The sequence below is a fragment of the Aeoliella straminimaris genome (assembly GCF_024054565.1).
GTDB classification, from domain to species: domain Bacteria; phylum Planctomycetota; class Planctomycetia; order Pirellulales; family Lacipirellulaceae; genus Aeoliella; species Aeoliella straminimaris.
In genome coordinates this window covers 57672-288357 of sequence record NZ_JAMXLR010000051.1, presented here as the reverse complement: position 1 = coordinate 288357, position 230686 = coordinate 57672, and the positions used below count along the sequence as shown (strand labels likewise).

The window sequence follows — 230686 nt, the reverse complement described above, 5'->3', positions numbered from 1 at the left end:
GTCGCGTAGGGCTTGGACGCCGCTCGTCGCCTCCCGTTCTCCGGCGGCAACAAAGCACTGGTAGACCACCTCGCCCGGCGTCCACAAGTCGCGGCGGTATTGCCTTGCCATTCGTTCAAGTTGTTTTGCGTCCATCTACTCTCCACGCGGCGTGAAACTCTGACGATCCCCTATTCCGATCCGTCGAAACCATCTGCCAACTGCTGGTCGGGTGTCAAATCAGCCATTGAGTAGGCGACGGGTGACACTGTCATCCTGTGTGCCACTGGCTCTGCCAGTGTAGGCCAATTGTGTTCGGTATGCCCACCACTACGGCCAATTTACTAAACGTGCCTCTGCCCTCTCGGAATGCCAAACTCGTTGTCGATGGGGGCTCTACAGGCATTGCTCCATGGTAGCTCAAAACACGGGCATAGCCCGTGGCACACAAGAATGTAGCGGTGGCCAGTGCCACCAATCCGCAAAAACCGCGCGTGTAAAAAAGTCGCTGTAGAAATCTCGCACCGTTTTGGTCCAATGAGTCTGTGGCGATAGGTCCACACGGCTGTTTGGCAATAGAGATTGGCTATTGGCTATTGGCTGTGGGCAATAAGCTATAGGCCAGAGGTCGTTAGTGGCCGTTCGCTCCGCGAACGAGCGTAATGCCGGAGGCGCACATTCGCGGAGCGAATGGCCACTATCGGAGTTTTGGGACAACGGGGTTTTGGGCCAACGGGGGTGGCCCAAAACACATGCGGGGAACAACGCGCGGGGTTTTGTCGCACCCCCAGATTGGTTTGATCGAGAAAATAAGGGGTTTCACCACTTGAGTGGGACCAAAACGCGACGGGTTTTGGGCCCATGAATGTAGATCCCGGATGTTGGCCCAAAACGAAACGGACCCAAAATGAGCAGAATCCAGCCCCCATGAAGCTTGGTGGGGGCCAATGGAGATCTTGGGTTTTGGGGATTATTTACCGGCCGCGGGTGCTATGACTCGCCGAGTCCCTTGGCCCGTACCGACTCGGCTTGGGCTTCGCGGTAGGTATGCAGTTGCTCGCGCAGAGTGGGTTGCTTGTTGGCCAGGATCCGCACGGCCAGCAGGCCTGCGTTTTTTGCGCCGCTGGTGCCGATGGCCAGGGTGCCGACCGGTACGCCGCCCGGCATTTGGGCGATCGACAGCAGCGAGTCGAGCCCGCTGAGCGCCCGCGACTGCACGGGCACGCCCAAGACCGGCAGCACCGTGAGCGAGGCCACCATGCCGGGCAGGTGCGCCGCCCCGCCGGCACCGGCGATGATCACCTCCAGCCCTCGTGCTTCGGCCTCGCGGGCGTAGTCGAACATGTCTTCGGGCGTGCGGTGGGCGCTCACCACGCGGGCCTCGTGCGGCACGCCAAACTCCTTGAGCACTTCCACGGCATTTTGCATGGTCTCCCAGTCGCTGGTGGAGCCCATGATTACACCGACCAGGGGACTTTTATCGTTCATGGGGATTTCCGCCGGGAAAGTAGGGGGAGTTGAAAGCCGCAAAAACCCATAATCGACCGCGCGACACGATGTGTCAACTCGGCGGAAAGTCACTTCTCAGGGCGGGATTTAAGTGGGAGCCGAACGCGCTAGCGTCGGTAGGCGTGGGGCGGGCGTCGAGAAAACCCGAGGCTAGCGCCTACGGCTCACACTTTGCCGAAGGCTCTTGTTCCAAAATCACCGGCCCGGAAGTACAATATGCTCCACAGGCACCCGCATCATCTTCCACGCTCACCCCGCGGTGTCGCTCGTCTTGCAATCTCTATTGCTCAAGCGTCTGATCCTGGTCCTGGTGTTGTTCGCCACGGTATGCGCGGCGGCCACGGTGACCTACGTCATGCACGGCTGGAAGCTGGACGACGCCATTTACATGGTGGTGATCACCGTTTTCGGCGTCGGCTATGGCGAGGTGCAGCCGGTCGACTCGCCCACGTTGCGGGGCGTGACCATGATGCTGATCTTTACCAGTTACGGCAGTTTAATCGTGATCGTTGGAGGGTTTGTTCAAATGGTAATGGAAGGCGAAATTGCTCGCGCGCTCAACCACCGCAGGATGACCCGCGGCATCGACGAACTCACGGGGCATACCATCCTGTGTGGTTACGGTCGCGCCGGCCGCATTCTGGCCAAGGAGCTAGCTGACGCGAATCACAAGTTCGTAGTCGTCGACATGGACGACGACAAACTGAGCGAGGCCGAGTCGCACGGGCACCTCATCATGCAGGGCAACGCCGTGGACGAGGAAACGCTGCTCCGCGCCGGCGTCGAGCGGGCAAAGACGCTTGCCACGGTGCTATCGGCCGACGCCGATAACGTGTTCATCACGCTTACCGCGCGGGAGCTGAATGCCGAGTTGCACATCGTCGCCCGGGCCGAATATCCGTCGACCGAGAAAAAGCTGATCCGCAGCGGGGCCAACCGCGTGGTGCTGCCGGCCGTGATCGGTGGCATGCGGATGGCCCAACTGATCACTCGGCCCAGCACCGAGCAGTTGCTGTCCAGCAATAAGGGAATCGACAGTCTGCAGCACGAGTTGGGGCACATCGGCCTGAAGCTGGACGAACTGCCGGTAACCACGGGCTCGCCGCTCGACGGTCACGCCGTGGCCGACATCGAACTGGGTGGCAATCAGGGCTTTTTGATCGTCGCCGTGCGCAAAGGGGCTGGCAACGTGCTGGTCGATCCCGACCCCACCACCAAGCTGGCGGCGGGCGACGCGGTGATCGTGCTCGGCCACCACGGCGACCTGCCGCAACTCGCCAAACGGTACGCCTCGAGCAAGGAGGTGTACTACCGCGGGGCGAAGATGGAACTGCGGGGGTAGTTGCTACCAGAAGATGAAGTACAACATGCCGGTCAAGACAATGGCTACAGCACCGGCCATCATCGCTCCCTTGCTGCTAGTAACGTCCATTTTGTCGTTCACTGGCAACTCTACCGGTTCGCGCAATGGGCGAACGAGTGTCAATACCGTGAGCACAGCAAGCACCGCGACGAATGTGAGGGACATGCGGTCGAGGAACGACCAGTCGACCACGGCCTTCCAGCTCTCTTTCAGCGGCGAAGTCAGGCCAGGGATCAGGTCAGCGCCGGGAATGCTATTTCCGAACTTGAACAAGCCGTAGAGAATCGGACTGAGGATCAGGCCGACGGTGCCACAGACACGTGGTGCCCGCGGTATCAACAGACCGAACAGGAAGATGCCCAGCACACCGGGGGAAATAAACCCTTGGAACTCCTGAATAAAGGTGAAGATGCCATCAAACGCGGGGTCGTCCAACGCCGGTGCAATCAACATGGCGATAAGCACGAACAACACCACGAACACACGGCCCATGGCGACGAGTTCGCCGGAATTGGCGTCGGTTCGCACTTTTCGGTAGAGGTCCATAGTGGCGATAGTCGAAGCAGAGTTAAGCATCGATGCGAGCGAACTTACAACAGCACCAAAAATAGCAGCGAGCACAAAACCCAGAATGCCGCTGCCGGGCTTAAGCAGGTTCTTCAACAGCACCGGGAACGCTGAATCGAAGTCGCGCAGTGCGATCTCTTGGTGTTCAGTTCTCTGGACTTGTCTTCTTTCGCAGCGTCGACCATATCGGTGTTGGCGGCAGCCAGTGCTGCGGGATCCAGGTTGTCCGCCAGTGGCTCGACCTGGAGCGCCTGGTGGTTAAACTCAGCAATCAATCGCGACTCTTCCGGATTATTCTCTGCAAAGCGATCGGAGAACGTGAACAGGGCGATCTCGTCCGATTCCCGCTCGCGAGCTTTCTCCAAACGGCTTTCGATGGCCTTGATATCGTTGGCGGTACGGGGATTCTCCGGATCGGGTTTCATGCTCCCCGGCAACGATTCATACAGGTCAGGTGCAAAGGCCGCCAACGTCTTGGCATTCTTCACGACCGCGGCGTCATTCAGGTCGCTGGTGAAGAGATTGAATGCGAGGATACCAGGAATCACGACCACGAACGGGATAACGAGCTTCAAAAAGGCTGCGAAAACGATACCCTTCTGACCCTCCGCAAGCGATCTGGAGCCGAGCGTCCGTTGGGTGATGTACTGGTTCAAACCCCAGTAGAAGAAGTTGGGAATCCAAAGTCCCAGCAGCAGGGCCGACCAGGGGATTTCCTTGTCGTCAAGCGGTCGCTTCATATGCAGTTTGCCATCGGGCAATGGCCCTTCGTTGAGGGCATAAAAGCGTTCGATGGGCGAAGCTTCCGCAAGTTGTTCGACCGTTACTTGGTCGTTGCGTTTGGTGAGAATCAGTTCCTCGGGATCGGCATTGCCCAGGGCCTGGAATGCCAGCCAGGCCACGATGACGCCGCCCAGCACCAGTGCGGCACCTTGGATCAAGTCGGCCCACGCACACGCCTTCAGACCGCCAGCAAACACGTAGGCGGCGGCCAATACTCCAATGATCCAGCAACCAACTGTAATGCTCCCCAGGTCGAGTCCTAGCAGCGTAGAGCCTTGGAAGAAGACGCTGATCACTTTGGCACCCGAGAAGATGACCGATGCCGTAGGTACGCCGACCAGAATAATCAACGTGATAATGGCCATTACCGTGCGGGCAAAGTTGTTGTAGCGGTACTCCAAGAACTCGGGAATCGTATAGATGCCGCTTTTGAGGAACTTGGGTAGAAACACAAAAGCAACCACCACCAACGTCACGGCGGCCATCCACTCGTAGCTGGCGATGGCCATGCCGAGCCAGTCGGCGGCCTTGCCGCTCATGCCGACGAACTGCTCGGTGCTGATGTTTGCAGCGATCAGCGAGAAGCCCACCAGCCACCAGGTAAGTCCGCGGCCGGCAAGGAAGTAATCTTGCGCGTCTTTCTCGTGGTCTTCTTCGCGGCTTTTCCACAAGCCAATGGCAATCACCGAGATGACAAACGCCACGAAGATGACGATGTCTAGGGCACCGATAGTGGTCATTCAGATTTCCTCGCCTTACTGTTTCTCGTGGCCAGGGTGCAGCATGGCCACGAAGACTCTGGATAAGAGGGGTACGTCGGCGAGAAGAACAACATGGGTTCGCCGACGAGGTTTCGATTTTAGCTGCTGGTGCGGCCCGATGTAAGGCAACCGGCTCAGATTTCGCCACCTGTGCGGTGCTCCGGCACACGCCAGGCGAGTGGTGCGGCACTCGTTCTCAGCAGCCAGCCCAACAGGAATAACCCCGCGTACAGCTCCAGGGGTGGGGTATCGCCCGACGTCAGCAGGTCGAATAGCACGCCTCCGATAATGAGTGTGGCGCCGTGTGCCAGATCGCTCACCGATTGGTACACCGCCAACGGCGGCGCATTGCCATCGGTGGGGATCAGGCGAAGTTTGAGTGTGTCGAGTCCCACATTCAGCGGTGCATACGCCATCCATACCAACCACGCGCCCACAATCCACCAGGGAAGATCGGCGGACGCCATGAAGTAGAACAATGGTCCCGTGGCGACCACCAACTGCGCTGCGACCATCAGTCGCCGCGGTCCAAAGCGATCTATCCACCAACCGCACGTTGGTGCAATGGCGGTTTGGCCCGCGTACATCGTCGATCGCAAGGCTTGCATTTGCGTGTAGCTGATGCCAAGCACCCGGGCGGGGTAGAGCGCCTGCGCCGTACCGGTCACGCCGTTGGCAAAGGCGATCCAGAAGGAGTAGACAAGCAGTCGACGATACGCCCGGTCCGTTAGCGCGCGGCGGATGTCGTGCCATACTCGCCGTGGGGCAGGGGGCACCTTGCGGGTCCGCGGCGCCAGCCACCAGAGCGGTACCACGGCCAGCACCATCATCGCAGCCCCCACGCCGGCCGACCACGAGAGTGGCACCCAGCGAGGCGCAGTCGGATCGAGCTGGCTCCACAGCGTGTCCAGCAGCATGCTGGCCACGACGCCCACAATGCGACCGGCTACCAGAAAGCGTTCGCGCCAACCAATCAGCCGACCGCGAATGACCGGCGGCATCCAATCGCCCAGCCAACTCCACAGGGCCACCGTGGCGACGTACTCCAGCAAGTGGTACAGCGACCAACAGCCGACCGATGCCATTACATGGTGCGGCGCCACCGCTGGCAGCAAGGTCAGTACCAGGGCGCTCGCCAGGTAGCACGCGATGCAAACCGCTTTCCGCTTGCGGCCCGAGGTCATCAGCACCGGAGAGGCGAGTCGCAGCACCCCGATCAATGTGGGCGCGGCGCGGACCAGGCTGACCTCGATACCGGATGCACCCAGCTCGAGCGCCAGGTAGATCACCAGGGTGGTGCTGACCAGCCCGTTGCCCGTGGCCCACACCGCAGCATTGGCGTTGGCCAGCCACATGGCCCGGCGGATCGGTCGGGTCGTTCGGTGGTGTGTGTCCCGAGCCAATCGCGTTGCCACTTCTCTGGTTCACGGACCGCGCGGCGGCCCGGCTGTTGGGACCCCTACGTTATCCGTCGTTGGTCGATTCCCATGATGTTGTCCATTAGACGCGATAGTTTAACACTTGCCCAGGCGGTAAGGGCCAGACCGGCGTATCCGACCATGTCGAGAGCGGAGGTCAGCAGGAATAGAAAGTCATCGTTGCGATCAGGTGCAAGGTACTGGATGGTCCACGATGCGAACGTCGGAATCGTTGCGGCGAGTCCCACCATCAGGACAAGCCGCCACCAAGTGTTGGGAAGTTCCTCGTTTGCAGTCTCGCGGAATTTCTCCGCTCGTGGCCAGAGCCTCGGATAGAGACCTCGCAGCACGGCGTACTGCACGCCGCACAGCGAGTAGGCCACCGCGATCAAGCCCGAGATGGTGAACGACAAGAAGAAATGCCAATAAAGGCCCGGTGGTGACGAGCCGGTCATGCGCTCGATTAGCCAGGGAAAGATAAAACCGCCTGGCAGCCAGCCCATCGCGGCCACGGCCAATAGCCACATGGGCAGTTTGAGGGACCGGCGGCGAGCCCAATCGAGCTTGGATTGCTCTACGGGTTCCTTGCTTACCAGTTGTTGCCAGATGCGATGTAGCGGTAGCAAGATGGCCACGCCTGCCGCAATGGCTAGCGGGTACACGATCACATTGTAGGCAATCACCAGCCGATGGAATGCGTCGTGCTGTTCTTCCGTGAAATGCGTGCAGATCTGCGTGGCGTTGTAGCCAATGTTGAACAAGCTACCGAGGAACTGGGGGAACAGCGAGAAGATGACCACCCACCGCATGGGATGCTTTTTCACGGCTCGAACCAGCCAGCCATTGCCCCGCGAGCTCCGCTCGTGCTTGCGCAGTTCGCGGACGCCGTCGAGTGCCTCGGCCAACTCGGCGCCGGTGGCGTAACGCTTCTCGGGATCGGGATCCAGGCAGCGGGCGATCGTGTAGCTGAACGCTTTGACGGCGTTGCCGGCCCCTTCGATCACCTCGGGCGGCGCCACGGCACGACATGCCGCGAGTCGTTCGAGGTATACCAGGCGATTGTCGCACCGCGGCGGCGAGGCCAGCGGGCTGCGGCCATACAGCAGTTCGCCCAGCACGATGCCCAGCGAGTAGATATCGGATCGCTCGTCCACCGCCGCCGCTGTGACGTCGGTCGAAGGATTGAACGCTTCGAGGTGTTCGGGTGCCATGTAGGCCAGGGTGCCACCGAACCGCTCGTCGGCCGAGCTGTTCTCGTCGAGCGATTGAAACGAAATGTTGAAGTCTGCCAGCATGGGCTGGCCATAGCGGTTCACCAGTACGTTCGCTGGCTTGATATCGCGGTGCAGTACACCCTGGCGGTGGGCGTAGTCGACGGCCTCGGACAGCCGGGCGCCAATCCAGCAGGCGGCTTCCAGGTCGTCCATGTCGGCCAGAGCTTCGCGGTCGCGAAGGGCCGAAGGGTCGAAGATGTCGGTGAGCTTCGAACGCGTATCGACCGAGGCCAGCACATCGGCCCCGCTCCAGTGACCGCGGGCGGTGCGGATCTGTGCCAGGTCGTTGATCACGGCGTCCAGCGGCGCGCCGGGCACCAGTTGCATGCACAGCAGCCGCAGTTCGCCGCTCTGGTCGATGGTTTCGCTGAACACCTGGACGATGTTCGTGTGCTCGAGCCGGGCCATGGTGCGGCCCTCGCTGCCAGCATTGGCGGCCACCTTCAGGGCCACCTGGCGGTCGAGCGACAGTTGCCGGGCCAGGTACACGACGCCAAACGCTCCGCGACCGAGCACGGCTTCGACCTCGAAGTCGTCAATCCGATCGCCCCGCTTCATGACGTCGGTTGCCGTGCGAATCGAGCCGCTGTAGGGCACGGTCTTTACAATTTTGCGTGCTGGCAGCGGTGGCGGAAGACTCGGCGCCTCGCCGGTGGGCTGGTAGGTGTCGCTCTCGCTGGCGAGGCGCACATCGGTGTGGTCGGGATCGCTGGACACGGCTACTCCGGCGTCGCTGCCTGGCAGACTGCGGGCGGTAGAGTGCCTGCGCGGTGGCCAGGCATGGGCGCACGATCCCATGCAAGCACCGTGGTGTTGCTCCTCGACCCGCCGCCCCCTGGATTTTGTCGGTTCATGACCAGTCTAGCAGCTTTTTTCGGACTTGATGACCTCCTGGCACACAATGATGTGCGGAGAAACCTCCCGCGAGGGGCGACCAGTACGGTGGCGGTGGAGAGGCTGCTTGCCGGCGGAAGTTCTCTCCGAGGCCACCCTGAGCGCAGGCGGGGGGGGGCAGACAGGTCGGATTTCCGACATTCTCCGCAACCTTTTCGGTTTATCCGGCAGCTTGAAGCTCTTTCGGCCTCTATAAGATAGCGTCCGCCAGTTACTACTGGCCCCGGTCGCTCGCAACGGCCGCGGCGGCAAACTATGCTTAGGGGGACGCGTTGCGGAGTCTGAAGTCCGCAGTGTTAGCTTGAAATCAGTCTTCCAATGAGAGGTGAGTTGATGCGACGCTTGGATTCGACTTTGTTGGCGGTGCTGCTGGTGGTGCTGGGCGCTCAGAGCTCGATGGCCCATGTTCAGTTCCAGAAGCAGTGGGTCGAGATGTACATCGACAAGGATGATAAGTCGCCCGAGAACAAGGCCTACATCAAACTGGTGGCCAAGGGCAAGGATCGTTGTCTGGTGTGCCATCAGGGAAAGAAGCGGCACAACTACAATCCCTACGGTCAGCACTTCGTCGGCAACTTGACCGAGGACGACAAGAAAGACAACGAGAAGATCGCCGAATGGCTCACCAAGGTGGGCAAGATGCACTCGGATCCCGACGACGAAAGCTCGCCCACCTACAACGAGCGGATCGCCGACCGAAAGTTCCCGGGTGGCGAGGTCGAGGAACTTCGCAAGCCGGTCGAGGGCGACGACGATGCGGACGACGCCGACGACGAAGAGGATGACGACGACGAGTGATTCGTCGGTGCGCCGTGGTCGCTCGCCCGGCCCTGCTGGGGGGCGACCTCCAGCGATGCAAGGCAGATGCCCCGTTTACGCCAGTGGCGGGGGCATTTGGCACCGCCGGCGGGCGTAAGTAGAATGGAGCTTGGTCTCGACTTCCCTCCCCAGCACCGGATTTCCAGCGATGCTCGCCAGCACCTTTGCCCATTTCGTTCTGCCGCTTGCTGCCACGATGAAGGATAGCCTGGCTTGGGGGCTGGTGCTTCTATGCGTGGTGCTTGGCATGCTGATTACGCTTCAGCCAGTCCGGCGCGAGAAGGAAGTCAAAGGGCGGCTGGAGTAGGCCTCAAAAAACAATGACCAAGAACGGCAGGTTCGCCGGTTCTTGGTCATTGGTCATTACCGGATTGACGAGCCGGCTGTTAGCCAGCCTTCGAACTCGGCAGGTCGACATTCGCACCGGCCGCCGGGGTGTTCATCGGCACCGATGCCGGAGCAGCGGTGGTGCTGCCACTCTGGTTGAACTCGGCCACGGCGGCGACCACGCGGTCTTGTTCCTCGGTGGTCATTTCCGGGAACATCGGCAGCGACAACACTTCCTGGGCTGCCTGCTCGGTGTGAGGCAAGTCGCCTTCGCTGTAGCCCAGCGATTCGAAGCAGCCTTGCAGGTGCAGCGGTACCGGGTAGTAAATGGCCGAGCCAATGCCAACGGCGTTCAAGGCCTGTTGCAATGCATCGCGCTGGCCATCAGCGACACGCACCGTGTACTGGTTCCACACGCTCGACACACCCGAGGTAACCATCGGCAGACCGAGCGACACCTTGCGCGATTTGAGTTCGCTGGTGTAGCGATCGGCGTGGGCGCGGCGGGCTTCGGCCCATTCGGTCAGGTATTGCATCTTCACGTTCAGCACGGCCGCTTGAATGGCGTCTAGTCGGCTGTTCACGCCGACCAGGTGATGGTAGTAACGCGGGTGCTGACCGTGGTTGCGGAGACGCTGAATCACGTCCGCCTTCTCGGCGTTGTTGGTGGTAATCATGCCACCATCGCCCATGCCACCCAGGTTCTTGGTGGGGTAGAAGCTGAACGCGCCGTAGTGGCCGATACCACCGGCGGCCACGCCACCGGCCGTGGCGCCAATCGCCTGACAAGCGTCTTCGATCACCACCAGGTTGTGCTCTTCGGCTAGCGCCATCAGCGACTTCATGTCGGCTGCCTGGCCGAACAAGTGGACTGGGATCATCGCCTTGGTGGCTGGCGTGATCTTACGGGCAGCATCTTCGGGATCGATGTTGAACGTGTCGGGCAAGATGTCGACGAACACCGGCTTCGCGCCCAATCGGGCGACCGCGCCAGCGGTGGCGAAGAACGTAAAGCTCGGCAGCAGCACTTCGTCGCCAGGACCAATGTTCTCGGCCATCAGCGGCAGCAGCAGGGCGTCGCTGCCCGAGGCACACCCGATGGCGTGATCCACACCCACCTGAGCGGCTACGGCTTCTTCAAACTCCCGGCAGGCCGGCCCATTGATGAACGTTCCGGTGCGCGTAACCTCCGCGATCGCCGCATCGATCTCCGGCAACAGCGGAGCGTTCTGACGATTCACATCGAGCATCGGAACAGGTTTGGGAGCAGCAGCGGACATCGTAGCAACCTTGGGGCTGAGGGGAACTGTATGACCGATGGCCTGGCAAGCAACGACCGGCGAATGGGGTGGAATCGGGGCGTTGGCAGCGGGCCATGTGGTAATTGACCGCGCGGAGATTAGGAGTTGCCCCGCGGCCGGTCAATGGCACTGAATCGGCTACACTCTGGCGAGTGCTAGCAGCGTGTGAATCGGATAGCATGGTCTCGATTTTGCCCCTGCCTCGATCGCTAGCCTGAGAATACGCTCAACAAATCTCCAAAGCAGTGTTTTGGGCCAGTTTCGTTTTGGGCCAACCCCTGGGGATCTACATTCATGGACCCAAAACTCATCGCGTTTTGGTCCCACCCAAGTGGCGAAACTCCTTGTTTTCCAGGCCCAACTAACCACCGGGTGCGACATAACCCCGCGCGTTGTTCCCCGCATGTTTTTTGTCCATGGGGACAAAACCCCAGCGCGTAGCTACGCTCGCCAGAGCGTGGAGGCCTTCGCCAGGCCGCATGGCGCTCGCGATTGCCACCGTCGTCGGCATGGCATCCACCGTCTGGCGACGGTAGCTACGAACTGGCGCACCCTCATTAGATCACACCCCCGCACGATATCTACGGCGACTTTTTTACACGCAGCATTTTCTGTCGACCAGAGAACGTGCCACAGAAGCGCGTAGCTACGGCGGGGTGGCACTGGCTACCGGTGATATCTTGTGTGCCACTGGCTTCGCCAGTGTTTTGAACTACCATGGAGCAATGCCTGGAGAGCCCCATCGAAAGCGAGTTCGGCACTTTGACGGTCGTGGCCATCTGCACGAGCTGACCTTTTCTTGTTATCGGCGGATGCCACTGCTGACGAACGATGTCTGGCAAGGGATACTGGCCAGCAGTCTCTCCTCGGCATGTGACGAAGAGAAGTTCGAGCTCGTGGCATTCGTGTTCATGCCTGAACACGTTCATCTGCTGGTGCATCCGAGTAGTTCCGATGCTGAAGTCAGCCGGCTACTCGCTCGGACAAAACAACCGGCGTCCAAGGCCGTGAAGCAGATACTCGTGCAGAATCAGGCCCCCCTGCTCAGCCGATTGATGGTTCGTGAACGACCGGGGAAGACCTGCTTCCGGTTTTGGCAAGAAGGCCCGGGTTTTGATCGGAACCTGTTCAGCGCCCAAGCGATCGAGGCTAGCATCGACGACATCCACATGAATCCCGTAAAACGAGGGTTGTGTAAACGGGCTACCGATAGGAAGTGGTCGAGTGCAAGATACTACCTCGAAAACATCGTGGACCCCGCACTACCACCTCTGACCAAGCCGTCGCCCCAGTGGTTTGACCGCAGCGGTGTGCAAACCGAACACAGTTAGCCTACACTGGCAGAGCCAGTGGCACACGCGATGTCAGTGCCACGGGTCCAATTGCCACCGTCGTCGGCACGGCATCCACCGTCTGGCGACGGTAGCTACGAACTGGCGCACCCTCATTAGATCGCACCCCCGCACAATATCTACGGCGACTTTTTGACATCTGAGCCACTTGTGTTTGAACAGTAGGCAACAGAGCAAGCAGAGAAGAGAAAGCCGCGGCTATCGTTCACGCTTAGTCCCAGCCACAGCTGTACGCCGATCGACACGAATGTGCGAGACGAGTCGAAATCGCCAGGCACCAGCCCCGGAGGGGCGTAAGAGGGTAGCCCGGGGCAAATGCCGGTGAGGGACGAACCGAAGTGCCGCCCCGGGTTTGAGAGCTATTCCTCACCACTCTCTTCCCGGCGCTCGAGTGCCGGTTTGCAGTATTGCCACAGGTCGAGTTCGATCAGCTCTTGCTCTACCGACTCGGGGGTGGCGTTCGACAGGGAGTGGGCCACTTCGTCGATCAGCAGGTCGCCAAATTTCTCTCGGGCGCGGTGCAGCGAGGTGCGGACCGCGCCAGCCTTCATTGGTTTGTTGAGCACTCGGCTTACAATTTCGGCCAGCTCGGGCGAACGGACGTCGGGATTCTCCACCCGCATCCGCAGCACCGTGTGGTAGGGCTTGCCCGTGGTGAGTTCGACCTTTTCGAGCTCCTGCCACACGCGGGATAGCAGTTCGTCCCGCCAGCTGGTGAGGAACGCTTCGTCGTCGGGGGCCTGGTACGACTCGGCCACGTCGGGCGTGTCGGCCATGAGCGGTCCCGCCTGCTTCTGCTGCTTCACCCGCTTGCGCTGGTAGTCGACGATCAGGTGGTACAGCGACGTTTTCAGGAAGCTGCGGAAGCGGCCCTTGGTGGGATCGGCCTTGCCGTAGTCGCCGCGCACGAACTTCAGGGCGAACTCCTGAAACACCTCGTCGGCTGCTTCAGGGTCGCGGAGGGCCGCCAGGGCGTATCGACGCACCGCGCCGCCGTAGCGGTCGAGCATCTGCTGCTGGGCGGCCGCAAACTGGGTGGCCTCCTGACGGTGGGCCTGCTGGACCACGGACCACATGGTGTCGATTTGGCTGAGTCGATCGTCCATGGCGGCAGAGAAGGGGGACAGAGGTCAGGATTTGAAGGGGGCAGGGGCGCAAATTCCCCGCTCAACTACCCGGTAGCCAGATCATTTTAGCGATTCTTTGACCCGGGCGAAGATGCAAAACCGCCTGATTTCAGGGGTTTTTGAGCAGCGGGAGGACTTTTGTGAGAAAAGTGCCCCGGCGGCGTAACACCTGGGCCCCGGGGCGTATGAGAGGGTGAAGTTCAACCCAACCCTGGCGAAGTCCGGCCAACACGCTCGACTCGCCCCATAAGTCCCGAAAGGAAAGAACCATGTCCCGCTACACTCTCCCCGCCCTGGCCGTTATCGTCGTCGCCCTGGCCGCTACCAACTCCGCTTCCGCCGGCTGTGGTGGCAAAAAGTACTACGGCGGTGCTTCGAACCTGCATCACCGCTACATTTCGTCGCACCACATGGGCGTTTACCGGACCCACCACAAGCCCGTCGTGGTTGAGAGGCGGGTGGTTGTCGAGAAGCCGGTTATCGTCGAGAAGCCCGTCGTGGTTCAGCAGCCGGTGCCCGTGCCTGCTGGCCCGATCGCTCAACCGGGTTTCCCCGGTGGCATTCCCCAAGGCCAGCCTGGTTTCGGTGGTCAGCCGCAAGGTTTTCCTCAGGGCTTCCCACAAGGTGGTCCTCAGGGTGGTCCTCAAGGCCCGCAACCTGGGTTCCCTCAGGGTCAGCCCCAACAGAATCCGAACAATGGCGGCGGTCAGCCCGGTGCCAACGGCTCGGCTCCGCAGATGAACATCCGCCAGGCTCAGCGTAACCTGCCGAGCTTCGCCGTGGGCAGCCGATTGACGCTCGACGGACAAGAGTTCGGTGGCAAGCCTGGCCAGGTGCTGATGGTGCTGGGCCCGATGGAACTGCCGATCGCCGTGGCCGATTGGACCCCCAGCGAAGTGACCATCCAGCTTCCTGAACTGCCGCTGAAGCAAGCTGCCGACGCTCGCATCGTGATCCTGAATTCCGAAGGCAAGTTGATCAATCAGAGCGAACTGAAGCTCACGCCCAAAGCCAACCGCCTGGCCATGGGCGACTGAGCCACGCCACAAGCGAAGCATCACCTTTCCTTTGCCGAGCCCCGTCTGAACCATCTGGTTCGGGCGGGGTTTTTTTGTGCGTCTGGCTTTTGGCCCGCTCTAGCGAGCAGACGCGGTTTGGGGCAGTGTCGACTCGTGCCGCAGCGGCTGGCCATACAACTGATCCTGAATTTCTCCCTCGGCAATGGCGGCTTTGCCGGCCAGCAGCACCCATTCGACGCCGGAGGAGACCTCGAACGGCTTTTCGAACGTGGCGTTGTCCACCAGTGTGTCGACGTCCAGCACCACGATGTCGGCCACCAGGCCTTCGCGCAAGTAGCCGCGGTCTTTCATACCGAGGATGTCGGCCGGCAGGCCGCTGGAGCTGCGAATGGCGTGTTCCACCGAAATCTCTCCTTCGCGATGGGCATAACGACCAATCTTTCGCGGGAAGGTACCAAAGCTCCGCGGGTGGGGGCGGGTGCCATTGTCCACTTTGCTCGAGCCATCCGAAGCGGTGGCCACCCAGGGCAACTGCATCGCGTAGCGGACATCGGACTCGGTCATGGCAAAGTTCACGCCGGCGGCACTGGCGTCCTGCACGATCTCCATCGCCACTTCGATGGGCTCCCGCTGTTGCTCGGAGGCCACCTGGCGAATGAACTTGCCCACCCAGTCGGGATGCTTCTTGCTGGAGGAAATGAGAATGCGATCGCGCTCGTCCAAGGCCTTGGCGACCGCGGGGCGAAGTCGTTCGGCTTCTTGGGCATCTTCCAGTCGCTTGGCGGTTTCGGAGTTGCCTCCTTCACGCTCATTGTCGGGAATGAGCATTGCCATGATCGAAGTGCTCGACGCAATATACGGGTACTGATCGGCCGTAATGGTAAGTCCCTCGCGCTGCGCTTGCTCGACGAGCTGCGCAGCCAGCTTCAACGAGCCCCAGTTCTTGCGTTTGGACGCCTTGAAGTGAGATATGTGCACTGGCAGATCGGCCCGTTTGCCGATTTCGATCACCTCCTGCACGGAGTCGAGCAGGTGATCGCTTTCGTCGCGCATGTGGCTGGCGTAGATGCCGCCATGCAGCCCCACGACATGCGCGATCACCACCAGCTCGTCGGTGTCGGCGTACGAACTGGGAACATAGATCAAACCGGTCGACATGCCCCACACTCCGTCGCGCATGGCCTGATCGGCCAGGCGTAGCATTTCAACCAACTCTTCCCTGGTGGCCGGCCGGCGGGCGTTGCCAATCACCTTCTCTCGCAAGTCGCCCTGTGGCAGCAGGTGGGCCACGTTGATGCCCACTTTGCCGCCTTCCAGCTTGTCGTAGTACTCGCCAGCGTCCACCGGACCAGATCCACAGTTGCCCGTCACCAGAGTGGTGCAGCCCTGTGTCAGATAGCAGTCGCCTCGGCGGGTGGCTTCCTTCAGCACGGCTCCGTCGCTGTGGTTGTGCAGGTCGATAAAGCCAGGGCAGATGATCTTGCCCGAGCAGTCGATGGTTTTTGGCGTGCCAGCGGTCTCGAACTCGCCAACGGCCACGATTCGTCCATCCCGCACGGCCACGGAGCCCTGGTAACCTTTCTGCCCGGTGCCATCGACGATGGTTCCGCCAGCCAGAACCAGGTCGGCCTCGACGGGTTCGCCCCCGGCTGGCATCGCGCTGGCGGCAACGCAAGCAACCAGGGCGAGTTGAACAAACGACAAATAGTGGCGGCGCATGCAGGGCTCCTGTAAACTCAGCGACGTAAAGGCGAGCGACTCGCCGGTAGTGGGAAGGCGGAAAAGGTTATCTTAATAGATGGCTGCGACGCCTGCACGCGCTGGCGAACTGTAGGGTGCGTGAAATCGTCTGGCGGTCGCGCAGTAGTGAACGCAGTCTGGATGCATGCATGCGCGAATTCGTACAGACTGTGCATATGAATGGATAAATAATCCATATCATTCGCGGGCGACCAGAGTGTACTATGGTTGGACTTGTCCGACTGTCACTTAGTAGTCGACGATCTGTTGGCTGTTGTACAACATCGAGGAGTATGTCATGCGGTTCGGTTGTTTGCTGATGTGTTTCTGTCTATGGAGTTCAACTCTGGTAACAGCGAGTGAGAAGGTCACACTCGATTCGCTGCTCGAAGAGATGACCAGTCGTGAAACCTTGGCGCGGTTCCCGCAGCCGGCGTACAGCTGCAGCCAGGCATCGAGCTACGATCGCGAATCGGAAGATCCGAGCAACCACCACGCCTGGTTCGCCAATGCCGACCGCAGCCAGTGGGTCCGCATCGAAGAGAACGAGGTCGATGGCGAGACTCGCAAAGAGTACGTGATGATGGACCAGGAAGGTCCGGGCGCCATCGTCCGCTTCTGGGGTACCTGGCATGGCCCGCGGGGCGAGAAGTTCTCCAACGGCACGCTTCGCATCTACCTCGATGGTAGCGATACCCCGGCCATCGAAGGACCAATCCAAGACGTACTCGATCAGGGCATGCTGGCCGGCGCGCCGCTGTCGCAGGGTGTTTCGCCACGCACGCCCTATGGCCAGCGGGGCCACAATCTGTACCTGCCGATTCCGTACGCCAAGCACTGCAAGGTGACTTACGAGACCGACGTTCTGGTCGACATCGGCGCCCGTCGTGGCGAGGCGCTGTACTACCAAATCAACTATCGCACTTACGAGCCCGGTACCGAGGTCGAGTCGTTCTCCATGGATCAGCTCGCCGAATCGAAGGACGCCATCGCCGAGGCACAGCGGCAGCTGACCGGGCGGTTCCGTCCCGACGCGAACTCGACCACCAGTTCCAGCGGCGAACTGGGGACGGGCAACAAGATGACCGCTCAGCTCAAGGGCAGTCAGGCGGTCCGGCAGATCTCGCTGAAGCTGGATGCCGAGGACATGGCGCAGGCCCTTCGCTCCACGGTGCTGAAGATCGAGTTCGATGGCGAACCCTGCGTGTGGGTGCCGGTGGGCGAATTTTTCGGCATTGGTTACCAACCCTCCGAATACAAGTCGTTCTACACCCAGATGAAGTCCGACGGCACGCTCGTGTCTTACTGGGTGATGCCGTTCGAGAAATCGGCCAACATCACCCTCCAGAACCTGGGCGACGAACCGGTAAACGCAGATCTGCACGTCCGTTCGAGCCAGTGGAAATGGGACGATCGTTCGATGCACTTCCACGCCGTATGGCAGGAACTGTACCACGTCGATAGCTTCGTCGACTCCGAACGACCGGGCGATGCGGCCTACGATGTGAACTACGTCACGGTCGATGGCAAGGGTGTTTACGTGGGCGACACGCTCACCGTGTTCAATGGCGCCGCTGCCTGGTGGGGCGAAGGCGATGAAAAGATCTACGTCGACGGCGAGACGTTCCCCTCGCACTTCGGCACCGGCACCGAAGACTACTACGGCTACGCCTGGTGTCGCCCTGAGAAGTTCGACGCACCGTTCCACGCCCAACCAACCGGCGACGGCAACCTGGCTGGCGGCTTCTCGGTGAATAGCCGTTACCGCGGGCTGGATGCCATTCCGTTTACCGAGTCGATCAAGTTCGACATGGAGATGTGGCACTGGAAGAGCACCAAAGTGAATTACGCCCCCACGGCGTTCTTCTATGCCCGGCCTGGCGCCACCGCCAATGTCGACCCCGACCCCGAGGCTGCCGCCCGCGAGGTAACGCGCTCGCGAGGCGACATGGGCACCATTTACCTGGTCGAGGGAGTGCTGGAAGGCGAGAACCTGAATGTTGACTCCAAGACCGGCGGCATGATCGAGCAGCAGATCAGCGGCACTTGGGGCTGGAGCAACGAGCAGCAAATGTGGTGGCGCGACACCAACGTGGGCGACGAACTCGTGCTCATGTTCCCCGTCGAAGAAGCCGGTCGATACAAGCTGGTTGCCAACCTCACTCAAGCGGGCGACTATGCCATCGCGGACGTGATGGTGAACGACCAGAAGGCCAAGACCATCGACAGCTACGCCGATGGCGTGTCGAGCCGCGAGGTATCGTTGGGCGAGTTCGACCTGGCCGAGGGTGTCAATCGCCTTACGGTACGCATCGCTGGCCACAACGAAAAAGCCATCAAGCGAGGCATGTTCGGACTCGACTACTTGAAGCTCGAGCCCGTCAAATAAATGTCGACAGCAGGTCAATCGCCGCGGTGACACTGGCCAGCGAGGCTGTCTCGCTGGCCGTGTGGTAGCCGGTGGTGGGGATTTGCAGCGTGGTTCCGCTGATTGCCCCGTCGGTAGCCGCCACCAGTCGCCCCAGTTCGGTGCGACCCAGGGTGCCCTGTTTTTCCCGCGTGGCATTTAGCGCCTCGACCCAGGCGTCCTTGTGGATGTAGCTGATGCCCAGGTCGTCGCACCGCCCTTCGAGTTCGCCCGTGATGGCCGCGGCGAACACGGCGCTGGAGTCCTTGCGTCGCAACACCAGCTGCTGCGCCTCGGCCGCCTGACGATTGGGGAACGGACTGGTGTCGAGCACCATCAGTCGCTCGGTGGTCAGGTTGTGCCGTTGAAACCACGCGAGGGCATAACGCCAGCTTCGCCCCGCTTCCTCCTGGGCGGTGAACAGGGCCGTGCCTTGAAAGCCGCAGCGGAACAGGTGAATCAGGATCGCGCAGCTCAACACGTTGTCGAGCTGGGCGGAGATCGTCTCGTCGGTGACATTCAGCCGGTCGAGGAACGCCACTGGTGTGCCGGGCTGCAGGAATTCGAGCCCATCGAGTTCGAAGATCAGGTTCTTGCGCGCGGGGCAGACGAACGAGCGGTTGATTCGCCCCTGGCCCAGGTAGGTACCCGCGTACGGCAGATGGGCCTGCACCCGCTGGCCGGCGAAGCGATCGCCAATGGTGCTCATCATCTGTTCCGAAACCGAATCACCCGTCAGCTCGCTTTGATTGCTAGCGATGAACGCGGCGTACTGAAATTCGTTGGGGCCAGTGCACAAGAGCCCATGTCGATCGATGTGCGCCGAAAGAACCACTTCCCGGGGGCGGCTGCCCTCGGCGACCAGCACACCCTGGTAGTACCGCACCCGGGCGCCGACCTCTTCGAGCTCCCGGCTCAGGACGCGGAAGAACGAGTCCTCCTGGCCCACCACGCTGGGCTCGCGGACTAGGTTCTGCAGGACGTCGAGAAACGGACGCAAATCTCGAGGGCCGCGCCTCTTGTCGCTGAATTCGTTGTCAATCGTGCTCACCGCTTCGGGCGAAATGCTCATCGTTTGGGCATCCGGGAGGGGAAAAATAGGGCCGGTCCCGATGTAGCAAATATAGAGCCGCTTGGCACTAGCAACGTCCGCAAGCAGCGTGGACGGCCGAGTTCGAGCCTCCGTAGGCAAGATTCAGCTGGCAGGAGACTGCGATCAGGTGGACGACCAGATGCCCCATTCGCGCGGTGGCAACTCCGTGGCTCCGGGCGCGGTGACGGCGTGACCGGCCGCCGGCGCCAGTCCCGCGGGAATGTTGCACGGGGCTGGTTGATCGTCCGTGTTGAGCGCCACGACCAGCGTGCCGGACGGCGATCGCATCTCCAGCGTGATTGCCCGGTTATCCAGGCTGGTTACGTGCAGCTCTGCCTGCTCGAGCCAGGGACGCTCGCGACGAACGGCAATCAGTTCCCGATGCAGGCGCCACAGAGGGAGGCTGTCGCCAGGAAAATCGGCGGGTGCGTGGGGCAGTGGCCGGCGAATCTCGGCGTCGCCCCCTTCGCGATCGTACTTGGTGCCTTCGGCGCCCTGTTCGTCACCGGCATAAACCGCCGGCATGCCTGGTATGGAAAACAAGATCGCCAGCGCATGGGGAACGAGACGCGAGTCGGTCAGCTTCGTAGCGATGCGTGTCGTATCGTGGTTGCCGACGAAGGTCCAGGGAGCGAAGTGCTCGCAAAACTCTGCGTGTCGTTGCAGGGCATGTGCCAGCTCATAGAAGTTGCGGTCGTTCAGCGAGCTCCAGATCGCCTTCCAGAGTTCATACTGTGTCACGGTCGTCAGATGCGATGCTTGCACCGTGGCGGTGTAGTCGCCGTGGATCACTTCGCCGATTAGCGTCACATCGGGTTTGTCGGCCCGTACGCGATCGGAAAACGCGGCCAGAAAATCGGTGGAGATCGCGTAAGCGGCGTCCAATCGAAAGGCATCGACACCACGCTGCATCCAATGCCGCGCCACATCCACGGCCCAATCGAGTACCTGGGGATTGGAGTGGTTGAGTGTCACCAGCCCGCCATGCCCTTCGAAGTTGGCGTAGCTGAATCCGTCGTATCCGGGCTGATCGAAATCGATGTGGAACCAGCCGCACCGGTCCGACTCCTGTTTGCGCTGCTGGACATCGACAAAGAACGGATGGCCGCGCCCCACGTGATTAAAAACGACGTCGAGTCCGACTTGCAGCGAACGCTGATGGCATGCGTCGATAAACTGGGTAAGGTCCTGTTCGTTGCCCAGGCGGCGATCGATGCGAAACGGATCGACGATGTCGTACCCGTGCGATTCCGATTCAAACACGGGACCCAGCAACACGGCGGTAACGCCCAAATCCACCAAATAGTCGAGCCACCCCACCAGATCCCTCAGCCGGCCCGATTCACTGGCATCCTCGGCCCCGGGGGCGGGATTTCGCTCCTCCGCGCCCAGAAAGCCAAGCGGATACAGGTGATACCAGATGTTGCTGCGTTGCATGAAGTGCCGTCCAAGGAAGATGGTCGATGGTGTGCCAGAAGCCCCGGTAGCTGCCGGTCGCGGGCAGAGAGCTCGACTCGTTAACCATCAGTTTACCTCGCTCTGGTGCGTATGAAACCCGAGGTAACCGCCCGGCGGCGGCACATCGGCGGCACAATGCCTTGCTGGCACACCGAGGAGAACTGGACACCTTGTGGTGGGTGACGCCGCAGAACCTCGCCGCCGGCGGTTGGTTCGCGCTAGCTATGGATCGACCTCGATCGGATCGGCTAGCCACTGGGGAGTGATCGCATAGTACTGCGTTTTCTCTCCCAGCGAGGCGATCAGCAGGCTCTCGCCGCGCTTCATCCGGCAGGTGGTGGCGATGGTTTGCCGAGTCACTTTCGGCGACTGCACCGTGATATCGGCGCCCGGCAGCTTGACTTCGCGTACCGCGTCGATCGTGCTCAGGGTGAGATGACATCGCAGTTCGAGATGGTCCAGGTCGAGCATTTTGGGTTGCATGTCGATTCGTAGACCTTGATCAATCACGGTGATGTTTGGCTGCGCGGCGGCCGCCTGTTCGCCCTGTCCGTAGTTTACCGACGTGACGAAAGGAGTCTGTGACTGATCGCAAATGGTCGCTAGCTGACCACTAAACAGCGTGACTTTAGGGGCGGACACCACCGCGGCGTGCGGCTGTCGCTGAAAGTGCTGCTCCACTCGCTGCATATCGGTGTCGCTGATGCTACACACGACGAAGGGAGCGAATTCAAAGGAAACCGCCTCCACGGCAACCGACGTCTTGCCTGGTTCCGCGGAGGAGTCGCTGTCCCACTTGGAAGCACTGATGTGGTCGGGGGCAGCGAACTGAACGGCCTTCTGCCAATCGATACTGGGAATGTTCTCGATAGACTCGGAAGGGAACACCCGCGTGTCGATGCAGATCTGAAAGGTGTGGCCGAATCGCTCGATGTCGCTCAGCACGTGCGCGAAGAAATCGTGCTGCCTTCGCGACATCGAGATGGTGACCTGGTTGGGATTGGTCTTGCCGCTTTGCGTGATGGGAAATCCATGGCCGGACCCCAGGGTGGTGTACGTTAGCAGCCACCGCCTAGGATCCATGCCGGCTGGTATCCGGTCTGCCTTCTCCAGGGCGGCTGTCAGATCGTAGGTTCTCTCTTCGGTGGGGTTCGGTTCGTCAGCCACCCCAAAGATGGCGACGTTTTTGTCCGTAAACGATGGCGCGCCGGCCTTGCCCGGCATGGGGACACGGTTCGCTTGTGGCGGTGTCTCACGATCGTGGCTGCTCCCCATCGCATCGGTCAGGCCGACGAAGGCCACCGCCACCACGGTGGTGGTGCTCAGCAACCAAGGCAGTCGGCTCGATCGAGCGCCGCCCCGGAACGCTTCAATCCGTTGCGACAAACGCCGCGCCGGTCGGGCGAACCAAAGTCCCAGCAACCCCAGGTTGGTGGCCACCGGTCGTCCGGCTGCGAACCGCAGCAGAAGTTCGGCGTATTCCCCTTGTTGATCGGCGTCGGTGTGCTGGCGAACCGCTTCGTCACAGGCCTGCTCTCGGTAGCGTTCCACCCGCACCACCGCCAACCAGGCGATGGGATTGCACCAATGAGCCGCTCGCACGGCGGTCAAGAGCCAGGCGAGCAGGCCGTCGTTGCGGCGAATGTGCATGGCTTCGTGCAAAGCGATCATGCGGAGCTGCCCATTGCTGAAGTGCTCGCCCTCCGGCAAGCAAAGTGTCGGGAATCGCCAGCCAAACAGTGCAGGGCCCGGCAGATCGGCCACGCGTTTGATGATGGGCGCCCGCACACCAATGTCGCGGCAGGCTCGTTGCACGGTCTCGATGATGGCCGGATCGTCGACCGACGGAAGTAGCTTCAGATGCCGCTGGAATCGCACGCAGGCAATCCCAGCCCGCAACAACACCCACAGTACGCCCGTCAGCCACACCGCAAGTACGGCGCCAATCAGTATGGTCCCCCAGTCGATAGCGGAGATGAACGACACGCTGTCTGGTTGCGGTGTTTGTGCCGCCGACCCAGCGATGGGAGTGGACCACGTCTGCTGCAACCGAGGCGCAGGTGCCTTGATTGCGTGGAGGTCTCCCGCGGCCGGACTGGGAGAGGTGTTCTGAAACGCGGCGAGCACGTTTTGCAGGCTCACGGGGCTGCCGGGGGCAAACGGCAGCAACAGCCGGGCTGCTACTACGATCCACAACCAGCAACGAAAACGGGCCGCCATCCGGCCACCCAGCAGCAGGTCGATGGTCAGCGCCAGCACCGCAACGGGCGCCGCCACGACCGCTGCCAGCAGTGCCAGGTAGAAACTGGATGCGACGAATTCTTGCATCACTTCGATCATGATTTGCCTTCCTTGCGATCGAGAAGTTGACGAAGCTCTGCGAGTTCTTCGTCGGTGAGCTTGGAGTTTTTCACCAGGTGCATCAATGCTGGCGCCGCCGCGCCACCAAACACCCGGTCAACGAACGAACGACTCTCTTGGCGGATGCAATCGCTTCGCCGTACAACGGGACGGTAAAGGTACCGTTTGCCATCGCGGTCGAAGTCGAGCACTTGCTTCTTCACCAAACGGTGCAACATGGTCTTCACCGTAGCGGCGGACCAGCCGTTGGCTTCGGCCAGTTGATCCACAACCTGCTGCGATTCGACAGGATGGTCACGCCACACCACGTGCATGACCTGCCACTCGGCATCGGAAATCGGAATGGGATTCGCCACGAGTAACGCCTCCTTGTTTCTGTCGTCTGGCGGCAAGATAGATTACATGTGTAATCGATGTCAATGGCGGATTCTTCCTCGACACGCATGGGCTGCAATTGGGCAGCCTTTTTGGCAGCTGGCGGAGATCTTATCTAGCGGGTGTAACAAGCGGTCCTCAATGGGTAAGAACCTCCAGCGGGAAAGACGCGTCTTGGCGCAAAGACCACTCCGGCGGAATTGCCCGACAGGCGGGCCCATCAGCCATTTTGCGCCAGGGACGCCCAAACCAAGACCGAGCGATTACCGCGCAGCAAGGCAAACGAAGATGGCCGACGACGACCAGTTCGACGAGCACAATCCGGATGAAGACCTATGTGGTAGTTTTGTCGACGATGTACTGACCGACTCGGAGCTGGACCAGTTGGTCCGTCGCATGCTTGTCGACAGCGACCTGCGGCAGGAGTTGCACAGGCAATTGCTACTGCACGACGCGCTGAAGGAAATAGCACGCCGAGGTTGGGAAGACTGATCGTCAGCAGCCGGCCACGATGTTCGTGCCAGCCAACTCAGACCTTCTGGTTCAAAGTACCGACGGTGGCATAGTGACGATTTCTATGCAGAACTCGCTCCACTCGCCAGTCGTTGTGCCACCCGGTAACGAGTGGCTCGACACAGATTACAATAGAGAGAGTATGGCCGATCTGAATTCGAGTCGAACTCCAACCCCAGGGGCGGGATTTCCCGCGACCCGTTGGTCGCTTGTTGACATGGCCGCGGGCTCCGGCGGCGAAGCCCTCGAGAGCTTGTGCCGGGCGTACTGGTACCCGTTGTACGCTTTCGCTCGTCGCAGCGGCCAAAGTGCAGCGGATGCCGAGGATTTGACGCAGGGTTTTTTCGAGAAGCTCCTCGAGAAGCAATGGCTCGCAGATGCCGAGCGCGAAAAGGGTCGTCTGCGAACGTTCTTGCTAACCGCGTTTCGCCGGTACATGAACAATGAATGGCGGAGCGACCAGTCCCTGAAACGCGGCGGCCAGTGGAGTCGCGTCGACTGGCAACAGGCCGACGGCGAGCAACGCTATGCCACGGCCAAAGCCGATGCGCTGCCGCAGGATTTGTTCGAACGGCAGTGGGCACTGGCAATCATGGACCGCACCATCGCCCGGCTGCGTGGCGAGTTCGAGCAGAGGGGTAAACAATCGCAGTTCGAAGAACTGAAGTCGGTGCTGATGCTCGAAAGAGGAGCCATCGACTATCCCGCCCTGGCCGAGCGGTTGGGCATGGCCGAGGGCGCGGCCCGGGTTGCGGTGCATCGGCTTCGCAAACAATTCCGCACCCGATTTCGCGAAGAGGTCGCCTCGACGCTGGAGGAAGGGGAGGATCTGGAGGAGGAACTCCTGTTCCTGGCCAGGGTGCTGTCGGGATGAGCTCGCATTTGAAGATTGATGTAACAAGCGGAGGTGCCTGGTTAAGAAGAAGTTGAGCAGCCTTCCTCTAACCACGTCCGATGGCAACTAAAATGAACGAATCCAATCAACAGCGGTGTCCCCAGTGTGGGAACCCCTTGCCAGCTGATGCACCTGCCGGCCTTTGCCCGGGCTGCGTGATGGCCATGAACCTGGCAACCGAAACCCGCATGGGCGGGACGGACCATCGCGACCAACAAGATCCGCCCCCTTCGCCCGCGGAAATTGCCAACTGGTTCCCCAAGTTCGAAATCGAGGAGTGTCTGGGACGCGGCGGCATGGGCGTTGTGTACAAAGCGCGGCAGAAAACGCTTGACCGCGAAGTGGCTATCAAGATCCTGGCGGGCGAATGGAAAGACGATGCCGCGTTTACAGAACGTTTCGAGCGAGAGGCCAAGATTCTCGCCCAGATGAGTCACCCGAACATCGTAACCGTCCACGACTTTGGCAAGGCCCAGGGTTTATTTTATCTGGTCATGGAATATGTCGATGGCGTGAACCTTCGCGACCTGCTGAGCGACGGCAAGATCGCGCCCGAGCAAGCGCTGGCGATCGTTCCCCCTATCTGCGAGGCACTGGAGTACGCGCATAGCAAAGGGATCGTTCACCGTGATATCAAGCCGGAGAACTTGCTGCTCGATCGCGACGGTCGGGTGAAGATTGCCGATTTTGGCATTGCTTCGCTCGTGGGCGCCACGAGCGACATCTCCGGCACGCCATCGTACATGGCGCCGGAGCAGGCCAATGGCAGCGTCGACCGCCGCACCGATATCTACGCCCTCGGCGTGGTGTTGTACGAGATGCTGACCGGCGAACGGCCGGAGCAAGAGATCATCGCACCTTCGAAGAAAGTGCAGGTCGATGTGAAGATCGACGAGATGGTGTTGCGAGCGTTGGAGAAGGAGCCTGAACGGCGATACCAGACCGCGCGGGAGTTTCAGACCACGGCCGAGTATGTGGCGAGCGCTTCGCGTGCTGGTGACATGAGCCCCATGAAATCGCCGGCATACAACCCCTGGGAACTTACAACGATCGTGATGGGGACGTTGTTCTCGCTCGTCATGCTCTTTGTCGCATTAGAGCTGCCGGAACCGCTGCGTTACCCAGTAGCTCTTTGCTTTTTCATTGCGATGTGGATCGGAGCGATCAGCCTGCTAGGCATCTGGCCGCAGGCGTCTCCGCTCTTCCCGGCGCCCAACTTCAGCTCCCGCAACATGCCGCACATGTCGCCTGGCGCCGCCCAGCGTTCGATTCCACTCAATAGGACGTTTGGATTAATAATTGGCGTGATCGTCGGCGTGGCTGTGTTCGGCACTCTGATGGCCAGAGGTTACTTGGTCGGGCAAGCCGATCACTGGCGGGCCTCGGTCGAGCCGGAGGCATCATACGCTGTGGAGACTGACGTAGTCCTGCTGAGTCTGGAAAGCGACGAACCCGGTCCGCGGTTCCTGGACCTCGACACGGGCCAGACGCGCGGCTGGCCCGAAATGGAACACGAATCGGACGCCGAGACCCGCCGCTGGATGAACACCGCGGGAGTCGAGCTGTTTGCCGAGCAAGTTGGTGGGCGATGGGGCTTGGTTACTCGGCGCGCCGACGGACTGAAGATAGCTCGAGTTCCCGCTGATGCGTCGTCGGACATCACCGCCGAAGACCTGAGGGACGCGCTAGCGCAAACCGATGGTTGGCTGGAGGTCATCGACGAAGGTGGCCCGGAGGGTTGGCGTGCCTACCTGGTACCCGATCCATTGCCGCCAGGGCTTCCGTTGGCGTTTCGCACAGCGGACGGCGCGCTGGGGCTGCTTCAAATCAACGCCCAAACGAGCGACCCCCAGCAGCTCGAATTGCAGCTGAAGGTCTATGAAGACTCGCAGCCAAAGTCGCAAGATGAGTCTTGAGAGCCTGAGCCCGCGTCCAACATCGGTTGGCGATAGCGGCGGTGGAATGGCTGCCTTCAGTCCAGCTTGATCTTCCGAAATAACGGTGCGTGCCGGTAATAAACTTCCAGTGTGCAGGTGGCCAGCACCGTCATGTACAGCCGGCCGCCCTCGCGGCCGTGGGGGTCGTTGGGATCCCAGCTTCCTTCGGCGTGGCCGTATTGCACTTGGGAGGTGACCAGCACGTCGGACATCCGTTCGTTCCAATACTCCCACTCGCGGCCGCCCCAGTGATGCAACAATTGCGTGGCGTAGTACCAGTAGTAGATGTCGCCGTGTCGCATGTTGATCGGGAACCGCTCCACCATCTGAGGCACGCCAATGCGCAGGCCCGGCTCGTCCTGTTTCCATCCCAGGTAAACGCGCGACAGTAGACCTTCGGCCGTCATGGCAGCCGAGGCTTCTCGGCCCGGCATATAGCCGTACAGTGCGCCAGTGCGATCGGTTTGCACCTGGTCGAGGAAGCGGCTCGCCCGTGCGAGCGACGAAGTTTCGACCCGCAGCCCCGCGGCCCGTGCCGAGTGCAACGCCATGAGTTGCCACCCCGTGACACTCAAGTCGCCCCGTTGGTTGGGATAGTATCGCCAGCCCCCCGCGGCGTGTTGAGCCGATATCAGGTAGTTCACGGCCTTCTGTGCTGGCAGGCGAATCTGCTCGTCGCCCGTCAGGGCGTAGGCGTCGGACAGGGCAATCGTGGCCAGGGCATGGGCGTAGATACCGGTGTTGGACGAACTGTGGTCGGCGAAGCTACCGTTGGCGCTTTGCACGCTTCGCAGATACTGCAGGCCGTGGCTCACGGTGTCCTGGTAGATACCCGTGCGGTGCGTCTGGCCCGCCCCTAGCATGGCTTGTAGCACCAAGGCCGTGGCCGCCTCGTCGCTACGGCGGGTGCCGGTGTGGCGACACTTGCCGTTGCAGTTGCCAGCGTGGTCGAACTCGTCGAGCGTCCAGCGGCCGTCGTTGTGTTGATGCCGAGCCATCCAGTCCAGCGCCCGGGCAACGGCTGCTTCAGTGAGGTTGGTGCCGCCTTCGGCCTCGAGCACCTGGCGGCGGATCCGCGGATCGCGGGCTGAGAGCATCCGGCGATAGCGATCGTCCGAGTCGAGGTTCTCCGCCACGCGGTCGAGTGGTGGAAGGTTCGGCGCATCGGCGGGGTCGTCGATCGCCAGTTGCTCGGCCCACCGCGCTGCCTCGACTTCCTGCTGTACTTCGGGCGAGTCGACTGGCAGGTCGAAGCCAACGGTTTGAATTGAATCGTTCAGCACGTTGCCGGGCCGCTCTTCCTGGTCGAATATTACCGAGAGATCGATGGCCGGGTCTTCTTCAACGCCCGTGCCCCATCCCATCAGCGCCAGCAGAATCAACAGCAGCAGGTGGGCAATCATGCTCATCAGCACGGCCAGCAATTGGTGCAGGCTGCGGAGGATCTTCTTGGTTCGCGAACGTTGCCGCGGCGGCGCTGTGACATCGATTGGCGGCCCGAACTCAATGGGCTCGGTCGCTGGCGCTGCTTGCGGCGTGGCTTCCGATGGCTTGTCGGCCATAGGTTTCTTCTTCGCCCGGGCTGGCGCCAGCTTTGCCTGCTCCAGGTACTCCAGGTCGATCGACAGTCCACACCGCAAGCAATCGGCCGACCGCAACCACAGCCGCACCGACATCGGCATGCCACAGTCGGGGCACGCGCAAGCATCGACACCGGGGTCGAGGGTAGGCACCGCAGCGGAAGTGGACGTAAGAAGTGTCGCCATCGACGTTCGAGATTAAGACGGTACTGCCACTACGTTTCACCAGCACGATGAGAGCGAGACCGCGTGGGCAGCATGTTCCTTGAGTATACCGAGCTGCTCCCCCGAGACAAAATCAAAGCCGCCCACCAAGCCAGATGCCAGCAGGTCCGATGGTGGGTAGTACGCTACCGGCGCTACGTTGGTTCGGTTGGCGAAGGGTTGACTATTGCAGCGAATGGGGCGATTGTCTGATAGGCTGTACGCTGCGACTTTAGCTAGCCTCGTATTCATCCCTCCCTTCCGCACCTTTCCCCGCCTTAGACATGCAAGTCACCCTGCTCGCCGGTATTCCCTACACCAATCAAACGCTCTACCACCAGATTCGCTTTCTGGTGGGCGATCCTGTGGCCTACTTGGGGAACTTGCCACCCGATGGCGAGTCGCTGCTGTTGGTGCGCGATATCGAACTCGCCCGCGCTCGCCAGCTGGCCCGCGCCGATCAGGTTGGCTGTCCGCAGGACTTTGCTCCCGCCGAGGGACTTTCCGGCGACCGCGAAGTGGCGACCGCCCAGGCGGTGGTCGAAGTGCTCCGGCAGCGGGGTGTCACGCTGGTGACCACCGACCGCACGTTGCCCTTCCTGTATGCCGCGCAGCTGCAAGAGGCCGGCATCAAGCTGACCTTGGACGACGAGCTCGGTGTCCGCGCGCGACGCATCAAGACCGCCGAGGAGATCGAGGCGCTCGAGCAGGCACAAAAAGTCACCGGCCAGGTGATGACCATGGCCTGCAAGTGGATTGCCACGGCCGACGTAAACGACGCTGGCGAGTTGATGCAGGATGGCGAAATATTGACCAGCGAACGCGTGCGGCGACGAATTACGCAGTTCTGCATCGACAACGGCTTTTCGAACGTCACCGATTCCATCGTGGCCAGCGTGCCCCACGTGGCCGATTGCCATCACCACGGCACCGGGCCACTGAAGACGGGTCTGCCGGTCGTGGTTGACATCTTTCCTCGCGACGACTCCAGTCGTTACTACGGCGACTGCACCCGCACCGTGGTGCACGGTACGCCGAGCGACGAACTGGCAAAAATGCACCGCGCGGTGGTCGCCGCCAAGCAGGCGGCCTGCGATGCGCTGCAACCCGGAATGACGGGCGACGCCGTGCATCAGGTGACGGTGGCCACGCTCAAGGAGCATGGCTACAAGTACGTGCCCGGCAACGCGGAACACGACCCCGAGGTGCCCGCCATGCGTCACGGCACCGGCCACGGCATCGGCCTGGATGTGCACGAGCCGATCCTGCTGTCGGTCGATGGCGAAGAAATCCTGGCCGGCGAAGTGTTTACCGTCGAGCCGGGACTGTACTCCTCGACCATCGGCGGGGTGCGGGTCGAAGACATGGCGCACGTCACCGAGAGCGGGGCGGAGATTCTGAGCCCGCTATACGAAGGACTCGATTGGACGGACGTGTGATACCTACGCCTCGTCCGGCTTGCGGCGGCGCTTGCGACCGGAGGGTTTGAACATCGAGACAATTTGCGAGATGGCATCAACCAGCGTGTCGACCTCGCCCGGCGTGTTGTACAGGTAGAAACTCGCCCTGGTGCTGGCCGTAATGCCCAAGAGGTCGTGCAATGGTTGGGTGCAGTGATGCCCCGCACGCACGGCGATGCCATGGCGGTCGACCAGTTGGGCAATGTCGTGGGCGTGCGGTTGGTCGAGCACAAAACTCACCAACCCGGCGCGATGCTCGGGCGCGGGGCCCAGGATCTTCAGCCCCTCGATCTCGCTCAATCGGGCGTAGGCGTATTCCATCAAGGCGTGCTCGTGCGCGGCAATGCGATCGAGGCCAATCTCGGTGAGGTAGTCGACTGCCGCACCGAGTCCAATCGCCTGCGCGATGGGCGGCGTGCCCGCTTCGAACTTGGCTGGCAGACCCGCGGACGTAAAACCGTCGAGCGCCACGTTGCCAATCATGCTGCCGCCACCCATGAACGGGGGCATCGTGTCGAGCAGGTCTTGTTTGCCGTACAGCACGCCGACACCGCTCGGGCCGCACATCTTGTGGCCGCTCAACGCAAGGAAATCGACGTCGAGTTGCTGCACATCGATCGCCAGATGCGGAGCACTTTGCGCGGCGTCGATCAGGATCACTGCGCCGGCGTCGTGCGCACGGGCGGCGAGCTCGGCGATCGGGTTGACCGTGCCCAGCGTGTTGGAGACCTGCGTGACGGCCAGGATCTTGGTCCGCTCGCTGAGCACTTCGTCCAGGCGATCGAGATCCAACCGGCCATCGTCGGTGAGTGGAATGTGCTTAATCGTCGCGTCGGTGCGCTCGGCCAGCTGGAACCAGGGCACCAGGTTCGAGTGGTGCTCCATGGGATTGAGCAGAATCTCGTCGCCGGCCGCCACGTTCGCATCGCCCCAGCTTCGCGCCACGGCGTTAATCGAAGCGGTGGTGCCACCGGTAAAGATGCACTCGTGGTCGTACTTGGCGCCCAGGAACTTCTGCACCTTGCCGCGCGCCAGCTCGTAGGCGTCGCTCGCCCGTTCGCTGAGGACGTGAATCCCACGGTGCACGTTGGCGTAGTCCCGCTCGTACACCTCGGTGACCGCGTCGATCACCTGCCGCGGCCGCTGGCTGCTGGCCGCGGAGTCCAAGAACACTAGCGGCCGCTCGCCATGCACGGTTTGCTGCAGGATGGGGAAGTCGTCGCGCAGCGATTCGGGCAACAGGGCGGAGGTATCGATGGTGGTTTCGGCTAGGGGCATTCGTTTGTTTTGATCACGGAAGGAATTAGTCGCGGATCTGCGCGGATTGGGTCGGATTCGCGCGGATTGAATCGTTTGGATTTTTATGACCTGCGAGTAAGTACAAACACATCGACAGGTAGAAGCGATGGAAATATGCCTTCATTCACTTCTGATCCGCGCTAATCCGTCGGGATCCGCGCAGATCCGCGACGAATTCAATCTCCGTGCCCTCTGTGTCTCCGTGGTTCATAACTTTCCGCCAACGGAATAAACTCAGTTCTACGAGTGGCCGTTCTACTTTACTGGCGAGTGCACCGCTTGCAGCATGGTCTTCCATCCCAGCAGGCAGCACTTTTGGCGGTTGGGCGTGAGCTTCGCGCCGAACAGCTCCAGCATGTCTTCGGCGCTGTACTGCATGGCCTCTTCGACGGTCTTGCCGTACATCTCCTCGAGCAACATCGAGGCCGACGCCTGGCTGATCACGCAGCCGTCGCCCTGGAAATAGCAGTCGACGATCTTGCCGTCGGCGTCGAGCTCGAGTTCGATGCGCACCACGTCGCCACACAACGGATTTTTCTCTTCGTGGGCGTGGGTCGCCCCGTCGAGGTGGCCGCGGTGGAACGGGTCTTCGTAATGGTCCAGGATGTGTTCCTGGTATATTTCGTCTTCGCTGGGCATTGCTACCTAAGGGACAATGGCGGAGGCGGGCAGGTTCGTCGCTTGGTGCCTTGAGCAGGGAGGGAAGTCGAGGGTGGCTGGGGTCGAGTCCAGCGAGCCCCCAGACCTCAAGTTGCTGGGGGCTCGCGGAACTCGACCCCAGCCACCCCCAAGCTGTTGGGTCCGGCACTAGTACCAGTCTAGGTAGCCAGCGGCAGTGGGACAACGCCCATTGCGGCGATCACCCGCTTGGAGTGCCCAGTTTGCTGGACAGTAGGGTGTCCACGACGTCGATGTCCTCGCGTCGGACGGCCAGTTCAAAAGTGCCAAAGTACCCTATCCGCATATCGATAGTGCCAGCCGAGCGATCCTTCCAGCGGTACCTGCAGTAGTAGGATAGGGGAACTGTCAGGTAAGGATGCACAAACCACGTCTCGGACAGTGTGGCTTCCCCGGGTCGAGTAAACAGTTGCGGCCAAAGCAGGACTGCATAGTTAGCGCTGATGACCCAGAAGAAGCATTTGATGAAGGACGACATGACCGATGGTGAAAGCACGAACTCAAGGCACAAGGCCGCTCCGACGTTCGGTATGAAAGCCAGCCAGGCCAAATTCGTCAAAGGCTTCACTCGAATTGTCTGCAGATGAAACACCGACTCCGCCTTGCATTGTTCTGCATAGCAGTTCTTGTAGCGGCTGCGAGTTATCAGCAATGCAATTATCGCCCCCAAGGCAACGCACAGCACTCGCGAGAAAAACGTGGCTACCTGGCTCGACGTCACCAACCGCAACCACGGCGCAAGGCACGCCACGACCACGGCCGCGACGGTCGTGGCGATGAGCAGCGTCTTCACGCGGTAGCGGGGGTGGTTCATGCGCGGGGTGGTTATCGCGTGCCTGCGTTTTCGGAAAGCTTGTTGCTGAGAAACTCGTCGACGGCGTCGATGTCATCGGGATGGATCGTGACCTTGATCGGCAGCCAAGCTCGCGCCGCGGGCGCAATGAGTTTTAGCCTGCCATCTACTCGATCGACCCATTCGTATTTTTGCAGCCACTTCCAGGCTATGAACTTATGGCCGGGCACGTACATTCCGGTTTCGGTGCAAAGGACAGGGAAACTCTGCTGTACTCGAGGAATGAGGAAAAGGTAGCTCCATAGGATTCCCAGGCAGAACACTGCCGCGGCGTCCGGCAGGTAGGCCAGGTAATACCCGATCATCAGGGTGTTGATGTCTGGTTCTTCCGGAGGGAGTACCAGCACAGCCGCGGTGCCATACAGCAGCGCAATCACCACCAGGACCCGCCAAACGCTCCACCTTGGGTCGACAAGTTGCATGCGAAGCGGGAGGACTTTCTCTGCCAGGATGTCTGCGAGCATGTTCTGTCGCGCCGCTGCGAGCATCGCGAACAGTACCGCGACCAGTAGGATGCCGACCAATGCGTAGCAGCCGTGAGACCGTTGGCTGGGAGCGTCAGGTAGTGCGCTTCGCACCAATCGCATCCACGACAGAACGTACACCAACACCACAGCCACCACGGTCGTGGCGATGAGCAGAGTCTTCACGCGGAAGCGAACGTGGTTCATCGGTTCGAGGGGCAGAGATTTTTAGGCGCGCCCCATTCGTTACAACCGCTACGGATCGCTGGCGAAGTAGTAGGAACCATGGATAACCGTGAGGGTGAATGTGGTTTCCAACGTTTTCGCAAGGGAGGGGGCACAAACTGGATAGGCATGACCACTTAGTTTATCGTCGCGTCGCCAAAAGTGCTGGAAAGAGTGTACCCGATCGCTTAATCTAGAGTCTTCCGTGCTGAACTCTTCATTTTATTGGGGCCCCGTTCGATGTGTAGTATTTGCGGTCGGTGTTTGACATGGATTGTGGTTGCGGGACTGTGGTTGGTTTCCACCGTCGCGGTGGTCCATGCCGAAACATACGACATCGGAGATCGTGTCGAAGCCCAGCGCGGTCACGACTGGATTCCCGGTACGGTTGTCGGTGGTAGTGGCACCCGGATTCGAGTGCGGCTGGACGACGACGGTTCCTCGGATTCACTGCCGGATGACGTTCGCGAAAAACGATTGTTGCGCAACTACTATGTATCGGAACTTCGGCATGCGAAGGGCGCCGCGGCCACGGCTCCCGCGCCTTCATCCACGCGCCCGAGTCGAAGGACGCTGTCCGTGCCTTCCAGCAGCGAGAGCGCGAGCCCGTTTGATAGTGCGATGTCGTCGGTTGCATCGCGGACCTGGTCGGACCAGTCGGGCCGATTCAGTATCGATGCCACATATCGCGGTATGAATGGCGCGAAGGTGGTGCTGGAGAAGTCGGACGGGTCGCAAATTGAAGTGCCGCTCGATAAGCTTTCGTCCGCCGATCAGGACTATGTGAATTCGCAGGGGGGTGATCCGGAGAACCCGTTCGCCGTGGCCTCCAGCACACCAGCGATCGCTCCGTCTCGTAGTGCTCCGTTGCAGGCCGACAAGTCGGGCGCGCGGACACTGGCACCCCAGACGTTTGACGGCTGGACGTTCGAACCCGAAACAACCTTGGGATCCGACGCGGGGAGTCTCCGCCAGCGGACACTGACGCTCTCGGCGATTCCCGATTCGGATCCGTTCTTCGAGGACAACAAGCAGCTCTATTTGGCAGCCTCGGGACAGCGTGCCGTGTTGGTACGCGAGCAGGGGGCCGTGGCCCGCGACAAGAAGCTGTACTTGGAGTCGTTCGACCTCGCGGCAGGTAAATCGACCGCTTTGGCGCCGCTGCCCGACGAGGTGGAAGTGTTGGCCGTGGATCCCGATCAGGGACTCGTCGCCTACCGGCCCGATCACTTTGGGCGTGGCAACACCGATCTGACCATCGCGCAACTGCGGGGCACGCAGCTCGCGCCGGTCGCCACTTGGGTGCCCTACGGCGATGAGCGGATGGGGCGTGGCACAGAGGTCGAAGCGGCGTGGTTCCTGCCCGAGGGGCGAATCATGACCCTTGGCCAGTTTGGCGATGTGCTGACCATTTGGAATGCATCGAACGCCAAGGCCACCACGTTGGTGCCGGTGTCGCATGGATTCGACGACGAGGACCTGGCTTTGAGTCCCGACCGGCGGTACGCAGCCCTGAAGATGGATTCCGGCATTGCCATCGTCAACCTGAGTTCGGGCGAGCACGAGGCGACGATCGCCCTGGCAAAAGGCGCCGCACACCTTGGCGTGGACCGACTCGCTTTCAATGCCGACAACACGAAGCTGGCAGCCGTGGGCCATCTGGGCATCTTTGTGTGGAATCTGCAAACGGGCACGCTGCTGGGGCACTTCGATCACGAAACCACGTTTCCCTCGGCCAGCCTGTTGTGGGCCGGCGACTTCTTGTTCCATCAGAACCGGTACCTCTACGACTTTCACCGGCACATCCTCCTGTGGGAGTTCGAAGGCATCTCGATGCACAATGGTGCCAGCAGAATCAGCAACGGAGTGCTCTGCATGGTGAACAAAGGGCGCGGCCACGATAGCTCGCAGTTACGCTGCATGCCGTTTCCCACGCCCGAGATGATCCAGACCGCCGAACGCCTGGGGCCACCCGAGTCGCTGATCGTCGCTAAAGCCGGTGATCCCGTGGCGATCGAACTCGATATCGACGAGCGGATTATCTCCACCGAGCAGGTTCGCGCGGCCATTGTGGCCAACCTGGAGAAGTCGGGCTACGTCGTGGCCGACAAGTCGGACACCGTGGTCAAAGCCGTGTGCAAGCAGCTGCCCTCGCAAACCATCAAGATTGGACAAGGGCGGTCGCGATTCAGTGTGCAACCCGGGGATATCGTCGAACGGACGATTACTCCCAGCCCTTCCTCGTTGACCCTCAGCTACAAGGGGCAATCGGTCTGGCGACGGGGCAACATGGGGCAGCCTGGCATGACCATCTGGATGCGAGATGGCGAGACGCTCGATCAGGCACTCACGCGGTTGACGACACCCAACACCAAGCTGTTGACCGATGCCACGTTTCCCACCGAGATCGTGCGTCCCGGCAAAGCGTCGCGCAACGGCGCCTACGGCCTGACCGATCTGGACAGTGGCGTGAGCGGTGGCGGGCGTTTCCAGTGACGGCGGCCTGGATCGCTTTCATCTTTGGTGTTCCGGTTTGGCTTGTTGTGTCGCCCGGTGCTTTGTCGGCCTGCACCGACGGATAGCAATTCGGCTGCTTCGGCCTTCGCGCATCGGACCAACACCACGGCGCCAAACCAGCAAACCAATTCTGAAAATGCTCTAAGACCGCAGCACCATCGCCGCGCACCCCGCGGCAATCGCCCCGAGCACCAACCACAGTACCCACGTGCGGGGTTCATCGCGACGGTATTCCGCCTTGGGCACTTCGGGCAGGTGCTCGATCAATTCGTCGGCCTGTTGTTCGCCAAGTTCGTCGGTCAGGTGCTGCTTCAAATAGCCTTGCACCGTTCGCGCGCTGAAGGGGCGGTCGTGCGGGTCTTTCTCCAGCAGTTGCACCACGATCTTCGCGAGCCACTCCGGGCAGTCGACCCCTTTTTCACGCAGGCCGATCGGCTGGTGGTGCAGATGCTGGTCCCACACCTGGGCAAAGTTCGCGCCCGTGAACGGGGGGTGTCCTGTTAGCATCTCGTACATCACGCAGCCCAGCGAATAGAGATCGGCCTTGTAGTCCATCCGCGCGTCGGCCTGAATCTGCTCCGGCGCCATGTAGGCATAAGTGCCCACGGTGACGCCGTGATCGGTGATTTCGGCCGAATGAGTGTCTCGCGCGATACCGAAGTCACCCAGCACCAGATTGCCTTCAGCATCGAAAAACAGGTTGCTCGGTTTCAGGTCGCGGTGAACAATTCCATGGTTGTGGGCATGTTGCAGGGCCGAGGCGATCTGAATCGTGTACACGGTCACAATCTGCCAGGGCAGGGGGCCGCCTTTCGCGAGGCGGTCCTTCAGCGAGCCATGGTCGAGCAATTGCATGGCATAGAAGTGCTGTCCTTCCATGATGCCGCCGCCATAGTGCCGCACGATGTGCGGATGATTCAACCGCTCCATGATCATGATTTCCCGCTCGAAGCGGTTGACGATGTTTTCGTCGCCCGAGACGTTGGGATGCAGCAGTTTCACCGCCACCGGTTCGTCGATATCGGGGCTCGTCGCGCGGTACACCACACCGACCGTGCCCATGCCCAGTTGCTCGCCGAGCTTAAAAGTTGCCTTGGTGGGCAGGAATTTGAGTTTACGAACGGTCATTCGGACAAGGCGGGAAAGATGAGAAGAGTCGCCGGTTATGCGGATATTAGCAGTCTAAAAATAAGTTTCGCCCAATCTTTGCCCCGATGCAAGCAACCTTTCGCTTGATCTTATACAGGCGATAGCGGCTGCCCGCCGTTTGGCTGGTTTTGGCACACGCCCAAAAGCAAGCAGCGGGGTGGTCGATTTCGCCCACCTATATCGCGTTGGGGGTTTCCCAAAATGTGGTGCAAGGGATAGCATCGAGTTCTTCCCTCCCCCCCGAAGAACCCGAGTAACCGTTTCGCCACCCCCTGGCGAGCGTGGTAGGCTTCACAACCCTCGGTACTTCCTCAAGATCAAAACAATGACATTCCTTCTGAAACAAACTCGCCACCGCGATTACACCGGCTTCGAGGAACTGGCCAACACCATCACCCATGGACTGGCCGCCTTGTTCGCCGCGGTGGGAATGATCCTCTTAGGCATGTGGGCCTGGCAGAGCGGCAACATCTGGCACCTGGTTGGCACTTGCGTGTTTGGCCTGACGATGGTGGTGTTGTACGCCGCTTCCACGATTTACCACGCCGTGCCCGAGGCCATGCAGAGCGCCAAATGTCGCTGGCAACGGTACGATCAGTCGGCCATCTTCCTGCTGATCGCCGGCAGCTACACGCCGTTCATTTTGTCGAACATGCGAACTCCCATCGGCTGGACCTTGTTGGCGTTCGTGTGGATCGTAGCCCTGGTGGGCATCGTGGGCGAACTGACCGAGCGAACCAACTCCACCAAAATTCGCGTTGGCATCTACCTGCTGATGGGCTGGTCGTGCCTGATGGCCATCGGGCCGATTCTGGAAGTCATCCCGGCGGCCGGCATGGGGCTCATCGCCCTGGGCGGCGCAGCCTACTCGCTGGGCGTTGTGTTCTTCCTGTGGCGACAGCTTCGCTACCACCACGCCGTGTGGCATTTGTTCGTTATCGCGGGAACCGCCTTCCACTACATGGCCGTGGTGTACTACGTACTGCCAGCGGCCGTGGCGTAGGGCCCCGCGTCCATCGTTCATAGCAGCAGCCGATAGCCGGCGAGCAATCCCTCTCCGGCCACGAGTTTTCGCTGCGCCGCAGTGTTGGGGAGCAACTTCTTTTTGGGCCCAATGCTGGTGATCTACATCCGTGGGCCCAAAACTCGAGCGGTTTTGGTCACCCCCCGAGTGGTTTCACTCGGTTTTCTTCGACCAAACCAATCGAGGGAGGGGACAAAACCCCGAGAGTAGTCCCCAGCTACTCAGCGAGTTGTCCCAATACTCCCAGGTTGGCCCAAAACTCTGGAAAGGTTCAAATCCTGGATCAGCTCCCGCCACCCACGGCTGGCGCCATCGGCTCACTTACTCTCCTACTCACTTACTCTCCTACTCACATACTCTCCTACTCACATTGCCCTCACACCAAGGCCCCAACGCCCCCCGTTTGCCGAGTGTGCACACCACCCTGCAGCACCATTGGAGCACACCCCCATTCGATTTCTACGGTAACTTTTTTACACGCGGCAGATTCACGTGCTTTGGGGGGCATCGAAAGCGTTTGAGAACCAAGCCGGAAACCGCGCTGGGCGAGGTGGGTTCTGAGCTTCTCGAATCTATTAAGGAGAGCGGCGCCGACGCGCTTTCGGAAGTTTTGTAGCTGAAAGCGGTTGTGACAACCTCAGCGACTTGAGTAGGTGCCTCGAAACACGCGTAGACGTTTCACGCCGACGCACATTTACTTGCATTGAGATTTCTGGAACCCTAAAAATGAGAAAGCCGGTCCCTTCGCTGGCGGTACTTAGTTGAGATTGCCAAGGAGCCTACAGCAAAGAATATAAGGTCCATCAGAATGCCAGAAAACCCTTATTCATCTTCGGGTGTCGAAGCACAGCCTCGGGATTCAACGGGGATGTCCGTTGGGGCCGTGGTTCGGGAGATTCTGAAGTATCTGGGAGCCTACTTGGTGGGATCACCTCGATTGCGCCGGTGGCGTCCATTGTGGCTTGGTTTTCCAATTGGGTTTATTGGCACGCTGGGAGTCTACTACACTGCGGCGGCATCGATTTAGCCGATGGTTTGGTATGTAGCTTGGGTGCTTGGGTGTTTCACTTCTGTGCTCTTTCGCCATCGCTCAATAGTTGCGATATACTGTTGGTCGAGCGCACTTCCAGTTTTCGCCGCATATTAACGCCGTGAGTAATTCAATGGGTCAACGTGTCCTGCGGATGCTCCATTGGTTTGCTTTTGCAGCCTGCTGTATGGTGCTATTGGTGTCTTTGGTAATGTGGCCGCGTAGTTATTTCTACGAAGATGGGACTTGGATAGAGGTATCCAAAGAAGCATACGTTAATGCGGGGCCACTATCCGATGGGGGTGTCTTAATGATCGTCGTCCCGCTGGATGGACCTCCCTGGCCAAACAGTCGTGTGCCGTGGGAAGAAAGGAAGTTCCGTTCGGTTCAGAGGCCAACGCAAGATTCCTACCCCAACTTTCTTCCTTGGTGGCGCGCTTTCAATCCCGGTGCAAGCGGTTCCTATGTTGTAATTCCTTACTATTTCATCGCACTTGGAGCCGCCTGGGCTGCCTCGCTTGCCTTTCTGCCGCCACTCTACTTCTTGCGACCCTTCAAGCGGTTTCGGGTTCGGACCGCCTCGCTCCTTTACCTTACAACGACAGTAGCGATAATCGTCGCTTGCCAGGTGCACCTTGGAAATGGCTTCGCGGTTATTGCCTTCGAGTGCTGTTTGCTAGTGTCGATCTTGATCGTGGCGCAACGTAATGGTCGACGTTCCAAGGAACCAGCCTAGAATTCATCGGCCGACGCAGCTTTCACAGGGCCGCGAAACTGTGAGCGGTGTGCCCAACCTCAGCGGTTCCGCAAGTTCCGTATCTGACAGCGGTTGTGACATCCTCGCTCATTTGAGTGGCGAGCTTTGGCGCGTCGGTCTTGGCCACCTCTGCGCCGTAGCCAAACCGCTAAGGCGCCGCGGGTGATGCAACTTCTGCACTTTCAGGAGTCCCGAATCTGACCGAAGTGTGACAACCGACGCGAGTTTGATACTTGTCAGATTGCGCTCCGAGAGTTCCACCCCTAGCAGTTGGATTGGCACTCTCTGGCGCCAATGTCTCGCTTGTCCGACAGTGCTGGGCTGGGTTCCAGAGGCACACTGGGGGACGTGCCGGACGTGCCCGCATTGGCAACGGACGTCACGACAAAGTAGGGCGTGTCTCAAAACCAACCTCATGATACATCGATTTACGTTGAATTCTGCATCGCAGACAGGGAGAATCACGGTTCGGAACAAGCTGCAATAATTGCAGATTTCACGAACTTGCTGTCCTGTTGAGCATCTGACGCCATGAGAGCAACGAACTATTTGCAGTCTGCCGATGTGATGAGCGAGTCCGCTTCGATATCGGCACGAACACCAATGCCAACGCTCTGCTACAGCTTCTTCGCCGTCGTCCTCGCCATCGCGTCAACCGAATCGGCGTTTTCCAGAGAGTTGCCGGCCTTCCCCGGCGCGGAAGGCTACGGCGCGGCGGCGCGCGGAGGTCGCGGTGGACGAGTGATCGCGGTAACCAACTTGCATGAGTCCGGTCCGGGCAGTCTGAGAGCAGCAATCGAAGCGAAGGGGCCGCGAATTGTCGTGTTCCGTGTTGCAGGAACGATCGACAGCAAGGGTAAACGGTTCAGCATCAAAAACGACAACATCACGATCGCCGGCCAGACGGCTCCCGGTGACGGCATTTGCCTTAAAGGCGATCTGGCGCTCAACGCCAACGACGTCGTCATTCGTTACATCCGCGTGCGACCCGATCCGGTGTCCCGCGAAGTCGACGCGATTTTCGGCCGTTACAAAAAGAACATCATTCTCGATCACGTCTCCACAAGCTGGAGCAGTGACGAAGTGTTGTCGGTGTACCATAACGAATACGTCACGATCCAGTGGTGCCTGATTTCCGAAGCGTGTGCAAAAGGCGATTCCGGACACCGTTTTGGCGGTATTTGGGGCAACAACTTCGGCACTTACCATCACAACTTGATTGCCCACAACGACAGTCGCAATCCGCGCTGGGCTTCGGGCTGCGGCTACAACGACTACCGCAACAACGTGATCTACAACTGGGGCTACGAAAGCTGCTACGGCGGCGAAGCCCGCCAAAAAGGCGACCGGAGAAATCCACTCATCGAACATTCGACGATCAACATGCTTGCCAACTACTACAAACCCGGCCCGGCCACGCGAAGTGAAGTGAAGGATCACGTCGCGAAGCCTTCGTCGAGGTGCGAGGGGGATTCAGGCAGTTGGCACGTGGCACGCAACCATGTCCATGGTTTTCCCAAGGTAACCACGGACAACTGGCTGGGTGTGAAGGGCAATCGGTTCAAAAGACTGACCGAGCCGTGGGACGCAATGCCGATCAAGCAGCAGTCAGCGGAGGAGGCTTACGAAGCAGTCCTCGTCCACGCAGGTTGCTCGTTTCCCAATCGCGATTCGATTGACGCCCGCATCGTCGAAGAAGTTCGCACCGGCACGGCAACGTTTGGTGCCAGCGGCATCATCACGACGCCGAACGATGTCGGCGGTTGGCCTAAGTTGAAGTCAGCAGAACCGCCGGCGGACACCGATGAAGACGGCATGCCTGACGACTGGGAGAAAGCACACGACCTGAACCCCGACGACGCTTCGGACGCGACAGAAGACCGCGACGATGATGGCTATACTAACATCGAAGAGTACGTGAACGGATTGGTAACTGATGCGGCATCGGCTTTTAGCCAGTGAAACCATCGGGGTGTCACAGGCTTCCATTCTATGAAGCGGTAATTGCCAAGCGACTTGCTGGAAGCTTATCCCACGACTATTCACTTTGGAAACACGCAAAATGAACACTATACATCCTTCACGCCTGATTCCCTCGATAATCCTAGCCTGCCTGACCACCTTCGCATCCGCGCAGCAAATTGACGCCGTCTCCGACAAACCCCGGGTCATCGTCACGACCGATGGGGAGATCGACGACGAATGCTCGATGGTGCGGTTCCTGTTGTACGCGAATGAGTTCGACGTCGAGGGCATCGTGACATCGAGTTCGCAGTATCACTGGCAGGGGCACAAGTGGGCGGGCGATGATTGGATTGAACCGCTTCTGGAGGCTTATGAAAAAGTCTATCCCAACCTCATCCAGCACGACCCCGACTATCCCACACCGGACTATCTAAAGTCCATCATAGTGCTCGGCAACGTCAAATCGGAAGGCGACATGGATGAAGAAACGGTGGGCTCACAGTTGATCGTCAAAGTCCTGCTGGACGAGTCCGACAGTCGACCCATCTGGTTGCAGGCGTGGGGCGGACCCAACACTATCGCGCGGGCGCTGAAAACGATTGAGGAGGAGCATCCGGATAAGATGGCCGAGGTGGCAAAGAAGATCCGCTTCTATCTCATTTGGGAGCAAGATGACACCTACCAGAAATACATTCGGCCGCGATGGGGCAGGTTCAACATTCCGACGATCATCTCCGACCAGTTCATCGCCTTTGCCTATGAAAGCCAGCGGAAGGCCGTACCCCAGGAAGTGCAGCGATACTTTTCCGCAAAGTGGATGAACGAGAACGCCTTGCAAAACCATGGGCCGCTGCTGGATCTGTACAAAGCACACGATGATGGACGTTTCCGGTCCGAAGGAGACTCGCCCGCATTCTTGCACGTGATTCCGACCGGTCTGCGCAGTGACGAGTCACCCGACTGGGGCGGCTGGGGCGGTCGATTTACCAAAGTCCGCGAGAACACGTGGCTCGATCCTGTTGTCGAGCGTGGCTACGAGTATCCCAAGGGTCGTTGGTATGGCAGTTCGGCATGGGGTCGCAGACGTGCAAAACGCGAGACCACCAAAGATCCGGAACTGGCTGCCTACCTCAAACCTCAATGGCGCTGGATCGATGTGATTCAGCAAGATTTTGCGGCACGAGCCGATTGGTGCGTGAAGCCTTACGACGAAGCCAACCATCCGCCCGATGTCAAACTGGCCCACGACGCCGACTTGGAGGTCAAACCGGGCGAGGCTGTTTCGCTGAGCGCTGCCGGAACCAGCGACCCCGACGGGGACGCATTGACGTATCGCTGGTGGCAGTACGAGGAAGCCGACTCGGTGGCATCCCGGGTAGACATCGACAATGCGGGCCAGCAAGAGGCCAGCTTGGTCGTCCCCAACGAGCCCGGCAAACAGATTCACATCGTTCTCGAAGTTACTGACGTTGGGACGCCGCCGCTTGTTCGATACCAGCGCATCGTATGCAACATTGAATGATCAAACACAGCCAAAGGCCGGGGTATCAGGAAGGCCCACTCGGGTGGCCCCGGAGAACACCCGAGTGGTTTGTATTCAGCGCAGTTCTTGGGGCTCTGCAACTGCCGTCGGTACTCATCACTTCGCTCAGATTCGACTCCGGCCACGGCGCCGAAGCTGGACCAACACCAGTGAGTTGCGTCCGATGGCAACTGACAGAGGTGTCCTCTTCAAAGACACACCTCGTGCAGTTTCGCAGATTTCTTGGCAGCAGCGGAGTGCCCATCCTCGGCGTCTTCGGAAGTCCCGTATCTGACAGCGGTTGTGACATCCGCTGCGAGTTTGGCCTCGATGAGCGCTAGGCAGGGGCGGCCTATCACGCAGAAAACGGGGCGACAACCGCGCAACCCTCAGCTATGATTTCAGTTACGGGGATTCCCAGCCTGCGCGTTAGGCCGCACATTTGCGGTCTACAGGTGATAGGCAGAAAGTTCCTATAACTAAGTTATTTGCCTTAGTACGCGAGATGCCAATCATGCACTACCTAACACGGAGTCTCATCGCGGGCGTTACGGTACTGGTTGGCTGCACCGGAAGCCAACCGAATTCCATCAACGCTCCATCGAAGCCTGACCATCTGATCATGGGCGAAGGCAGCTCGATAAGTGATGGCCTATCGATATCCAACGGCAACGTAGTCGTCATAGACGACCAACCGGGAATTGCGTTTGCGACGGTTACACCACCAGGACAATCCAAGAGAGTCGCGTATTTCTTGGTCTTCAATCACGATCGACCGAACGCCCGGGTGAAGACTGAAGGCGGCAGCAGCGGGTCAACCGCTAATACGTTTCATACCATCAACACCTTCGGGAATGAATGCACGGTCGAGTACGACGTCGTCCTGAAAGATGGGACCGAATCCATTGAAACAGAAAGCATTTCGATCTCCGACACAGAATACGATTCATCCAAAGGACGCGTATTCCTAATCGACATGGAGGCTACACCGCCCAGTGTTACACAACTCAACCTCGACCTGCCAGCTGACGTACCCGCGCTAAAAGAGCCAGATGCCACTAAACAGTTTGGGCAGGATACCTTGAACGCATTTCGTAAAGCCGACAAATCCGTGGATGATTTCTGCCGATCAATCGAAGCAAGAGGCAAGTAACACAGCGGAGAAAGAGAGCCGCCGATAACGCGGGACTTTGAAATCATAGTTTTTGGTGGCGGCCCCGTTACCGCTGTCGTTATCCGAGAAGAGAGCCAAATGGACAACTCGATCCTCGACAAGATTGAGACTAGGCTCGCAGCAAATAGGCCGGACTATCACGCGCTGTTGAACCCTCCCGCTCAACAATACCTATTCAGCGCCCTCCGCACAGCGGTCGGCATCACCTTGCCCGAGGGCTTGCGATCGTTTTACCTTTGGCACGATGGTCAGAATTCGGCGTCGTTTGAGCCACTGGTCGAGAATCTGACATTCATGACCCTCACCGAGATTGCGGCGATACATCAAACACACTCAGACGTTGCTATCTTCGATCAATGGGATGATGATTTCTGGAGACCTTGCTGGATTCCCTTTTTATCCAATGGGGGAGGTGACTATTTGTGCGTCGCTTCCGAAACCACTGGAAAAGTGCCGATTGGCTCTGTCTTGTGGTATGATCACGAGACTTCCGATCGGGAAATCGTGCATCGACATTTCGATGATTTCCTGAATGATCTCTACGATCGAATGGTCAATGATCGCCTCGACGTCGGATAGCAAAAAAATGCACCCGAGTCGCGAAGCCGGGCGTTTTGAGACTGGAAAATCTCTCGTCGCGACCGGGTGATTTTAGATGTTATGGAATTCGTCGGCAGCCCTCAACTGACCGCGGTGTGCCCAACCTCTGTCTGTTGGCTAAAGTCCGAATCCGCTGAGGTGTCCATTACCTCGGCTAATCAGCATCCCAAGTAAGGGTCCTCAAGAGTGCCACGCCAAAGCATTTTTGCCCGCATGTACGGCAAGCTACTCAAGGCCATGTGGCCCAGGTGGGTTTAGCGGCTCCGGGGCTGAGGGGGGAGGCCGCCGCGGCTTACCACTTCTGCTGGCCGGTGATGGCCAGCACGGTGGTCCACATTTCTTGTTCGGGGTCGATGCGTTTGATCTGCCCGGTGCTGATTGCCAGGGGCACGTGCACCGTGTGGTTTTGCCAGAGGCCGATGAACAGGTCGGTCTTGCCGGCCATCGCGGCGTGGGCGGCCTGGCGGGAGAGTTGTTCGCATAGCAGGCTGTCGGCGGCGCCCGCCGGCACGCTGCGAATGTTGTAGCTGGGGTCGAAGTACTTGACGCCCACTGGCAGGTTGCGTCCGGCAAAATGGGCGTTGATCTGTGCCTTGAGAAACACGCCAATGTCGCCCAGCTTGCGATTGCCCGACTTGTCGAACTCGTCGCCATGCCTGGCGAGCAAATGCTGCCCCGCGCCCTCGGCCACCACGATTACCGCGTGATCGCGGACCGCCAGGCGGCGCTCGAGTTGTGCGAGGAGTCCTTTGTCGCCCTCCAGTTCGAACGGCACCTCGGGTATCAGCGTGAAGTTCACTTCGCCGCTGGCGATGGTGGCGGCCGCGGCGATGAATCCCGCTTCGCGGCCCATCAACTTCACCAGCCCCACGCCGTTGGGCACGCTTTTGGCTTCAATGTGGGCACAGTCGATCACCTTTTCCGCTTCGGACACGGCCGTCACAAAGCCAAACGTGCGGTAGCAAAACTTGATGTCGTTATCGATGGTCTTGGGAATGCCCACCACGGCAATGTCGAAGCCTCGCCGCGCCACTTCCTGGGCAATGGCGTGCGCGCCCTTCTGGGTACCGTCGCCACCGATGCAGAACAGCATATTGACTCCCTCGTGATGCAGGAAGTCGACCGTCACCGCGGGGTCTTGTGGGCCTCGCGACGTGCCCAGGATGGTGCCCCCCTGGTGATGGATGGGCTCGACCAGCGCAGGGGTCAGTTCGATGGGGGGAATGCCCTCGTTGGGGTTCAGCCCCTTGTAGCCATAGCGGATGCCCAGCACCGTGGGCACACCGTAGCTGCTGTGAAGCTGGTAGTACAGGTTCCGCACCACGTTGTTGAGCCCGGGGCACAGCCCGCCGCAAGTGACGATGGCGGCCTTGCTCTTCTTGGCGTTGAAATACACCTGCTCGCGCGCGCCGGCCTTCTCGAAGCCGATCTCGGCGACGTTTTCCCCTTGCAAGTAGTCGATGTCGTACAGCACCCGGGACTCGTCGGGCATAAACCGGGTATGCACGCCGTCGTGTAATAGCGGTGAATCGTAACGCCGCTCGCCAAGTGTGGGGATCGTCAGGTCGGATTGTGTTAGCATGGTGGGGTCTCGCAATGCGCCGGGTAGCCTACGCCGAACAGGATACCAACGATCCGGTGGCATGGGGAGCGTGGGCGGACGGGCAAACAGGGGAAACAACCGCATGGCAACTGGATGGCGAAGTCGATTACCCGGTATTTCGCTGCGTGAGCTGCTGGGGATCATTGCCTTTGTGGCGGTGGCGTTTGCATCGCTCTTGAACGCTTCAGAAGGTTGGGCGATCGCCGTTTTTGGCTTGACGATCGCCCTGACGATCGTGCTGGCAATCGTTGCCGTCGCCGAGAGAGGATCTCGCCAAACCGCGGCCGCCGGGGCGCTGATCGCGATGCTCGCGTACGCCGTGTTGTGGACTCAGCAACCGGAGACAACTTTGGAGGACAGCTGGGATCAGGTGATGGGTGTCGATCCCGTGCTAACCGACAAGGGGTTCCTGCTCACCTCGAGGGCTTTGTACGCGGCGTGGCATCGAGTCAATGGCACGTACATGGTCGAGTGGGAGACAGGACGCGTGGTCGAGCAAACCGCACCGAATTACCCTCCCGCGTACGGACAGGGCAATGTTCCGCAAGATCAAGTGCCGCCCAATTGGAGTGGAGGCGGACTCATCTACAAAGGCCTCCCCGTTCCCGAGCACTTCCTGGCGGTCGGCCACTGTTTGTGGGCCATCCTGCTGGGCTATCTCGGCGGCAAGTTCGCCGTGTGGATCTTCGCGCGTCGCATAGCCCGCGAAGAGAACGTTGCCGGGGGGAGCCCGACATGACAGAACGTCCTGCTGGACTATGGCGTTTATCACTTCGCGAACTGCTGGTGGTTGTGGTGCTGCTGGCCGTGATCTGCGTGGCATTGAAGTCCGCGACTCCCCTGTTGGCAGATTTGTGCACCACGGCGGTGCTGCTCGTCATGGCGACGATGACCATCCTCGCCCTCGTCGGGCGTGGCCGGTGGCAGGCGTTTGCCATCGGGTTTGTCATCTGGGGTCTGCTCTTTTGGGTTGCCAGTTGGCAGACGGGGCGTGGTCCCGGCAATCTGCTGCCCACCGACGCCTTTGCCGATTGGGCGCACCAACGCGTGGCGGTGCCTTACGACTACGACCCGGAGACGGCCACGATCCTGGGACCTACCGCCGGCCGCGACAATCGGGAAGGTCCCAGGGCCGAAGTCGAGCTGAGTTCGTCCTTTCCATCCATGCCATTCTCCTCGCCCTTTAGCCCCGAAATACTTCGCGAGGTCGAACTTCCAGGCAAGGTGGAATTCGCCAGCATTCTCGATGTCGGCTGGACGCTGGCCTTGGCCTACCTGGGTGGCAGGTTCGCCGTGTGGGTTTACCAGCGACGCGTATCGCAGCAAGGCATCAACAGCGAAGGTCAGCCGTTATGACAGAAACTTCACCCGGATCGCGGCGTCCGTCGCTTCGCCAACTGCTGGTGTTCATAGTGCTGCTGGCCGTTGCCTGGGCGGCGCTCAAATTTGCTTCCCCACTGCTGGCCGGAGTGGTTACCACGGTGGCGCTATTGGTCTGTGGTGTGATGGCCGTGTGCGCATTCGTCGATCGCGGGCGGCGGCAGGCCTTCGCCATCGGATTCACGGTGGTGGCGGTCGGGTTTACCTACGCTGTGCATACCTATGACGACGATAACTACCTTCGCGCCCTGCCCACCACGCAGTTGATGCAATGGCTGCACGGACAGATGGCCACCGAGTGGATAGTCGATCCTTCGACGGGCGAGCGAGTCCGCCGGCGGCACCAATCGGAACCGGAAGCGGCATCCATCTACTATGGAGGTTCATCGCCCCCGCTGCCCGATTTCATGTCCGACTCTTCGACCACCTCGCCCTATACCCAGCCGTTTGGCACCCGGCCGTTTGGTGCCCGGCAAGGGAATGTCGTCGCCCGCTACTTTCCCGGAATTCAAGAGTTTGTCGCGGTCGGCAATTCGCTGTGGGCGCTGCTGCTAGCGTATCTGGGTGGCAAATTCGCGGTGTGGGTTTACGCGCGTCGCATCGAACGCGAAAGTGGTAGTAGCGTACCCGCCTCCGGCGACACGTAGGTCGCCCATCATTCCGCAATCGAGAGTCCGCATTCGTTTTGAACTACTTCACCCACGCTCATCGTTGGATCGATCGCGACGACTGCGATCCCTATTGGCTTGCCGGATTGGCCGTGCCCGACTGGTTGGGCGTGGCGGCGCGGCGGACCAAGTGTCGCACCAAGCACGTGGAGCCTTCGTTCGACGACACCGATCCGAGGGTGGCCGCGCTCGCGCGAGGTGTTGCGCAGCATCATGACGACGATCGCTGGTTTCACGAGACCAGGGCGTTCGTCGAGCTCAACATGCAGTTCAGTCGCCGGATTGTCGCGCACTGCAGCGAACGCACCGACCTTCGCGCGAGCTTCCTCGCCCACGTGCTGGTCGAGCTGCTGCTGGACGACGTATTGGTGCAACAGAACGAAGCTCGCCTCGGCCATTACTACCAGCGCATGTCCGAGGCCGACGCCGGGTGGGTCGCCGCGCAGATCGAGGGCTTCAGCGGCAAGACCGTGGGGCGGCTGGCCGAGTTCATCGACAAGTTTGTGGAGCTCGAGTTCGTGGCCGACTATGCCGAAGACCGTTTGCTATTGTTTCGCTTGGGCCAGGTGATGAATCGCGTGCGCTTGCCAGGTTTGCCCGAAAGCTTCGGCGAACTGTTGCCGGAATTCCGCCAGCAGGTTGCCGCAAGATCCGACGAGTTACTGCTAGCACCGCCCGCGGCGCGAACCTTTTGGCCACCGCGCGCGTAATCTTAGTTGCAGCAGAAGTGGTGAGCCGGAAGCGTTAGCCCGGATGGTGCTTCCAATGTGCTGGCGCTTCCGGCCTTTTTAGGATTTTCTCGGCTGCATGCTTTTCGAATGGAAACACGTGGTGGAATGGAGGACAGACGATGATGCCGATTGCTGGCGCGCGGTTGCGGCGTGCGCTGTTACCTCTTCTTTGGGTATCAGCCAGTTCCGCGCTGGCGGGTGAACCCCCTGTGGTGCAATTCGATTTGCCCAAGCAGCTAGTAGCCCACCATGTAGTCGAAGCGGTGCAGCCCAGCGCTGCGCGATTGATTGAAGTCACCGTGCCCGTTTCTGCTCGAATCCTGAAGGGCAACGCGGGCGGGGTCGACGAGATTGCCATCGAGATCGACGGCCGGATGTCTGGATTGGTGGTGCACGACTTTGCGCCGCAAACCACGCTCGGCAGCGAACACGCCGGCGATATTCAAGTCACCACCACCACGGAGAAAGCGAGAACCTTCGAAGCCAGCCTGGGTGGCCAGTCGCCCATGCCTATTGGCGATGTGGTGGCCCAGGTAACCCCCAGTATCTCGGGCGGTTCGAAAGATCGTACCGCCGAGACAAAGACGACTAGCCGCTTGCCACCCAAGCGTCCCATCGTGGTCAGCGGCACCATCAACGAGAGCCACGGCGCGTTCTTCCAGCTGCGTCCGTCGTCGCAAACCACACTCGAAGGGCAGCACACCCTGTCGGTGGTGTTTCGAGTGCCCGACGATTGGACCGCCGGCCAGTTGGAAGTCCGCTGCTGGGCTCGCGGCGAGCGGCAGATCCTGTGGTTCGACCAACCCCAAGTGTGGGGCAGCACTCGCCGCATCGTGTCGATCGCTCTCGCCCAACCCCAGCCGCCCACGATGGCCGCCAAACGTCACATGGTCGCCAAGCAACCCACTGACGAAATCGGCGAAGCCTGGGTGCCGGTGAAGGAGTGAGGGCAAAGCGTCCCCAGCCCGCGACGGAAGCCGCGGGTTTGAGCCGACCCGGGTAGCGGCTGCGCCGCAACCCTTCGCTGGGAGGCACAATGGCTTCGGCACCATGAAGAGTCGAGTCGTTCTATCCCGAAGGGATAGCGTCGTTCAACCCAGTGTTGCGGCGTCAACCGCTACGCTGGGTAAGTTTTCGGAATGACGGGTACGCGGCCATGTGACTTGCATATCTTGCCTAGTTCCGCGGCGATTTCTCCTGGCTTGCGAGTCAAGCGACTTGCCATTCCGCTGGCGATTCGCGATATTGACAGACGTACACTTCATGCGCCCGAGTAAGGAGACCCGTCGTGGCCAGCTCGTCGACCGATTCTTCCACCGAACCGCTGCTGTTCCGCCTGCCCAAGTCTGCCCGCGATGGCGAGTTGCCGCGTGAATTGCCGCTGGAACTGGTGGTCCGCGACCGCGAAGTGATCGAAGCCTTGCTGGAGCAGGAGGAACTTGGAACCCGCAACACGTTTGCCCTCGACGCCCTGCGAATCGGTGTCATGGCGCTGCGGCACGCCAACACCCGACTCGACGCCGATCTGTTACGCCGCGAGACCTCGCAGCTATTGGGCACGCTTTCGCAGACACTCGAGCACTATTCCAAAAACACCGGCGAGCAGCTCAATCGCACGCTCAAGGAGTATTTCGATCCCAGCGACGGGCGGTTTAACGAACGCGTGGGGCGTTTGGTCTCGCAGGATGGTGAGCTCGCGAAGCTGATGCGAGACCAGATCGACGGCGAGAATTCAAACCTCGCCCGCACCATGCTCACGCACGTCGGCCGTGAAAGCCCGCTGATGAAGATGCTCGACCCCGCGCAGTCCGAGGGCCTGCTGGCCGCGCTGCGTCAGGCCGTCGAAGGGCAACTCACCCAGCAGAGCGAGAAGGTGCTGAAAGAGTTCTCGCTCGACAATCGCGAGGGCGCATTGGCGCGGCTGGTTGCCGAGCTCAACACCAAGCATGGCGACCTGACCAAGGACCTGAAGGAAAAGATCGACGAGGTGGTCAAGGAGTTCTCGCTCGACGACGACGGCTCGGCCCTCAGCCGGTTGGTGCAGAATGTCGATCGCGCGCAGAAGACCATCACCAGCGAATTCTCGCTCGACAACAACACCTCTGCCTTGTCGCGGCTGAAGGAGATGCTCGAAGCCACGCAGGGGGCGATTCACAAGAACCTGACGCTCGACGAAGATGGCTCGCCGCTCTACCGCTTGAAGAAGGAACTGCACGAACTGTTGGCCGAGGCCGACAAGAAGAACGTCGAGTTCCAGCAGCAGGTGAAAGTGGCCCTGGCCGAGATCACCACCGCCCGCAAAGAGGCCGAGCGTTCCACTCGGCATGGCGAGGTGTTCGAAGACGCGGTTTACGAGTTCGTCGCCCGCGAGGCCCAGCACGCCGGCGACATTGTGACGCCCACCGGCGCGACGACCGGCCTGATCAAGAACTGCAAGAAGGGCGACTGCGTTGTGGAGCTTGGCCCCAGTTGTGTGGCGGCCGGCGAGAGAATCGTGGTCGAAGCCAAACAGCACGGCGGCTACACGTTGGCCTCCGCTCGCGAGGAACTGGAGATCGCTCGCAAGAACCGCGACGCGGGTATCGGCCTGTTCGTCTTTTCCCGCCGCCTGGCGCCCACCGGCATCGAAACCTTCCAGCACTTCGGCAGCGACATCGTCTGCGTCTGGGATCCCGAGGACCCTTCGACCGACCTCTGGCTCCGCGCCGCGATGGTCACCGCCCGCGCGATCTCGGTCCGCCAGGCAGGCAGCACCGAATCGCAAAAAGTCGACTTCGAGACGATCGACCGCGCGGTACTGGAAATCGAAAAACGCGCGGCGAACCTCGACTCGATCCGCACCACCGCCAAGACCATCATCTCGGGCGGCGAGCGGATCATCAAACGCGTCGATACGGACGAGAAGTCGTTCGAAAAGCAGATCGCGCTACTCCGAGAGAAGCTGAGCGATGTGAAGACGGCGCTCGGGTGTGAGGAAGGCTCGGTTGAGTAGTGTATTTACCCTGCCTCTGGGAGGGTCGCGGCTGCATTTGCCGCGGGGAGGGTGCGCAGGACCAACGCTATCCCAAGTGCAAACTGCGGCCCATTGCGGTCTCGGCCACGCTCCGGCGGATGGAGAATCTGTTCCTCGACCGCCGAGACATTCACCTATTAAACCCAGGGCGGCGTTTGGCTCGTTCCTCGCCTCCACTTACCCTGGGCTATCCTATTTCGCTCCTTCGGAGCTGGGTGGTGGTGGACGAGAACACCCGCATCCGTGCCAATCGGTGTTCATCTGTGGCTGAAATCCAGGCCCGCCCAACGGACGCAGCTTCATAGCGATGGCTGATGCTTAGGTGTTCTTGGCTCCGCACCCTCCCCGCGGCTGAGACCGCGACCCTCCCGGGGGGAGGGTGAAAGGATGGCACGATTGGAAGGGTAAAGTGAAAACGTTAGTCGTCGCTTTCGACTTCGTCTTCCCACTCGACCACCATGACGTTGGTGCCCAATTCTTCCACCAGGCGGCCTTCCAGGCTGTCTTCTGCCGCGCGGTGTTTGGCGATCCGTTTGGCGCGGGTGCCTTTGGGCAGTTGGCCGAGATGGCAGACCGATTCGCCGGGGCTCACGGCTGGTAGCGTCGTCATCCCGATCACCACCGCATCGAATGGTGCCGTGAGCACGCTCCGCTCGTGGCCCAGCAGGTTGGTGTTGGTGGCTAGTGGCTGGTCCTGCTCGATCATCTCGCCCGGCTGGACGTGGAACTGCAAGAAGCCGCCCCGTTCGGCACGCACCCACTTGGTCTTCTCGATGGTCACCTGGTAGTCGGGCCGCTCGGGCGGGTCCTCGATCATGCCGAGCTCGGCCAGCACGTTGCGGACGCCTCGCACGGCCGTTTCGACGATGGCCGGCTCGACTTTACAGACTTCGCCCCCTTCGAGGATGATGCTCGGGCGGCCGGCGGCGGACGCCTCGCGGCGGAACGCGCCCGCAGGACCTTTGCCGTTGATGATGAAGTCGCAGCCGAACGCCTCGGCGATGCGCAGCACTTCGGGATTCGACAGATCGCCGCGGACGTTTGGGTAATTGGTCCGTCGCGCGGCGGCGGTGTGCAGGTCGATGCCGTAGTCGCCGCGGGCGACGATTTCGTCGAAGATAGTCCGCGCCATGCGGCTTGCCAGGCTCCCCTCGGGCGAGCCCGGGAACGAGCGGTTCAGGTCGCGCCGGTCGGGCAGGTACCGCGAGTGGCGGTCGAAGCCCAGCAGGTTCAGCACCGGCACCAGCACCAAGGCTCCGCTGGTGAGCTCCAAGTGCTCGTCCTGAATCAGTTGCCGAATGGCGCCGGTGCCATTGATCTCGTCGCCATGCAGGGCGGCCGTGACGAACACGGTTGGTCCGTCGTTGTGACTGCGGCGGACATGGATCGGGATGCGGACCGTCATGCCGCTGTAGCTTTCGGAAACGGCCAAGCGGATATCGCGGGCTTCGCCCGGCGCGATGCGTTGGCCGTTCCAGTCACCTACGGACTTCGCTTCAAGTGCCCGCTTCATTACGAGTTCTCTTCGTGGTGGTCTTCCTGTGGCGGCAAGTCTTTGATCTTCGGTCGTCGCCGCCGCCTGGTCTTCTCGGGCACCATGTCCCGCATACGTTCTAGCTTACCAAAGCACAACAGCCGGTCGCCCGCTTCGAGTTGCCGGTCGGCTCGTGGGTTGGGTATCACGGTAGTGCCGCGATAGAGCGTCAGCGCGTTGATGTCCTTTTCCCGCAAGCCCGACTCCTGCACGGTCTTGCCGATGTACTCCGAGCCATCGGGAATGTGGATTTCGGTCACGCCGTAGCCGGTGCTCACCGTGAGTCGCTGGCGGAGATCGATTTCGGGGAAGTCGACCTGGGCGGCAATGTAGTCGATCACCGCGCCGGCAATGTCGAGCTGCGTGCAGGTCTCGATGCCTTCGAGCCCGGGCGACGAGTTCACTTCCATGATTTGCGGACCGCTGTTGCTCTCCAGCATGTCGACACCGGCGATGCGGAGGCCCATGATCTGCGCGGCCCGCACGGCGGTGGCGGCGTAGGTGTCGTCTAGCTCAACCACCTCCGTCCGCCCGCCACGATGGACGTTGCTGCGGAACTCCTGCCCCTGTGCAACGCGCCGCATGGCGGCAATCACACGGTCGCCGACCACGAACGCCCGCACGTCGCGACCTTTGCTTTCGGCGACGAACTTTTGCACCAGCACACTTTGCCGGGCGGACTGCAGCGTCTCGATGATGGCCTCGGCAATTTTCACCGAGTCGGCCAGGATCACGCCCACGCCCTGGGTGCCTTCGAGCAGTTTGATGATGACCGGTGCGCCGCCCACGCGTTCGATGGCCGGCAGCACGTCCTTCTTGTCGCGGACGAACGTCGTCTGGGGGATGCCGATCTGATGCTTGCTGAGGATCTGCAGCGAGCGGAGCTTGTCGCGAGAGTTGGCGATGCCAGCCGACGAATTGGCGGCGAACACGTCCATCTGCTCGAACTGTCGCACCACGGCGGTGCCGAAGTAGGTGATCGACGCGCCGATCCGCGGCAGCACCGCGTCGTAGTGGCTCAGGTGCTTCTGCCGGAAGTACAGGTCGGGCTCGCCCTCCTCCAGATCGATGGCGAACTTCAGCGTGTCGAGCACCTTAGCCTGGTGGCCACGCTGCTCGGCCGCTTCGCGGAGGCGGCGAGTGCTATAGCAGTTACGGCTGCGTGAGAGGATGCCGAGCTTCATGAATTTTTCTCTTTCCGATCTTTGCCCGAAGGCTTCGCGAGTTTCTTTTTTTTCTTCTTAACCGATTTGCGTTTGGCCTGCGCCGGCTTGCCTCCGAAATACGAGGCGCCAGCGTCCACCAGCATTCGCCCCCGCACGGCTTCGCGTCCCAGCAGCATGCGAAATCCCATCTCGTCGCGGTTGGCGAGCGTCAATTCGATGGGCCACGAGGTGCCGAGCGCCTCGACCGTGGTGACGATCACCGGCCGTTTCTTGGCGTGGCCGCTGGAGCTGCGGACCTTGCGGAATTCGAGCACGGGGGCTTCCACCTCGATGGTTTCCCGGCTGCTCCGCTGGATGGGGTGGACCTTAAAGCGGACAAAAGGCTTGCCGTCCCGCTCGAACACCACCATATCGAAGGCGTGCAGGCTACTGGAGCGAGCCCCTGTGTCGATCTTCGCCTTGACCTTATCCACTCCCAAGTCCGGCAGGGAGACCCATTCGCGCCAGCCAATGACAGGAAGAGATTTGGGATCGGGCTTTTTCAAGATTCTGGGATCGCAGGGGTTTGCAGGACGATGCCAAACACCCCATGATTATCGCGCAAAAACAGCATGCGCGTCGAGCCCCTTAAAAGACCGCAACATCGTAAATGTCATTCAGTAGGAGGATTAACGACGGAAGAATCGCGTGTGGAGCGTGTTAAGAGTTGGCGAGTGCGGGGGCTTGGGTATTCGAGCTTCCAGCCGTGACACTGTTTGGTCGTTCTACGACCACAACTCCTCGACCGCTTCGCCTTCGTCCACCAGTTGGATGGGACGGCCGATGAGGCTCATGTTCTCGTGGCTCGGGTCGATGCCCAGCAGCGTGTAGATGCTAGCGAACAGATCCTTCACCTGCACGGGGCGCTCCGTCACGTCGGTGCCGGCCGCGTTGGTCTCGCCAATCACCTGCCCGCCCCGCACGCCCCCGCCGGCCAGGGCGACGTTGAACGCCCGTGGGTAGTGGTCGCGGCCGTTGCGACCGTTGATCTTGGGCGTGCGGCCGAACTCGCCCATCCAGACCACCAGCGTGTCGTCCAGCATGCCGCGTTGACGCAGGTCGGCAATCAGTTGCGCCATTGGCTGATCGATTTGTCCGGTGAGGTTGGCCACTCGCTCGAAGTTGTTGTCGTGCGTGTCCCAGCCGCCGACGTTTACCTCGACGAACGTCACGCCGCGCTCGATCAATCGCCGCGCCATCAGGCAACTCGAGCCAAAGTTGGTCCGGCCATACGCGTCGCGCATGGCGGACGACTCGCGCTCGATGTCGAAGGCCTCCATTTTGGGGCTGAGGATCATCTCGCTGGCCGCGTCGACCAGCTTGCGATGGTCGTGCACCAGGTCGGTTCCCTCGGCCGCCGCAAAGTCGTTATCCAGGCTCTGCAACAGGCCCAGCCGACGAGTGTAGCGATCGCGGCTGGTGGTCGGCTCGCTGTTGGCCGGCGGGCGGTCGGCGTTCTGCAGGATCAGCGGATCGTAATCGACGCCCAGGAACCCCGCATTGCCGGAGCCCTGCCCGCGGCCGCCAATCCGCACGAAGCTCGGCAGTTCGCAGGCCGCATCGCCAATCTGATGGGCGACGTTCGAGCCGAGCGTGGGGAACTTCACCCCACCCATCGGCAGATAGCCGTGGTGCATGTAGAAACTGGCCCGCGGGTGGCTGCCTTCCTTGCTGGTCATCGAGCGGATGATGGCGATCTCGTCCATCACGTCGGCCACGCGGGGCAGGTTTTCGGCAATCTGAATGCCCGATACCGCGGTGGAGATGGCCTTGGTCTCGCCCCCGTTGGCATGGTCGGGCTTGGGACTGAAGGTCTCAAACTGGCTCGGTCCGCCCGCCATCCACAGCAGGATGCACGCCTTGTTGCGCTTCCGCAGATCGTCGGCCGCCAGGGCGATGGCGTCGGTCCAACTCACCGCACCTACCGCGGCCCCAGCCACGCCCACGGCACGCAGGAAGTCCCTCCGCGAAGTAATGCCATGTCGATTGGCCGTGGCGCGGATGTGATGTTGAAGGCGGTAAAGCATTGCGGGGGCTCCGAAAAGTGAATGACGAACGACCAAATACCCAATGACCAATCGCATTGATCATTGTTCATTCGACCTCGGTCATTTCCTATAAGCATATTCCGTCGAGTTAATCAGCGACCACAACAGGTCTTCGTACGTCTCGGTGCGATTGTCCACCGACTTGGCGTAGGTGTGCACCTGCTCGAGTTCCTCGTCGGTCGGCTCCCGGCACAGGGTCCGCAGGAACAGTTCGCTGGTCAGCATGTCGTCGTCCTCGACGCTGGCGATCAGCTTGCCGAGCGAGGTGGGGCGTCGCCAGCTGCCGGCCGATAGCGAGCGGTTGATTTGCGGCTGGTTCATCATCGCCAGCGATTGGGGAATGCTGCTGGTGATCGTCTCCCGCGGGGCCGAGGGATCGAAGCCAAATGCCACGTTGAACCCGTCCCGCGGCGAGGTTTGACCGCCGTACACCCGGCCGCCGCCGCCCGTGACCATCGAGCGAATGGTCGCTTCGTCCAGTTCCAGCGTGGTGAGCAGCGAGTTAAACAGTTGATCGCCCCGCAGCGGCTGGGCCACATTGGCCGTGAAGGCCGGCTCGTCGGGCAAGCGGCGGGGGCGGCACTCGCGCCCGTATGCTTCGGTGCTGAGGATCACTCGCATCAGCCATTTGGGATCGTAACCGCTGGCGGCGAACTCCTGCGACAGGTACTCCACCGCCTTCGCGCCGTTCGGCGTGCGGTCGGGGCCCATGTCGTCGACCGGCTCGTAGAATCCTTCGCCCACCAGTTCGGCCCACATGCGATTGACGTAGGCCGTGGCAAACCAGGGGCTCTCGGTCATCCACTCGGCAACCGCCTCCCGCCGCTGGGCGTCGCGGGTGCCGATGGGCAGCTGGGCGCCGGTCAGGAAGAACTTTGGCTGCATCCGCTCCCCGATCGCCGACGGATCGTCGAGGTCGGGCATGTAGTGTTCGGCCGCGCCACGGCGGTTGAGGTTGTTGTTATTGCCCCGGCGGACATCGCGGCCGTTGTTGGCGATCACCTGAAAGCTCCGCTTGGTGGCCGAGTTCACCGGCCGCACCGCTGTGCGGGGAAAGAACGCCGCCAGTTCGTGAAACTGCTCGCGCTTCCAGCGATCGTAAGGATGGTCGTGGCACTGCGCGCACTGAATCTGGATGCCGAGGAAGATTCGCGAGAACTCGGCCGTGCTGTCTTCGGTCACACCGTCCTGCGCCATCAGAATGGCTGTCGCGCCATCCTCCCGCACGTCGCCGGTGGCGGTAATGAACTTCTGGGCGACTTCGTCCCAGCCGGTGCCACGGTTGAGCTCCTCGGTCAGCATAGTGACCAGCGGGTTGGAGACAATCACCGCCCGGTCTTCGATACGCCGCGACAGGATCACGTCCCGCCAGTACCGCGCCCAGTTCTGCCCGTATTGCTCGCTGGCCAAGAGGTCGCGAATCACCCGATTGCGCTTGTCGGGTGAGGGTTCCAGGAGGAAGGCCGTGGTATGCTCGGGCGAGGGAATGTCTCCCACCACATCGAGCCACACCCGGCGAAGGAACGTCGCATCGTCGACCGGCGGCGCGAGATCCGTGGAGTCGTCGAACAGCTCCTCGGCCAGCAACTGGTCGACTTGCCTGGCCACACGCTGAACGTTGGGTGCTGCGTCGGCGAACGACCCCACCAGCGCAGCACAAGCCAGGGCAACGAAATCGCGGAACATAGCGAGATTCCCCACAGGAAAAGCGAGGGTGCGGTTAGGAACAATCGGGTCCGCCCATTTGAGTACAGACTATCAAACCCCAGAGGTCCAGTCGTGGTTTCGCGGGGAAATTTGGCGGGTTTTTTGGGTGGCGCGGGGGTGGCTTTGGTTGCTGGCGGGGCGGGGTGATCATTGTGAGGGCTCGATGATGTTTTTGAGCATTCTTTCCAGTTCAAGCGAATATTGGTTTCTATGGACGCCCAATGCTATAATTAACGCATGATCCGAGCCTACGACGAAATCGTTGAATTCATTGCCGCCGGCACTACTCCGGAGTCGGTTGCGCGGTTTGAGTCTTCGCAAGCGACGAAGGACTACGTGGCGGACCTGATCCACAAGGAGAAAACGACTGGGCTGACTGCCGAAGAGTCTTCCGATCTGGACCACTTCATGAAGGTCGAGCACATCATGCGGCTCGCCAAAGCCCGCGCCGGCGCGCGTAGTTCGCAATGAAGCGGCTTCTCTGGATTCACTTGCTGAAGCGAATCACGCCAAACTTTCATTGGCGACTCACCTGTCCGGACACAGTTGATTCGATCGCCGTGGACTTCGTAGAGCGCAGGCTGCCGAAGTTGGATAGCCTGCGCGATTTGGACTTTGGCAATATCACGCGATGTGGAGATCCCTGGTTCGCATGGCGGCGGCGGATTTGCTTCCTCTACGGAGTTTCAAACCATTATCACAATCCAAGTGATCCAGTCGTACTGCGCGGCTGGAATCACAGACTGTGGCGAAACGAGCCTGGCTACGAGCCGGAGGCGCTGGTCGATCGAATCTTCGACGAGATGATTCAGCGACTTCAATTGAAGCTGGAGGACGTATCGGGTTAGGGGATCCACTAACTCTCTCTAGTCATGCCTCTCATCGAAGCCACCTCCACCACCGAAGCCTATCGCGAGCGCTGCGAAGGTTGCGCGTAAGAGGTATTCGATTTAGTACACCGCGGCCGAGTTGCGGTCTCGGTCACACGCCGGCTTATGGAGAATCTTCTCCTCGACCGCTGGATAGCGTTGCCAAGTCACCTGGGGTGGCGTTTGGGCTCGTACCTCGCCCGCACTTACCCCAGGCTACGATGTGAAACCCCTTCGGGGAACGATCTGATGCAGAGCTTCCCCCATTCGCTCAGATTCGCGGGCCACTTCCCGCGCGACCAACGGTCGCGGCTTTATACACTCAGTCCCCAATCGTCATTGGGTACTTCGTCATTCGTCATTCAATTACTAATCCGCCGCACTGGCCCCACAACATATCCCGGATGCTTCGCCATCGCCTGGTACGATGCGTCGCGGCTGTTGCGGGCGAAGCCGGTCACCCAGAGTGGTGGGCCGGGGTTGCCGGGCTGGGGGTACAGCGTGACTTCCCACATGCTGGTCACGCCGGCTTCGACGGCGGTGAGGCCGAGTTGCAACTCGGCGATGCGACGGCGATCCTGCGCGTCGCGTTGACGCTGGTACTCGGCGGCCTCGGTCTGCAGACGCAGCGCCTCGTGCTGGCGGGCGGCGTAGTCTTGCTTCTCATGGGCCGCCAGCCACGTTTCCCAGCCGGGCTGCAGGACTTCGAGGTCCTGTGGGCTGAACAGGAAGAAGGGAATGCCGTACTCGTCGCCGTTCTCCAATTCGAGCACCACGCCGTCGACGGTGAACGTCTGGGGCCGTCCTCCCCGCGAGGAGAGCCACGTCTCCAGCATGTCGGCATCATCGACCTTGTTGCCGGCGTGGCGGACGATGAGCGGAATGATCTTCTGATAGATGGGCGGCAGGTTCTGGTACGCTCGATCGTTAACGTACATGGTGCCGCGACTGCGTCGCAGGACGATCTCCTTGCGGCCGAAATCGACCAGGCGGCCGACCACTTCCATGCCATTGCTTAGCTTCCATCGCTGCATGGCGTCCGTGAGTTCCTTGGCCGAATCGACCGCTTCCTTGGTCTTCAGGTACTCTTTGTCCTGCTCCGAAAGCTTGTCGATCGGCACGGTGCCCAATTGCTTGTCGGAAGCCCGCTCGAGCACCACGTCCGACTCGTTGAACGCCACCAGGCTGGCGTCGATGGTGTACTTGCTGGATGCATCGGTCCAGGTGCGCACCTTGCCGGCTGTGGCCGAACTGGCGGCGGCAAGCGTCATGACAGCGACAACTAGGAGTGTGGCAGGCTTCATCGTCGAGGGGTCCTAGAGCGGGAGTGGTAGCAAGACCCTCTATTGTCGTGAGAATCCGGGCCGATTGCAAACGATTCCCAGCGGGTAGCGGCAAAAGCACCCTCCGGTGTCCACGACCGAGTCAGGTGGTGGGATCGACGGCGAGATCGCTGGTCATTGGGCACTTCGTCCTTCGTCCTTTTTCCACCTGATGAGTCTGCGTAAGCCGAGACTCGCCAGGCCCATCCTGCGAAGGGCGAACTTCGCTGCTTTTCGCCAAATTGCTGCTATATTTGATCAGCCAACTCCCAATCAGTTCAACCGCAGGAGGCCCCGACATGCCGATCAAACGCGATGGAGAGTACGTTACCTTTGGGCAACACCTGCAGGAGCAGCAGCAACGGTTTCCCAGTGCCTCGGGCCAGTTCTCGTGGCTGATGTCGGGCATCACACTGGCCACGAAGATGATTGCCTCGTACGTCCGTCGGGCTGGGCTGATCGACGTGTGGGGCGATGAAGGTTCGGTGAACGTCCAGGGCGAGGACGTCAAGAAGCTCGACATCATTGCCAACGAAGCCCTGAAACGGACACTCGGCTACCGCGGCAACGTCGGCATCATCGCCTCGGAAGAAGATAACGACCCCCGCGTGTTGCAGGACGTCGATCCCGAGGATTCGTACATCATCATGTTCGATCCGCTCGATGGTTCGTCGAACATCGATGTCAACGTGTCGGTCGGCACCATTTTCACCATCTTCCGCAACCCGCCCGAGGTGATTGGCGTGGAGAAGAGCGTGCTGCAGAAAGGTGTCGAGCAGGTGGCGGGAGGGTATGTGCTGTACGGTTCGTCGACGGTGCTGGTTTACACCTGCGGCAATGGCGTGCACCAGTTTACCCTCGATCCACAGTTCGGTGCGTACCTGCTGACGCGCGAGAACATCAAGATGCCCGAGTACTCGCGAACCTACTCGGTTAACGAGGCCTACCTGCATCGCTTCCCCGAGTCGTATCAAAAGTACTTGGAGTGGTCGAAGGACCCGGAGGGTGGCGGCTTTTCGTCGCGGTACGTCGGCTCGTTGGTGGCCGACTTCCATCGCATCCTGATCAAGGGTGGCATTTTCCTCTATCCCCCCACCGAAGCCCACCCCGGGGGCAAGCTGCGACTGATGTACGAGTGCAACCCGCTGGCGTTCATCGCCGAGCAGGCAGGCGGCATGGCCATCTGCGGTGAAGGGCAGCGGATCGTCGAGATCCAGCCCAAGGCCATTCACGATCGAACATCGCTGGTCATCGGCAGTCGCAAGAACGTAGAAGAGATGGCCACGTTCCTCAAATAGCTGACGCAACAAAAAACGCGGCGGCGAAACCCGGAGGTTCCGCCGCCGCGATAGTCTCCAATTATCAAGCGTTATCGCTTACGGGTGGTGGTGATCCCAGTGGCCGTCTTGATGCCAGTCGTAATGGCCGGGCTGCACGTGGAAGTGGTTGCCGTGCGGCACCAGTTGCGGAGGATGGTAGTCCCAGTGGCTGGTATCGTGCCAGCTATGGGCGCTGCCCCAACCCCAGCCACGATTCGAAGGATAGTAGGTGTTGTATCCGAACGAGCGGGCGTGACCGCGATGGAATCCACCACGGTGGGGATGGCCAACGTCGACGTGGATGCCGCCGGCACGGAAGTGCACGCCCCGGGCTTGGGCAGTGTCGGTCGAAGTACTTAAGAAGGTGAAGGCGACCAACGCGGCGGCGGGTACGATGATCTTGTACATAGTTTTGTCCTCAGGATAGGTGGGTCTCGCGGTCGGCGGCACTCTGTTGCCGCTCGTTGCTTACCTAGTAACGCGAAGAGGGTGCCAAAAGCTGAAGACAGCCAGGGAGAGAGCTGTAAGTGGCTTATATGCAATCACTTACAGCAAAGGCAGCGGTTGTGGCGCGCAGGGGTCGGCCCGTCGAAAATGTGATCAAATCGACTGCGCTGCAATCAAGATGACACGCATATCCGATATCGCCACCTCTTATACGCAGAGTTGGTGCGGCTGTTACGCCCCGGGGGTTTTCCGCGGTTGTTGATCTGCTTGACATTCGTCCCTGGTAGCCGGCCACCAAAGTACTACGTTGGATCCTACGGACCTGCAGCCGACAGGCATCCAGGGTAGTTCCGCAGCATCCCCCCATGATCCCCCTTACGATCAATTCCATCCGCAGACATCCAGCGACAAGGACCCATGAGTACCTCCGAGAATGACCAACGGTCTGAGCGCGATATTCAGCGCTGGATGAAATTGGCAACACGATTTGTGGGCTTTGTCTTGCTGGCGGCGTGGTCTGCCACAGCCGTTGGCATCATCTCTTCCGCGTACGCTGGCGAAGCGACGTCACCGACGACAAGTGCTACGTCTACTGCGGAGCGAGTGGATCTGTCGGGTACCTGGTCTGTCAGGCTCGACCCGCAGGATCGCGGAGCAGAGTCGCAGTGGTACCTCGGACCGCTGGACGGTGAGCCAATCGAATTGCCTGGAACAACCGACGAGAGGCATTTGGGCGAACCTTTGGACGTGGCCACCATGCGATACGCGGTCGATTACCCGTTCACCGCCATGGGGCCTGGAAAAGAGGAGTCGCGCATCGATCGCAAGGGGCACCTGGTTCGCCCCTGGATGTATCTGGGGCAGGCCTGGTATCAACGCACGATCACGGTTCCTGAAGCTCTGGCAGGCAAGCATTTCACGCTACGCCTGGAACGCGTGCTCTGGAAGTCGCAGGTCTGGCTGGATGATCGTCCCTTAGGCGATTGCGATTCGCTGGCCACGCCGCACGAATACGACCTGGGGGTGCTGGCGGCAGGCGAGTACCGGCTGACCGTCGCCGTGGATAATCGCAAGATCCACGACATCGAAGTGAATGGTCACTCCTACGGGCCGGAAACTCAGTCTCGCTGGAACGGTCTGGTTGGCGATCTGCAACTAGTCGCCCGCGACCCGGTCCATCTGCAGAACGTACGAATCGATGCGACCGGCCAGCAAGATTCGGTGCAGGTGCGCATCGACACCGTCAACGCCATCGATACCACTGCAGTCGGCACCGTGGCGGTTCGCATCGTCGACGCGTCAACGGGAAAGCAAGTTGGCAGTTCCACGACGGGCAAGCAGTCCATCGGCCCGGGGGAGCAGACGTTGGAGCTCGAAATTCCGCTGGAGACGCAGGTTTCCCGTTGGGATGAGTTTTCACCGAAGTTGTACACAGCGGTTGCAACCCTGGAGGCAACCGTCGGCTCCGAACCACAGCAGGACTCGTGGAGCGAGCCTTTTGGATTCAGGACCATTGCCCGCGATGGCAACGCACTGTACATCAATGGTCGCAAGCTTTTCCTGCGTGGCACCCTCGACTGCTGCGTGTTTCCCAGAACAGGATACCCGCCCACAAGTGTGGACGAATGGGAGCATTTGTTGGGTACGGTTCAGCAGTATGGTTTCAATCACGTTCGCTTCCACACGTGGTGTCCCCCGGAAGCGGCTTTCGTCGCGGCCGATCGACTGGGCGTGTATCTGCAGCCCGAAACGCTTTACTGGGATCGGGACTTTGGCAGCGACGAAGACGTCGTTGACTTCGTTCGTCGCGAAATACGTCGCATCTGCGACGCTTATGGGAATCATCCCTCTTTCGTACTCTTCTGCATCGGCAACGAGTTCAACGGCCAGGTGGATTGGCAGCAGGTCGATCAAATCGTGGCCGACGCCAAGTCGACTGACCCGCGACGACTCTACAGCGGTTCGACAGCGCGGAAGTCGATAGCGGCCGATGACTTTTGGGTCACTCACTCCACGGGCAAGGCCGGCACGCGCGGGATTGGACCGAACCGTACCGACTGGGATTTTTCCGAGGCGGCCCAGACGACAAGCCAGCCGCTCATCGCCCACGAGACGGGACAACGCCCGGTGTTTCCGGACTATGAGGAGTTGCTGCCCAAGTTCGATGGTCCGCTGCGTCCCTATAACTATGAGCGTTTGCGCGAAGAGGCACGCGCCGCCGGACTTACCGATCGGTTCAAAGACTTCGAGCGGGCCTCGGCACGCTTTCAACTTGTGCAATACAAAGCCGAACACGAAGCGATGTTGCGAACCCCCAGCTACGCCGGCTACCAATTGCTGATGCTGGGCGACTTTCCCGGCCAGGCGGAGGCCCTGGTTGGCATCCTCGATCCCTTTTTTGAGGAGAAAGGGATCGTCACCGCCGAAGAGGTCCGCGCCTGGAATAGCCCGACGGTGCCGCTCGCCCGATTCGCGCAGTACGAGTGGTCCAGCGACGAGACTCTTTCGGCCGATCTGGAGGTGGCGCACTATGGACCTCACGATCTGGTTGACCCGGAGGTTCGCTGGTCGATTCGTGATGCTGGGGGGCGAGTCATCGCCGAGGAACGTCTGGTGGTGCCACGCATCGAGACGGGCACCGTGACTTCACTGGGGGCGATTCGTGTTCCGCTGAGTCAAATTGGTTCGGCAGAAAGGTTGACGCTACGTATCGCCGTAGGCGACGCGGTGAACTCCTGGCCGCTCTGGGTGTATCCCGCGGCCGAGTCGACCGAAGAGCCTGAGGGGCTGATCATCGCCACACAGTTCGACAAGAACGTGGAGCAAGCGCTGCAGAAGGGTGGTCGGGTGCTGCTGGTCCAGGGAGAGCGCAACCACCATAACGGTGAGAGTGGATTCTTTTCACAGTACTGGTCGGGTGGATGGTGGGGCAATCGGTTCAGCCACCTCGGATTGGTGTGCGATTCAAACCATCCGGCATTGTCGCTGTTTCCCAATGACGGATACAGTGATTGGCAGTGGTACGATCTGTTTCAGCGGAATGTTACTTGGGATCTGACCGAGGTAGCCCCGTCCATCGAGCCGGTCTTGCAACTTGTCAGCGATTTCCACCACAACCGTAACCTGGCACAGGTGTTCGAAGCACGGATTGGTAGTGGCCGGTTGCTGGCATGTGGATACGATTTGACGCACCATCTCGAGCACCGCCATGCAGCCCGCCAGCTACGTCGCTCGCTGATCGAGTACTGCCAAAGTGAGCGGTTCGACCCCAACGATGAATTGGACCTTGCCACTGCTCGCGAGCTGTTCCAGGAGCCCTGGATGCGACGACTCCAGCCGCAAGTCGCAGCCTGCGACAGCGAAGCGTCTGGCCATGAAGCGCGGCTGGCGGTAGACGGAGACCCGAAAACCTTCTGGCATACCCCCTGGCAGGGCCACGTTTCAGATATGCCCCATTCCTTTGAGATAGAGCTGAACGAACCGGCTGACATCTCGGGCATTCGGTTATTGGGCCGGCAGGATGGCAACCAGGGGGGCCGCACCAAGGAGTTCGCTGTTTATGTCAGCTCGGACGGCGAAACCTGGCAAGGTCCGATTGTGACCGGAGAGATGACCGACGACCAGAACGCGCAAGAGTTCGCCACCGACGAAGTGACGACCCGCTACATTCGCTTCGAAGCCCATTCGTCCCACGAGGGCAAACCTTGGGCGTCGCTGGCCGAACTCGAACTGCTGCCAGTCGCCGCCCAACGCGAATGATCGGCTCCAAGTGCAGCAAATTGAGCAGCACGCGAAGAGAGCGGGTTGGACGGATCGTTACGGTGCCGGGACCAGCGATAGGTCCCATACCATCGCGTCGCCACGATGGGTTCCGCCGACGAGTTTCGAGCTGTCGGGCGTGAAGCGCAGACAGGACAGGCGGAAATCTACAACGGGAAACGCCCACAACAGTTCGCCGTCGTTCGCGCTGTAGATCGCAAGGGTCACATCGCCGCCAGCTTCGCTGGGGCTACGCTGCTCGATGGCGATGAGCTTGCCGTCGGGCGAGATGCTGCCGTGATCGACGTAGTCGAACCCCGTGCTCTGCTCCCAGCGAACTTCGCCCGATAGGGTATCGACCAGAGCGATGGAACTCTTTTGTTGCAGCGTTTGCAAACCGCCTATGTTAACGTTGAGATGGGGGCGCGTTAGATAGCTGAACACGGCAAGGGTGCCGGCCGCGTTCGCCGTGGCGGCCTGGATCGAGGTATTGGGTCTTGGCGTTGCCAGTTGTGTGGACGTTGGATCTGTGGCGGGCTCGATCGGCAACCGAGTGAACTTGCCATTGTCGTCGAGCAAGCGAACGGTTTGTGCGCCTTCCGAGAACCCCAACCCCACGGCACATCCAGATTGACGATTGAAAGCACGACCGGAAAGACCATTGAATTTGTGCAACACCTGACCCGAGTCGAGCTTTAGCACCTCTACTCGATCGACCAGCTCATCACCGGCGGAACTAGTGACTAAACCTGCGGCGAGTGCCATGGTCGCACCATCGCGAGAGACTGTTGCGGCCACCACGCGCGGTTCGACTTCTTGCCCCCAAACCTTCTCGCCGCTGGCAAGATCGCACACCAGCACCTCGCCGAAAAAGCCTCGATTCTCTTCACGGCCCTTGCCGGCGATGACGAGCTTCGTGCCATCGGGCGTGTACTCCAGGCACCGCACCCAGCCTTTGGTGCCGGGCAGTTCGCGGAGGAACTCTCCCGTCTCGGTGTTCCACTCCAGCACACGTCCCTCATCACTGCCCGTGACCGTTGTCTTGCCGTCGGGCGCCGTGGCGAGTGAAATAATGTGGCCTTTGTGGCCGTGATAATTGTCGTGAAGTTGTTTTCCCGATTTCAAGTCGATCAGCACGATCGCATCGTTTCGCAGGTGGGCAGCTAGCGAACCGTCCGGCTGTACCGACAAACCACCGCCACGGGTGAACTGATGATTGGCTGGTTGTGGCCAGCGCGATTCGATCTCGCCGCTGTTCGCACTCAGCACAAACAGACCTTCGTAGCCGACGTAGACGAACGATTCGCCCCCCGGCAAAGGCGCCGTCTTTGGTTCCTGACCGTGTGGTTCCGGGGCTGCAAACGCCGCTTCTTCCTCACCAGTCTCCAGGCTAAAGCGTTTCAGTGTTGAACGCCTTTCGACAATCGACCTGTAGGTGTTGGGTAACCTCTTGATCGCGAAACGATAGCCGGCGGTGAATACCGATTTGCCATCGCTAGTAAACCAGACAGAGGAGACACCCCCGAGAAATGGTCTCTTGATGACTCTTATTGGCTCATCCAGTTCGATGTCCCATAGAGTGATCGTGCGGGTGGTAGCGAATACCAGCTGTTTGCCATCCGGTGAAAAGTCGAGTGGGCAGTCGTCCAGGATTAAAGTTCCCACGTCGATGGTGCTCAGTGGCTTGCCATCGGACAGATTCCATCGTCTCACCGTCGAATAAATTTGGCCATCCGCGGTCGCCACGGTTTTGCCTTCGAGCCGATTTAGTAGTCTCGCCCGCGGATCAACGCCGCCACCCGCGGTCGCCACGGTCTTGTGGTCAGGAGAGAAAGCGATCGAGAAGGTCCTGCCCCCATGCTCTTCGGCGCTCCACACCACTTCGCGGCTCGCGGTGTCCCAGACCCACACCTCGCCACGCTCGCCTGTGGCCACCAGGTACTTGCCGTCGGGCGAGTACCGCACGGCCATGATCCACTCGCCAACCGGATCGGTTTTGTAAGGCTCCAATGGCTCAGCGGTTGCGACGTCCCATACCGACACGAGCGGAGTGTGACCACAGGCGACAAGCTGCTTGCCATCGGGCGAGAAGCAGAGCGCATTCGGATTGTTCACCCGCAGCCGCACGGTGCCCATCCGCGCCACGACGCCCACCGGCAGAGGATCGCCATACAAATCCACATCCGCAGGCTGCTGCTCGGTCGGCTCGGCGGCGGCCAATCTACCCAGCATCCATACAACGACAATCCCTACCGCGACGATTCGCCTCATCTCAGCCCCCTGGATTTGGATGGAACGGTCTGTCTGTTGGAACCCTTTTTGTCGGGGGTGTCGGTTGCTATTCCGCGAACCGTGATCTCTTCACCGTGATCCGCTGCTCGATGTCACTTAGGATGTTGGCGATTTCTTTAAGGTCCGTATCAATTACCTCCCCCTCAAGGCCCTTAAGAAGTATCTTGGTATCGAGCCCGCAGGTATCAACTAGTGCTTCGATGTCGCCTTCGTAGATGCGAACCTTCGCAAAGTTTCCCTGTCGATAAAGCGAAGGCAGGGCGAACAGCTTCAACAGCACCAGTCCTTCAGGCGTAGTGCAGCGGACTTTTCGGTCGGCGAAGGTCTGTACCGTGCTGTGGCTTTGGGCGATGCGGGAAAAGAACTGCTTGGCAGTAAGCAGGGCATCTACCTGTAATTGGCCGAACTTTGCTCGGAGAAAATCGTTGTTTTCGTCTTCAATAGACAGTTCCGGTAGTTGCCCCACGGCTTCGCGAGAAAGCAGCAAGTCAATGTCCTGAGTGTTTCGCCCTTCCACATAGGCCAGCATGGCAATGCCACCGGCCACAACGTAGTCGACCTTCCGTTCGTCAAGCAGATCGAACAGTTTACCCACCGAGGCGAATAAGTCGCTAAGGTCCATCTGTCGCATCCGCTCGTTGTTCTTGGGATCGAAAGCAAACCCCAGGGCAATCGTTTCAGCTATGTGAGGCGAGGAAGCAGCCATGGTACTATTCTACCACCTAAGAATCCTCCTGTGTCTTCTAAACCCCCGCGAACTTTCGCAGGTCCTCCTCAAACTCCGAGAGCCGTGCGTCGAGCGTGCTTTTTGTGTCTTCCAGGTCGTGCAGCATCTCGGCCGGAGTGTAGGCGAACATGTAGAACTTGATTTTCGGCTCGGTGCCGCTGGGACGGCAGGCGATGTAGTTGCCGTCGGCCGATAGCTCCAGAATCACCAGGTCGCCCTTCGGCTCGGGCAGCGGCTCGGTTGTGCCGTTCTTCTTGGTGGTGATGTTCTGCAGGTAATCGCGGCGCTGCACCACGTCGAAGCCGCCGATCGTTTCCGGCGGGTTCGACCGAAATGCCGCCATCACTTCCTTCATGCGGGCCATGCCATCGCTGCCGGGCATCATGACCGAGATGGTCTTCTCGGCATGCACGCCATGCTGCCAGAACAGGTCGTCCAGCTTCTCGTGCAGCGTTTTGCCCTCCGACTTGAGCTTGGCGGCCAGTTCGCATGCCAGCATCGAAGCCACCGCACCATCCTTGTCGCGAACGTGCGTGCCCGACATATAGCCGTGCGATTCTTCGGTTCCGTACAGGAAGTTTTCCGGCCCGCCGGCGTCGATCGCCTGGGCGATCCACTTGAAGCCGACCAGCAGGTCGCTCACGGTTTTGATGTTGTAGCTGGTGCCAATGCGCTCGATCAGCTTGGTGGTCACGAGCGTCGTTACCTGAAACTTCTCGGGCGTGAGCTTCCGCGTCTCGCAGACGTAGTCGGACAGCAGCGCGCCAATCTGGTTGCCCGTAAGAGTCCGCCAGTCGCTGCCCGCTTCCAGCGTCAACGGCGCGGCCAGGCCGATGCGGTCGCAATCGGGGTCGGTCGCCAGGCAGAGGTCCGCGCCCGTGTTCATGGCATGGCCGATGATGGCGTCGAACACCTGCGGGTTCTCGGGGTTGGATACATGCCCTGGCACGTTCGGGAAGTCGCCACTCGGCTCGGACTGCAGGGCGAACACCTCGACGTTCTCAAAACCATCGCGCTCGAGCGCCGGCACGACGCAGGTCGCCCCCACGCCATGCAGCGGCGAGTACAACACCTTCAGGTCGCGAGGGCCGGGCGTGGCTTGTTGCAGCACCGCATCGATGAACGCGCGATCGACTTCCTCTTCGCACCGCACGATTTGTCCTGCCTTCTCGGCTTCGTCGAAATCGGCCCGGCGGATCTCTTGCGTGTTCATCACCCGATCGATGATACCCTTGTCATGCGGCGGCAATACCTGCGCGCCACTCGACCAGTACACCTTCACTGCGTTGTCGCTGGGCGGGTTGTGGCTCGCGGTGACCATGATGCCGCACGAGCAGTTTTTGTAACGCACGGTAAACGACAGCTCGGGCGTGCTGCGATAGCCGCTCAGGAAGTACACCTTGAAGCCGGCCGCTACCATGATTTCCGCACACAGCCGAGCGAAGTCCTCCGAGCGGTGACGGGTGTCTCGGGCGATGGCGCACGACAGGTCGGCTCCTTCGCCCAGCGTTTCCTTCACGTAGTCGGCCAGGCCTTGGGCGCTCTCGCCAATGGTGCGGTCGTTAATGGCGTTGGAGCCGATCGGGTACATCCGCCCCCGGCGGCCACCCGTGCCGAAGGGAATGATTGTCCAGAATGCATCGTCCAGGGCCTGCCACTTCTCGTCCTTGATGTGCTCGGCCACTTGGTCGGCGTAGTCGGCGTACTTCGGCTCGGTAAGCCACTCGCGGATATGCGTGGCGGCAGTCGGCGTGATTTTTTCGGCTTTCGTGGCGGACTCGATGGCGTCGAGCAGGGCTTGGTCGGACATAGGAATCGTGAGTGCGAGGATAGGAGTTTGAGTAGTTGGCCGCTGAATCGTAGGCTATCACAGGTCCGGCGGTTGAACTAGCGGGACGGCCGCACTCCCCGGCGATTTCAGGGTTCTGCTACAATTTCTCGCTCTCCAATCAGTCTCAATCCGGTTCGCCCTTGCCATGCCCATACGCCCCCACGTGTTGCTCGAAACGAATTACCGCCGGCTCCGCGAGGAGCCACCGAACGTGGCGGTGCTGCCATGGGGGGCGACCGAGGCGCACAACTATCATCTGCCCTATGGCACCGATGTGATGGAGGCCACGCACATCGCCGAGCGCGGAGCGTCGCTGGCCGGAGGCCAAGGGGGCAAAGTGATTGTGTTGCCGACCATTCCGTTTGGCAACGATAGCCAGCAACTCGACCAGGTGGCGACCATCAGCATCTCGACCACCACGGCGCTGGCCATCTTGCGCGACGTTTGCCATTCGCTTACTACCCAGGGCATTGATCGGCTGGTGATCGTCAACGCTCACGGTGGCAACCAGTTTCAGCCAATGGTTCGCGATCTGATGGCGGAGTTTCCCCTGCTGATCGTGGTGGCGAACTTCTTCCAGCTCGCGCCCGAGGTGCATCAGTCGGTGTTCGACGAGCCGGGGGATCACGCCGACGAGATGGAAACGAGTTTGCTGCTGCACCTCGAACCGGAACTCGTGGAGTTGGAGCACGCCGGTTCAGGCGAACGGCGTCCGTTCGACATCGCCGCGCTCCGCCGGCCGGGCGTGTGGACACCCCGGCCGTGGGCGCATTGCCATCCCGATACCGGTAGCGGCGATCCCTCGCGGGCCACGGCTGAAAAAGGTCAGCAGTACTTCGCGGCGGTCACCCAAGCGTTGGCCGACGTGCTTGCCGACCTGTCCAAAGCCAGCAAGGGCGACCTGCCGTACGTTTGAAGCGAGGCTTACTCCGCGGCCTGCGTCACCAGGATGGTGTCGATTGCCTCGGCGGCGCCGGCGGGTAGTTTTACCTGCAGATTGCCATCGTCGCCCCGTTGGTGAGGTACTTCGTCTTCGGAGCCGAACAGCGTGAGGTCGCCGACCGCGAGGTCCGCAGTCCCCGCGAGCGTGACCCAACCTTCCTCGCCCGCTTCGGGGGCCTGCAGGATGTGTACGTAGATCGCGTCGCCCTTGGTAGTGGTGACGCCCCACTCCTGCAGTCCAACGGAGCCGCCGCGGGTGCCGTAGATGCTGTCGCCATACTCGTCGAGCCACTCGCCCATCTCGGTGAGTCGGGCGACGAACTCCGGTTGGATGGTGCCGTCGGGCTTGGGACCGACGTTCAGCAGCAGGTTGGCGTTTTGCCCGGCGGCCTTCACCAGGTAGTGCACCAGGTCTTTCTTGCTTTTGATTTTCTTGTCATTCGCGTTGTAGCCCCACGAACCATTGATCGTGTCGCACGACTCGAGCGGCAGATCGCCAATCGTCGAGTCCTTGCTGTGGCCCGACTTGTTCTGTCCGGGCAGATCGCGCTCGAACATCTGAAAGTCTTCGCCAGGGAACGGCGCAACATGGTGATTGTTGCCGATCATGCATCCCGGCTGCAGCGAGTGAATCAGACCGTAGGTTTTGTCCAACCGCCAGTCGACTTTGGTGGTCTGGGGATCTTCGGCCTCGTAGTCTCGCTGGTCCCACCAACCATCGAACCAGATGCCGGCCACATCGCCATAGTCGCCGACTAGCAGCTCGGCGAGCTGCGCGTCCATGTAGTTCAGGTACTTGTCAAAATCGCCTTCGTCCGGCCGGCCCAGGTTCTGTCCAGTACGACCGCGGGGATAGTAGTCGGGATGACTCCAGTCGAGGTGCGAGTGGTAGAAGAACAACTTCATGTCCTGTTTCTCGCACTCCTCAGCCAGCGGCTTGAGCAGGTCCTTGCCGTACGGCGTGGCGTCCACCACGTCCCAGTCGGTCACCTTCGAGTCCCACAGGGCGAAGCCGTCGTGATGCTTCGACGTGATGGTGATGTACTTCGCGCCCGCCTTCTTGAACAAGGCGACCCACTCGGCCGGATCGTACTCGGTGGGATTGAACTTCTCGGCAACCGGCTTGTAGTCCTCGACCTTGATCTTTTCGTTGTTCATCACCCACTCGCCGCGCCCGAGCTCGCTGTAGACGCCCCAATGAATGAAGATGCCGAACTTGTCGTCCTGAAAGGCCTCGCGGTTCTCCAGATTCTCCGGCGCTGGGGTGTACTGGGCCTCTTCCGCCTGAGCAGGGTAGGGGAGCAGTACGCCGAGTGTGAGTAGACCGAAGAGAAAGCCGCCAAGAGCGAGTGAAGCGAAGTGCCTGTGCATGAGTGGGAATCTCGTTGTTAGTGAATTGGTACCGCTGTAACAAGTTCCCACAAGTATACCTTCGGCACCGGCGGAGTGCCAAAGTATCAAACAAGCATTGGGTGGCTGGGGTCGAGCTCCGCGAGCCCCCAGTAATCAATAGGTCTCGGGGCTCGCAGGACTCGACCCCAGTCACCCCCAAGCAATTACAACGTTTAACTGGATATCAGTACCAGTTGTCGACTTTTACGTCCCGCGGTGCCGGTTTTCCGGTGCCGGTTTCCACCAACTCGCGGAGACTCAACAGGAACGTGGCCCACTTCATGGTGCAGTGCGCCATGTGCTCGGACAGTTCTGACCAGCCGCGGTGGGCAAACAGCACGATCGTCTGCCCGTCCTGCTCGCTGAGCGTGAACGAGATTTCGGTCTTCAGCCAGTCGTCGGGTCCTTCCACGCACCGCCAGGCGACCTTGGTGTTGGGTGTGAGGCTCTCGACCTGCATGCCCATCTCGCCTTTGAGTTCCCCCTCGCCGGTGCGGAAGGTGAATACGATCACCCCGCCAGGCTCGCTGTCGCCAGCAACCTCTTGGGTCCACCAACCGGCGAGCCCGTCGAGTGTGGCGAGCGCCTCGTAGACCTTGCTGGGCGGGGCTTTAATACCGATGCGTTGGACGATGTCGGCCATGAGATTGCTCCGGAAAACAGAGTGAAGAAAATAGTCTCGAAAATAGATTGCAAAATGCAAGTGAAGTCAATCTAGCGAGGTCGATTGCAGATTGCAAGTGGAAAAGTTAGAGTTGATCTATGAAGCGACAAAAAAAGAAGCTCCGGTCCCACTGCCCGGTGAACTACGGTCTCGAGGCGTTCGGCGACCGGTGGGCGCTACTCATCCTCCGCGACATTATCTTTCGCGGCAAACGGACCTACGGCGAGTTCCTCAAGAGCGAGGAAGGCTGGTCGACGAACATCCTGGCCGCACGACTCGACCATCTGGTAGAGCAAGGCATCCTCGAGCGCGAAGGCGACGAGACCGACGGCCGCAAAGGCATCTACACGCTCACCCAGAAGGGCCTCGACCTGGTGCCAGTGGTGTTCGAGATGATGCTCTGGAGCGCAAAGTACGACAGCCAGTCGCAAGCCCAACGTATCCCGCGACTGATGGAACTGATCCGCAAAGACAACCGCAAGATCAGCAAGCGGGCGATCGAGCAAGTCGCCCGTGGGGAGGGGATCGTGGGGGAGTACTTGGAGTAAGGGGCTCTACGGTGGCCGAAAGGTGTCTCACGCAGAGACGCAGAGACGCGGAGGAATTTGCCGTTACTCGAGATACTTGACCAACTCGTTATCGTGGTCTAGCACAGTCGCAATTGCCTCACTTGCGTCGTAGCCTTCTTCTGCATGGACGGCTTCATGGTAGATGCGATAGAGCGGTCCATTTGGTCCATCATTCGAATTAATGAAGTACGGATCGCCGGTGCCCATTTCGCAATTTCCAACCGGCACGTAGCCGTCGGCGAGCACGGCAATTCCGGGGTAGAAATCTCCTGCTTCTTGCTTTGATTCGTTGGGAGTCATGAATGTCAGTTCGGCACCAAGGCCAGACATGTCGACGTCTTCGGGAACGGAGGCCATCTTTCCCGTCAGTGAGTACTGATCCAAGAAGCTCTGCCAGTAAGCTGGAAACATTGAACCGGTCCTCCTCCGCGTCTTTGCGTCTCTGCGTGACACAACAACAGTCTTAAGCAGGTAGAGTCAATTAATCCGGCAGGATCAACTCATCCAGATACAACTCCTGCAGCTCGAACAACCTCCGGCCGACATCCTCCCAAGGCGCGAGCGAAAACTCCTGACGCAGCGACTCGAGTATCTCCTGCTGGCGCGGCGTGGTTGCCTCAGGTTCTTCGATCCTGCGAACGGTCTCGGCCGGCTGGGTGGCGAGCTCGACCAGTACTCCGTAGCCGACCTGGCAGCCCAGGCAGAGGAACTCATCAAGCGACTGGCCCACGATCGTCCAGCAGTTCTCTGCACACTCTGGAGCGATCAGCACAACGGGCCAGGTGCCGTCCTCGGCAACGAACTGGCCGAAGTGCGCTCCGTCGATGCCGGTCGCCGCGAACACGCCGACTTCTGGTGGGTCGCACCAATAGTTCCACTCGCGCTTGGTCGGCTCGAGCGTGATCTCGGCGAGTAGCTCTGCCGCGGCTTTGTCGTCGCCCCCAGCTTGGCGGGCGGCCCACTCGTGCAACTGTTCGACGGTAACTTCCATAGAGACCTATCTGAAATCAGGTGTGACTTGGCTCATCGATTGGCAGAAGAACTGGATCGAGCCGTGTTTACTCATCCCACCGCGCAAAAAGAAAGCCGGCGATTGCTCGCCGGCTTTTCGTTTCACAGTCGTCCACCTGTCTTAGACAGGTCGGACCTGCTCGGCGCGAGGACCCTTGGGACCCATGCCTTCGACGTACGTCACTTGCTGGCCTTCCCGTAGTTCGTCGAAGCGCACTTCTTCGACGTTAGACGAGTGGAAGAACAGGTCCTTTGACGTTCCCGTGTCGATGAATCCAAATCCCTTGTCCGTCAAACGCTTAATTGTACCTTCTGCCATCAACCTCAACCTCAAACTCAAAAATTGAAAAAGTGGTGCCAAGCCACGATTAACAAAACTTCGTGGCCGCACAACGCGACAGTCTACCACAACCGGGGCGCCCAGCCGACTGGTAGGCGGCGTTTTCCTGGCGGGCGAAGGGAGAACTCCGCCCAAGCGGATTTTATAGGAGTTTTCTGCAAATTGGGCCGCGGGACCCGGCTGCATTGCTATCAAGCGAAGCAAATATTGTGGAGCGATTTCGGGCGAATTTGCCAGTTTTTGCCCCTGCCACGGGGCGGCAGATCGCAGCGGTGCGGGTGCCTGGTTTCACTCTGCTGGCAGGAATACGTTGGTCAGGACCCACCGGCCGCTCACGATCAGATACAGACCGATAACAAAGGAGACCACCGACGAGGCGAACCACCCATACACGTAAGGGTCCGGCGAGGGGTCGTAGCCGTCTTGGACAAGCTGCCACAGTTCGATGGCTCCGAAAATGCTGCTGCCAACAAGGCCAATCAGCCCTTCAGCCAGAAGCATCACGCCCAGCAGCCGCAGGCCGAGTTGTGCGTACCTCGCCATATCTTTTGGCGTAGCATCGCGTGGGGGTGTAGCTTCCGCAGGCGGCTCGCTTTCGGCGGGGGACGAATACGGATTCTCGTCCATCGTTATTTCCCTTGAGGCAGTGACGAAGCCCAAGCCGATGCCAGTTTAACCAACTGCCGCCGCGGCTGCACACTTGTGGCGGGAGCGGGTGCCAACAAAAAAACGGCCGAACCAGCGAGTGGTTCGGCCGTTTTGAATGGTCTCGAAGTAGCGTTCGGCCAGCGATTAACGCTTGGAGAACTGCGTACCGCGGCGGGCACCGTGCAGACCGGGCTTCTTGCGTTCCTTCATACGCGAGTCGCGTGTGAGGAACTCGCCTTCGCGGAGCTTCTCGTGCAGGTCGCTGTCGTACTTCATCAGCGCCCGACCGATGCCTTGCATGCAAGCACCAGCCTGGCCGGTGTTGCCACCGCCGTGCACGCGGATCACGACGTCCACGCTATCGCGGAGTTCGCAGCTATCCAGCGGAGCTACTACGGCGTTGCGGTCCTGCGGGACGGGGAAGTACTCGTCCAGCTCGCGCTTGTTGATGGTGATCTTGCCCGAACCGGGACGAATGCGAACGCGGGCGACCGAGGTCTTGCGGCGGCCGGTGCCCAGTGCGTCGATGACTTTGGTATCTGCCATGGGAAGGGATCAGGGGTCAGGATTCGGGGGTCAGGGAGGCATCCATGTTGCGATGCCCGTGTTTTGTCAAACGAATCTTTTCGGGTAGTAATCTCGACAAACGTCTGAACTATCGAGGCGTCTTGCGATCACGATCCGAGAAGTTCGGCTTGACCAGATACTAGACGGCCAGTTCCACCTTTTCGGGGCTCTGGGCCTGGTGCGGGTGCTGGTCGCCCTCGTAAATCTTCAGCTTGTCCAGCATCTGCTTGGCCAGCTTGTTTTTGGGCAACATCCGGCGGACCGCTTCGCGGAGCACGCGTTCGGGATGCCGATCGAGCTGATCGCTGGCGGAGATCGAACGCTGGCGGGGGTAACCGGTGTACCAGGTGTATTTCTTCTGTTCCCACTTCTTGCCGGTGAACTTCACTTTTTCGCAGTTCACCACGACGACGAAGTCGCCAGTATCGACGTGGGGCGTGTAGGTCGGGCGGTGCTTGCCCATCAGGCGGACGGCGATGTCGCTCGCCAGGCGGCCCACCACCTTGTCGGTGGCATCCACCAGCAGCCACTTCTGCTCGACGTCGGCCGGCTTAGCCATATAAGTTTTCATCGCGGACACTCAAATCTACGCGGAATATCGACGGGCGCTCCCTGCTTGGAAGCGCGAAATAGGCGAAGTCCCGGAGAATACCACTTCTGGCTCGAGCCGGCAAGGGGCTGCGGAGGCCTCGTAAGCTAGAGAACCGGGCCCAGTGCATCGAGCCCGTCCGCACTGCCGGAATCGCCCTCGGAGCTCGGTTTTTCGTCCTGGATTGGCTCCAACGCCTCGTCCGACTCGCCGTCGGGGGCCGCAGTGAGCGACGACTCCGGCGGGGCCAAATTGGGCGTGGAATCACTGGTTTCGGGCGAGTTTTGCGGCTGGTCCTGCTCCGATTCCGGCGACAGGTACAGCGCCAGTGCCGCATCGGTCGCTGCGGGGCTGGTTTCCGCTGGCGAGCTGGCTGCCGCCACCGCCGCCGGTGGGGTCGAGAGGCCGAAGTTCGCCTTCCACACCTGGTAGTCGCCTGAGTCGATGCGGCCGTTGCCGTTGCCGTCGGCACCCGCGTAGGCCGCGGCCGCCGCACCCAGGTGGTTTCGCCACACCACGTAGTCGGCCAGATCGACCTGGCCATCGGTGTTGTAGTCGCCAGGCAGGATGGGCGGCGGCTGGAACTCCACCGCGCCGATGTCGATCACCGCATCCATTCCGCCGGTCGAGTCCGCCACGCGCACGAAGCCAACGCCCCGTTGGTCGAACGAATTGGCATCGGGCTCGATCGCCGGATCGCCCGCGTCGACCGCCGGGCTGTCGGCCTGTGGCAAGTGGGTCGGGGTGGGACCGCCGTTGTCGGTTAGCGGTCCGAGCTTCGGATCGACGTCGATCAGGTTGAACTGGCTGGTGGCCGCCAGGTCGCCCGACAGGTTGGCGTCGTTTCCCGTGGCGGTGTTGCCTGCCACGATGGTGCCACGGATGTCGGCCGCCGCCACGTTGTTGATGCCACCGCCATAGCCGGCTTCGTTCAGCGTGATGGTGCTGCCGGTGATGGTTAGCGTCTGCAGGCTGTAGATGCCGCCGCCGACGTAGCTCGCGACATTCCCCGACACCGTGCTTTGAATCAGGTTGGCCGAGTATTGGCTGTAGATGCCAGCGCCGCGGCTGGCGGCCATGTTGCCCGACACCGTGCTGCGCAGTACCGACAGGTCGCTGTTGTTGTACACGCCACCCCCGTCCACGGCCGAGTTGCCGGCCACGGTGCTGCGGATCACGCTGGTCGACAGGGTGTTGCGAATGCCACCGCCGGTCGCCGTAGCGGAGTTGCCGGTAATCGAGCTTTCGACCACCGCCAGTTGACCGCTGTTGTAGATGCCACCACCGGTGGTGGCCGTGTTGCCAGTGACGATGCTGTCGGTGAGGGTCAGGTTCTCGCGATTGTAGATGCCGCCCCCCGCACCTTCCCGCGATGCGGTGCTGGGATCGCCGCCGGTGATGGTGAGGCCACTGATGTTCACCGCCAGGCTGGTGGCCTCGCTGCCGTTGTCGATGGTGAGCACGCGGAAGCCGTCGCCAGGTTCTGCGGTCAATCCACCGCCTGCGTCGATCTTCATCAGGTCGGCGCCGGGACCTTCCATCGTGACGGAGTACCGGATGGTCGGCAGTGCGCTGTTTAGTTCGATGGTGCCACCCCACGTCGCCTCGACAAACCGGATGACATCGTGTGTCGGCTGTAGGTTGGCGAGGTCGATCGCCTCGCGCAGGGACGTCATTCCGTCGGCGTCGTTATCGCTGTCTTGCAACGTGGTGACCGGAATCGTGGCCAGCAGATGGCGCGCTTCGAGCGGCTCGACCGCCAATGGTCGCGGGCCGGCGGCGATGGATTTGCGCGAGTGCGTTCGACGAGCTTGCATACGACTACGATGCGGTACCAATGGAGTTCCCCTTCCCAGGCGCTCTCGCGCCCCCGGCGCGCGGTGCCTGGCCAGCCCTGGCCACGGCGCGCAAGAAATTAATTATAGTTGCCGCTCGAAAAGCTCCAAGCAACTTGTGGTCGCGGCACTCGAGTTAGGGCGAAAGACCGGGGGAATCGCCGCAAACGAGGGCGAAAACCGGCAATTCTCGGCCGCCAAGCCGATTGCCCCCTAGCGAAGCCCCCAGGCGACCTCGAGACCGGCCTCATGCTCCTCGCCGACGCCGGAGGAACTCGGCGTGCCACCCGTCCGGGATATGCTGGCCAGCGCCGGCCTGGCTTTTGTTTCGCGCCCCACCAGCAATAGCGCGGCGTCAGCAGCCGCGCTAGCGGGGGCCGCCGTGCCAGTGCCTGGCGCGGTGGCAGACAGGTCTGTGTCGCCCTTCACCGTAGGCGAGGCGAACATCGCGAGCGCGGGAAGGCACCAACGGGGCACTGCCAGAGCGGACACAACTCATTCAATGCTTAGACGGTGACATTGGATATCGCAAACGTGTTACCGAAGTTGGCATTTCGAATTAGGTTGTCGTCGGCGTCGACAATACCATCATCGTCTCCGTCGGCAACCAGGCTCGTAGTGCTTCCTAGGCGATTCCGCCACGCCGTGTAGTCGGAGAGGCTGTCGACGGTGCCGTCCAGATTGTAGTCACCCAGCAATTCAAAGACGGTGTCTGATGGCAGATCGGAACGCCACTTGAAGGTTGTTTGAGGAGTAGTTACCCCATTTACACCACGGACAATGAGGTCGTCCGTGATATCGAAATCACCAAAGGCAACTTCTGTGTCGGTGGGGCCCGTCGAAACCCCCGTCGGCGCCCCGCTACCAAAGCGCACTCGATCGCGTGTAAGCACGAAATTCCACGCGGGCAGCCATCCAAGCTGGCGATGTCACGCAGCGAATGTCGCCGAGCTAAGCTCATGTTGGATGGTCACTTGTGGCATTCCAGCAAGGACACGATTGGCTGGGTGTCCCCATTGGTCCGAAAAACCACCCAGCCCCTCCACCGTTATCATCCAGGCGTATCGTTCCCGAAATGGGACTATTGTCGACGTTGTACTGGGTGTCTGCGAACTGCACCTGACCACGCGTGCCGCCACCTAAGTCCTCAGCAAAAACTGACAAATAGTACGTGTCGTTCAAGTCATTACTGGGATTTGCGTCCAGATCTTCGGCGTAGTTGAAACTGTTGATGACAGCATTCCAGTCGCTGATCGCGCGATTGACGACCGCTTGGGCAGTTGTGGCATTGTTCACGCCATATTCGAGATCAAATGTATTAAGAGCTGCTGATTCATTTGCCCAAACGATCGCCAGCAGGTCTTTGTTTTCCAATTGCTCAATTGAGAGACGCGTTCCTGTTCCTCTTGCCCTAAACTGCATGATTGGCCTTCCGTAACTCGCGGTTTTTCCAAGGTTTCGTTGTGAGCTGTCAGATAATCAAGCATTGCTAATCTGGAGCATCCGATCCGATTCTGTAGAGAAAAAGGCTTGCGGCAATTGCAGCAAAAATAGAACTTGCTTTCGGTTCGGGAACCTGGCGGAGTGCAACAATTGAAGCCAAAACGCTACTGGAGTTGTCCATGCCTTGATTCGCGAAAGTAACACGCACACTTGCCTCCGAAAAATCGCGCCAAGCCTCGATGTCGGCGGGAAAGTCAGCTCCGCTCATCACATGTTCGTCGCCAAAAAACGCAAATGCGAATCCCCACTGCAGCATGGACGAGTCGCCCAAGCTCTCACCAAGCGTCTTCTTCAGTCGGATCACATCTTCAGGAGCAGCGGGAGGAGAGCCCAAGTCTTCGTCGGAGAGAATATTGTCAAAACTTTGCGCTACATAATCCGCGGTAGAGAATGCGTAGCCATCGATCACGAACTTCACAGCGTATGGTTCAACTATTTCTGTCTGGTCTATCTCAGAACCAACATCCAGTGGTTCAAACGTGAACGTGCCACGAAATCTGTCTCCTGCTTCAACTTCAAATGGCAGTTGAAGTGGGGGCGTGTCTCGATTCACCTCTAGCACCTCCGCCTCAAACCCCAGCGTCACAGTCCCCGCCGTTGCCGGCTGCATCGCGCACAGCAACATCGCAACACACACAAGCTTCTTCATCAGTCGCATCTCTATTCCTCCAGAGCGGTTTGCCCAATAGTCTGACAATAACGGGGGGGCGAGTTCGTCAACCAGAATCGGGGTGCGTGAAGGGTATCTTCATGCATTCACGCGTGGTGTGAAATGGCTAATACGTTTTGAATCCATTACAATCAATCGCAGTCGGTATTCCGCAGCCCGAGAATGCTACGACGAAAGTGGTGAGAAGCTAGTAACTAATGAGCTAGTTGGGGGGGCAGCCATCCAAGCTGGCGATGTCACGCAGCGAATGTCGCCGAGCTAAGCTCATGTTGGATGGTCACTTGTGGCATTCCAGCAAGGACACGATTGGCTGGGTGTCCCCATTGGTCTTCCCATGTAAGGTTTTAACACCACTACTCGCCAGTGGCATTCTTGTGACGAAAGTGGGGACGCCATGGACATGCATGTAGCGAGGTGCAAAGTATCAGCATGGGCAACAACGCGGTTATCAACTGCGTGGACGCTGGTTCAGGAACTACGCGTACGTCGCCAACGAACGCACCGACCTTCACCGCATTTCCGGTGCTAGGATCGAAAAATGTCAGCGACATCTCTCGGAAGGAGAAAGCATTTAACGTGCTTAGGTTTAGCGTTTCATTCTCACTACTGATTAGTGCGCTGTCACCTATAAGTGATACACTGGCAATCCACAGAATCGCCTGATCCCCCATCAACGGAGTTCCTTCGCACAGTGCTATGTCTTCCGTTTCGGCGCAGCCTACGCGAAAGACGTCGCTAACTCCACCGGGGCCTCGGTCGACTACTGGCGTGTTTTCAGGGTCTGCGATTCGACCCATTAGAGGAATCCAGTCGGGGGCATCGTTCTCGACGACCACGCTGTAGTCGGTCTTCTCTAGGAAAAACTCATCGGTCTGGATCCGAAGTGAACCTGTTTCTGGGGACGCAGCGAAAGACGCCATAATAATGTCTCCTACCTCTACATCGAAAGGCAGGTCCAACCCTTCTCCGATTGGTACCACGCTCGCAACCTCCGCCTCAAACCCCAACGTAACAGTCCCCGCCGTTACCGGCCGCGCCGCGCACAGTAGAACCACGGCACACACAAGCTTCTTCATCAGCCTCATCTCTATTCCTCCAGAGCAGTTTGCCCAATAGTCTGACTTTAACGGGGGGGGGCGCAGAGTCGTCAACCATAATCGTGATTATTGACTACAATCTTCATTAAACAAACAGTAACGCAAAGACCTGAGTGCCGGAAGATTGTTGTTCTGCTCATCGAGTTGGTTCCGTCGCAGTTGCCAGCAGGCTGGTTGCGGATTGCACCCTCGGGAAACAGAATCGCTGCTGCTAGCTGCGCGGGGCAGTTGTGCGGGCTTCCAGCGAGCCGGAAGCGCCGCATCCAGCAAATGCGGCGGTCGCAGTCTTGAGCTTCGAGTATAACCGCAATCCCCAACCGCAGACACTTTGCTGAGAAATGGGGTGAAAGCAGTAATTCAGGAACGTAGAACGGAATAAATTCCGTTCTACGAGGTTGCTTGTAGTTTTCTTACACTCGGTGGGGGATAATGCGGGGTGAGCTTGGAGAGTAGATAGTCGACTTGCTTGCCCTTCGCGGTCTCGTCTTGAGTAGCCGGACGACCACGTCGTCCGCGAAAGTTGACCGTCCAATGTGTTCGCTGAAATCGGAATACACTTCGGAGTTTTGGTTTGCTCGCGCAAGAGAGCGTGGTGGTGGGTTCTTCACTCGTTCGGCGGAGCCAGCGGCGACAATCTGGGTTTTGGGCCAACGGAGGGTTTTGGGCCAACACGGTGCACACGCGGGGAACAACTCGGGGAGTTTTGTCGCACCCTCCAAGTGGTTTAGCCGAGAAAAACAGAGGTTTTTGCGCCTCGAGGGGACCAAAACAGTGGGAGTTTTGGGCCCATGGATGTAGATCCCCCATCGTTGGCCCAAAACGTTGGCCCAAAAAGAGCAGGCCATCGGCCGGGCCGAGCCCGGCCTCGGAGGGTGCTGCTGGTAGAGAGTAGATCCTTCGGTCGCTTAGGCTCCCTCAGGATGACATGAGCGCGGCTCCCTCAGGATGACTTGAGCGCGGCTTCCTCGGAAGGAGAAGAACGCGGCTTCCTCGGGATGATACGAGCGACGCTCCCTCGGGACGATGCGAGAGATCGGGCGGCTTAGTCCTCGAACCAGATACCGATTTCGCGGCGGCCGTTGGAGTCGGCGATGGCGTGGGGCATCGAGCCGGTGTTCGACTGCGCGGTGACGCGGCCGTCGGCGCTGATGGCGATGATGCCGCCGTCGCCGGGATTGAGAATGTCGTCGAGGCAGTGGGCCACGGCCTCCTCGGGGCTTTGGCCTTGTTCGACGAGCCAGGCAACCTTGGTGCAGATGGTATGACGCATGTACTGCTCGCCGGTGCCGGTGCCGCTGGCGCCGCAAAATTTGTTGGCGTAAGTGCCCGCGCCCACGATCGGCGTGTCGCCAATGCGGCCGTGCATTTTGCCGTTGAGCCCACCGGTGCTGGTCGCGGCGGCCAGGTTGCCATGCACGTCGAGCACGACGCAGCCCACGGTGTTGCCAGGCGAGTCGGCCTCGGCCGCTTCGAGTTGAACATCCGCAGGCAGCGGATACGCCGGCTTGTCGAACGTTGGCTGGCCGTTCCGCTCGAGGAACTGATTGAGCGCATGAAACCGGCGGCTGGTGAAGAAGTAGGCCTGGTCGACCTCTTCGCAGCCATTGGCGATGGCGAACTCGTCGGCCCCGTCGCCGGCCAGCAGGATGTGCCGGGTGTTGTCCATCACCAGGCGGGCAGCGCGAATGGGGTTCTTGATGCGTTTGGCGCCGGCTACGGCGCCCGAGCCCATGTTGCTGCCATCCATGATGCAGGCGTCGAGTTCGTGTCCACCGGCCGCAGTGAACACGGCTCCTTTGCCGGCGTTGAAGATGGGTGTGTTTTCGAGACTCACCACCACTTCGCCCACCACGTCCACGGCGGGGCGTCCCTGCTCGAGCAATCGGACGCCGACCTCCATGGCCTGGCGAACCCCGTTCTCGTAGCCGGTACGAATGTCGTCGGCCGTGTCGCCGGGAATGCTCCCCGCCCCGCCATGCAGGACCAGCACCCACTGTGGAGCTTTGTCGGTGGACTGCGCATCACTCATGGCAGGCAGGGTTCCGATGGCGAGCAATACAACAACTATCCAATGGCCCAACCTGACGTGCATGGCGAATCGATCCTGGAGGATGACGAACGGGCGCTATCGTTTGCGCGCCCGCCATCCTACCAGCGCGACGGCGGCAATGCCAATCATGGCGATGCTCGAAGGCTCGGGCACGACCAGCGGGTTCAACGAGCGGAGGTAACTGAACCCGCCGCCGGAGCCAGAACCCTGGCCCCACGAGGTGAATCGTAGGTTGTAATAAGCGTTATCCGCCGGGATGTGGATCACCATGTTCTGGCCGACGGAGTTGGGCGGATTTGCAGCAATGGTGTTGAACCAGCTGTCGAACGTCAGCGAGTCGATGTCGTCGTCCAGCGTGCCGAGCGCCCATTCGACGCCCAGGGGGCTGGTGTGTCTGGTGTAGCGCGGTTCCATTGCGGCATTGTAGATGCCTTCGACGTCGGCGCGGGTGATCCAGACATTGTCGCTAATGCGATCCTGGGTCGCTTCCAGCGTGGGGTCGTCAAAGGGTTCCTTCGTAAACGTGAAGGTGGGTTCCGTTTCGAGGGTCGCCGCGCGCACCGTGCTGCAGGCCAGGGCCAGCATGACAATGGAGAAGACTTGTGCGAGTGGAGCGAATTTGGAATGAGTCATTTCTTGTACAAGCTAGGATGCGGGGTTGAACGAACGAGGTAAACATCAACGCGCGGATTATTACAGCACGCAAGAAAACGAGTGTTGCTGAGAAAAAGCGCAACAGGGCCCGCAGGAAAGCAGCGAACTGCGGCGGGGCCAGTCAGGAAGCACGTTTGGCGATTAGCAACACACTCTCAGAAGGTTTGTAAATGGTCGACCAGGCGACCAGAGACACCATGCAATATAATCATGCCAACCAAGACAGACCACCAAAAGATGCAAAAGCCGCAGAAACAGGGCCTTTTTGAGAAGGTGCGAGCTTCTCGCAGGAGGGATTAAATCCATGTCAGTATTCGACTTATGGCTGCCGATTCTGCTCGCGGGGGTAGCCACCCATGTGGCCAGCACCCTGGCCTGGATGGTGTTGCCGCACCACAAGCCGGAGTGGAAAAAACTGCCGGCCGAGGACGAATTGCTCGGCTTGCTCGACGCCCACCAGTCGCCGGCTGGCCAGTACATGTTCCCGTTTTGCGAGGACTCTGCGCAGATGAACTCGGACGAGTTCAAGCGAAAGCTCCAAGGTGGGTGCAAGGGAATGCTGGTGCTGTGGGACACGCCCCTCAACATGGGCAAGGCCATCGGCCTGACCGTGGCCTACTTCCTGCTGGCCGCATTCCTGATTGGCTACATCGCTTCGATTGCATTCGCGCCGGGCGAGACCGACAAGCTCGACATCTTCGCCCTGGTGTTTACGGCCGGCGTGCTGTGCCATGCCCTTGGCCCGTACCCGGCCGCGTTTTGGTTTCGCCAGAAAACGGCCATGACGGTCGTGGACGGCCTGGTGTTTGCGTTGATCACGGCTGGGATCTTCACCTTGTTGTGGCCGGGCGTGGCGAGCTGAGTGGTTGTGGCTGTTGGCGGGGAGTTACTCGCCGTCGCCGGGCAGCGGAACTTCGATCAGGGGCACGCGAATCGCAACGTCGTCGGCGCTAACGGGTACGTACCCCTCGAGCAAACCTGGGCCGGGCAGATCGTCGCCCAGCAACTCACGAACCTGGTCGGAGTACGCCGCGGCCGTGTAGCCGGACAGAATGTTCATGTCGTTGTGGCTGCCGCGGTCGTCGACGCCGTTGAGGCCGTACGAATAGAGCAGAAACCCATTGTCGGTTTTGCGATAGCCGAATGACTCGTTGCCATACGCGTCGACGGGAATCCTGGCCGCGTACCGCGGCACCACGGCCTCGAGCGACTCGGGATACTCGCCATTAGCGAGTCGATAGCGGCCCAAGGCCATGGCGAGGTGCATGAGTTGGTCGTGGGTTGCGTGACGGGCTTCACCCTGGATCATCGTGTCGAAAGAGCTACCCTGGATAAGCCATAGCAATTCGAGGAGTGCATCAGCACGTTGCTGAAGAGACAATTCCTGTAGTGGTGTCGTGGCGACAAGCTCGTCTGATAAGTCCTTATTCATGGATTCGATTTCGGCGAGCCTCTGGCGTACGTTACTCTTTTCAGCGATGGCGATCTGTTTTTCAAAGTCGCGATTGACTCCACGCAGAAAGCGGTTGGCATCGAGGGGCAGTTCCAGCAGGTCGCGGGTGCGCTGCACGGCCGCCGGATCGTCGCAGAAGTAACCCAGCGTTTGGAGAACTTCCTCGTGCCTCTGGAGCAGGGCAAGACTGTAGTTGAGTCCGTAAAGTCGTTCGCCTGCTCGTAGTACACCGGGCAGTCGAGATGGCGGTACATCGAGGGCGTGCAGCTGTTGCAGCTGCGACAGCTGCCGGTCCGTTGCATCGCTGCGGGAAACAAGCTGCAATTCCACCGGTGCTGCGCTGAGTATCCGTGCTGCGTTGAATAGGACTAGATCGAGATACAGGTCTGGAGGCTGGATATTGCTGAGGCGATGGATGGCCACCAGATCTCGGACAGCTAATGTCAGATCTCCCTGCCCCAACGCGATCTGGGCACGCATGGCCAGGCAGTTGGCGACGCTTCGCTGATCCATCGTTCCGAGCCCCATCATGGTGGGATCTTCATCGACCGCAACGCACAGGGATGGCGGTGGAGCATACCAGTTGGGTTGCTCCATCGCGGCGACGATCCGGTCCAGCTTTGCGGTATTGCGTGTTTTCCATTCCACGAGCGGCGGCACCTGATGCGCGGCGAAGGATCGGTTGGTAGCAACAAATGTCTCTAGATCGTCGGGCCACAACTGTGCCGCGAGAGCGGCGTTGGGGTGAGCTGCTTCGTACTGGGCAAAGCTCTCTTCATCGACGTCGACCCCCGTCTGTTGCAGATACCAAATGGCGATGGCGCGCGTCGTCTTATCACCACTCACCGTCTCCAGCACTCCCCCTTCCGGCGGCGTCGGCATGCCGAGCTCGTCGCAAAACGCCTGCCGGTACTTCTCGTCCACCATCGCCAGGCCCACCGTCTGCCAGTAGTCGACCGCGCCGTTCTCACTGGCGGGCACTTTGCGCTTACGTAGTCGTTCGAGCCACGCGCGGCGATAGTCGGGCAGGCCGTCTTCGGTCAGCGGCTTGGTGATATAGGTGGTCTCCTTGGAGACCGTAATCTTAGGCGGCTCGGCGGCGAGCAACGAACAGCAGCAGCACGCGATGAGCGTGGACAAGAATGCACAGCGCACTTCAATTCCCCCCAACCTGACGAGCTACACCTCGTCGGAAGAGCGTCCCAAGTAGTTGCACGACGAGGCGTAGCTCGTTGGCTATCTCCGGAGGACTACTCCTCCGTCTGATCCGTCTCTTCCGGCTTTTCAGCTGGCTCCAACGGCTCGGTGGCTTCCGCCTCGACGGCGTCCTCGTCGCGTTCTTCGGCCGGTACGCGGACGATGGCCGACAGCGTGTCGTCGTCGCCCAGGGTCATGATGTTCACGCCTTGGGTGTTGCGGCCGATCACGCCAATGTCGCTCGCTTTGATCCGCTGAATCTTGCCGCGGGCGGTCATCATCAACAGCTCGTCTTCGTCGGTGACTTGGGCAATGCCAATCACAGGGCCGTTGCGCTTGGTGGTCTTGATGTCACGCAAACCCTTACCGCCACGGTTTTGAGTGCGGTACTTGGCGCTGGAACTCAGTTCCTCGTCGTCGCTCTCTGCTTCGCCTTCGGGGCTGGCGTTCGGTCCGAACGGTGTGCGTTTGCCGAAGCCGTGCTCGGTGGCGGTGAGCAGCGTGGCCTCGGGCACGGCGACCACCATGCCGGCCAGCCAGTCGTCCTTGCCCAGGTTGATGCCCTTCACGCCGCTGGCGTTGCGGCCCATCGGGCGGGCGTCGGCTTCGCTGAAGCGGATCGCCATGCCTTTGGCGGTGGCCAGCAGCAGTTCGTCGCCGGGGTGAACCAGCGAGACGTCGACCAACTCGTCGCCATCCTTCAGCTTGATGGCGATGATGCCGGTCTTCATGGGGCGGCTGTACGCCTTGAGCTCGGTCTTCTTCACCAGCCCCTTGCGAGTGGCCATCACCAGGTAGCTGTCTTCCTGCGTCAGGTCGCGAATCGCGCGGCAGTCGGCAATCTTCTCGCCTTCGGCCAGGTTCAGCAGGTTGACGATCGCGCGGCCTTTGCTTTCTCGCGACAGGGCGGGCAGGTTGTAGACCTTCTGCCAGTAGACCTTGCCGTAGTTGGTGAAGAACAGCAGGTAGTCGTGCGTGCTGGTGACGAACAGGTGCTCGACCGGGTCGTCATCGTCGACGGTCGCACCCCTGATCCCCTTGCCGCCGCGACGCTGCGCGCGGTACGTGCTGGCGGGGGTGCGTTTGATGTACCCATTGTGCGAAATGGAGACCACCATGGTCTCCTCTTCGATCAGGTCCTCCATGTTCACCTCGCCGATCTCCTCGCCGGAGATTTCGGTCCGCCGATCGTCGGCGTGGCGAGAGTTCATCAGGTCTACCATGTCCTGGCGGATCATTCCGTAAATGATCGCCTCGTCGGCCAGGATCGACATGTACTCGGCGATCTGCTTGAGCAGTTCGGCGTGCTCGTCGGCCAGTTTTTCTTGTTCCAGGTTCACCAACTGGCCCAGCGTCATCTTCAGGATGGCGTCGGCCTGCACCGGCGTCAGCGAGTACTCCTCGGCCACGCCCCGCTCGTCCTGGAACTGGGCGTAACCTTCGTCGCCCAACGCTCGCTTGAGCAGCGCGCCGGGCGTCTTGATCTCCATCAGGGCTTGTTTCGCTTCGGGCTGCGTCTTCGACGCACGGATCACGCGGATCACTTCGTCGATATTCGCGTGCGCGAGCAGCAGACCCTGCACCGTGTGCTTCCGGCGGCGGGCTTTGGACAGCAGGAACTGCGTCCGGCGACGAATCACCGTCACGCGGTGGCGGACAAACTCCTGCAGCATCTCCTTCAGGTTCAGCACCCGAGGCTTGCCGTCGACCAGTGCCAGGAAAATCACGCTGAACGTGTCCTGCAGCGGTGAGTACTTGTAGAGCTGATTGAGCACGATGTCGGGGTCGCCATCACGCTTCAGCTCGACGATCACCCGTACCGGTTCGTTCAGGTCGCTCTCGTCGCGCACATCGCTGATGCCCTGCACTTTGCCTTCGTTCGCTAGCGCCGCGATCTTCTTGACCAGTGCGTCGCGAGTCTGTTGGTAGGGGATGTCGTGAATGATAATGCGGGACTTCTTGCCATTTTCCTCGATGCTGGTGTGCGAGCGAACCACCACCGTGCTGCGGCCAGTCTGGTAGCCTTTGAGGATTCCACTGCGGCCGCAGATGATGCCGCCGGTGGGGAAGTCGGGACCTTGGATATGCTCCATCAGTCCGGTGATGGAAATCTCCGGATCGTCGATCAGGGAGATCACGCCGGCGCACACTTCCTTCAGGTTGTGTGGCGGAATGCTGGTGGCCATGCCCACGGCGATGCCGCCCGAGCCGTTGACCAGCAGGTTGGGGAACTTTGAGGGCAGCACTACCGGTTCGGTGTGCCGTTCGTCGTAAGTGGGGATGAAGTCGACCGTGTCGAGCTTCAGATCCTCGAGCATCATCGACGCGACCGGCGCCAGGCGGGCTTCGGTATATCGCATGGCCGCCGGGGGCAGGCCGGCGATGCTGCCGAAGTTGCCCTGCTTGTCGATCAGCAGGTTACGCATGTTCCATTCCTGGGCCATGCGGACCAGCGTCGGGTAGATGACGCTTTCGCCGTGGGGGTGGTAGTTACCGCTGGTATCACCAGAGATTTTTGCGCATTTCACCCGCGCGGCGCCGGGACCCAGATTCAGGTCGTTCATCGCCACCAGGATGCGGCGCTGCGAAGGCTTCAGGCCGTCCCGCACGTCGGGCAGCGCGCGGCTGACGATCACGCTCATGGCGTAAGTCAGATAACTATCCTTCAGCTCGTCTTCGATCGGCAGGTCGATCAGCCGGGCGGCGATGGCCTCTTCGGTCTTGCCCTCCGCCTCGGGAGTCGCACCAGTCTCTTCCGGTCCGGTCTCTTCCGGCCCAGTGGGATCGTTCGGTTCGTCTGCCACAGTGGGTTCATCCTTGCGGGTGATGAGTAATGAATAAGCGACTTATTCTACTCTTTTGGGGGCTCGCTCACAACGAGCAGCCGCGGTCGCCGGCTTGCCGAAAAGCCTGGTTTTAGAGGGCTCTTGCCACGTCCCGAAAGAAACTGGGGCGGGGTGGTTGAGAAGGTTGGAGCCAGGGCCGAATTCGCCCCCACGCCGGATGCCCAGGTGGCCGATTCGGCCTGCCCGGCCGCCTACCACCAGTAGCGGAAACCGAACAACATTTGCGGGATTTGGGCGTCCTCAATGTCGACGTATTCGAAGCCGGTGTACAGCTCGCCGTCGCGGCAATGCTTGCCTAGATGAACGCCCAGCGTAGTGCGGGCGCGAAGCAAACGAGCATGGCCAAGCTTGCCAAGGTCGAAGTCGGTGGACCAGATCCAAGGCTCGACCGGCAGAATGTCGAAGCCATAAGTGAAGTTGAACCCAACCTCGCTCCGAGTGTCCGACAGCCAGTTGATGCCCAAGCCGCTCCGCCACTGCATGTAGTCGTTCTGGGCGAACCGGAAAACGAGGTTCAAGTCGCCCAGCGCCAACTCGTCGGTGCCGGAAGGGATGTCCTCGTAATAGTTGTTCCACGAGGAGTCGAGCGACAGACGCCACAACGCAAGGTCGATCTGCAATCGCGAACCAACGGTTTGCATGTCGTCGAAGTTGGTGCCGTATTCAAGTTGCGCCCGAGCGGAGCTGACAAAGTCGGTCGACCGCCAGAACAGCTCGCTGTCTTTGTAGCCACCCTCGGCATAAGCATCCGTGTAGCCGCCGAACCGCTGGTGGTCGGGATCGTTCAGCAAGGCGTAGGGGGCCCAGTAGGGCGCCGCGGCGACCATGAAGATGCCGCCCAACAAGAACTCGGAAGCGGGATTATCCTCGAGCAGGTCATCCAGCACGGCGTCGGCCGGATCGTAAGTGTCACGGCTGCCACCCGAGCTTGGCGCCGGCGAGCTGGATGCAGGGGAATTTGGCGTGTGCACTCCCTCGCGCAGCTGCTGAAGTTCCTCCCCGCGCACCACGCCAGTGGTGGCGGAGCAGACCAGCAGCAGGCCGAGCAACGGGAGGAGTTTCATGGTTGGTTTGAAGATAAGCAGGTCAGAAAAAGTGCCTAGATTGGCGGGGCGGAGCATACGGGCCCCCGCTACTGATGGTCAAGGTTGTTTGGGCAGCTCGGCGACCAGCACTTATCTCTCCGCAGCCGGACCGCTACGCCGTCCGCGAGCCGCCAGGACGAAGATGAGCCATCCGTCCGCCAGCAGTGCAGGCATGCAATCCTTGGCGGTTTGTGCGGGTCGGCTTCAGGTTGACCAGTCGATCAGGTCGAAATGTACAAAAGGCCGCTTACCCAACTCCAAAGGTTGACGTTGCCAGGCCGGCGGGAATGCTGTAAATGCTTGGTGTGAGACGGTTTACCGAAACACACCGCCTCGTCGCCCTGCGGCGAGAGCCGTTGTGGGTATTTTGCCCAGTCGGTATAATCCGAAGTTCGCTTTACCCAGCCTGCCGAGCCTCTCGCGTTTTACGCGACTGGCAGCACAATCCGGCGGGCCGGAACGGCGTGAGTTGAGTAGTTGAGAATCAGCGTTTTCGCACCACCCCGAATATTGGTACCTATTTTCCATGCGGTTCTGGTTGCTGGACGCCATCGAATCCTTCACCCCCGATGAGCAACTCACCGGGGTGAAGAACGTTAGCTATAGCGAAGACTATTTGGAGGACCACTTCCCGGAGTTCCCCGTGTTACCGGGCGTGTTCATGCTCGAAGCGGCAACGCAGGCGGCTGCCTGGCTGCTTCGATTCACGGACGACCTGGCCCACACGATCGTGGTGCTTCGCGAAGCCAAGAACATTAAGTACGCCAACTTTGTCCAGCCTGGCCGTCAGTTACGAGTGACGGTCGAGCAGATGAAGAAGGACGAACGCTTTGCCACCTTTAAGGTGGCGGGGACGGTCGACGGCCAGTCGACCTTGAGCGGGCGAATCGTGCTGGAGCGTTACAACCTCGCCGACAGCGATCCCATGCAGGAAGAGGTCGACGCGCGTGTGCGGGATTACCTGTGTAAGGTGGCCCGTTCGATTGCCAAACCAGAGATGCTTCCCGCCAGTGTGCGGGTTTAGAAATGAGTGACTTGCGATTGAGAAGCCAGGGACACCAAGTGTCCCAAGCCACTTGTCGCCGGCCACGGAGAACTGAATTCACCCAAGAGGAGTTAGAGGCCATGCCCTCGCAAGAAGAGATCTTCGCCAAGGTACAAGAAGCGCTGGTCGACGCCCTGGGGGTCGACGACGATGAAGTGACGCCGGAGGCGACGTTGCAGGGAGACCTGGATGCCGAGTCGATCGACTTCTTGGACATCGTGTTCCGCCTGGAGAAGAGCTTCGACATCAAGATCGAGCGGGGCGAACTGTTCCCGGAAGACATCCTGACCAACACCGACTATGTCCAGGACGGCAAGGTAAACGCTGACGGTCTGGCCAAGCTCAAAGAGCGGATGCCGTTCGCCAATCTGTCGAAGTTCGAATCCGACCCGCAGGTCCAAAACCTGGGCAAGCAACTGACCGTTGCCGATATGTGCGCCTTCGTGACGTACAAGCTGGAAAAGTAAATTCCGCTGACCTACCACAATGACCAATGGCCCGGCGGTCGTTGGTCATTTTTATTGACCCTTCATAGCTACGCTGACAACTCCAAGGAAACGTTCCCATGCGCTGGCTATGGGTAGATCGATTCACCGAGTTTGTGGGGTCGTCGCATGCTGTCGGCCACAAGGGGGTGGCGTTGTCCGACCCCTTCATGCACGATCACTGGGACGCCTATCCCACGATGCCCCACACGCTGATGGCCGAGGGCATGGCGCAGACCGGTGGGCTGTTGGTTAGCGAGCTGTACGAATTCAAAGAGCTGGTGGTCCTGGCCAAGTTCTCGAAGCTGGCCTTTCACGGCATCACCCGTGGTGGCGACTCCGTCACCTATCGGGCCGAAATCGAGAATGTTCGCGACATTGGTTCGTCCGTTGTCGTTTCGGGACATTGCGGAGATGAACTCCGCTGCGAAGGCGAGATTTTCTTCGCCCGACTGCAGGCCGGCGACGTCGGCGATCAGGAAATCCCCAAGCGGTTGTTCGACCCCGCCGATTTGTTGCAGTGGCTGCTGCGCGTAGGCATCTTCGAAATCGGCGTGAAGAAAGACGGCACCCGCATGCATCCTGCCGACTATGGTTTGCCGATGAAGTCGGCCGGCTAGGCTATTGTGAACTTTGTAGCCGGAGTCGCAAGACTTCGGACTGCAGGATGGCAAAATCAGAACTCTCGCAAGTCCTGCTACGGACCGAATTCCCTCAAGGACAATCCCATGAAACGTCGAGTCGTCGTCACCGGTGTCGGTTGTGTCACGCCGTTGGGAACCACGGTGCCGGAGTTGTGGGCCAACCTGATGGAAGGCAAGAGTGGCGTCGGTAAGACCACGCTGTTCGATGCCAGCAACTTCCCCACCAAGATCTCGGCCGAGGTTCGCGATTGGTCGGTAGCCGCCGTGGGCGAAGACCCCCAGGAGTGGGCCACCCGCGGACGCCATACCCGCTTTGCCGTGGGCGCCGCCAAGCAGGCGATGACCGACTCGGGCCTGTCGGGCACGGTCGATCCGCAGCGGCTGGGCGTTTACCTCGGTGCGGGCGAAGGCCAGCAGGACTTCGAGGCCTTCAGCCGGATGATGGTCGCTTCGCTGGCCGGTGGCGATTTCGATTTGGGCATCTTTGTACGGCAAGGTCTCGACGAGCTCGATCCGCAGCTCGAGCTCGAGCAGGAGCCCAATATGCCGGTCGGTTACCTGGCCGCGATGTTCGACGCCCAGGGCCCCAACGTCAACTGCTTGACGGCCTGCGCCGCCAGCAGCCAGGCCATCGGCGAGGCCACCGAGATGATCCGCCGCGGCGACGTGGACGCGATGCTCTCCGGCGGCGCGCACAGCATGATCCACCCGTTTGGCGTCACTGGATTCAATCTGCTCACCGCGCTCAGCGAGCGAAATGACGATCCCGAGGCAGCCAGCCGGCCGTTCGACCTCGAGCGCGATGGATTCGTGCTCGGCGAAGGGGCCGCGATGGTGGTGCTGGAAGAATACGAACACGCCCGCAAGCGGGGCGCTACCATCTACGGCGAGGTCGCCGGCTACGGCACCACGGCCGATGCCTTCCGCATTACCGACACGCACCCCGAGGGTCGCGGCGCCACGGCCTGCATCAAAATGGCCCTGACAGATGCGGGCATGACACCGCAGGACATTCACTACGTGAATGCCCATGGCACCAGCACCACCGTGAACGACAAGGTCGAAACGCTATCGCTGAAGCAATCGTTCGGCGACCACGCCTACAAGGTGCCGGTCTCCAGCACCAAGAGCATGACGGGCCACCTGATTGCGGCCGCCGGGGCCACGGAGTTGATCATCTGCCTGATGGCCATGAAGCATGGCATCGCGCCCCCCACGATCAACTACACCACGCCCGATCCCAACTGCGATCTGGACTACGTGCCGAACACCGCCCGGGAGATGCCGATCAAGACGGCGCTGTCCAATAGCTTCGGCTTCGGCGGACAGAACATCACGCTAATTGCCACGGCCGTGTAGACTCTCGAATTTGCTCCCCCATGTCCGAGGTCGGGGTGGTTGTACGTTCTGCCAGCGATTAATCTGGGAGTGATTTGATCCACATCCCAGGGGGCTGACGTGGCCAACTACCCCGACGAACACGGCTTTCCCACGCCGCAGGACGATTTTGCCGCGAGCAATCCGTTTGCCTCGCCCACGGCCCAGGAGGCGGATGGTTACGTCACTCCCCCCGGCGAACCGCTGAACCCCTGGATCTCGATGTGGACCAAGCCTCGCGAGACGGTCCGCCAGCAGTTGGAGACGGATCCCCAGCAGTACGTACTGTTGTTGGCGATTCTGGGAGGCGTCGCGGGCGCCTTCGACGACGCCAACTTCATGGAGGGGGAATTGATGGAGCGACTGGCGACGCTGGTGGGCTATATCTTCGGCGGAGCTATTGGTGGTGTCGTCTGGCTGTACCTGTTCGGATGGCTCGTCGGCATGTCCGGGCGTGCCATGGGTGGGGTGGCGAACGCGGCCTCGGTGAGGACAGCCCTGGCTTGGAGCAACATTCCCATGATTTGGATGTTGCCACTAACCTTGGCCATCGCGACGACCATGGCCGTTATGGGTGCCGATGCTTTTATGGACGAATTGCGACGCGTGCAAGATGGTGTGAACGTGTTCGACGTCAGCATGCTGCCAATTTGGTTCTTTGCCCTGGCTGCAGTCTATCTCGTGGTGTGGATCTGGCAGATTGTGATTAGCTGTAAAGCGGTCGGCGAGGCCCATGAGTTCTCCGCTTGGGGCGGCCTGGCCGCACTGGTGCTCGCAACCTTGGCGGTGGTTGCGGCTGTGCTTGTCCTTGTGCTTGTGGTGGTGGGAATACTTGGTGCCTTTGGAGTAGGTTTCTTTTGAGCCTCCCAACAACCAATAGCGACACAAGTAGGCGCCCGTTGCTTCGTATTATCAACCTTTGACCAAAGAGCCCGATGATGGTCGACCCAACCGACGAACACGGCTTTCCCAAGCCACAAGACGATTTTTCCACGAACAATCCGTTCGCCTCGCCGCTGGCGGTAGGGCCGCGCGAGCAGGGGTACGTCAATCGGTCGACCGAGGTGCTGAATCCCTGGTTCTCGATGTGGACCAAGCCACGCGTGACGGTCCGGCAGCAACTTGATACCGATCCCCGGCAGCATGTCTTGCTAGTGGCGGCATTGTGGGGATTCTCTAGCCAACTGGCCAATCAAATGATCGCGCAGAGTGAAGAACTGCCGATTCGAATCGCTACCATGTTCGGCTGGATTTTAGGAGGGGCAGTGATCGGCATGATCTGGATTTTCCTCCTGGGATGGCTCTCGGGAATGGCCGGCAGAATCCTGGGGGGAGTCGCCAATGCGCTGGAGTGCCGCTGCGCCTTGGCGTGGTGCTGTATCCCCGGAATCTGGATGGGCCCATTGTACCTGATGATTGGCCTCTACTATTTGGTCGTCGGTCCTGATGCGGTCCCTGGTGGAATGCCCCGCCAAGGTCAACCGCCAATGAATCCCTGGGCCGCCTTTTCGTTGATGCCACCATGGATGTTCGCCATCATGGTACTTGCCATGATTATTGGTCTTTGGATGCAGGTACTTAGTTGCCATGCGTTGGGGGAAGCTCATCAGTACTCAAGCTGGCGTGGGCTCGGTACGCTGTTGCTCACCGTACTGCTCATGATAGGCGTGATCATGGCGTTTGCCTTCGTTGTCGGCGTGTTGGTGGCCATGTTTGTGATGGCCCTGCGATAACAGGAAAGGCCGCAGATCGCTGACATGTCTGACGACTTCCCCCAGCAGCGCCGAACCACGCCCCGGGACGAATTGGCCGCGAACAATCCATTCGCCTCGCCTGTGGCAACGGACCAAGCCAGCCCTGGCTGCGTTTCCAGAACCGATATTCCCGAAATTCCGCTTACGCCATGGACCTCGATCTGGACCAAGCCACGCCTCACGGTGCGGCAGGTACTGGACACCGACCCCAAGCGTTACGTGCTGCTGATCACCGTCCTGGCTGGTGTCTCCAACGGTTTGGTGAACAGCGTCGAACCTTTGGCCAACACACCGGACCTTGGGGAACTGATGCGCCTGGGGGCTGTGGTGGCGCTGATCGGTGCGGGCGTTTCGCTGGTGGCGTTGTTCATCGTCGGCTGGATTTTCACCGGCCTGGGGCGATTGTCGGGCGGCGTAGGGCGGAGTTTCGAGCTGCGCACGGCCATCGCCTACGCGAATGTCATCTCCGTGTGGTGCCTGCCGCTGAACGTGTGCGGGGTGCTGGTTTACTGGTACGTCGAACACAACCCGGGCGAACTGGCCATGCTGGGCATGTTGCTCGCCATCGGATTGATCATGGTAGTTTGCGGGATATGGCAGCTGGTGGTGCTTAGTGCCACGGTGGCCGAAGCCCATCAGTTTGCGGGTCGACAGGGCGCGGCCACGGTGCTGCTACCCGTGTTGCTGATAGCTGCGGCGGTGCTGTTGCCGTTATCGATATTGATGTGGTCGCCGTAGTGCCGCAGGGAGTGCGGCCGGGGGCAGGGACCCAATAAAAAAAGGCCGCACCAGCGAGATCCTTCTCGCCGTGGTGCGGCCTTAAGCGTGATTCCGTTCACGCGATGGGCGGCTTTTACTGGACGGTCAGGATCGACGCAACCTCAGTTGCAATGGTCGTGACTCGCAGCGAGCCCATCTATGTTCAACCCTCGATTAATAGGGGCCGATCGACGGCGGATTGTCGAGGAAAAAGTCGCGCGGACCGCGGGTCGTGTAGTACGGATAGGCGGTCTGGGCAGCGGGCGGACCCGGATTGAAGTTGTAGATCGCGTCGGTGCCACCCATGATGGGGCCACCGATCATCGTCTTTACATGCTGGCAGCAGGGGCACTGGCCCTGTCCGCCGCACACGCAACCAGCAGCCAGGATGGCTCGAATCTTGCGGCAGCAGGCACCACAACGTCCTTGGCCACCACACATGCAAGCACCCATACCGCCCTGGCAACCGCCACCGTAGCAGCCACCTTGGTAGCCACCGCAAGCATCGCCGCAGCCAGCACCGTGACAATCGAGGGCACAGCTAACCATGCCGTCGACGACACCGTCGCCGCAGCCACACATGCCTTCGCCACATCCCCCCTCAAAACCGGGGCAGTTGCACTCCATGTCCGACAGGCCCATGCTAGGCTGGTCGTAGGCCGCCCGCTGAATGGCAGGCCGCGGAGCAGATTGATTCATCGCTTGTTGCGATGGAATGGGTCCCCTGGCATTGAGACCACTAACGGCTGAGCAGCCAACGCTGCTAGCGGCGCACAGCAGCACCGCAGCTAAAATGCGAGTCATCGAGTTTTCCCCCCTTGAAGCGAAAAGAGCGCGTACTGCAAGTGGATCGCGCGCCCATGTTTTCCGTACCACTGGTATCGGCGGTACAATTGGTAGAATCCAACAAATCGCCCTCGGCCCCTGACGGAAGTCGAGGGTTGGCTCGAAACACGCACTCCCTTTGACTTCCCATGGACCAACAACCCCCTCGATTTCGCGGACCCCGCTTTGGCATCGGACTGCTGGTGTTGCTCATGACTCTGCTGGCCGTGGCCGCCGCAGCCTTGGGGGGTTTGCGTCGCGGTGGCGACCAACGGGCCTTCTTTGTCATCTTCACCCTCATCGCGCCGGGGTTCGTGCTGATTGTGGTGAGTCTGTGGCAAAAGTTCCTGCGTCCCCGGTAGCGACCGGATGCTAGCACGCATGGCGTGGTGCCAGCGTGCAACGCAGGCGGGGCATTGCGGTTTCCCCCTGCAAGTGCGAGCTCCAGGGGAGAATTCCGGCCGGTCGATATTGGATGCGGCGTGTAGGTCTGCTACAAGCTACCCACGCGTTGCTTGCATCTCCGCTTCCCGCCACTCCCCGCCTCCCCCTCATGTCCCATTTTCGCCGTGTACTGAAAATCGCGATGGCGCATCGCGTCAACGTGATCGCCTGCATGCTCACTTCGCTGGTAGTGGCCGTGCTCTGGGCGAGTAGCCTGTCTGCGGTGTTCGCCGTGGTCGACGTGATCATGGAAGACATGTCGCTGCCCGAGTGGGTGGACAAACAAGTGGTCGAAGCCCGCGAGGAAGTGGCCCAGGCCAAGGTCAAGCTCGAACAGCTTGGGGCCGACCCCGAAGCCAATCGCGTCGAGATTCAAGGCACCCAGTTTCACTTGAAGCTCAATGCCAATCGGGCCAAGACGTTCGAGCAGGTCTCGCCCATCGCCCATCGCTGGCTGCCCGACACGGCGTACCAAACGCTCATCGTCGTGGCCGCCGCCGTGATGCTCAGCACCGTGGTGAAGAGTATCTTTCGCGTGATCAATCAGGTACTCATCTCGCGACTCGGTAATCGCGTGGGCTTGGCGCTCCGCAAGCAGTTCTACGACCATCTGTTGCAACTCGATATGTCGGCCTACAGCCATCAGGGGCGGGGCGACTTGATGAATCGGTGCACCACCGACCTCAACTACATGAGCGTCGGTATCCAGACTCTGTTCGGCATGGCGGTCCGCGAACCGCTCAAGATGCTGGCTTGCTTCGCGTTTGCTGCCTACATCAGTTGGCGGCTGCTGCTGTTGACGATGATCGTGGTGCCGTTGGCCGGTTATCTGATCTCGCTCCTCGCCAAGTCGCTCAAGCGGGCCAACCGCCGGGCGATGGAAGAGCTTTCGAGCATTTACGAAACGCTTACCGAGACGCTTACCGGCATGAAGCTGATCAAAGCGTTCACCATGGAGAACGCCGAACGCGAGAAGTTCGACAGCTCGGCCAAAGTGTATTATCGCCGTCAGATGCGCATCGCCACGTACAACTCGCTGGTCAGCCCGCTGACCGAGACGCTCGGCATCGCCATGGTGCTGATGGCCGCCCTGGCGGGTGGCTACCTGGTGCTGGGCGGGCATACCGACTTGTTCGGCATCCCGATTAGCGATCGCCCGCTGACGCACGGCGCGATGAGCATGTTCTTTGCCATGCTGGTGGGCATGAGCGACCCCGCGCGGCGGCTGAGCAATGTGTTCAACGACCTGCAGCAGGCGGCCGCGGCCAGCGACCGCGTGTACCAGGTGCTCGACACCGCACCGGCGATCAAAGATCCCCCCCAGCCCAAGCCGCTGCCCAAGCTCACCAAATCGCTGTGCTTCGAACACATCCACTTCGGCTACCACGAAGACCGGCCCGTGCTGGTGGACGTCGACCTGGAAGTCGAGGCGGGCGAGACCATCGCCATTGTCGGCACCAACGGTTGTGGCAAGTCGACATTGTTGTCGCTGGTGCCGCGGTTCTACGATCCCGCCGCGGGGCGCGTTACCATCGATGGCGTGAACGTGGCCGACGTGCGGCTCCGCGATCTTCGTTCGCGGATCGGTATGGTCTCGCAGGAGACACTGCTGTTCAACGCGTCGATTGCCGAGAACATCGCCTACGGCGCCGGCAACGTGCCGCAGCACGAAATCGAAGCTGCCGCCCGCAAGGCACACGCCCATCAGTTTATCACCGAGAAGCTGACCGACGGCTACAACACCATCGTCGGCCCCGGCGGCAACCGTCTGAGCGGCGGCCAGCGGCAGCGCATCGCCCTGGCGCGAGCCATCCTGCGTGATCCAGAGATCCTGATCCTGGACGAAGCGACCAGCCAGATCGATATGGAGAGCGAACAGCTCATCCACCAGGTGCTGGCCGACTTCACGCGCAACCGCACCACGCTGATCATCACGCACCGCATGAGCACCATTTCGCTGGCCGATCGCGTGGTGGTGATGGACAAAGGACAAATCCTCGACGCCGGCAGCCACGAGCTGCTGCTATCGCGGTGCGATGTTTACCGTCGGTTGTTCCACCTGCAGTACCGCGAAAGCGCGTAGCTTAGAGCGAATTGCATTCAGCGACCTGTTGAATTTGTGTCGACCGCTGGTCACCTTCTGTTCCGTCGGTAAAAACCGTACGTGCAGAAGGGGGTGATGACGGCGATCAGCAGTAGTGCCGATGGTTCCGGAACGGTTTGTGTCGATAGATTGATCCGCAGAATGGTTCCTGGATCGTACAACGGACCATGGCTGACATCGATGATCAGTTTATTGCCAGCGATCGAGATGTTGCTTGGCGACACATCAAGTGTGGTGACTGGGTCGAGCTCAGCCGACAGGATCTCAATTGGGGGAGAAGCTTCAAAGCTAAGTTCAAGGAAATTTTTGTATCCTGGGCCAACCCTTGCCCTTCCAGCAAAAACCGACTCAAAGTAGTCATCCCCAACGTCAATGGATGCTTCGACGAAGCCATCAACCAGGCAATTTAGACAGGGAAATTCAATCTCTTCGGTCACCACAGCGGTCAGCGGCTCGTCCAAACGCCATATCTCGCCTTCCGGTGTCTCTTGATAGTAGGGATCAAGGATGGCGGTTGTCCCGATTAGGCCCGCCATTGCTGGTACACTGCCGATAAGGCAGGTGCAACAGAATACGGTGGAGATCACTCGGCCTTGCAGCGAAGTTGATGCTTTCATGCGACTCGTCCTTTCAATCAGGGTGGATAGGGTCGAAACTTCTATTGGCGGGTATGCAGCTTGCCGAGTTGGATTCAAAGGCCATCGTTGGCCGTTGTCTCTTATTGGCTCAGCGTCCTCGCCTCTGATCGCCAGATATCGGCTTCCTCCGCATCGTTCAACGCATCGCAGCAAACGGCGATGTTTCCGAGAGTACGTCCGCGAACTCCGCGGACCAGTTGAGAATCGGGAAGCGACTCAAGGGCAGCAACCAGTTGCTGCTTGGCCATCGGATACTCTTTGCGCTCGAGCAGAAACTCTCCATATCTCAAGCGGGCTAAGGTCGTTTGAATGTGGTGGGGACCGAGTTCCTCCGTGTTGACGCGAATGGTGATGACTTCATCCAAAAAGGCTTTGGCTTCATCAGCCCGTCCTGCCTCGACCAGAAAATCGGCGAGTGTCGTTTCCAGCTCGCAGCGTGACGTCGGTATGCATGTGTATTCGGCTCGTATCGTAGGCTGAGGCTCTTTCGCTTTCGCCAAACCCACCCGGAGTTCTTCGATTGCACGCTCCAGGTGACCTCGCCGGCGATGGATGTTTGCCCGGAGGAGGTTAAAGCAGGGTTCGTCCGTCTCTCGATGGTATCGCTGGATGTTGGCGTAGGCTTCGTTCACCAGAAGCTCGGCTTTGTCGAGCAACTCTGGCTCATTTCCACACGAGGCAAGCATCCCCCGGGCATGTACCCGATAGGCAAGCGGAAAAACCGCCCCTAAATCGACAAAAGCACTGGTCAGAGGCATTACTTGCCTGTACCTCTCACTCGCATCAGTCGGTCGATCCAGGATCTCGTAGGTCTCGGCAAGCTGCACGGCCGCGTGGCCAAAGTCTGCATGTCTATCCCCCGTTTCCCGCCGGGCGGCTTCCACGGCCGCGCGGAGTTGTCGCTCGGCTTCTTCGTAGTCTCCCACCTGAAAGTAAAGCCAGCCAAGCTGACTTTGGCATTGCACTTGCGACTCTGCAACCTCGTGCCGCGCTGCCAAACGATGGATTTGTTCAAGCAGTAAGTAGGCTTGATCGACGTGGCTATCGGCGAACTCGAGTTCTGCGAGCCGGTAGCCAATGCGGTGTCCCCACGCCTCGTCCTGCAAATTGGGGCGCGAGTAAAGTTTCCATGCTTCGTGGTACTCCTGTTTCGCTTCCGGCAGTTTTCCCATCTTGCGAAAGCATCCACCTCGTGCTGCCAGGACGTTGGCCTTGATATGCGGCTTGTTTACGTTGCCCCGCTGATAGTTGTCGAGTGCTCGATCGAAGGTAGACATGGCTTCATCGAGGCGGTCGTCATTGTACTTCTGCAGTAGGAATCCCAAGTCGATCAGTGGAATGATGGAGCCTTCGCCGGCGATTTCCACGCACTTTCGCTGGGCTGCTTCCGCTTCGTCGAAGTGTTGAGGGTGATTAGCCAGCGCTGCTGCCAGGGCAAACCAGGGTTTCGGTTCGTCGATGCCCAGCTCGTTGTAGATTTCGATAGCCTTCCTGGCATGCCTGGCCGTTCGTTCGACATCTGCGGGCAGCATGGATTGATTCCATCCGATCTCGTCGGCGATAGATGCGTGGATTCCTGCTACCACTTCACTTGGTTCAACGTACAGGTTTTGCGCCAATTCGAGCGCACGATAAAGATGATTGCGCGCTTTATCGAATTCGCCAGCAGAGGTGTAGGTTTCCGCGAAGACTTGGCGAACCTCGATTTCGACACTCGGGTAGTCCTTGAATCGATCCGCGTCGACCTCTCGGGAAACCTGTTCGATGGATTCGTAAACCGTGTGACCCAGTCCGCGCGATTTCAAGCCGAAGTCTCGCGGGTAGATGTCGTAGAACAGATCGATAAGAGCCTGTTGTTTTTGTTGCTCCTCGGTAACTTGCGCGAGTCCCTGTTCTGCGATTCTTTCCGACTCCTGGGCACGCTCACGTTGATCGATGGCATGCAGCATTCCCGCCGTGGCGACCAGCAGGCCAGCAACGAGAGCCACCAGTATCGAGCAGGCAGATACCATCAGCGCTCGATTGCGGCGGGCAAACTTCCGAATTCGATAACGTAGGGTTGGCGGACACGCCGCCACCTGATCGCCCACTTGGTAGCGTTTCAGATCGTCCGCCAGTGCGCTGGGCGACTCGTATCGCCTGGCCCGGTTCTTCTCGAGAGCCTTCATCACGATCCAATCCAACTCGCCTTTCAGCGATGCGCCGAGGTGGCGGGCGTCGGCGTGTCGATTGTTGGCCACGGTCGACAGATCTTGCGCCGCCAGGGTGCTGACGCGTGCACTGGGGCGGGGAGGGTCGTCTTCGCGAATGATGCGCCGCATTTCGTCGAATCCGGCTTGCTTCAGTTGTTCGTGGTCGAAGGGTGTGCAGCCGGTAAGCATTTCGTACAGCATGACGCCCAGTGAATAGACATCGCTACGCGTGTCGATATCCACAATACCCAACTCAGCTTGTTCAGGACTCATGTACAGCGGTGTGCCCACCATCTGGAAGAACCGCGTGTAGACGGTAGCGTCGGTGAGCGACTGGCCGATCGCCTTGGCAACACCAAAGTCGATCACCATGGGCACCGCACGGCCGTCGATCCGTGGGACGAGTACATTGGATGGTTTCAGGTCTCGATGGATCACTCCCTTCTGGTGGGCATGCTGCACCGCGCGGCAGACCTGCTCGAAGAGCTCCAGTCGCTCGTTGCTGCCGAGTTTGTATTGGTCGCAGTATTCGGTGATCGGTGGTCCTTGGACCAGTTCCATGACAAAATACGGATGGCCCATGTCGGTGGTGCCACCGTCGAAGACCCGAGCGATATTGGGGTGGTCCATGATGGCGAGCGCTTGTCGTTCGGCTTCGAACCGGGCAATCACATCCTGGCTGGCCATGCCAGGCTTGATGATTTTCAGCGCCACTTTGCGTCGAACAGGCTGGGTCTGCTCGGCGACGTACACGACACCCATGCCCCCTTCGCCGATCTGCTCGAGCAGCTTGTAAGAGCCGATCTGAACGCCAAGGAGATCTGGCGCGGCGTTGGTCGGGGTGGCGACAGACCTTTCTTCGAAGTCGCCCAGGCTGCGATGCGCTTCCAGCAATCGAGCCACACGACCTCGAAGCTCCGGATCGCCTGCGCACCTCTGGTCGATATACTCATCCCAACGGTCTTTCGGTACGGACTCGAGAGCTTCGAGGAAGATGGTTCTTTCGCTGGTAGTGTCTGCGCTCATGGCTCCCCTCATGAGACCGGTGGAAGAGGTCTCTGTAAGGATAAGCGCATTCGGGTCGGCATTTTCTCACAGAGGGAGAATTTTCTGGCGAAACGTCCGTGTTCTAACTGACGCCGCCCGCCACCAGCGGGGGGAGCGATCAGGATGTCAAGAAGTCATGGAGAGAAGCGCGCGCGTAAACCCAATGTCGATGGGCTGTTGCGGTACTGGTGTTAAGTGCCTCGGCCACTTCTTGCAAGGATAAGCCGGCGAACAGGCGCAGTTCCGCAACCCGGGCGGATTCCGGGGCTCGGGCCGACAGCTGTTCAAGTGCTTCGTCAATCGCCAGGATTGTGTCGGGGCGGGCACTGCTCATCAATTCCACGTCGTCCAAGTCGACCTTGTGTCGGTCGCCGCCCCGCTTGGTCGCCGCTTTTTTGCGAGCCCACTCGATGAGAATGCGCCGCATGGCGATGGCGGCCACGGCAAGAAAGTGCTGGCGACCATTCCAACTGCGCACTTTGTCCGAATCGACCATGCGCAGATAGGCCTCATGCACCAGGGCTGTGGCCTCAAGTGTATGACCGGGCTTTTCGTGCGCGATCTTAGCGGCTGCCAATTCCCGCAACTCTTGATACACCAGCGGCAGCAACTGCTCCGCCGCAGAAGGATCGCCCGACTCGATCTGCGACAAGATATGGGTCACATCAGCCATGAGGGCGATTATAGCCCGAGGCGGGGCCCGCTGACGACCTATTTGCGTCGCCGGCAGGCAGTCACCGGAATCGCTGCCGGCAGGCGAACGCGGCAAGAGCCAGTGCTCCCAGAGCTAGCGAACTTGGCTCCGGGACGAGCTCGACCCGCCAAGCTTCGACATAACCGTCTGGATTGATGCCGTTGCCGATAATCACACGGCCGTTGTCGGAGATGGCGGTTGCTACTTGCAGGTCCCACCCTGCGAGTACGTCGGCCAGGCCGTATTCGTCTCGCAGTAGCGACTCCAGATTTCGCATCCCGTGAGTTTCGTCCCAGATGAAGGGGTCGAAGAAGGTCGAGCTTCCAGCTCTGCCTACAATGATACTACCATTGAAATTGGCATCCTCAGCAATGCTAAAGGTGCCACCGCTGAGCCCCCCCAGGCCGACCATGCCGTCCTCTTCGGTCCAACGAAAGGCTTGTGTCCCGATGGAGCTCCCGCTCCTTCCCACAATGACCTGTCCATTTGCAGACACTCCCATTGCTTCACTTTGCATTTCTCCCCCAGATAAAAAACCTAATCCATTGACTTCGTCTTCAACAGTCCAGCGAAATGCCTCGAGGATGGTCGTGGGAAGTTCTGCTTGTCCCACTACGACGCTTCCATCCGCAGAGACGGCCGAAGCAAAGCCGAACTCCACTTCGGTCAGGTCGTCGTTCGACCATTGATAACCGACAAGGGCTAACAGGGAGTTGCGATATTGGCCAACGACCACGTTACCATCGGCAGACATGTCTCGAACGTTTCGATGGGCAGGGCGGTCATTCGCATCAACGGGAAACGGATTGAACCAGGTTATGCCCCCCCTTCGGTTCCAGCGAAAGACTTGCGGATAGAGGATCGAAGGGTGATCGAAGGTTCCGACGACCGTGTTGCCGTCGTTCGATACGGCAAAGCCGCGGCTATTGTCGCCACCCAGCGGGGCGCCGAGGCCCAGCATTCCGGTCTCCGCGCTCCAGAGGAAGGCTTCATTGGTATACATGCCTGCCATCACGCTGCGGCCCGTAACGAAGCGCCCATCGGCGGATAGGTTTTGTGCTTCGCTTACGAAGCTGCCGCCTGGCAAGTCGCCGAGGCCTACGAAAGTGTGGGCCGTTGCCGATGGCATTTTGCCGGCGTGGCAAAGCAAGACCGCAGCCGAGAGAATTGCCATTCTCATCAGATTCACCTTTCATGTGGCCCGCGGTACAATGAAAGAGCCAAAGCCCTGACGCGCGCAGGCCGTGCGCGGGGCATCCGGCGCCGGCTGGTGAGGTGCGGCCCAAGCTACAGGCTCACCGGCCGGAGTTTCTGGAAGAGTCGCTTACGGTTCTTCATCATTCGAGGTGCCCTCGGTGGCCGCCTCGACATTAAGTAGCTGAGATGCTTGGGAGCGGAGTTGCGATAACTCCACCTGGTCGAAGTCCTGGTCCTTCATCCAGTTCGTCACGTCGGCATACGACTGCAGGGCGGCTTGGTGCTTTCCTGCGTGCCACAGCGACATCGACCGGTAGAGCTCGGTTTCCACCTTTTCTTTGGGCTCGTCCGTCAACCAAGTAAGGCCTCCGAGAAGCTCGCCAGCGGTTGCCCACTCGTCGTTTTCAAAACTGTAAATGGCGAGTTGCAAGTAGGCTTCATACGCCTGGTGTCGCAGCGTGGTTTGCGAGGCAACCTCGGTCGATCCAATCGGCGTGAGGGGACTTCCAATCGCGCGGAGGAATTGCGGGCTGTTCTTGGCCGCGCGCAGGGGTGGAATGGCGGCTTCGTAGTTGTCTCCGTCCAAATGGCAGAGACCGAGATCGTACATTAGTTGCACCGTGTAGTGGTCGTCGGCGCCGACTGCATTCTTGGTGAGTTCCAGTGCTTTCTTCAGTTGAGCGATGGCGTCCGCGCGCCTGTTGTTTTCGACATACAAGTGGGCCAGGCGTCGTACCGGCGGGACGACATGGCGATGCCCCGGGCCAAAGAGCTTGCGACGCCGCTCGATTACCTCCAGCAGGATGGATTCCGCCTTTTCCGTCTGCCCTAGCGCGATATGGCACTTGGCGATGTCATACAGCGTATCGGCATAGCCGGCCCGCTCCTGGCCGCCTGGCCCCCGCAGCTGAAGAACGTCGTTAAATACCTTTAGAGCATCGTCAGACCTGTCCAGTCGGAGCAGGACAATTCCAATGTTCTTTTGAGTCGCCCTGGTTTCAGGGGAGTTCTCGCCAAAATACCCTTGGCGGTCACGCAACACCTGCTGGTACATATCCAGCGCGCGTTCATTGTCGCCGGAATAGGCGTACTGTCTGGCCAGGGTACTCCGGCATGCCCAGGTTGCCGGGTGCGAAGGACGATGCACGCGGATCGACATTGCGAGCACCTCTTCGGCTAGGGCCAGGCCATCATCTCCTGGAGGTAGGCTGGTGAGCAGGATACCGCTTTGTACGGTCTCGTCGGCGTCTCCTAGTAGCTGCCGACGTATCTCCCACGCGCTCTCGAGCATCGACCGTGCCAGTTCAGTCTGCCCGCGGTGGGCATAGACGGTTCCCAAGACCGTTTGAATGACACTCTTCGTGAGCGGCTCGTCGGCGAAGCGATCGTCGATTCCCGCTTCGAGATCGGTAAGCACGTCGTCGATGGTCGGCGCTCTGCCTCGCTTTGCAATGGAGAACGATCCCAGCATCTCAACTAAGTAATCGACAGCTGCTTGCGACGTTTTTGCGGAGGCTTCCGCAGCCGCCCGTTGGGTCTCTGCAACTGCCCGTTGTCTCTCCGCCATCGCTCGCTGGTCGTCCGCAATTTGCTCCGCTTGCATGGCGCGATCGCGTTCCTGCTTCGCCTTCTTTGCTTCGGCGTCGGCTCGCTTGGCTTCCTCGCGCGCCAGGTGTTCGGCTGCCCTGGCTCGCTCGGCCTCGTGACCGCGCTCGATTGCTTGCCAACTAGTACCAACAATTCCCAAGATCAACGAAGCGGCGATGGCCATCGTGGTGGCGAGGACCGCCTTGTTGCGTCGCGCGAATTTGCGGAAGCGATAGCTGGCCGAAGGGGGGCAGGCTTCCACCGGCTCGTTGTGCAGGTAGTGCTGAGCATCTTCGGCAAACTTGCTAGCGGTGTCGTAGCGGCGCGAGCGATCCTTCTCGAGCGCCTTCATCACGATCCAGTCGAGCTCGCCATGCATCAGCTCGGTCAACTTCCGAGGCTCCAGTTGGCGATTGGCTGCGATGGTTGGCAGGGAGTGGCTTGCGCTCACTCGGTCACTTGGCCTTGGTGGTTCCTCCTCCCGGATGATCCGCAACAGGTCGTCGAATGCTGCGCTGCGGAGCCGCTCGCGGTCGAAGGGCGTCTCGCCGATCAGCAATTCGTAAAGCAGCACTCCGAGCGAGTAAATGTCGGTACGCGTGTCGACGTCCCACTGATTGAGCCGAGCCTGTTCGGGACTCATGTACTCGATCGTCCCCAGCACCTGCCCAAACTCGGTAAACAGGGTCTTCTCTGTCAGCCGATGGTCGATTGCTTTCGCGACGCCAAAGTCGATGATTTTGGGTATTGGCTGGTCATCGTAGTGAGCCACCAGCACATTCGATGGTTTGATGTCGCGGTGGATGATTCCCTTTTGATGGGCGTGCTGGATGGCCTGGCAGACCGGAACGAATAACTCGAGTCGTTCGCGGGGCGTCAGGTGGTGCAGGTCGCAGTATTCCGTGATCGGCATTCCTTTGACCAACTCCATTACAAAATAGGGCCGGCCGGTGTCCGTCACACCAGCGTCCAATACGCGGGCGATGTTAGGGTGGTCCATCATCGCCAGCGCTTGCCGCTCCGCTTCAAAGCGGGCGATCACCTGTCGGGTGTCCATGCCCGGTTTGATGATCTTGAGCGCAACGCGTCGCTCGATCGGCTCGGTCTGCTCGGCCATGTAGACGGCGCCCATGCCCCCTTCGCCGATCTGCTGCAGCAACTTGTAAGGCCCAATGGTGTCGCCGGGCCGTTCCGAAATCGGCAGCTGTGCGGTTGCCGGGCTGTAGCTGCCTCCGAGAAAGTCGCCAGCCGAGTCGAGTGCGTCCAGCAGTCGGTCTACCTCGGCACGGAGCGACTCATCCCCGGCACACGCCTCATCCAGGTATCGCTTGCGCTGATCACGATCCGGGATCTCCCGCGCGTTGCCAAAGATGTCCTTCACGGAGTCAGTTGAACTGGCCATCGCAATACCCCAGGATTTCTACCCAAGAGACAGTGCGTTTTCGGTGCGACCTCACTGCCAATAAAACGGGGAAATTCTCATTCTTCGGCTCCGCTTGATTCCGCCTGCTTGAGTCGTGAGAGCAGCCAGGCGCGGGCGTAAGCCCAGTCTCGGTACGCAGTTCGAGCGGAAATGCTCAGCTGTTCGGCGGCCTGCTCGATGGAGAGCCCGGCAAAACAATGCAACTTCACCAGTTCGGCAGTTTGGGCGTCCGACGCCGCCAGTTCCGTGAGACACTCGTCGAGTTGCAGCAGTTGGTCGGGCGGGGCGTCCACGCCCACCTGCAGGTTTTCCCAGGCGACGCGATGTAGGTCGCCTCCATGTTTCTCCCGCTTCTTGCGCCGCGCGCGATCGACCAGGATGCGGCGCATCGCTTCGGCGGCCGCTCCAAAAAAGTGTCCGCGGCTGTTCCAATGTTGTGCTTTTTCCGCATCGACCAGGCGCAGATAGGCCTCATGCACCAGGGCAGTGGCCTGCAGGGTATGGCCGGGCTTTTCGTGCGCGATCTTAGCGGCTGCCAATTCCCGCAACTCTTGATACACCAGCGGCAGCAACTGCTCCGCCGCAGAAGGATCGCCCGACTCGATCTGCGACAAGATATGAGTGACGTCTGGCATGGAGTGAGATTATAGCGTGCCGAGAAGACACGTGCTCGCCAGGACCATGATCTGCTGGATGCACGGGGGTACTGAACGGCCGGTACCCGTTGGTGTGCCACGCACCACTGCCCGTGTGTCGAAGTGCCATGGTAGGATGCCTGCAGCCTCCGCGCATACGAGTTCGGCACTTTGCGGATCGGTGGCAAAAATCTGCCCTGTGATCTGATCTTAGCGGAGTGCAGACCGAACGCAGTTAGCCTACACTGGCAGAGGTGAGTGGCACCCACGGATACCGTGTCACGCATCCGGTACTCGTTGTGAAGGCAAGGGTCATGAAGCCCCCGAAAATGATGATGCTTCTGCAGCTAATACTGATTGGAGCATTCGGAAGTTTGCTACTGGGGCAGTTTGTTTACGGTCTCTGCCTAAATGCAATTGCTGCTGATTGGATTGAAGTACCTGGCGAGATCGTTGGCGTGACGGAGGCGCCGCGATACGCAACCGTGAAATACGTGTATGAGTTTAAAGGCACAAAGTATAGGGGGGATACCCTGGCCTATGCGAAAAGAGGATCAGTCAATGAACGTGAGCACATCCTGAACACGTACAAGAAAGGCATGGATGTATCAGTACATGTCTGTCCTGCCAGTCCGAGGCGAGCAGTGCTGGAGGTCCGTGAATCGTCAATATCCTTCTTTCAGCAAACATTGACTAGCATTGCCACACTTTGGGGTTTCTTCCTCGTGGTGCTCATTGGCTACCTTCGCTCACCCCCTGCAGGGGGTAAGGCCGAAGAACCCACCTGAGCAAGGAGTGGCACTCATAAAGACGTGCCAGGCCGTCACCTTCGCTCGACCAGCCATGATGGATGGATGCCTCCTTGGACTCCTTCGGGATGACGCGTCGATGCACGATGGCGCGGGTAACGCTACCGCCCACTCGGCCGTAGTACGAGGAGGTAGTGCCATCGAATGGAGCTGCGGATTGGTGGCCGCCCGGCCTGCTTGTCCAAAAATCGTCGTTGATTTCGCGTGGCGGTTTGTTCCAATGGCATGGTGGCCAGGCGTGCACTTCCATCGTGCGCGCGGGGGCGTCCCGTGCCAGGTTGTGTGGAAGGCCGGAGCGAGGGGAGCAGTCCGTAACTCCACCGGGGGATGGGGAGTTTTGTCCCCGTCGCGTGTAACCCCGGGGACAAAACTCGCTCGGACCGACGCCTAGGTGAGGCTGCAACCTGTTGCGGACACTCGACTTGCGAGATTCTGCTTTACCGCAGTCGGCCGAGTTTTGGGACCGCGCATTGGTTTGGCCCAGTTGGGGGACAAAACGCCCAATACTCAGGGTGCGAGACGCACAAGATTTTGCGTGGAAACCACTAATGCATGCGATCTGAATTTCAGACGGCGGGGTTCAGATTTCCGCAGTTCGCCCCCGTTTGCCCAACCGTTACGGTGGGGGCTAAAATGGTGCCTTTATCCGAAAGCCGAACGGAACATCGTAGGAGTAATGAAATGCTACACCGCAGTTGCACCACTCTGCTGGTAGCCCTGTCGTTTGTCATGGTTGCAGACGCCAATGGGCAGCTTTTTGGTCGTCGTCGCGTCGTCGATCGCGCGAGTGAACGGGACCTGAAGGCCATGGAAGAATACTACGACGATCTGGAAGATTACTACGAAGATCGAAATCCGCGCCTCGCTCGCGAAGCCGAGCGGATGGAGAAGTACTACGAAGACCTGCGCAAGGGTCGCAACGTGCAATTGCCCGCTGTATCGATTCCGGGGGTACGGTTGCGAGTTCAGGAACGGGTCGGCCGCGTGTTTTCAGGCGAGCGTTCGGTGCTGGTGCCGAGCGAACCCCAAGTGCAGCGTGCTGCTGCTCAACCTTCGAACGGGCGTTGGCAATCGTGGGGCAATTCGACCCCGCCGGCCGAGTCGTCGAACACTCCGCCCGCCGAGCCAACTCCGGCCGGAGCACAGGAGCCCACGCTGGCTCCGCCTCAAGAAACTTCCCTGCTGAATTCGCCGCAACCGACCGAAGCGTATCGCGTGCCGGCCGAGGAGGCGAGCACCAGTGGAGACCTGCGTTTCCCGCCAGCCAGTTCGGCGGCCGATCCCTACACTCGGTTGAACACCGCCCACGGCGCGTTGGTGCGTGACCTGAACGAGATGGCCGAGAAGAATCCTCAAGTCGCCCGGCAGTGGCTCGACTATCTCGACCTGCCGCGTAGCCGTCGCGAGGACGTGGCCTCTGCCGAGTTTTACACCACCACCTCGGGCCGGGAAGAGTTGACCACGACGCTCGAGCGCTTCGACAGCGTGGCGGGCGATCCCCAGTTCGTGGCGATCTCGCGGCTGCCATCGTTTGGTCGCACCCGGATTGCGATGCGTGGCTTGATCAACTGGTTGGAGCAGCAACCGACGCTGGCTAATCCAGGTACGGAGCCGGACGTGGTCGAAGAACTGCCCGCCCCGCCCGCCAAATAGCGGTGGCGCTGCGGCGCCTAGTCGTATCCAAGTTTCAAAGGCCCGGCGACTCGCATCGCCGGGCCTTTGTTGCGTTGATAGGGGGAAAACTGCGCGGTGTAAAGCTCTGCGGGCTGGGTAGGCTGCACGTGCGCGCGAAGCTGTGCCTGCGGCGGGGACGTCGCCGATTTGCGCGAGCGAAGCGCGCAGGGATGGCAGAAATTTGCTCGCAACGGGGCGGGTTTCGTTTGCCACGGGTCCGTTAGCGTGTAGTGTTTCAATGCCGCTGGCGACGGCACCCCGAACCGACACGGCACCTACGACTTCCGCCGCCGCTGGGGCCTGGTGATAAGTGAATATTGCCAGCCTTCCCATTCCCCTCCCACCCCACCACACGGAACTGAACAATGAACAGATTGCTTTTGGTTTGTGCCGCCATGTTCATCGTGGCGAGTACCACCGGCTGCGGATGCCTTGGCATCCTCCGGCCACGCACCCAAACGGTGGCCATGCCCGCCGTGCAATGCGCGCCGGCCTGCCAGCCATGCTGCCCGACTTACAACAACAGTTGCGACTCCTGCGGCGGCTATAGCGGCGAGATTTACAGCGAGCCGACTATCGCCCAGTAACGAGTGAATGAAGAGAAGATTTCTGACTCAGCGGCGGCCCTTCGTGCGGCTGTAGGTGTGGTGCCCTACGGCCTGCGGGCCTCGCAGCGACGGACGCCAACCGGTCTATCCCCCTCCCAGGACCGGTTGGCGTTCTTTTTTATGCGCGGATGCCAAGATCGAGCAGGGTTGATTAGAATAGCCCCATCATGGACATCACACAGCTGCAGCGCGATTCGCAAATTCGTACCACGGCCTTGGTCATCCTCACGTTCATCGCGGTGGCCGTGGCCCTCTATTTCTTGCGACCGGTGCTGATGCCGTTCGTGCTGGCACTGTTCATCGCTAGCGGTATTTCGCCGGTTTTGAACATGGTGCAGAAGCGGCTCGGCTCCACGCGGCCGTTCGCCATTTTCTTGACGTTTGCTGTTTCGCTGGGGCTGACGATCGTCATTTGCGTGGTGATTGCGCAGTCCATCAATCAGCTTCGGGACGCTCAACGGCCCTTTCGCGAAGGGTTTACGCTAATGCTCGTGCGGATCGAGTCGCTTGCCGATCCCTTCCTGCCTGAGCCCAGTGAGAGGGAGGACTCCACCCCCAAGCCGGACGAAGCCGCTGGCCCGGCCGGTCAGGCACCAGCAGAGAACGCTACCAATAAAACAGCGCCGGAAGTCGAACCTCCGGCGGATACCTTGGGTGATCGTGCGACCGGTACAGTGGCTCCGCCACCCACTAGCGAGCAAGAGTTCGATCAGGATGCCGCCGCGCTCGAACAGCAGCAGGCGACACCAACGTCTAGCTCGGCGGGCATGCCGGCGAGCGATGAATCCAACGAGAAGAACCATCGACTGATTCCCTTCATCGTCTCGCGAATGAACAGCGTGATTCTGGTGGGCGTGAACGAGCTGTTGGCCGTGCTTTCCAGCGGTCTGTTGGTGATGATCTTCCTGTTCTTCATGCTACTGGGCGGTAGCCAGGTGCAACTGCCGGAGAACAACATCTGGCGCGACGTCGATGCCCACGTCCGCAAATACATCGTCGCCAAGACTGGCATCTCGTTGGTCACAGGGTTTGTGTTCGGGGCCGTGCTGTGGATGTTCGGCGTACCGCTGGCCTTTGTGCTGGGCATGCTGGCGTTCCTGCTGAACTTCATTCCCAATCTGGGGCCGATCATCGCCAGCATACTGCCGGTGCCACTGGTGTGGGTGCTGGTCGAAGCCACTTGGGCCGGTGAAGAGGGAGCCCACATGGGCCTGGTGAAAGCCATCGTTGTCATCACCCTGGCAGCGGTGGTGCAGTTTCTTAGCGGCAACGTGTTCGAGCCGAAGATCATGGGCAATCAGTTTCACCTGCACCCCATCGCAATCCTGCTGTCGCTGATGTTTTGGTACATGATCTGGGGCATGGTCGGCGCGTTTCTGGCGGTGCCCATCACGTCGGCCTCGAAGATCATCTTCGCCGAGCTCGATAGTACCCGCCTGGCGGCCGATTTGCTCGAGGGCAATCTCTCCATCCTTGCCAAACGCAATCAATCCACCGACGCGCCGCCGCCTGGCCCAGTCCAGGCATAGAGAACTCGGCCCAGGCCTACAAAAAAAGCCCGGCCGTCCAACTTGGCAGACGACCGGGCTTGTGTTGCTATATTGCTGGCGTCGCTTACGCTAGCGGAGCCGAGTTGCGCTCGTGAATGGCGCTCAAATACAGGAGCGACGACTCGTGCTTTTCGACGTAACTCTCATCGATGAGTTTCATGCCGGCCGCCATCACATCGCGACGGCTAATCTGGCCGAGCAGTGTACCGTCCTCATCCACGACCGCCAGCCGGCGGAAGTTGGTGAGCAGGAACACCTGCGCAATCGACAGCAGATCGGTGTCGGGGCGAATGGTTCGCGCCTGGGTGTCCATGAAGGCGCCCACGTGATTGGTGGGCAGCGAGTCGTACGCGGCGTCCAGGATGACCTGCATCGCACACTTCTCGCTAAACACTCCCAGGTACTTGCCGTCGGCATCCACTACCGGTGCCCCCGAAATCCGATTCTTGAGCAAGAGCCGGACTGCGTCGAGCACGTCGACGTGCGGGCTGAGGGTTACGAGCCGGGTAACCATGATGTCTTCGGCAACCATCGTCATACTTGTACCTCCTGGAAAAAGGAAAGGCGGCTACTTTGTTCTACGAAGCTCGTGGTACGAAGGTTCGTAGGTTGTTGTGCAACCGTGTGGGCCAGCGGGATGATTCCGTTGCAACCAACTACGCAGGGATGAGTGGGGCAGACGAAGCGGTGCGTGGGGATGAGAATTTAAGAGATCAGGTCTTGCCTCGCTGGCCAACGAAAGTATACCGATGGCCCTGGTGGTCACCAAAAGAATTCCGGCCAAAAAGCCCCGGATTCATTGTGAACTTTTTCACAGAGTCGCAGCGCAAGTTCCCAGAACGGGGGGAGTTTACGGGCTTTGCAGGGCCGCCATCGAGATTGTGAAATTGTTCACGAAGTGATGCGGGTTTCGGCGGCTTGCCACTACCAACGCGGGATCGATCGGCTGTGCCGAAATTGCCGACTCCGCTGGCACGCATGACAGCAGAGACCGTCTTGCGGGGAGGTATTGAATGGAGACATCGAAGTCAGTGTTCCTGCCGTTTGCATGGTGGATCGAGTCCCGCGCATGAAGCGCTAGTGGGAGCCAATGCTCTTCGTATTCCCATTCACTTGCATCGCGAAGTGAATAGTGCGTGCCGCGATCACCGATCTCGTGTCCGCGGCCTGGATGTTTGACATTACCTGCGGTGGCTCCCTATAGTCTACGTCTGCGATCCATCATGCTGCATCCAATGAATAGGCGATCTCGTGAGCACGACACCTTTGGCACGTTGTTTTGTCGCGGTACTTTTGCATGCGACACTGGTAGCGGCTGCCCTGCCATCATGGGCGGCCCCGCCAGTACAGAGCTTGATCGAACAAGGCGACTTTACCGTGCTGCACCATCGGGGTCAGCAGGCGGTGGGACTGCCGGTGGGCGAGACCTATTTTTCGCCGGCGCGTGTCGTGGTGACCAATAGCCGAGGCGACTTTGCTTTCAACGTCGGAAGCAGCGCTGGCGATGGCGTTTGGACAAACACCACGACGGGCCAGACGCGATTGGTGGCTATCGAAGGGGCTTTGCCAAACGACCCCAACATGCGAATCGATCCCAGATACGAGCAGTTGTTCGTCACCGATGGCGGGGCAACCTACTTCAAGGCCGATGTCGAACATCAGGGAACAGAGGGGCAAGGTGTCTTCCGCGAAACGTTCGCTGGCGGACTCGAAACAGTGATCACCTCCGGAAGTGACTACCAAGGGTTGCCGGCTGGATCTCGCATCGACGAGATCTATCTGCTCAATGCCAGTCGAGGTGGTCCGTTCCTGGTGAACGCCTGGGTCCGGGACGATGCGACGGACAACTTTCTCTACGATGTTGTCTTGCAGGGGGAGGTGGGGGAGCCGCTGACCGAGATCAGCCGCTCCGGCGACACGCCGGCGGGCTTGGCCACGGGCGAGTCGCTTACGCGAGCGAACGCTTACTACTCGGCGCAGGTAAACGCCAATGGGAATGCGCTCATCCCGGTCGATATCACCGGGCCTGCGGTCAACGACTCGAACGATTTCGCACTGGTCAAGCACACCGACGAAGGATCGAAAGTTGTTCTCCGTCAGGGGCAGCGGTTTAGTCGTTCGACACTTACCAACATCCTTGAATTTCAATTGACGGACCAAGACGATCTGTTTTTCAACGCATCGCTCAACGGCAGCAGCGACTATTCGCTGTACAAGCTATCCGAATCCGACGTTCTCACTCCCGTGTTGAACTCGGCAACTCTCATCCAAGGTCTGCCGGCTGGCGTCACGGCCCAAGGGGGGAGCTTTCAGGTCAACAATATGGGCGACGCGTTGGTCGCTACGCGGCTGCAAGGCGCCGGCGTAAATGACGACAACAACGATGCTTTGGTGAAGATCGACTCATCGGGCGCGCAGTTGGTGGTTCGCGAAGGGCAGTTAGCGGACGGATTTGCCGCGGCCAACTACGGCACGTTCCCCATCGGATTCACCTTTTCCAACATGGATATCACTGACCAAGGCGACATCTTCTTTTCAGCAATCCTTGAAGACGGCGGCTTGGGAGAGGTCAATGCCAACAACAACATGGCTTTCTGGCACCTGTCCCCCTCGGGCGTGCAAACCATGTTGTTGCGAGACTTCGACCCACTGCCGTTTCCTGGCATTGCCGACTACGTGGGTAACCCCAGGGTGAAGATTCCCGACCTCAATTCGCAGGCCAGTGGATACTCCAATGGTGGTTTCGCCGCCTTCGAGACGTTCTGGGGCTCGCAACTGGTACCTGCCCGCAACATTCCCGAACCACCAGGGCTGACAGTCATGGTGCTGGGGACGCTGGTGCTCGGCGGCACGCTATGTCGTCGACAGCGGTGGGCGGCGGTGAGCTGACTGGTCGGACAGTAGAAACTCTGGAGCGGGCTTACTCACCCACCACTGCTTCCTGCAGCTTCTCTCCCAAGCGGTCCAGTGCTCGGCTTGAATCGGTAGCGCCCAAGTGAACATGCAGAATGCTCGGGCCCGAAAGATCTTCCCACGCGTCGTTGAGCGCCTTGTCAAACTCGCCTTCGGTGTGGATTTCGTAGCCGGTGCCCCCGCCCAGCACCTTGGGCAATTCGTGATACTTCCAGGAATGGATGTCGTTGAACTTGTACTCGCCGGGGTGCAGCAGACGCTCGGTGCCGTAGCCCCTGTTGTTCAGAATGATGACAATCGCCGGCACCTTGCGGGCCACCAGGTTGGAGAGCTCCATGCCGGTCATCTGGAACGCGCCATCGCCCACGATGGCCACCACGCGCGATTTTGGCGCCGCGGTCGAAGCTCCCAGGGTGGCGGGTACCGCGAAGCCCATCGACGTGTAGTAGGCGGGGCTGATGAACTCGGTGCGACCACGGGTGGTCAGCTCGGTCGACGAGAATAGCGAGTCGCCGATGTCGGCAATCACGATCGTGTCGTCGACCAGCTGTTCGTCCAAGCGGTCAATCATCCGCGTGATGGTGATCTTCTGCTCCGGCGCGAGCGTGAATGGCTCCTTGTTCCAATCGGTCGGCGCCGGAGGCAGGGACTGCTTGGGTGTTGGCTTGCGAGCCACCAGTCCGGCGAGAAAATCTTCGAGCCGGACGTCGTGATAATGATGGTGGCGAATCCGCAGCTCTTCGCTCGTGGCGTAGATGCAGTCGCTCATGTCGAGCTCGGCGGTGTAGATGCCGAGGTTGATGTCGGTCATAAAGGTACCCAGCATCACGACGCAGTCGCTCTCCTCGACATAGCGGGTGACATCGGGCTCGCCCAGCGCGCCTTCGTATAGCCCCATGTACTGGGGATGCGTCTCGCCGACGACGCCTTTGCCCAGCATCGTGGCGGCCATCGGAATACCCGCAGCTTCGGCCAGCTTTAGCACCTGATCTTGCAGCCCAAAGCGATGGATCTCCACGCCCAACAGCAGCACCGGTTGGCGAGCGTTTTCAATTCGCCGGGCGGCTTCTTCCACCGCTTCGGCGAGTGCCCGTTGATCGCTGGCGGGCGTGGGGTTCTCGTAGGGCGGGGCAGTCGCGGGGCGGACATGCACCATGTCGCGGGGAATCTCCAGGTAAACCGGCCGGCTGTACCGCTTGCACGCCGCCAGCACCCGATCGATCTCGCGAAACGCCGAGTTGGGATCGTTCAGTTCCGTGCCGGCGATGCACAGCTTCTCGAATACGTCGTATTGCGTGTGGAAGTTGCGCACCATGTGGTGCAGCAGCGGATTGTGCACCCGCTCGCGAAGTCCAGGCGAGCCGGTGATCATCACCACGGGCGACTTCTCGGCGTACGCACCGGCGATGGAGTTGCAGACGCTCAGGCCGCCAACGCAGTAGGTGACGCATAGGGCGCCCATTCCTTTTACCCGGGCGTAGGCGTCCGCGGCGAAGCCGGCGCAGTCCTCGCGGGTGCAACCGATGGCATTGATCGGACTCTCTTCGAGCAGCGCATAGAACGACAGCACGTAGTCGCCCGGGATGCCAAACACATCGCCGATGCCGTAATCCTGCAGACGTTTGATCAGGTACTCTCCAATGGAGGGAGAGGAATCACCCGAGTGATGGTGCGAGGGGACGGTCATCGGCATGGCGGCGATCCTTCAAGGTTGCGCGGTACAAATTTACGGCTGGCGGGCCCCCCGACCAGCCAGCCGAATTGTAACGCGCGGATCGCTATTCGCCATACCGATCGATCCGCTCGTTTCTGCGTATCAGAAAGTAAAGTAGCGCCCCCGGCAGGTTGCCAAAGAAGATCACCAACCCCCAAATGATCTTGTCGGTGCCTTCGGACGGTTCCTTCGTCAGGCACTCCACCAACATCCAGAGCCAGAACACCTGGGTGGCAAAGCCCAGGACGACAAATACAGCAACACAGCCAAAACCACCAGCGATTTCGAACACCAGTCCCTCCCCTTGAGAATTGTTAGTACCCCCGGTTGTCTACGTATTCGACGGCCGTGCGGAGATATTGGAGGACTCCTCGCCTTTTCTCAGCCGATCAGCGCCGCGACCGTTTGCTGATTGACTGGCGAAATGACCCCGCGTTCGGTGATGATGCCGGCGATCAGCTCGGAGGGGGTCACGTCGAATGCCGGGTTGTAGACTTCGGCCCCCTCGGGCGCGACGGCCACGCCGCCCGGTTGAGTGATTTCCTCAGCCGCACGCTGTTCGATGGGAATTCCATCGCCCGAGGAGAGCGAAAGGTCGAACGTCGTGCTGGGCGCGGCGACGTAAAATGGCAGTCCGTGCGCCCGGCAGTGCAGGGCGACGCCGTAGGTGCCAATCTTGTTGGCCGCGTCGCCGTTGGCCGCGATGCGGTCGGCGCCCACGATGGCGGCCGCCACGCGGCCTTCGCGCATCACCTGGGCCGACATCGAGTCGCAAATCAGCGTGGCGTTCACGCCGCGTTGCATGAGTTCCCACATCGTGAGCCGGCCACCTTGCAGTAACGGGCGGGTTTCGTCGGCGTAGACTTTGGGGGCGAAGCCTCGGCGGTGCAACTCGAACAACACGGCCAGCGCCGTCCCGTCGCCGCCGGTGGCCAGCGCGCCGGTGTTGCAGTGGGTGAGGATGCCGCTGCCCTTGGCAAGTGTTTGCTCGAACAAGTCCGCCCCGTAACGTCCCATGGCCGCGCATTGCTCGGCGTCTTCGGCGTGAATCGCGCGAGCTTCGGCCAGCAGGCGCTCGGCACGTTCGGAGTCGCGGGCCTCGTCGGCCACGCGCCGCATGCGATCGAGTGCCCAGAACAGATTTACGGCTGTCGGGCGACTGGTGGCCAGGTGGTCGCACGCCTGCTTGATGCTCTCATGCGAGTCGCTCGCGGCCAGCACGACGCCGTAGGCGGCGGCGATGCCGATGGCCGGTGCACCGCGGACTGATAGTTTCTTAATCGCCCACCACACGTCGTCCACCGTCTCGCAGTCGAGCACCACGGTCTCGGTGGGCAGTTTTGTCTGATCCAACAGCCGCAAGTGGCCATCGGTTTCGCCGGTCCATTCAATCGTGGGGGTGGTCATAGGATTGATTGATGCTGTGAACCAACGACCTCCGTCGTTGGCGGTGATTGTTAGTTAGCTGACGCCCGCACTCTGCACCGCGTCCAGGTGCTCGCGCAAGAACCCTTCCAGGTCGCCGCGTTCCAGGTCGTCGGCGGACGTAAAGAACAGCCTTACGCGGTCGCGATTCTCCGAGTCGTTGTCCAGCACCTGTTCGGCGGCCAGTTCGGTCAGTCGACCGAGTTGGAACGCGCCCTTGGGACCGTTGAGCACCAGCTCGACATTCTCGGCCCGCTTGGTGACCACCGTGGCCCAGGGGTCGCTGCTGCCGGGGGCCATCAAGTGGACCAGCACCTTGTTATTCCACAGGAACTGCCCCTTGGGAGTCACGGCGTGTAGCGTCTCGAACAGCTCTTCGAGCATCTCCACCGGCCACGCAACCTTCTTACCCGGCGCGAAACCCTTGCGGGTGGTGTGCCACTTTTGGCCGAGCACTTTCCACGGCATCAGGTCTTCGGGGTTCTTTTCTTTGCGTTCGGCAAACTGCTTGAAACCCTCGATAGCCCGCTCGAGGAACCGCCAGAATTCAGGCTTGTCGATTTCGTCGAGCGAATGGGCGGCAATTTGCACTTCCTGCCACGGCCCGGTCAGGTTCTTGCATTTCACGCGGGGGCCGTTGCCGTAGGCTTCGATGTCTTCCAGGTCGTTCAGCGGCGGCAGTCTCAGGTCGTTCAGCAGTTTGTCGCGGTCGAACGTGCGTTTGGCCGTGCGGAACTTGAGCTTTACGAGCCATTTCTCGCCGGTAATGGCGTGGAAGAACCAGCCATCGCTCTTGGTGTGGCCCGTTACCTCGACCACCGAGCGATGGTTCCAGTTCGTGGGAGCAAAGTCCCCCAGTTCGTGGATCTTCCGCTCGATCTGCTCCAGCACTTCGCCATCCCAGTGGCAGGCGTCGCCATCACGGGCCACCCGCTCGACGGTGTGCCAATGCCGACCGTCGACTTCCCACGGCATCTTGGTGTCTTCGCCAACGCGGTCCAGATCGACGTCGCCTTCCTTCTCGGCTTCGGCGGCAAACGGGTCGTGGATCTTCCGCTCCTGGTAAGGTCCTTCCGCCAACACCGGCGCCAAAGCGATGGCCGTATGCGAGACAGCCTTGACCTTTTTCTTCTTGTTTCCATTGGCTGTGACAAACTGGTCGACGAGCATTTCGGGCGTGCCGCAGCCGACGACATGTCCGCCTTCGCGTCCGGCCTCGGGGCCGATGTCGATCAGCCAGTCGGCTGTCTTGATCACGTCCAGGTTATGCTCGATCACCAGCACCGTGTTGCCGAGATCGACCAGACGATGCAGCACGTCGAGCAGCTTCGCCAGGTCGTCGAAGTGCAGGCCGGTGGTCGGTTCGTCCAGCAGGTAGAGTGTCTGTCCCGTATCAGGCCGGGCGAGTTCGGCGGCCAGCTTCACCCGCTGCGCCTCGCCGCCGGAGAGGGTCGGCGCGCTTTGCCCCAGCGTCACGTAGTCGAGCCCCACGTCACACAGCGTCTGCAGCACGCGGCGTATCTTGGGGATGTTCTCAAACAAATCGAGTGCTTCGCGGCAACTCATCGACAGCACGTCGGCGATGGTTTTGCCGCGGTACTTTACCGACAGGGTGTCGGGGTTGTAACGCTTGCCATTGCACGTCTCGCACGTAATCCACACGTCGGGCAGGAAGTGCATCTCGACGCAGTATTCGCCGGCTCCTTCGCAGGCATCGCAGCGACCGCCAGCGACGTTGAAGCTGAACTGCCGGGCGGTATAGCCGCGGAGTTTCGAGGTTGGCAACTGTGCGAACAGCTGACGAATCAGGTCGAACACGCCAGTGTACGTGGCCGGGTTCGAGGTCGGCGTGTTGCCCAGCGGTTGCTGGTCGACACGGATTACCTTGTTGATCTTCTCCACGCCTCGGATGTCGTCGTGCGCGCCCGGCACGGTGCTCGCCCGATGCAGCGAACGCGCCAGCGTGGCGTACAGCACGTCTTCTACCAGCGAACTCTTGCCGCTACCCGAGACACCCGTCACGGCCGTGAGGGTGCCCAGCGGGATGTCGACCGTGATGTTTTTAAGGTTGTTGTGGCGGGCACCGACGACGGTTAGCGCGGAGTGAGGAAAGGCTGCGGTCGCGGTGTTGGCCCCGTCGCCGTTCTTGCTTGCCTTGCGCTTGCCATTGTTTGCTTTCACCGGGCCGATCCGGCGATTGCTCGGCACGGGGATATTTTTCTTGCCGCTTAGATACGGGCCCGTCACGCTGGTGCGGCGTTTCGCGACCTGCGCCGGCGTACCACGGGCGACAATCTCGCCCCCCAACCGTCCGGCCGCGGGGCCGAAGTCGAGCAGGGCGTCGGCACTCTCGACCACTTCGCGGTCGTGTTCCACCACCAGCAGGGTGTTGCCCAGGTCGCGCAGTTTGTGCAGCGCGGCGATCAGTCGCGTGTTGTCGCGGGGGTGCAGGCCGATGGTCGGCTCGTCCAGCACGTACAGTACGCCCACCAGGCCGCTGCCGACCTGACTGGCCAAGCGGATGCGCTGCGATTCGCCGCCCGAGAGCGTTGGCGCGCTGCGGCCCAGCGTCAGGTAATCGAGGCCCACGTCCACCAGGAACGTGAGCCGATTGGTGATCTCCTTCACCAACTCGCCCGCCACCTTTTTCTCGCGTGCCGTGAGCTTCCACTTCTTCACCTGATCGACCAACTCCCCGAGTGGAGTGCGGCTGATCTCTTCGATGGTTTGATCGCGGAATCGCACGGCCGAGGCATCGTCCCGCAGTCGGCTGCCGCCACACTCGCTGCATTCGATCTCGCCCACCAGGTGCTCGAGCGCTGTTCGCAGTCGCACCGACAGCTTCGACGCTTCCTCGAGCGCGGGGTACAGACCTTTGAACTGGAAGCGAAGCAGCGAATGCTTCTTCTTTTCGCCGGGCACCTCAATCCAGTCGTCGTGGGTACCGTACAGCAGCACTCTGCGGTGCTTGGCCGACAGCTTGTTGTACGGCACGTCGAGAGGCACGCCGGTGTGTTGATGCAGCGCCTCGAGCATCGATTTGGCGAGCGACGTCCGCAGGTCGGGCCACAACAGGACGGCGCCCTTTTCGAGCGTCAGTTCGTCGTCGCGCAACAGCGCGGCCGGGTTTGCACCCACCTGCGTGCCAAGACCCTCGCAAGCTCCGCACCAACCGAGCGAACTATTGAACGAGAAGTTGTGTGGCGTGAGCCGCGTGAAGCTGCGCCCGCAAGACTCGCACGCCAGGTGCTGGCTGTGGGTCTTGGTTTGCCAGCGGGGTTCGGGCACGTTTTCGTCGACGTACGCCACGCCCATTACACCCTTGCCGATGGACAACGCGTTTTCGACGCTTTCGGCCAAACGCGCGCGGCCTTCCTGCTTGACGCTGATGCGGTCGATCACCACTTCCACCTGGTGCTTGCGGCGACGGGTCATGGCCGGAATGTCGTCCAGCGGGTGGGTCTGGCCGTCGATCCGCACGCGGAGGTAGCCCTGGTCCGAGAGCGATTTCCACAGCTTGTCGTACTGCTCGCCCACTTCGATATCGACCGGCGCCAACAGGTACAATCGCGTACCTTCGGGCTCGGTGAGAATCTTGTCGACAATGTCGTCGGTGGTCTGCGTGCCGACCGGAACTTCGCAGTCGGGACAGTAGGGCTGACCCAGCCGCGCCAGCAGCACGCGGAAGTAGTCGTAAATCTCCGTGACCGTGCCCACCGTGGAGCGAGGGGTGTGGCCGGTGCTGCGCTGTTCGATGGCGATGGCGGGCGACAGGCCTTCGATGTGCTCGAGCGCCGGCTTCTGCATCTGTCCGACGAACTGCCGGGCGTAGCTGCTGAGGCTCTCGACGTAACGCCGCTGTCCTTCGGCGTAGATCGTGTCCATGGCCAGCGACGTCTTGCCCGAACCACTGGGGCCGCAGCAAACAGTGAACTGCTCGCGGGCGATCTTCACGTCGACGCTTCGCAGGTTGTGCTGCTGGGCGCCACGGACCTCGATGTGCGTGGTTTCCTTCATCGCCCGCTTATTCGATTTACGGGCGTCGGCATTGGCCGTGTGCGTACCATCGAGAATCGGAATGAGCGCCTCGCCCGTGTGCGAGCGAAGCTCTTTCGATTTTCCCTTCTTCTCGCGGGCGTAGTCGGCCACTTCTTCGGGGGTGCCGGCCACCACCACGCGTCCGCCATCACGCCCGCCTTCGGGGCCGATGTCGATCAGCCAGTCGGCCGTCTTGATCACGTCCAGGTTGTGTTCGACCACGAGCACCGTGTTGCCAGCGTTGACGAAATCGTGCAGCACCTTCAGCAGCAGTTCGATGTCGGCGAAGTGCAGACCGGTGGTCGGTTCGTCCAGCACGTAGAGCGTCTTGCCGGTCGACTTCTTGACCAGTTCACGAGCGAGCTTCACCCGCTGCGCCTCGCCACCCGAAAGCGTTGGCGAGGGCTGCCCCAGCTTCAGGTAGTCGAGGCCCACGGCGTGCAGTGTTTGCAGTTTGTCGGCGATGGGCGGCACCGCGTCGAAGTGTTCGAGCGCCTGCTGGATGTCCATTTCCAGCACGTCCGAGATGCTCTTGCCCTTGAACTGTACCGAGAGCGTTTCGCGGTTGAAGCGATGGCCTTCGCACACGGGGCAAGTGACCCAGATGTCGGCCAGGAAGTCCATTTCCAGCTTGTTGGCGCCGTTGCCATCGCAAGCCTCGCAGCGACCGCCGGCCACGTTAAAGCTAAACCGGCCCGGCTTGAAGCCGCGTCGTTTCGCCTCGGGCAGACTGGCGTACAGCTTGCGAATCTCGTCGAACACCTTGATGTAGGTCGCCGGATTCGAACGCGGCGTGCGGCCGATGGGCGACTGGTCGATCGAGATCACTTTGTCCAGGTTGTCCAGTCCATCAATGCGATCGTGCGCGCCGGGCTCGCCTTTGCCATTCATCAGGTCACGCCGCAAGGCTTCCATCAGAATGTCAGAGACAAGCGAGCTTTTGCCCGAACCACTCACGCCCGTCACGCAGACGAATTTGCCGAGTGGCACTTCGAAGTCGACACCCTTCAGATTGTTGTGGCGGGCGTTGACGATGCACAGCGTGGGAGTTGCTGTCTCGGAATCTTCCGACACTTCGGTAACGCGGCGCGACTTCGGCACCTCGATGGTACGTTTGCCTGAGAGAAATGCGCCGGTGACGCTATCTTTTTTCTTCGAAATCTCGTCGGCGGTGCCAGTGGCCACGACGTAGCCACCTTTGACGCCAGGGCCGGGGCCGAAGTCGACCAGGTGGTCGGCGGCCCGCATGGTGTCTTCGTCGTGCTCGACCACTACCACGGTGTTGCCCATGTCGCGCAGTTGTTGCAGCGTGTCGAGCAAGCGGTCGTTGTCGCGAGGGTGCAGGCCAATCGAGGGTTCGTCCAGGATGTACAACACGCCAACCAGACCGCAGCCGATCTGCCCGGCCAGGCGGATACGCTGCGACTCGCCACCCGAGAGCGTAGGGGCGGTGCGATTGAGCGACAGGTACTCGAGTCCCACATTCGTGAGGAATCCGAGCCGGCCGCGGACTTCTTTGAGCACCTCGGTGGCGATGAGCGCCTGGGCGCCTTCGAGCTCGAGATCGAGGAAGAACTCCGCTGCGTCGCTCACGGGCAGATTGCACACGTCGGGCAGCGACAGGCTCGGGCGGTCGGCGAATCGTGGTGCGGTCGTGGTGAGCCGCACCGAGCGAGCTTGCGGGTTGAGTCGTGCGCCGCGACAATCGGCGCAGTCGAGCACCCGCATGTAGTTCTCGAGCTTCTTGATTTGGGTGGCGCTTTTGCTGCTGCGGTACTTATCCAGCAGATCGGCAATGATGCCCTCGAACTCGCCGCCATATTTCTGGCTGCTCTTTCCGGCTCGCCAGGTGTAGGTGATGTGCTCGTCGTCGGTACCCCACAGCCAGACGTTGCGCAGCTCGTCGGACAGCTCGTTCCAGGGGGTTTCGAGCAGGGTGCCTTCTTCGATTTCCCATTTCCGCTCGATGGTGTCGGCCACGCCCTTGTAGATGTGCCGTTTCCACCGTCCCAGGTCCTTCCACTTGCCGACCAGCTCGATGGCGCCCTGGGCGAACGACTTCGATGGATCGGGCACCAATAGCTCGGGGGCGAAGCTGTAGTACTCGCCCAGGCCATCGCACTCCAGACACATGCCCTGGGGGCTATTGAAGCTGAACAATTGCGGCGTGGGTTGGTCGAAGCTCAGGCCGCACTTGGTGCAGGCAAAATGGCTCGACAGGGCGATGTCGCCCTCGCGCAGACCCACGCGGCGGCGCTTGGTGCTCTTGGCCTTGGGGGCATTCTCCTCTTGCTCGACCGATACGATGATATTGCCGCCCGCCAGGCGTAGCGCTGCGTCGACCGCTTCGCCCAAACGGCCGCGAATGTTCGGTCCGGCCACCAGGCGGTCGACGACCACCTCGATGTTGTGCCGCATCTGGCGATCGAGCGATTGGTCTTCGGACAGCTGCACCACGTTACCATCCACCCGCGCGCGAACGTAGCCTTGCTTCTGCAGATCCTCCAGTAGGTCGCGGAACTCGCCCTTCTGCTGCCGCACGACCGGCGCGAGCACCGCGAACTTGGTCTTATCGGGCAGCATTAAAATCTGGCCGATAATCTGCTCGCGGGTCTGCGCGGTGATCGGCTGGTCGCATTTGGGACAATGCCCCTGGCCCACGCGGGCGTACAACACCCGCAGGAAGTCGTAAATCTCGGTGATGGTGCCGACCGTGGACCGTGGATTGTTGCCGGACGACTTTTGGGAAATGGAGATCGAGGGCGACAACCCGCTCAGATGGTCGACATCCGGTTTGGGCATCTGGCCCAGAAACTGGCGGGCGAACGTCGAGAGGCTCTCGACGTACCGCCGCTGTCCTTCGGCGTACAACGTGTCGAAAGCCAGCGAGCTCTTGCCCGAACCGGACACACCGGTCAGGCAGATCAGCTTGTTCCGCGGCAGGAGCACGTCGACATCGCGGAGGTTGTGTTCGCGGGCTCCTTTGATGACGATATCAGAAGCTGGCATCAGGGCGTCCTTGCGGCTGGCGGGCATCTAGGCGGGAGTGGGCGCGAACCAAGCATTATACGAAACCTGCGTGCAGGCGGAAAGATTCGCCACTTTGGAGAAACATCATGCGATTGGGGATTTTCTCATTTCTTTTGGTCCTGCTAGCGGGTCCTGCGTTGGGGCAAACCGAGTTCACCGGCCGTTGGGCGGCGGATATGCAGAAGTTTGCCAAGGCGGATGCCGAGCACCCCAGCGAGCCGGGTGGCGTCGTATTTGTTGGCAGTTCGAGCATCAGGTTGTGGGATCTCGAGAAAAGCTTTCCGAAGCTCGACCCGCCGGCGCTCAACCGAGGCTTCGGTGGTTCGCAGCTTGCCGATTCGATTCGGTATGCCGAATTGCTGGTGACCAGCCACAAGCCCCGCATCGTGGTGATATATGCCGGCGACAACGACATCGCCGCCGGCAAGACCGCCGAACGGGTGGAGAGCGACTTCGTCAAACTGGCCGAGAAGATCCAAACCGAACTGCCCGAGACCAAGATTGCCTTTATCGCCGTCAAACCAAGCACCCGGCGGTGGAACTTGGCCGACACCATCCAGGATGCCAACGCCCGCGTGGCCAAGCGTTGCGCGGATAACGACCAGTGGACCTTCATCGATGTCTGGAAGCCCATGCTGGGCGAAGATGGCAAGCCCCGGGAGGAGTTGCTGCGGGATGATGGTCTGCACATGACCGACAAGGGCTACGAGCTGTGGTCGTCGCTGGTGCGGCCGCTGCTTAAGGACGAAGACCAGAAGTAAGCAAGAGCGTCCTGTCAGTCCTGCAACCATGACGAAATCGATGCCAGCCTGGCCCGACTACGAACTCTTGGACTTTGGCGACGGGCGGAAGCTCGAGCGGTTTGGCGAACTGGTGTTCGACCGCCCCTCGCCGCAAGCCGCCGGCAAGCGCACGCTCGACGCAGCCACATGGCGCGCGGCTACTGCAAAGTTCCAAGGCGACAAGATGTCCGAAGGTCGCTGGAAGAAGTCGACAGCCGGAAAACCACGTCCTCCGCGCATGGTCGAAGTTCCCCTCCCAAATGACCAATCCTTCCAGATGACCATCGATACCTTGCCCACCGGGCAAGTGGGCATCTTCCCCGAACAGCTCGACAACTGGCAATGGATCGCCGACCGGGTGGCCCGCTCGAAAGGGACGTGCCGAGTGTTGAACCTGTTCGGCTATACCGGCGCCAGCACTCTGGCTGCGGCCGCTGCTGGGGCGGAGGTCACCCATGTCGACGCTTCGAAGCCGGCCGTGGCGCTGGCGCGAGAGAACGCCGAGCAGTCGGGCCTGGCCGCCGCGCCGATTCGCTGGATCGTCGAAGACGTGCTGAAGTACTGCCGCCGCGAGTTGAAGCGCGGCAGTCAGTACCACGGCGTCGTGCTCGACCCGCCCACGTATGGCCACGGCCCCAAGAGCGAAGAGTGGCGCTTGGTCCGCGACCTGCCTAAGTTGCTGGAAATGTGCCGCGAGCTGACGCAGGACGCGCGACGCTTCGTCGTGGCCACCTGCCACACGCCGAGCGTCGGCACGGCGGAACTGGCCGCGTATTTGTCGGATGGTTTGTTCGGCCATTGCGGCCAGCCCCCGAAGAGCGGCCGCCTGGAACTTGCGACCGAGGCGAACCGTAAGCTGGAAAGCGGTGTCTATGCGCGGTGGCCGGGGTTGTAGAAAAGTCTGCACATGATCAACCTTCTCGACCTCCTAGCTGTCGCGTCTCATCATCTGCAGGCTCTTGGCATCACGTCGGAGGGATATCTCTACGAACCAACGCCTATAGAGAGGATTGAGGCCTTTGAGCGTGAGTTCTCACTAACGCTTCCTCAGGACTTTGTTGTTCTGTACAGCATGGAGAGTGATGGATGCACTTTTCATTGGGAGGCCGGCGACGTTCAAGGAGGCTTGTGTCTTCCAGAGCTGGATGAACTGCGATTGCAGCGACAGCGATGGTGCACCGATCAACTTGATTGCGAAGGATATCAGGGGATCACGGTCGACGACACCGTCTATCCTGAACGCTTTCCCTGGGTGCCGTTGATTGAGGAAGGAAACGGGGACCTTGTGTGTCTAGATGCCGGCACGGGCAGAATCGCGATTTGGTGTCATGATGAGTTCAAGTTCGTGACTCTCGGCAGTAGCATTGGCACCTTTCTTGAAAACTGGTCAAAGGTCTGTTTCCAGTCTCCCAAGGGGCTCTATTGGCCGAGGGGCGTCGACGCCCATGGTGTGGACTGGCATAGCGACGAGTTTGACGATTGCTTCCGCATTACCTGACTACGGAGGATGCTCGCGATACTCCTGTTCAAACTCCTTCTCGTGCACCTTCCCCAAGTGGCGATCGAGTGGTTTTAGCACGGCCAGAATGACGAGCGCCACCACCATCGCGGCGATCATCAACTCGTAGCGGCCAAAGCCAGCCACCGAGCCCAGTCCCGCGGCCAGCCAGATGCTGCTGGCGGTGGTGAGGCCTTTGATCCTCTGGCGGTCGCTCAGTTTGAGGATCGTGCCGGCGCCGAGAAAGCCAATGCCTGCCGCCACGCCCTGCACGACGCGCGCCGCCGCATTGGGGTCGCCACCGGCGATATGATCGGCCAGTATCGCAAACACGGCAGCGCCAACCGACACGACCATGTGTGTTCGCAGTCCGGCCCACTGGCCAGATAGCTCGCGCTCAAATCCCAGCATCCCACCAGCGAGCGCCGCGATGGTGAGCCGAACAAGGTTGTCGCCGAGAAGTGCTGTATCGAATTCCATGAGGGTGCCCTGCCACCAAATATTGTAGCGTCGCGGGCGCCGGGAGGTTAGCAACTAAAGGGCCTGGTCGACAAGTTTTGTCATCCGCTGCCGCAGATCCTGTTCGGGATAAAGGCAGAAGGCGTACTCGCGCGAATCGAGCACCGCCGTGGCGCGGGCGGCGATGGAGAGGTTTGCCAGTTCTGCTTCCAGTTCCGCGGCCCGCGTTTCGACGGCGCCGCGAAGGACCTGGTTCGCCGCTTCAATCGCCCGATGACGGTCGCGGGCGTTCGATTCGGTCTTGGCGGTATGGATCCACTTCTCTTTTGCGCTGAGCGCATCTTTGGCTTCGGCCGAAGGCTCGCTGGGCAGCATTCGCTCGGGATGCCACTGGCAGTCGCGCAATTGATGCTGGACCGAGCGAATTTGTTCGTCGCCCACGTGGCGATGTTCGATAGGTAGCTGCAGTGTGGCCGAGAGCGTCAGGTACCCGGGCGGGGGACAGCCCCACAACCGGCGGGCCAGGTCGTCGGTCACCTCGTCGTACTTTGCGCCGCCGATGCCATGCAGGAACAGGTCGCCAAGCACGGTGCGGGCGAATAATGTGGTCGTGAGCGCCCTGGTGCGAATCTTCACGCCATTGGCGGCCAGATCGGCAAGCTGCTCGGCCAGTCGTTCGTGCGAACGATACTCGAGCTCCACCGTCCATTGTTCGCGGTTCGATAGCTTCAACTTGCCGGCGGACCTTTCGACGAACAGCGGGCGGCGCTGTGGCCGTCCGTGGGTCCAAACCCACAGCGGTGTTTCCAGCCAGGTGCCCTCGGTCGCCAGGTCGGGCATGGGCTGGGCCTCGTTGCGCAAGTGATGCGCCCGGCGGTATTCGGCCAACGAATCATTGTAGGCCTGGTGCAACCTCTCGACATCCAGCAGCAGCGCCGCAACGAACCGCTGGAACGACGGCAACTGGCAGCAATGACTGATCGGCACTTCGAGCGACGCGGCGCCCCATTTGGCTTCGAGTTCGTGCCGCGCCTGGGCGATGGCCAGGCCGAGTTTGCCATCGGTCCGCCGACTGGCGGCGACAACCGATGGCCACCAATCGCGTACCAGGGGATTCGGGATCAACGGGGCAATGGTATCGGTGGCGCGCTGGCCGAACGACTCGAACAGGGCGTTGTCTGTCACGCGCAGTTCTTCGACCGGCAGCCTGGTGTCCAACCGGTCGAGCCGCACCGCTTCGGCCCGCGGCGCGGTAGGCGAACCGGTGGGCACGCGGACGCTGGGCGAGTGCAACGTGTCGCTGTCGATCACCAGGTGAATGCCAACGCCGGCGTGCTGGTCGGCCAGGCGGCTGAGCACGAAGTTCTTGAACCATACGCCAGGATGAAACAACTCGGCTTGATGGCCCGTTACCAGCAGCGGCGCGTCCGGGCTAGTTGGCACGGCTGCGTCGCGGTAACCGGAGGTGTAGTCGATGGCGGCCGTCAACAGCTCGCGGCGGGCTTGCGATCGCAGTTCGGCCAGCGACATGCCGCCCAGGTCGAACTGAATGCCAGGGCAGGGGCCCGCGATGCGCACCTTGTCCGCCGGAGGCTCCATCAACAAGGTGTTGTCCTCTCGTGGAACGCGATATCGCCGATACTGCGATGTCGCCACGCTCAGCATTGCTCGAAGTCCGCAACGTACTGAGAACAACCGCAGGGACCGAAGTCGAAGTGCGGGGCCGCCGGATCTTCGCCCGACTTCCGCAAGTGGATAATGGCCCGATGGATTACTTCGCGATAGTGGGCCAACCGCTTCTTGGCGTCGTCCAGTGCGCCGCCGAAGCTGCGTTCTTCGTCAAGATAAATCAGTGGTACCGCGATCTCGGTGATACGCAATCCCTTGTAGGCGGCCTGCACCCACACCTCGAGCGGCATGGCGTAGCCGGTCTCGGTAAGGTCGAGTTGCTCCAGGGCCCTGACGCGATAAGCCTTGAAGCCGCAGAAGGCATCGGTGAGCGACAGTCCCAGGCACTCGTTCAGTTCGTGAGTGATGGTCTGGTTAATCAGGCGACGATCGACTGGCGCCGCCTCGGACGACTTCTGCTCCATTTCCAGGTAGCGACTGCCCGAGACGATGTCGACCTCCGCCGCGCAGGCCTTGGCCAGGTGACGAATGCGTTGAGGTTCGTGTTGCCCGTCGCAATCGATGGTAACCAGTACGTCGTAGCCATGGGCCACGGCGTAGTCGAACGCCGTGATCAATGCGGCGCCATAGCCACGGTTCTGGTCGTGATGCACCACGCGGACATCGCCACGGGCATCGAGCAGTTCGCGGGTGCCATCGGTCGAGCCATCGTTCACCACCAGCACGTCGTCGGCGTACAGCACGACCTCGTCCAGTACGTCGGTTACATGGCTGGCTTCGTTGTAGACGGGCAGGGCGGTCAGGTAACGAAGTTGATCGGTCATATAAGAAGTTCGCTTTCGCGCAATCAGGAAGGACGCGGGTGGGGTAGGTCGCGAAATCCCTTCCAAGGGGCCCGGGCTAGCCCTGCCCAGGTTCGATGTGGCGCATCGGCAATCCGCACTGATGCAGGCGACTTAACATTGTAGACGGCTGCCGCCCTAGGGCAAACCCGCACCGGAAAAGTTCAGCCGGCCGCTGGCGTTACCGCTTGGCTAACCGCAACGGATCGCACTCCTTACGGCTAGCCCAGCAGGCGACATTTAGCGGCTGTTCGCTCAGCCAGTTGGCCAGGTGTTCCAGGGCAAAACGCTCGCTGGCGTAGTGCCCGGTCAGTACCATGGCGACCCCTGCTGAGCGGGCCGCTAGCAGGGTGTGGAAGCTGGCCTCGCCGGTTACCAGGGCGTCGGCCCCCGCATCGATGGCCAGGTCCAGGAACGATCCACCACTGCCGCAAGCCACGGCCACTCGCGCCACCGACTGCCGTTCGTCGCCCACCACGCGAACGTGATCGATGGACAGCAGCTTGCAGGTATTGGCGGCCAGCCGGGCCAGGTCGGTAGGCTCCAGCACCGCACCGCATCGCCCCGAGCCGAGTTCGGCTTCCGGCTGGGTGGGATCTGCCGGCACCAACGGTTCGACTTCCACCAGGTTCAGTCCCTGGGCCAGTTGATGGTTGATTCCTTCGGCGGCCGAGTCCAACGCTGTGTGGGGGCTGTAGATCGAGATGCCCGCGCCGATCAGCTTCCACAACACCCGGCCTTCGGGCGTGGCGGTGGTAAGCTGCTTCAGCGGGCGGAACGGGAGTGGGTGATGGGTGACAACGAGTTCCGCCTTCTCTTCGATGGCTTCGTCGGCCACGTCCTCGGTAAGCGTCAGGCAGGTCATCACCCGGTGCACTTCGCTTGCTCCATCGCCCACCACCAGACCGACGTTGTCCCAGTCTTCGGCCAGCGTAGTGGGGGCGAACTGTTCGAGCAGTGCAACGACGTCGGCAACCGTGGACATTTTCTCTGACCTCCTGAATCCGGCAGGGTGTTTCTCTGGTATCATAAGCGGTAAGGTGCCGATTTGTAACACTCCGACCGATTCAGCTTCCAGGGGAATCCATTCCATGTGCGTTCGCAATTGTTGTTTCTTGTTGCTCTGCATCGGGTTGCTCGTGGTGCGCCCCGCTACGGCTCAGAATCCATTTGACGATTCGACCGCAGGCAACCCTTTTGCGCAGATGGAAGAAGCCGCAGAAACACCCGGCGATCAGATGGCCGCGGCCATCGACTCGGGCAGCATCGCGGCCGTGCGGCGGCTGCTGGACGCGGGCATGTCGCCCGACACCATGGTGTACGGCGGCCCCGCCTTGCAGTGGGCCACCTATGACGACCGCTACTATGTGGTCAAGTTGCTGGTGGATCGCGGCGCCGATGTCGATCTGACCGACGAGTATGGCAACACCACTTTGATGGTCGCCAGTTCGCAAGGGAGTGTGAAAATCGTCAAGCTGCTTCTCGACAAAGACGCCAACGTTAACGCGGTGGAGAAGCTGTATGGACTCAGTGCTTTGCAGAATGCTTGCGAAGCAGGCAACGATGAAGTGTTCGACCTGCTGGTAGAGCATGGTGCCGACATCAAACACGTCGACAAGTACGGTGGCAACTGCCTGGAAGAAGCCGCCTTCAGCGGCGCTAAGAGCATTGTCGAAAAACTGCAAGCCAAGGGGCTAAAGTCGAAGTGGCCGCTGCATGTGGCCGCCGGACTGGGCAATACCGAGCAGGTGAAGAAATTGCTGGCCGATGGAGCGGATCCGAGCAAAGCCAACGACGGCTGGAAGAACACGCCGCTGCACTTCGCCGCAGGTGCACAGCACTTGGAAGTAGCCAAGCTGCTCAAGGAGAAGGACGCAAACCTCGACGCCAAGAACGTATTCGGTGCCACGCCGCTGCACTATGCGGCGAATGAAGACAACTTGGAGTTCGCCAAGTGGTTGGTCGAACAGGGGGCGGATATCAATGCCGTTGACGAAGAGGGCATGACGGTGCGCGACTGGTCGGGCGAACAGGTGGACGAGTATTTGGGAACCAAGGGCGCCGAATACGGCGAGTGGGAAGAGGAAATGGAGGAGTAGACTCCGCTCCCCACCGATTGCCAGGCATTCAGTCGCCAAACAAGTTGCCCAGGCTGCCGATCACGGAGCCTTCACCCTGGCTCGAACCACCCATAGTAGGAGCGTGCTGCAGCACGCGGTTTGCCAGGCGAGAGAAGGGCAGGCTCTGCAGCAACACCGTGCCGGTGCCGCTGAGCGTGGCCAGGAACAATCCCTCGCCACCGAAGAACATGCTCTTCAGGCTGCCGGCCCGTTGGATGTCGTAGTTGATGCCTTCGGTAAAGGCGACCAGGCACCCCGTATCGACCCGCAGCGTTTCGCCGCGCAGCGACTTCTTGATGATCGCACCGCTGGCGTGGATGAAGGCCTGGCCATCACCTTCGAGCCGCTGCAGGATGAACCCTTCGCCGCCGAAGAAACCAGCGCCCAGTCGCTTTTGGAAGGCGATGCCAATCTGAGTGCCGTAGGCGGCGCACAGAAACGCGTCCTTCTGGCAGGTCAGTACACCGCCGATCTTCTGCATGTCGAGCGGCACGATCTTACCTGGGAATGGCGCGGCAAACGCCACCCGGCGTTTACCATCGGCGTGGTTGGTGAAATGGGTCATGAAGATCGATTCACCAGTCAGCGTGCGTTTACCGGCATCGAGCAGTTTGCCGAATATGCCTTGTTCGCCCTTCGAGCCATCGCCCATGCGGGCTTCGAACACAATACCATCTTCTACGTAGTTCATGGCGCCCGCTTCGGCGACGACGGTCTCGCCGGGGTCGAGTTCCACTTCGACATACTGCATGTCGTCGCCAAATACCTGGTAGTCGACTTCGTGGCACTGCATGGCAAATCTCCAATAGCGGGCGAATCCTTCAACTGCGCGGACCATCAGCATACGTCAACTGCCGGCAGCAACTCAACGTGAGTAGCGGCTATTCGCCCGAACTTCGTCCGTATTGGGGCAAATCGCCGGAGAAACGTGCCATTCGCCGGAGCCCCGCGCAAGCCAGCGCTACAGACTCGCTCGCTGCGTGACAGCCGTCTGTTAACCCATCGCCAGGCTGCGGAGATATTCGACCGCGGCGGCTAGTTCGCTGCGGGCATCGCCCGAGTGGCTGCGATTGGCGGTGAACCAGCCGGTGTAGTCCAGCGCGTCGAGCATGGCGACGAGGGCCGGCAGGTCGGCCGAGCCACGTCCCAGTTGCACCGGCACCGCGCGGCTGGAACCAAAATCGCGAACCGCGTCGTTGGCGTAAACATGCGAAACGTATTTTCCGAGATGTTCCAACGCGTCGAGCGGCGACTGATTGCTCTCCAGCAGCCGGGCAGGGTCGAGCGCTACGCCGAGGGTGCCCTCAGGCAGTTGGCCCAGTAGGCCGGCCAACTCGTCGACCGGCGCGGAGGTGGTCAGCGCGCAGAATCTTGCGCCTACGCGGTTGCCCTCGTGCGCCAGCGACTCGAGTGCCTGCATCAATGCCTCGCGGCGGGGCGAGTCCTCTTCGGGCAGGTCGCCGTAGGCGCGGCCCACCAGCACTCGGGCGCCCAGTTGTGCGGCCATGCGCATCGCCTGGCGTGTTCCCTGCAGCCGGCGGTCGAGTTCGGCGGGGTCCTCATACCCACGGCGCGTGGGATAGCTGGCGGCTGCCAGCCGCAAGTTGTGGTCTTCCAGCAGTTTGCGAAACTGCCGAATACCCGACTGCGAGAGGTCGGCCAGCGGCAGCTCGCCGCGGAGGTCGATCTCCACGCCATCGGCGCCCAATTCGGCGGCAGTTGCCAGTGCCTTGCGGAGCGATTGTCCCAGGGCGTGCGTTGCCATTCCGATTTTGACGATTGTCACAACTGGAGGTCCTTGTTTTGGTTCGATTGGTGAGGTTTCGCGACAGCGTCGTGGTAACGCTACGGTACATTTTCACAGCGCCGATGGCTAGCAGCCACGCGGCTGGGGGCCTGAACCGAGTTCTACGCCATTTTTTCCTGGTTGATGATGTTCTTACGATTCCTACTAACCACTGCGATGCTTGGAACCGCGCTGGCCGCGCCGTCGTTCGGACGCGAGGTAAGCCACGAGGCCATCTTCGCTACCAAGTTCGAGCAAGAGTCCGATGCCAACTACGACCAGTGGCCCGATTACTGGACGCGGAAGACGAATCCCGAATATCCCCACTACACGAAAGTCGGAATTGTCGACGACCCAACGGCCGAGAATGGGCGAAGTCTGCAGGTCGACTTGGACGGTGGGGGAGTGTTCGTTTCGACGCCCGCCATCCCCATCCTACCGAAGTTCGGCTACAAGGCCTTCATTCGGGTCAAGGCGGAGAATATCAAGTATACGGACGCTCGCTTCGTCATCGAACTGCAGAACCGCAACCAGGAACGCATTCAGATCCAGGTGAGCGAACCGATCGAGTCGGACGGCGAGTGGCACGACGTGAAGATCGACTCGTTGCGTCCCAACAGTGCACAAATCGACCGCGCCGTGGTCTATCTGGATGCGCCGCGGGGGCGCCGTGGTGACATGAAGGGCAAACTGCACGTCGACTATGTGATCTTCGAACGTTTGCCCAGCATGGTGGTCAGAACCGGCAGGCTTTACAACGTCTATGACGACTTTCAGGAGGTGAAGGTTGAATGCACGCTGTCCGGTATCCGCGAGCAGAATCCCGAAATCCGCTTTCAGTTGCTGGATGAAACCAGCCGCGAGATCGAAGGCAAGTCGGACACCAAGCGGCTCGCAGGCCGGCTGATAGTCGAAGACTCGTTTCGAGCCGACGACATCGTCGGAACCATCGGCAATCGCCCAAGCGGTTATGAAGGCACTCAGTACTGGACGCCCGACATCGAAGACTACGGCTTCTACAAAATTCGTGTCGAGATGCTACGCGAGAACGACAAGGAAGCAGGTCACGAGATCAGCGAGTACGATCGCCAGCTCGAAGAGCGAGTTATCACACTGGCGGTACTGCCGAAGCTTCCCCGCCCGGCGCATGGCGAGTTCGGCTGGACCCTGCCGATGGGCGAAAATCCGTTGTCGTTCGAGGTGCTGGCCGACATGCTTCCCCGGGTGGGCGTGCATTGGGTGAAGTTGCCGGTATGGTATCCGCCAAACGAGCGCGAACGCGGGGAGGAGATCATCCGCTTCGCCGAGCGGACCTCGGCCTCGGGCATCGAAGTGGTCGGTATTCTCGACGATCCGCTGGCCGAAGACTGGGATATCCGCGACCCCAATCAACCGTCGGACGTCGCCAACCTGCTGCTGACCGATCCCTCGTTCTGGCAACCCCAGTTCGAGCACGTGATGACCCGCCTGAGCCTCCGCCTGCGGTGGTGGCAGTTGGGCAACGACTGGGACACGTCGTTCTACGGATACTCCGAGTTGCCAAGCAAGTTGCTGAGCATTCGCAAGCACCTGTTCCGCTTTGGCCAGGACGTGCAGTTAGGACTCGGATGGCGATGGCCCGAGCAGGGCAGGGAGACCGATTGGCTTCCCACGCACGAGACGGACGTTTGGGAATACGTACAAATGTCGGCCGATCCGCCCCTGGGGGCCGAAGCCTTGGACGAACGAATGGCAACGTACCCGCGCGGCAGTGCGTCGCGTTGGGTGCTCGTCGATCCGACCATGCATTCGCAGTACGACCGACCCGAAAAGAGTCTGTCGGCCAGCGAGAAGAAACAGTTGCACCAGAATCACGTGCGAGAATTCGTCCGTAGCATGGTGGCTGCCAAAATACACGATGCCGAGGGAATCTTCGTCGCCAACCCGTTTACGGGACCCGAGGGCGTGATGAACATCGACGGCACACCGGGTGAGTTGCTGTTACCTTGGCGGACCACGGCTCACCTGCTGGGAGGATGCAGGTACATGGGGCAGTTGACCCTCCCCGGCCATAGCACGAACCATGTGTTCCGCAACGAACAAGGCCAGGTAGTCATGATTGTGTGGAACGATAAGCCCACCATGGAGCAACTGTATCTGGGCAAGAAAATCGAGCGGCTGGACGTCTGGGGCAAGCGGCAGACACTGGAGTCCGACGACCAGGGACGCGTGAGGTTCGAGGTTGATCGCAATCCATCGTTTCTCATTGGACTTCATCCCGCGATTACCGCCTGGCGGATGAGCGTGACGTTCGACAAACTGCGCGTGCCGAGCGTGTTCAGTCGACCGCACGACAACCTGGTTCGTGGGCGGAATCAATTCAAGCAAGGAGTACGAGGTCACTTTTCGATCTTCGTTCCTCAGCGACCCGAAGAGGTCGAGCTGAACCTTGTCACCGACAACGTCCCGGCAGCCTTCGATGGCCGCAATCGGACCTGGGAGGTCTTACCGCGTCAAGGAAGCTTGTCGATTGGCCCCCAGGAGGAGTTCAGCCTGCCGATCCAGATTCAATTGAACGACGCCACGTTTGGCCAGCAGCCGGTGCGGATCGACTTTGTGGTGGATGCTGACCAGGAATATCGATTCAGCGTGTGGCGCAATCTGCGGGTCGGTATGGACGACATCGAGATCAAGGTCTCTACCCACCTGGATGAACGGGGCCAGTTGATCGTCGAGCAGAGAATGACAAATTCCGGTCCACGCACTTCCGATTTCAAGTGCCTGCTGTACGCGCCGCCACGGCGCCGCAAACGCACGCAGGTGGTGATGTTGGGCCCCGACGAGAACAAGAAGATCTATCAATATCCCCACGGGGAGGAGTTGATTGGCCATGTGCTGAAGCTCCGCGCCGAAGAGATCTACGGCACCCGCGTGTTGATACACCGCTTTCGAGCCGAAGCCGGATCTGCTCAGCCCAACGACGAGCCGCAGGAACCCGGACAGCAAGACCTCGATACGCAGGTCGATAGTACTGCCCCCGACGCGTTGTGAACCCAGATGCCGCGGCCCACGCCAGTGGTGCAGCACCAACAAGACGAGCACCTAAGAACGAACCCCGAGTATCTACCGTACAGACCGCCGAGTGGCAGCGCCCGGCCAGTGGCCAATGGCTCCGCTCCCGCTCTCCAGTTACACTTAGCGTTGGCCCCGCTTTCCCGCAAAAAAGAGTCTGCCCCCATGTTGCTCGAAGAACGAATCGGCGCTCACCCGACCAGCCAAGGTTGCTTTTTCCGTGTTTGGGCTCCCCACGCCGAGCGGGTGAGGGTGCGCATGCAGCATGGCGACCTATGGCGGCCGCACGACGCGGCCGAAGAAGCCGACCTCGATCGGTCGCCCAGCGGCTACTGGAGCGCCACGGTGCCGGGCATCGGGGCGGGTACGCTGTACCGTTTCGAAATTACCTCGGGGGGCCAGGTTAGCGAGCGTTTGGACCCCGCCGCCCGCGACGTGGTGAGCTCCGCGCTCACGCGGTCCGATGGCAATAGCCAGAATGCGTCGATCGTCGTGGAGAGCAAGCCCTATCCCTGGGAATCGTTCAGCACACCGGCGTTCGAGAATTTCCTCATCTACCAGATGCACATCGGCAGTTTTGCGGGGCGGAACGACTATCTGAACAAGCCGATTGCCACGTTTGTCGACGTGGAATCGAAGTTCGACTACATCCGCTCGATGGGTTTCAATGCCATCGAGCCGCTGCCCATCTCGGAGTTCGCCTTCGATCGTTCGTGGGGCTACAACCCGGCGGCCTTTTTTGCCCCCGAGAGTGCTTACGGAACGCCGGCCGACCTGAAACACTTCGTCAACGCAGCCCACGGCAAGGGACTGGCCGTGATTTTCGACGTGGTTTACAACCACGCCGGGCCAGGCGACAACGTCCTCTGGCAGTTCGATGGCTATGAGAAGGACGGTGGCATTTACTTCGAAGGGGGCAGCATGACCCCCTGGGGACGTGGCCCGGCCTGGTGGAAATGGGAAGTGCAGGACTTCTTCTACCAGAACGCCCGTATGTACTTCGAAGAGTACCATGCCGACGGATTGCGGTTCGACGCCACGACCATGATCAACGGCAACTACCTGCGCAACGTCTTGTGGCGGCTGCGGCAGGATTTCCCCGACAAGTATCTGATTGCCGAACACCTGCCCGCCCATCCTTGGATCATTACCGCGGGAAACTTCAACGCCACGTGGCACGCCTCGGCCCATCACGAGACGCAGCGGGCGTTGGTGGGCGACGCCTCGATCGATCGTCTGCTCGGCATCCTGGACCACGCCCCGTTCGAGCATAGTTGGAACTTGGTGAACTACCTCTCCGGCTCGCACGACGACATCGGCGACTCGGAGAACGGCGACGCCGAGCACGGCCATCGCAACTGGGATCACCGGCATCGCTACCTGGTCGACCTGCTGGGTGGACGGCACAACAGCTGGGCCCGGGCCAAGTGCCGCCTGGCTTGGGCGCTCAACGCCACGATGCCCGGTACTCCGATGTGTTTCATGGGCAGCGAGTGCCTGCTGGCCTCGCCGCACGTGGCGTGGGGCTATTGGCACGACGGTGTCGACCAGTGGGGCGACCACCGCTTCGACTGGCGTACGGCCGGCGACGCCCTGGGTCTCGAGATGCGCGAACTAGTGGCGGCGTCGAATGCCGTGCGCTGGGAAAACCCCGCGCTGCGGTCCGACGACTTCCGCATTGTGCATGTTGATCGCGAAAACAACGTCTTGGCATTTGTCCGCGAGTTCTACCACAACAAGATCCTCGTGGTCGTGAACGTAGGCGATCGCAACTTTACCGACCACAACTACGAAGTGCCCACCGGCGGCCTGGAGGGGGCATTTGCCGAAGTGCTCTGCTCGCAGGACGAACGATTCGGTGGCTGGCAGGGGGCCGGTAACGCGGGACACTTCCCCACGCCCAGCGAGTATGGCCGCATCTCGATCAATCTGCCACAGTGGAGTGTGGTGGCGTTCAAAGCGACATAGAACGAGTGGACGCCAAGTTGGTAGCTGTCAGTGACCCGGGAGGATTTCGTTGCCAACGTCCCCCGTCGATGATAACTTGAAACGTATGACTGCAGCCAAACAGCTCGAATTCGTTTCAGTCGCCGACTATCTGGCCGGCGAGCAACTGTCCGATGCCAAGCACGAGTACTCGGATGGCTACGTCTACGCCATGGCCGGCGCAAAGACGGTGCACAATCGTATTGCGGGAGCTTGGTACGCGGCGCTCCACAACGCTCTCCGTGGCCAGCCCTGTGAACCGTTCAACTCCGACATGAAGGTCCGGGTGCAGCTTCCCACGCATACGCGATTTTACTATCCCGATGGCATGGTGGTGTGCGATGCCAACGAGCCGGACGATCTGTACCAGGATCGTCCTGTCATCATCGCCGAGGTGCTATCGGAGGCAACTCGTCGCATTGACGAAGGCGAGAAACGCGAAGCGTACCTGACAATCCCCACGCTAGCCGCTTACATGCTGATCGAGACCGACAGGCCGCGCGTCGTAGTGCATCGCCGCACCGACGAAGGTTTTGTGGCTGAGTGCTACGAGGGCCTCGACGCTGGGGTCGCTTTGCCCGGTATCGACGCCGAGTTGCCGTTGGCCGAGCTCTACGAACGGGTGGAGTTCAAAGCGTCGTAGGTTCCACCTCTCACGACACTTCCGGCTCCATCGCCTCGATGCGGCCGTGCTCGTTGAGGAACTTTACCTCGCCGGTCTTGATGTCGTAGATCATGCCGACCACCAGTACGCGGCCGTCGCGCACCGCGTCGCGAATTACGCTGCTGCGAGCGGTGATTTCGTGCACCGTGCGGAGCACATTGCGGCGGACGATGTCGTCGAGCATCGCTTCGCGATCGTCTTCGTTGAGCCGGAGGAACTGGCGGGCTTCGTCTTCGCGGACGCTCACCTGCACCTCTTCGACCACGGCGCCCAGGTTCTCGCAGCCGGTTGCCTCACGGGTGTTCTTACCCTCAGCCATGATCCCCACGGCCGACGTCACGGCGCCACAGCGGGTGTGCCCCAGCACGACCACCAGCTTCACTCCGGCGACGCCCACGCCGAACTCGATGCTGCCCAGGCTCTTGGTGCCAATGATATTGCCGGCGACGCGCACAGCGAACATGTCGCCGATGCCCAGGTCGAAGATGATCTCGGCCGGCACTCGCGAGTCGATGCAGCCCAAGATGCAGGCGATCGGGTTTTGTCCGCCAGCGGTGCCGTCGATCGCCCGGCTGAAGTCGCGGGAGAGCTGCTCGCCCGAACGGAACCGACGATTGCCCTCCTTCAGGATGTTGAGCGCCTGTTCGGGTGTTAGCCGGTCCTGGAGTTCGCGTGTCGAGAAGTCGGCGAAATGGATGTCGTCGTGCAGTCGGTACTTGGTGCGGAAGCCGCGGAGGCTGACCTTCACCCCATGCACCGGCGCGATATTGTTTTTGAAGTCGCGAATCAGGCTCAGCACGTCGGGATCGATATAGTCGGTTCCACTGGCATCGATGAGCACGTTGCTCCCTGCGGGGGCTTCGCTGAATACTTTGTCGAGTGCCGCCTTGTTCAGGAAGCTCACCTGATTGGCCAGCTCGATGTGCATGACGTCGCCACCGAGGTGGGTCTCGACGATGCGCCGTACCGGCCGGCGGAGGTTGCTGTTGAGGATGAACAACAGTGCCACGCCCAGACCGATGAGGATGCCGATCAAGAGGTCAGTGAACACGATAGATACCACCGTGATCACGAACGGCAGGAACTGATACCGCCCTTCGCTCCACATTTCGGCGATTAACTTGGGGCTAGCGAGCTTGAAGCCGGTCACCAGCAGAATGGCGGCCAGTGCCGAGATTGGAATCATGTTGAGGTACTGCGGAAAGAATCCAACGCATACAGCCAGCAGAATGCCGTGAAAGAAGGCCGACCGCTTGGTCTTGCAGCCACTGTTCACGTTCACCGAACTGCGGATGATCACGGAGGTCATGGGCAAGCCACCAATGAAACCGGTCGCGATGTTACCCACACCTTGCGCCAGTAGTTCCCGACTGGGAGGCGAAAAACGACGTTCGGGGTCGAGCTTGTCGACCGCCTCGAGGTTGAGCAAGGTTTCCAGTGACGCCACGATAGCCACGGTGATTCCGGCCACGTAGACAGTTGGACTCAGCAAGGCGCTAAAGTCAGGGAAACGGAAAAAGCCCACGAACTCTTGAGCTGTCTTAGCAACCGGGATGTCGACGAGGTGATCGGCGGTGATCGCCATCGCGCCGCCGATGGTCCGAAACCAGAGGTGCAGTCCAACCCCCAGCAGCACGACCGCAAGGGCCCCGGGTATGGGCAGGTGCTTCAGGAATTTCACGCGGCCCCAGATCAACAGAACAGCTACCGAAATCAAACCAATCGTGGCAGCGCCGACGTGAATGTCGCCAGTCTCCAACAGTGACCAGAGCTCGCTAAATGTGGTGTGCTCGTCAGGCTGTTGGTAGGCCATTTCTCCGTGTGGATCCGTATCGTGTCCAACAAGGTGCGGAATCTCCTTAAGGATCAGGATCACTCCAATGGCAGCCAGCAGTCCTTTGATGACACTCGAAGGGAAGAAGGCCGAAAGCGCGCCTGCTTTCAGCACACCCATAACCACCTGCAGGACACCGCCCAAGATCACGGCCACTAGAAAAGCTTCGTACGATCCCAAGTTGGAAATCTGCGTAGCAATGATGGCCGTGAGTCCAGCCGCAGGTCCGCTGACGCTGGTATGCGACCTGCTGATCAAAGCGACCACGAGTCCAGCGATGATTCCTGTCAGCAGGCCAGCGATCAACGGTGGATCGTCCATTCCCGCCGGTCGCGACGCCTGGGCGATTCCCAAACAGAGTGGCAACGCCACGAGGAATACCACCAGGCCGCTCAACAGATCGGCGGGCAATGTCTTCAGGTCATAAATCGAGAACTTGTCGTTGTTGTTGGGCTGCTTGGGCATAGGTGTAGGACGCCAAAAAGTGGGCTTGAACCATGGTCCCTCTTGCACGAGCGGAACAACGCCACACGCTGGAGGGGGCGGGGTGTAGAACCCAGGAGGAACAATCTCGCGAGCTCCCCAAATGGGAGCTCAGTGCACTGGCGAATAACGTTGGCACACTAGCAGCGCAAGGGCGCCATGATTCCACATGAGAGCCGGTGGCCGGAGAGCGGAGGATGGATGATTTGCCCCGGTTTTCGACACGCCGCACAAAGTGGCGGGGAAAACGCCCAAGCAGAACCTACCTGGGGGCCTCGGCTGCTGGGGCGGCATTCGTGAACCCAGGCCAGGAGTTCCTGGCTATCGTTCGTGGTGGTTTCTCGCTCGCTGCCGGTCTCCATCATCGACTCGGCCAGCGTCGGTGTAGCCAGCGGCAAAACCAATGCCAAGGCCGCGGCCAGCCAGGCCCGGTTATGCCAGATCGGGAGTAATTGCCGGAAAGCAGCCAGCATGGGCTCGGTTGGCGGGGGATGAACAAAGAGGAGAGCTTCTTCGCCGTAGAATAATGGCGAAAATCCCGGCGTCAAGAGCAGAGTTTGTCCCGCCGGTGCGGGAGCCGACTACACTTATCGCCCAATTCTCAACCAACCGCCTGCCCGGGGGAGGACAAAATCCGCTGGGTTTTGAGAAAAACTTGCTGCGGTTTGAACGCTTTTTTCCAACCGGCGTGTTAGTATTGTTATAGTCCCCTCATCTGATAGACAGCTTGAAGAGAAGCCCGGAGGAGTATCGAATGCTGCGCCTCAAATCCGACCACCAAGTCTTGGAAGATACTTCTTTTCAGCCATTGCCGGCCTGGGACAAGTTCGTGCCAATCGCCACCAGCGTGCTCATGCTGTCGCTGATTTGCCTGTTCCTCACGAGCCTCATGGCGCAGCTTGGGCCGTTTCCGACCGTCTTTCTAACGACAGTGGCCGCCGTGACGGTGGTCATGCAATTGGGCGAACTCACCACGCCCCGCCGGCCGCAACTCTAGTTGCTCAAGCCGGCTCGCACCGCTCCCGCGAAAGGAGACCTACGCATGCGCGTTCAGGTCGTCCACTTGTTCGTTGAGTGTCCAGAAGTCGTACAGGATTCCAAGCAGGAATAGTCCGCCGGTCAGCAGGTAGATCGCGCCGGTGATCCACTTGCCCATGTAGAAGCGGTGCACTCCGGCCCAGCCCAGGAAGGTGAGCAGAATCCAGGCGATGTTGTAGTCCAGCGGGCCGGGTATATACCGGCGGTTGGCGGCGCGATCCATGCCCGGGATCAGCAGCAGGTCAATAATCCAGCCGATGCCCACCAGACCAAACGTGAGAAACCAGATGGTCCCGGTGATGGGTTTGCCATAGTAGAACCGGTGCGCACCGAAGAATCCGAAGATCCACAAGCAGTAGCCAATCACCATACTATGCGTGTCGTCGATGGTGCCGTGGCTGGTCGCGGTGTGGGTGGTGGGTGTCGCAGTATTCATAGTGATTGTTTGGTGATCAATGGAGGTAAGGGGCGAAAGGGTTATGCTGGCAAGCGGCCCTTCAGTTTGTTCGTCTGGCAGCCGTCTTGCTTGGTCATTCGGAAAATATAGTTCGCAAACAGGATGCCAAACCGGGAATAGGGCTTTGGGGCGTGCGAATACTATGCTTTCGGGCCCGCAGTGCGGGCATTGCCCGACCAGTTCGGTAGTCCGCCAACCACCGCGCCCGGCGGTGATTGCCCCGCGGCCTGCGGACAGCCACAATAGAGTATAGTGCAGGACGTTCACTGCCCTCGTGCCTTCCGCCCCTGATGGATGCCCATGGCCGCCGCCGCTTCGACAACCCGACGCTCGCTGTTCTGGCGCATCGTGCGGCGGACGTTGCACTTGGCGTTGGTGGTGGTACTGGCGTTCACCGGAGCAGTACTGATCGGCTTGATTCCGGTGAATCGCGACTTCAAGAGCCCCGACGACGGCATCGACATCGTGGTCTGTATCGGCTCGGCTCATTCGGAGATCATCGTCCCGATTATCACCGACGTGCACGACTGGGGGCCCTGGTTCTCGGCCAGCGAATTTCCCAATCGCGATGGTTTCGAGACGCACGTTTCCTTTGGCTGGGGCGATCGCGAGTTCTTTCTGCACACGCCCACCTGGGACGACGTTCGGGCCGACCTGACCGCGCGATCGATGTTTCTGCCCACCGATACGGTGATGCATGTCGAGATGATGGATCTGCCCGCAGAGAATGAGATCTATCGCTACGTGACCATCGACCGGGCCGGCTACAAGCGAATGGTCGAGTTCATTCAGTCGTACTTTGTGCTGGACGGTTCGTCGCAGGCAGACGACTTCCACCCGCGGGTGCTACCTGGCGAGCACTACCCCAACAGGGCCGATGCCTTCTACGAAGCCCAGGGCACCTACTCGCTGCTGTATACTTGCAATGCCTGGACGGGCGACGCCTTGCAGACGGCTGGCGTCCGTACCGGGGGTTGGACTCCTTTTCCCATGGGCATTCTGCAAACGGGCGATTGAAAGAAAGGCGGGCTGTGTCGGGTATGGAAGGACAGAAACGGCTCACCGACGATTGGCAGGCAAATCTGTACGAACGCAGCGGCTGGCAAGTCGTTGAGCTGGTGCCCGCTGGCGACGTGACCGGCGATGCCTATCTGCTGGCCGGAGCCGTGTGGGACGTCGTGGCCGACTGGCGACCGCCCCGCATGATTGTCGAGCTGCACCAAGTCACGTTCATGGGTAGCAGCATGATGGGCGCCCTGGTCCGGGTGCTGAAACGGGCGTCGATGGCCGGCGGCGAACTCCGCCTGTGCGGGCTGTTGCCGCATCCCCGCGAAGCCATGCAAGCCTGCCGCCTGCACCTGGTGTTCAGCATCTACGACAACGTCGACCAGGCGACGCAGTACTCGGAGCAATCGTAGAACGCGATTTGTTTCGTTGCAGATACTGTCGACTGCCATCACTACATCTTGCGAAACTCGTAGATGGTCGAGCCAGCAAACAGCAGCCACATGATCGATACGAACAAACCCACAAGGAATATGTAGAAGTCGCTCATCGAACACCTCGATGTAGAACCAGTTTGAGATAGACTCCAGCAGCGATTAACGATGGGACCCAGATGCCGACATACAAACCAGCTTCTTTGTTGCCGGTGAACCAAAGATAGTTGGAAAGCAAAAACGCCAGGGCGGCGCTGGTTGTGATCAGGTAGTCGCTGCGTCGGAACATGGATGATCTGGTGGCTCGAATGGTGGAAGTAGGCATCACGCAGGAAACGTGCGCGGCCGAAGCTGAAACGCGACGCGCTGCGGGATGGTCGAAATTTTTCTGCTGTTGGGACTCTAGGAGCTTCCATGCCGGCGGCAAGTGTCACGCTTTCACGGTCGCAGTAATTCGAGACTCGAGATCAGCGTTCGTTGGTGGGACTTCGACAAGACCGCCGTGCAACCGGAACCAGAGCGCTTTCATCTTTGGTGTTCCGGTTTGGCTTGTTGTGTCGGCCCGCTGCTTTGTCGGCCTGCACCGACGGATAGCAATTCGCCTGCTTCGGCCTTCGCGCATCGGACCAACACCACGGCGCCAAACCAGCACACCAACTTCTGAAAACGCTCCAAAATGCCGAACTATCGCTCCATCCTCTCCGCAATACTCGAAGGCTATGCCTTGCCTATCGACGGCCCGCATGGTGTTGCCCACTGGGCGCGGGTGTACGACAACGGCATGCGACTGGCCGGCGAGACCGGCGCGCGGCGCGAGGTGGTCGGCCTGTTCGCCGTGTTTCACGATTCTCGGCGGTTGAACGAGCACCACGATCCAGGGCACGGGCTTCGTGGGGCGGAGCTTGCCCACTCGCTGCTCGGCGAGTTGTTCCACCTGGCCGACGACGACTTCGACCTGCTGTACGAAGCCTGCGCCGGCCACACGGACGAGCGAACCCACCTGGATGTCACCGTGCAAACCTGCTGGGACGCCGATCGTTTGGACCTGGGCCGTGTGGGTGTCGAGCCCCACGCCGACTACCTGTGTACACCGGCCGCCAAACGCAGGTCGACCATCCGCTGGGCCGACGGCCGGGCGAGTTTCCAGGTGGTGCCGGAATGGGTAGAGGAGCAGTGGGGCGTGGAGTTGGAATAGCGTGGTGCGAAATTCACTCCGTTGGCGCCGCCAGCTGTTCTTCCTTTCGCACGGCGAACCTCTCCCACAACAGTGCCGGCACCCGTGCCAGCAGGAAGCCCGCACAGCCAAGCCCCAGGCCGGCCATGAATTCGACGAACCAGTTGGGCCAGTTAATCGAACGCCCCGCCGGTTCCCAGAACGCCATCAACACGGCAATCGCTGTCGTGATCGATATGAGATTGCGGATGCCGAACTTCAACCGCGCCCGCCGAATACTTACCATCGCTTGCACGGCCACTGCGGTGCCAGCGGCGATCCACAGCAGCACGGCGATGTTCGCCGCCAGCAGGGGCCATTGTAGAGTGCCACTTTTCCAGCCATTGAGCGTCCAGTAGTCGATTGAGGTTTCTACCAGCCGGTGATTTTGGAAATGGATCCAGGGCCAGCCGTACTCGTTGGTGTTGGAAGACACATCCAACAAGGAGAACGTGCCGATGGTGCAAGCCATCACCACGGTCCATAGCCAAGAGGTAAAGCTCAATCCGAAGAACCTCCGGTGTTGCTCATTTGCGCGTGCTGGCAATTCTCGGGTACGGTGAAGCCATAGGCCGAGCTTTATAGCCAAAAGACCCAGCGTGACGACCAGGCCAGCCCAGGTGAGAATCTCGACCGGCTCAGCGAAGTCTCCCCACTCACCAACAGAGTAAGCTAGAAACAGTCCGACAAGAATAGTGTTCAGCGCAACCAGTAATGGACGTGGAGTTGCCCAAGCTCCAGGCAGGATCGCCCAATGGACAAGTTCCACGAATGTCCAGCAGACGATCACGGGATAGAGAATTGCTGGAGCAATGAGTAGCACTATATCCGAAAGCCACGCGTTCGTAATTGGCTGGTGTTGAGGTGGAAACAGCAGGTCACTCCTCGCAATGGCCACCAGAGAATCGGCAATAATGACTAGCCAGCAGGCCACCATGGCGATGAGCAAAGTCAGGCAGCAACGCGTGAGCCTGGGTGGGAATCCTACGAGCAATCTCGCCAAGCTTCGCCCAACCAGCAGAATCGCACCTGCGGCCATGCTGATATCTAGCACCAGCATCCAGCCATTGAACTGACTGCAGAGTGACGTTGGATCCTGAAGAGGCCATGGGCCATGATGCCAACTAAATCCGGCGCCACGTACCCGAAGGTCACGTGTCATGTAAGTAAACGGGACACCATGACGATAGTCCAATCCGTCATCTACAAACGTAGGGCAAGAATACCATCGAAACGGCTGCAAGTTCAGCAGCACGAATAGCACCGCCAAGAACAGTACCGATACCACGAGCGACCTGCGATAGGCGTTGTGTTGGTCGCGGGTGGCAGTGTCGGTCATGGTTGCTGCAGGGGCGGGGCGGTGCTCGCTGCCGGACGCCCGGCGGCGTCCGCTCGCTTAGATGGCGGGCTCAATCCACTGGCCAGCGGAACTCGTACGTCCCCGAGGCGACGTCCAGCAGCGTGGTTTCTTCTGAGCGGCGAACGTTCGTGAGGCCCTCGGCCTGGTCGAGTGCTTTGCCGCTCTCGGTGATCTTTCGGCTGGTGGGCAAGTGCAGCGTCGCCGTGGTGTTGGGCGGCACCACGACGGTGAGTTCCACCTCGCCATCTTGCTTTCGCCATGACGATTCGATGTGACCGGTCGGCGCGTCGTAGCTCGCCTTCACCCAGTGGAGCCCGTCGATGATCCCAGGGCGGATCTCGAACGCAGCGAAGCCCGGCTCTTCGCCCGGGCGGATGCCGGCCAGGCCCATGATGGGCCAAGCGCCCACGTACAGGTACGAACTGTGCAGCTTTGAATGTCCCGGGCGGCCGGACTCGGGTTCCCAGCATTCCCAAATGGTCGTGGCGCCGTTGTCCAGCATGTAGCCCCAGCTGGGAAAGTCGGTCTGGGTGGCCATCGTGGCAATCAGGTCGTCGCGTTGCTCGCGCATCAACAGCTTGAACAACATCGCACCCCCCGTGATGCCGGCGTGAATGTGCCCGTCGCGGACCTCGGCAATCTCGCGTTCCAACCGGTCCATCACCAGCGGTCGTTCGGCTTCGGGAGGCAAATCCGCGAGCAGCGCGAGCGCCATGTGTGCTTGCATGCCGCCGGCGTAGCTGTGGTCGTCGGCATCGTAGAACTCGGCATGCACAGCGTCGCGAATGGTGCTTGCTCGCTGGCGGAGCGCCGCGGCTTCGTCGGACTTGCCCAGCTCGTCGGCGATGGCCGCGGCGAGCTTCAGGTTGTACAGCCAGTAGGCGTTGTTGAACATCAGCGTCTCGCGCGTGCCGCTATTGGTGCCGTCGGCGCCGGGCCACAGCCAGTCGCTCAGAAAGGCCCACTGGTCGGCAATGCCATCGCCTTGCGACTTCCAGCGAACGAGCATGTCGTCTTCGGAATGCGCTTCGAGGAAGCCGAGCCACCGCTCGATGGTGGGCCAGCTTTGCTCCAGGATGCGACGGTCGCCGTACTGGCGGAACGTTTCCCATGGCAGAACCACGCAGAAGCCGCTCCACCCGGGACCGCCACCGCCCCAATAGGTGGGCGCGGTGTAGGGCAGGTAGCCGCTGTCGTACTGCACGTCGTGCCAGTCCTGGTTCCACTTGGTGTAGAACGCGGCCGCGTCGTAGTTGGTAAGTGCCGTGTTGATCGTGGCGTGACCGTCGCCGCCGTAACCCATCCGCTCGCGCTGCGGACAGTCGACCAGGTAGCCGCCGAGCGCCAGGTTTTCGAGCGTCCACAGGGTCGTGTCGTAGATGTCGTTGAGCAGCTCGTTGGACGATTCAAACTGCCCAGTGCGGCCAAAGTCGCTGCGCACCAGGTAGCCCCGCACGTCGGACAGTTCCGGCTTGCGGCTGACGCCGCGGATGGTGAGCCATCGCCCGCTGTGATAGTTAAACCGGCTGCGGAAGGTGCCCTGGCCACTGGGGCCAACGACCAGCGTGTTACGCAGGCTCCATGTGCAGGGGCTTTCCAGCATTTCGGACGAGAGGATCTCGACGCTGCCACCGGGCGGGGCCTCGACGTCCACTTCGATGAGCCCCACAAAGTTCCGACCCATATCAACGCGGTACTCCCCCTCGTTCACCTCGACCACTTCCACCGGTTCGATCGACTCGATCACGCGATTCGGCTCGACCATCTCGGCCGAAATAGCAAGCTTCGGCCTGTACACGGTCGCTGGTTGCCAGGCGGTGTCGTCGAAGTCCAGCTGGTTCCAGTTCGGCACCTCGCGCGTGGTGTCTTGCAGTTCGCCACCAAAGTCGCGAAACTTCCACGTGCCGATCAGTTTGTTGGAGCTGGGGTGCGTGAGCCAGGTTTCGTCCGTGCGGACGTCGACCGCTGGCTGGCCAGCAAGCTCGATGCTTCCCTCGGCCGACACGATCGGCTGAGCGGGTTTGTCGTCGGTTTGATAGGCTGGGTAGATCGACCAGCCGGTCCCCAGCCACAGGGCGATGACGTTCTCGCCGGGCTGCAGCGCGGGGGCGATGTCGTACGTCACGTACCGCGCCCGCTTGCGATGGTTGCTCACCGCCGGGGCGAGCACCGTGTCGGAGATGCGTTGTCCGTTGACGTACAGCTCGTGATAACCGACCGAAGCGACCTGCAGCTCCGCCCGTTGCACATCGCCATCGATCGTGAGCCGCTTGCGAAACCACGGGTCCCAGGCGTTGCCACTCTCGGGCTTGGCCTCCGCGGCGCCGATCCACGGGGCGGTCCACTCGCCGCCGGCCGTCGGGCCCATGGTCCACTGGGCGGGTTGGCTCCAGTCGCTGGCCACATCCTCTTGGTCCCATACCTTCACTTTCCAGTAGCACGCCATGCCGGGCTCGAGTGGTGCCCCGTTGTATTCGATGTGCTGAGTGCTTTGTGTTTCTTGCTTGCCCGAGTCCCATAGATCGGCGGCGTTGCGATCGAGGTCCTCCGCACGGCTGGCCACCAGAATCTGGTAGGCCGTCTGACGCAGCGCTCGCCGCTGGGGCTCAGTCGCTGCAATGCGCCACGATAGTTGCGGCCGGACCACGTCGATGCCCAGCGGATCGATCAGGTGCTCGCACTCCAGGTCGACCGCCGCGATCGAGCACTCCGCTGGAGGAGCGTCCGCCACCGCCCGCTCGCCGACCAGCGACATTAGAACAGCAACCAGCAGCATCCATCTTCGTACGACCACGGTCCACCTCCGCAAGTTGGGGTCTCAAGCCATGCTGGTTAGTTTAAACGATCCGCCTGCTGGTTGCTTCCTCTGAGGGGGGAGGGTTTGCAGCGAGGTGTCTGGCTGCAGGTGGCCGCAGGCCGCTGGTGCTTGCTGCGGTGCATTTCGCCGAGAAAACGGGCTCAACTTGACCCGCGACGACCTCCGGCGAACAGTGCATCATCACAGATTGGCCGGGCGGTCCGCAGAACACGAGAACGGAAAGAGGTGAATCATGTCCGCAGCACGAGTTGTCATTGTTACGGGGGCCGGTTCAGGAATTGGCGCAGCGACCGCCTAGCGTTTCGCCGCCGATGGATGCAAGGTGGTGCTGAACGGCCGCACCGAATCGAAGCTGCAAACGGTGGCCGACGCCATCGGCAAGCCGGAGGACGTGCTCGTACAACCGGGCGACGTTTCCTCGGAGCAGGATGTCGAGCGGTTGATCGCCGCGACGGTCGACAAGTTTGACAGGATCGACGTGCTGGTGAACAACGCGGCCACCCTGGTGATGGGACACATCGACCAGGTATCGTACGACGACTGGAACAAGCAGATGGCCATCAACGCAGGGGGCGTGTTCCTGACCATCAAGAGCGCGCTACCGTACCTGGAACGGTCGGGCGGGGCGGTGGTAAACGTCTCCTCGGTATCTGGCCTGGGCGGCGACTGGGGCTTGTTCGCCTATAACGCCACCAAAGGCGCGGTGAGCAACGTGACCCGCGCCCTGGCACTGGATCTGGCTGCCAGGAACATCCGTGTCAACGCCGTGGCCCCGAGCCTGACCGACACGGAGATGGCCGAAGGGGTCACCAGCGACGACCAGGTGATGCAGAAATTCAAAGATCGCATCCCCATGCAACGCCCCGCCGAGCCGGCGGAAGTGGCCGACGTGATCGCCTTCCTCGCCAGCCACGATGCCCGCTTCGTCAACGGCGTGGTGCTGCCGGTGGATGGTGGTTTGAGCGCCTCGAATGGGCAGCCGAAACTCGGCTGAGCTCTGGCCTGCAACCTATCCGGCCGGCGACGCCAGCAACTCGGCGATGGCTTTTTCCAACATCTCGACGCGGACACCAACGCTTTCCATGGCGATGATGCCGTCGGGGCCAACGACGTAGATCGTGGGAAAGCCTGTAATCGACCACTGCTGGACGAACTTTCCTGGTTTGCCGTCCAGGGCGATGTTCCACGACAGCTTGCCGTCGGCCACGCCCTTACGCGCGGCATCGGGCGTTTTGTCGGCCAAGATGGTGAGCACCTCGAGACGGTCGCCATACTCCTGGTCGAGCCTGGCCAGGTGAGGGTACAACTCGGCGCACGGGCCGCAGCCAGTGAACGAAAACTGCACGATCACCGCCTTGCCACGTTGGTCGGCCATCCGCCACGGGGTGCCATCAAGCAGCGTTACCTCCAATTCGGGGATGACCTTGCCGACCTTCAGGTGACGCTGTTTGAACAGCAGCGCCGCTGCGTAGTCGGCCAGTCGTTGCCCCTCCGGATCATCGACAAGCCGGAAGATCTGCCGGCTGTTGTTCACGGGCTCTGCCCGGCGTCGTCGAGGCGACTGCGGATCGGCCGCCAGTTGCTCGAGCGTGGCAATTGCCGCTTCCGCCCGAGGAGCCAGCTCCTCCGCCGGAGGGACATGCTTGAGGGTATTTTGTCTCAACTCGAGCTCGTTCGGCCAGTACGGTTCGGCGCCGTCTTCCAGTTCGGCAATGCGCGTCGTCATACTTTTGTGCAGCTGTTGCAACTCGAGATCGTTCGTGGCGACTCGGCATCGTATCCAGTCACGCGAATCTGCGGGCAGCGATTCCGACTCGATCAGCGCCTGGGCCGTCTCGTAAGCCAGGGGTTCGTATATCCCACCGAACGACCGAGCGACGACAATCGGCAGCAGCGGTTCGTTGGTGTAGGAGGACAGTCTGCTCAGCGCTTGCCGGCGACCAACGGCCGCCGGCGTGTCGTCGTCTCTGCTCCCTCCAGCACTCAGGAAGATCTCTTGCAGCGCAAGCAGCCCTTTGTTCTGTCCGCGGTGCGACGCTTCGAATTCCAGCAGACGCGGGATGAATTCGGCATGCGGATCGTCGACCTCTCCCTCCGCCAGCGCCGCCTGGAGGGCTTCGCGCGTCTCGAACTTCTGAGCCTGCCGCCAATACGACGAGAGCGTCCGGCTATACTCGGTGAGCAGCGTCGCCAGCTCCTGCTCGCCCGGCGTGAACTGGGTATCAGGGCCAGTCTCTGCTTCGGGGCCAGTCTCCGCTTCGGCCGCCCCCCTCGTGGCGAAGCTGAGAAGCACAACCAGGCATCCGGCGAACAACGTACGCATCAATTCTAACTCCCGAGAGAAAGCAAACTGCAGAATGGTGACGACAATCATGTAATACGCCTAGTCTGCCAGGTGGATCGAATTATGAACCGAAACGCGACGAAAGTTCGAGGCGTGGCATGCTGTTGGCCGCACGCCCGACGCTGGGGGCAAGTGCATCGCCAGCACTGCCAGTGCCGAACGGACCGTTGCGCCGGCCTTGAAGTGGTGACTCAATCGATTGGCACCGCGCCAGCAAGAGACGCCCGCCGCGGACACCCGAAACGCCGAGGGGGTTGGTCCCCATTTCGCGCCGCTGCGGGGTACATTATTGATAGCGGTTACCAGCGCGCCGCGCGTCGTGGATCCCCTCGGAGTTTAGACGAACATGAACCAGCAGTATCGATTTCTGGCCGTGGTGGCCGTGCTTTCGCTGGCCGCCGTCATGCTGTCGATGCACCTCTCGAATGCCGAACCGTCGACCGCAACCGATGCGGAGGCGTCGACCGAGACCGAACTTGACAAGGTGATCGCCCTGGGACGTGAGATCGTGTTGCACACGGGCACGCATCCCTTGTCGAAGCAATACGTGGGCAACGATCTGGCTTGCACTTCCTGTCACTTGGAAGCCGGTACCGATCCGCAGGCCGCTTCGTTCATCGGCGTTGCCACGGCCTATCCCGCCTGGTCGCCTCGCGAGCAGCGGGTGATCACGTTGGAAGACCGTGTGCTCAATTGTTTCATGCGGAGCATGAACGGCACGCGTCCCCCCAACGGCAGCAAGGTGTCCGTGGCCATGACGGCCTACATCGCCTCGCTGTCGCAAGGGCAAGCGATGAAGATGAATCACGAAAAGCCGCTCGGGCCCAAGCACGTGCCGACGCTCGACATCGACATGACGACCGGCGATCTTACCCGCGGCCGCGAACTGTACGCCAACGAGTGCGCCTACTGCCACGGCGACGCAGGCGAAGGCTCTGACGATGGCCCGCCGGTGTGGGGGGCGAAGTCGTACAACCATGGCGCCGGGCTTTCGCGTGTTCCCAAGCTGGCCAGTTGGTTGAAGGTCGCCATGCCACTGGGCGATCCGTACCTGACCGACCAGCAGGCGCTCGACATTGCCACGTACGTCAACTCGAAACCGCGACCCGAGTTCAAGCTGCAGGACCATCTGCCGCCGGCCGACAAGCGGGGCGAGTACAACGCCGAGCCACCGGCCGCCGACTAAGGCGTGCGTGGATCAATAGGCTGACAGTGCTAAGACGCCGGCTTCAAGGTGACCGTCATCTCGCACGCACCGCTTTCTGGCGCCTCGGCATTCCACGTCAGCACGGTCACGCCTTTGAGCGGCTCGCCAAAGAAGCCTTCCGGCGGATCGTAAGGCGTGGCAGTCCATGACCCAGATGTTTTGCTGTCGAGCGTCACGGCCAGTTGCTTACCGTCTTGCGCGAGCGTGACATGGTTGCCGTCGATGTCTACCTTGGCCCGCGTGACCAAGGTCCAACGGATCTCCGCGCCCGGTTTCACGCCTTCGAGCTGATCGTTGATGGTGACCTGCCGGTTGGCTGCATCGAACACGAACTGCCGCGAAGCCTGCTGCACGTCGGGCAGCACCTTCGATAGGTCGACTTCCAGCTCGCCACGGTCCTCGATCAGGGGGGCGTAGTTCGTCAACTCGGCGAATCCGTCGACGTTGTGCTCTTTATCGTTCACGGTCAGCGTGTTGTGCGTCCAATTGCCGTAGCGGTACATCTTCCACCGCTCACCACCTTGCTTGCGGTCCCAGATGTTGATGCCTTTTTGCTCGTAAGTGTTGTAGTTCACCCCGCCCAGGTCGACCGCCCACCGCACTCCATCGGCTTCGAAGATGAACGACCCGGCGTCCATGTGGCCATGGTTGGTCGAGGCCCGGCCGCCCTTGGCGGCGAGGAACATTGCATTGGGGTCGGTCCACGAGGTGCGGAACATGGCCACCGGCTGATGCCCCCGCCCCCGCCAACTCAGCGCAAGCGGTTCGCCGCTTTCCGGCGAGGGGGACCTCCACAGCGGATCGAACGCCGACGAGCGCTTGCGTTTGCGAGAGGAGGTGAGCCGCGCCGTTGCCTTCGCCCAGGCGGGGGTGTTCGCCTCGTTGGCGATCCAGAACAGTGCGGTCGGCGCGCCTACACGGTCGCCACCATCAGAGAAATTGAATGTCTTGCCCGTCGGTCCAGTCGCGTGAGCGACGAACGCACCGCTCGACTCGAGCGCTGGGGTGCACAGCCCCAGGTCGTCGCCGAGCGCAGTACGCAACGTGTCGATCAACAGCACCTGGTAGGTGGTGCCGTAGTTCCAGTAGCCGGGCCCTTCGGGGTAGACGCCATCGGGTTCGTACTCTCTCAGCGCACGAGGGTTGTTGGCGACCGCCATCTCCACCACCCGTCGGGCGAGCTCGGGCTCGTCCTCGGCGATGGCCAGCGCTCCGATGGCCATCCCGCCATAGCACACCGAATTCCAGTTGTTCGTGGTCCGCTGCCACCAGTAGTCGTTCTCGATCAGCGCCACGGCCTTGTCGCGCAGCCCTTCGCGAATCCGCTGCCGCGAATCTGCGGGCAGCTGGTCGTACAGCCAGTCGTATCCCAGCCCCACGGCCGCCGCCATTTCGCCGACATCCAGAAAGTGACTGGGGTTCCAGTCGGAGAATTCGCAGACGTTCAGCATCTCCTCTTCGGCCCGCTTGGCGAATCGTTCGTCACCGGTCAAACGGTAAGCCATCGCCCATTGGGTGATGCGATCGCGGGCCTGGCGCGAGATGCTCAGCAGGCGTCGTCCCGTCATCTTTCGCTCGAGCAGCGGCGCGTCCAATGAGCTGTCGGCCGCTTCCACAATTTGACTGAGCATGGCATCGAGTTCCGGATCACTCGCCCGACGTTCCGATAGCTGCTCGAAGTCGTCGGCCGTGATCAACAGCCGAGGATGCTCGGGACGAAGTGTGGCGAGCGGATCTCCCTGAGCTTGAGTCCTTGGAGCGAGTAACAGAGCAACGACCAAGGCAACCATACTGCAGCGCGCGACCGACATGGGAGACCTCCTGTAGTGAAGAACAAGCACGCTGGCAGTATAACAGAACGAAAAAACCCCGGTGGAGCATTCACTCCACCGGGGTCTTCTATGGTGAACCACTCACCGTAGTGAGCGAGTGGATTCGATTTTGTCAGCCGACAGCCTATAGCTTACAGCCGACAGCCTTCATCAATACATGTCGTCCATGCCGGGGGCACCAGCGGCCTTGCCCTTCTTCGGAGCATCGGCAATCAAGGCGTCCGAGGTCAACAGCAGCGTTGCCACGCTGGCCGCGTTCTGCAGGGCGGTGCGGGTGACCTTTACGGGGTCGATCACACCACTCTTCACCAGATCCTCGTACTTGTCGGTCGCGGCGTTGTAGCCCATGTTGCCCTTCTCGCCGGCCACCTTCTCGCACACCACACCACCGTCTTTGCCGGCGTTGCCAGCAATCGAGGTCAGCGGCGAACGGGCCGCACGCAGGACGATGTTGTAGCCAACTTCCTGATCGTGCGTCAGGTCAGCGGGCGAAACCTTGGCCGCACAGCGGACCAAAGCGACACCACCGCCCGGCAGGATGCCTTCTTCCACTGCAGCGCGGGTGGCGTGCAGGGCGTCCTCGACGCGGGCCTTCTTCTCCTTCATCTCGCTTTCGGTCGCGGCGCCAACGTTCACCTTGGCCACGCCACCGGACAGCTTCGCCAGCCGCTCTTCCAGCTTCTCACGATCGTAATCGCTCGAAGTGTTGTCGATCTCGGCACGGATCTGGTCGATGCGGCCCTTGATCTGACCGCTCTTACCAGCGCCTTCGATGATGGTGGTGTTGTCCTTGTCGACAATCACCTTCTTCGCCCGGCCGAGCTCAGCCAGGCCAATGCCCTCGAGCTTGATGCCCAGGTCTTCGAAGATCGCCTGACCACCGGTAAGCACGGCGATGTCTTCCATCATGGCCTTGCGACGATCGCCAAAGCCGGGGGCCTTCACCGCCACGACATTGAACGTGCCGCGAAGCTTGTTGATCACCAGGGTGGCCAGGGCTTCGCCGTCGATGTCTTCGGCGATGATCAGCAGCGGCTTGCCACTGTTCACCACGGCCTCGAGCACGGGCACCAGGTCTTTGACGCTCGAAATCTTCTTCTCGTGAATCAGGATGTAGCAGTCTTCCAGCACTGCTTCCATGCCCTGAGGATCGGTCACGAAGTAAGGCGACAGGTAGCCGCGGTCGAACTGCATGCCCTCGACCCATTCCACCTCGGTGGCGAGCGACTTGCCTTCGTCGACGGTGATCACACCGTCCTTGCCGACCTTCTCCATCGCCTTGGCCAGCATGTCGCCGATCTCGGCGTCGCCGTTCGACGCCACGGTGCCAACCTGAGCCATCTCTTCGGTGCTCTTGACCTTGATGCTCATCTTCTTGAGCTGCTCGGTCACGTCGGCCACGGCCTTCTCGATACCCTGCTTCATCTGAATCGGGTTCACGCCAGCCACCACGGCCTTCAGACCTTCGTTGAAGATCGCTTCGGCCAGCACGGTGGCGGTGGTGGTGCCGTCGCCGGCCACGTCGGAAGTCTTGCTGGCGACTTCCTTCACCATCTGGGCACCCATGTTCTCGTAGGTGTCCTCCAGTTCAATTTCCTTGGCCACGCTCACGCCGTCCTTGGTGACGGTGGGCGAGCCGAAGCTCTTCTGAAGAATCACGTTGCGGCCTTTAGGGCCGAGCGTCACTTTTACGGCACGAGCGAGCTTCTGCACGCCCCGCCGCATCGCCTCACGGGCTTCTTGATCGAAAGCGATCATTTTGGCCATCGGGTTAACTCCTGTGTGTATTGGAACAGTTTGTAGTTGTATTTAGTTGTGCGACTAAGCAGCGCAGGGGCGAGGGGATAGGATCGAGGGGCGAGGAAATCGAACTTCAGATTCCCTCGCCCCTCACCCCTCGCTCCTCGTCCCTATTCAATCACTGCCAGGATGTCGCCTTCGCTCATCAGCAGCACTTCTTCGTCGTCGATCTCGATCGTCTCGGGGGCGTAGCTGGTGAACAGCACGCGATCGCCCACTTTGACCTGCATCTCGCCACGAGTGCCGTCGTCCAGGGTCTTGCCAGTACCGACGGCCACAATGGTGCCGCGGCTGGGCTTGTCCTTGGCACTGTCGGGCAGCACGATGCCACCGGCGGTGACGTCTTCACTCTCGTCCCGCGACACGACCACTTTGTCGCCCAGCGGTTGCAGCTTGCACTTGCCCTTCTTCTTGGTTGCGGTTGCAGCCATGTGAGTTTGCTCCTGTAAAGTTTCTTTGGTGAAGTCGTAGCCGGATTCGCAAGAATTCGGACTGTGTGTGTCTTTCGGACTATGGATGTCTTCTTATCCCGCGCCCCCTGGCCAATTGCTCAACGAATCGAGCTCGGGTGAGGCCAGCTGCGTCAGGGGTGGAAACGACTCAGTGTCCGCCAAATCACTCCCCGCGCGCAGGGCGGTCCCGGACCGGTCGTTGAATGCAACCCGCGCGCCAAACTGTCCAATTGGCGTAAGTGCTTTTAAGTAGGCAACTTACCGCCACCGACAAAAAAGCCCCGACTGTCAGTTTGACCGGACCGGGGGGGCAGCAGCCACGAGTTCGGGGCCGCGGAGATGTCAAATTGGCAGATTTCCCCAGCCGGTCCTACGCCTACACTTGCTGGGTCCAGCCACTATTGCCACGTCGAGCTGCTTTTGGCGCTTGGCGTTCTTCCCACCCGGCACAACACCATGAAACTCCCCGGATCCAAACAGCCCAGGCTCTCACGGCCGCTCTGGACCAGCCTGTTTGGCTGGGTGGCCGTGCTGGGCTCGGTGGTGGTGCTACTGTCCGACTTCGTCGGCTGTGTTGTGGTCGAGGACCACAACCCGATCAGCGAAACGATCAGCAAGCTGGCTGTCGGCGAGTATGGTTGGGTGCAGGACGTGGGGCTCGACGTGTTTGCCGCCGGCGTAATAGCGACCGCCATCGGGCTATTGGTCTGGCAGTGGGGCGGCATCCGCTGGCGGATCGGTGTGGTCGCCCTGGTGCTGACCGCGATTACCGTCTTGGTGATCGCCGAGTACGACGAGTACAAGGGCTTCGATGGTTTCGGCGTCGATATCCACCTGGCGTGCGTCTACATTCTGTACGTCGTGGTGGCCGTGGCCGCTGTGACGCTGGGCCTCGAACTACGCCCCGTGGGCCGCGGCTACCGCACGGCGAGTTTCGTGTTCGCGGCGGTGTGGCTGGTGGGCTCGCCGATTTTCATGTTCGCCGCCCCCACGTCGATCGACGGCGCCATCGAACGCTTTCTCGCGGTCTGCCTGGTGGCGTGGATTTCGATGCTGGCTTGGTTGTTGATCAGGAAGGGTCAGCGGCGACCGGGGGAGTGGGGGGAGGGGGAAGCGTGATTACTCGACCGAAGGCACCCCGCCCGCCAAACCGGTACTTTGGCGTAAGTGGCCGAAAAGTAGGAACTTACCACCACCGAAGAAGAATGCGCCGCTTGCTGGGCTGATGCTCCGCGGGGGCGAGGGGTGCCGTCTTGGCAGGGGGTAGCGAACTGAAGCCGCAGTTGATTGTCTGGTATCTTTGACCGATACTTACAGTAGCTGGCGAACGAAACTCGGCTCCATGCCGTGTGGGCTTCTTCGGAGGCCCCAATATTCGCCTGCTATTCTCTGAGAAGAGGAGCAGCCAAGAAGTTTGGGGGAGTGCGCAATCGACAGAGATAGGAATTTGCTGCGGTTTGATCGCTGCATTGTTATGATTATAGAGAACCGCGTGCGTACAATCGGTTTCTACGCCGCCTTTAGGAAGACCATCGGGTGCCCAATTCGCCAGTAACCTATCGGATGTTGAAGTTTGGGCGAATATCCAACCACCCGTGTCGATCGAAGTCGCCGCGACCAGTTGGAGTCGCTGGGCAGCAAGCCGAAATTTTGGTTTCGGGATGGACAAAAACGCCTGCTTTTTAAGGCGGACGATCGGGGCACTGGTGAGGACTGGGCTGAAGTTATTGCCTGCGAGCTATGCAAGCTCATCGGAATGCCGCATGTTCACTACGATTTGGCAACGGAGTACGATGGAGAGAAACCGGTACTGCCTGGTGTGATTTGCGAGAACATGGCACCACCACCAAGGTCGCTGGTTCTGGGCAACCAGATGCTTTTATCGCTCGATCCCTCATATCCATCCGAGCAACGATGGAAAGTGAGCCAACACACGATTAAGGCGGTGGAGAGTGCACTATCCCACCTTCAGCCCGTCGATGACAGCTGGGCGGTCAATCAACCCTTAGAGGTGGAATCCGCATTGGATTCGTTTTGCGGCTACGTTCTTCTCGACGCGTGGATAGCCAATCAAGACAGGCATCACGAGAATTGGGGCGCGATCGTTGGGCCTCTCTACCGATTAGCTCCCACGTTCGACCATGGTGCTGCACTTGCTAGAAACATTTTAGACGATGAGCGGCGTGAGCGACTGTCAACCAAAGACCGCAATCGAACTATTGCTTCATTCGTAAAACGCGGTCGGTCAGCATTTTATAGTTCTGGGGCTGATAAGAAGCCTCTGTCCACGATTGATGCAGCTCGGTCGTTCGCAGCGTTAGCACCTAGGGCAGCTCAGGCTTGGGTGCATCGAATGTTGGCTGTATCCCAAGAAGAACTGTGGAATATTATTGCTCGAGTGCCCAAGTCCAGATTGTCTGAAATCGGCCAGGAATTCACGCTTGGACTTCTCATTGAGAATCAGAAACGTTTAGAGGGAGCGTTAAATCCATGAAGGCTCTTTTTGTTGCTTGGCGTCCTGAAAAAGCGAGCAGTGGTTGGAGGCCCGTTGGGCGTTTGATCCACAGCGATGGACTATATCGGTTCTGTTACACTCGTGGCGCTCAACGAGAAGAGTTCCAGCCATTTGCCGGAATGAAGGACCTTGATCAGGTTTATGAGTCTGAAAGCCTGTTTCCCATCTTCGCCAATCGACTACTGCCAGCATCGCGGCCCGAATACGAAGAGTACTTGCGCTGGAGTGGTTTCGATCCTTCGCAACCGCCCGAGCCGATTGTGGTGCTTGGTGTTACTGAGGGTATCCGCAAAACTGACGCCGTAGAAGTTTTTCCATGTCCTACCCCGGATAGTGAAGGATGTTATCTAAACCGATTCTTCCTGCATGGGATTCGGTGGATGGATCATTCAGCGGTAGAGCGATTAGAGACTTTAAGGACCGGGGACCGGTTATACATGATGCTAGATGTCCAAAATCCGTCGGATCGAAACGCTGTTGCAGTTCGCACGGAACACTCGAGTGCGATGATAGGATATGTTCCACGCTATCTTGCTCGTGATGTGAAGTCCCTTTTCGGGAAATGCGATACCGACATAGTTAACCTGGAGGTGGAACGGGTTAACTTGGAGGCTCCTACCCAGAATCGCCTTCTCTGTCGAATGCGGGCGTGTTGGCCGGTCGACTTTCGACCCTGCGAAGGCGAGGAGTTTCTACCGATTCCAGACGGGGTACCCGCTCGCTGCGGATGAATGTTACTCGCGTTCAACCGAACGCAGTCATATTGAGTTGTAGGCTCACTTTCCACACTCATTGCGTGGGGAATGGACGTCTGCCCATTGTCCTTTACGTAGGATTACCCAAAACGTCTTTTGCTCGGGTGTACTTTGTTGATCCTCTTCAGTGCATCATCGGTTCTCATTTGCTTCGGTGAGTTCCAGCCGAACTTTTTGACGAACCCCGAGGAGTTTTTCCGGTCCTAGGTGATAGAGTGACCGCGAAACTCTGTAAATCGTGGTTTGTGAATTGTGCTATTGCTCTAGGAGATAACCAGATGAGTACGCAGATTCAATCGCAAGTGGTAGGTGTCTTGACCGACCTTGGATTTGAGCCAGCACCACCAGAACCAGATCAACAACCTGTGGTGGGCGGTCTGTACAGGCTGGTCGCCAGCGAAAAGGCCTCAAGATTCCTAAATCCGGTCTTGGCCGGTACAGCTGAGATCGTCGTTGACAGTGGAGGTACTATCGAAGTTCAAGAAAGACCTACCACATAATCAAATAATAAAGCGAGATGGAGGACTTGCTCATGTGTGCCAATAATCTAGAACTACCCCGAATACGTTACCCAGCACTCCTCTCCCCACACCGCTTCCAACCTCCCCCAAACCACTGCTGGCCGAAGTCCCTCGGGCGGCACAGTGGAGCACCCTGCGCAACGCAAACTCCCACCTCATGCCAAACCCCGACAACCCAGCACCGCCACCCTTGCTTGGTGAGTCAACCTGTCGGCGGTGGGGGCTGCTTGGGCACTCGCACTCTCGCGGCTGGCAGGACCAGCCACGCTGCGTGCTGCCCTCCTGTTTTCAAACCGGAGCGTGGGCGGACGGGGGCGCACTCCGGTTCCGGTGGCCTTTTGCTCGCTCTTTCGTAGATATCCCACCGCCCGGGGGGGCGGCATCCTGGAATTGCTGGAAATTCTGCCAGGCCCGCTGGTGCGCCGATTTGTCTTGTTTTGCCGACTCGAACGGGTCGGGCACTGGCGGTTTTAGGCCTTTTGTCACCAAATCCAAAGTTTGTGGCTATTTTAATTGCCCGGGCATGGTAGTCTTATCGCGTGGCGCGACCGTTCTGTTTTGGTAAGTTTGGGTCGGCGTCACTTTTTTTCTTTTTGAGGTTTTGAGAGTAATGGCCGAAGGCACAATCAAGCGTTTGACGGACAAGGGTTTTGGATTCATCGACACGGGAACCGGACAGGACATGTTCTTCCACTCGTCTAATGTCGAAGGAACCAGCTTTGACCAGTTGCGCGAAGGCGAGCAGGTAACGTACGTTGAAGGTCAGGGTCCCAAGGGTCCCCGCGCCGAGCAGGTACGCCCTGTCTGATCGCCCACCGATCAAGAAGTAGTAAAGAAAGCCGGCGAGCAATCGCCGGCTTTTTTTATGCGCTGATGTGTAAACAAACCGCGGTCGAATCCGCGTATTCGTATGATCGATTGAGGGGAGAGAGGTAGGCGGTAAGCAGTAGGCGGGAGGTTTGAGCGGGGGCTCGCGGGGCTCGACCCCAGGCACCCTTCCGCGGTACTCGTCATTCCACCTTCCTCCTTCCGCCTTCGTCCCTCCAAACTCCCCGACCCCCGACCCCAAGATCCTTTCCCCTCCGTAGAAGCGCGGCAAAACTGCCAAGAATCCGCCGTCGAGAAACCGGCGAGCAGTGCCTTCCGCGCAAGCGGCCGTCGATCTTCCGCAACTGCCCGATTTGCTGCCCCTGGGCGTGCTGCTTGTCGCTTTCCCTTATGATTCGCGAGTGCCGTCGGGCTGCAGCGTTATGGGAGCCATGGAACTGGGCTACTCGCGACCACCATTCTCTTCAGGCAAAGGGCATCGCGATGAAATCTGTGAAGTGCTATTCGACCCTTACTACTACGGGCGCCGCACTGCTTGTTACGCTGGCCGCCTCCACCCCCGGGAACAACGCCGCCCGGGCGGGGCAACTGTACGGGGTCGACAACTTTACCCAGGAGTTGGTGACCGTCGATCCGACCACGGCTGCGACGGCTTCCGTCGGTCCGCTCGGCATCGGCGGGTTGGCGATCGAAGCGCTCGCGTACGACTACAACGGCGGCGCGCTGTTCGCCGTGGATAACAACGCGAACAACCTGCTCAAGATCGACCCCACGACCGGCGCAGCGGGGGTGGTGGGGCCACTAGGCTATGACTTCGTATTCGGTTTGACGTTCGATCCCACCAGCGGCAGCTTGCTGGGCGTGGATGCCAATACCGACGAACTGCTACGCATCGACATCGACACCGGCGCGGCCGCCGCTATCGGGCCGACCGGCTTCACGTTCATGGGCGGACTGTCGGCCGACCCGCTGACCGGCACCATCTACGGCGTGTCGTACGGCAGCGACGAACTGATCGAGCTGAACCCGGCCACCGGCGCGGGGACGTCGATCGGCTCGACCGGCCTCGGCAGTTTTCAGGCCGTGGCGTACGTGCCGGAGCTCGATTCGCTGTTTGGCGTCGATCCGGAGGTCGGCCCCGACGCCCTGTACCGCATCGACCCGGCCACCGGCGGCGAATCGCTAGTGGGCCCGCTGGGTCTGACGTCCGTGTCGTCGCTCACCTACGCACCGACCACCGTACCCGAGCCAAGCTCGGTAGTGCTGGCGATGATTGGATTGGCGGGCGCGGTGTGCTTAAGTCGCCGCCGCGCTAGTAATTAGAAAACACGATGGCATGCTGAAGTACAGTTCCGCGGGTTGAGGGCAGCAAGGGAGGCAAACCTGCAGATTGTCTGATTACAGGGCGCCTTGACCGCGCTGTTCGGCGCGTCTGGCGGTTAGGCTCGACTCCACGACACTTGTCTCTTGCCTTTTCAACTTCCAGATCGTGGAGTAAGCAGCTAATGCGTTTGTACGTTATGGCGTCCTTCCTCTCTGTCCTGACAACTCCACTCGCGGCTACGGGGGCCCTGACCGTCTACGAAGGTTTCAGCGAATACGCCGATGGTGATGCGATTCTCAACGTCTCGGGCGGCACCGGTTTCGTCAACACGTGGCAGCCTGGTAATACGCTGTTAGGGGGTGCTGGCGTTCCTTCCTCCGACTCCGTTCAACTGGTGCCTTCGAGCCTCGCCTACACCGATACGGATGGCTCGCGGTTGCAGACCGCGGGCGGCAGCCTGTTTCTTACCGGGCAATACGGCAGTACCAAGATCGCCCGCACGTACGATCAATCGGCACTTCCACACCCCGCACCGCCGCAACTGGGCGAGTCGACCTACATCTCGTTTCTCGCGCGTCGCAGCGGCGCGGCTGCCGACCCCAACGATCCGATCTATGGCGGCAATTATCCGTGGGGCGACAATCTGTATCCCCGTGTGGCAGGGGTCAACATGTACAGCAACGACAACGGCGATCAGGTGCCGCTGCTGATTGGCAACCTGTCGAATGTCGATCAGGATGTGTGGCGACTGTCGGGCCAGGACCTCGATGATCAGTCGAATGCTCCGATCATCGACCAGCCGTTCGGCGAGGGCAGTAACACATACCTGGTGGTGTTTCGCATCGACCACGCGGCGGGCGATGGCGACGGAGATCAGATCCATATGTATCTCGATCCGCTTCTCGAGTCGGAAGGGCAGAACACCCCTTCGCTGGTCGCCAACTGGGAAAAGGACGACGACCCGCTGTACCTGCCCGGCGACTGGCTGGCCGTGCAAGTGGGCGACGACAGCGGCAATCGCCCTTACTCGGAATTCACGTTCGACGAGTATCGAATCGGTAGCACTTGGGAGGACGTGACTCCGTTTACGGCTATCCCCGAACCAACGTCGCTGATGTTGCTGGGGCTCAGCGGCCTGGCGGTGGTGGTTTGCCACCGGCGAAATTGAAAGCAACCTGCGTGGTCCATTTTCATGGGAATCTGCCAATTGGGGCGAACACGCAGGGGGGAGAGTCGGATGGCGTCTTTGGCGGAACCATGGAGGGAACGCAAGTATCAGGCCGCAACCGAAGGCGGCGATGCGATCAAGTGAAAGACTGATTGAAGTACTTCGGCGGGCGTTCCGCGAGCGCCGGAGGAACGTCCTCGGCTCCTGTGGCGACCATCGGCCCCGACCTTCTGCTCCGATATGCCGTCGCGCGACGCAAGACGAATTCGGATGTGGCGGGAGGCCACGATGGGGATGAAAGCTCTGCAGACGACATGCTAAGTTCCCATGTTTGGGAAGATCTCAATTTTGAAATGCCTGGGCGTTCTGCACTCTGGAAGAGCGGGCGTCTCTAGTACACGAGTGTTTGCCGATGGGGATCTAGGGGCACTCTCACAGTTGTCCCAGCTTGGGTGACTGCTCCAGTTTGAACAGCTTGCCGTGAAGCTTCGACTTTTCTCAGTCGTTAATCGCCCGTAAACCAGCCCTCCGTCTCTACAAACCGGGCGTCTCTTGTCGCTCCAAGGAGAAATTGGTCAAGCGCGGCCGATCGTGCTACAATCCGGGAAGCATAGAGCCTTTGCTTGCGGGCTGCCGCTGCGGACCGCAATCAACCAATATCCCACCTTTGTTGATACAAGTGCGGCAAGGGCTCAACTCGCTACGGCTGCGGCCGGTGGCGTTAGTCAGACTCTCAAAAAACGGCGGGTGTTCCATGGATCGCATGTTTATTGCGCGGCTGAGTATCTTTACCGCGAGTGGGTTGATAGCCTTTTGCTCGTTGGGTGCCCAAGTTGCCAGGGCTCAAGAGGAGGTTCCGGCAAACGATCCGCCCCAACCGGCCAGCAGCGAAGCCGCGGCCGAGTCGTCCATCGGCGACCAGCAGCTGTTGCAGTTCAGCTTTGCCGAAGCATCCTGGCCGATGGTGCTGCAGTGGATTGCGGAGAAGGCCGAGCTCTCTCTCGACCTAGCCGACGAGCCCGAGGGTACATTCAACTATATCGACGACAAGCGGTACACGGTGACCGAGGCGATCGACGTGATGAACGGCTACCTGCTGCCGCGGGGGTACGTATTGCTGCGTCGCGATCAGTTCCTGGTGGCGATGAAGACCGACAATCCGATGCTGCCCAACCTGATTCCGACAGTTCCCGCTTCGCAGCTCGAACGGTTCGGCAATAACGAACTGCTGCGGATCGTGGTACAGGTGGACGGATTCACGCCGGAGCAAGTGGCCAGCCAGGTGACCCAGATCCTGGGGCCCAAGGGCGTGGCCTCGCCGCTCGATTCGTCGGGCGCTCTTGTGCTGCAAGGCTTCGGCAAGAGTTTGCGGGAAGCGGTCCAACTGCTGGCCGATGCCAAAGCGCCGCCGGCCGACGACGAGTTGATCTTCCGGTCGTTCACCCTGCGGCACATCCCCGCCATGGATGCGGAGCGACAGATACAAAATCTCTTCGGCTTGGGCACCAATCCCTTTCAGGCTTCCATGCAGCGCCGGGCCGCCTGGCGGGAGCGGCGAGAACGGGGGGGCGACCGTGAGGGGAACGAAAACCGTCCCGCGGGGCCGGCGCCGCTGGTCGACAACATCGCCATGAATATGAAGGTGTCGTCGCTTCGCCAAACCAATAGCCTGTTGGTAACCGCCACGCCGGCGGCCATCGAGCTGGTGGAGAACATCCTGCAAACCATCGATGTCCAGCCAAGCGGCGAGCGGGCCGGGCAGTTCACCAGCAACGTGCCGGAACTCCGCGTGTACAAGGTCGAGAACTCGGAGGAAGACGACGTTGCCGAAACAGTCGACTCGGTCATGCCGGGTGTCGTGATCAACGAGGATGGTCGCCATAACGCGATTCACGTCCTGGCGACTCCCGCCGAGCATGCGCAGGTGGAGCAGTTGATCGAGATTATCGACTCGGGAGGCGTTGGTGATGGTATGGAGGTCATTCCGCTCACGCAGTCCGATCCGCTGGCGATGTGCGATATGCTCAACTCGTTGTTCAAGAACGAGGACCGCGACGATCGGCCGGTCATCATGCCCGGGTTCCAGAATCGTTCGCTGATGGTCCGCGCCACATCGTCGCAGATGGCCGAAATTCGCAAGGCACTCGCCTCGTTCAACGAGGGGGGTGGTATGGATGGCGTTTCGGGCGACGGCGGTCGGTTCCGTCGCCTGCCACTGGGCGGCAGACGCGACGCGGAGCAGATCGCCCGCACCGTGAAGAACATGCTCGATACCAATCGCCAGTTCGATAATCGAATCCGCGTGGTGGTGCCCGACGATCGCGCCGACACCGAGGCGCCAGAGCGGTCCAGCAACGAATTGCGACGTGTGCCGCTAGACGAGGAAGACAACCAGGCGAATCGCGCGACCACCGACCACACGCTGCTGGCGGCCTTCGAAGAGCAGGCCAGCATTGGCGAGTCGGCCGATGCTGACAGCACTGGCGAAGCCCAGGCGGCAGCGGAAGCGCCGGCTGAAGAATCCCCAGCAGCCAACCGGAACAGCAAGCGCTTGCCACGAGTCACGATCGAGGTCCGGGGCAGCGAGTTGTTCGTCTATTCCAACGATGCGGTGGCCCTCGACAAGGTGGAGCAAACCGTTCGCGACCTGGTCCGCCAGATGCCCACCCGCACGCAGTGGACCGTGTTCTTCCTCCGCGCCGCGCCGGCCGATACCGTCGCGCAGACGTTGGTCGATCTGCTGCAAAGCGACGCCAATGCCAATGCGGTGATCGGAGCGGGACCCGACTACAACTACAACGGGCTGGTCGATCAAACCATCCGCATCGTTCCCGATCTACGGACCAACTCGCTGTTCATCAGCGGGTCGGACGAACAGATCGAGCGGGCCGAAAAGTTCCTCGAGTTCCTCGACACCAACGATCTGCCCGGATCGCTCCGCGATCGAGAGCCGCGTTCCATTCCGGTGAAGTACGCGGACGTGAACGACGTCGCCCAGATGGTTCGCGAGCTCTACAAGGACTACATGGTCGATCCGCTGACCGCGGTCAGTGGTGGAGACGATCGCCGGAACCGGGAAAGCCAGGCCCGCGTGGCCGAGGTGCTGGCCAACCAGGCACAGCGGTCGGGACTGCGTCCCTCGGGCATCCAGCTCACCCTGTCAGTGGACGAAGCCTCGAGCACGTTGTTGGTCTCCTGCAACGACACCCTGTTCGAGCAGATTCGCCAACTGGTCCGCCAACGCGACGAGGCCGCCGAGGATTCGCAGCCGGTAACCCAGGTGTTGCGGGTGCATCCTTCGTCGGCCGAGCAGATTCGGTCGGTGCTCAGTGGCTTGAGTACCGAGCCGATCGACGAACAATCGTCCCGAGACCGTCGACGCGAGCGCGAACGTTACGAACGCCGCAGGTAAAAGCGGGCCGTCGTCAGGCTGTCCGCACCATTTCCTCGAGTCGCTCCAAGAGGGGCACCTGCGAGGCTTTGATCTTCACTCGCGCCACGGCGAGAGGGAACCACTCTGCGCGGTCCATTTCGGGGAACTCTTGCAGCTTGCCCGACTTAGGGGGCCATTCCATCGAGAACAGGTTGCTGTGGCACTGGCCCTGGTCGCAGTCGCCTTCCAGTGCCCAGGCGTGGACCACTTTGCCACCTTTTTGTGTGATCGACCCCAACGGCAGGTATCGGTCGGCGGTGGGCACCACGCCGGTCTCTTCCTGGAACTCTCGCCGCGCGGTGGTCAGCAGGTCGTCCTCACCGGGGTCGGGCTCCCCCTTGGGGACGGTCCAAGCGCCGTCGTCCTTCTTGGCAAAGTACGGCCCGCCGGGGTGCGCGAGGAGCACCTCAACCGCGCCATTTAACTGGCGGTACATCAACAGTCCGGCGGCAATTCGGGGCATGACGCGATGCTGGGTGAAACGGGGCGGCTCCGGTGCTTGCTATTCGGTAACTTACCCCTCGGCAAACACGAGCCCCTCGATGTCGCTGGCCTGGCACCACTTGGGCGAGGTCGACGACCAGACGCGGCTTTTGGGTTTCAGCAGTCCCTGGCGGCCGTGGGCGACGAGTTGCTCGAACTCGAGCGGCCCCACTTTGCCTTCGTCGGAGATGTAGTGCCAGGTGACGGCCGCAGGTTCGCTCGGCATCGCTTTGTGCGTGGCGGAGGATTGCTGGCTTTCGAGCGCTTGCTTCACCTCGGGCGGCAGGCTGGCCATGATGATGGTCGACGCACCGGGATCCTCGAACAAACCTTTTACGCGACTGGCCTGAACCCAGCGGCCATCGGGACCTTTGCGGACCGCGTCGTCCGGAGTGATTTGATGGCTACGCGCCATCTCCAGCAATTGCCTGGAGCTATACGGCCCCATCTCGCTTCCCATCAGCCGACAATACCATTGGCTTGCCATGGAATTTCCCGTGCGAAGAGCGTTGTAGATAAGAGTCGCGCCGCGAACGGCGCACTTCCAATTGTACCCGAACCCGACCGGCGATTGCGAGACGAATCTGCCGCCAATTGCCCCGCGAAGTCGGGGGCTCGAGCAGTCGCCGGCGCGCGAGTCGTTTGCAGAGCGGCGTCTGCGCTCCTCTGCCACGTTGCGCAACCTGTTGCACGGCTGGTGGTTACGATAGTCGCCGCCCCCGGGCAGCAGAACCCGAGCGAGGTGATGCCGATTAGCGCAGGGGGCCGCGGTACTATGTGCAGGTTTGTTGCTTCGCGCGGGTGCAACTGCTGGCTTGTCGAGCCTTGCCTTTTTCGAACCCTTCGCGAGTCACACAATTTTCTACTAGTTCGCCAGCTTGCAGAGGACCAGCAGTGCTCTGTGGGAAGCCTCAGTAGCTCGTAAATGGGTTCTCCAACAAACCAATCCGGTCGCACGGCCGATAACCTCGCCGGTCGTTCGTCCTGCTCCTGTCCGTCGGCAGCATACCAGCAAATGGACGTGCTCTGGCATTTAAACAAAGGCTGCCAGACGCCAGTGGTGAGTTACACGCCCAACCTTAAGCACACTGCTGGTCAAGTGACATCGTGGCGGCCTATGTTTGGCCCAACTAGCTGCTCCGACTCACTCAATGGTTCCACACTCGACAAGCCAGCAGTGGCACCCGAAATGTACCGGCGGGCAGTGCCACGCCGGCCGGTACGGTCACTTAGCAAGTGGCCAATTCACTATTATCAAGTTAACAAAGGTACCAAGCTGCATTGCCCCGAATAATGCAAAAATAATTCCAAGGAAAGTCACAACTCGGTTTTCTCCTTTCCATCTGGCACCAAAGCTAAGAATTAGCCCTGGGATCGCGAGTCCAGAAAGAACACAAACCAAGAAGAGACGTAAGTATCCCGCAGGAATCAAGGAGGCAATGAAGAAAGCTGACGCACTTGTTGCTGATAACCAGAACCCCATCACAGCGACACGTGAGGGTGGCCCAGCTCTTGCGTTTGCACCCGTTTCTGCCGAGCCTGCTCGGTAAGGGTTGTCATCCCTGCTGTTTTGCTGCATGTCAAACTCATCGGACGGGTGACACCGACCTACGTCACTTTGCTGTGTGCCACGGACTCTGCCCGTGTATGCCCAATGTACTCGATATGCATTCGAGCAAAACGACCAATCGAAGGTTTCAACGACCCTGATTGCCGGACTCGTTTTCAAGGTGCTCGCAGGGCAGGGCCGGGTGGCAAAATCTCGGCTGTATGAAAGTTGCTGTAGTTCTTCCGTCGTGGTGTGATCTAATGAAGGTGCCGCGCGTGCTGCAGCGTGCATGGGGTGAAGATGCGCTAGCCGCTGGTGAGTAGGTGAGTAGGTGAGTAGGTGAGTAGGTGAGTAGGTGAGTAGGTGAGGCTGGGGGGCTGGAGGGCTGAGGAGTTTTGGGCCCGCGCTGCGAGTTTTGGGCCCCCCGCCGCAAGGTTGGGGAACAACTCCTGGGGGTTTGTCCCACCGGGTGGTCGGCTGGGACTGGAAAACAAGGGATTTTGCCACTTGGGGGGTGACCAAAACCCCCGGAGTTTTGGGCCCATGGATGCGAGTGGGGGAGGTTGGCCCATAACTCCGCGCGCGATGGATGCACCCGTTCGCAGGGGAGATGCAATCGCTGCCGCCGGACGCCTGCCCGCACAAGGGTGGAATCGGCGACCAAAGCCGACCTTTGGGTCCACGTTACTCCCCGGCCCGTTGGCGGTATTTAACTAATAGCCCAGGCTGCGCGGTCTGCCGGCGGGGCTCTGTTGCTCGGCCAAGGTTCGGACAACCTCAAGGCGTATGTTGGTGTTTTTTGGGGATAAAGGGGTCTTGGTTAAGATTCGGCAAAATTCTTACCGAAATTCCTGTCAGCCGGGGGCTGTGATTAACATGAAGTGTAGGTTGTTTGGCGCGCGTGCCGACCTACGGTGGTCGCTACGAGTTGCCAGCACCTGATTGGGGGCGGTCTCTCGAGGCTGTTCCTGCACAGGCGGTGCACGAGTGCTCCCCGCTATAGGGAGGCTCGCCACAACAGGTGGACGACGCGTTGACTTGTCATGCGGATCTGCCAGCGCCTGTTTTGAAGCAAGACGAGACGGGCGGGGCTGCCGTCCACCGCGCAGTGATGTTCTGCGGCGGAAGAGCCCCATGCAATTGATTGTTTGATCTTTTGATTTACAGCTTGGGAGTGTCTAGTGATGTGGTACCCGAAATTCGCACTAGCTGCCGCTAGTGTTTTGTCTCTTACGCTCCTGGGCGGCTCGGCCGATGCCGCGAGCTTCTTTATCGACTTCAGCCGTACCGACGCCAACGGCGCCATCACGGCCAGCCCCGACAGCAACGGCAACCACTGGAACAACCTGGCTTCCAATGGATTCGAGGTACCGGTTGGGTTGACTCTCTCCGACCTGGTCGACACCCAGAACAATGCTAGCACTATCGACGTCGAGACCACTTCGGTGGTCAATGGCCCCTCGTTCCGAGCCAACGGCGACACCGTCGGCGGTTTGACGAACCCCGATCCATCGTTGCTGGGCGACTTTGCCATTGCCGACGCCACGCGCGACTACTTCTTTGTCGAAGGTTCGCAGAACACCGGCAACCCGAACGATCCCAGCGGTCTGATCTTCAGCCAGTTGAACCCCGACGCCACGTACGACTTCCGCTTCTTCGGCACCCGTGTTACCGGCAGCTATCGCGAGTCGCGACACACCGTGATTGGTGGTAATAAGACAGAGTTCGTCACACTGGTAACCTCCGGTACGGACGTCGGCACCGATGGGTACGACGGCAACAACGACACCATCGTCGAGATCAAGGGCATCACGCCTGACGCCAACAACGAGATTCAGTACCTGCTGTCGGTGGTCCAAGGCAACTACGCCTACATCAGCGCCATGGAGGTCACCGAGACCATGAATGTGCCCGAGCCCACCTCGGCATTGCTGCTTGGTGGCTGTGGCGTTGTGGCCGCTTGCTGCTGGCGGCGCCGGCGGAATGCACGCTGAAGGTCCTTCATTCACCCCATGATTTGCTTCTAATGAACTGAACGAACAGGCAAAGAACCATGCTATCCAAGTTCTCTCTCCCGCTGGCCGCGATCGCTGCGGTGGGACTCGTGTGTGGTGCGTCGGTCGAGGCGCAACCCTACCAATCCAATATCAACACCTGGAACACGCAAGACGCACTCGACCCATTGCCACAGGACTCGCTGTTGTTCGTCGGCAGCTCGAGCATCCGCCGCTGGGAGCAAGTGACCCGCGACTTTGCCGACTACAACGTTATCCAGCGCGGTATCGGCGGGGCGATGTTCGACGACGTGAACGCCCAGGTGCAGGACCTGGTGGTCAAGCACAACCCGCGCGCTGTAGTGGTGTGGGCGGGAACCAACGATCTGGCCAACGGTTCAAACGGCCTGGAGGTGTTCGACGACTATCTAGGGTTCGTCAATGCGGTGCAGACCGCGCGGCCCGCTACCGAGATCTTCTACCTGGGCATCATGCCCACGCCGGGTCGGCAGGGCAATCGCTCGAAAGAGGACGTGGCCAACGGTTACATCTCCGACTATGCCGACGACCACGCCAACCTGCACTACATCGACCTGCCGGCTGAGTTCGATTCCCTGGGTGCCTACGCTGGCGCAGACTTCCAGAACAAGTTCGTCGACGACATTCACCTCAATCGTGCCGGCTACGACCTGTGGACCAGCATCATCCGCCCCCGGGTGCAGGCCGTGGTGGCGCCGGACAAGGTCTACGCGCCGAATACGGCCCTCGCGGCGGGCGATAAGATCCTGTTCGATTTTGGCGCCAACGATGGCACCAATGGCGACCACACTATCGGGCCGGACGCCAACGGCAACTATTGGAACAACTGGCATCCCCTGAACGGGGGTACCGACATTCTGCCGGGCGAACACATCGGCAACCTGGTGAACACCGAGAACGAACCGGTGGGCGTGGGGCTGACCATTACCGCCCAGTTCCACAACAACGGCAAAAACCACGGCGGCCTGGCCTCGCCCGATCCGAGCCTGCTTGGCGATCTGGGCATCGCTTCGGCGACGGTCGATTACTTCTTCAGCACCGGCGACGGGGTGCAGGGGGGTGGCAACGACGACCTGGCCGGCGGGTTCATGATCTCCGGCCTGGATAAGGACTACACGTACGATTTCCGTTTGTTCGGCACCCGCAACACCAGCGAAGTCCGCAAGTCGGAGTACCGTCTGGTTGGCGACGCCGAGTATTTCGAGGTGCTGCAGACCTCGGGCCCCGGCAGCGCCGCGGCCGCTGGGTACAACGGCAATGACAACACGGTGGTCGAGTTCCACAACGTGCGTCCCGACGAGTTTGGCCAGATCTTCTTCGACCTCACGCTGGCCGAAGGCTCCTTTGCCTACCTCGGCGCGATGGAGATCACGGCCAACGTACCCGAGCCCTCCTCAGCAGGTACCTGCGCTGCAGGCGTTGCTGCAATCATTGCGGGTGCGTACCTGAGGAAGCGATAACACCCGCATGGTGTTCACCGCAACTGGCAAGTTCTCTCACGCCCTCGACTTCCAGCAAGTCGAGGGCGTTTTGCTGCGCTGTTGTTAGGATTTGCCCCGTCGAAACTGCCGCGGTGACTGCAGGTTGCGCCTGCGACAAGGCACCGCAGGTGGTCTTCGGCTCGGTAGATCAGGGGTTTCTACAGCATTGCAGTCAGCGGCAGTTGCTATCGCTGGTGGGAATTTGGTGCTTGAAATCGCTGACTGGATTGGTAGGCTACAGGCGCTGAGGGAACACAGATTCAGGACCATGTGAGGAAACGCTCATGATGTGGACACCCTGGAGGATACGCCAGGCACAAATCTTTTCTTACCATGGCTTCGCATCGAAGCCGTCGGGTCGATTTTGGGCCATACTATTTTCTGCGTTGTTGATACCGATAGCCGCTGCGCAGGGGGCAACGCTTACTCCCATTACTGCGGACGAATTCTCGAGCGGCGCAACGCTCATCGACTTTGGAACCGTCGAGACCAACGAAGTGGTGGACGGCAACATGATCGAAGACGTCAGCTTTGGCTTCACGGTCAATGGCATGCCGAGCAACGACGCGACCATCGCCAGTGGACCTGGCGATACCAACAACATCACGGTCGCCAACATCGAAGGCGACGCCGACGGCGTTTTATCGATGTTGTTCACGACGCCCATCAGTCGCCTGGGCTACGGCTGGGCCTCCGACGGCGACCCGAGCTGGTCGGTGATTCAGCTATTCGACGAGGACGACGAGTCGCTCGGCAGTCTCACCTTCAATGGCGTGCTCGATCCCGATTTTATTGGCGGCTTTGCCGGCGTGCATAGCGACGTGCCGTTCGTGCGGGCCGACGTCACCTGGACTGTCACCGGTGGTACGCGATTCGCGCTGGACAACGTGCACTTCGAGGTGATTCCGGAAGCTTCAACGCTTTCCATGGCGGTGCTCGGGGTCGTCGGCGGGGCCCTGGCTGTCCGAGCTCAGCGGGGCAGAGTGCTTTAGTTCACCATCTCTTCGACAGCCTTGCGCAACTGGCCTGCGTCTTCCGAGGGGAGATTGACCCAGTTGGCCACTACCTTGTACTGCTTGTAGATCATCACGGTATTCTCCACGTTCGGATCCACGTGGTAGGCGGCCAGGTCCTTTTTGCCGGTCTTGGTGTCGGGATAGCAAACGGATGTCAGCACGATGCCGCTTTGGTTGGCCATTGATTCCACGTTTTCCGGCGCGGTGTCGAGCACGGCGACAAAGGCCTTCAGGCCTTGCTCGTTGTGCTTGGCCACCAGGCTTTCGACTTCCTCGACCAGTTGGGTGGTATTGGCTCCGTCCTTGGCGAAGATCACAATCGCTGGTTGCGCCAGGTAGTTGCAGACGGGGCAAGCCTTGGTGCCTTTGTCGGGACCGGCCACGTGCACCGGGGTCCAAGGCTCAACCGACTCGCCAACCGCCAAGCCCGAGCGCGGACGCTCGATTTGGGCGGACTTGGTGTCTTCCTTGGCGGGGTTCTTTTCCTTCTCGTCTTCCTCCACACCCTTGGTGGCCTGACCCACCTTCACCTCGACGTTGACCATGGCCTCGACGCCATCGGCGTGGTCGGTCATGCCGAAGGCGGTGCGGTCGAGCTTGAACTCGCTGGTCAGCGTGATCCCTTTGTCGGTCACCTTCACCGTGGCGGGAAACGTAATCTCGCCGTCGGTGCCATGCATGTTCAGCAGACCGGTTACCTTGACCTTGCCTTTGTTGTCGGCCGGCGTGATCTTGGTGCTCTTGAACGTGGCGGTGGGATACTCCTCGACGTTAAAGAAGTCGGCCGCCTGCAGGTGCGTGGTCAGCTTGTCGAACTCCGTCCAGATCGAGGCCATCTCGATCTTCACGCTGATCTTCTTCAGGGCACCTTGTTCGACCAGCAGCACGCCGTCGAACTTCTTGAATCCACCCAAGCGCGGTTTGGGGTCGTCGCCCGTGTGGAGGCCAACGAACTCGATACAGGTGTTCTTGCCGCTGATCTTCGCGGTGTCCGCCTCGACCGGCACGGGGGTGAGCTTCTTCGAGCTCTCTTTATCTTTCGTCGCCGGAGCCTGGGCGATGGCCAGCGGGATGCTAGCAATCGCGCACAGGACAACCAGTGGGGCAAAGGCGGTGAGCTTGTGAGTGGGCATAGCGAACCTTTCGCGCTGATCTCTGTGAACCGGATGAAACCTCCGCGGCGCACGCCGCAAAGGGCGAATTATACCAGACCCGGGGGTCTGGAAAAGTTTGGCACGTAACTTGGGGGGGAGCCGCGGGGGGCGGGATCACGCTCGGCTGTGCAGACGGCTGAGCGTGGCGGCCAGTTCGCGGGTTTGGATTGGCTTGGTGAGGTGATCCTCGTAGCCGGCCTCCAGGGCCCGCTCGCGGTCCTCGCCACGGGCGAAGGCCGTCAGGGCCACGGCCGGCACGTCGCCTCCTTCGTGGGGACCACGTCGCCGCAGCCGCCGAATGAACTCGTAGCCGTCCATGTCCGGCATGCCAATGTCGCTGACAATCAGATCGGGCACCTGCATATCGATGCGCGAAAAGGCCTCCTCCGCACTGGCGGCCACGTCCACGGTGGCCTGGTATTCCTTGAGCAGCCGCTGCAGCAACATCCGCGAGTCGATCTCGTCGTCGATCACCAGTACGTGAAGCCCGGCCAGCAAAGAGGCGTCGTCCGAGTTATCGCCCTCCGGCAGTTTGAACTTATCGGGCGAAACGGCAGTGGATCGCGTTGGGTTCAGCGGCAGTAGCACGGTGAAGGTGGAACCCTGGTTGGTTCCCTCGCTCTGCACGTCTACGCTGCCACCGTGCATTTCCACCAAATTTTTGACGATCGACAAGCCAATCCCCAGTCCTCCGAACGCCCGCGAGGAGGAGGAGTCGACCTGGCGGAAACGCTCGAAGACGTGTTGCAGCAGATCGCTGGGAATACCGATGCCGGAATCCCTCACCTCGACGATCAGGTGATCCGCGTCCTGCCGTGCGACCACTTCCACGCGACCCTCGCGGGGCGTGAACTTGATGGCGTTGGAGAGCAGGTTCCAGAAGACCTGTTGCAAACGTATCGCATCGCCGCGAATCTTGGTGTCGGAGGCAGAGAGCCGCTCGACGAGCTCAATTTGTTTCGCCTCGGCCGCCGGCCGCACCGTCTCGACCGCCTGCGACAGGATGTCGGTAACATTGATCCGCCGCACCTCGAGGCGAATCTTGCCCGAGATAATCCGGCTCATGTCCAGCAGATCTTCGATCAGGAGGTTCTGCGCGCGGGCATTGCGCTGGATGGCGTCCATACCTTCGGAGAAGTCCTCGTCGGTCACCTCGCCCATGGTCAGAATCTGCGACCAGCCGAGGATCGCATTGAGCGGCGTCCGCAGTTCGTGCGACAACGTGGCCAGGAACTCGTCCTTCATGGTGTTGAGCCGTTCGGCGTCGCTACGGGCCGAGCGTTCGGCGACGAGCAGTTCCTCACGCTCGACCGCGGCCCGTTTCAGGTTGTCGTACATGCGGGCGTTGTCGATCGCGATACCGGCCTGGGAGGCGATGCCTTCGATGATTCGCTCGGTGGCCTCGGTGAATCGTCCCACCTCGGGGTGGCCAAAGAACAGCCCACCAAGCACGGTGCCTCTCCCCGACTTGACCGGCACGGCCAGGTAGCTGCGAACTTCCAGGTGCCCCTCGGGCATGCCGAGGTGCGGGGCCATCTTGCCGTAGCGGGGGTCGGCCAGGATATCGTCTGAGCGAACCACTTCGGTGCCGGCGAACGTTGGTTCGAACAGCGGCGTCGCGCGGGGCATCTCGAAGTGTTCGAACGCCTCTCGGGGAGCACCCGACAGGGAGTACAGCAGCATCGAATCTCCGTCGTCGTCGGTCGAGTTGTAGAAGAACGCGCCGAACCGGGCCTGGCTCACCTTGGTGGCCACGTCGGTGACCGATTGCAGCAGCTCGTCGATGTCGAGCTTGCTTCCCAGCAGTTGACCTACGTTGTTCAGCAGCTCCAAGGTTTGCGTCTTCTGCTGCAGGGCGTGTTCCTTTTGTTTGACTTCTTCCAAATCGGTATTGGTGCCAAACCACCGCAGCACGTTGCCCTCGGCGTCGCACAGTGGTCGACAGCGGGTAAGGAACCAGCGGAAGCGTCCATCGACGCCCCGCAGCGGGAACTCCATCTCAAAGGGTTCGCCCCGGGCCAGGCAGCTTTTCCATTGTTCCAGCACCTGGGGCAGCACCTCGGGGTCGTGCACCGATTGCCATCCCCAGCCCTCCATGTCCTCCAGCGTGGTTCCTGTGTACTCGTACCATTGGTGGTTGTACCAGAAGATGTGACCATCGGGCTGGGCCATCCAGGCGAGCTGCGGAATCGAGTCGGCCAGCGCCTGCAGCTCCGCTTCGCTGCGGCGCATCGCTTCCTCGGCTTTGATCCGCTGGGTGATGTCGCGGGCAATGTGCGAAGCTCCCACGATGTTGCCAAACGCATCCAGAATGGGCGAGACGGTGAGCGACACGTACACTTCGCTGCCGTCTTTGCGCCAGCGGATGGTCTCGTACGGTTCAACCTTCTCGCCTAATCTTAGCCGCTCTTGTATTCGGTCTTCTTCCTCGAACCGATTGGGTGGAACGAGCATCGTGATACAGTTGCCGATCGCTTCGGCCGGCGCATACCCGTACAGCTCCGTGGCGCCCTGGTTCCAGCTTTCGATGGTTCCGTCCAACCGCTTGCCCACCACGGCGTCGCTGGTATTGGCGACGATCGCCGCCAGACGCAGGTGGGCATCTTCGGTAAGCTTGATCTGTTTGCTGATGCTGGACGAAGCCCACCACAGCAGGGCGAACAACAGCACCACCAGCAACAGGATCAGCAACGAGGTGCCGAACGCGGTGTCGTACAATCCGGCTTCCTGACCCATCACGCGGGCCCACCCCAGCATGACAGGTATCATCAGCACCGATGGCAGCAAATGACGCATCACTTCGCCGCCCAGGTCCTGTCGTCGCAGGGCGGCCGTCAGTCCGAATTCGGGCACCGATGTGATGACACCAATACCGAGCACAGCCAGCAGGACACCCGTTTGACGAGCGATACCGCTGTACTTGGCAACGCCGTACAACTGATCGGCATCCAGTAGGTAACCAATGATCGACAGCGAGGCAATGAACAGCGGCACCAGTGTCAGGGCCGAAGCGTTACGGCGCGTCAGCGGCGAGCCGGTCGTCATCACGATGGCGATGCCCAGCAGCAGGAACGAGGTGGCCGCGGGCGGGCCCATCCGCATGTTGGAGGTCACCGCGTTTTGACCCCAGTTACGCGAGATCAGCAGCGTGTCGATCCCCAGGTTGATTCCGGTCAGGTGTTCCAGGATTGTCAGGCCACCGATCGTCGCCACAACCACGCCACAGATTCGCATCAATCGACGAGATAACGGATTGTCCTGCCATCTGCTCATCAGTAGCGCAACGCCGCACAGCAGTACACACAAAGCGGTGTTGAACAGCATCGAAATGTCATCGCCCCACCAATCGGTCCACCGCGGCCGATCGAAGATCCAGCCAATACCGGTGATCAGGGCTCCCAGGATGCTGATTAGGGCCGCCGTCCGGACAATCGTCGGCGGCCAGCCGGTAGCTTGCGCCAACGGAGTTCGAGGGACTGTGGTTTGCGGCAAGACGGTTCTCATCGACGCCTTTCAGCGGCCAGCAGCAGGGCATCCTGTAGTGGGGACGCTTCAACGGGTTTGGACAATTTCAGCAGTACCGGTTCTTTCTCCACGACCACGCTGTCGAGGTCGGCATGCCCCGAAAGCAGAATGACCGGGATACCACGACGGCTGACCTCTTCGGCCGTTGCCAGCCCATCGAGATTCGGCATGTCGAGATCGAGGATCACCACATCGACTTGCTGTTCCAGGTCGAATTGCAGCAATTCCTCTCCATCCTCAGCTGAGTAGCATACGTCGTACCCAAGTGCTACCAGCATCCGGGCCAACATGCGGCGGGAATCCAGCTCATCGTCCGCCAAAGCTATGCGCATATTCATATCGATCTGTTCCAAGGCCGCACGCATGACTGTATGCCCAGCAAGAGATACTGGGCAACTGTTCTGAAAAATGATCCATGCCTGCTGGCAAACTAGCGAATGCTTCGATTCGCGCGACTTCACCACACCGTGCGGAGAGTGCTATGGGGGCGAAAAACCAGTCGCAATATCCATTATGATGCGATTGGCGACCGGGGGAAGATATATGTTGCCCGGGAACGGAGATTCCGACTCAATTGGTCGCCCGGCTTTCGCGCTGATCGCGTGGCGATCACGCCGCAGGCGAACAGGCAGCCAGCATTTGCCGAAGCGAAAAACCCGGCGAAGCCAGCAGGGCACTGCGGACGACCCCGCGCTGCTCGGCGAGGCAACCTATTCGAACTCGGTCAGGCGACTCCAACCGCGGACTTCATCTGGTGTTTCCCCTTGATCGGCGAATGCCTGGTCGAGCATTGCCAGATGGCTGGGGGCCGTCCTCTCGCGCTGCTGAACTTGTCGCCACAGGAGTAGCAGTCCGGCGCTATCGCTGCGCGGCGACGACATCGCGGTGGGCGTGCCGCTACTCGCGCGCTGGACACGATCGGCCAAACGTTGCAATCGGCTGGGCGACTGCGTGGCGGCCATGGTCGAGTCGGTCGAGGCGTCGCTTGCGGGCGAAGTGTCCGCGCCCGCTGCCAGCGAGCTGCTGCTAACGGTGGCCTCACCGTTGGCAGGTTGCGCTGCCGTTGTGGTTGGTGAACTCACGGCGGCCACCGCCACGGGATAGGTGTTGCCGAAGTTGTCCTTCCACAGTTGGTAGTCGGCCATGTCGACGCCATTCTGCCCGTCACCATGGTTGGCGATGCCCGACTCGTCGGCCGCGCCCAGGTGGTTGCGCCACACTACGTAGTCGGCCAGGTTCACTTCGCCGTCGTTGTTGAAGTCGCCGGGATTGATCGGCGAGTCGACAAGAAACGTCAACGCGCGATCCATGATCTCCGCCCGCACGGCCGCGCTGGTGATGGTCTCGAAAGGGAAGCCGAACATCAGCACCTTGCTGCCGCCGGGACCACCGTCGTATTGGATGCCCGCCCCGCCGCCGGTGCCACCGCTGTACGACAGCACCTGAGTCGCTCCGCCGGTGGGGGAGATCACGTCGGGATAGTTCACGTCGTAGAACTGGCTGCCATCGTCGAACGAGAACGACATGCCGGCGAAGATCGATCCGGCCGTGCCTGTCACGTTGTACGTGTTAGCGTCGTCGGCCACGTAGTCGGCGTGTAGCGAGTTGTTGTAGAACGAGCGGCCGTTGTTCAGGTTGTCCAGGTCCCAGCCAATCTCCGCACCGGTCACGAACAGGCTGCCCCCGTCGGCCAGGTACTGCGCCACCAGCGTTTGCTCGGTGGCGTTGAACGTGTCGTCCACCGACGATTCCTCGCCCAGGATCCAAATGACGGCCGAGTAGTCACTCAACTGCACGGTGCCGTCGACGATCAACTGGTTGGCGACGCTGTCGACCCGGAGCTGCTGCCCGGAGGCTTCGATGGCCTCGGCCACTTGCGCCGTGTAGTCGAACGAGTTGCTCTGGCGGGGGCGGACGCGTTCCACGATGCCGCCGAGCGCCGACTGCGTGGGATTCTGCGTGCGATCCAGCCGATTGAAGCCGGCCACGATCAGCACGTCGCCCGCTGCGTCGTTGGGAATGGCGGCCAGCACTTGCGAGCCTGCCGATTCGCCCCCGGCATTCACCGCAACCACCTTGAAGAAGTACGCCACGTTGGGGTCGAGCCCGTCGATCGCCAGCTCGCTGGTCGCGCCGCCCGCCACGTAGCGACCGCCATCGAAGCCATAGCCATCGGTCGACGTGTAGATCCGGTAGCCCGTGGGGGTGCCACCGTTGTAGGAGTTGGCCGCCGGTGGCTCCCAGCGGACGGCCACCGAGCCGGCGCCGGTGGTCTCGACGCCCACGTCCGTGGGTGCGCCAGGCAGGTCGATGTTCGGCGTGGTTCCACCGTCGACGTTGTTGAAGTAATCCACGATGCCCTGGTAGGTCGCCCGGGCGATGGCGTCGCGGACCTTGGGGTCGAGCATCAAATCCGTGTCCAGTGAACTGTCGTGAAACGCCGTCTCGACGATCGTCGCGTCGAACTCATTCTGAATGACGGAGTTGTTGATCTCCCCGTAGTTGAAGCTGGCCTGGTACGTGACGTTCGAACCCCGGTTGTGCCAGTTGTGTTCGAACTGACCGTTCTGCGCCACCATATCGTCGTTCACCTGCTGGCCGAGTGTGTCGGCCAGGAAGTACTGGTTGGGGGTGTTGCCGCCGCTCGAGGTGTTATGCAGCCCGAGCACGCCACGGCCGCCGCCCGCGTTGGAGTGAAAGCTCACAAACAGCCGGTCCGACAGCGAACCATCCGCCTCGCGGTTCATGTACTCCGCGTAGCGGGGCGATAGCGACACGGTGGCCGTGCGGTCGCTACTCGAGGTCCGGTACTCGGAATCCGATATGCCCTGCGAGTGATCGACGTGCCACTTCACCCAGTACAGGCCCGCTTCGTCTTCGCGGTCGCGGCCCGAGACGCCGCCCCCGCGATCGATGTCGCCCACGCCGTTGCCGAAGCGAATCATGTCGGCGATCACCACACTGCCCGAGTCGCCCGACTGGTTGCTGATCTCCACGTACCCTTCGGTGCCCGCTTCGAAGTAATAGGTGCCCAGGTAGATGGTGCCGTTGCCCACCCGGCGGTGGTTGATGGTCACCTCGGTGGCGCCGCCCGTGTGATGCACGCGGTACAGTTGATCGGTCGCCCGGTCCGAACCGGCGCGCGTCCACGCATACACCGGGTAGAAGCCCGACTCGGGAATGTTGGGACGGTACTCGGCCGTGGCCGTTTCGGTGGCCGAGGTGCTCGCATAGCGGTACGGCACGTCGCCCGGGTCGCCGAAGTAGATGCTCGCGGAGCTGTTGTTCCAGTCGCCGGTGAACGTGACTTCCACGTCGTCGTTGTCCAGCACCACTTCATTCGACTGATGTCCAATCGGGCGGAGCGGCACGACCGTGGCGCCAGCGCGAAACAGGTAGTCGGCCAGAAAGGTCATCTGGTCCTGGTTGCCCAGGTCTTCGATCATGTCCAGCAGCAAACCCCGCTGAAACGTCCAACTGCCGTCTTCCAGGTTGTCGGCCGTAAAGCCATGACCGCCGTGAAGGTAGACGATCTTGTCCGACAGTCCGCCCTCGGGCTGGGCGCCGACGTCCACCAGACCGGCCGCCGACAGGACCTCGCGGGACTCCAGGTGTTCGATTGCCAGCTTCCGTGTCCGTCCGTTCTCTAAATTCGCCATACTGGAGTACCAGCCCTGTTAATCGCGCGAGTGCTTCTTTGTTCCGGCATGAGACCATCGCTTGCCAGGCCGTGCAGCTCGGGCCACCGAGCGCGCGCAGTTGTGGCGCAATCTGGTCCCACGCATCCCGATTTTACTCACCGGGGGAATCAGAGTCTCGCCGTTTGGCGCTGAATAGGTGCGCAAAAAGCGCAAAGAAGGCCTGTTTCGGTGTGGCTGGCCGAAATGAGCAGGCAGGAGATCGGGCGAGGGAGGGAACTTCCCGCCTGCAGCCCAGAGCCTAGCCCGCCGCGCCGACTGGTGCTTTCTTCTCGCGAGGGGTGGCGAAGTACCACAGCGCGAAGCCGATCACCGGCAATAGCAGGTCGCTCCACAGCATGATGCCCGCGTTGCCGGGCGCGTAGTTGTGCTGACGAACGATTTGCATCACGTGCCCCACCGCGGCGCCCCACATGAACAGGGCCGGACCCAGGATGGCGCCGAACTGCAAATCGCGCGAACCACGCGCCGCCATCATGGCCACCGCCGCGAAGCCCAGGCTGGCGTAACCCACCTCGGCTTGGAACGGGCTGTCCTTCCAGCCGATGAAGGCCGCGGCCCGTTCGGCGAAGAACACGTGCATCACAAAGTTGTAGGCGTAGCAAACCCCAATGGCGAAAAACAGGTAGCCGGCCAGAAACCGTTTGGCCACCTCCTGGCTGTTGTCGGCGCGCCGCACCCCCAGCGAGATGGCCGACACTACCGCGCCGATCACCAGGAAGGTGAGCGTGAAGTTGCTCAGTACGAACTTGATGAAGTCAGCCATGAAATTCGGTGCTCGGTTCGCAGTGGGGCGTGGATACAGGGGAGTAAGGCTACCTAGTGGTGAAGAATACGTCACCCGCGGCCGTTATTCGGACCTGGCCGTCTGAATCCTCCCAACCCCATGGTTCGCGTGGGAAAGGGTCGTACCGAACATGGCGATGGTAAGCCCCGCGCGGTGGGGGCCGCTAGTTTCTCGCCGACGGGGCAGGGGGGCAGTTGCTCGGCGTGACACTGCCGGCAAGCCGTGGCATAATGGGCTCACGTCCCACTCCCTGACTTCCATGAGTCACGCTGCCATGAAGTGGATACTCGTCTTCGCGTTGTCGCTGGCCTCCAGTACCGTCAGTGCGGGGTCGATTCGCTACGAATTGCCCGCGCTGCTGGGGCAGCACACCTACACGGTCGAACCGGCGGGCACATTTGTCAGCGAGCACGTCTATACGCCCTATAACTCCTACCAGGTAGATCAAGCCCGCCTGGTAGTGGAGGGGCACGTGTCGGCCGGGCTGGCGCACGGCGACGGGATTTGGCGGGAGAACACCAGCTTCGAGTTGTTGCCAAGTGTGGGGGTGTTTACCAGCTTCGAGAACCAGATCAACATTCTCGACGAGCCGACCCCGGAAGATTTCCGGATCGAGACCGTATGGGAAGACCCCTTCTGGCCCGAGGTCACTCCGCTGCCGAATCCTGGAGGTGACCCGCCCCAATCGTTTTCGGTTTACTTGCGAGTCGGCCCCGTTTTCGGCACGGCCTACCCGCCGTTGTTGGATCCCCCCGATGGTTTTGTATTGTCGACCAGTGGAATCGTGATCGACACGCCCATCGTCGCCCACATCGATACGGCGTACATCGTGCTGAGTGGCGCGAGCATCGTACCCGAGCCGAGCGGCATTGCACTGGCTAGCGTGCTGGCCGTGCTGGCCTGGGGGCTGGGGCCGATCCGCCAAGCGGCCAAGCGGGAATAGAACGCCGCGCGAGGATAGAATGGAGGACTAGCCCCCATTCTCGAACGCCACGCAAGGAGATCGTGTGGTCCAGTTTCTCCGCATCGTCACCAGTCTCATCAGCGTGCTGGCGTACGTACCGATGTTCTACTTCATGCTGGTTGTGGAAGGCTCCCGGATGAGTTGCTACTCGACCGCGAGGTCTAGCGGTGCGGTCGTCATTCACCAGTGCTTTCCTGTAATCACGGCCGGACTGGCCCTGTTGTTCGGACTCGTGAACCCTCACGCCGCGAAACGACTGTGGCTGATCACGGGATCGTGCATCGTCTATGCGATTCTGCTGGTTGTGCTGTTCGACTTTCTTCTACCCAACTACGTCTATCGCGATGCCAATGCGGAGTGGATTCACCACTTGAGAGACGGCCGCCGGTACATCGTTATCGCAGTCGTGATGGTGGCAACGCTGGTGGGGCAGTGGTGGTGGGGCCGGCGTAGGGTCGATGAGCATGAGCTATTAAAAGCGGGGCTGGAGGACCGAAGGTCGTAACTGCGCTCCACTTGTTACGGCCTACGGGCCCCTTTCGAATTCCTGCTTTCTTACCGTGCGGTGTAGTTTTCTTACACACCATCCGGGACAATGGAGTGCAGCGTGGGGTAGGGCAGTGGGCGGGGGCTGTCGGCTGTCGGCGGGGGGGTGCTTGCTGACCCCTGGGTGAGCCCGCGGCTGGCGGTGTTGGCTCACGGGTTTGCCTTAGTCCCTGACCCTGATTTCAATCCCCCAGGCCGAGAGGAGTTTTGGGCCAGCTGCTGTACACCTGGGGGATACTCCGGGGGAACTATTGCCGGCGAAAGCTGTAAGTCGCGGTTAGAAAAGGACTTACGAATTCGGCTGGAGGCGGCGCGGTGGGGGTTTTGGGCCTGTCCCTTTCGAGGTGGCGGCGGGGAGTTGGACCAAAACGGTAACTGCAAGGCGCGTAACGAGTTACGGAGAGTCGTCCGCAGAGTATTGGGCCACCGCTGGCCCAATACTCCAAGTACTTGTAGAGAAACGATTTGCGCGCGGGGAACAATCCCCCACGCAGCAAGCTACCGCTTTCCTATGAGGGTGGCCCCCCCGTAGCCGGAGGGACAACTCCCTCCGGGAGCTGGGGGTGTGTGGGAGCCTTGGCCGGCGCTAGGCGAGTTGCGACTCGATGCCCAGGGCCACCGACCACACGCTCACGCGGTCGTTGCGGCGCAACCGGGAGAGGAACTCGTGCGAGATGCCCGAGGCTTCGCCCATGGGATTGCGGCTGGAATTGAGGATGGCTTCGGCCGCATGCACCGAGGCGAGCGGCGTGAGTCGGTCGTGGGTCGATTCGTACGGCGTGTGGTGCCAGACGATGGCCTCGACGATGGGCGACGGCAGACCCCACAAGCCCAGCAGGTACGCGCCGAGGTCGGCATGGCTGGCCTGGAACTCGGCTCGTTCGAGCTCGTGCAACGAGGTACCGGTTTCGATGGCGTGCTCGCGCATCTGGTCGTACTGGGCCGAGAAGTTCTTAGCCAGCACCAGTTGCCCCAGGTCGTGCAGCATGCCTGCCATGAAGGCGTCGTCGCAATCCTCCGAGGCGGCTCCTTCGAGCTGGGAGATACAACGCGCGGCCAGGGCCACTTCGGCACTGTGGTCGAACAGGTGCGCCAGCGAGTACTCGCCGAGCGAACCGGGCGCGAACTGTTCGAACAAACCACTGGAAAGCACCAGCGGCTTCACGACGTTCATGCCCAGCAGGGCCGTGGCGTGCGACACGTCGGTCACATGCACCGGCAGGCCGAAGAAGCTGGAATTGACCAACTGCAGGATCTTGGCCGAGATCGAAACGTCGCGACGAATAATGTCGCCCACCCGAGCCAGGCTGGAGTGGGGCGAATTGAGCTCGGCCACCAGCGAGGTGTAGGTGTCGGGCAGCGTAGGCAAGTGATCGAGTCGACCCACCAGGTCGCGGATGGCGTCGTTCTCCATGTGATAACGTAGCGCGAGGGTATCGCTGATGACCATTTCCAACAGATCGGCATCGCACGGCTTGGCAAGGTGCTGGTGCGCGACGCCGGTCGACACGATGGCTTGTTCCTGTTCGCCCCGTTTGGAAAGCAAGATGCGCACGGCCTTGGGCCACTTCTTCTGCACCTGTCGCAGGACATCGGTGCCGGAGGGCTGGGGCATATTCAAATCGCAGACGACCACGTCGTACTCGTTCGACTCCACTTTACGCAGTGCCTCGGCACCACCGTGGGCAAATTCCATGCTCCACTCCTGGCGGAACTTGCGGAGCGTCTTCTCGAGTTCGGCAAGTTCTTCGGGTTGGTCGTCGACAAATAGGATCTCAATCATCGGAGGCTTCCCTTCGCGGTCGGTTGTTAGCGGACGGGGTGCCGCTGTGTTTGCGCCACCATCGCACAGGTGGCAGGGGGGTTCGACATGTTGCAGGTGGAAGACGAGTGGGCACTTGGCCAACTGGTTGGTGGTAAACCAACCATCGCGAGCCGCAATTCACCCTCTCACAAGCTTATGTCACAACCTACGCACGACAGCCGCACTGCTCGGGGGCTTTGGCTCGACAACTGCATGGCTGGAGATGAGGATCCAATACAATCGACACAACCGGCATGGCATGTGCATGTACTTATTAGGGCGGTGGTGGTGCGCCAACCACCACTGCTGAGGTGTATGCAGATAAGATAAGAAAGGAGCGATTGATGTTTCGCAAAATACTGTTAGCCGCGGCCGTGGTGGCCGCGACCACATTGGCCATGAGTCCCCAGGACGCCGAAGCGCGTTGGGGCTATCGCCGCGCGTGGCGTGCACCGGCTCGCATGTCGGTGGGTTACGGCCCGAGGTACGCGCCACGACGAGCCTACGTGCCACGTTATTACGGCAACCGGTTGTACTACTCGGCACCAACTCGCGGGTACTATTATCGCGGTAGCGGTGTCGGCCTGACCGTGGGCCCCGGCGCCCGAAGCTACTACGGCTGGTAATCGAGTGAGGTGGAGCATGTTGCAGCCCCGATCGAATTTCGCCGATGGATAGGTTGTTTGGTCGGGGCTGGCGGGGGAGTTTTTTCAGCTTGTGAGAGAAATCGAAGCAGGTTCGCGCTGCAGGCGGCGTGGGTTTGAGACAGAATGGGCAGGTCCCCGTAGGCGGTGACTCCTGCCATGGATATGCTTCTCGTCTCGAACCCCAGCTTGTGAAATGCCGATTCAGATTCTCGCGCTCTTGGCGCTGCTGCCGATTGCGTCGGTAGGCGTGTTGTTGCTAGGACTCCGCTGGCCCGCCAGTCGCGCGATGCCAATATGCTACGCCGTGGCGGCGGCGCTGGCGCTGCTGGTGTGGCGAGTGAGTCCCATCACGGTCGCAGCCGCCACGACCAAAGGCGCCATCGTGGCCGCCGAACTGCTGTTCATTGTGTTCGGCGCCATCCTGTTGATGAACACGCTGGAGCAGTGCGGGGCGATGCAAAGCCTGCGGGCCAGCTTCCGCGGCATCTCGCCCGACCGCCGAGTGCAGGCGATCATCGTGGCGTGGCTGTTTGGGACGTTCATCGAAGGCTCCGCGGGGTTCGGGACTCCCGCGGCCCTAGCGGTGCCGCTGCTGGTGGGGTTGGGCTTTCCGCCGATGGCCGCGGTGTTCTGCGGCATGGTGATTCAGAGCACGCCGGTTTCGTTCGGCGCAGCGGGGACGCCCATCCTGATCGGCGTGAACTCAGGCATCGTCGACTCGCCAGCCGTGCAGGAGTACGCCGCGAGTCTGGGGTACGTGGGCCCCGAGGGGTGGCACGGCTTCCTGGCATTGATCGGCGTACGAGTGGCGATGATCCATGGCTGCGTGGGAATGCTGATTCCGCTGCTCATGGTTTCGCTGATGACACGGTTCTTCGGCCCGAATCGGTCGTGGCGGGAAGGGTTCGCCGTGTGGCCATTCGCGCTGTTCGCCGCGGCGGCGATGATCGTCCCGTACGTAGCTGCGGCCTACTGGCTGGGGCCGGAGTTTCCGTCGCTCGCCGGTGGGCTATGCGGCATGGCGATTGTCATCACGGCCGCCAAGCAAGGTTTTCTGATGCCGCGAGGGGATCAGGTGTGGGATTTCGCGCCGGAAGACCAGTGGGACTGCACGTGGACCGGCAACATCGTGCCCCACACCAACGTGGCACGCGAGCGACCGATTCCCATCCTGCAGGCGTGGCTGCCGTACCTGACGGTGGCCGTGCTGCTGGTACTGACGCGGCTGCCACAGTTGCCGCTAGGCGGATGGGCAAAGCAGGTAGGGTTGACTTGGAGCAACATGCTGGGCACGCCCATCGAGGTGAAAGTGTTTCCCGTTTACACGCCCGGCATGATCTTTGTGGCGGTGTCGGTGCTGAGTTACTTGTTCTTCCGCCTCACGGCCGGGTTTACAGCCGCGAGCTACAAGCTGGCCTGGGCCAACGCCGGCCGAACGATGCTCAGGGCGTTTCCAGCGTTATTGTTTGCGGTGATGATGGTGCAGGTGTTTTTGAACTCGGGCGGTGGGGTGAGCGACTATCCTAAGATGCCGCTCGCATTGGCGACCGGCGCCGAGCAACTGGTCGGTCAGGCATGGCCGCTGTTAGCGCCGGCGATCGGCGGTATCGGTGCAGCCGTGGCCGGTAGCAACACAGTGAGCAACATGATGTTCTCGCTGTTTCAGTTCGATGTCGCCCAGCGGATCGGGGCCGACCCGGTGTGGATCGTCGCCCTGCAAGCCATCGGCGGCGCCGCGGGAAACACCATCTGCGTGCACAACGTGGTGGCCGCTTCGGCCGTGGTGGGGCTCATCGGCCGCGAAGGTTTGATCCTCCGCAAGACGCTGCTGGTCTTCCTGTACTACGCGTTGGTGCCAGGCGTGGTGTTTTTGGCTTTGGCGCGGGTGTTGTTGTATTGAGCGACTGGTGCACGTCGCACTGGTTGGTTACTTCGGCAATGCAAAGAAGGCGTCCAGGGATACGTCTCCGTCGAGGTCGAAAAAGCTGGAGCGACTGGTTGCGTTGAGCTCGCCGCCGTCGTCCTGGTGGTCGTCCCAGCGACTGTAGAGCTTGAACTGCAGACCATGGGGGCGGTACACGAACGGCTCGTAGATTGGACGCCACAGCAGCGGAGCCAGCACCCCGAGCACCACCATGGTCCGGGCAAACCAGTGCCATCGCGACGTGGCGGCCCATAGTCCCAGGAGTCCACCCGTCGCCAGGGTGGTGATCACCAGCGTCGCGAGCAGCAGCGGTGGAGTCAGAGTGAGCATGACGGGTCGACGTGGGGGCAGAACAGGGCTTCTACGGGATACGTCACCAGGCCCGCTGCGGTTCGCCGTTTGTGGGGCGTTCGTCTGTCGGTCTATAATAAGAGGCATCCCCCCAGCACCTCCCTCCCACGCGAGTTCCCCGCGTTGCGTATCCCCATTCGCTATCAATTCATGGTTCCCCTGGTCGTGGTGGCTCTGGCGAGCCTGGCGGCTATTTCGGTGGTCCATGCGCACCTGTCGACCGTGCGGACCCGCGATCGGGTGGAGCGGCAACTGCAGGGCGTAGCGGCGGTGCTCACCGGTAGTGGATTTCCTCTTACCGAGGCCGTGCTGCAGCAGATGAGCGACTTGGCCAGCGCCGAGTTCGTGCTCACCACCGAGACCGGCAATCCTGTGGCCGCCAGCTTTTCCGTGCCCAGCGAGTCGGTCGATTGGCCCACCACCACGCCTGCGGCCGAGCGGGCAGCCGAGCTTTCGCTGGGGTCGGTCATCGAGCTCGATGGCAGTCAATACTTTCACTCCAGCTTGGAACTTGACGATCGACGGGGCGGAGTTTCGCCCCAGGTGCTGCATATCCTGTTTCCGCAGGACGAGTTCAACACCGTGTGGTGGGCAATGTTTGTGCCGCCGCTGCTCATCGGTTTGGCGGCCGTCGTGGCGGTGATGCTCACGACGGGACTCATTGCCGCACGCATCAACCGGGTGCTCCAGCAACTGGGACGCGAAGTCCGCCGCCTGGCCGAGGGCGATTTCTCCGCCGTTGAAGTGCCGAACGTGAACGACGAAACCAAAGACTTGGCCGTGGCCGTCAACCAAACCGCCACGCGCCTGGCCGAGTACGAAGCCGAGACCCGCCGCACCGAGCAGATGCGCACCCTGGCGATCCTCGGATCGGGGCTCGCCCACGAAATGCGCAACGCGGCCACCGGTTGCCGGATGGCGGTCGATCTGCACTGCGAAGTCTGCAGTGGCACCGCCGCGGAGGACGACAGCCTGGAGATGGCCCGCCACCAACTGAGCCTGATGGAGCGGCGCCTACAAAAATTCCTGCGGCTGGGCAAGCAATCGGTCGACGGCGCGGATGCCGATCTCGATCTGGCCGAGCTGGTAGGCGAAATGGTAACGCTGGTGCGGCCCTCGGCCAAACACGCCGGTGTGACGCTCGACTGGCAGGTGCTCGGCGACTACACGATGGTCCACGCCGATGGCGAACAGCTGAGCCAGGCGGTGATGAACCTGCTGCTGAATGCCGTGGACGCCGCCGCCCGTCAGTCGGCCATGGGAGACGGCGACGCCCAGGTGCGGGTGTCGCTGGAACTCGACCACGAGATGCTCGTACTGACCGTGGCCGATTCTGGCGAGGGACCTCCTGACGAGTTGGCCGAGTCGTTGTTCGAGCCGTTCGTATCCGACAAACCCGAAGGCGTTGGGCTCGGGCTGGCCGTCGCTCGGCAGGTAGCAAAGAATAGTGGCGGCTCCCTGGAGTGGAGCCGCTCGGCCGACGAGACACGGTTTGTGCTTCGGCTTCCATCCATAGCGCGGAGAGTGATGAATGTCTAAGATTCTGGTGGTGGACGACGAGCAGTCGATCTGTTGGGGCATAACCAAGGTGGCCACCATGCTGGGGCACGAGGCCGAGGTCGCCGCTTCGGCCGAGGAAGGTTTGCGCCTCGCCCAAACTTCGAAGCCCGATGTGCTGGTGCTCGATGTCCGCCTGCCCGGTATCGATGGCATCACCGCGGTCGAGCAGTTCCGCCAGGTGCTGGGCGACGTGCCGATCATCATCATCACCGCCTTTGGCGACATGCAAACCGCCGTTCGGGCAGTGCGGAGCGGTGCGTTCGAGTACCTGCTCAAGCCGTTCGACGTGGCCGAGATCCGCGCGGCCATCGAGCGTGCCCTGCGAACCTCGCCCGTGGCGGAGAATACCGCCGAGACCGCTGCTCCCGCCGCCGGCGACGAACCGCAGTTGGTCGGGCAGACGCCGGTCATGCAGGAACTGTTCAAGCAGATCGCCCTGGTGGCTGCTACCGATACCAGCGTGCTGCTCCAAGGCGAAAGCGGAGCCGGCAAGGAACTGGTCGCCCGCGCCATCCATCAACATAGCGCCAGCGCCGACCGCCCGTTCGTGGCCGTAAACGTCGCGGCGCTCAGTCCCACGGTTGCCGAGTCCGAGCTGTTCGGTCACGTCGCCGGAGCTTACACCGGTGCCCAGCGCGGACGCGATGGGCTGCTCGTGCAGGCCAACGGCGGAACGCTGTTCCTCGACGAGGTGGCCGACATTCCGCTTCCCATTCAGGTCAAACTGCTGCGGGCGGTCGAGCAGGGCGAGGTTCTGCCCGTCGGTGCCGACCAGCCGGTGAAAACACGGTTTCGCATCATTGGTGCTTCGCATCAGAATCTCAAACAGCGGGTGCAGGAGGGCGAGTTTCGTCACGACTTGTACTTCCGGTTGTGCGCCTTCGAGATTGTCATTCCACCGCTTCGCCAGCGCGCCGACGACATCCCGTTGTTGGTGCAGCACTTTGCTTCGCATTTGGCGCCCACCCCTCGGGCATTCGCCGAGGAGACCCTGGCCGAACTTGCCCGTCGACCTTGGCATGGCAACGTTCGCGAGCTGCGCAACGCCATCGAGCACGCGCATGTGGTGGCCCGTTCGGGACTGGTCATGCCCGAGCACCTGCCGCCGGCGCAACCATCGTTCCAAGCCACCGGCGACGGCAATCACGAACAGCAGTTGACCGAGGCCTCCCGCGCCCGTGCCGACGAACTGTTGAGCGATCCCGCGCTGGCCGGCGATGTCTACAACCGCTTCCTCAGCGAAGTGGAGCGTCCGCTCCTCAACCGCGCTATGGACCGCTTCTCGGGCGAATACGCCCCCGCCGCCCGCGCCCTGGGCCTGCACCGCACGACGCTCAAGAAGAAGCTGGAAGAGTATGAGGTGCCGGAGTGATAGGTTTCTGGCGAATGGCAAGCTGGTGGAAAGTCTACGATTTGCCATTCGATAGACTTGAAAACTTCACAAAGCATATGGAAACTTTAATGGACTAGCGACTACAGCAAGTTGCTAGCAGTGCGGATCCAAGTGGGGTATTTAGTTCAGTTGCCGCGATCATAAGAACACTCGGCAGACCAGATGCCAGAAGCCTGAATTTAATCTTTCTTCGGTTGGTCGCGGAGTCGGGGGTGGAGGGTGCCCATGCGGGAGTCAGTGGTAAGTCGGTTGTTGAGATACTTGAATAATTCAGCGCTTGCCTGTCCGGTGAACCTCTGGCGGAAGGCGAATGCGAGGGTGTGCGATACCGTCTGAACGAGAGCACACGTGATGCAGAGACTGAGGAGTGAAGTTGAGGATCATAGGTGCTTCACAGGATTCCGGATCAAGCTATGAAACGACTCTTGATGTTAGCGATAGGGGTGAGCTGCGTGACTGCTGGCGTGTCGTTGGGCGAACCTGCGGAACGACCACCTCTCAAAGAGTTCATCGGGATCAATGGGCATTTCCAATTCAAGCCCGAACTGTACAGCGAGACATGTCGGCTGGCACGCAACTACCACAACATGGATTGGGACGTGCAGAAGCCGGGCGATCCGATCACGGTCCCAAATTGCGTTAACAAAGTGAACTGGGACGCACACGTTTACGGCAAGTGGGCAAGTCACGGGTTCGAAGTCGATCTCTGTGCGCAGTTCGGAAAGTTTGGAGAAGCAAACTCCGAGTACACCAAGCTTTGGCGAGGGCAGGATAGCTGGGCGTATCAGTATGGCCACGAGTTGGCGCGGTACTTCGGGCCCTCGGGCCAGCATCGCTTGGTCACATCGATCGAGATTGGCAACGAACCCGGTTCCGATTTCGACGACGCACTTTACCAGAAGTTGTTTATCCAGATGGCCAAGGGTATTCGTGATGCAGATCGACAGATCAAGATTGTCACCGCAACTGCACAGTCCGGAGCGGCCGACAAGTATTCAAAGTCTCTTGAAGACACCTTCTCATCCCCAAAGATCAAGCCACTGTACGATGTGATTAATCTGCACGTGTACGCTATCAAGCCAAAGAAAGAGGGCCAGAGTCCCTGGGACCGCAGTTACCCAGAGAACCCAGCGCTTTCCTACCTGAAGGTAGTTGACCAAGCCATTGCGTTTCGCGACCGCCACGCTCCTGATAAGGAAGTATGGATCACCGAGTTCGGCTACGATGCTTGCACAGCCGAGGCCATGACCAAGCGAGAAGGCTGGGCGAAGAAGCTCAACTGGCAGGGCGTGAGCGACAAGCAGCAGGCGCAATACCTCGTGCGGTCAATACTCTGCTTTGCCGAACGCGATGTTGATCGCGCGTATCTGTACTACTTCAACGATAGCGATCAGGCGTCCGTGCACGCCGCGAGCGGCCTGACGCGCCACTTCCAGCCCAAACCCTCCTTTTGGGCGATCAAGCATCTTTACCAGACACTTGGTGACTACCATTTCACCAAAGTCAGCACCAAGTCGGAGGGTGAGCTGTATGTCTATGAATTCACGCACCATGACGATCCAACTCGAGGATGCTGGGTGGTTTGGTCGCCCACCGGCGAAGAGCGGGAACTAGAGATCACGCTGCAAGAATTGCCAGGAACTCTGCTGCGCTGCGAGCGCATGGCGTTGAGCGAAGGTGGCCCTGAAAAGGTCGACTACCATTCAACTAGCGACGGGAAGCTGAAGCTGACCTTGTCCGAATCGCCGACTTACCTGATGTATAAAAAAGTCAAGTGATCGACAGGCCATTGGATTGCGGATAGTTGCTTGCGAAACACTTCGCAGATCTGCCGTGGCCGGATCAAAGTGCCGGTTTCGAGGATCCCATCACGACCAAGCACGACTCCTCCGGACGCCAGCCTACAAACTCTCCCCACCAATCACCGGTGGCAGGAACTCCACCACCATTTCGCCTTCTTGGCACGTGAGCGATTTCACCGTGGGAGAGTCCTTCCCGGTGCTCGGTAGATTCACCGTCACGCTGGGGCTTGGCGACGTGAGGTCGAGCTGGACGTCGCGCGATGCCTTGCGGCCGATTTCCTCGGGCAGGTTTCGCAGAATGGTCTTCATCGGTAGCGGAAGCTGGCCGATTTGGGCCGAGACGATCTCGAGCCGCAGGTTCCCATCGGCGTCGATCGCAGGTCGCAGGGCGATGGACGGGAAGCACGTGACCTCGTCGCTGGTGACCTCGAAAGCCACGTCAATGCAGTCGTGGCCGATGCGAACCCGCGGGTTGCGCCAATCGCCCGACTGCGTGGCTTTGCTGCCAGCCAGTTGAGCGTTGAGCTGCCGCTGCGTAAAGCGAACCTCGTGCGTATCGGTGGCCGGATTGTACGGCATCCGTAGCGGCGCGGCCTCCGCGGGTGCGTCGGGCGTCTGCTTCAGGGCTGCCTGTTGGCGGGCGATGGAGTTCTGCATCCACCGTTCGTAGTCGGCTGCGGTCTGTCTCCAGTAAAGCTCCGCCGCGGCTTGGTCGGCTGGCTGCAACTCGACCGCCCGCAAGGCGGCGTAGTAACCAGGCTGCTGCAAGGCGAGGTAGCCGGCCACCATAATGGCCGTCACCACCACCACGGCGATAGCGACGCTTGCGAGCAGTAGGCGGAGGATTGCTTTGCGGATCATGGCCACGATCTCCAGGGCCCTGTGTTCTCGAGTCTGGCGGAGCGAGCGGACGAGGAAGGATAGCTCACGAAAGGCGTGGAAATTGGGGTGATTGGCATGTTTTTGGCGGGGTTTTGGTGCTAAAGATATCGCCCAAAGAAAAAAACGCCGACAACTATTGACGCAGCGATAGTTTACGCGTAAAGTATATGCGTAAGGAGCAAACAGCATGGCAACCGACAGTAAATTGCAGCAAGAGATCAAGAAGCGAACGCCGTTCCACTCGCCTGAGCAGGAGGCCTACCTCAATCTGATGCGCACCAGCGATCTGCTGCAGAATCAGATGGGCCGGTTCTTCCGCGAGTACGGTCTGACCGCTTCACAGTACAACGTGCTGCGAATCCTCCGCGGCGAGGGCCAGCCGTTGCCGTCGTTGGAAATCGCCGAACGCATGATCCAGGTGGTGCCCGCCATCACGGGATTGATCGATCGGCTGGAGAAACAAGGCCTGGTCGAGCGTCGGCGATGTGAGAACGATCGCCGAGTGGTGTTCGTCGAGATCACTCCTCAGGCAATAAAGCTACTGGCGAAGATCGACAAGCCGCTTGAAGACATGCACAAACATATGCTGGGGCACCTGAACCGGGGCGAATTGAAGCAGTTGAGCTCTTTGCTGGAGAAGGCAAGGACCTTGGATGGTGGATAGCGCGGTCACGTGTTTTTTTAGCCATTTAGTTGATGCGTAAATAATATTTACGAAAAGAGATAGCGAGGTTTTCAATGTTCCACGTAAGAAAAGCAAACGACCGCGGCCACGCAAACCATGGGTGGCTGGATACCTACCACACTTTCTCGTTCTCCAGCTACTACGATCCCGATCACATGGGATTTCGGTCGCTGCGAGTGATGAACGAAGACTACGTGGCCTCGGGCAACGGCTTTGGCACCCATCCGCACAAGGATATGGAGATCGTTACCTACGTGCTGGAGGGAGCGCTGGAGCACAAAGACTCGATGGGCACCGGGGAAGTCCTGCGTCCGGGCGAGTTCCAGCGAATGACCGCCGGTACGGGCATCACGCACAGCGAGTTCAACCCGTCGGCAACCGAGGCCACGCATCTGTACCAGATCTGGCTGCTGCCCGAAGCAACCGGACTGCAGCCAAGCTACGAGCAGAAGCGATTTGACGACGGCGCGATGGACAACCAATTGCGCCTGGTCGCCTCGCGCGACGGTGCCGACGGTGCATTGCTCATCCATCAGGACGCCCGCATCTACCTGGCGAAACTCGCAGAGGGCGTGCAGGTAGAGCATGCGATTGCCGCCGGTCGGCACGCCTGGTTGCAGGTGCTTCGTGGCACCGTAACCGCGGGTGGACAGACACTGGAAGCCAGCGACGGCCTGGCGGTGAGTGACGAACCGCTGCTTGCGATCCAAGCGTCATCAGACGCCGAGATCATGTTGTTCGATCTCGCCTAAAGCGATGTTCGATTCTTGTTTCCCGATTCAACACGTTACCTGACCTTACTGTTACCAAGCGAAAAAGGGAGAACTCCAATGTTCAATCAAACCAAACTGACTTCGGCCGGATTGTTGGCAATGCGTGTAGCCATTGGCTGCTTGATGCTGGTGCACGGCACACAAAAAGTGATGGGCTTCGGCCAGATGGCCGATGTGTTTCCCGATCCCATTGGCATGGGTAGTCAACTGAGTCTGATTGCGGCCATCGGCGCCGAAGTGGGCTGCTCGATCCTGCTGATTCTCGGTCTGGGTACGCGCCTGGCTGCGGTGCCACTGGCCTTCACGATGTTGGTCGCGTTGGTGCTGGTGCACTCGGCCGATCCCTGGAACGTGAAGGAACTGGCCGCCGTGTACCTGAGCGTCTATGTCTCGCTGATGTTGACCGGTCCTGGTGAATTCTCCCTCGACCACGTGTTGTTCAAGCGGCTGTAATCCAACCGCGAAGCCGCCCCGGCGGTAGCTGGCCAGAGCGTGGCGTGAGCTTGCTCGATCGATTTGGCATTTCCACTTTATCACATGGACTGGAGTACGAGATCATGGCTAATATTCTTCCCGATACGGATGGTGGCCTGCTGACGAAAGACAATTCGGTGCTGGTGTTCATCGATCATCAGCCCCAGATGTTGTTCGGCGTAGGCAGTGGTATCGATCGCCAACTGCTGGTGAACAACGTGCTGATGCTGGCACGCGGGGCCAAGGAGTTCGAGGTGCCGACCCTGCTGACGACGGTGGAAACCGAATCGTTCAGTGGGCCCATGTGGCCGCAGTTGTTGGACGTGTTCCCCGAGCAGACGCCCATCGAGCGAACCGGCATGAACAGCTGGGACACGCCGGAGTTCCGCGACGCCATCAAGGCGACCGGGCGGAAGAACATCATTCTTTCCGGCTTGTGGACCGAGGTCTGCATCGCCTGGCCAGCGCTGCAGATGTTGGCCGAGGGATACAACGTGTACGTGGTGGAAGATGCTTCCGCCGGCACGTCGCCGGCTGCCCACGATGCGGCCTTGTCGCGAATGGTGCAGGCCGGGGCCGTGCGGATGACCACGGTCGCCACGGTGCTGGAGTTCCAGCGAGACTGGGCAAACCGCGATCACTACGACGCCCTGATGAACCTGTTCCGCGACCATGGTGGCGCTTACGGAGTTGGAGTCGAGTACGCCTACACCATGGTTCACAAGGCCCCACCCGCTCGCAAGGTGCAGTGATTGGCCCCAGGGAGTTGCCTGCTCCGCCGCCGAGAGTTTCGGCGGCGGAGAGACCTTGATCAGACGACTGGAGTAGCAGCATGTCGCAAGTTCACATCGCCATTACTCGACGAGTTCGGCCGGGACAGGAGGAAGCCTTCGAGTCGGCGCTGCGGGAATTTGCCCGCGAGTCGCTCCGCTTTCCCGGCACCACGGGAGTGCATCTCGTCGGTCCGGTGACGGGCGTCGATCGCGAGTACGGCATCCTGCGGTCGTTCGCCAACACCCAAGCGTGCGACGAATTCTACGACTCGGAAATGTTCGCCGACTGGCAGCGCCGTTCCGCTTCGTGGGTGGAGGAGGGCTGGGTGCGACGCGATCTCAGCGGGCTCGAGGCGTTCTTCCGCCGTGGTGGTTTGCCTCCGCCGCGGTGGAAGATGGCGATCGTCACCTGGTTGGGCGTTTTTCCGACCGTGTTGCTGTGGTCGACGCTGCTGAAGTCGCCGTTAGGCTGGGCTCACCCTTACCTGGCGTCGGCCATAACCATTGCCCTGGTCGTGGCGACGCTTACCTGGGGGGTGATGCCAGTGCTCACCAAGTCGCTGAGTCGCTGGTTGCACGGCCACTAACCTACCGGATTTCTGGAAACCATCCCCCATGGAGATCACGCACATGGATCCGCAACTGATTCTGTACCATGGCAAGATAACTACGCTCGACCCCAGCCAGCCGGAAGTCACCGCGGTGGCCGTTGCCGATGGGCAGATCGTCGGTGCTGGCAGCGACGACGAATTGCTGGCCCTGGCGACAGCTGCCACCGAGAAGGTCGATCTTGGTGGTCGGCGAGTCATACCGGGCTTGAACGATTCGCACCTGCATGTGATTCGGGCCGGGTTGTTCTATAACCTGGAACTTCGTTGGGACGGTGTCCCGAGCGTTTCGCAGGCGCTTGAGCAACTGCGGCTGCAGGCCGTGCGGACACCGCCCCCTCAGTGGGTGCGAGTGATCGGTGGCTGGAACGAGTTTCAGTTCGCCGAAGGCCGGATGCCGACCCTCGACGAGATCAATCAGGCCGCGCCCGACACGCCGGTCTTTGTGCTGCACCTGTACGACTCGGCGCTACTGAACGCTGCGGCGCTGCGGGCTTTAGGCTTCGGTCCCGACACACCCAATCCGCCGGGTGGCCTGATCGCCCGCGATGCCCGCGGCAATCCCACCGGTTTGCTGATCGCCGAACCAAGTGCGCTGATACTGTATTCGACCATCGCCAACGCCCCGAAGCTGTCGCCCGACGACCAGTTGAATTCGACGCGTCACTACCTCCGCGAACTGAATCGATTTGGTGTCACCAGTGTGTCGGATGCCGGTGGGGGTGGACAGAATTACCCGGACGACTATGCGGTGATCAAACGATTGGCCGACGACGGCCACCTGTCGGTGCGAATCGCCTACAGCTTGTTCGCCCAGCAGCCCGGAGAAGAACTGAGCGACTACCAACGCTGGTTGGGTATGACCCATCCTGGCGACGGAACCGACTGGCTGCGCGTCAACGGTGCGGGAGAGAATCTGGTATGGAGTGCAGCCGACTTCGAAAACTTCCTACAGCCCCGACCTGATCTGCAGCCGGTGATGGAGGACCAGCTGGAGGCGGTGGTTCGCTCGTTGGCCGAAGCCCAGTGGCCCTGGCGAATCCACGCCACGTACGACGAGTCGATTGGTCGTTTCCTGGACATCTTCGAACGCGTGCACCGCGACGTGCCGATCGATCATCTGCGGTGGTTCATCGATCACGCCGAAACGGTCTCGCAGCGGAATCTCGAACGCATCCAACAGTTGGGTGGCGGTGTCGCCATTCAGCACCGCATGGCCTACCAGGGCGAGTACTACATTCGCCGCTACGGCACCGAGTCGGCCAAGCGTCGCCCGCCATTGCGGCGGATGATCGAAATGGGATTGCCGGTCGGAGCGGGTACCGATGGTACACGAGTGGCCAGCTATCATCCCTGGACCTGTTTGTGGTGGATGGTTACGAGTAAGACCGTGGGCGGAACCGTGCTGCATGACGATAGCGACCGCCTGACCCGCGCAGAGGCCTTGCGACTATACACCCAGGGGAGTGCCTGGTTCAGCAACGAAGACGATCGGAAAGGCACGCTGGCCGTAGGCCAGTACGCCGACCTGGCGGTGTTGAGCGACGATTACTTTGCCGTGGAAGAAGATGACATTCGCGGTTTAGAAAGCTTGCTGACAATGGTTGGCGGCAAGATGGTCTATGGTGCAGGCGAGTTTGCATCGCTCGCGCCAGAGGCCCCGCCGGTCAGTCCGAGTTGGTCGCCAGTGGCAACGTTCGGCGGTTACGACAACTCGCGTCCTGCCCCTCCCAAGCACGATCACGTTCCCATCATGTCGGCCGACGGACGAGTGTGGTCCACCGGGTGCGGTTGTTCGATGTGACTGTCCTCCGACGTCGAAATGGCGATAATATCACTCTTGCAGGACATTCAACCTGGAAAATACTGAGAGAGGAACAGCGATGGCACGCTTCGAAGGGAAAACAATCTTGATCACTGGCGGCACCAGCGGCATTGGGTTGGCCACGGCCCAACGACTGGCGGCCGAGGGCGCCCAACTGATTCTCACTGGCCGCGATGCGGAGCGGATCGAGCAAACGCGCGCGGCACTGCCCGATGCAACCGTGATCGAGAACGATGCCGCCGATCCGGCCAGCGCCGAGGCACTCGCCGCTGCGGCCCAAGAGGCTGGTGGCATCGACGGCGCTTTCCTGAATGCCGGCATAGGCAAGTTTTACCCCGTCGGCGAACTCGAACCCGAGGCGTTCGACCAGCACTTCCACATCAATGTTCGTGGACCGCTATTGCAGGCCCAAGCGCTCGCACCGCAACTACGCGACGGTGGTGCAATCCTGCTGGTCAGCTCGGGCACCGTGGGTAGCAAACGTCCCGACATTGCTTACTACGCGGCCAGCAAGGCGGCGGTCGAACAGGCCGCGCGATCGTTGGCCTCGCATTTTGCCCCCAGGGGTATCCGGGTCAACGTGGTTACGCCTGGCCTGACGGACACCAACTTTCACTCCCGGGCCGGCCTGTCGGACGACGAGATCGAGGCCTACCGCCAACGTGTGCGGTCGATCATCCCGCTGGGCCGAACCGCCCGTGCTGAAGAAGTGGCCAATGTTGCCGCGTTCCTGCTTTCGGACGAGGCGAGCTATGTCACGGGATCCAACTTCGCCGTCGATGGCGGACTCGCCATGCGGTGATCCCCGTTCGGTCGCCCGCAGTCCAATCCGGTCCCCACTTCGAGGTGGCATCGGTAACGGATGGCATTTAGTGATTTCACTTGAAATCAGTGCAGCCAGTTGGCACGAAACCACTAGCTAGTAACTCTTCATGACACCAAAATGGTCGTGAAAGTGTCGCGCCCTGCAGCGCAGCTGTCGCGCTGCGCGACACAGTTCGGCAGGGCAAAGTAGCCCGAATCTCATAACTCACGGGAAATTCAACGGTTGCGCCAATCGGCACAAGATTTTCAGGTAACCACCGTACGCGTGCGATCTGTGACCGATCGCGCGTGCTCTAAGAACGAAGGGGTATTCCGAGCCTCCAATCGTTCCCATACCGACTGACGGGGACCCGGGCAGGCCTGACGAATCCTGGGTTCCTGTCGGTTGGTTGAGTTGCACGCCCTCACCAATCTTCCAAAGAGGACCTCTTCCTCGCCATTGGCTGTTGTGTATCATCAGAGCTTGAGGTTTGCCGCAACGGTGGACCGGACTCACCTGTTTTTCTGGGAGGCTGCCATGAAGTTGGTGTTAACAGGGCTGGTGCCCGTAGTCCTGCTGTGTGTGGCGAATCTGGCAAGCAGCCAGGAGATGTCCGCCCCGACGCCCGAGCACAAATGGCTCGATAAGTTTGTAGGCAAATGGGAAAGCACCAGTGCCGCGCCCGTCGGACCCGATGGCGGACCGATGGAGTGTACAGGCACTGCCACCTATCGCATGCTGGGTAGCTTCTGGGTCATCAGCGACATGAAAGGCGAGATGCCAGGGATGAAGTTCGAAGCCGTGCAGACGATTGGCTACGATCCGGAAGCCAAGGCCTACATTGGCACCTGGGTCGACACGATGATGAATCACCTCTGGAGGTACAAAGGTCATGTGGACAAGAGCGGCAACAAACTGCTGCTCGAGGCCGAAGGCCCCAACCCCATGGATGCGGGTAAGATCGCCAAGTTCCGCGACTCCTACGAGTTCGATGGTAAGGACCACATCATCGCCCGGTCGGAAATCATGAGCGAGGACGGCACCTGGGTCGAAATGATGCGTGGCGACATGCGGCGAGTGAAAGAGGAGTAGCGATTGCTTCTGTTCGAGTTTCCCCAGGTGGTGCGTCGCGAGTGGTCGGCGCCCGGCATTTCAGTCGAGGTCCTCGGGTTCTTCCAGCAAGCTGGGATCGAGGATGATGCGGATGTCGTCGGCGTTCATTGCAGGACTGACGTGACTGGGGTGCAGAATCCTGCCGCCGGCTGGGTTGGCCTTGTAAGCCATCAGCGACAGGGGCTCGTCCGGCAAGTGCGTGAGTGAAAAGCGGCCTTCGGCGTCGGTCTTGGTCCACGGTGGGGGGCCGTGTTGTGGTCGCGACAGGTTCCGGCCCGAGGCGAATCGTGCACTCACCGAGATTCCTTCCAGCGGATTGCCATCGGGGTCGACCACCACTCCCGCCAGCGTTTGGCCGCTGCTCTTGAGCACAGCGTCGGGTAACTCGATGGTGCTACCGTTCGCGACTTCAACCGTTTGGGTGTACGGACTCGCATAGCGCCAGTCGCGAACTTCGGCATCTCCCACCGGTTCAACTTCCAAGTAGTACCGGTCGCCTTGCCTGAGGCCGCTGAGTTGGAACTTGCCCTTCTTGTCGGTTGCGGTCTCACCAGTCGGAAAAAAACTCGTGCCACGCTCATTGGGATCGCGAGGGGCCGCGCGATGCAGACGCACCGTAACGCCTGCGATCGGCTCGTCCTGTTGGACCACGCGACCCACCAGGGTTGTTGCCGAGACCATCTTCAAATCGACGTGCTTGGTTAGCGTCTGGTCCCATGGTTGATCCTCCGTGGCGGCAATCGTCTCCTCTGCGGCACCGATGTTGGACAAGGTTGCGATAGCAATCGGCACATAAGGCGAGAGACCTGTAAAGCGATAGCGGCCTGCGGCGTCGGTTGTCGTCGCCACTCGCCGGTAAGGTTGCCCCCGGAAGGAGGCCATCACTTGCACCCCGGGTATGGAGGAACCACGCTCGTCGAGTACCGCGCCCTCGACCACCAGGCCGCGACTGAGCTTCAGCGTGACTTCTTCCGGCGCGCTATCAGGCGTTACGGTCACGGTTGGCAGTGCCGGCTTGGTGCTCGCATCGCGACTCAGTGCATAAGTGGGGGCCAGATAGCCTGCGACTTCGTGTCGCACCGCAAGCTGGCATTCTCCTTCCTTCACACGTAGGGTGAAGCGGCCATCGGTTCCGGAGACGGCCATCGAACCACCACCCGCAACGTACACGCCCGGCACCGGTTCACCGGAATCGCCATCAACCACTTTGCCGTTTAGCGTTTGCGATGCTGGTAGGCGTAGTTCAATTGACGTGCCGCCGAGTTGAATGTCGACTTCTTGTGAATGCCCCACCGCGGGGTGTAACGGATCGCCGTTGTAGTTTAGTTTGTGGCTTCCCGCCTTGTTCACGATCATCGTTGCGGTGCCATCGGCTCCCACGCCGGCCGAACCGCCGTATTGATGTTCCGCAGTGATGGCCTGGACTCCTCCGCCGGCGACCGGATTGCCGTCCGCATCGACGACCTTAACTCTGACGACTGGGAGCCGTTCGGCGGTGACGCGAATCGGCGTGCGGTGTAGTGGCACCTTCACTCGACTTGAGTTGTGATCGCTAGCCTGCTTGAGGGTGGTATTGCCGGTGTCGACGAAGAAGAACTGGCGGTCCCCCGCGGGGCTCTCCAGCCGAACCGATATGTAATAGCCCGGTGGGATGTTGGGCAGGCTGAACTTGCCATCGCGTACTGGTGCAGTGAACTGCACTTCGGAACGGATGAGATTGAGATCGCCGGGGTCGTTGAGGAACTTTTTTATGTCGCCGGTGGCCTCGGTGAAGCCCATGGCAGCCAGTTCGCCTTCGGCGATGGCGGCGCCGTCGCTATCCAGGGCAACTCCTGATACTTCCGCGGGGTTCTGGAGCAATAGATCGGCGCCTTCCACGTCGAAGTGGTTAATATCTTTCCACGCCAGGGCGTATCCGTCCGACCAAGCCAGCACCTGCAGTCCGGGCTGGCCGCGGCGCAGCAGGTCGCTGTTTTCGACCAGTCGTGGCGGAATGCCAATGTTCGAAAAAGCGTACTCGCCGGCTTCGTTGGTGGTGGTGCGGGCCAGCACATCACGGCAATGCTGTAGTCCGCCGGCATACTGAATGCCACCCAGCTTTGCACGCAGCACTACGGTGGCCCCCGCCAGCGGCTTGCCTGCTTTGTCCGCAACCATTCCCCGTACCGTGGCAGCTGGTGTGCCCGACGAGGGCTCGCTGGTGACAGTGACCGGCATCAGGTCGGCCGACTGTGCCGCGGTCGTGCAGCAGCAGAGTCCCAACCACAGAATTGCGAAGCAGTGCAGTCGTGTTGTGGGCACTTGAGTTACTCCTTGGCTTGGATCGGTACCACCAGATCGTCGATCGATTGGCGCAGGCGGATTCCGAACGATACGTCGCTCAACATTTGGAAGAGAATCTGATCGCTCGCCATGACCATATCGCGATCGCCCACCCGAACCTCGTAAGTCTCAGGCGGCAAGCCAGTGACTTCGAACGACCCATCGTCCTCGACCAACGCGCTTACCAGGTCCCAGGCCGGATCGCGTCCAAACGACAGCCGCAGATTCGGCGACAGGGGTTTGCCGTCCGACCGGACGACTCGGCCACGGATCGAGCAGGGCTGCGACACCTCGAGATCGCCCAGGTCGCGCGATTCGTCGGTTCCCGGCATGGTGAACGTTTTGGTGGTCAAGATGAAAGGACTCTCCGAGCGTTTGGCTTCGCCAGCCACCGAATAAATGCAGTATCGCTGGTCGGGTGGCAGGTATCGAATCTCGAATCGCCCCTCTGAATCGGTCACATCGCCCACGGCGGCAATGAAGATGTCGTCGGCGGTGCTCCGGTTCAATTGCACCACAGCAATGCTCATCCCGGCGACCGGCTGTCCGTGATGCATCAAGCGGCCCGTCACCGTCGCACCGGTTCGCACCTCGATTGATTGCGGTTCAGCACCAGGCTTGAGCAGTTCTCGTTGTTCGCCGCAGAAACCGTGACCCTCAACACGGATGTCGAGCCCCAGGTAGTCATCGGGCAGCACCATGGCAAACCGGCCTTGGGCGTCGGTAACGGTAGGCGTGACCCCATCGACGCGACCCCACCAGCGTCGGTCCACGGTCTTGGCGCCGTGGGGATCTACCAGTGCCCCGGCCACCGGGGTGCCGTTTTGCGTGACGACGCCCAACACGACCCGCGAGGGATCGATGTCCTCTGACAGTGGATCGAGCGAGAGCGACACTGCTTCGCCAGCCGGATCGATCAGCGGCGTCTGCAGCGTTTGATACTCTGGATGCGTCAGTACCAGATGGAACTTGAGTGTTGGATCGAGACTCGCGATGGTGAATTGGCCGTCGTCATCGGTCGTGGCCCATTTTCCACAGTCGAGATAGCAGCTGGGGCAAAAGATGCCCCGGCCAACTTTCGGCGCGGCGGTCGAAATATCGACACGCACGCCTGCCAGTGGGGTGCCATCGACCCCCGTGACACTGCCAGTGATCGATGGACGACTGGTGTCGACCTCCTCGGCAACCCCGCGAACCCCACCCAGCATCACCAAGAGCGCAAGAAACCCTTTGACAGATGACATACCTCTCCATCCTTTCTCGGAAACCTTCTGTCCATTCGGTTCGGTGTCGGCACCCGATGGTTGCTGCAGTGTAGCAGAGCCGCAGTCTGGAAACACCCAAGTCGACAAGAAGTTTCGCGACATGCAGTCTTTACACGTGTCAGACCTAAACGCCAGCGACGCTTCAGAAAGCTACTCTGCTAGCGGTCCGAACTCCAAGTGATGCGTCATGCCCGACTCCGTAGAAAACTCGTAGGCTGGGCCGTAGGGGGTGCCAGTCAGGGCATTGCCGTCGCTTTTTTTCCAGAGTAGTCTTTTGGCTTGGATCTTCGCCGCAGGAGGTGCTGCCAATGCTTCCACCTTTTCGGCCCGCTCGCCTGGGCTGCCCAGCGACACTTTGATGACGATGGTGGGATAACCTTTCGCCGGGGAGACATAGGCATACAGGCTCACCGTCTGAACTCCTCGCTTCTTGTCTTGCCTCAGATTGGCGGTGACCCGGGACCACGGAGTCAGCGCGATATCACGATCGTCGCTGCTGGCCGGCACGGCGGCGAATCCCTCGGGAGCGGCGATAACGACACTCGTGCGTTCGCTCGGGAATTCGAACTGGAATTTGCCACGGCTATCACTGCGCTTGGCTATTAGTTGTTCCGTGCCAACGAAGCGCCCGTTGTCCAGACGGAGGGCAGGGCTTCCCATTCGCAAGCGTGGGTCGGTCGGCATGCGAAGCACCACTTGCGCGTTTGCTACCGGAGTGCCGTCGGCATCGACCACGCGGCCGCAGATTGGATGCTCAGCACCGGGTGGCCACACGTCGGTGATCTCCAGTACGTCGTAACGACGGGCGGGGCCGCTGAGGATCCGTCCTCGATCCTGAACCTCAACGCCACCGGTGTCGGTGAGCAGCTGCGCCCAGTTCTGGGCTTCCTTGGTTCGTTCAGCATCCTGAAACGCCTCGAAGGTGCGTGCATAGCCGACCGTTTCCAGGTCGCCGCCGTTGGCAGTTGCACGATTCCTTAGTTCTTCCGAAAGGTCGGCCCACCCCATCACTCGGCCTTCGAAGAGGATTACGTTCTTCGCCACGATCAATTGAGGGGGGCTTTCCTCGGTCGATGGCTTGGGAGGTTGCAGGAGTTCGGCAGGTGTTGGCGACTTAGTTTCGACGACATTGGCTTGCTCCTCCGCCAGGCAGGCCGGCATGATGACAGAGCACACGAGCAGAGTGGACGAAAGAGAAAGAGCAGATCCCGTAAACACCACGTAGCCCCCAAGGTCATTGAAAATGATCGAACGACATCATGGATTGTAGGGGGGCGACCAGCGGGCTGCAAAAAGAAAAGGTGCCTCGTTTGCACGAGGCACCTTGTGTTTCAATTAGGGGGACTTAACAGGCAGTCGAGTTAGTTGTTCCGGTTGCCGTTTTGCTCGGAGATCATGTTCTCCACTTTCTCCCGCTGCTGGGGCGTGAGAATCGCTCGAATGGCTTCGAACTCTTCTTTGCGCAGTTCCTCGCGTTGCTGTCGCTGCTGGCGATATTTGTTGACGAACTCCTTGGCCTGCTCGCGGATTTGCTGCCGCTGCTCATCGGTCAGGTTGAGCTGGTCGGCGACCGCTTCCACGCGATCGGAAACCGTCTCCAGCAGCATCTGCCGAGTGGCGCGGTCCTGCAGGGCGGCTTCGTCGATCTGCACGTCGACCACCACCACACGATCCTTGAAGAAGTTGCGGACCTGCTCACGCTGCTCGTCGGTCAGGATATCGCGCATCGCGGCTAGCTCGTCGCGCATCAGCTGGCGGCGATCGAGTTGCGCTTGCTGGAATCTCGGCACGTACGATTGCACCACGTCGCGGATCTTGGCCTGCTGATCGTCGGTCAGGTTCAGCGTTTTGGCAGCGGCTTCGATGCGATCGGTCAGCATCTGCGACTGCACAGCTTCGACCGCCTGGCCCAGCAGGGCGTTGCGGGCTTCGGTGCGTTGTTCCGGGGTGAGGATGCCGGCCAGGTCGTTCAGCTCGGCCCGCACCATCCGGCGCCGCTCGGCGCGTTGGTTCCAGTGTTGCGGTGTATAGGTCGCCAGCGTGTCGGCAATCTTCTGGCGTTGCTCGCTGGTGAGGTCGAGCGACTTGGCGGCCTGCTCAACCCGCTCGGCAACCGAGTCTAAACCTTCGTCGTATTGCCGCTTGGCATCTTTCTGCATCGCTTTGCGCTGACCTTCCACGTACTGCTTGACCTTGGCCAGTTGGTCGTCATTGAGAATGGACTTCAGCGAGTTCATTTCCTTCTGATACAAGGCCTTCCGCTCGTCCCGCCAACGGGCGTACTCCTCTTTGTACGACTGCAGTTTGTCGCGGACTTGTTGCCGTTGCTCGTCGCTAAGCCCCAGCTTGTCGGCCATGTCATCGATGCGCTGGGCGACGCTTTGTGTAGCCATGTCGTCTTGTTTTTGCTCTTCGGTCTGACGTTGACCGAGGGCGGAACCCGCGACAGCGACTGCGAACAGCGCAGCCGCCAACATCCCATAGTGCCTGCTGACAATCATCTTGCTCCCTTTCCGAATCGAGAAGTGACACGAGACAAGAATTCGAGTCGATGCGCGCGGCAAAAAGGACAAGGCGAGACGGCCGCGCGGCTAGGAGGCAGTACTGCTAACTGCGAATATACCCCTGCTGTGAACTTCAGCAAGCAGGCGCGCCGCAACTTCATGCAGATTTAATTTTGGGTGCGAACGCCAACAGCTATCACTGCAACTATGAGTAAATGGACTCATAAGAAACGATGGCATTAGCTGCAGTAATGCATCACAAAATGAAAGCAGTGTCTACTGCGATGCAAGTCACTGGGTATCGCCATGCTGGTACCACCACTTTGTGGGGTGTATAGATACTACCGTGAGTGGTTTGCTTGGCGCCGTTGCCTGAAGATGTTCTACCCCCACGTTGGGTCGCGGCGCTCGCTAAGGCGTATTACCCCAACAGGTCGGCGTTCAGCCCCGCGTCGGGTTTACACTCGCCATCGAGCGCCAGGCATTTGTACTGGCCGGTCTTCCACCGCTCGAGGTCCGATTGGTACCACCAGCTAAAGGCGCTTTCGCTGGGACCACCCGGAAGGTTGGTCCACGCCTGGTCGGAGCCCATGTCGGTGACGAAGTGATAGCTGGGGGCAAACGTGCTCTCGCGGGTCTTGGTGGTCAACAGGTGACCCTGAAACGGCGTGGCGTGGCAGCCCGGCATCGCAATGGGGGGCGACTTCAGACCCAGCAATCGTCCCACGCTGCCCAGGTTGATGAAGCGGTTGACGAAGTGGAACTCGTTGACCGCGGACCACGGCTTGTCGGGCTCGGCCTGCGCGCGCTCGGCCGCGCGGCGAATCATCTCGCCCTTGTCCCGTTCGCGCCACCAGCTGCTGGTCACCTTACGCAGGGCTCGATCGCATGCGGTAAGCAAGAACTTCGAGTACCCCATCCGTGTCGAGAGGTACAGCATTCGCCGCCAGCCGATGCCGGCTTCGTGCCCGAAGATCTCCAGGAGCACATGGCGATAAAAGCTGTGAAACAGCGAGGCGTCGGTGCTCTCGGGATTGTACCGGCAGTCCCACGCCGAGAGGCGTTGCTTCAGGGGGCAATCTTCCAGATGCGCCAGGAGCACCGGCAGCAGATCGCGGGCGTGGGTGCTCACCACGTCGTACTGCAGGGCTTGCATGTCTTCGAGCGTTGCGTTGGGCAGCTCGGTTAAGCGTTCCTTGATCCGCCGCAAGCGATAGTCGGCCAGGTGGCTGGCGTGCAGCGGCGGGCCGTCGGTGCGGTACTGTTCTTCGTTGGCCGTGGCCACAAAGCCGATGGGCGGATCGTACACATGGGGCAGTAGTTGCGACGGCACGACGCCCTGCCAGTGATTCACCGGGTTCCACGCCGGCAGCGGCGTAATGCCCGAGGCGTGCGGTGGCCGTTGCGGCAGCCAGCCGCTGGCCTGCATGCCGATGTGTCCCTGGCTGTCGGCAAACACCCACACCAGCGAAGGGTGGGGCGAGTCGCGCACGGTGTCCATGGCCTGACGGGTGTCGCCAGCGGTGAACAGTTCGAGCCAGGTGCCAATTGCCCGCCCGCTGCCTTCGTGCCCGCCAATCCAGGCAACGCTCATGTAGGTGCCCCGTTCCTCGGGCGTGCGGGTGAGCGTGCCGAGGTCGTTCTCCAGCACTTCAAGCTCCAGAGGCGACTGTCCCTTGCGCTTGATCTCCTCGCGGCGCAGACGGAAGTCGTGCCAGGTTTGCTCGCGGCGATATTGCCAGCCGGTCTCGCCGCCGGGACGGCAGTCTTCGATGAAGTAATCGCTGGTGTCGGCCGCCAGGTAGGTGACGCCCCACGACAACTGAGGCGTTCGGCCCACGGCCATCAGCGGGCAGCCGGGCAGCGTTGCGCCCATCGCGTATTGCTTCTCTCCCGAGTCGCCCGACCAGTCGAGCACTACTTCGTACCAGATGGCGGGTAGGCGATTCACTTCCAGGTGCGGATCGCTGGCCAATAGCGCGCTGCCGGTGGCACTGCGGGCGGGGCTCACCGCCCAGGCGTTGCTGCCAGCCAGTCGCGGCAGGTCGGCCAGCAACTCGAGTGCTTCGTCCGACAGTCGTTTGGTGATGTGGATATCGCGGAGAGGCGAGAAGTCGATGCCGTCGAGGTACGGCGCGAACAACTCGCGGATGCGATCGTCCTCGACGCCCAGTTGAATCAGTTCCAGCAGCGTTAGCTCGGCTTCCTGCTCGCCCACCGCCAGACCCGCGAACGACAGCAGGTTGCCCAGCAGCAACACGGACGAGGGGTCCCATCGCCCCGGTTCGAAGCCGACCACCCACATGGGCAGCGACCGGCGTCCATCGGCCAGCCCGTCGTTCACGCCTTCGCAGTACCACAGCAGCTGTTCGAGGATGTGCGGCTCGAGGGCCTCGACTTCTTCGTCGATTCGCTGCGTCAGGTTCGCCCGGCGGAGGAACATGTCCATTTCCACCAGTTCGGGCTTGGCGGCGATGCGCTCGGCGGCGCGTCCGGCGGCGATGGAGCGGGCGAAATAAATCTGCGTCGGCCGGTCGAGTGCATGCAGATAGCCCAGGGCGTAAACGGCCGCCTGCCAATCCGCCGCCTTGACGTGTGGCACCCCCGCGTCGTCCCGCACAGCGGTGAAGGGGTACCTCGCCTTTCGGATATTGATCGATTCCATGCGGCTAAGTTTAGAGTACGGCGAGATTTGCTCCAAGGTTGGAGCTACGCGGTCCAACGCTCGGGAGCCCGCTGCGGCGGCCCCCAACGCGGCCGGGGCGATGCAATAGTTGCCGGCGGCCCGTGCGAACGGAATTCATTGAGTGTTTCGCCAGCAGTAGATCTCGGGTTATGATGTGGTTCGTACGAGCCTGCTGCCACTTTTCGCACCTTCGTCTGCCTCTGCATGAATTCTCCCCCATCGACCGACGAACCGCTCGCCGCCTGGCAGGACTACCTCGCTTCGATCAAGCCGCAGGGGGGATCCGCGGTGGAGTTGGTCGACCGATTGCTGCAATTGGTCAGCCAGTCGCGGGCCAGCGACGTCCATATCGACCCCACCGAGGGCAATCTCGTGCTCCGCTGGCGGCTCGACGGGGTGCTCGCCCCGCTGGGCACCGTGCCGCGGGCGATGGCCAGCAGCGTGGTCGGCCGGCTGAAGGTGCTCGCCGGGCTGTTGACGTACGAGACCGCACTGCCACAGGAAGGTCGGTTAGAAAGCGAGGTCACCGGCGGCGAGTTTCGCGTCAGCACGTTCCCCACGCTGTTTGGCGAACGGGCCGTGCTCCGCTCGTTGGGTAGTAGCCGCCGGGGGCTCGAAACGCTCGAGCAACTCGGTCTGGGACCCAACGTGCTCGACGCGATGCGCGACGCACTGGCCGCCACGACGGGGGCGGTGCTGATTGTCGGACCGGCCGGCAGTGGTAAGACCACCACCGCCTACGCCGCAGTGCGTGAAGTCGTGGAGCAGTCGGGCGGGGGGCGCGCGATTCATTCGCTCGAAGACCCCGTGGAGGTTGTTGTGCCAGGGGTTGCGCAATCGCAGGTCAGCCACTCCTCCGGTTTTACCATGGCCGAGGCGCTCAAGTCGCTGGTGCGGCAAGATCCCGAGGTGCTGATGCTAGGCGAGATTCGCGACCGCGCGACGGCCGCCACCACACTCGAGGCAGCGCTAACCGGTAGCCTGGTGATCACCACGTTTCACGCGGGCAGCACCAGCGAGGCGATCGATCGATTGGTCGACATGGGCATCCCGGCCGATGCCGTGCAGCACGCGGTGCGACTGGTCGTTGCCCAGCGATTGGTCCGCCGGCTCTGCACTTGTGCTCTGCAGGGCGAGCCCAGTCATGACGCGGCGCCGCTAGGGCTCGACGTCGCTCAGTGTATGGGGCCGGCCGGCTGCGGGGAGTGCGCGGGCACGGGCTATCGTGGCCGTGTGCTGCTCGCCGAAGCGTCGACCAATATCACGCCCCATCAGACGAACAGCACGATGCCGTTCGCCGAACCAGCCCGTCAGTTAATCGAGTCGGGAGTGACGAGTCCTGGCGAAGTGGTGCGGGCGCTGGGCTGGAGGCCTGCGGTAGACACCTAGTCGAGGCCCGCCACTGCGCGTCGCTCCCTCTGCATTTAATCGAATGATTCGAACCGTTGATGTCTGAAATCGCACTCCAACCCACGACGCTCGACGACCTTGCGGCGCTCAACGCTGAACTCGCAGCGCTGGCGGGGGCGCGGATCCCGTTGGAGCCGGAGTTGCGCCGTCTCGCCAACCAGCTTCCGCCAGGGGCGGGGGCGCTTTCACTGCGGCTGGCTCAGCGAATCGAGCAGGGCAACTCGCTTGCCAGTGCCCTCGATGCCGAGGGAGGCAACCTGCCCGAGGTGTACCACGCCGTGGTCGAGGCGGGGCTCGCCAGTGGCGACCCGACTGCCGCCCTGGAGGAGATGACCCGCAGCACCCGTCGCCTGGCTTCGCTGCAACGCGTCACCAGTGTCGCGCTATTGGTGCCCATCACGGTGATTATCCTGGCCAGCCTGCTGCTGGCGCTGCTGCTGTATGTGGTGTTTCGAAACATCGCCTGGATTGCCCCCAAGGTGCTGCAGCCCTATGCCGACCTGGCGGGGCAGTCGTGGCTGATTGCCGCGCTTACGGTGGTGGTACCGGTGTTGGCCATCGTGATTCCGCTGGTGTGGTGGTGGCGTAGCCGGCGTGCCACGAGCCTTGCCTCGCCGCGTTGGTGGCTGTTGGGCTGGATTCCCGGCGCGCGGCGGCTGCATCGACTTAGTTCGTCGGCCACCATGGCCGAAGTGTTGCGTATGACCACGGTCGCCGGCTTGCCGCTCGACCGCTCGCTCCGCATCGCCGCCGGCGCTGTGGGGCATCGCGGTTATCGCCGGGCAGCGCTCGAACTGGCCGACCAGGCAGCCACCGGCCAACCGCTGGCGGATTCCCCAGGTCACCAGCAGCGATCGCCCCTCGAGCGATTTCCGCCGCTGGTAAAGGTGGCGTTGGAGCAGAGCGGTCGCCGGCAATTGATGGCCGCATCGCTCGATCGTGCGGCGCGATCGTATCAAATGAGGGCCGACCTGCTGCAGACCTCACTCAACGACTTTGTGCCGGCAATGCTCACCGTGGGCGTGGCCGGTACCGTGGTGGCGGTCTACTGCATTGGTATGATGTGGCCTTACACCAGGATGCTTCACACCTTGGCCGACTCCTTGTGGCGATAGACGTTCGTGGACTACCAGCAAGACAATTCGCAACAGATTCCTTCTACCGCCGCGGTGGCCAGCGAGCAGCGGATGTCGCTCGAGGTGGTGTTGGATGCGCTAGTGGAAGATTTGGACGATCGGCAGCTCCGCGAGGCAGTCGGACGGCTGAAATCGGAGATGGCATCCGGCAAGTCACTCGAAGCCGCCCTCAAGAGTATCGAGAATAGCGCGCCTCGCTATTTGGTAGGGATGCTTCGCGCCGCGACCACGTCCGATCGTCTGGCGAACGTCTGCAACACGTTTGCCCTGCTGCGCGAGTCGTCCGATCGAGCATGGCGCACGTTGCAGGGCCTGCTGCTGTATCCATTGATCTTGCTGGTGGTATTGTCGTCGGTAACGATGTCGCTGTCCTATGTACTGCTGCCGAACTTTAGCGATTTGTACAACGAGTTCGATCTGGCGTTGCCTGCCGCCACCGAAAGCATCCTGGGGGCGATGCCCCTGATGCCCTGGGCCATGATTGCCATGATGGCCCTATGGCTGATGGTGATCCTGCTGCCCGGCATCTTCGGCTATGGATATTCGCTGCGTAACTCGCTGCCGCTATTGGGGCGGTTGTTTGTGAGCATCTCGCAACAACAGTTGGCGGCGACGCTGGCCAGTTTTGTCGAGTTGCGTGTGCCGCTGCCGGCGGCGCTCGAGTACACGGGCGACTTGCTCGACGATCGTGGCCTGGCGCGGGCCACTTATCGCGTGGCGGGTCTGGTCGAACGAGGGCTAACGCTCTCCGAAGCGATGGCCACTTCGCAGGCATTCGATCGGTCGCTGGCGACCATTGCCGGTTGGGGCGAGCGTCGTTCGCAGCTAGCGAGCGGACTGGCCTTGGCAGCCGAGATGTTCGCCAATCGTCGCGAGCAAAGGTTAGTGTTCATCCGCCGGGTGGTGCCGCCTTTGGCCCTGGTCGCGGTGGGCAGTGGTATTGCTGCTGCGGCCGCCGCTTTGCTGATGCCCGTCATCAAGCTGATTGAGGGGCTCACCGGGTGAGCCAAAGCATGCCAGTTCGTAGGAAGTGTTTGTCTCTATGTCGTGCGAGTAACTAGTTGTGGTTTTTCTTGCTCCGTTGTTGGTGCTAATGGTCGGCCTCGCCATGCGAATGGCGCTGTCCATGGCCTACGGTGCGCGGGGGCCCGAGCCCAACGACTATATTTACCTGTTGCTGCTACTCTTGAGCTGGATTTTTCTTGCGGTGGGCATTTTTGCCTGGTGCATGTTGCCGCTGGCCGGATCGCCGGGCGCTCTGATGGTCTGTGTGCTGTTGTGGACCCTGGGTGGATTTGCGCTGGTGGATGGTGTGACCACATCGCGCGACGCCAACCGCCGCACTAACGCCAAGCTGCTATCGATCGCGCAGCGCGAGGGACAACTGAAGGAAACCAGCGTATTGTTCGAGGGATTACGGCAGGGACGTTACGTTGGTCGGGCGGCCAGGAGGCTCAGCCGCGAACTACAAGCCGGAACCCCGCTATACGAGTCGGTGCGCACCCAACCCGCGGCACTGCCACGCGCGTCGGCGTCTTACGCGGCCGTGGGCACCCTGGCCAAGGCCGAGCCGCAGGCGCTGGATGAGCTGAGCCGGCCGGAAGATCCGGTGCTTGCTTCGGCTTCGAGAAGCTGCGTCGACTATGTTGCTTATCTGGTTGCCATTTCGTTGACGATGGGGTTGTTGCTGTCGTTGTATGGCGTTTTCATTGTTCCTCAGTTTCGCGAGATCTTCTGGGAGTTCGACCTCGAACTCCCCCCGGCGACGCAGTTGTTGATTGACGGATTTGCGTTTACGCCCATGTCCATCCTGATGACGATCGCGGCCGTCCTGACCCTCGTGATGCTGATGCTGATCGGCATCTTCTATCTGTGTGACATGCGGGTGCTGCGATTGATGGGCGATTGGCTTTTTCGCCGAGCCCATGTTGCTAAGCTGCTCCGGATGGTGGCCCTGGGCATCGAACACCGGGTCGAGTTCGAGCGACTACTTTATGCACTGAGTGTGACCTACCCCGTTCGCAGTCTTCGCAGCCGATTGTCGGGAGCTTACACCGAAGCCCACAATGGGCAGTCGCTGCCGGCGGCTCTTATGGCCCATCAATTGCTCACCTCGAGCGAAGCGGGATTAATCGAAACGGCCGAGCGGGTGGGCAACGTACCCTGGGCACTGCGCCAAATTGCCCTGCGTCGCGAAAACCTGCTCGCCGCACGCATGAACGTGGTGGTCCGCATCGCCTATCCGGTGATTGTGCTGTCCATCGCGATGTTCGTAGCGTTTATCGTCATCTCCTTGTTTGTACCGTTGGTCAAGCTTGTGGAGGGACTCTCCTAGTGAGTCGCAAAGTACTAAAATTTCGTCGAACCCAGCGTCGTGGCATGACAATATTGGAAGTCACGTTGTCGGCCGCGGCGTTGGCCATTGTTGCCGTGAGCGTGGTACAGGCCACCGTGGGGCTCGATCGCGCGCGGGTAGCTAGCGACCGCCTGGACTACGCCAGCCGTGAGCTTGAGAACAGCCTGAAGCAGTTCACCAGCCAGCCGCCCAGCGAGGTGACGCAGGCGGCTGCCGACCAGTGGAAACTCCCGGCGGAAGTCGCTCGAGAGCTGCCGGGGGCACAGCTCCGCACCATGGTCGCGAGCGAGGATCAGCCCGCCTCCAAGCGGGTGACGATGGAGCTGCAGCTCTCCACCCTGAGGCGACCGCTGGTGCTCACTCGCTGGGTGCCTGTCGGACAGGAGGAGCAGCCATGATCAGCCGTTGCCGCCAACCGCGTTGCGCATTTTCCTTGGTGGAGCTGATGGTGGTGGTATTTTGCACCATCGCACTGACGGGCGCTGCCGTCGCGCTGCTCCACCATCTGGGCCGTTGGGGTTCGTCGGTACAGCAGGCCTCCACTCATGCGGCAGCCGTCGATCGGCTGGAGCTGGCCTTGCGTCGCGAGTTGCGTCAATCGACCGATATCCAGCCCACCGGCGCGACGCTGACGATCGCCACCCGCCAAGGCACCAGTAAATGGCAACTAGCCAAAGACGCCTGCCAAGTGAAATGGACGGTGGCGGGCGAGTCGCCGCGCCATGATCGCTACGACATTGGTCCCCGCACCGATTGGCAGGTGAACGTCCAGCAGGGGATGGCTGAGGTCGTGCTTGGCGTGCCCGAGGGCGAGCGTGGCCTGCCCGTGCGGGTGATCGAGCCGCTTGAAGATACCGAACTCGAAAACGAGGGAGGCAATGATGAATAGTCGCAGAAACTGCGGCGCCACGATGCTGGTGGTGCTGGCCGTGATAGGCGTGAGCGCCGTGGTGCTGGCGTACGCCACCGAGTCGATGGTCGATCACCATCGCCAGGCACGTTTGCGGCACGAACACCGCCAGTGCCGGCTGCTGAGCGAAGCGGCACTCGCCCGAGCCGAATTGCAGCTAGCCAGCAGCGCCGAGTACTCGGGAGAGACCTGGCAGGTGGCAGCAGCCGATTCCGGGCTAGCCCAAGACGCATTGGTCTTGATCGAGGTGAAAACAAGCGAGGGCGGCGAACCGATGGTAATCGCTACGACCCAATATCCGGCCACCGGTCCACGCCGAGTGACCCATACCGAACAGCGCGGCGGGAAATAGACGCACAATCACGCCGAGTGAAGATACACCAATAGCCTTGCCATGAGGATTAACGATGAACATGAGACATCGCAGTGCTTTTACGCTTGTGGAACTTCTGGTGGTGATAGCCATCATTGGCATTCTGGTGGCATTGTTGTTGCCGGCGGTGCAGGCCGCGCGCGAGGCGGCGCGGCGTAGTTCGTGCATTAACAATGTCCGGCAGCTAACACTGGGGGTGCACAACTACGAGCTGGCGTTCGGGCATCTGCCAGTTGGGACCACCAACAAAACGGGCCCCATCCGCAACGTGCCCAACGGGCACCACATGAGCTGGCTGGCCCGGACGTTGCCCTACATTGGCGAGCAAAACCGGGCGGCAAATCTCGATATGAAGAAGAGCGCCTACCACATGGTGAACGATCCCGTGCGGCAGACTGCGTTCGATCTGCTGATGTGTCCAAGCTACTGGGGGGATGATCAGCCGATTTCCACGTACGCAGCCTGCCATCACGATCGCGAAGCGCCGATCGACGTCGACAACAACGGCGCTTTTGTGCTCAACAAACGTATCACGCTGGACGACATCCGTGACGGCGCCAGCTATACGATCTTCATCGGCGAGAAGTTTCCCGAGGCCGGCGACTTGGGCTGGCTGAGCGGTACGCCCGCCACGCTTCGCAATGGCGGCTTTGCCATCAGTGCCGGGGGTGGAGGCATGGGGGCCGACTTGCCATGGTTGGCCACTGGCAGCGACGACCCCTGGGGATTCGAAGAAGATCCCAACGAAGAGCAATGGGACGACGATCCCGAATTGGAGTCGCAAGATTTCGGCATGGCGCCCGAGGTGGACGATTCCTTTGGCGCGGAGTTCGAAAAACTGGAGCAACAGGAGGCCAGCACGTCCGAGGAGCAACAGCAGGACGATAGCAACGCCGCAGAGGAAGACGAAGTCGATGCGGAGGAGCAACCTGGCAGCGAGCCAGAAGACCAAGCATCTGACGAGGAGCAAGACTCCAATGAAGAGAAGAGCTCCGACGAGCAGCAAGGCGACGACGACAAGCAACCCGGCGAGGCCGAAGACACGAGCATCTACGACATCGAAGGTCGGTTCATTCTCAAGCTCAACAAGCGATTCAATACCGATGTGTTCTCTGATGAGGACGCTCCCCGACTGGAAGCCGAGATTCGTCCCGGTTTCTACACACGTAGCTTGCTGGGCGGAAACTGGGGGTCGCCACTCCGCGTGGGTGGGTTCCAGGGCAGCCACGCTGGGATTGTCGTGTTTGGTTATGGCGATGGATCGGTGAGCAGTGTTTCCCAGGACATCGACGTGCACACCTTTCGTCAAATGTGCAATCGGCACGACGGGGAGATTCCCAATGGGGGGTGGTAGCAGCCACCGTGCTAGCACCTCCTTCGTTGGGCTTGCCCACCGCCAGAGGTTCGTCCTACCATCCGCGTCATGGCCGAGGAAGAAAACAAACCGGAAGAGTCGCCCCTGTCGATCAAACGGCTTACCAGCGCGTTTGCGGCCATGCTAGGTCGTAAGCCGGGCGCGTCGGAGGAGGCCCCACCCCGCGAAGCGGCGATCGACACGCGGAGCATTACCGAGGCGCTGTTATTCGTCGGCCGGCCCGACAATCAACCGCTATCGGCCGAAGCGATTGCCGCCACGATGCGAGACATCACGCCAGAGGAAGTGGCGGCGGCCGTAGACGAGCTGAATGCCGAGTACCTGGAAGACGGCAGCGCCATGATGATTGTGGAGTCGGCCGCCGGCTATCGGCTGACCTTGCGAGAGGAACTCGAGCGGGTGCGCGACAAGTTCTACGGCAAGGTGCAGCAGGCCACGCTGACGCCGGCGGCCATGGAAGTGTTGAGCATTATCGCCTACCGCCAACCGGTCGATCTGAAGACCATCGACGGTATGCGGTCGCAGAAGAGCCAATCGCTTGCTGGCAGCCTGGTTCGCCGGGGATTGGTCGAAATCCGACGTTCCCCGGAGGCCCCACGCCGGGTGGAGTACGCTACCAGCGAGCGGTTCCTGCGTGTGTTTGGGCTGCGTAGCATCGACCAATTGCCACAGGCGGCCGAGTTTGATGCGGCGTGACAGGTCGGCGCAAGTGCTTGTGTAGAAAAGGTTTGTGGGCAACTGGCAGGCGAATCTAGGAGCTGACGGAGGACCGAAAAGCGGCCGATTAGCGGTAGCGGGCCCGGGGGCCAGGGGAGTAAAATCCGGCTTTTGCCAATGCACGTCTGTACCAGGCAGCTCGCCACCGTGGCGGAGCGCCCCAAAACCAAGGACACCCCCCGCACGATCGCGCGACATCTCCCCCCGCCTGCGTCACTTGGTTCCCATTGTCCATCGCGAAGAAAAGCACTTGTTGGTGACTGCGCAAACCCATCGCGACCAGATTCGAGCACGGCTGGCTGCTGCTGCGCCGGCGATCAATCCATCCATCCTGGGCTGCGACTACGCCCAGCTGGGGCAGGAAATTGCCGACATGGAGCAGGCGGGTGCGAAGGTTCTGCACCTGGACGTGATGGACGGGCACTTTGTGCCGAACTTCACCTTTGGCATGACCATCGTCGAGGCCGCACGTCGTGCGACCGAGTTGCCGCTCGACGTGCATCTGATGATGGAGCAGCCGGGCCGCTACATCCGCCAATTCCGTGAAGCGGGGGCCGACGTGATCACGGTTCACGAGGAAGTGTGCCGCGACCAATCCGAACTGGCCGACCTGGTGGCGCAGATTCGCGAGCTCGACGCGCTTGCTGGCATCGCTATCAATCCGCCAACGCCGCTTGAGAGGATCGACAAGGTCGCCGGAAATTGCGATCTAATTCTCTGCATGAGTGTCATGCCGGGTTTTGGCGGGCAGGAGTTCGATCACGTGGCTTTGGAGAAACTCGCCGCGCTGCGCGATCGCCCCGATGTGACCGCCTTTTTGGAAGTCGATGGCGGGGTGAATGTCGAGACGATCGCCGATTGCACGGCCGCGGGGGCGAATATGTTGGTCGTCGGTTCGGCCATCTCCGGCAGCGACAACTATCGCCAGCGAATTGTAGAACTCGAGAGACTTATCAAATAAACCGCACAGGCAACGCAACTCGTCCACACACGATTCCGTTGAAGTTGGAACGACAAACATGAGACATCTGGTTCTTGTACACACCGGCACCACTGAATACGACAAGCAAGGCCGCATCCAGGGTACGTTGGACGTGCCCTTGAGCGAGGATGGCAAGCAGCAGGCGATCGAAATTGCCGAGCAGTTGAAGCCATTGAACCCCTCGTCGCTTTATTCTGCCCCCGGCCAGGCTTCGCAGCAGACCACCGAAGTGCTGGCCGAGCGACTGTCGCTCAAGCCGCGAACGCTCGACAAGCTGACCAACGTCAATCAGGGGTTGTGGCAGGGCCTGCTGGTCGATGACGTGAAAACCAAGCAGCCTAAGGTTTTCCGCAAATGGATCGAGCACCCCGAGTCGGTTTGCCCGCCCGAGGGGGAGACCATCACTCGCGCCCGCGCGCGGGTCGCCGAAGTGCTCAGCAAGCTCAGTAAGAAGCAGAAACCGGACACGACGTTAGTGCTGGTGGCCCCCGACCCGCTGGCCTCGATCATCCGCCAGGTGCTCTCCGGCGCCGAGCTGGGCGATTTGTGGCATGCGGGTGACCACGCGGGCCGCTGGGAGAAGTTTGAGGTCGATAAACCGGCGGAATTGGTGGCCGAGGCAAAGTCCTAGCCATCGAACCGCTCATCCGTCTCCCAACAAGTCCGGCAAACTGGTATCATAGACCGCCCACGCAGTTCCAATCCCCAACGAATCTCGCATGGCCACCGGCGAATTGAAGGAAAACCGCGATCAGCCTGATAACTCGGACGACCCTTTGTTGGGCGACGAGCCGAAGAAGCACCGCGCCAAACGCGGTGTGCCGAGCGGCTTGTGGCTGAGGTGCGACGACTGCGGCGAAACGGTATTCCGCAAGACCGTCGCCGAGAACATGAGCGTCTGCCCTGTGTGCGGGTACCATATGTACCTGAGCGCGGCCGACCGCATTCGCTACCTGCTGGACGAAGGCACCTTCGAGGAGTGGGACGGCAACCTGATGCCGGCCGACCCGCTGGAGTTCTTCGACAAGAAGGCCTACGCCGAACGCGTGGTGTCCGAGCAGAAGCGGACCGGCCTGCGCGACGCAGCCCTCACTGGCACCGGCATGATCCGTGCCCGCCGCGTCGCGGTGGGCGTGACCGACTCGGCCTTTATCATGGGCAGTATGGGGTCGGTAGTGGGCGAACGCCTGGCGCGGCTCATCGAGCGGGCCACCGAGCAGGACCTGCCGCTGGTGATCGTCAGTGGCTCGGGCGGTGGTGCACGCATGCACGAGGGCATCCTGTCGCTGATGCAGATGGCCAAGGTTTCCGCCGCGCTCGCGCGGTACGACGAAGCGGGTGGCTTGTTCATCTCGGTGCTCACCAACCCCACCATGGGCGGCGTAGCCGCCAGCTTCGCCTCGTTGGGCGATCTGGTTTTCGCCGAGCCCAAAGCCCTGATTGGCTTCGCCGGCCCACGCACCATCAAAGCCACCATCCGGCTGGAACTGCCCGAAGGATTCCAGCGAAGCGAATTCCTGCTCGCCCACGGCTACATCGACCGCATCGTCAAACGCGCGGATATGAAGAGCGAAATCGCGCGGACGATTGACTACTGCGGGAAGTAGATTGCGAGGCGCTGCTTCAGGCTGTCGTTTGGCAAAAAACGTCGAACAGCGTCTGCACGTACTTCAGGCCACCCTCTCTTCGCTCCTCCGACCCGGCACGACGTCCACGAGTCATGCGGCAGGAATAGTCGCCTGCGTTCAAATCGAACACTGGGTAGCCAGGCGTGATGTTCGTAACGTGTGGGGCAATGCACGTAGCTCGTGGGATAGGTGATGAATCCTCGGTACTGCTGCGGGATCCTGTTTTGCCTGCTGGCCCAGCATGCAGCGCCATGTCATGCCGGTCTTAGTATCTGGCACGATTGGTCGTGGTCGACGACATCTCAAAACGACAAGTACGTGTTCGTCTGTTTGTTGACAGATCCGGTCGATAAGCAGATTGCAGAAATTCGTAAGTACGGAGATAGTCCGCCAGAGATTATCTACGCCAATGAGATTGCCGAAGTACAACGGCTGTACGATACCTATCCGTGCACCGGGATGTATCGTAATGACGGATCGACGACTCCACTATGGACGACCAATGGGTGGATTCATCATGGGGTGCCGAGCCCCGACGGAAGGCTGTTAGTCTACTTCAACACAGACAATTTCTTCCACATCGATGTCCATGACGGTTCGTCGCCGGGACGTTCGCTCAGTGATTTGGAGATGATCGGATGGGTACCCTTCGGTTTGAACCTGATTTCCGATGAGTCGGGGCTGCAAATGGAGGACTTCCAGCTCGACGCAAACTGGATGCACGTGAAGGTGATTTGGGACAATGGCTCTACCACCACGGTGCGCCTCGACGATTTTGCGATTGTCCAGTCCAATACTCTGGGCTATGCACTCTATCACCTCATCACGACAGTCCGAGGCATCGTGCTCATCCTCGTGGTGTCCTTCCTCACCACGATGTTTGGCTACCTGCTGACCAACTGGGTAATGAGACGGCGAACAAGGCGGGAAAGGAGTTGAGCCTCAGATCCCTTCCCCTTCATCACTCTCCTTCTTGTGGTGATAGTACTCGTCCCAGGTCTTTTCGTGGGGCTCGCCCAGTTTGCCGACGCTTTTGGCTACCAGCATCGAGACGGTTGCATCGCTGGTAATGTTTACCACGGTACGGAGCATGTCGAGGATGCGGTCCACTGCGAAGATCAGGGCAATACCTGGCACCAGCGTCGGACTGATCTGCCCAAGTACGATGACCAGCATGACGATTCCGGCGCTCGGCACGGCGGCCGTGCCGATGGACGCCAGCATGCAGGTCAGGCCGATGCTGATGAGTTGGCCAATCGATAGATCGACGCCGAACGCCTGGCAGATGAACACGGCGGCCACCGCCTGGTAGCAGCTTGTGCCATCCATGTTGACGGTCGCACCAATCGGCAAGACGAAACTCGCCACTTCTTCGTCGACACCCAAGTGTTCCTCGACCCGTTCCATGGTGACCGGGAGCGTGGCGGCACTACTGCTGGTGCTGAAGGCCAGCAGCTGTGCCGGCGAAAGTCCCCTGAAGAACCAGCCATAGCCACGACGGGTGAAAATCATCATCAAGCTGGGATAGAACGCGAAGATTAGCAGTACTAACCCCGCGATTACGCACAGGCAATACATCAGCAACGCATAGAACACCTGCAGCGACGGCGTCTCAGCCACCAATGCTGCCAGCAGCGCAAACACACCAACCGGTGCGGCCAGCATGATCAGATCAATTAGTTTGAGAATGATCTCGTTCAGCGAGTCAAAGAAGTCTTTAACAGGTTTCGATACCGCGGGGGGAACGAGCAACAGCCCGATCCCGAAGAACAAGACGAACACAATGACCTGAAGCATGGCTCGATTGTCGCCAGCGGCGGCAAACAGGTTCTCTGGCACCAGATCGATCAGCGGTTGCAGCGGCCCTTTTCCTTTTTGCTCATTGGCGATGTCGATCTTTCCTGCCGCATCGCTGCTGGCCGCAGCGATCAGGGCATCGCGCGTATCGGCGTCGATCCCCTTACCGGGACCGATGATCGTTGCTATGAACAGCCCCAGTGTCACCGCCACGCCCGTCGTGAACAGGTAGAGCGCGATAGTACGGCCCCCCATGGATGAGAGGCGCGACAGGTCCTTCAAGTCCGAGATCCCCTTTAGTAGCGACGCGATGATCAGCGGTACCGCGATCAGTTTCAGGGCATTGATGAAGATGATTCCGAATGGCTTGATCCAATTCACGACGAACTCGCGTCCGGTGTGAAACTCTTTGGTGACTTCGGTGACTTCGACCTTTTCGACGACCTTGCCGTTTTCGACAACCATCGACTTGTTCACCACCTCGACGTCGCGCTCGACGGTGCTGCCCAGCCCCAACGCGATTAATCCGACCACGACGCCCAGCACCATGCCAATGATGATCTTCCAATGCAGTGCGAGCTTCTTCATCTGAATCCTTGTTTTCGGGGGTCGGCGGGGCAGAGAGCCCCTAACGTAACGCATTGCCAGGTTCGCGGGCAGTCAAACTTTGGGGCTATTGCCGGGCAATCCGCCGCACAAATTCCGCAAGCGGTAAAAATAACTCAAATATCCTCTTTTATCTATCCGATGTTAAGTTGCGTAGAGAGGGTGTTTTGGGGTGCCTTTGCCAAGGCCAATGCCAGCAGAGTTTGACATTTTAGGAGTCGAGGTCGCCATGCAGTCAGGAATCAACCAGCAAGCCGCGTTGCCGGGCGAAATCCTGGGGGCTGTCGTGCCGAAAGTCGCCGAGCCACAGGTGGTGACCAGGCCGTCAGCGGCGGCCGGTCAGGCGGTGCTCGCTTCGCGGCAGGATAAACTCGA

188 protein-coding genes and 1 pseudogene (2 of these 189 only partly in view) are annotated in these 230686 nt (G+C 60.7%); 97 read left to right on the top strand and 92 right to left on the bottom strand.

What is annotated here, in order from left to right; all coding sequences use genetic code 11:
- Both NG895_RS14925 and purE read right to left on the bottom strand, forming a co-directional pair.
- Positions 1-135, bottom strand: the 5' portion of a protein-coding gene (locus tag NG895_RS14925) for a hypothetical protein (protein WP_252853313.1). Its footprint begins 171 nt before the window's first position; only the first 135 of its 306 coding nucleotides appear in the window; its start codon is at positions 133-135; its stop codon lies beyond the left edge, outside the window.
- A gap of 834 nt (positions 136-969) precedes the next feature.
- On the bottom strand, positions 970-1467 hold the full coding sequence (gene purE, locus NG895_RS14920) for a 5-(carboxyamino)imidazole ribonucleotide mutase (RefSeq protein ID WP_252853312.1): 498 nt from the start codon (positions 1465-1467) through the stop codon (positions 970-972).
- 280 nt (positions 1468-1747) lie between these two features.
- Here purE and NG895_RS14915 point away from each other — a divergent pair, with 280 nt between their 5' ends.
- Entirely contained in the window at positions 1748-2830 is a 1083-nt protein-coding gene (locus NG895_RS14915; protein ID WP_252853311.1) for a potassium channel family protein, read from the top strand.
- A gap of 3 nt (positions 2831-2833) precedes the next feature.
- Here NG895_RS14915 and NG895_RS14910 read toward each other — a convergent pair whose 3' ends face one another.
- The 4 genes from NG895_RS14910 to NG895_RS14895 all read right to left on the bottom strand — a co-directional run bounded on the left by NG895_RS14910 (position 2834) and on the right by NG895_RS14895 (position 8371).
- Entirely contained in the window at positions 2834-3520 is a 687-nt protein-coding gene (locus NG895_RS14910; protein WP_252853310.1) for a sodium:solute symporter family transporter, read from the bottom strand.
- Positions 3511-4941 (bottom strand): sodium:solute symporter family transporter, encoded by a 1431-nt coding sequence (locus NG895_RS14905; RefSeq protein ID WP_252853309.1) that lies wholly within the window; start codon positions 4939-4941, stop codon positions 3511-3513. The genes NG895_RS14910 and NG895_RS14905 overlap by 10 nt, the downstream gene beginning before the upstream one ends.
- A 155-nt stretch (positions 4942-5096) precedes the next feature.
- Positions 5097-6365 (bottom strand): MFS transporter, encoded by a 1269-nt coding sequence (locus NG895_RS14900; RefSeq protein WP_252853308.1) that lies wholly within the window; start codon positions 6363-6365, stop codon positions 5097-5099.
- 56 nt (positions 6366-6421) lie between these two features.
- The gene (locus NG895_RS14895) at positions 6422-8371 is read right to left on the bottom strand and encodes a serine/threonine-protein kinase (RefSeq protein ID WP_252853307.1); all 1950 of its coding nucleotides are present in this window, start codon (positions 8369-8371) and stop codon (positions 6422-6424) included.
- Positions 8372-8881: 510 nt separating this feature from the next.
- Between NG895_RS14895 and NG895_RS14890 the strand changes: the two genes are divergently transcribed.
- The 3 genes from NG895_RS14890 to NG895_RS14885 are packed head-to-tail and all read left to right on the top strand — an operon-like array spanning position 8882 to position 9674.
- Positions 8882-9346, top strand: a complete 465-nt coding sequence (locus NG895_RS14890) for a hypothetical protein (protein WP_252853306.1) — start codon at positions 8882-8884, stop codon at positions 9344-9346.
- The gene (locus NG895_RS30290) at positions 9343-9468 is read left to right on the top strand and encodes a hypothetical protein (protein ID WP_261361095.1); all 126 of its coding nucleotides are present in this window, start codon (positions 9343-9345) and stop codon (positions 9466-9468) included. Before NG895_RS14890 ends, NG895_RS30290 begins: the two co-directional genes overlap by 4 nt.
- 47 nt (positions 9469-9515) lie before the next feature.
- Positions 9516-9674 (top strand): hypothetical protein, encoded by a 159-nt coding sequence (locus tag NG895_RS14885; protein WP_252853305.1) that lies wholly within the window; start codon positions 9516-9518, stop codon positions 9672-9674.
- 79 nt (positions 9675-9753) lie between these two features.
- Here NG895_RS14885 and NG895_RS14880 read toward each other — a convergent pair whose 3' ends face one another.
- Entirely contained in the window at positions 9754-10974 is a 1221-nt protein-coding gene (locus NG895_RS14880; RefSeq protein ID WP_252853304.1) for a DegT/DnrJ/EryC1/StrS family aminotransferase, read from the bottom strand.
- A 746-nt stretch (positions 10975-11720) separates the two neighbouring features.
- On the opposite strand from NG895_RS14880, the gene NG895_RS14875 reads away from it, so the two are divergent.
- A complete protein-coding gene (locus tag NG895_RS14875) occupies positions 11721-12326 on the top strand; it encodes a transposase (protein WP_261361094.1) in 606 nt (201 codons plus the stop codon).
- Between the two features lie 380 nt (positions 12327-12706).
- On the opposite strand, the gene NG895_RS14870 is transcribed toward NG895_RS14875, so the two are convergent.
- Complete coding sequence (locus NG895_RS14870; protein WP_252853302.1) at positions 12707-13453, bottom strand: RNA polymerase sigma factor; 747 nt, start codon at positions 13451-13453, stop codon at positions 12707-12709.
- Positions 13454-13743: 290 nt separating this feature from the next.
- On the opposite strand from NG895_RS14870, the gene NG895_RS14865 reads away from it, so the two are divergent.
- Positions 13744-14511, top strand: a complete 768-nt coding sequence (locus NG895_RS14865; protein ID WP_252853301.1) for a hypothetical protein — start codon at positions 13744-13746, stop codon at positions 14509-14511.
- A gap of 99 nt (positions 14512-14610) precedes the next feature.
- Here NG895_RS14865 and NG895_RS14860 read toward each other — a convergent pair whose 3' ends face one another.
- The gene (locus tag NG895_RS14860; RefSeq protein ID WP_252853300.1) at positions 14611-16212 is read right to left on the bottom strand and encodes an N-acyl-D-amino-acid deacylase family protein; all 1602 of its coding nucleotides are present in this window, start codon (positions 16210-16212) and stop codon (positions 14611-14613) included.
- 319 nt (positions 16213-16531) lie between these two features.
- On the opposite strand from NG895_RS14860, the gene NG895_RS14855 reads away from it, so the two are divergent.
- On the top strand, positions 16532-18622 hold the full coding sequence (locus NG895_RS14855; RefSeq protein ID WP_252853299.1) for a glycoside hydrolase family 172 protein: 2091 nt from the start codon (positions 16532-16534) through the stop codon (positions 18620-18622).
- Here NG895_RS14855 and NG895_RS14850 read toward each other — a convergent pair.
- The 4 genes from NG895_RS14850 to NG895_RS14835 form a co-directional block, all read right to left on the bottom strand.
- Positions 18615-19712, bottom strand: a complete 1098-nt coding sequence (locus NG895_RS14850) for a zinc-binding metallopeptidase family protein (protein ID WP_252853298.1) — start codon at positions 19710-19712, stop codon at positions 18615-18617. The genes NG895_RS14855 and NG895_RS14850 overlap by 8 nt on opposite strands.
- Positions 19713-19856: 144 nt before the next feature.
- On the bottom strand, positions 19857-21170 hold the full coding sequence (locus NG895_RS14845) for an alpha-amylase family glycosyl hydrolase (protein ID WP_252853297.1): 1314 nt from the start codon (positions 21168-21170) through the stop codon (positions 19857-19859).
- 243 nt (positions 21171-21413) lie between these two features.
- Positions 21414-23531 (bottom strand): M56 family metallopeptidase, encoded by a 2118-nt coding sequence (locus tag NG895_RS14840; protein ID WP_252853296.1) that lies wholly within the window; start codon positions 23529-23531, stop codon positions 21414-21416.
- Positions 23528-23908, bottom strand: coding sequence for a BlaI/MecI/CopY family transcriptional regulator (locus NG895_RS14835; protein WP_252853295.1), 381 nt, complete (start codon positions 23906-23908; stop codon positions 23528-23530). Before NG895_RS14835 ends, NG895_RS14840 begins: the two co-directional genes overlap by 4 nt.
- Before the next feature lie 307 nt (positions 23909-24215).
- Between NG895_RS14835 and NG895_RS14830 the strand changes: the two genes are divergently transcribed.
- The 3 genes from NG895_RS14830 to NG895_RS14820 all read left to right on the top strand — a co-directional run bounded on the left by NG895_RS14830 (position 24216) and on the right by NG895_RS14820 (position 27251).
- Entirely contained in the window at positions 24216-24419 is a 204-nt protein-coding gene (locus tag NG895_RS14830) for a hypothetical protein (protein WP_252853294.1), read from the top strand.
- Positions 24420-24657: 238 nt separating this feature from the next.
- Complete coding sequence (locus tag NG895_RS14825) at positions 24658-25314, top strand: RNA polymerase sigma factor (protein ID WP_252853293.1); 657 nt, start codon at positions 24658-24660, stop codon at positions 25312-25314.
- 185 nt (positions 25315-25499) lie between these two features.
- Positions 25500-27251 (top strand): serine/threonine-protein kinase, encoded by a 1752-nt coding sequence (locus NG895_RS14820; protein WP_252853292.1) that lies wholly within the window; start codon positions 25500-25502, stop codon positions 27249-27251.
- A 56-nt stretch (positions 27252-27307) separates the two neighbouring features.
- Here the strand turns inward: NG895_RS14820 and NG895_RS14815 are convergent, their stop codons facing one another.
- Positions 27308-29038, bottom strand: coding sequence for a prenyltransferase/squalene oxidase repeat-containing protein (locus NG895_RS14815; protein ID WP_252853291.1), 1731 nt, complete (start codon positions 29036-29038; stop codon positions 27308-27310).
- A 302-nt stretch (positions 29039-29340) separates the two neighbouring features.
- On the opposite strand from NG895_RS14815, the gene NG895_RS14810 reads away from it, so the two are divergent.
- On the top strand, positions 29341-30495 hold the full coding sequence (locus NG895_RS14810) for a M24 family metallopeptidase (RefSeq protein WP_252853290.1): 1155 nt from the start codon (positions 29341-29343) through the stop codon (positions 30493-30495).
- A gap of 3 nt (positions 30496-30498) precedes the next feature.
- On the opposite strand, the gene NG895_RS14805 is transcribed toward NG895_RS14810, so the two are convergent.
- From NG895_RS14805 to NG895_RS14790, 4 genes are all read right to left on the bottom strand, one after another.
- Positions 30499-31794, bottom strand: coding sequence for a cysteine desulfurase (locus NG895_RS14805; RefSeq protein ID WP_252853289.1), 1296 nt, complete (start codon positions 31792-31794; stop codon positions 30499-30501).
- 276 nt (positions 31795-32070) lie between these two features.
- Positions 32071-32454: a Fe-S cluster assembly sulfur transfer protein SufU gene (gene sufU / locus NG895_RS14800; RefSeq protein WP_252853288.1), complete on the bottom strand. Its 384-nt coding sequence runs from the start codon at positions 32452-32454 to the stop codon at positions 32071-32073.
- Between the two features lie 220 nt (positions 32455-32674).
- The gene (locus tag NG895_RS14795) at positions 32675-33307 is read right to left on the bottom strand and encodes a hypothetical protein (protein ID WP_252853287.1); all 633 of its coding nucleotides are present in this window, start codon (positions 33305-33307) and stop codon (positions 32675-32677) included.
- Positions 33308-33318: 11 nt separating this feature from the next.
- Positions 33319-34017, bottom strand: a complete 699-nt coding sequence (locus tag NG895_RS14790) for a hypothetical protein (protein ID WP_252853286.1) — start codon at positions 34015-34017, stop codon at positions 33319-33321.
- 258 nt (positions 34018-34275) lie between these two features.
- Between NG895_RS14790 and NG895_RS14785 the strand changes: the two genes are divergently transcribed.
- Positions 34276-36531 carry an SHD1 domain-containing protein gene (locus tag NG895_RS14785; protein WP_252853285.1) on the top strand — a complete coding sequence of 752 codons (2256 nt, stop codon included), beginning with the start codon at positions 34276-34278 and terminating at the stop codon, positions 36529-36531.
- A gap of 162 nt (positions 36532-36693) precedes the next feature.
- Here NG895_RS14785 and NG895_RS14780 read toward each other — a convergent pair whose 3' ends face one another.
- The gene (locus tag NG895_RS14780; RefSeq protein ID WP_252853284.1) at positions 36694-37680 is read right to left on the bottom strand and encodes a serine/threonine protein kinase; all 987 of its coding nucleotides are present in this window, start codon (positions 37678-37680) and stop codon (positions 36694-36696) included.
- Between the two features lie 346 nt (positions 37681-38026).
- Between NG895_RS14780 and trhA the strand changes: the two genes are divergently transcribed.
- From trhA to NG895_RS14755, 5 genes are all read left to right on the top strand, one after another.
- The gene (gene trhA / locus NG895_RS14775; protein WP_252853283.1) at positions 38027-38704 is read left to right on the top strand and encodes a PAQR family membrane homeostasis protein TrhA; all 678 of its coding nucleotides are present in this window, start codon (positions 38027-38029) and stop codon (positions 38702-38704) included.
- 2339 nt (positions 38705-41043) lie between these two features.
- Positions 41044-42474: a pectate lyase family protein gene (locus NG895_RS14770; RefSeq protein ID WP_252853282.1), complete on the top strand. Its 1431-nt coding sequence runs from the start codon at positions 41044-41046 to the stop codon at positions 42472-42474.
- Between the two features lie 100 nt (positions 42475-42574).
- Positions 42575-43999 carry a DUF1593 domain-containing protein gene (locus tag NG895_RS14765; protein ID WP_252853281.1) on the top strand — a complete coding sequence of 475 codons (1425 nt, stop codon included), beginning with the start codon at positions 42575-42577 and terminating at the stop codon, positions 43997-43999.
- Positions 44000-44513: 514 nt separating this feature from the next.
- Complete coding sequence (locus tag NG895_RS14760) at positions 44514-45152, top strand: hypothetical protein (RefSeq protein WP_252853280.1); 639 nt, start codon at positions 44514-44516, stop codon at positions 45150-45152.
- Positions 45153-45251: 99 nt separating this feature from the next.
- The gene (locus NG895_RS14755; RefSeq protein WP_252853279.1) at positions 45252-45752 is read left to right on the top strand and encodes an SMI1/KNR4 family protein; all 501 of its coding nucleotides are present in this window, start codon (positions 45252-45254) and stop codon (positions 45750-45752) included.
- A 313-nt stretch (positions 45753-46065) separates the two neighbouring features.
- Here NG895_RS14755 and NG895_RS14750 read toward each other — a convergent pair whose 3' ends face one another.
- Positions 46066-47355: an ATP-dependent 6-phosphofructokinase gene (locus tag NG895_RS14750; RefSeq protein WP_252853278.1), complete on the bottom strand. Its 1290-nt coding sequence runs from the start codon at positions 47353-47355 to the stop codon at positions 46066-46068.
- A 103-nt stretch (positions 47356-47458) separates the two neighbouring features.
- Here NG895_RS14750 and NG895_RS14745 point away from each other — a divergent pair, with 103 nt between their 5' ends.
- From NG895_RS14745 to NG895_RS14720, 6 genes are all read left to right on the top strand, one after another.
- Positions 47459-48115, top strand: coding sequence for a hypothetical protein (locus tag NG895_RS14745; protein ID WP_252853277.1), 657 nt, complete (start codon positions 47459-47461; stop codon positions 48113-48115).
- Positions 48112-48732: a hypothetical protein gene (locus tag NG895_RS14740; protein WP_252853276.1), complete on the top strand. Its 621-nt coding sequence runs from the start codon at positions 48112-48114 to the stop codon at positions 48730-48732. The genes NG895_RS14745 and NG895_RS14740 overlap by 4 nt, the downstream gene beginning before the upstream one ends.
- Positions 48729-49403, top strand: coding sequence for a hypothetical protein (locus NG895_RS14735; RefSeq protein ID WP_252853275.1), 675 nt, complete (start codon positions 48729-48731; stop codon positions 49401-49403). Before NG895_RS14740 ends, NG895_RS14735 begins: the two co-directional genes overlap by 4 nt.
- Positions 49404-49441: 38 nt before the next feature.
- On the top strand, positions 49442-50134 hold the full coding sequence (locus NG895_RS14730; protein ID WP_252853274.1) for a hypothetical protein: 693 nt from the start codon (positions 49442-49444) through the stop codon (positions 50132-50134).
- A 140-nt stretch (positions 50135-50274) separates the two neighbouring features.
- Positions 50275-51102 carry a hypothetical protein gene (locus NG895_RS14725; RefSeq protein WP_252853273.1) on the top strand — a complete coding sequence of 276 codons (828 nt, stop codon included), beginning with the start codon at positions 50275-50277 and terminating at the stop codon, positions 51100-51102.
- Between the two features lie 341 nt (positions 51103-51443).
- Complete coding sequence (locus tag NG895_RS14720; RefSeq protein WP_252853272.1) at positions 51444-53147, top strand: hypothetical protein; 1704 nt, start codon at positions 51444-51446, stop codon at positions 53145-53147.
- A gap of 439 nt (positions 53148-53586) precedes the next feature.
- Here the strand turns inward: NG895_RS14720 and NG895_RS14715 are convergent, their stop codons facing one another.
- The 5 genes from NG895_RS14715 to NG895_RS14695 all read right to left on the bottom strand — a co-directional run bounded on the left by NG895_RS14715 (position 53587) and on the right by NG895_RS14695 (position 59641).
- Positions 53587-54681, bottom strand: coding sequence for a succinylglutamate desuccinylase/aspartoacylase family protein (locus NG895_RS14715; protein WP_252853271.1), 1095 nt, complete (start codon positions 54679-54681; stop codon positions 53587-53589).
- On the bottom strand, positions 54681-55886 hold the full coding sequence (locus tag NG895_RS14710) for a RimK family alpha-L-glutamate ligase (RefSeq protein ID WP_252853270.1): 1206 nt from the start codon (positions 55884-55886) through the stop codon (positions 54681-54683). Before NG895_RS14710 ends, NG895_RS14715 begins: the two co-directional genes overlap by 1 nt.
- Positions 55883-56413, bottom strand: a complete 531-nt coding sequence (locus tag NG895_RS14705) for an ATP-dependent zinc protease family protein (RefSeq protein ID WP_252853269.1) — start codon at positions 56411-56413, stop codon at positions 55883-55885. Before NG895_RS14705 ends, NG895_RS14710 begins: the two co-directional genes overlap by 4 nt.
- 219 nt (positions 56414-56632) lie before the next feature.
- Positions 56633-57934: a DUF1501 domain-containing protein gene (locus NG895_RS14700; protein WP_252853268.1), complete on the bottom strand. Its 1302-nt coding sequence runs from the start codon at positions 57932-57934 to the stop codon at positions 56633-56635.
- An 81-nt stretch (positions 57935-58015) separates the two neighbouring features.
- Positions 58016-59641, bottom strand: coding sequence for a DUF1549 domain-containing protein (locus NG895_RS14695; RefSeq protein ID WP_252853267.1), 1626 nt, complete (start codon positions 59639-59641; stop codon positions 58016-58018).
- Between the two features lie 258 nt (positions 59642-59899).
- Between NG895_RS14695 and NG895_RS14690 the strand changes: the two genes are divergently transcribed.
- Both NG895_RS14690 and NG895_RS14685 read left to right on the top strand, forming a co-directional pair.
- Complete coding sequence (locus tag NG895_RS14690) at positions 59900-60133, top strand: hypothetical protein (RefSeq protein ID WP_252853266.1); 234 nt, start codon at positions 59900-59902, stop codon at positions 60131-60133.
- Complete coding sequence (locus NG895_RS14685) at positions 60130-60510, top strand: hypothetical protein (RefSeq protein WP_252853265.1); 381 nt, start codon at positions 60130-60132, stop codon at positions 60508-60510. Before NG895_RS14690 ends, NG895_RS14685 begins: the two co-directional genes overlap by 4 nt.
- 383 nt (positions 60511-60893) lie before the next feature.
- Here the strand turns inward: NG895_RS14685 and NG895_RS14680 are convergent, their stop codons facing one another.
- Entirely contained in the window at positions 60894-61835 is a 942-nt protein-coding gene (locus NG895_RS14680; protein ID WP_252853264.1) for an SHD1 domain-containing protein, read from the bottom strand.
- A gap of 317 nt (positions 61836-62152) precedes the next feature.
- On the opposite strand from NG895_RS14680, the gene fbp reads away from it, so the two are divergent.
- Positions 62153-63151 (top strand): class 1 fructose-bisphosphatase, encoded by a 999-nt coding sequence (gene fbp, locus NG895_RS14675; protein ID WP_252853263.1) that lies wholly within the window; start codon positions 62153-62155, stop codon positions 63149-63151.
- A 78-nt stretch (positions 63152-63229) separates the two neighbouring features.
- Here fbp and NG895_RS14670 read toward each other — a convergent pair whose 3' ends face one another.
- A complete protein-coding gene (locus NG895_RS14670; RefSeq protein WP_252853262.1) occupies positions 63230-63580 on the bottom strand; it encodes a hypothetical protein in 351 nt (116 codons plus the stop codon).
- 456 nt (positions 63581-64036) lie between these two features.
- Between NG895_RS14670 and NG895_RS14665 the strand changes: the two genes are divergently transcribed.
- Positions 64037-67378 carry a discoidin domain-containing protein gene (locus NG895_RS14665; protein ID WP_252853261.1) on the top strand — a complete coding sequence of 1114 codons (3342 nt, stop codon included), beginning with the start codon at positions 64037-64039 and terminating at the stop codon, positions 67376-67378.
- A 57-nt stretch (positions 67379-67435) separates the two neighbouring features.
- Here NG895_RS14665 and NG895_RS14660 read toward each other — a convergent pair whose 3' ends face one another.
- The 3 genes from NG895_RS14660 to NG895_RS14650 form a co-directional block, all read right to left on the bottom strand.
- Complete coding sequence (locus tag NG895_RS14660) at positions 67436-69649, bottom strand: WD40 repeat domain-containing protein (protein ID WP_252853260.1); 2214 nt, start codon at positions 69647-69649, stop codon at positions 67436-67438.
- Positions 69650-69716: 67 nt separating this feature from the next.
- The gene (locus NG895_RS14655) at positions 69717-70376 is read right to left on the bottom strand and encodes a hypothetical protein (RefSeq protein WP_252853259.1); all 660 of its coding nucleotides are present in this window, start codon (positions 70374-70376) and stop codon (positions 69717-69719) included.
- Positions 70377-70413: 37 nt separating this feature from the next.
- Entirely contained in the window at positions 70414-72207 is a 1794-nt protein-coding gene (locus NG895_RS14650) for a phospho-sugar mutase (protein WP_252853258.1), read from the bottom strand.
- Between the two features lie 166 nt (positions 72208-72373).
- On the opposite strand from NG895_RS14650, the gene NG895_RS14645 reads away from it, so the two are divergent.
- Positions 72374-73144 (top strand): creatininase family protein, encoded by a 771-nt coding sequence (locus NG895_RS14645; protein WP_252853257.1) that lies wholly within the window; start codon positions 72374-72376, stop codon positions 73142-73144.
- A gap of 8 nt (positions 73145-73152) precedes the next feature.
- On the opposite strand, the gene NG895_RS14640 is transcribed toward NG895_RS14645, so the two are convergent.
- Both NG895_RS14640 and NG895_RS14635 read right to left on the bottom strand, forming a co-directional pair.
- A complete protein-coding gene (locus tag NG895_RS14640) occupies positions 73153-74541 on the bottom strand; it encodes an alpha-L-fucosidase (RefSeq protein WP_252853256.1) in 1389 nt (462 codons plus the stop codon).
- A 205-nt stretch (positions 74542-74746) separates the two neighbouring features.
- A complete protein-coding gene (locus tag NG895_RS14635; RefSeq protein ID WP_252853255.1) occupies positions 74747-75205 on the bottom strand; it encodes an SRPBCC family protein in 459 nt (152 codons plus the stop codon).
- Between the two features lie 119 nt (positions 75206-75324).
- Here NG895_RS14635 and NG895_RS14630 point away from each other — a divergent pair, with 119 nt between their 5' ends.
- Complete coding sequence (locus NG895_RS14630) at positions 75325-75774, top strand: winged helix-turn-helix transcriptional regulator (RefSeq protein WP_252853254.1); 450 nt, start codon at positions 75325-75327, stop codon at positions 75772-75774.
- Positions 75775-75837: 63 nt separating this feature from the next.
- Here the strand turns inward: NG895_RS14630 and NG895_RS14625 are convergent, their stop codons facing one another.
- The 14 genes from NG895_RS14625 to NG895_RS14560 all read right to left on the bottom strand — a co-directional run bounded on the left by NG895_RS14625 (position 75838) and on the right by NG895_RS14560 (position 86738).
- A complete protein-coding gene (locus NG895_RS14625) occupies positions 75838-76206 on the bottom strand; it encodes a hypothetical protein (RefSeq protein ID WP_252853253.1) in 369 nt (122 codons plus the stop codon).
- 70 nt (positions 76207-76276) lie between these two features.
- Positions 76277-76786: a hypothetical protein gene (locus NG895_RS14620; RefSeq protein ID WP_252853252.1), complete on the bottom strand. Its 510-nt coding sequence runs from the start codon at positions 76784-76786 to the stop codon at positions 76277-76279.
- Between the two features lie 141 nt (positions 76787-76927).
- Positions 76928-77125 carry a cold-shock protein gene (locus NG895_RS14615; RefSeq protein WP_252853251.1) on the bottom strand — a complete coding sequence of 66 codons (198 nt, stop codon included), beginning with the start codon at positions 77123-77125 and terminating at the stop codon, positions 76928-76930.
- 309 nt (positions 77126-77434) lie between these two features.
- On the bottom strand, positions 77435-77773 hold the full coding sequence (locus tag NG895_RS14610) for a hypothetical protein (RefSeq protein ID WP_252853250.1): 339 nt from the start codon (positions 77771-77773) through the stop codon (positions 77435-77437).
- A gap of 165 nt (positions 77774-77938) precedes the next feature.
- Entirely contained in the window at positions 77939-78340 is a 402-nt protein-coding gene (gene rpsI / locus NG895_RS14605) for a 30S ribosomal protein S9 (RefSeq protein WP_252853249.1), read from the bottom strand.
- Between the two features lie 160 nt (positions 78341-78500).
- Positions 78501-78941 carry a 50S ribosomal protein L13 gene (gene rplM, locus NG895_RS14600; RefSeq protein WP_252853248.1) on the bottom strand — a complete coding sequence of 147 codons (441 nt, stop codon included), beginning with the start codon at positions 78939-78941 and terminating at the stop codon, positions 78501-78503.
- Positions 78942-79057: 116 nt separating this feature from the next.
- Entirely contained in the window at positions 79058-80767 is a 1710-nt protein-coding gene (locus NG895_RS14595) for a choice-of-anchor Q domain-containing protein (RefSeq protein WP_252853247.1), read from the bottom strand.
- Positions 80768-80998: 231 nt separating this feature from the next.
- Positions 80999-81232 carry a hypothetical protein gene (locus NG895_RS14590; protein WP_252853246.1) on the bottom strand — a complete coding sequence of 78 codons (234 nt, stop codon included), beginning with the start codon at positions 81230-81232 and terminating at the stop codon, positions 80999-81001.
- A gap of 59 nt (positions 81233-81291) precedes the next feature.
- Complete coding sequence (locus NG895_RS14585; protein ID WP_252853245.1) at positions 81292-81678, bottom strand: hypothetical protein; 387 nt, start codon at positions 81676-81678, stop codon at positions 81292-81294.
- Between the two features lie 64 nt (positions 81679-81742).
- A complete protein-coding gene (locus NG895_RS14580; RefSeq protein ID WP_252853244.1) occupies positions 81743-82207 on the bottom strand; it encodes a hypothetical protein in 465 nt (154 codons plus the stop codon).
- A gap of 67 nt (positions 82208-82274) precedes the next feature.
- Complete coding sequence (locus tag NG895_RS14575; protein ID WP_252853243.1) at positions 82275-82946, bottom strand: hypothetical protein; 672 nt, start codon at positions 82944-82946, stop codon at positions 82275-82277.
- 365 nt (positions 82947-83311) lie between these two features.
- A complete protein-coding gene (locus NG895_RS14570) occupies positions 83312-83755 on the bottom strand; it encodes a hypothetical protein (protein ID WP_252853242.1) in 444 nt (147 codons plus the stop codon).
- Between the two features lie 1342 nt (positions 83756-85097).
- Complete coding sequence (locus NG895_RS14565; RefSeq protein WP_252853241.1) at positions 85098-86084, bottom strand: isoaspartyl peptidase/L-asparaginase family protein; 987 nt, start codon at positions 86082-86084, stop codon at positions 85098-85100.
- A gap of 96 nt (positions 86085-86180) precedes the next feature.
- A complete protein-coding gene (locus NG895_RS14560; RefSeq protein ID WP_252853240.1) occupies positions 86181-86738 on the bottom strand; it encodes a PEP-CTERM sorting domain-containing protein in 558 nt (185 codons plus the stop codon).
- Positions 86739-87063: 325 nt separating this feature from the next.
- On the opposite strand from NG895_RS14560, the gene NG895_RS14555 reads away from it, so the two are divergent.
- Positions 87064-87621 (top strand): hypothetical protein, encoded by a 558-nt coding sequence (locus NG895_RS14555; RefSeq protein WP_252853239.1) that lies wholly within the window; start codon positions 87064-87066, stop codon positions 87619-87621.
- A 24-nt stretch (positions 87622-87645) separates the two neighbouring features.
- On the opposite strand, the gene NG895_RS14550 is transcribed toward NG895_RS14555, so the two are convergent.
- From NG895_RS14550 to NG895_RS14540, 3 genes are all read right to left on the bottom strand, one after another.
- Positions 87646-89352, bottom strand: a complete 1707-nt coding sequence (locus tag NG895_RS14550) for a type II secretion system protein GspG (protein WP_252853238.1) — start codon at positions 89350-89352, stop codon at positions 87646-87648.
- Between the two features lie 110 nt (positions 89353-89462).
- Positions 89463-92213, bottom strand: coding sequence for a DNA gyrase subunit A (gyrA, locus tag NG895_RS14545; RefSeq protein WP_425267233.1), 2751 nt, complete (start codon positions 92211-92213; stop codon positions 89463-89465).
- Positions 92214-92446: 233 nt separating this feature from the next.
- On the bottom strand, positions 92447-93319 hold the full coding sequence (locus NG895_RS14540) for a hypothetical protein (protein WP_252853237.1): 873 nt from the start codon (positions 93317-93319) through the stop codon (positions 92447-92449).
- A gap of 547 nt (positions 93320-93866) precedes the next feature.
- Here NG895_RS14540 and NG895_RS14535 point away from each other — a divergent pair.
- From NG895_RS14535 to NG895_RS14505, 7 genes are all read left to right on the top strand, one after another.
- Positions 93867-94364: a 3-hydroxyacyl-ACP dehydratase FabZ family protein gene (locus NG895_RS14535; protein WP_252853236.1), complete on the top strand. Its 498-nt coding sequence runs from the start codon at positions 93867-93869 to the stop codon at positions 94362-94364.
- A 101-nt stretch (positions 94365-94465) separates the two neighbouring features.
- Positions 94466-94852, top strand: coding sequence for an acyl carrier protein (locus tag NG895_RS14530; protein WP_252853235.1), 387 nt, complete (start codon positions 94466-94468; stop codon positions 94850-94852).
- A gap of 98 nt (positions 94853-94950) precedes the next feature.
- Positions 94951-95490 (top strand): hotdog family protein, encoded by a 540-nt coding sequence (locus NG895_RS14525; RefSeq protein WP_252853234.1) that lies wholly within the window; start codon positions 94951-94953, stop codon positions 95488-95490.
- Between the two features lie 108 nt (positions 95491-95598).
- Positions 95599-96873 carry a beta-ketoacyl-[acyl-carrier-protein] synthase family protein gene (locus tag NG895_RS14520; RefSeq protein WP_252853233.1) on the top strand — a complete coding sequence of 425 codons (1275 nt, stop codon included), beginning with the start codon at positions 95599-95601 and terminating at the stop codon, positions 96871-96873.
- Between the two features lie 99 nt (positions 96874-96972).
- Entirely contained in the window at positions 96973-97752 is a 780-nt protein-coding gene (locus NG895_RS14515; protein WP_252853232.1) for a Yip1 family protein, read from the top strand.
- Positions 97753-97829: 77 nt separating this feature from the next.
- A complete protein-coding gene (locus NG895_RS14510; protein WP_252853231.1) occupies positions 97830-98624 on the top strand; it encodes a Yip1 family protein in 795 nt (264 codons plus the stop codon).
- Positions 98625-98648: 24 nt separating this feature from the next.
- Positions 98649-99383 carry a Yip1 family protein gene (locus tag NG895_RS14505; protein WP_252853230.1) on the top strand — a complete coding sequence of 245 codons (735 nt, stop codon included), beginning with the start codon at positions 98649-98651 and terminating at the stop codon, positions 99381-99383.
- 195 nt (positions 99384-99578) lie between these two features.
- Here the strand turns inward: NG895_RS14505 and NG895_RS14500 are convergent, their stop codons facing one another.
- Entirely contained in the window at positions 99579-100208 is a 630-nt protein-coding gene (locus tag NG895_RS14500) for a hypothetical protein (RefSeq protein ID WP_252853229.1), read from the bottom strand.
- 170 nt (positions 100209-100378) lie between these two features.
- Here NG895_RS14500 and NG895_RS14495 point away from each other — a divergent pair, with 170 nt between their 5' ends.
- Both NG895_RS14495 and NG895_RS14490 read left to right on the top strand, forming a co-directional pair.
- Complete coding sequence (locus NG895_RS14495) at positions 100379-100591, top strand: hypothetical protein (protein WP_252853228.1); 213 nt, start codon at positions 100379-100381, stop codon at positions 100589-100591.
- 191 nt (positions 100592-100782) lie between these two features.
- On the top strand, positions 100783-102756 hold the full coding sequence (locus NG895_RS14490) for an ABC transporter ATP-binding protein (RefSeq protein ID WP_252853227.1): 1974 nt from the start codon (positions 100783-100785) through the stop codon (positions 102754-102756).
- A gap of 50 nt (positions 102757-102806) precedes the next feature.
- Here the strand turns inward: NG895_RS14490 and NG895_RS14485 are convergent, their stop codons facing one another.
- The 6 genes from NG895_RS14485 to NG895_RS14460 all read right to left on the bottom strand — a co-directional run bounded on the left by NG895_RS14485 (position 102807) and on the right by NG895_RS14460 (position 112190).
- Complete coding sequence (locus NG895_RS14485) at positions 102807-103394, bottom strand: hypothetical protein (RefSeq protein ID WP_252853226.1); 588 nt, start codon at positions 103392-103394, stop codon at positions 102807-102809.
- Between the two features lie 101 nt (positions 103395-103495).
- Entirely contained in the window at positions 103496-106633 is a 3138-nt protein-coding gene (locus NG895_RS14480) for a serine/threonine-protein kinase (RefSeq protein WP_252853225.1), read from the bottom strand.
- A 139-nt stretch (positions 106634-106772) separates the two neighbouring features.
- Positions 106773-107327, bottom strand: coding sequence for an ECF-type sigma factor (locus tag NG895_RS14475; RefSeq protein WP_252853224.1), 555 nt, complete (start codon positions 107325-107327; stop codon positions 106773-106775).
- Between the two features lie 61 nt (positions 107328-107388).
- Positions 107389-108528, bottom strand: a complete 1140-nt coding sequence (locus NG895_RS14470; protein WP_252853223.1) for a PEP-CTERM sorting domain-containing protein — start codon at positions 108526-108528, stop codon at positions 107389-107391.
- A gap of 144 nt (positions 108529-108672) precedes the next feature.
- Positions 108673-111534 carry a protein kinase domain-containing protein gene (locus tag NG895_RS14465; protein ID WP_252853222.1) on the bottom strand — a complete coding sequence of 954 codons (2862 nt, stop codon included), beginning with the start codon at positions 111532-111534 and terminating at the stop codon, positions 108673-108675.
- A 77-nt stretch (positions 111535-111611) separates the two neighbouring features.
- Positions 111612-112190, bottom strand: coding sequence for an ECF-type sigma factor (locus NG895_RS14460; protein ID WP_252853221.1), 579 nt, complete (start codon positions 112188-112190; stop codon positions 111612-111614).
- Between the two features lie 314 nt (positions 112191-112504).
- Between NG895_RS14460 and NG895_RS14455 the strand changes: the two genes are divergently transcribed.
- The 4 genes from NG895_RS14455 (at position 112505) to NG895_RS14440 (ending at position 116810) form a co-directional block, all read left to right on the top strand.
- Positions 112505-112978, top strand: a complete 474-nt coding sequence (locus tag NG895_RS14455; RefSeq protein ID WP_252853220.1) for a DUF3592 domain-containing protein — start codon at positions 112505-112507, stop codon at positions 112976-112978.
- Positions 112979-113680: 702 nt separating this feature from the next.
- Complete coding sequence (locus tag NG895_RS14450; RefSeq protein ID WP_252853219.1) at positions 113681-114652, top strand: hypothetical protein; 972 nt, start codon at positions 113681-113683, stop codon at positions 114650-114652.
- Between the two features lie 386 nt (positions 114653-115038).
- Entirely contained in the window at positions 115039-115260 is a 222-nt protein-coding gene (locus NG895_RS14445) for a hypothetical protein (protein WP_252853218.1), read from the top strand.
- A gap of 188 nt (positions 115261-115448) precedes the next feature.
- Positions 115449-116810: an AI-2E family transporter gene (locus NG895_RS14440; protein WP_252853217.1), complete on the top strand. Its 1362-nt coding sequence runs from the start codon at positions 115449-115451 to the stop codon at positions 116808-116810.
- Positions 116811-116895: 85 nt separating this feature from the next.
- Here the strand turns inward: NG895_RS14440 and NG895_RS14435 are convergent, their stop codons facing one another.
- Positions 116896-117369, bottom strand: a complete 474-nt coding sequence (locus NG895_RS14435) for a CBS domain-containing protein (protein WP_252853216.1) — start codon at positions 117367-117369, stop codon at positions 116896-116898.
- Between the two features lie 713 nt (positions 117370-118082).
- On the opposite strand from NG895_RS14435, the gene NG895_RS14430 reads away from it, so the two are divergent.
- Positions 118083-119720, top strand: coding sequence for a DUF7453 family protein (locus NG895_RS14430; RefSeq protein WP_252853215.1), 1638 nt, complete (start codon positions 118083-118085; stop codon positions 119718-119720).
- Between the two features lie 31 nt (positions 119721-119751).
- Here the strand turns inward: NG895_RS14430 and NG895_RS14425 are convergent, their stop codons facing one another.
- From NG895_RS14425 to uvrA, 4 genes are all read right to left on the bottom strand, one after another.
- The gene (locus NG895_RS14425; RefSeq protein WP_252853214.1) at positions 119752-121437 is read right to left on the bottom strand and encodes an alpha-keto acid decarboxylase family protein; all 1686 of its coding nucleotides are present in this window, start codon (positions 121435-121437) and stop codon (positions 119752-119754) included.
- Positions 121438-121522: 85 nt separating this feature from the next.
- Positions 121523-121750, bottom strand: coding sequence for a PLD nuclease N-terminal domain-containing protein (locus NG895_RS14420; RefSeq protein WP_252853213.1), 228 nt, complete (start codon positions 121748-121750; stop codon positions 121523-121525).
- Between the two features lie 89 nt (positions 121751-121839).
- Positions 121840-122865 (bottom strand): S-methyl-5-thioribose-1-phosphate isomerase, encoded by a 1026-nt coding sequence (gene mtnA / locus NG895_RS14415; RefSeq protein ID WP_252853212.1) that lies wholly within the window; start codon positions 122863-122865, stop codon positions 121840-121842.
- A gap of 54 nt (positions 122866-122919) precedes the next feature.
- Positions 122920-129930, bottom strand: coding sequence for an excinuclease ABC subunit UvrA (gene uvrA, locus NG895_RS14410; protein ID WP_252853211.1), 7011 nt, complete (start codon positions 129928-129930; stop codon positions 122920-122922).
- Positions 129931-130037: 107 nt separating this feature from the next.
- Between uvrA and NG895_RS14405 the strand changes: the two genes are divergently transcribed.
- The 3 genes from NG895_RS14405 to NG895_RS14395 are packed head-to-tail and all read left to right on the top strand — an operon-like array spanning position 130038 to position 132231.
- Complete coding sequence (locus NG895_RS14405) at positions 130038-130712, top strand: GDSL-type esterase/lipase family protein (protein WP_252853210.1); 675 nt, start codon at positions 130038-130040, stop codon at positions 130710-130712.
- Positions 130713-130740: 28 nt separating this feature from the next.
- The gene (locus NG895_RS14400; protein ID WP_252853209.1) at positions 130741-131628 is read left to right on the top strand and encodes a class I SAM-dependent methyltransferase; all 888 of its coding nucleotides are present in this window, start codon (positions 130741-130743) and stop codon (positions 131626-131628) included.
- Between the two features lie 12 nt (positions 131629-131640).
- The gene (locus tag NG895_RS14395; protein ID WP_252853208.1) at positions 131641-132231 is read left to right on the top strand and encodes an SMI1/KNR4 family protein; all 591 of its coding nucleotides are present in this window, start codon (positions 131641-131643) and stop codon (positions 132229-132231) included.
- On the opposite strand, the gene NG895_RS14390 is transcribed toward NG895_RS14395, so the two are convergent.
- From NG895_RS14390 to NG895_RS14375, 4 genes are all read right to left on the bottom strand, one after another.
- On the bottom strand, positions 132232-132711 hold the full coding sequence (locus NG895_RS14390) for an MgtC/SapB family protein (protein WP_252853207.1): 480 nt from the start codon (positions 132709-132711) through the stop codon (positions 132232-132234). It abuts the gene before it with no gap.
- 54 nt (positions 132712-132765) lie between these two features.
- On the bottom strand, positions 132766-134295 hold the full coding sequence (locus tag NG895_RS14385; protein ID WP_252853206.1) for a hypothetical protein: 1530 nt from the start codon (positions 134293-134295) through the stop codon (positions 132766-132768).
- 53 nt (positions 134296-134348) lie between these two features.
- On the bottom strand, positions 134349-135143 hold the full coding sequence (locus tag NG895_RS14380) for a glycosyltransferase family 2 protein (protein WP_252853205.1): 795 nt from the start codon (positions 135141-135143) through the stop codon (positions 134349-134351).
- 199 nt (positions 135144-135342) lie between these two features.
- A complete protein-coding gene (locus tag NG895_RS14375; protein ID WP_252853204.1) occupies positions 135343-136146 on the bottom strand; it encodes a Nif3-like dinuclear metal center hexameric protein in 804 nt (267 codons plus the stop codon).
- Between the two features lie 106 nt (positions 136147-136252).
- Here NG895_RS14375 and NG895_RS14370 point away from each other — a divergent pair, with 106 nt between their 5' ends.
- A complete protein-coding gene (locus NG895_RS14370; RefSeq protein ID WP_252853203.1) occupies positions 136253-137260 on the top strand; it encodes an ankyrin repeat domain-containing protein in 1008 nt (335 codons plus the stop codon).
- 28 nt (positions 137261-137288) lie between these two features.
- Here the strand turns inward: NG895_RS14370 and NG895_RS14365 are convergent, their stop codons facing one another.
- Both NG895_RS14365 and NG895_RS14360 read right to left on the bottom strand, forming a co-directional pair.
- Complete coding sequence (locus tag NG895_RS14365) at positions 137289-138074, bottom strand: TIGR00266 family protein (RefSeq protein ID WP_252853202.1); 786 nt, start codon at positions 138072-138074, stop codon at positions 137289-137291.
- A gap of 201 nt (positions 138075-138275) precedes the next feature.
- Positions 138276-139067 (bottom strand): sugar phosphate isomerase/epimerase family protein, encoded by a 792-nt coding sequence (locus NG895_RS14360; RefSeq protein ID WP_252853201.1) that lies wholly within the window; start codon positions 139065-139067, stop codon positions 138276-138278.
- Between the two features lie 177 nt (positions 139068-139244).
- On the opposite strand from NG895_RS14360, the gene NG895_RS14355 reads away from it, so the two are divergent.
- The 3 genes from NG895_RS14355 (at position 139245) to NG895_RS14345 (ending at position 144747) form a co-directional block, all read left to right on the top strand.
- A complete protein-coding gene (locus tag NG895_RS14355; protein WP_252853200.1) occupies positions 139245-142097 on the top strand; it encodes a hypothetical protein in 2853 nt (950 codons plus the stop codon).
- Positions 142098-142283: 186 nt separating this feature from the next.
- Complete coding sequence (locus NG895_RS14350; RefSeq protein WP_252853199.1) at positions 142284-144086, top strand: alpha-amylase family glycosyl hydrolase; 1803 nt, start codon at positions 142284-142286, stop codon at positions 144084-144086.
- Positions 144087-144171: 85 nt separating this feature from the next.
- Positions 144172-144747 carry a Uma2 family endonuclease gene (locus NG895_RS14345; protein ID WP_252853377.1) on the top strand — a complete coding sequence of 192 codons (576 nt, stop codon included), beginning with the start codon at positions 144172-144174 and terminating at the stop codon, positions 144745-144747.
- A gap of 10 nt (positions 144748-144757) precedes the next feature.
- Here the strand turns inward: NG895_RS14345 and NG895_RS14340 are convergent, their stop codons facing one another.
- Positions 144758-147067, bottom strand: coding sequence for a SulP family inorganic anion transporter (locus NG895_RS14340; RefSeq protein WP_252853198.1), 2310 nt, complete (start codon positions 147065-147067; stop codon positions 144758-144760).
- Between the two features lie 772 nt (positions 147068-147839).
- Between NG895_RS14340 and NG895_RS14335 the strand changes: the two genes are divergently transcribed.
- Entirely contained in the window at positions 147840-148082 is a 243-nt protein-coding gene (locus NG895_RS14335; protein ID WP_252853197.1) for a hypothetical protein, read from the top strand.
- Positions 148083-148121: 39 nt separating this feature from the next.
- Here the strand turns inward: NG895_RS14335 and NG895_RS14330 are convergent, their stop codons facing one another.
- A complete protein-coding gene (locus NG895_RS14330) occupies positions 148122-148559 on the bottom strand; it encodes a TM2 domain-containing protein (protein ID WP_252853196.1) in 438 nt (145 codons plus the stop codon).
- A gap of 321 nt (positions 148560-148880) precedes the next feature.
- On the opposite strand from NG895_RS14330, the gene NG895_RS14325 reads away from it, so the two are divergent.
- Both NG895_RS14325 and NG895_RS14320 read left to right on the top strand, forming a co-directional pair.
- Positions 148881-149597, top strand: coding sequence for a DUF2459 domain-containing protein (locus NG895_RS14325; protein ID WP_252853195.1), 717 nt, complete (start codon positions 148881-148883; stop codon positions 149595-149597).
- 23 nt (positions 149598-149620) lie between these two features.
- Positions 149621-149998: an STAS domain-containing protein gene (locus tag NG895_RS14320; protein ID WP_252853194.1), complete on the top strand. Its 378-nt coding sequence runs from the start codon at positions 149621-149623 to the stop codon at positions 149996-149998.
- 133 nt (positions 149999-150131) lie between these two features.
- Here the strand turns inward: NG895_RS14320 and NG895_RS14315 are convergent, their stop codons facing one another.
- Positions 150132-150308 carry a hypothetical protein gene (locus NG895_RS14315; protein WP_252853193.1) on the bottom strand — a complete coding sequence of 59 codons (177 nt, stop codon included), beginning with the start codon at positions 150306-150308 and terminating at the stop codon, positions 150132-150134.
- A gap of 387 nt (positions 150309-150695) precedes the next feature.
- On the opposite strand from NG895_RS14315, the gene NG895_RS14310 reads away from it, so the two are divergent.
- Positions 150696-151214 (top strand): HD domain-containing protein, encoded by a 519-nt coding sequence (locus NG895_RS14310; protein WP_252853192.1) that lies wholly within the window; start codon positions 150696-150698, stop codon positions 151212-151214.
- Positions 151215-151227: 13 nt separating this feature from the next.
- On the opposite strand, the gene NG895_RS14305 is transcribed toward NG895_RS14310, so the two are convergent.
- Both NG895_RS14305 and NG895_RS14300 read right to left on the bottom strand, forming a co-directional pair.
- Positions 151228-152571, bottom strand: a complete 1344-nt coding sequence (locus NG895_RS14305; RefSeq protein WP_252853191.1) for a hypothetical protein — start codon at positions 152569-152571, stop codon at positions 151228-151230.
- A gap of 70 nt (positions 152572-152641) precedes the next feature.
- Positions 152642-155386 (bottom strand): family 78 glycoside hydrolase catalytic domain, encoded by a 2745-nt coding sequence (locus NG895_RS14300; RefSeq protein ID WP_252853190.1) that lies wholly within the window; start codon positions 155384-155386, stop codon positions 152642-152644.
- Between the two features lie 334 nt (positions 155387-155720).
- Here NG895_RS14300 and budC point away from each other — a divergent pair.
- Positions 155721-156404, top strand: a pseudogene (budC, locus tag NG895_RS14295) (meso-2,3-butanediol dehydrogenase); the annotation flags it as partial.
- A gap of 15 nt (positions 156405-156419) precedes the next feature.
- Here budC and NG895_RS14290 read toward each other — a convergent pair.
- Positions 156420-157733, bottom strand: coding sequence for a TlpA family protein disulfide reductase (locus tag NG895_RS14290; RefSeq protein WP_252853188.1), 1314 nt, complete (start codon positions 157731-157733; stop codon positions 156420-156422).
- A 367-nt stretch (positions 157734-158100) separates the two neighbouring features.
- On the opposite strand from NG895_RS14290, the gene NG895_RS14285 reads away from it, so the two are divergent.
- Positions 158101-158940 (top strand): c-type cytochrome, encoded by an 840-nt coding sequence (locus NG895_RS14285; RefSeq protein WP_341871458.1) that lies wholly within the window; start codon positions 158101-158103, stop codon positions 158938-158940.
- A gap of 29 nt (positions 158941-158969) precedes the next feature.
- Here NG895_RS14285 and NG895_RS14280 read toward each other — a convergent pair whose 3' ends face one another.
- The 3 genes from NG895_RS14280 to NG895_RS14270 form a co-directional block, all read right to left on the bottom strand.
- Positions 158970-160772, bottom strand: coding sequence for a heparinase II/III domain-containing protein (locus NG895_RS14280; RefSeq protein ID WP_252853187.1), 1803 nt, complete (start codon positions 160770-160772; stop codon positions 158970-158972).
- Between the two features lie 171 nt (positions 160773-160943).
- Positions 160944-162560 (bottom strand): chaperonin GroEL, encoded by a 1617-nt coding sequence (gene groL, locus NG895_RS14275; protein ID WP_252853186.1) that lies wholly within the window; start codon positions 162558-162560, stop codon positions 160944-160946.
- Positions 162561-162703: 143 nt separating this feature from the next.
- Complete coding sequence (locus NG895_RS14270; RefSeq protein ID WP_252853185.1) at positions 162704-163024, bottom strand: co-chaperone GroES; 321 nt, start codon at positions 163022-163024, stop codon at positions 162704-162706.
- Positions 163025-163501: 477 nt separating this feature from the next.
- Between NG895_RS14270 and NG895_RS14265 the strand changes: the two genes are divergently transcribed.
- The 8 genes from NG895_RS14265 (at position 163502) to NG895_RS14235 (ending at position 173568) form a co-directional block, all read left to right on the top strand.
- Positions 163502-164164, top strand: a complete 663-nt coding sequence (locus NG895_RS14265) for a DUF998 domain-containing protein (protein ID WP_252853184.1) — start codon at positions 163502-163504, stop codon at positions 164162-164164.
- Between the two features lie 454 nt (positions 164165-164618).
- Entirely contained in the window at positions 164619-165539 is a 921-nt protein-coding gene (locus NG895_RS14260) for a HipA domain-containing protein (protein WP_252853183.1), read from the top strand.
- On the top strand, positions 165536-166291 hold the full coding sequence (locus tag NG895_RS30900; protein ID WP_425267232.1) for an HIRAN domain-containing protein: 756 nt from the start codon (positions 165536-165538) through the stop codon (positions 166289-166291). The genes NG895_RS14260 and NG895_RS30900 overlap by 4 nt, the downstream gene beginning before the upstream one ends.
- 302 nt (positions 166292-166593) lie before the next feature.
- Positions 166594-166815 (top strand): hypothetical protein, encoded by a 222-nt coding sequence (locus NG895_RS14255; RefSeq protein ID WP_252853182.1) that lies wholly within the window; start codon positions 166594-166596, stop codon positions 166813-166815.
- A 631-nt stretch (positions 166816-167446) separates the two neighbouring features.
- Positions 167447-167644 (top strand): cold-shock protein, encoded by a 198-nt coding sequence (locus NG895_RS14250; protein ID WP_252853181.1) that lies wholly within the window; start codon positions 167447-167449, stop codon positions 167642-167644.
- A gap of 503 nt (positions 167645-168147) precedes the next feature.
- The gene (locus NG895_RS14245; protein ID WP_252853180.1) at positions 168148-168987 is read left to right on the top strand and encodes a PEP-CTERM sorting domain-containing protein; all 840 of its coding nucleotides are present in this window, start codon (positions 168148-168150) and stop codon (positions 168985-168987) included.
- A gap of 182 nt (positions 168988-169169) precedes the next feature.
- Positions 169170-170156: a PEP-CTERM sorting domain-containing protein gene (locus tag NG895_RS14240; RefSeq protein ID WP_252853179.1), complete on the top strand. Its 987-nt coding sequence runs from the start codon at positions 169170-169172 to the stop codon at positions 170154-170156.
- 754 nt (positions 170157-170910) lie between these two features.
- A complete protein-coding gene (locus NG895_RS14235) occupies positions 170911-173568 on the top strand; it encodes a secretin N-terminal domain-containing protein (protein WP_252853178.1) in 2658 nt (885 codons plus the stop codon).
- Between the two features lie 13 nt (positions 173569-173581).
- Here the strand turns inward: NG895_RS14235 and NG895_RS14230 are convergent, their stop codons facing one another.
- Positions 173582-174052: an NUDIX hydrolase gene (locus NG895_RS14230; protein WP_252853177.1), complete on the bottom strand. Its 471-nt coding sequence runs from the start codon at positions 174050-174052 to the stop codon at positions 173582-173584.
- A 51-nt stretch (positions 174053-174103) separates the two neighbouring features.
- Positions 174104-174559, bottom strand: coding sequence for a DUF4339 domain-containing protein (locus tag NG895_RS14225; protein ID WP_252853176.1), 456 nt, complete (start codon positions 174557-174559; stop codon positions 174104-174106).
- Positions 174560-176805: 2246 nt separating this feature from the next.
- Between NG895_RS14225 and NG895_RS14220 the strand changes: the two genes are divergently transcribed.
- From NG895_RS14220 to NG895_RS14210, 3 genes are all read left to right on the top strand, one after another.
- Positions 176806-177615 carry a hypothetical protein gene (locus NG895_RS14220; RefSeq protein WP_252853175.1) on the top strand — a complete coding sequence of 270 codons (810 nt, stop codon included), beginning with the start codon at positions 176806-176808 and terminating at the stop codon, positions 177613-177615.
- 59 nt (positions 177616-177674) lie between these two features.
- Positions 177675-179114 carry a GDSL-type esterase/lipase family protein gene (locus NG895_RS14215; protein WP_252853174.1) on the top strand — a complete coding sequence of 480 codons (1440 nt, stop codon included), beginning with the start codon at positions 177675-177677 and terminating at the stop codon, positions 179112-179114.
- Between the two features lie 407 nt (positions 179115-179521).
- Positions 179522-180127, top strand: coding sequence for a hypothetical protein (locus NG895_RS14210; RefSeq protein WP_252853173.1), 606 nt, complete (start codon positions 179522-179524; stop codon positions 180125-180127).
- Here the strand turns inward: NG895_RS14210 and NG895_RS14205 are convergent.
- From NG895_RS14205 to NG895_RS14185, 5 genes are all read right to left on the bottom strand, one after another.
- A complete protein-coding gene (locus NG895_RS14205) occupies positions 180124-181284 on the bottom strand; it encodes a YceI family protein (RefSeq protein WP_252853172.1) in 1161 nt (386 codons plus the stop codon). The two genes, NG895_RS14210 and NG895_RS14205, sit on opposite strands and share 4 nt — an antisense overlap.
- A gap of 135 nt (positions 181285-181419) precedes the next feature.
- Complete coding sequence (locus NG895_RS14200; RefSeq protein ID WP_252853171.1) at positions 181420-184767, bottom strand: PAS domain S-box protein; 3348 nt, start codon at positions 184765-184767, stop codon at positions 181420-181422.
- A gap of 38 nt (positions 184768-184805) precedes the next feature.
- Positions 184806-185168 (bottom strand): response regulator, encoded by a 363-nt coding sequence (locus NG895_RS14195; protein ID WP_252853170.1) that lies wholly within the window; start codon positions 185166-185168, stop codon positions 184806-184808.
- A gap of 372 nt (positions 185169-185540) precedes the next feature.
- Positions 185541-188489 carry a golvesin C-terminal-like domain-containing protein gene (locus NG895_RS14190; RefSeq protein WP_252853169.1) on the bottom strand — a complete coding sequence of 983 codons (2949 nt, stop codon included), beginning with the start codon at positions 188487-188489 and terminating at the stop codon, positions 185541-185543.
- A 280-nt stretch (positions 188490-188769) separates the two neighbouring features.
- On the bottom strand, positions 188770-189294 hold the full coding sequence (locus tag NG895_RS14185; RefSeq protein ID WP_252853168.1) for a DUF6790 family protein: 525 nt from the start codon (positions 189292-189294) through the stop codon (positions 188770-188772).
- Positions 189295-189574: 280 nt separating this feature from the next.
- On the opposite strand from NG895_RS14185, the gene NG895_RS14180 reads away from it, so the two are divergent.
- Complete coding sequence (locus tag NG895_RS14180) at positions 189575-190258, top strand: hypothetical protein (protein ID WP_252853167.1); 684 nt, start codon at positions 189575-189577, stop codon at positions 190256-190258.
- Positions 190259-190322: 64 nt separating this feature from the next.
- Complete coding sequence (locus NG895_RS14175; protein WP_252853166.1) at positions 190323-190784, top strand: hypothetical protein; 462 nt, start codon at positions 190323-190325, stop codon at positions 190782-190784.
- A gap of 627 nt (positions 190785-191411) precedes the next feature.
- On the opposite strand, the gene NG895_RS14170 is transcribed toward NG895_RS14175, so the two are convergent.
- A complete protein-coding gene (locus tag NG895_RS14170; RefSeq protein ID WP_252853165.1) occupies positions 191412-192608 on the bottom strand; it encodes a response regulator in 1197 nt (398 codons plus the stop codon).
- Positions 192609-192973: 365 nt separating this feature from the next.
- Between NG895_RS14170 and NG895_RS14165 the strand changes: the two genes are divergently transcribed.
- Together NG895_RS14165 and NG895_RS14160 are read left to right on the top strand one after the other, a co-directional pair.
- Complete coding sequence (locus tag NG895_RS14165) at positions 192974-193255, top strand: hypothetical protein (RefSeq protein WP_252853164.1); 282 nt, start codon at positions 192974-192976, stop codon at positions 193253-193255.
- A gap of 214 nt (positions 193256-193469) precedes the next feature.
- On the top strand, positions 193470-195176 hold the full coding sequence (locus NG895_RS14160) for an L-lactate permease (RefSeq protein WP_252853163.1): 1707 nt from the start codon (positions 193470-193472) through the stop codon (positions 195174-195176).
- Positions 195177-195203: 27 nt separating this feature from the next.
- On the opposite strand, the gene NG895_RS14155 is transcribed toward NG895_RS14160, so the two are convergent.
- On the bottom strand, positions 195204-195530 hold the full coding sequence (locus NG895_RS14155; RefSeq protein WP_252853162.1) for a hypothetical protein: 327 nt from the start codon (positions 195528-195530) through the stop codon (positions 195204-195206).
- Positions 195531-195674: 144 nt separating this feature from the next.
- Here NG895_RS14155 and NG895_RS14150 point away from each other — a divergent pair, with 144 nt between their 5' ends.
- The 3 genes from NG895_RS14150 to NG895_RS14140 all read left to right on the top strand — a co-directional run bounded on the left by NG895_RS14150 (position 195675) and on the right by NG895_RS14140 (position 200282).
- The gene (locus NG895_RS14150) at positions 195675-197090 is read left to right on the top strand and encodes a sensor histidine kinase (protein ID WP_252853161.1); all 1416 of its coding nucleotides are present in this window, start codon (positions 195675-195677) and stop codon (positions 197088-197090) included.
- Positions 197083-198483: a sigma-54-dependent transcriptional regulator gene (locus NG895_RS14145; protein WP_252853160.1), complete on the top strand. Its 1401-nt coding sequence runs from the start codon at positions 197083-197085 to the stop codon at positions 198481-198483. The genes NG895_RS14150 and NG895_RS14145 overlap by 8 nt, the downstream gene beginning before the upstream one ends.
- Positions 198484-198917: 434 nt before the next feature.
- Positions 198918-200282: a hypothetical protein gene (locus NG895_RS14140; protein WP_252853159.1), complete on the top strand. Its 1365-nt coding sequence runs from the start codon at positions 198918-198920 to the stop codon at positions 200280-200282.
- Between the two features lie 123 nt (positions 200283-200405).
- Here the strand turns inward: NG895_RS14140 and NG895_RS14135 are convergent, their stop codons facing one another.
- Positions 200406-201167, bottom strand: coding sequence for a YpmS family protein (locus NG895_RS14135; RefSeq protein WP_252853158.1), 762 nt, complete (start codon positions 201165-201167; stop codon positions 200406-200408).
- A 208-nt stretch (positions 201168-201375) separates the two neighbouring features.
- Between NG895_RS14135 and NG895_RS14130 the strand changes: the two genes are divergently transcribed.
- The 8 genes from NG895_RS14130 to NG895_RS14095 all read left to right on the top strand — a co-directional run bounded on the left by NG895_RS14130 (position 201376) and on the right by NG895_RS14095 (position 208223).
- Complete coding sequence (locus NG895_RS14130; RefSeq protein WP_252853157.1) at positions 201376-201852, top strand: MarR family winged helix-turn-helix transcriptional regulator; 477 nt, start codon at positions 201376-201378, stop codon at positions 201850-201852.
- Positions 201853-201926: 74 nt separating this feature from the next.
- Positions 201927-202625 carry a pirin family protein gene (locus NG895_RS14125; RefSeq protein WP_252853156.1) on the top strand — a complete coding sequence of 233 codons (699 nt, stop codon included), beginning with the start codon at positions 201927-201929 and terminating at the stop codon, positions 202623-202625.
- Positions 202626-202703: 78 nt separating this feature from the next.
- Positions 202704-203099, top strand: coding sequence for a DoxX family protein (locus tag NG895_RS14120; protein ID WP_252853155.1), 396 nt, complete (start codon positions 202704-202706; stop codon positions 203097-203099).
- 104 nt (positions 203100-203203) lie between these two features.
- Entirely contained in the window at positions 203204-203872 is a 669-nt protein-coding gene (locus NG895_RS14115; protein ID WP_252853154.1) for a hydrolase, read from the top strand.
- 80 nt (positions 203873-203952) lie between these two features.
- Positions 203953-204480 carry an antibiotic biosynthesis monooxygenase gene (locus tag NG895_RS14110; protein ID WP_252853153.1) on the top strand — a complete coding sequence of 176 codons (528 nt, stop codon included), beginning with the start codon at positions 203953-203955 and terminating at the stop codon, positions 204478-204480.
- Between the two features lie 28 nt (positions 204481-204508).
- Positions 204509-206305 (top strand): amidohydrolase, encoded by a 1797-nt coding sequence (locus tag NG895_RS14105; RefSeq protein ID WP_252853152.1) that lies wholly within the window; start codon positions 204509-204511, stop codon positions 206303-206305.
- Between the two features lie 79 nt (positions 206306-206384).
- A complete protein-coding gene (locus tag NG895_RS14100) occupies positions 206385-207128 on the top strand; it encodes an SDR family NAD(P)-dependent oxidoreductase (RefSeq protein WP_252853151.1) in 744 nt (247 codons plus the stop codon).
- Between the two features lie 540 nt (positions 207129-207668).
- Positions 207669-208223 (top strand): DUF1579 domain-containing protein, encoded by a 555-nt coding sequence (locus NG895_RS14095; RefSeq protein ID WP_252853150.1) that lies wholly within the window; start codon positions 207669-207671, stop codon positions 208221-208223.
- Between the two features lie 60 nt (positions 208224-208283).
- Here the strand turns inward: NG895_RS14095 and NG895_RS14090 are convergent, their stop codons facing one another.
- The 5 genes from NG895_RS14090 to NG895_RS14070 all read right to left on the bottom strand — a co-directional run bounded on the left by NG895_RS14090 (position 208284) and on the right by NG895_RS14070 (position 217000).
- Positions 208284-210545, bottom strand: coding sequence for a hypothetical protein (locus NG895_RS14090; protein ID WP_252853149.1), 2262 nt, complete (start codon positions 210543-210545; stop codon positions 208284-208286).
- A 5-nt stretch (positions 210546-210550) separates the two neighbouring features.
- Complete coding sequence (locus NG895_RS14085) at positions 210551-211810, bottom strand: hypothetical protein (RefSeq protein WP_252853148.1); 1260 nt, start codon at positions 211808-211810, stop codon at positions 210551-210553.
- 171 nt (positions 211811-211981) lie between these two features.
- Positions 211982-213007: a carboxypeptidase-like regulatory domain-containing protein gene (locus NG895_RS14080; RefSeq protein WP_252853147.1), complete on the bottom strand. Its 1026-nt coding sequence runs from the start codon at positions 213005-213007 to the stop codon at positions 211982-211984.
- Positions 213008-213192: 185 nt separating this feature from the next.
- Complete coding sequence (locus NG895_RS14075) at positions 213193-214332, bottom strand: hypothetical protein (protein ID WP_252853146.1); 1140 nt, start codon at positions 214330-214332, stop codon at positions 213193-213195.
- Between the two features lie 424 nt (positions 214333-214756).
- Positions 214757-217000 carry a penicillin acylase family protein gene (locus NG895_RS14070; RefSeq protein WP_252853145.1) on the bottom strand — a complete coding sequence of 748 codons (2244 nt, stop codon included), beginning with the start codon at positions 216998-217000 and terminating at the stop codon, positions 214757-214759.
- 225 nt (positions 217001-217225) lie between these two features.
- Here NG895_RS14070 and NG895_RS14065 point away from each other — a divergent pair, with 225 nt between their 5' ends.
- From NG895_RS14065 to NG895_RS14005, 13 genes are all read left to right on the top strand, one after another.
- A complete protein-coding gene (locus NG895_RS14065) occupies positions 217226-218410 on the top strand; it encodes a GspE/PulE family protein (RefSeq protein WP_252853144.1) in 1185 nt (394 codons plus the stop codon).
- Positions 218411-218469: 59 nt separating this feature from the next.
- Positions 218470-219546, top strand: a complete 1077-nt coding sequence (locus NG895_RS14060; RefSeq protein WP_252853143.1) for a type II secretion system F family protein — start codon at positions 218470-218472, stop codon at positions 219544-219546.
- A 6-nt stretch (positions 219547-219552) separates the two neighbouring features.
- A complete protein-coding gene (locus NG895_RS30620) occupies positions 219553-220572 on the top strand; it encodes a type II secretion system F family protein (RefSeq protein WP_252853142.1) in 1020 nt (339 codons plus the stop codon).
- A gap of 58 nt (positions 220573-220630) precedes the next feature.
- Complete coding sequence (locus NG895_RS30615) at positions 220631-221902, top strand: type II secretion system F family protein (RefSeq protein WP_252853141.1); 1272 nt, start codon at positions 220631-220633, stop codon at positions 221900-221902.
- 44 nt (positions 221903-221946) lie between these two features.
- On the top strand, positions 221947-222321 hold the full coding sequence (locus tag NG895_RS14045; RefSeq protein WP_252853140.1) for a hypothetical protein: 375 nt from the start codon (positions 221947-221949) through the stop codon (positions 222319-222321).
- On the top strand, positions 222318-222812 hold the full coding sequence (locus tag NG895_RS14040; RefSeq protein WP_252853139.1) for an LSm family protein: 495 nt from the start codon (positions 222318-222320) through the stop codon (positions 222810-222812). Before NG895_RS14045 ends, NG895_RS14040 begins: the two co-directional genes overlap by 4 nt.
- A complete protein-coding gene (locus NG895_RS14035; RefSeq protein ID WP_252853138.1) occupies positions 222805-223185 on the top strand; it encodes a hypothetical protein in 381 nt (126 codons plus the stop codon). The genes NG895_RS14040 and NG895_RS14035 overlap by 8 nt, the downstream gene beginning before the upstream one ends.
- A gap of 61 nt (positions 223186-223246) precedes the next feature.
- Positions 223247-224560, top strand: coding sequence for a DUF1559 family PulG-like putative transporter (locus NG895_RS14030; RefSeq protein ID WP_252853137.1), 1314 nt, complete (start codon positions 223247-223249; stop codon positions 224558-224560).
- A 69-nt stretch (positions 224561-224629) separates the two neighbouring features.
- Positions 224630-225277 carry an SMC-Scp complex subunit ScpB gene (gene scpB / locus NG895_RS14025; protein ID WP_252853136.1) on the top strand — a complete coding sequence of 216 codons (648 nt, stop codon included), beginning with the start codon at positions 224630-224632 and terminating at the stop codon, positions 225275-225277.
- Between the two features lie 238 nt (positions 225278-225515).
- The gene (rpe, locus tag NG895_RS14020) at positions 225516-226259 is read left to right on the top strand and encodes a ribulose-phosphate 3-epimerase (RefSeq protein ID WP_252853135.1); all 744 of its coding nucleotides are present in this window, start codon (positions 225516-225518) and stop codon (positions 226257-226259) included.
- A 58-nt stretch (positions 226260-226317) separates the two neighbouring features.
- Positions 226318-226911 (top strand): histidine phosphatase family protein, encoded by a 594-nt coding sequence (locus tag NG895_RS14015; protein ID WP_252853134.1) that lies wholly within the window; start codon positions 226318-226320, stop codon positions 226909-226911.
- An 88-nt stretch (positions 226912-226999) separates the two neighbouring features.
- Positions 227000-227887 (top strand): acetyl-CoA carboxylase, carboxyltransferase subunit beta, encoded by an 888-nt coding sequence (accD, locus tag NG895_RS14010; RefSeq protein WP_252853133.1) that lies wholly within the window; start codon positions 227000-227002, stop codon positions 227885-227887.
- A gap of 213 nt (positions 227888-228100) precedes the next feature.
- The gene (locus NG895_RS14005; protein WP_252853132.1) at positions 228101-228847 is read left to right on the top strand and encodes a hypothetical protein; all 747 of its coding nucleotides are present in this window, start codon (positions 228101-228103) and stop codon (positions 228845-228847) included.
- A 3-nt stretch (positions 228848-228850) separates the two neighbouring features.
- On the opposite strand, the gene NG895_RS14000 is transcribed toward NG895_RS14005, so the two are convergent.
- Positions 228851-230293 (bottom strand): dicarboxylate/amino acid:cation symporter, encoded by a 1443-nt coding sequence (locus tag NG895_RS14000; protein ID WP_252853131.1) that lies wholly within the window; start codon positions 230291-230293, stop codon positions 228851-228853.
- Positions 230294-230540: 247 nt separating this feature from the next.
- On the opposite strand from NG895_RS14000, the gene NG895_RS13995 reads away from it, so the two are divergent.
- On the top strand, positions 230541-230686 hold the 5' portion of the coding sequence (locus tag NG895_RS13995; protein WP_252853130.1) for a GAF domain-containing protein. It continues 1174 nt past the right edge of the window; only the first 146 of its 1320 coding nucleotides appear in the window; its start codon is at positions 230541-230543; its stop codon lies off the right edge, out of view.

Bases quoted from the DNA above. Each gene is read 5' to 3' on its own strand.
- purE (WP_252853312.1), bottom strand. From the start codon at position 1,467: ATGAACGATAAAAGTCCCCTGGTCGGTGTAATCATGGGCTCCACCAGC.
- NG895_RS14905 (WP_252853309.1), bottom strand. From the start codon at position 4,941: ATGACCACTATCGGTGCCCTAGACATCGTCATCTTCGTGGCGTTTGTC.
- NG895_RS14890 (WP_252853306.1), top strand. From the start codon at position 8,882: ATGCGACGCTTGGATTCGACTTTGTTGGCGGTGCTGCTGGTGGTGCTG.
- NG895_RS14885 (WP_252853305.1), top strand. From the start codon at position 9,516: ATGCTCGCCAGCACCTTTGCCCATTTCGTTCTGCCGCTTGCTGCCACG.
- NG895_RS14880 (WP_252853304.1), bottom strand. From the start codon at position 10,974: ATGTCCGCTGCTGCTCCCAAACCTGTTCCGATGCTCGATGTGAATCGT.
- NG895_RS14875 (WP_261361094.1), top strand. From the start codon at position 11,721: ATGCCTGGAGAGCCCCATCGAAAGCGAGTTCGGCACTTTGACGGTCGT.
- NG895_RS14870 (WP_252853302.1), bottom strand. From the start codon at position 13,453: ATGGACGATCGACTCAGCCAAATCGACACCATGTGGTCCGTGGTCCAG.
- NG895_RS14865 (WP_252853301.1), top strand. From the start codon at position 13,744: ATGTCCCGCTACACTCTCCCCGCCCTGGCCGTTATCGTCGTCGCCCTG.
- NG895_RS14860 (WP_252853300.1), bottom strand. From the start codon at position 16,212: ATGCGCCGCCACTATTTGTCGTTTGTTCAACTCGCCCTGGTTGCTTGC.
- NG895_RS14855 (WP_252853299.1), top strand. From the start codon at position 16,532: ATGCGGTTCGGTTGTTTGCTGATGTGTTTCTGTCTATGGAGTTCAACT.
- NG895_RS14850 (WP_252853298.1), bottom strand. From the start codon at position 19,712: ATGAGCATTTCGCCCGAAGCGGTGAGCACGATTGACAACGAATTCAGC.
- NG895_RS14845 (WP_252853297.1), bottom strand. From the start codon at position 21,170: ATGCAACGCAGCAACATCTGGTATCACCTGTATCCGCTTGGCTTTCTG.
- NG895_RS14840 (WP_252853296.1), bottom strand. From the start codon at position 23,531: ATGATCGAAGTGATGCAAGAATTCGTCGCATCCAGTTTCTACCTGGCA.
- NG895_RS14830 (WP_252853294.1), top strand. From the start codon at position 24,216: ATGGCCGACGACGACCAGTTCGACGAGCACAATCCGGATGAAGACCTA.
- NG895_RS14825 (WP_252853293.1), top strand. From the start codon at position 24,658: ATGGCCGCGGGCTCCGGCGGCGAAGCCCTCGAGAGCTTGTGCCGGGCG.
- NG895_RS14820 (WP_252853292.1), top strand. From the start codon at position 25,500: ATGAACCTGGCAACCGAAACCCGCATGGGCGGGACGGACCATCGCGAC.
- NG895_RS14815 (WP_252853291.1), bottom strand. From the start codon at position 29,038: ATGGCGACACTTCTTACGTCCACTTCCGCTGCGGTGCCTACCCTCGAC.
- NG895_RS14810 (WP_252853290.1), top strand. From the start codon at position 29,341: ATGCAAGTCACCCTGCTCGCCGGTATTCCCTACACCAATCAAACGCTC.
- NG895_RS14805 (WP_252853289.1), bottom strand. From the start codon at position 31,794: ATGCCCCTAGCCGAAACCACCATCGATACCTCCGCCCTGTTGCCCGAA.
- sufU (WP_252853288.1), bottom strand. From the start codon at position 32,454: ATGCCCAGCGAAGACGAAATATACCAGGAACACATCCTGGACCATTAC.
- NG895_RS14795 (WP_252853287.1), bottom strand. From the start codon at position 33,307: ATGAACCACCCCCGCTACCGCGTGAAGACGCTGCTCATCGCCACGACC.
- NG895_RS14790 (WP_252853286.1), bottom strand. From the start codon at position 34,017: ATGAACCACGTTCGCTTCCGCGTGAAGACTCTGCTCATCGCCACGACC.
- NG895_RS14785 (WP_252853285.1), top strand. From the start codon at position 34,276: ATGTGTAGTATTTGCGGTCGGTGTTTGACATGGATTGTGGTTGCGGGA.
- NG895_RS14780 (WP_252853284.1), bottom strand. From the start codon at position 37,680: ATGACCGTTCGTAAACTCAAATTCCTGCCCACCAAGGCAACTTTTAAG.
- trhA (WP_252853283.1), top strand. From the start codon at position 38,027: ATGACATTCCTTCTGAAACAAACTCGCCACCGCGATTACACCGGCTTC.
- NG895_RS14770 (WP_252853282.1), top strand. From the start codon at position 41,044: ATGAGAGCAACGAACTATTTGCAGTCTGCCGATGTGATGAGCGAGTCC.
- NG895_RS14765 (WP_252853281.1), top strand. From the start codon at position 42,575: ATGAACACTATACATCCTTCACGCCTGATTCCCTCGATAATCCTAGCC.
- NG895_RS14760 (WP_252853280.1), top strand. From the start codon at position 44,514: ATGCACTACCTAACACGGAGTCTCATCGCGGGCGTTACGGTACTGGTT.
- NG895_RS14755 (WP_252853279.1), top strand. From the start codon at position 45,252: ATGGACAACTCGATCCTCGACAAGATTGAGACTAGGCTCGCAGCAAAT.
- NG895_RS14750 (WP_252853278.1), bottom strand. From the start codon at position 47,355: ATGCTAACACAATCCGACCTGACGATCCCCACACTTGGCGAGCGGCGT.
- NG895_RS14745 (WP_252853277.1), top strand. From the start codon at position 47,459: ATGGCAACTGGATGGCGAAGTCGATTACCCGGTATTTCGCTGCGTGAG.
- NG895_RS14740 (WP_252853276.1), top strand. From the start codon at position 48,112: ATGACAGAACGTCCTGCTGGACTATGGCGTTTATCACTTCGCGAACTG.
- NG895_RS14735 (WP_252853275.1), top strand. From the start codon at position 48,729: ATGACAGAAACTTCACCCGGATCGCGGCGTCCGTCGCTTCGCCAACTG.
- NG895_RS14725 (WP_252853273.1), top strand. From the start codon at position 50,275: ATGATGCCGATTGCTGGCGCGCGGTTGCGGCGTGCGCTGTTACCTCTT.
- NG895_RS14715 (WP_252853271.1), bottom strand. From the start codon at position 54,681: ATGAAGCGGGCACTTGAAGCGAAGTCCGTAGGTGACTGGAACGGCCAA.
- NG895_RS14710 (WP_252853270.1), bottom strand. From the start codon at position 55,886: ATGAAGCTCGGCATCCTCTCACGCAGCCGTAACTGCTATAGCACTCGC.
- NG895_RS14700 (WP_252853268.1), bottom strand. From the start codon at position 57,934: ATGCTTTACCGCCTTCAACATCACATCCGCGCCACGGCCAATCGACAT.
- NG895_RS14695 (WP_252853267.1), bottom strand. From the start codon at position 59,641: ATGTTCCGCGATTTCGTTGCCCTGGCTTGTGCTGCGCTGGTGGGGTCG.
- NG895_RS14690 (WP_252853266.1), top strand. From the start codon at position 59,900: ATGATCCGAGCCTACGACGAAATCGTTGAATTCATTGCCGCCGGCACT.
- NG895_RS14685 (WP_252853265.1), top strand. From the start codon at position 60,130: ATGAAGCGGCTTCTCTGGATTCACTTGCTGAAGCGAATCACGCCAAAC.
- NG895_RS14680 (WP_252853264.1), bottom strand. From the start codon at position 61,835: ATGAAGCCTGCCACACTCCTAGTTGTCGCTGTCATGACGCTTGCCGCC.
- fbp (WP_252853263.1), top strand. From the start codon at position 62,153: ATGCCGATCAAACGCGATGGAGAGTACGTTACCTTTGGGCAACACCTG.
- NG895_RS14670 (WP_252853262.1), bottom strand. From the start codon at position 63,580: ATGTACAAGATCATCGTACCCGCCGCCGCGTTGGTCGCCTTCACCTTC.
- NG895_RS14665 (WP_252853261.1), top strand. From the start codon at position 64,037: ATGAGTACCTCCGAGAATGACCAACGGTCTGAGCGCGATATTCAGCGC.
- NG895_RS14660 (WP_252853260.1), bottom strand. From the start codon at position 69,649: ATGAGGCGAATCGTCGCGGTAGGGATTGTCGTTGTATGGATGCTGGGT.
- NG895_RS14655 (WP_252853259.1), bottom strand. From the start codon at position 70,376: ATGGCTGCTTCCTCGCCTCACATAGCTGAAACGATTGCCCTGGGGTTT.
- NG895_RS14650 (WP_252853258.1), bottom strand. From the start codon at position 72,207: ATGTCCGACCAAGCCCTGCTCGACGCCATCGAGTCCGCCACGAAAGCC.
- NG895_RS14645 (WP_252853257.1), top strand. From the start codon at position 72,374: ATGCCCATACGCCCCCACGTGTTGCTCGAAACGAATTACCGCCGGCTC.
- NG895_RS14640 (WP_252853256.1), bottom strand. From the start codon at position 74,541: ATGCACAGGCACTTCGCTTCACTCGCTCTTGGCGGCTTTCTCTTCGGT.
- NG895_RS14635 (WP_252853255.1), bottom strand. From the start codon at position 75,205: ATGGCCGACATCGTCCAACGCATCGGTATTAAAGCCCCGCCCAGCAAG.
- NG895_RS14630 (WP_252853254.1), top strand. From the start codon at position 75,325: ATGAAGCGACAAAAAAAGAAGCTCCGGTCCCACTGCCCGGTGAACTAC.
- NG895_RS14625 (WP_252853253.1), bottom strand. From the start codon at position 76,206: ATGTTTCCAGCTTACTGGCAGAGCTTCTTGGATCAGTACTCACTGACG.
- NG895_RS14620 (WP_252853252.1), bottom strand. From the start codon at position 76,786: ATGGAAGTTACCGTCGAACAGTTGCACGAGTGGGCCGCCCGCCAAGCT.
- NG895_RS14615 (WP_252853251.1), bottom strand. From the start codon at position 77,125: ATGGCAGAAGGTACAATTAAGCGTTTGACGGACAAGGGATTTGGATTC.
- NG895_RS14610 (WP_252853250.1), bottom strand. From the start codon at position 77,773: ATGGACGAGAATCCGTATTCGTCCCCCGCCGAAAGCGAGCCGCCTGCG.
- rpsI (WP_252853249.1), bottom strand. From the start codon at position 78,340: ATGGCAGATACCAAAGTCATCGACGCACTGGGCACCGGCCGCCGCAAG.
- NG895_RS14595 (WP_252853247.1), bottom strand. From the start codon at position 80,767: ATGCAAGCTCGTCGAACGCACTCGCGCAAATCCATCGCCGCCGGCCCG.
- NG895_RS14590 (WP_252853246.1), bottom strand. From the start codon at position 81,232: ATGTTCGCCTCGCCTACGGTGAAGGGCGACACAGACCTGTCTGCCACC.
- NG895_RS14580 (WP_252853244.1), bottom strand. From the start codon at position 82,207: ATGCAGTTTAGGGCAAGAGGAACAGGAACGCGTCTCTCAATTGAGCAA.
- NG895_RS14575 (WP_252853243.1), bottom strand. From the start codon at position 82,946: ATGCGACTGATGAAGAAGCTTGTGTGTGTTGCGATGTTGCTGTGCGCG.
- NG895_RS14570 (WP_252853242.1), bottom strand. From the start codon at position 83,755: ATGGGTCGAATCGCAGACCCTGAAAACACGCCAGTAGTCGACCGAGGC.
- NG895_RS14565 (WP_252853241.1), bottom strand. From the start codon at position 86,084: ATGAGTGATGCGCAGTCCACCGACAAAGCTCCACAGTGGGTGCTGGTC.
- NG895_RS14560 (WP_252853240.1), bottom strand. From the start codon at position 86,738: ATGACTCATTCCAAATTCGCTCCACTCGCACAAGTCTTCTCCATTGTC.
- NG895_RS14555 (WP_252853239.1), top strand. From the start codon at position 87,064: ATGTCAGTATTCGACTTATGGCTGCCGATTCTGCTCGCGGGGGTAGCC.
- NG895_RS14540 (WP_252853237.1), bottom strand. From the start codon at position 93,319: ATGAAACTCCTCCCGTTGCTCGGCCTGCTGCTGGTCTGCTCCGCCACC.
- NG895_RS14535 (WP_252853236.1), top strand. From the start codon at position 93,867: ATGCGGTTCTGGTTGCTGGACGCCATCGAATCCTTCACCCCCGATGAG.
- NG895_RS14530 (WP_252853235.1), top strand. From the start codon at position 94,466: ATGCCCTCGCAAGAAGAGATCTTCGCCAAGGTACAAGAAGCGCTGGTC.
- NG895_RS14525 (WP_252853234.1), top strand. From the start codon at position 94,951: ATGCGCTGGCTATGGGTAGATCGATTCACCGAGTTTGTGGGGTCGTCG.
- NG895_RS14520 (WP_252853233.1), top strand. From the start codon at position 95,599: ATGAAACGTCGAGTCGTCGTCACCGGTGTCGGTTGTGTCACGCCGTTG.
- NG895_RS14510 (WP_252853231.1), top strand. From the start codon at position 97,830: ATGGTCGACCCAACCGACGAACACGGCTTTCCCAAGCCACAAGACGAT.
- NG895_RS14505 (WP_252853230.1), top strand. From the start codon at position 98,649: ATGTCTGACGACTTCCCCCAGCAGCGCCGAACCACGCCCCGGGACGAA.
- NG895_RS14500 (WP_252853229.1), bottom strand. From the start codon at position 100,208: ATGACTCGCATTTTAGCTGCGGTGCTGCTGTGCGCCGCTAGCAGCGTT.
- NG895_RS14495 (WP_252853228.1), top strand. From the start codon at position 100,379: ATGGACCAACAACCCCCTCGATTTCGCGGACCCCGCTTTGGCATCGGA.
- NG895_RS14490 (WP_252853227.1), top strand. From the start codon at position 100,783: ATGTCCCATTTTCGCCGTGTACTGAAAATCGCGATGGCGCATCGCGTC.
- NG895_RS14485 (WP_252853226.1), bottom strand. From the start codon at position 103,394: ATGAAAGCATCAACTTCGCTGCAAGGCCGAGTGATCTCCACCGTATTC.
- NG895_RS14480 (WP_252853225.1), bottom strand. From the start codon at position 106,633: ATGAGCGCAGACACTACCAGCGAAAGAACCATCTTCCTCGAAGCTCTC.
- NG895_RS14475 (WP_252853224.1), bottom strand. From the start codon at position 107,327: ATGGCTGATGTGACCCATATCTTGTCGCAGATCGAGTCGGGCGATCCT.
- NG895_RS14470 (WP_252853223.1), bottom strand. From the start codon at position 108,528: ATGAGAATGGCAATTCTCTCGGCTGCGGTCTTGCTTTGCCACGCCGGC.
- NG895_RS14465 (WP_252853222.1), bottom strand. From the start codon at position 111,534: ATGGCCAGTTCAACTGACTCCGTGAAGGACATCTTTGGCAACGCGCGG.
- NG895_RS14460 (WP_252853221.1), bottom strand. From the start codon at position 112,190: ATGCCAGACGTCACTCATATCTTGTCGCAGATCGAGTCGGGCGATCCT.
- NG895_RS14455 (WP_252853220.1), top strand. From the start codon at position 112,505: ATGAAGCCCCCGAAAATGATGATGCTTCTGCAGCTAATACTGATTGGA.
- NG895_RS14450 (WP_252853219.1), top strand. From the start codon at position 113,681: ATGCTACACCGCAGTTGCACCACTCTGCTGGTAGCCCTGTCGTTTGTC.
- NG895_RS14445 (WP_252853218.1), top strand. From the start codon at position 115,039: ATGAACAGATTGCTTTTGGTTTGTGCCGCCATGTTCATCGTGGCGAGT.
- NG895_RS14440 (WP_252853217.1), top strand. From the start codon at position 115,449: ATGGACATCACACAGCTGCAGCGCGATTCGCAAATTCGTACCACGGCC.
- NG895_RS14435 (WP_252853216.1), bottom strand. From the start codon at position 117,369: ATGACGATGGTTGCCGAAGACATCATGGTTACCCGGCTCGTAACCCTC.
- NG895_RS14425 (WP_252853214.1), bottom strand. From the start codon at position 121,437: ATGCCGATGACCGTCCCCTCGCACCATCACTCGGGTGATTCCTCTCCC.
- mtnA (WP_252853212.1), bottom strand. From the start codon at position 122,865: ATGACCACCCCCACGATTGAATGGACCGGCGAAACCGATGGCCACTTG.
- uvrA (WP_252853211.1), bottom strand. From the start codon at position 129,930: ATGCCAGCTTCTGATATCGTCATCAAAGGAGCCCGCGAACACAACCTC.
- NG895_RS14405 (WP_252853210.1), top strand. From the start codon at position 130,038: ATGCGATTGGGGATTTTCTCATTTCTTTTGGTCCTGCTAGCGGGTCCT.
- NG895_RS14400 (WP_252853209.1), top strand. From the start codon at position 130,741: ATGACGAAATCGATGCCAGCCTGGCCCGACTACGAACTCTTGGACTTT.
- NG895_RS14395 (WP_252853208.1), top strand. From the start codon at position 131,641: ATGATCAACCTTCTCGACCTCCTAGCTGTCGCGTCTCATCATCTGCAG.
- NG895_RS14390 (WP_252853207.1), bottom strand. From the start codon at position 132,711: ATGGAATTCGATACAGCACTTCTCGGCGACAACCTTGTTCGGCTCACC.
- NG895_RS14380 (WP_252853205.1), bottom strand. From the start codon at position 135,143: ATGACCGATCAACTTCGTTACCTGACCGCCCTGCCCGTCTACAACGAA.
- NG895_RS14375 (WP_252853204.1), bottom strand. From the start codon at position 136,146: ATGTCCACGGTTGCCGACGTCGTTGCACTGCTCGAACAGTTCGCCCCC.
- NG895_RS14370 (WP_252853203.1), top strand. From the start codon at position 136,253: ATGTGCGTTCGCAATTGTTGTTTCTTGTTGCTCTGCATCGGGTTGCTC.
- NG895_RS14365 (WP_252853202.1), bottom strand. From the start codon at position 138,074: ATGCAGTGCCACGAAGTCGACTACCAGGTATTTGGCGACGACATGCAG.
- NG895_RS14355 (WP_252853200.1), top strand. From the start codon at position 139,245: ATGCTTGGAACCGCGCTGGCCGCGCCGTCGTTCGGACGCGAGGTAAGC.
- NG895_RS14350 (WP_252853199.1), top strand. From the start codon at position 142,284: ATGTTGCTCGAAGAACGAATCGGCGCTCACCCGACCAGCCAAGGTTGC.
- NG895_RS14345 (WP_252853377.1), top strand. From the start codon at position 144,172: ATGACTGCAGCCAAACAGCTCGAATTCGTTTCAGTCGCCGACTATCTG.
- NG895_RS14340 (WP_252853198.1), bottom strand. From the start codon at position 147,067: ATGCCCAAGCAGCCCAACAACAACGACAAGTTCTCGATTTATGACCTG.
- NG895_RS14335 (WP_252853197.1), top strand. From the start codon at position 147,840: ATGCTGCGCCTCAAATCCGACCACCAAGTCTTGGAAGATACTTCTTTT.
- NG895_RS14330 (WP_252853196.1), bottom strand. From the start codon at position 148,559: ATGAATACTGCGACACCCACCACCCACACCGCGACCAGCCACGGCACC.
- NG895_RS14325 (WP_252853195.1), top strand. From the start codon at position 148,881: ATGGCCGCCGCCGCTTCGACAACCCGACGCTCGCTGTTCTGGCGCATC.
- NG895_RS14320 (WP_252853194.1), top strand. From the start codon at position 149,621: ATGGAAGGACAGAAACGGCTCACCGACGATTGGCAGGCAAATCTGTAC.
- NG895_RS14315 (WP_252853193.1), bottom strand. From the start codon at position 150,308: ATGTTCCGACGCAGCGACTACCTGATCACAACCAGCGCCGCCCTGGCG.
- NG895_RS14310 (WP_252853192.1), top strand. From the start codon at position 150,696: ATGCCGAACTATCGCTCCATCCTCTCCGCAATACTCGAAGGCTATGCC.
- NG895_RS14305 (WP_252853191.1), bottom strand. From the start codon at position 152,571: ATGACCGACACTGCCACCCGCGACCAACACAACGCCTATCGCAGGTCG.
- NG895_RS14290 (WP_252853188.1), bottom strand. From the start codon at position 157,733: ATGCGTACGTTGTTCGCCGGATGCCTGGTTGTGCTTCTCAGCTTCGCC.
- NG895_RS14285 (WP_341871458.1), top strand. From the start codon at position 158,101: ATGAACCAGCAGTATCGATTTCTGGCCGTGGTGGCCGTGCTTTCGCTG.
- NG895_RS14280 (WP_252853187.1), bottom strand. From the start codon at position 160,772: ATGTCGGTCGCGCGCTGCAGTATGGTTGCCTTGGTCGTTGCTCTGTTA.
- groL (WP_252853186.1), bottom strand. From the start codon at position 162,560: ATGGCCAAAATGATCGCTTTCGATCAAGAAGCCCGTGAGGCGATGCGG.
- NG895_RS14270 (WP_252853185.1), bottom strand. From the start codon at position 163,024: ATGGCTGCAACCGCAACCAAGAAGAAGGGCAAGTGCAAGCTGCAACCG.
- NG895_RS14265 (WP_252853184.1), top strand. From the start codon at position 163,502: ATGAAACTCCCCGGATCCAAACAGCCCAGGCTCTCACGGCCGCTCTGG.
- NG895_RS30900 (WP_425267232.1), top strand. From the start codon at position 165,536: ATGAAGGCTCTTTTTGTTGCTTGGCGTCCTGAAAAAGCGAGCAGTGGT.
- NG895_RS14255 (WP_252853182.1), top strand. From the start codon at position 166,594: ATGAGTACGCAGATTCAATCGCAAGTGGTAGGTGTCTTGACCGACCTT.
- NG895_RS14250 (WP_252853181.1), top strand. From the start codon at position 167,447: ATGGCCGAAGGCACAATCAAGCGTTTGACGGACAAGGGTTTTGGATTC.
- NG895_RS14245 (WP_252853180.1), top strand. From the start codon at position 168,148: ATGAAATCTGTGAAGTGCTATTCGACCCTTACTACTACGGGCGCCGCA.
- NG895_RS14240 (WP_252853179.1), top strand. From the start codon at position 169,170: ATGCGTTTGTACGTTATGGCGTCCTTCCTCTCTGTCCTGACAACTCCA.
- NG895_RS14235 (WP_252853178.1), top strand. From the start codon at position 170,911: ATGGATCGCATGTTTATTGCGCGGCTGAGTATCTTTACCGCGAGTGGG.
- NG895_RS14230 (WP_252853177.1), bottom strand. From the start codon at position 174,052: ATGCCCCGAATTGCCGCCGGACTGTTGATGTACCGCCAGTTAAATGGC.
- NG895_RS14225 (WP_252853176.1), bottom strand. From the start codon at position 174,559: ATGGCAAGCCAATGGTATTGTCGGCTGATGGGAAGCGAGATGGGGCCG.
- NG895_RS14220 (WP_252853175.1), top strand. From the start codon at position 176,806: ATGTGGTACCCGAAATTCGCACTAGCTGCCGCTAGTGTTTTGTCTCTT.
- NG895_RS14215 (WP_252853174.1), top strand. From the start codon at position 177,675: ATGCTATCCAAGTTCTCTCTCCCGCTGGCCGCGATCGCTGCGGTGGGA.
- NG895_RS14205 (WP_252853172.1), bottom strand. From the start codon at position 181,284: ATGCCCACTCACAAGCTCACCGCCTTTGCCCCACTGGTTGTCCTGTGC.
- NG895_RS14195 (WP_252853170.1), bottom strand. From the start codon at position 185,168: ATGAATATGCGCATAGCTTTGGCGGACGATGAGCTGGATTCCCGCCGC.
- NG895_RS14190 (WP_252853169.1), bottom strand. From the start codon at position 188,489: ATGGCGAATTTAGAGAACGGACGGACACGGAAGCTGGCAATCGAACAC.
- NG895_RS14185 (WP_252853168.1), bottom strand. From the start codon at position 189,294: ATGGCTGACTTCATCAAGTTCGTACTGAGCAACTTCACGCTCACCTTC.
- NG895_RS14180 (WP_252853167.1), top strand. From the start codon at position 189,575: ATGAGTCACGCTGCCATGAAGTGGATACTCGTCTTCGCGTTGTCGCTG.
- NG895_RS14170 (WP_252853165.1), bottom strand. From the start codon at position 192,608: ATGATTGAGATCCTATTTGTCGACGACCAACCCGAAGAACTTGCCGAA.
- NG895_RS14165 (WP_252853164.1), top strand. From the start codon at position 192,974: ATGTTTCGCAAAATACTGTTAGCCGCGGCCGTGGTGGCCGCGACCACA.
- NG895_RS14160 (WP_252853163.1), top strand. From the start codon at position 193,470: ATGCCGATTCAGATTCTCGCGCTCTTGGCGCTGCTGCCGATTGCGTCG.
- NG895_RS14155 (WP_252853162.1), bottom strand. From the start codon at position 195,530: ATGCTCACTCTGACTCCACCGCTGCTGCTCGCGACGCTGGTGATCACC.
- NG895_RS14145 (WP_252853160.1), top strand. From the start codon at position 197,083: ATGTCTAAGATTCTGGTGGTGGACGACGAGCAGTCGATCTGTTGGGGC.
- NG895_RS14140 (WP_252853159.1), top strand. From the start codon at position 198,918: ATGAAACGACTCTTGATGTTAGCGATAGGGGTGAGCTGCGTGACTGCT.
- NG895_RS14135 (WP_252853158.1), bottom strand. From the start codon at position 201,167: ATGATCCGCAAAGCAATCCTCCGCCTACTGCTCGCAAGCGTCGCTATC.
- NG895_RS14130 (WP_252853157.1), top strand. From the start codon at position 201,376: ATGGCAACCGACAGTAAATTGCAGCAAGAGATCAAGAAGCGAACGCCG.
- NG895_RS14125 (WP_252853156.1), top strand. From the start codon at position 201,927: ATGTTCCACGTAAGAAAAGCAAACGACCGCGGCCACGCAAACCATGGG.
- NG895_RS14120 (WP_252853155.1), top strand. From the start codon at position 202,704: ATGTTCAATCAAACCAAACTGACTTCGGCCGGATTGTTGGCAATGCGT.
- NG895_RS14115 (WP_252853154.1), top strand. From the start codon at position 203,204: ATGGCTAATATTCTTCCCGATACGGATGGTGGCCTGCTGACGAAAGAC.
- NG895_RS14110 (WP_252853153.1), top strand. From the start codon at position 203,953: ATGTCGCAAGTTCACATCGCCATTACTCGACGAGTTCGGCCGGGACAG.
- NG895_RS14105 (WP_252853152.1), top strand. From the start codon at position 204,509: ATGGAGATCACGCACATGGATCCGCAACTGATTCTGTACCATGGCAAG.
- NG895_RS14100 (WP_252853151.1), top strand. From the start codon at position 206,385: ATGGCACGCTTCGAAGGGAAAACAATCTTGATCACTGGCGGCACCAGC.
- NG895_RS14095 (WP_252853150.1), top strand. From the start codon at position 207,669: ATGAAGTTGGTGTTAACAGGGCTGGTGCCCGTAGTCCTGCTGTGTGTG.
- NG895_RS14085 (WP_252853148.1), bottom strand. From the start codon at position 211,810: ATGTCATCTGTCAAAGGGTTTCTTGCGCTCTTGGTGATGCTGGGTGGG.
- NG895_RS14075 (WP_252853146.1), bottom strand. From the start codon at position 214,332: ATGATTGTCAGCAGGCACTATGGGATGTTGGCGGCTGCGCTGTTCGCA.
- NG895_RS14070 (WP_252853145.1), bottom strand. From the start codon at position 217,000: ATGGAATCGATCAATATCCGAAAGGCGAGGTACCCCTTCACCGCTGTG.
- NG895_RS14065 (WP_252853144.1), top strand. From the start codon at position 217,226: ATGAATTCTCCCCCATCGACCGACGAACCGCTCGCCGCCTGGCAGGAC.
- NG895_RS14060 (WP_252853143.1), top strand. From the start codon at position 218,470: ATGTCTGAAATCGCACTCCAACCCACGACGCTCGACGACCTTGCGGCG.
- NG895_RS14045 (WP_252853140.1), top strand. From the start codon at position 221,947: ATGACAATATTGGAAGTCACGTTGTCGGCCGCGGCGTTGGCCATTGTT.
- NG895_RS14040 (WP_252853139.1), top strand. From the start codon at position 222,318: ATGATCAGCCGTTGCCGCCAACCGCGTTGCGCATTTTCCTTGGTGGAG.
- NG895_RS14035 (WP_252853138.1), top strand. From the start codon at position 222,805: ATGAATAGTCGCAGAAACTGCGGCGCCACGATGCTGGTGGTGCTGGCC.
- NG895_RS14030 (WP_252853137.1), top strand. From the start codon at position 223,247: ATGAGACATCGCAGTGCTTTTACGCTTGTGGAACTTCTGGTGGTGATA.
- scpB (WP_252853136.1), top strand. From the start codon at position 224,630: ATGGCCGAGGAAGAAAACAAACCGGAAGAGTCGCCCCTGTCGATCAAA.
- NG895_RS14015 (WP_252853134.1), top strand. From the start codon at position 226,318: ATGAGACATCTGGTTCTTGTACACACCGGCACCACTGAATACGACAAG.
- accD (WP_252853133.1), top strand. From the start codon at position 227,000: ATGGCCACCGGCGAATTGAAGGAAAACCGCGATCAGCCTGATAACTCG.
- NG895_RS14005 (WP_252853132.1), top strand. From the start codon at position 228,101: ATGAATCCTCGGTACTGCTGCGGGATCCTGTTTTGCCTGCTGGCCCAG.
- NG895_RS14000 (WP_252853131.1), bottom strand. From the start codon at position 230,293: ATGAAGAAGCTCGCACTGCATTGGAAGATCATCATTGGCATGGTGCTG.